The sequence below is a fragment of the Acinetobacter sp. ANC_7654 genome (assembly GCF_056779855.1).
Map to the genome: position 1 here is coordinate 1 of NZ_JBWYIR010000008.1, position 168,981 is coordinate 168,981.

A 168,981-nucleotide genomic window follows, 5' to 3' on the forward strand; every position below is an offset into this window, starting at 1 on the left:
GTTTGTGCCACAAGTTTGTTGCATCGTTGAGCGTGAGTTTGTAGAGGGTCAGTGCCCCATCGCTTTGTCCTTGTGAGGCTTCGGTGATGATACCAGTGGTTCTAAACAGGGTTCCTTGATCAGTGACTTGATCGACGGTCACTTGTGTGCCGATGAATTGTTTGAGTGGAATTAAGGCATTGGTCGAGAGACAGATGAGTTCTGCTTGCACGCCTTCGTTAAGGACATGGCTGCCATCAATGCGTTGTAGGAAGACTTGGCTATTCAGTTGTGAATGACTGAATTGGATGTGGAGGGCTCTGTTTTGGGCGGTTAGGCCGAGCTGTTCAATCGTACGCTGAATATTATTGATGAAATTCTTCATGTCAAAATGAGTTAATCATTATTATTTAGATATTCTTAACCCAAATTGTACACGAAAAAATCAATTTTAAACGATATGAATTGTTTCAACCGTTAATTCACGACGGGCTAACCTTTTTTTACCAAATAATGAAATTCTTTGTTCCCATTGTCATCTAAACGTTCTTCTTGCAACAGCAATTCATGACCAAGATGCATACAGAATTTAGGAATATCCCAAGAAGTTGAATTATCTGTTGCAAATACTTCCACCACATCACCAGACTTAGATTTACGAATGGCTTGATGTAACATCATCACCGGTTCTGGACAACGTAAACCACGTGTATTCAACTGGATTTGAGGTTGAACTTGAGAATCAGACATTCAATATCGCCCTTAAAAGATTGGGCGATTATTTTATCATAATTCAATCTTTTCACTCCCAAATTCAGAAAAAGACTCCAAATACAGTGGTCTATGATCAAATAGATCATTAGGAATCAAAATTTTACCAATAGACAAGCGTATTTTCTTCGGTATGATTAAAACTTATTTTTTCAATTGAAGAGTCTTTAGGAAAGATCATGCAAGAGGAATCAGGTACATCGTGGGGTATGCGTGGCTTACGCAAATGGTTAGGCACAGCCCCAGAAACCCGAGATGAACTGTTAAAAATTGTACAAGATTCACGTCGACTACTCGAACCAGATACAGTAGCGATGCTCGAGGGAATCTTTGACCTTCCAGCGACTAAAATTCGTGAAGTCATGACGCCACGAACTTCAATGGTTAGCTTACAAGAAGATGATGAGTTATTGGATATTCTTGATGTTCTCATCGAGTCAGCACATTCACGTTTCCCTGTATTTTCAACAGATCAACCTGATAACGTCATTGGTATCCTTTTGGCAAAGGACCTCTTACCTTTCTTAAAAGATCGTGATTCGAAAGTAAATGTACATTCGCTGATGCGCCAACCGATCTTTGTGCCTGAAAGCGCGCGTTCTGATCAAGTGCTCCGAATGCTAAAAAACACTCAAACACATATTGCGATTGTGATTGATGAGTACGGTTCTACTTCGGGTTTAGTGACACTTGAGGATATTCTTGAAGAAATTGTGGGTGAAATTGAAGATGAACATGACAATGTCGATGAAGAAGCCAATTTCATTGTTCCAGATCAAACCAGCAACAGCAGTAACACGTGGTTAGTTCAAGCGCTTACACCAATTGAACATTTTAACAATGTTTTAAATGCTGAATTTTCCGATGATGAAGTGGAAACTGTGGGTGGACTATTACTGCAAGAAATTGGTTTAGTCAGCGATCTTCAAGGCCAAGTGATTGAATTGGGAGATTGGGAATTTACCATTGTGGAAGCAGATGTCCGTACTATTCATCTGATTCGAGCTGTGCGTAAATGAGAGCCTATTTTCAAAAATTATTGAGTCCTTCAGAAAAACAAAAATCATTACCTTTCATTTATCCACTCCTTATTGCTTTAACAGCAGGTGCGACTTTTAGTCTCGCACTTGCGCCTTTTTATTGGTGGTGGCTGGCAATATTATCGCCAGCATTGCTATATGCCACACTCAGTAAGCGAAATCCTAAACAAGCATTCCTCATCGGTTGGGCTTACGGTTTTGGTTTATGGTTTGTTGGTGCATTCTGGTTATACACCTCTATCCATGTGTATGGTGATACATCTGCATTTTTAAGTGTCATCATGATTGCGATTATGGCCTTGGTGATGGGGCTATTTACTGCAATACAAACTTGGATATATCGTCGATTCTTTCCAGAAACACCACTTACTTTTGCCCCTTTATGGGTATTCTTTGAATGGGCAAAAACTTGGGTATTTACTGGTTTCCCTTGGTTATTTGCAGGTTATGCTTTTACAGAGCGCTTCTTAGATAGCTATGCACCTTTATTTGGTGTATTTGCCGTTTCTTTCGTGGTCATTCTCATTGCATCTGCACTTGTTGAACTCCTACGAAAACGCTACTTTTGGGCTATTCCAGTTTCAATTGTATTGCTAGGTGCATGGGGCGCATCCCATTTAACTTTTGTTGAAGAAAGAAAATCTGCACCGCTGAGCGTTTCTTTAATCCAGGGTAATATTCCTCAAGATTTAAAGTGGTTAACTGAGTATCAAGTAAAGACACTTGAAATCTATGCACAATTAACACGATCAGAATGGGGACGTGACTTGGTGGTTTGGCCTGAATCATCTATCCCAATGTTTCAATCAGATATTGAACCATTTTTAGATGCAATGGATCAGCAAGCCAAAAGTACCAACACAGCTTGGGTAACAGGCATTCCTTATTGGGATTTAAATGAATCTAAGGCATTGGGTTATCCGCGTTATTACAACTCCATGATAGCATCTGGTGATGAAGCTACAGGCTTATATAAAAAACAGCGTCTCGTTCCTTTTGGTGAATATATTCCGCTGTCTGGCCTGTTAAGTTGGGTGTTACCTGCGCTTCAAAATGATCCTTCAATGAGCGGTTTTTCACGTGGTCCGCAGGATCAAGCTCCTTTTTCAATTCACAACCACAAATTAGCTGCTGCGATTTGTTATGAGGTTGCCTATCCGAACCTAACCCGACGCAATGCACTAAATAGTGATTTCCTCGTCACCGTTTCAAATGATGCGTGGTTTACGGGTACGGCTGGTCCGTGGCAACATTTACAAATGGTACAAATGCGAGCAAAAGAAAATGGACGCTGGTTTATTCGTGCAACCAATACAGGTGTAACTGCTTTTATCAACCACAAAGGGGAAATCGTCAGCCAAGCCCCAATTGATCAAAAAGCGGTTCTTCGTGGTGATCTACCTGCAATGGAAGGGCAAACTTGGTATACGAGATTCAGTGATTGGCCAATATTGGGATTGTCATTGATTTTATTGGTGATGGGTTGGTTCTTTAGACCACGTGTTGTCGATGTCAGTTTTAAATCTCGTCGATAACACTTGGTTCAAATCAAATATACGTTCTATATCAAAAAAACCGAGCAAATATGCTCGGTTTTTTTAAATTTGTGTTGTGAGGTAAGACAGCATTGCCATCAAACTCAACATCGGAATAGATCGATAAATTTTAATGAGCAGCGCTTCAAATGTTGAAGATACATCAGACAGCGTCAAAACAGATGCTTTAAGTGCACTATAAAAACTTAAAATCGTAATCGCACTAAATACACTAATCGCCATAAATCCGATCATGATTTGACTGCTTGCATCTGCATTTGACCAAAGATCAATAAATAGATGACTAATAGGCAATAAGCTCAAAATAAGCAGTGCAGACTTGAGCACAGTCCAATGAAATAAATTGATTTCATCTGACAATATTAATGCTTTCATCATTCCCCCTTATTATCAAGCTAATCTGTTGGCTCCATTATGCAGGGAAAAATTAAAATAAAAAGCCTAATTTTCTTCATATTTTCTGTTTCTTGTAACCATTAAATATGGGAATAATTCTTATTATAAATCTCAAAAACCAATTATTTGTAAACATTATAATTATCAATGACTTGGGTTAATATTTACAAATAATAAAAATTATCACTTCACTCAATATTTATTAATTCGATTAAGTGAAGTGATTAATACCATGAATGGTTTTTAATAATGATTTTCATTTATGGTGTGTAAAAGATATCAGCATCATTTCCTTCACCACCCTGCTTTCCATCTGCGCCGAATGAATAAAGATCATATGCACGACCTTCCGAACCAGGGATCACATATTGCAAATCATTATCCCAACTATCTTTAGGATAACCACCCTTCACATAACCACCAGGTAACCAATTTTTTGCTGAAGCTGGTTGATTGACTAAGGCATCCAAGCCACCATCTTGCATCGATGGATATTGGTTATTGTCTAATTTGTATTGATCTAATGCACCTGCAACACCTTTCAGCGTAATGATTGTGGTATCAACCTTAGCTTTCTCACCACGACCCATGACATTAGGCACAATCAGTGCTGCCAGCACACCTAAAATCACAATCACCACCATCACTTCGATCAGGGTAAAACCAGATTGTTTTCGCATTTTCATCTTGTTTCGCATATTTTCACTCGCTATTTCATTCATTATTAGAATTTATTGAATCTGTTTAAATCATATTGTTCATGTTGACGATTGGCAACATGACAGCAATCACGATCACCAATACAATCGCAGCCATTAACACCAACATTAGTGGTTCCAACAACGCCAATAATGTCGAGATTAATGTGGTAACTTCTCGATCTTGCATCGTCGAAGCTCTTTCTAACATTCGATCCAACTCGCCTGAGGCTTCACCACTTTTGATCATTTGCACCATCATCGGTGGAAAATAACCACAGCGCTCAAGTTGCGTCGCCAGATTTCCACCCTCTGTGACTTTTTCAGCCGCGACATTGACTGCATCTCGAATAACCCAATTGCTACTCACTGCTGCACCAATTTTCAACGCGTCGACCAAAGGAACACCTGATTGCGTTAAGATAGATAAGGTACTTGAAAACCGGGCCGCATTAATACCTCGTGATAGTTTTCCAAATAATGGCAACTTCAACGTGAGACGATCAAAAGCATAATGCCCTGCGGCAGTCCTTAAAAAGCGTACCAATAGAAAGAATCCCAACGCCGACGCGACCAATACAAATGGCCAAGCTTGACGTATAAAATCACTGGCTTTCATTAAAGCAACCGTAATCCAAGGTAGCGCATCTTTACTTTGGTCAAAGGTTTTAACGATGTCTGGTACTACATAGGTCATGAGTCCCATCACGATACCAAAAGACATCAACATCAAAATAATAGGATAAATCATTGCACCTTGAATCTTCTTTTGCATCGCGAAGCGATTTTCAGTGTAATCAGCCAATTGATCGAGAATAAGATCTAAGTGTCCTGATCGCTCACCAGCAGCAATCGTTGCAATATAAAGTTCAGGGAATCTGCCAGATTGTTGCATCCCTTGAGCCAATGAATGACCTTCTAAAACCTTTGATCGTACAGATAACATCAAATTTTGCACGTGAGCTTTTTCGCTTTGTTTGGCAACTGCTCTTAATGCTTCCTCAAGTGGGATCCCCGCTGCAACTAATACAGATAATTGGCGAGTCATCAAAGCTAAGTCATAAGCTGTAAATTTTTTTTGAAAAAAACCACCAGTTCGATGCTTGTCTTTTTGTTCTACAGCATCAACTTGTACTGGAATCCATTGTTTATCCCGAAGCTGTTGTCGAATCTGTCGGGCTGAATCACCTTCTAGCACACCCTTTTGCTGCTTTCCTGAAGCATCGATGGCAGTATATTGATATGCGGGCATGATAATGCTCTAATTTTCCTAATTATGATGTCTTAAGAGTTGCCTTAGACCGTTCTCTTCATTCATATTGATCACTTGCAACAACTTGAACACTCTATCACAAGCATTGGTTATCCACGATAAGTTTTCACCATATTGATTGACGACTATATATGACAAATATTTCAGAATTAAGCCAAATTGTTTATCGAGTGCGCATCGCGGTGCCAGTTTATCTATATGATTGTTTTGATTATGAAGTTTCTGCAGAACAATACCAAACTATACACATAGGTTGCCGTGTTCTTGTTTCGTTTGGTCGTCAAAACTTAGTCGGAATCGTACTTGAAAAGATCGCACCGGAAACGCCATTAGATCCGAAAATCAAACTGAAATCCATCACTGAAATCTTGGATCTGCAACCCATACTCAATGATACGATCATTCAGCTCGCGCAGTGGTCTGCTCAATATTATCAATTCCCCATTGGGGAAGTCATGCATACCACTTTGCCGACATTTTTAAGGCAGGGTAAACCCTATAATTTATTAGCTCACTCTTGGAAAGTTTTAAATTTAGACGCTGAAAAGAAAGTGGCTCGATCTTTAAAACAACAAGAGGCTTATAAAATTTTAAAGCTACACCCTCAAGGGACTGCCGAGACGATACTGAATTTGAGTGGTGTGGAAACAGCAACATTAAAAGCGCTTGAAAAGAAAGAAATCGTCGAATGTAAATTGATTCAGCAGGACTTTAGTCCTGAACCTGTACAGCTGGCTCAAATGCCATTGACTGCAAATGATGATCAAAAAAAAGCAATTCAATCCATCTTAAAAGCACAAAATCGCTATCAAGCATTTTTACTCGATGGTTTAACTGGAAGCGGAAAAACTGAAGTTTATTTGCAAGTCATGCAAGAGGTTTTACAAAAAGGTCAGCAAGTATTGGTACTGGTACCAGAAATTGGCTTAACCCCTCAAACTATCAGTCGATTTCAATCTCGCTTTCACTGCAATATTGTCTTGTTGCATTCCGGACTGAATGACACAAAGCGCCTCCAAGCTTGGCAATATGCTCAAACAGGGAAGGCCTCCATTATTCTTGGTACACGCTCTGCGATTTACACCCCCATGCCAAATTTAGGGCTCATTATCTTAGATGAGGAGCATGACCTGTCATTCAAACAACAAGAAGGTTTTCGCTACCATGCACGTGATGTTGCTCTCTATCGCGCTTATTTAGAGCAATGCCCCATTGTCCTTGGCTCAGCAACACCAAGTATTGACTCATATCATTTGGTGGAGCAAAAAAAATTAACGATTCTGAAACTCGATGAACGTGCCGCAGGTGCAAGCTTACCTAAAATTCATTTAATTGATCTAAAGATTGCTCAAAAACAGCATGGCATAAGCGAACAACTCATTAAAGAAATTCAAAAAAGACTCAATCAAGAAGAACAGGTACTGATCTTTTTAAACAGACGTGGTTATGCACCTGTCCTGATCTGCGAAAGCTGTGGATGGCAAGCCAATTGTCCCCATTGTGATGCACATTTTACGCTTCATAAAAAACCATATGAGCACCTGCATTGCCATCACTGTGGGACAATTAATCGACTGCCTGATCAATGCCCCTCTTGTCAGCAACACACCTTGAAGCCTATTGGAATGGGCACGGCAAAAGTTGAAGAGAATTTACAACTTTTATTTCCAGACTTTCCTGTGGTCAGGGTAGATCGTGATTCCACGAGCCGTGTCGGGAGTTGGCAAAAAATTTACGAGCAAATTCATCAAAGTAAACCGATGATTTTACTTGGTACGCAAATGTTGGCCAAAGGTCATCACTTTCCGTATGTAACCTTAGTTGCAATCTTAGATATTGATAGTGGCCTACTCAGTGTTGATTTCAGAGCAACGGAACGAACAGCCCAATTGATTGTTCAAGTTGCAGGTCGTGCAGGACGAGGTGAAAAAAAAGGTGAGGTTTATCTACAAACTTTACGACCTGATCACCCTCTACTCAACACGCTCATTAATAAAGACTATCGTGCTTTTGCTCGTGAAACACTTCATGATCGTCAAGCTGCTTTACTCCCTCCAATGCGCTATGCAGCATTAATACGTTGTGAATCGCGTAGTCAGGAAGAAAATCTCAATTTTTTAACCAATATGACACAATCGCTCCAACAACATACTGGTGAGCTGATTGAGATTTGGGGTCCAATTCCTGCGCCAATGGAGCGAAAGGCTGGGCGTTATCAGGCACATGTGGTTTTATTGTCATCAGATCGTGCAAAAATGCATTTCTATATACGAGAATGGTGGCCATTCGTGCTTCAACAAAAACCTTCAACGATGAAGCTCAGTATTGATATAGATCCTCAAGAGCTAAGCTAATCATGAATAGAGTTAAATTATCAAAGTCGAAGACCTGAATTAAATTTACACAGCTAAAGCAGACACGATTACAATTTCATCAGTCCAACATTCCACTTTAGGGAAGGCCAATGCCATTGTTGTTACAAATCACAATTTTTCTAGCTGCCGCATTAATTTTTGTTCCGCTCGGAAAAAAAATTGGTATTGCGACAGTCTTAGGTTATTTGTTTACAGGAATATTACTTGGTCCAAGTGCATTGAATGTGACCAATGATGCCGAAACATTAATGAAATTAGCTGAGTACGGCGTGATTTTTTTGATGTTCTTAATCGGCCTAGAATTACGCCCTCAGCGCTTGTGGAATATGCGTCACTCTATATTTGTGATTGGAAGTGCTCAAGTCTTGATCACAGGTATAATTCTTGTCGCAACCATTTGGCTGTTCTTCCAACAGCATCTTGCTGCTAGTGTCGTAATTGGTCTTGCCCTTGCTTTATCATCTACAGCATTTGTCATGCAATTACTTGCAGAAAAGCAGCAGCTGAATACCGCGCATGGTCAGCAATCTTTCTCTATTTTACTGTTTCAAGATATTGCCGCTATTCCTTTACTCGCCCTGATTCCCCTACTCGCGGGAAATCAGTCTACACATCATGGTATTGCTTATTTTGCCGCTGTTGTTGCAACGTTTACTGGCTTATTTTTATTTAGTCGCTATGTGATGCGACCATTTTTTAGATTCATTGTACAGAGTGGTGCAACGGAACTCATTACGGCTGCTGGACTCTTTATTGTTTTAGCGGTTGTTCTGTTTATGGATATACTCGGATTAAGCACCACGCTCGGTGCTTTTCTGACAGGTGTATTACTCGCGGATTCTGAGTTTCGCCATGAACTGGAATCGAGCATTCAACCCTTCAAAGGGTTATTACTCGGTTTATTCTTTATGAGCGTAGGCATGATGACACCGATTGATCTCCTCGTAGATCAGCCGCTATTCATTTTTGGTGGGGCATTCGTGCTGATCATCATAAAAATATTAAGCATGGTTGCAATCGCGCGATATTTTAAATTTCAATGCAAAACCAGTGTATTGATTGCCATTTGTCTTGCTCAAGGAGGAGAATTTGCTTATGTGATCTTAGCTGTTGCGAATACCGAAGGTTTAATTACTCAAGCAGTGTTATCCCCTACGATTCTGATCATTGCAATTTCGATGGCACTCACCCCTGTCATTTTCTGGCTTGCACAACGATGGCTCATTCCATATCTTGATCGAAAGACTGATAGCGCTGAAGATGTCCCATTACCAGACACTCATTCAACATTAATCATTGCAGGTTTTGGACGCGTCGGACAAATAGTGGCGCGCGTTGCTTATCTCAATCATGTCAGCTTTACAGCCATTGATAATAATTTAGAAAAAATTGATTTTGTGAGAAAGTACGGTGGTAAAATTTATTATGGAGACGCCTCCTCCCCTGATTTATTGAGATCTGCAGGCATCGAGCATGCTAAGGCATTTGTACTTGCTGTAGACGATGTGGAAATGTCGATGAATATTGCTCGCCATTTACGTTTGAATTATCCAACGCTCAAACTCATCGTCCGTGCCCGTGATCGACATCATATGCATTTACTTAAAGACTTAGGCATTGAGCATATTTGGCGTGAAACTTTTCTATCTTCACTCGGTATGGCATTTCGCACCTTAACCGCGTTAGGTTTAAGTCAAGAACATGCTCAACATAGTATTGAAATATTTAGAGACTATGATGAGCGTCTATTAGCTGAGCAACAACGCATCTATACGGATGATCAAAAAGTCTTTGAAAGCTATCGAAATTTCTTAGCGGAACTCGAACAAATTTTTGAAAATGATGCTCAACAACATCAACCACTTTCAGAAAGTTTAGATGAAACCATTGATTCTGAAGTAAGTTCTATAGAACGACGCGCTAAGCACTCGCAAAACCAAATTAATGTTTGTCGAGATGAAGAATTTTAACTTGTGATTTACAATATCGTCACCATCTAGACAGGGATTTGGAGAATTTTATGTCTGATTTACGTCAACGTTTTTTTATTGATAACAGCCCTGTTCGTGGTGAAGTCGTACATCTTGAAGATGCGCTTAAAACAATTTTAGCGCAACGCGCCTATGCACCTGCGATTCAAATTTTATTGGGCGAAATGCTCAGTGCGACTGCATTGTTGGCCAGCACACTTAAAATTAAGGGACGTATTAGCCTCCAAATTCAAGCTTCTGGCACCTTAAAATGGGCTATGGCTGAATGTAATCACCTCGGTGAAGTACGCGGATTAGCTGAATATGAAGCTGATCCACGTTTTGAAGAAGCATCAGACAGCAGCATCGTTCTGAAAACTTTGGTCAGTCCAGTTTTATTTATTAATATTGAACCTGAATTTGGCGAACGCTATCAGGGTATCGTGCCTTTAGATCAGCCGAATTTAGCTAAATGCCTCATGCAGTATTATGATTTATCTGCCCAAATCCCAACCAAGATCGTTTTAGCTAGTACTGCTCAACGCGCTGGTGGTCTTTTGATTCAATTATTACCGCGTAACAATGATGAAGAGCAGCAAAAGGTTGATGAAGATATCTGGCCTCGTCTAACCATGCTCACTGAAACCTTAAAAACAGATGAACTTACTGAGCTGGATGCGCAAGAAATTTTGTATCGCTTATATAATGAAGAAGAAGTCAGACTACCTGAAGCTGAACAACTTCAATTTGGCTGTACATGTTCTAAAGAGCGTTGCTCTACAGCATTAATTCAGGTGGGTGCTGAATCTGTGCGTGAAATTTTAGAACAACAGAACCCTATTACCATGGACTGTCAATTCTGTAACACTCAATACAGATTTACTGCTGAAGAAGCTCTTGGTCTATTCGGCGAGCACCTCAGTTAATCCTAAACAGTTCTCTTCGAAAATCAGCAAGTTTTACTTGCTGATTTTTTTTGTTGTAAGAAATTGAAACAATTATTCACCATCTGAACATATTGTAGTCTTCGAAAGTCTGCTCATAATGATTAAAAGTTAATCAACGGTTATTTTTGCTTAATGGCAAATAATTATTATGAGGAACTCGGACTAGATCGCGATGCGAGTCCTGAGGAAATAAAAAAATCATATCGAAAACTGGCTCGGAAATACCATCCCGATATCAGTCAAGCACCTGATGCCGAAAAAAAAATGCAGGCAATTAATACGGCTTATGACACATTAAGTGATCCTTTAAAAAAACAAGAGTACGATCAACAACTCGATCAGTTGAATAGTCAGTCTCCTTTCTCGGATAGTGAAAACCATACAAATCATGAATTTTCTGGCTTTGAAGATTTGTTTGGGCGTTTTGGAACAGGTTTTGGTGGAGGTTATGCACAGCGCTCACACCAATATAAATCCCAGCCGATTCGTGGTGAAGATCAACATGCCAGTATAGAAGTGCCCTTACAAGTCGCTTTTGAAGGTGTCACTCAATCCATCCAATTGCGTATACCCACTCTTAATGCATATGGACAACCTGAAGTTCAGCGAAAAACCCTTGAAATTAGAATCCCCAAAGGAATAAAAAACGGTCAACAAATTCGACTCAAAGGTCAAGGACAAGCTGGTTTATCGGGCGGTGAAAATGGAGATCTTTATATACAGATCCATTATCAAACCACTGACAGCATATATGTCGATCAGGCAGACATTTACTATCACATTAACATTAGTCCTTGGGAAGCTGCTTTAGGCCAAGACATCGAGCTAAAAACCCCCTCTGGAAAGATTAAAGTCAGCATTCCTCAACATACAATTTATGGCAAACAACTCCGTATTAAAGAAAAAGGGATTCCCTCTTCCCCCCCGGGACACCTTTATCTAATCCTGAATATTGTTTATCCAAGAGCAGAATCCCCGCAGCAAAAACAGGCATATGAGCAATTTGCTCAAGCATTTACACATTTCAACCCTCGTGATGAAGGAGGTGAATCATGACAACGATTCAGTACCGAGAAGTGTACAAAAATGGATATTTAGAGGCTGAAATCATTGATGACCAATGTATTTTTGATTTAAAGCATTTTGCCCAAGCATGCGGACAAAGTCCTGAATAGGTTTTGCAATTACTTGAATATGAGATTCTACCTGCTCGTTCTGAGCAAAAAATCCATCAATTTTTTGGTGAAGAACTTACTCGAGCACGGAGAGCTTATCGCTTGAAACGGGATTTTGAAGCAAGTCTCCCTGCCGTCGCCATGATGATGGATCTGATAGATGAAGTACAACAATTGCGCAAGCAAGTGAAATACTTCAAATAAAGCAAGCCCACATAAATGCATGTACTGTTACATGCATTTATTTTTTATTGATTAGAATGAAAGGATTAAACCATCAATGAAAGTTAAAGAATGCAATAAAAAGCTGAAAAACCTTTTCCCTGAGTTCCGTGAACTTATTCAGCCTTTAAGAGAAGAAAACCCTCACTTCGCTAAAATTTTCGAGGAACATGAAACGCTAGATCATGAAATTACGCATTTGGAACTAAATCCAGTTAATGTAATTAATGATGATATTGAGTTTCTAAAGCGAAAAAAACTTAAATTAAAAGATGAAATGTATCGTTTGCTCAAACAAGCGCAGACGAACCTTACTCAGTAATTTCAATTTAATATTATAAAATAACGGTGAATCTGGCACTTATCATTCTGACTTAAAGCATAAGTGCCTTATGTGACGTTGACTATTTTAATCGAGTCCAACGTCCCATTTCTCGGAGCGTACCTTTCAATGTTTTTTGAATCGGTTCATACTCCAAAAATGCAAACAAACCGAGTTGTTGCTGCTGGTTTTGTTGAGCCAACAATTCCATCACACTTTTTTCACCGCGCCCGACCATTTGTCTACGATAAAAATACCAAATTAACAAAAGTGTTGTCACACACATGGCTGTGAGCATATACCAAAAGCCATGCGGTGAGTTTAATCCTGGAATAAATTCAAAATTCATTCCGTAAATACCTGTAAGAAGAGTCAGTGGTGCAAATACAGCGGTGATAATTGCTAAAATTCTCATATTTTCATTGGTTTGATTGGCCACTGCTGAAAAGTGCAAATCGATAGCGGCTTGTACTGCATGGTTTAATCGAACACTGTGCTTTTGTATTCTTTCAATATGGCTAATTAAATCATCCATTCGGACGAGCATTAAATTTTGCTTCTCTGCCTTACGTTTAGCTTTAATATGATGATAATTTTCGACAATTTCATCTCTTAATTCCTGTAGGCATTCAACCTGTTCTTCACACAAATTTTCAACTTGTTGAAAAGCGGTGATCTCTTGCAGCAGTTGATTCCATCGATTAAATTTTTGATTTCCTTGTAATAGTTCTCTTTGCCAAAATTCCACACGTTTGGTTAGTGGCACACGTAAACCTAAATAGCCATCCACCATCATATTCAGTAATCTAAGCACAATATCTACAGGGCTCTGTGCTAATTTTCGTGGAATATTTTGTTGCTCTATAGGTCGTGTTTGAATCGCCTGCACTCTTTCAAGATATGTTTCAAATACACGATTACCTCGTTCATGCACTGTGATTAAAACATTTGATGTCATGACAAAACTTACCGGCGTTGTAACAATGTCCGCAGTTTGTTGTTCAGCTGAATGACCATTCTGAATTTGTATGTGGTCATCTGGGGTGATTAATTTTTTAAAGATCAACAAATCATAATCATCCAATGCATCAAATACGCAAGGATGCTCAAGGTTTTGAATATCTTTAAGATGAAATTCGTTCAACAGAATTCCAGTGTTCTCAAAAATATATCGTTGCCACGTCTCTGTATTTTGAATCAATTCGTGGCGTTCAAAACTCAACCATATAAATTCTGCATCAACATCAGTCGATAATTCTTCACTCAGATAAATATACCCGTCACCTTGATGATAATAATAATTAAACTTTTGCATTTTAGTTATTTTTAAATGAGAACATTTTGATCATGCCATAAAAAAAGCCTTGTGTAACACTCGTTTAAACGAAGCACCACACAAGGCTTAGAATTAGCTTAAATGATTAAGCTTGTTCAATGTCTTTCATTGTAAGTTTGATACGACCACGGTTATCAACATCCGCAACTTGTACCTTAACTTCTTGACCTTCAGTAAGAACGTCTGTCACATTCGCAATACGCTCGTTCGAGATTTGTGAAATGTGAAGCAAGCCATCAGTACCAGGAAGGATATTGACGAACGCACCGAATTCAACGATACGAATGACTTTACCTGTGTAAATTGTACCTGGTTCAATTTCTGCTGTAAGCGCTTGGATTTTCGCTACTGCAGCCATTGCCGCTGCTTTAGTTTCACCAAATACACGTACTGTACCGTTATCTTCGATATCGATCGCTGCTTTGGTTTCTTCAGTGATTTGACGAATAGTTGCGCCGCCTTTACCAATCACGTCACGGATCTTATCAGGATTGATGCTGATCACTTGGAATGTTGGTGCGTGCATTGAGATTTCAGGACGAGCACGTGAAATCACTTGATTCATCTCATTCAAGATATGCATACGACCTGCATACGCTTGATTCAATGCAACTTCCATGATCTCTTCAGTAATACCTTCGATCTTGATGTCCATTTGAAGTGCAGTAATACCGTTTGCAGAACCTGCTACTTTAAAGTCCATGTCGCCAAGGTGATCTTCGTCACCTAGAATGTCTGAAAGAACTGCGAAACGTTCACCTTCTTTCACTAGACCCATTGCAATACCTGCAACTGGCGCTTTAAGTGGAACACCTGCATCCATAAGTGATAAAGAAGCACCACACACAGACGCCATTGAAGACGAACCATTCGATTCAGTGATGTCAGATACGATACGAATCACGTACGGGAAGCGATCAGCTGGTGGAAGAACTGCTTGAACACCACGACGTGCCAAACGACCATGACCAATTTCACGACGTTTAGGACCAGATTCACGACCAGTTTCACCTACAGAGTATGCAGGGAAGTTGTAGTGAAGCATGAAGTTATCAGTCTTCGTACCTGCAAGGGTATCCACCATTAATGCATCACGTGTATTACCTAAAGTCGTCGTTACTAACGCTTGAGTTTCACCACGTGTGAACAATGCAGAACCGTGCGCACGATCTAACACGCCAACTTGTACGTCGATTGCACGAACAGTTTTAGTATCACGACCATCAATACGTGGTTTACCAGACAAGATATTGTCACGAACTGTACGATATTTAAGGTCTTCAAATAATTCGTTCACTTCATCAGCAATACCTGTTTCATCATTTTCAGGAACGAATTGCGCAATTGCTTCAGCATGAAGTGCATCAAGTGCTGCATAACGGTCTTGCTTAACCGCAATCGTGTATGCTTCAGAGATTTTCGCTTCAAATGCTTCTTTTAATTTTGCTTGAAGTTCTTCATTTTTAGTTGGTGCAGTCCAAGTAGACTCTGTTGCACCCGCTGCTGCTGCGAATTCTTTGATTGCTTGAATTGCAATTTGCATTTCGTCATGACCAAAAAGAACTGCGCCCAACATTTGGTCTTCAGAAAGTTCTTTCGCTTCTGATTCAACCATAAGTACAGCAGCTTCAGTACCCGCAACGACAAGATCAAGATCAGATTGAGCAAGTTGTTCGTGGCTTGGGTTAAGAACGTATTCACCGTTGATTAAACCGACACGTGCAGCACCAATTGGACCACGGAAAGGTGTACCTGCAATTGCAAGTGCAGCAGAAGTACCTAACATTGCAGCAATGTCAGCTTCCATTGTTTTGTCAGATGATACAACTGTCGCAGTCACTTGGATTTCGTTGTAATAACCTTCTGGGAACAACGGACGAATTGGGCGGTCGATCAAACGTGAAATTAAAGTTTCAGCTTCAGATGCACGGCCTTCACGCTTACCATAACCACCTGGGATACGACCTGCAGCATATTGTTTTTCTTGGTAGTTAACAGTCAATGGGAAAAAGTCTTGACCTGCTTTCGCAGTCGGTTGAGCAACAACAGCAACCAATACAGTCACACCACCCATGGTAATCACTACTGTATTTGCTTGACGCGCCACACGGCCTGTTTCAAGCACAACTTGGTGCTGACCGAATTGGAATTCTTTACGAATAATATTAAACATCGACATGTTCTATTTTTTCCTGATTTTATTCTAGTGGAGACCCCTAAGGTTTGGCATTCACAACACAGGTTTTAAATGACAAAGCTTAGAAGCCGACCTCACTAGAAACACTATTTTTAAACACAAAGAAGGAGCGAAACTATTCGCCCCTTCCCCATGATCTAGTCGAAACTAGATCGCCTTTAGTTTTCAGCAATACAGCATTCAACATGCAATAATCCGAAAATAAAGTTTAAATCGAATTAACGACGTAAACCTAAAGCAGCAATCAAATCGCTGTAACGAGTAGCATCTTTACCTTTAAGGTAGTCAAGAAGCTTACGACGTTGGTTAACCATACGGATAAGACCGCGACGGCTATGGTGGTCGTGTTTGTGCTCTTTGAAGTGACCTTGTAAGTCATTGATTTGAGCAGATAAAAGAGCTACTTGAACTTCTGGTGAACCAGTGTCGTTTTCAGCGCGAGCAAATTTAGCAATGATCTCTGCGCGATCTGCGTTTGTTAAAGCCATTCGATTTCTCCGAGATGCTTATTTAAAAGTATTTGATACAAATCAATGACGCTCTTCAAAGCGGAATTGACTGCCGTGCATCACTACAGCAGCGTGCTATTTTAAAGGAACCCCCCTCAAAAAGCAAAATTATCCGCTCAATAACTTCTGGCAGAAACAATCATCAATTCATGTCGTTAAAGATACTGACTTTTGTTTTTTGGCAGGGCAAACTTGCCTGTTATAAAAACAATGAAACATGGAATGAACGTGAAATTACTCTCTACAAATACGTGCATAGCACCAAAAGACTTAACTACGATCACTCGTCATAAAGACGAAGTTGCGCCAGAACTTGGGGGAATGACGCAACAGCAAATTGATAAAATTTGGCACAGTGTTGAAGCACTTTATCGTACTGGCAATCATCCAATGATCAGTATGTGTTTACGTCGCAAGGGTCAGATATTAATTAATCGCAGTATTGGTTACACAGAACTTGGTCCAAACTATCAAACAGACCCTTCTAAAGTTGCGACACCAGAAACACCGGTCTGTATGTTTTCTGCCTCTAAAATCGTTAATGCCATGTTAGTGCATTTGTTAGATCAACAAGGGAAAATTAACTTACTTGATCCAGTGAGTCGCTATATTCCAGAGTTTGGTGTTAACGGTAAACGACGCGCCACCATATTTCATTTGTTATCACACCGTGGCGGTATTCCTAAAATTGAAACTGAGGTCACTCCAGAGCTTTTATTTGATCGTCAAGGGATCCTGGAGCATCTTTATGCAGCAAAACCGATTGCACCCGTAGGCTCGCAACTCTCTTATCATGCTGTAACTGCTGGATATATTTTAGGAGAATTGGTTGAACGTGTAACAGGACAAGATATTCGTGATTACTTGCACGAACATATTGAAAAACCAATGAATTTACCTTTCTTCAACTATGGTTTAAAACCAGAACTACGTCATTTAGTTGCAAAAAATTATCCAACTGGGATTCACCCTGTTTTGGGGACTGACCTATATCTCAATCGTGTATTAGGCGGAGGACTGCAACTGGCAGTGGATGTCACCAATGATCCCCGTTTTATGGATACCGTCTGTCCTGCAGGAAATATTTACACCAGTGCTGAACAAGCCAATCGCTTTTTTGAAATGTTACTCAATGGTGGTCGTTATCAAGACCAGCAAATTATCAATTCAGAAACGGTTTTCAGAGCAACACTCCCTACATCCAATACAACAATAGACCGTAACCTTTTAGCACCTATGCGTTATGCACTTGGTCCGATGTTAGGCAGTAATCCAATCGGTGTATTTGGCCCAAATACTGGACAAGCTTTTGGTCATCTAGGTTTCTCGAATATTTTATGTTGGGCAGATCCTCAACGGGATATCAGTGTATCGTTCTTAAATACAGGGAAATCTGTGTTAGGCACACATTTAGCCGCTTTAGCAAAAGTGCTATATCAAATATCCAACCAATGCCCAAGTATTCCTAAGGAAAAAAGACGCGCGTTATTTGGAACTGATCAATCTGAAACTGAACGTGTTTAATATCAATGTAAAAAAGGCATCATTTAGATGCCTTTTTTTAAAGTTTTCATCTATTAGCTATTAATTAACCACTACAGATTGTCACAAAAAAGAAAGTACGACAGTTACGTTTTGGTGCTGGCGTTGGTGTTGGCGTAGGAGTTGGCGTCACTACAGGTGGGTCAATAACAGGGGGTTGTGGTGCTGGAGTAGATGGAGCACCATTTAACGCAGCAATTAAATTCAAACGAGGTGTTCGAATTGAGTTACGATGATCCGTAACCAAAGTTCCCGTAGACGTCATACGTGCAACAATTTGATCCAGAGATTCATTCGGGAAAGCATTATTCGCACGTAACACAGCAACAGCACCAGCAATGTGAGGTGCAGCCATTGAAGTACCATCCATTGTATATCCGCCAGCGGTGATACGTGAACCAGGCGCCAATAAAGTTAAATTACGACTCGAGTTACTGAAACACGTTACTTTGTCGCTATAAGTTGCACTGTCAGAGCAATTGCTAAATGCAATCGAACCTACGTTAGCATCATAAACTGCCCCTACACTGACTGCACCCGCAGTACATGCTGGATAGGATATACCACTCAGATGGCCATCATTGCCAGATGCAACTACTGGTAATACCCCATAGCCTCTCAACTTCGAAAAAGAATCTGTAAGTACGGAACTAGTACAAGTTGAGGAATAACTACGTCCATTACCAATGCTTAAGTTTACTGATTTAATGTTTTTGCTTTGGGCATGGTTCGCTACCCAGTTCAAGGCACCAATTATGTCATAATCGGTTGCGCCACCACCAGTTCTAGCTGTACTGCCGGTGAACACATCAAGCATGACAATTTTTGCATCTGGTGCAACTTTAGAAGCAATTGCTGCAACGTTAGTTCCATGTCCATTAACATCTAATTCTAATGTATCGTCTTCTTGAGCAATTTCAATAGAATCCGAAACTTTGCAAGTGGATGATGGTACACCTGGCGCTGTACAATTACCAAAGTCTGAATGGTGGTAATTAATACCTGTATCTAAGATAGCAATTGTTGTCCCTGCACCAGTATAGCCTTGCGCAGCTGCAGGCACTTGACCAATTAATGGTAGACTTTGAGATGCTGTCGTATAAGAAATATTATTTGGATAAATTGCTTTTACATTCGGGTCATTCAATAAGCTTACGAGCGTGTCACGCTTTTGAACGCGATGAAAACTATATGGTAAGGCATTATAATCGCGTAGTAATTGAATACCACCTAAACGCTTAAAGTTCGATTGAATCGATTGCTTCTTTTGAGCAAGATGTTCACGAAGTTGAGCGCGATTATTTTCTAAATGATTAATGTCAATATGATATTCAACGATTAGATCATTTGAACTGTTGTTCAATAATGCCGACAGATTAATACCACCTTTCGACACTTTTTGTTTTGCCTGATTGTTCAATTTAGCGTTAGCTGCTACAGGACTCATTTGAGCCATTGCAGTACCGACCATCAAAACACTCAAACATGCGCTTAATGATAAAGTTTTAAACATAATTGTTCTCCGTTGTTATGTTTTTAGTGCGCAGGGTAAAAAATTACACTTGATTGGCTGGATCAGTTTCTGGATCAATAGGCTTAATCGAAAAATCGCTCTTCGGATCTACTAAATCTGGAGAATCAGTAACAGGCATCTTCTCAGACTCATTTAAATCTTCGACTTGATCTTCGTTAGGCGATATTGGCGTTTGCTGTCCACTCTCAGGAGCAGATAGAGAATCAATCTGAGCGACTGAGGAAGTGTTTTGATCTGCAGGCTTAAAACATTTATACAACCCAAACAGAACAACACTCACCAAAATGATTAAAATTATGAATTTTTTCATGGTTTTTTTGTAAAGTGATAATTTTTACTCACTTTAATAGAATCGTTAAGTCAAAACAAGTATAAAGATGCCTAAAAATTAAGATTGAGATAAACGGTTAAAAAAGGCCCTATGACAAGTCATAGGGCCTTTTTTGCGCTGTAGATTCTTATATTTTAGTTATGATTCTGTTATTTATATTTTTATTGTAAGTGCTGCACACACATTTATTATTAATACGGTCCTTGTTCTTAAGGTTTCATTTCCTTATATGACTATTTTGCCAGATTCATTATGCAACACAAGTCGCAGTTTTCTGATCTTTATGTAAGAAATTGCGTACATTATGTAATCAATTTAATCTTATATGTATATAAAAAAGCCCTGTAGTCTCTCCCAAAACTACAAGGCTTAGCGGCTGTAAGTTTCCTCTTTTATCACTTACATCATTGTAAGTTCGCAGTCTCTCGACTATAAATTATTGTAATTATGCGATATTGCTCAACTTTCCGTGTTGAACCTTTTATGCAAGCAATCATCGCAAAAAATTGTACGAAGCTCTATGCGCCAATTTCTCGAATCCTTGTAAGATATTTCCTACAAAGGTTTTCTATTTTCAACCAATCGTTAAATATTAGATATAAATAAAGTGTTTAATTTATTCAATAAACCTGTTTTTCTTATTGTTTTAATGTTTATTGCCTCAAATAAAGCATCAGTATCCACCAATAAACTGACTGCTTTTTTTGCCCTCGTAATCGCGGTATACAATAATTCTTGGCTCAATAGACGTGACGCAAACTCATCTAATACAACTGCAGTGTGTTTAAATTCAGAACCTTGCGACTTATGAATGCTCAGCGCATAACAGGTTTGCATTGACTTTGGTAAACGTGATGCTGGAAACCATTGGTCAAGACTTGGAAAATATACTTCAAATTGATCAGCAAACTGGCGATGTCTGAGACATATCCCAATATCACCATTAGAAAGCCCGAGTTGATAATCGTTATATGTCATCATGACAGGGCGACCAATATACCAAAGGTCGTGTCGTGATATCCGCATGTGCTGAAATAGCTCCCTTTCAATTTCATCATTCAAACGATTCAATCCCAAATGTCCATGTCTCACTGCAGCTAAGATCCTATAATCATCAAATTTTTGGATAATTTCAGCCACATCCTGCTGCTGATATCCATTTCTGACATAAAGGTTGAGTGCTTTAAAGTAATCCGTAAACCCCGAGCTTAATTTAAGGTAATAGGCTTTTAAATCTTGATCTGAATATTCTTTATTCAAATACTCTAGTTGAACAAGATCCTCTTGAAGCTCAGCTAAATTAATCTGTTGGATTTCAGATGCTCTACAAATCTCCTTCTCAAATTTAGCCAATACCTCAACTTTCGAGCTTTGTGGTGAGCATTGATGTGACTGGATGAACCTTGCCAAATCACCGATTTTTGCACCTGCTTTGAATCTTCGACTGGTCACTAAATTGACGTGATGGTCATTAAGCGCTTTTACTTGTTGTAAATCCGCCAATACCATCCCCACATCAACCGAGGCCAACTGCTGTGCATCCCCTAACAAGATCAAACGACATTGGTCTGGAATTGCTTCAAAAAGCATCGTCGCGAGATTGAGATCGAGCATTGAGGCTTCATCAATCACCACCACATCATAGGGTAATGGCTTTTTCAGACTGTATTTAGGTTGAGCGCTATGCCCTAAACCTAGAAGACGGTGAATCGTTAACGTATTTTGCTGCTTTAAGTGGGCAATATCCAAACCCATATTGAGCATTGCATCGTCATTTAATGAGTTTTGCAATGCTTCTTTCATTCGCTGTGCAGCTTTCCCTGTCGGTGCAGCCATTGCGATTCTTAACTGATGATTCGACTCATTTAATACGGCAATAATACGCGCTAGAGTATACGTTTTCCCTGTACCCGGACCACCTGTAATCATACTCAGCGCTTGCCTTGATACTATTTCTAAGGCTTGCTTTTGAAATGGATCGATTAATAATTTTTCATATTTTGTGCAATCTACAGGCACTATCGTTTGCTGCTTTAAACGATAAACTTGTTGAGCTAAACGCTGCTCTAATTGCCAATAGCGATATAAATACAAATAGTTCTGATCATAAACAAAAGGCGCGACCTGTTGTTCTGCAAGCTCTGCGCTCACGAGCAACTTACTCAGATCTTGGATAACCTCCCCTTTCAAATCAATACAACTATCGCCGACAGTAGATGCCATCAGAACTTGTTCAATGGTGTTAATGGATTGTTCATTTAAATCATCTGATGAAAGATACTGATTTAGGATATATTCAGCCCAAGTTGTTACCCATTGAGGAACATCAACTTTTTCATTCTGGTTAATTTCCACACAGTTATCCTCATAGTTATCTACACATTTATCATCAATATTATCCACAAGATAAATTAATGATTAATAATAAATTCATTTAAATATTCATGCTATTTTGCTGTTTTTATCCTCAGCAAAATAGCCCAATATTGCATCTAATCTTAGAATAAATTCTGAACTAGGACGCCAATAATTAAATCCATATTGGTCAGTGCCATTCATCCCACGTAAATATAAATAACTGGCACCACCAAGATCTCGATCGATGTTGTAGTCATCAATATGAATACTTAAATAGCGATGTAATGCCACCAAATATAGGGCTGCTTGTAGCCAATAACTTGCATGCGTCATGCTCAGCTGAATAGCTTGAGCTGAATAGTCTTCCACATGATTTCCGAGATAATTACTCTTATAGTCGGCAATGTGATAGCGCTTCCCATCATAATAAACCAAGTCAATTGAACCATTGAGGTAACGTGCTGAATTTGCAGCATTGAATTCGGGCATATTAAGCCCAAACTCTAAAAATAATTGCTGAATACGCTGAATACCAAATATTCGGTCTGCTAAAGCCAAATAGAATGGAAATTCAGCCAAATGTGCTTCAGGTACTAATTGTTTGAGTCGAAATTCAGGTTGAATAGGTGTCTCTAAAACCTCTGCTAACCATTCAGCCATCATTTCTAACAGATGTTGCTCGGCATCATCATGTTGAGGAAAATCTGATTGAAATTTAGCGAATAATTGCTCCCATAAACTCGAATAGGCATTTTTAAAACGGCGGCGAATTTCTAATGTCCAATCTCGGCGATCTTGAAAATCGATATGTTCAAAAATTTCATGTAGGAAATTTCCAGCTAATGTTCCCATCGGAAAATGAGCACGAATCCAACTCAAAGGTTGTTGATGATCCAAATCCTCAAATTGATATGGAGTCACGAGCGTCACAGCATTGACCTCATCACTCGCATGATGTTCAATCATATCTTGAGCCGCCATACGATCTTTAATTTGTTGATGACTCAAATGTTGTGCGAGATAACTAAAACTGGTTTTGGCTCTAGGATAAAAATGAACTTGAGGATATTTCTGCGCAATCATTTGAACAGTATGATGTTCTTTTTTTGCGATTACTTTCTCAGGGCATTGCTCTAAACATGGCTCATCTAAACTGAAAGCATGCTGAAATTGGTTCGCACCATGACCACGCCAAAACGCCAAACCATAAATAGATTGCCCTTTTTGATCACTCATCATTGAATAAACGCGGTGTTGTGCTCGAGTTAAGGCCACATACCATAATCGTCGATGCTCTGCCAAAGCACGTTGGTCATGTTGCTCAACCTCTAATGGTTCCAATAATTCTTCACGCTTTAACGCCACGACACGTTGTGCGACGGACTTTCCAGTTCCATGATCCTGCACTTCACGAATTGAAAAGTTAAGTTCGCTTCGATCTGACAGTTTACGATCTGCGCCAAGCAAGAATACAATCTTAAACTCCAATCCTTTAGATTGGTGAATAGTTAAAAGGTGAACGCCCGCTTGATTACTCAACTGTCTTTCAATTTCCCACTCTCTTTCCATCGGATTTGAAAGCTGCCGCATATACCAATGATAAAGGGTATGCATACCTCTTAACTCATCACTGTTTTGGCTCAACAACTCTGAAATGTGTCGTAGATTGACCACTTCGCGTTCATTGTCATAGCTGAATTGCTCAACCAAGTTTGTCCAAACTTTGAATTCTGTGAGGAAACTTTGCCATGCTGTTAAAAAGCCTTGGCCCATCCACATTTCACGAATTTCTTCAAATTTCGTGATAAATAAACTTAAGCCATCTGCTTGAATTTGAAGTTGCAAAAAACGATGTAAATTAAAACCCATCAATCGTGTAAGTAAAGCTCTCTTTAATTTAGCTTCATCAAATGGATTCATGATGGCTGTCAAAATTGCACCAACATCTCGAGCAATTCCACTTTTGAAGACACTTTTTCGTGAAGGTCGATTTACAGGAATGCCTAACATCAATAAGTGATGATGAACTTTATCTAAATCAGGATTGTTACGAGACAAAACAGCGATATCATCTGCCTGAAGCTCAATACGTTGCCCCTGCTTTTCGAAATATAGCTGACTTTGGGCAGCCTGATTGAGCAAATCCAGTATCTTCCAAGCAACCTGCTCTAACTCGTGTTCCTTATCATTTACTTGAACCCAACGAAGCGGAGCATAATTTTCTAAACCGGATTGGATCAATCCTGGATGCGGTCGAGTACCTGCTGTAACAGGCGTATATTCAACTTGTTCACCAAAATCCATTTGTTGTTGAAACAATGCATCGACGACTTCGACCAATGGTTTCACTGAGCGATGATTATGCACAAGTTGGTAAAAACGCCCTGCTTTAGTTTCAACATCTTGATATGCTTTTAGGAACGTGAGCATGTCTCCACCGCGGAAACCGTAGATCGCTTGCTTACGGTCTCCCACCATAATCATACAACCCTGCTTCACACGACTTGGATGTCTCCAAATCTGCGCCAACATATCATCTTGATCTTGGTTGGTATCCTGAAACTCATCCACTAAAATAAGTGGGTAACGCGCGTGAACGTACTTTGCAAACTCCTGACCTTGCGCTCCCTGCAGTGCTTCGGCCAAAGTTCGAATTTGCTGTGAAAATGTGGTTTCGGATTTTTGCTGTAGCAATTCTGGCAGACGTTGTTTTACTTGCTGCGCTAAATAATATTGTAAATAACTCTCCAAATGCTCGAGTTGTTGGTTGAGCTTATCAAAGTGTTTAAAAAACTCAGCAAGTTCAACAATAATAGGATGTTGCTCAAATGCCGCCAAAACATCGACGGGACATTTATTGAGAACTTTTTTTCTCAATTCATTCAACTGACTAAGATGAGTGCTGAGATGCGACGCAAAAATGACTTCAATGCCTTGGGATTTAACTTGATCAAGGAATTCAGGCAACAACTGCGTGAGTGTAATTTTTAATTTATCTTGATCGCGCCACTTCTTTGCGACTACAGCATAATACTGCCCTTCAGGATCATAAAAGTCTATTAATGAATCTAGCGTTTCAAGCTCGATCTGTATGAAGCGCTCTGCATGAGTTCTGAAAGCGTCTACATCTATGGTCGGCGCTGGCACTGCTTTGAAATAAGCAGAGGAAAAATTCAAACTCGTTTCAATTAAATCGATATAAGCATCTTGTGACTTAATTTTTTTCTTAAGCAGCAAATAATCTACAGTTGATTGAGGCTGCTGTTGAATCCATGCCCGTAATTCATCATGAATTAACTGAACCGTATATTGTTTTGCATCATTGGTGATTTGCATTCGTTCAATTTTACCGCTCTCAAATGCAAATTCACGAAGAAGCTTTTGGCTAAAGCTATCTAAGGTCCCAACAAAGAGTTCTTCAAGCTGATCTATCACCAATTTTAAACGTGCACATGCATGTGCAATCAAGCCAGAAAATTGATTTAAAATCACTTGATATAAAATATCTGATTCTAATTTGGCACGCGCCTGAACTTGATCTTGAGTTAACCCACGACATGACTCTAAAAGTCCAAGTACCTCGATTAAACGTGCACGAATTCGACTTTTCAATTCAGCCGCTGCTTTGCGTGTAAATGTCGTCGCAATAATCTGCTTTGGTAAATATTCTTCTAATAGAATTCTGACCATGAGGCTGGAGAGCGTATACGTTTTTCCAGTCCCCGCAGAAGCCTCAATCCAATGCAATCCAGTGAAATGCATATCCACAATTGGCTGATACGAGACTGTGGGCTTTTGACTCATATTTCAGCCTCCGATTGATACATATATATCGGCTGATATAAGACATAAGCAAACTGACCACACGCTTGTTTTAATAGGTACTCAGCATCTAAATCCTGTAAAATATACTGCCAATCTCGGTGCAAATGACTTTCTTCACTGTCATTTAAACTATAACTCAGAAAGGCATCGCTTTTATTCCATTCATTTAATAGCTTATCGAAGTTATTTAACTGCTGATGACCCTCTTCATCAGTGACCCATTCTAATGCTTTTCCATCTACTGCAAGTTTCATCAGCAATGCTGCAGGTAAAACGAGAGGCTCTATCTGAGCTTGTTTATATGCCTGAATCCATTGGGAAAGCATATCCTGAGCTTGTTTCGTCGTCAGGCCAGTACACATGATGGTTTTATCGCTAAAGATTTGGATGCGCTGCATTTCAGTTGCAAGGTGATCTGGTAAGTCTCGATAACTTAACCAAAGTAAGTATTCTAACCATACATGTGCTCGTCGTTGTGCGCGTGCACTGGATGTTGAAACACTCACCCAGCTCATCTCATTCCCTTGAGGAACGGTCACTTGAAGCTGTATATCATCTATTGCTATGACGCGCTGAGTGATTTTGGTCGGATCATCAATATAGTACATTTGCCTTTTTAATAACTGTTGATGTTCTAACAGACTCATTTTCAAACTGACTTCTTGTAATTTGCCGACAGGAAGTTGGTCACTGAGTAATTCAGTCTGAAGCTTCGAAACATTTGGCTGCTGTTGTAAAAAGTCACGAATAGAGTATCGCGCCAATCCATCTAATAACAACGGCTCATTCACCTCAGGTAAATCCTGATCCTTTAGATTAGATACGCCTAAGGTTTTTAAATAAACACGCGCAGGAAAACAGATATCTTTGATCCATTGTTCAGCATCCAAGACCATGATGTCCTGATTCAATTCAAGCGTGGTATTAATCCAAGCCTCTCTATGACCACGTTGATCCTGACGATTGAGGTTAGAAGCCACGGCATACCATTCATCGTCATAGCGCTGATGCTGTTGCTGAAAAGCATCAGGATCAAAGGGTTGCAAAGGATGCACCGTATAGAGTGTGCTCAAATTTTGATGAACTTGAATGCCATCTATATCAATGAGAGGATTCGAGGAAGATTGATCTGATGTTTTTATGATCCACGCGAGATGTTGGAGCAATTCCTGAACACTACTTGATGGATCTCGCACTTCACCATCGGCTACATCAAAACCATTATAGAATAGCCAGAGATTATCTTTGGCCAATAACAAAGCGTCTAAAAAAGCACCTTGATCATCATCTAAACGTGATCGATCACCAATCATTGGCTTGAGTAAATCCATTAAATCAAAAGGTAAATGGCTCTCCCGATTTGGAAACTTCCCGCCATCTAAATTCATCATGACAATTAACTTATACGGTATTGGCCGAATCAAACCAATTTGACTAAATGTAATTTGTCCAGTTGGCAATGCATAATCAAGTTGCGATTCAAGGGTGCTTTGGATTTCAGTCAGAATATAGCTCAAAGGCAAACGTATGTTTTTAAGAATGGCTTGATCATGTTCTTCATAGAAATTTGCTAGCGTTAGCATTCTTATTTGCTTTTGAATAATCTCTTTAATCATCTCTAACGAGCTTACACCAGCGCTTTCAAACTCATTAACTTCTAAAATTAAACGATTGAGCCAAAATTCAACATGCTCTGACGTCTCTTGATCATTTTCGATTTCAATCGTCGTGAGCCAATCTCGACGCTCTACAAAGTGCTTATATATTTCAATGAGCGTGGCAATTAAGTGAAAATCACCCGAGTCCACTACATGAGAACTTAAGGTCTCCTGAAACATCGCATGAACTGGAACAGCCACACCCAGCGCCAAACGATCTAAGGCATACTTAAAACTGAACCGATAGTCTTGATCATACTCCGCCAATGTTTTTTGCAAATGTTGCTCATCCAAACCTCGTCGAAATCCCGCTTGTCTCAACAACGATAAGATGCGCTCAGCCCCGTTAATGTCTAAGCAATATCTCACCTGGGTCGCTGCTAAGTTCAACCAATCAGCAAAATCATCAATGGTAAATCGACTTTGTATCAGTTCAATTCGCCCTAACACTGAACGCCATGCCAATACTGTATCTAACTGCGTGATACCAGCTAGCTTTACTGGCAGATAAACACCTGTTGCAGTATTTTTTTGCGGAAACACACTCCGTATCAAAGGCTCAATTTGCTTCAGATCAGGCGCAAGAACTAAAATATCACTCGGACGGCGTGGTGCTTCTGCTGTTGACTGAGCAAGCCATCGGGTCAATTGATCTTTTAAGACTTCAAGCTGTCGTACAGCGGAATGACAAACATGAATGTGGATTGAATCGTCTGCTGGATCTAATACATAACTTTGAGCTTGAGGTTCAACCAAATGTAAAATATCTGATTGCAATTGGCTCAGTAAATGCTGCGGTGCTTCATCCACAAAAGCATCTATCCATTGCCCCTCATCACCCGAGGAAAGGTTAGACAACAGAGAAAAGTGATCACGTGCCTGCTTTCCCATTCGTGTTAATAAGGGATGTCTGGACTCACGTGCCAGCCCATTAAAGCTCAGACTAAAATTCTCAAAAAACTGCTCAACTTCATTATCAGCTGGTTTTCTTTGATGCTTTTGCTGAAACTTTTCGATATATCGCTCTTTGAGCTTTAAGTCATATTGTTTTTTCCAATTCGGATCGACACTATCCGCCCAATATTCTTGTGAGGGATTGTAATGCAAAATCAACACATCAATGTACTGACCCAAACGGCGCAAAAACTGTAATTGACTTGGTGGTAAATCCAAGAGTGTAAAAACGATCAGTTGCTGTGGTAGTTTTTTGAGGGCTATTTTCTGTTGCTGTTCATCACGAAGTACACCCCAAAAATCATGATCAATACTTTGCATTTCAACAAAGTCTTCATGAAAAATATTGAGCCATAACCAACGTTGCCAAGCCTCTAATTGTTGTGCCTGCGAAAATTTAAAACTGGAATCTTGATCGTTTAAATATTGTAATTGTTGTTCAATATTGAGTGCTTCATTACGCCCCCATACCTGAATCCAATTTTCAGGACAACGACAATCATATTCACATGCTCGGCGACAATCTGCTCGATAAATCATGTAATTGCTGAACAACTTTGACACTTGATCAGACACCCAATACAACATGCTCATTTTTTTTCGATATTGTTCATTTGACTGTTCAATACGTGCTGCGCTGTCATAGATACGTGTGATTAATGGGAATAAAGGATGTTCAACCTCAAGCTGATTATGCGCACGCTGTATAAAAGGTTTGAGTGCTTGGAAAATACGCCACTTCATAATCAGACGTGGAATATTCGCTTTACGTACTTTATCTTTGTCACTCAAAATTTGCTGGTAGGCATACCATTGAAAGCCACGAATACGTTGATGGAAAAATGTATTTGCACTGATGCCTTGGTGCTCAGATAACCGTTGGGTTAACCACTCTTGCATTGCCGCAGAAGGCACCACAAAATGTTGTTGCTGTAGGACTGCAAATGGGTTGTTCGTGGGACGCTTTTGAGTTGTGATGATGCCTTGTACCAAAACTTCAATGCGCTGACTTTGAATTACATGAATTCCCATAAGGTCCCTTTCACCATACGACGAACACGTTATGAAGTTGTGTGAACAAAATCATAAACATAAATTACTATACATCTTAATCTGACTATGTCACTTTTACTTTATGACTTTAATAAAACTTTCATCTCGCGCTATGTTCATCATGTGATGGATCGAGAACCATAGACTTTGATTAGGTGATAAATAAATGAAAATTGATAAAATTCCAGAAACAATCGACCCAAATTTAAATTTAGAACAAATTCGAGATGAATGTCTTGAACTCGTCAAAAAACGCTCTTATGTTTCAGCAGGTGTTGCTGTCATTCCTGTGCCCTTTTTAGATGTTGTGATTGACGTAGGTATGTTGTCAATTTTAATTCCAGAAATTAATGCTCGCTTTGGCTTAGCTCCTGAACAAATCAGCGTTTTTGATCCTCAAACCAAAAAAATCCATTGGAACGAACTACGCAAACGCGGTTTCGAGTTTTCTGGTCTAGTCGTGGCTCGTACTGCCGCTAAAGCTTCGCTGAACAATATGGCAGCCAAAGTGTTGACCAAGCAAGTGACTAAGTTTATTCCATTGGGCGGTTCAATTATTGCAGCTAGCTTGGGTTATATTGTCATGAAAAAAGTGGCTGAGGCTCATGTTGAAGAAAGCTATAAACTTGCCAAAAGCATTCAACAAAAACAACAAGCAAATGTTGTGAAATACGCTTAACCCATAAAACCTTATACGTATAAATAAAGCCCTGTAAGGGCTTTATTTATACCTCTCACCAGCTCTAAACATCTACTTTTAATTGTTTCAAAATTGCCTTCAAAATTTCAAGGCGTGCAGTATATTTATCATTGGTAGCAATGATATACCACGGCGCATCTTCGGTATGTGTTCGGTGGAGCATGTCTGCTGCAGCCAATAAATAATCATCCCAACGTTTGCGATTACGCCAATCTTCAGCCGTAATTTTAAAACGCTTATGCGGTGTTTCCTCTCGTGCTTTGAAACGATTGGCTTGCTCTTCTTGACTGATGGCCAACCAAAACTTAATAACGACTGTTTGCGTATCTACTAGATCTTTTTCAAAGCGATTAATCTCATCATATGCACGTTTCCACTCCACATCCGTTGCAAAACCTTCAACTCTTTCCACCAATACACGACCATACCAAGAGCGATCGAAAATCGAGATTTTTTCATCTTCAAGCAGTTTATTCCAAAAACGCCAGAGATAAGGCCGCGCCAATTCATACTTTTCGGGCGCAGAAATGTTATAAATTCCATATTCTCTTGGATCGAGCTTTTTCACAATACGCTTGATCGCACCACCTTTACCTGCGGCATCCATCCCCTCAAAAACGATCACCGTTTTTTGTCCTTCTGCGCGTAATGCTTCAGCGACCTTCTTGGTCAGTTTCTTGAGTTCAGCCTTATACTGATCTTTTTCAAGTACTGCTTCATTGGGGGACGTTAAAATTTCTGGGATATCCGCTTGATGCCATTTTTGGCGCATTTTTTGAGGATGATTTGGCAAATCTTTCAGTCGCGCTAATACAACTTCTGCGAATTTCTGATCACGACATACTTCATCTTCACAATCGATAATGACCCAGTCTTGGGTAAATTTTTGACGCAATCGTTGTACATTTTCATATTGTTTTTTATTGCGCCAATCCAGCCCATGCAATTTATGCCAACGCTGCTCCGAAGGTTCAATTTTATCTAAACGCTTCTGTAATGATTTCCACGATAAATCAAACCAAACTTTCACGACATCAACATGATTATTTTTTAAATCCTGCTCAAAGCTTTGCATTTGCTGCAAATAATTTTCGAACATGGTTTCATCAAATGGTTTTGAAACATGTAAGGATGTGGCTAAAAGATCACTATACCAATTTCCAAACATGACGATCATTTGTCCTTCAGCAGGAATATAACGTGCATAAGGTTGCCAATATGGGATATTCGGCTGAATAAGGTGAGGAGGGTCAGCTTTGACTTTCAAATATCGTGGATCAACCCATTCTCTTAATTGCTTAACCGATTCTCCTTTACCTGCTAACTCAATGCCACTTACCAACACCACTAAGCTTTTGGCATTTTTCTTACCACGTGTATCTTTGAGAGCATATTGCGCTTCAATTAAGTCTAAATTGATCTGATCTGCATCAAATATTTTGTTCTTATCTTCGGGTTGATCAGTATTTTTATCAAATTGTTGTTTTGGTTCAGACATAGCCCACTCAAAATTATTGTATTTTCGACAGTATACGCAAGGAACAGTATCAACTTAAATCTTCAGGTACAATTTATTGCAATTGTCTTCATCCATGACTGACCTGAAAGGTTTTATTTTAGATTTCAACAGTCATAGTCGAGCGCAATCCAACCTATTATGCTTTTTTCAGTCCTTTTAATTGAGCTAGAACATGTCCAAACTTGCTGCATTAGATCAACTTTTAGAACAATACAAACAACTCAATTATCATCAGGATCCGGCACTTAAACAAAGGTTAAATGATGCTCAAAATTGGCTAAAACAGCGCATACTTCACACACATGCTGAGTTATTCGCTGAAGATAAAAATAAGCTGATGGCTCAATATTTTATTAACCGTCTTTATGGTGGCCCAGAATTTGATGACCTAGCATTGCAAATCGAACGTTTACTAAAATACGCACACAAAGCTGAAAAAATCATTCCAGAAAATGCCATTAAAACCGGATTAAAGTCTGTAGGACTAGCGGTCTTGGCAATGCAATTGGATGAACAAGTTGCACAGTATTTACTCCAACATTATCCAAAAGACCAACCCATTACTGATGAAATGATGCGTGAAACTCTAGTGGCTTTAGATCAAGAGCAAGCGCGCCATGAACAACTCAATCTGTTGGATGAGCTCGGTCTGAGTCTGGACAAATACATGCGTTCATTCATCATGCACACAGCGTTTAAAATGTGTAAAGGTGCAGCAAGCAAATATAATTTTGAACTGATGTATGACTTTATTGGTGAAGGCTTTGTCGCTATGAAACCAATGAAATCGGCTGCCACCTTCATTCGGAGTTTTACTGAAAAAGAGCGAATCATTGTAAATAATGTCCACACAGGGAAAGAAAATCCCTTCCAAATCGCTTAATTAAAATTCATCAGCCAAGATTCTGATCAGCCAAAAAAGCGTAAAAGCGTCTGGTCAGAATATCGAAAATAAAAGAACATCTTCTCATTTCATGGATGAAACTTCGCTTTAATTCTGTATATTATTCATATCAATTGCATAATCTAGACTGAAAAAAACTGAAGAATCTGTCATTATGCAGTTTAATTCAGATTTAATATTATTTGTGTTCAGGAGTGACTCGAATGTCTAATGAAAATCAACAGCCTCATGCTCAGGTTGAGCCGGCAAATAATAAAGACAACGTGAGTCCTTTTTTAACAGATCCATTACCAACTGGCGCACCTCAAGGTCAGCAACAATCGCTACAAGAGCAACTGACAGATACGCCAGTACATTCTTCAGTGCCGAAATATAATTTGCCACGTGGTGCGAATACTGGAAACGTTGGACCAACGACACACTTCGGTTATAAAACCGTAAATTCTGAAGAGAAAGCGCAAAAAGTCGCTGAAGTTTTCCATTCAGTTGCCGCGAAATACGACATTATGAATGACTTAATGTCATTTGGTATTCATCGTTTGTGGAAACGTTTTGCCATTAATATGTCTGGCGTTCGCCGTGGGCAACGCGTTTTAGATATCGCTGGTGGTACTGGTGATTTAGCGAAAGTATTTAGCCGTGAAGTTGGTCCTACTGGGCATGTTGTATTATCTGATATTAATGAATCCATGCTGAATGTAGGTCGCGACCGTCTGATCGACGCGGGTTGTACCAACGTTGATTTTGTACTGGCGAATGCTGAAACCCTCGAGCCTTTCGAAGACAACAGTTTTGATTTACTCACCATCAGTTTTGGTCTACGTAATGTAACAGACAAAGATGCAGCGCTTGCAGCAATGTATCGTGTACTTAAACCAGGTGGTCGCTTACTTGTATTAGAGTTTTCAAAACCAGTGTTTGAGCCTTTCTCAAAACTCTATGATTTGTACTCATTCACTGCTTTACCAATCATGGGTAAAATTGTGGCAAATGATGCTGAAAGCTATAAATATCTTGCTGAATCAATTCGTATGCACCCAGATCAACGCACATTGAAAAGCATGATGGAAAATGCGGGCTTCCAAAACTGCGATTATCACAATTTAACAGGTGGTATTGTTGCAGTTCACCGTGGTTTTAAACTCTAACCGCAGGTAGCACTTCGTCATGTGGTCAATCTTAGCACTGGGTGCAGTTGAAAAAACCATACATCATTGGATTAATTTGGATGCGATTACTCGTATCCAATTTAACCAGTTACAAGGGAAAATCCTTCGTGTTGTGATTGATACACCACAGCTTTCCGTTGATGTGTTTTTTGATGAAAATAAAGTTCGTTTAGAACCAACAGTAACAGGTCATAGCACTCAACCCTCTATTTTCGAACAGCGGCCTTGGGAGCAAGCTCACACGATTACTGAAGCAGATTCCACATTGCATGTTAATAATGTGGTCGACTTGTGCAAACTATTTCTAGCAGATGACATTGGCAATATCCCCGTTCAAGGTGACTATCACCTTCTGCAAGACATTCAAAAAATTATACAAAATGCTGAGCCAGACCTCGCTTCGCAATTGAGTGATTGGATCGGACCTAATCTTGCAAGTCAAATCGGCAAGGTTCAATTAGCACCACAACATTTAATTAAGTCACTTCAATCTCATCTTTTTTTTGCGGAAGACTTTTTAAAAGAAGATACCGGACTATTCGCACCACGTTGGCAAATGGACGATCTTCTCCACGGAACTCGCCAGCTTAATCAAGATATTGATCGACTAGAAGCAAAAATTCAGCTTTTAAAATCAAAATTTAACCCTTCGTAGATTTCAGGTAATTGCATATATGATTCCGCACATTAGACGTTTAATCGAACTTTGGCGTATAGCTGCGCACTATAGACTCGACACGTTGGTTCCTGCGGAAGATATTCCTGCAAAGGTTCGCCCCCTACTGAATCTTATACGTTTGCATCCTGCTGCACTTTCTAGTCGAGAACGTAAAAATCCTTTAAAGCTTAAAGAAGCTTTAGAAGAAATGGGGCCACTCGCAATTAAATTAGGGCAGCTCCTCTCTACGCGTCGCGATCTAATTCCACCAGAAATATTACAACAATTGGTGTTATTACAAGATCGTGTTAAACCTTTCGATCTTGGAGTGGCTAAGCAAAGAATTCAAGATTCGCTTAAAGCAGATGTTTCCACATTATTTGCGCGCTTCGATGATAAGCCGCTAGCTGCTGCTTCAATTGCTCAAGTACATACCGCTGCTCTTCACAATGGTCGTGAAGTTGTCGTGAAAGTAACTCGCCCCAATATACGTGCTCAAATTATTCAAGATTTTGAAATTTTAGAATGGCTTGGTCACTATTTAGAAAAAAGGCTAGAAGCTGCCCGTGCTTTACATCTATCAGAAATTATTCAAGATTATCGTCAAATCATTTTAAATGAACTCGACTTGACTCTTGAAGCCGAAAATACACGACGTATGCGCCATTATTTTACTGGCTCAAGCATGATGTATGTGCCTGAAGTGTATATGGATAGTCTGGATGTGATGGTCGCAGAGCGCATCACCGGTGTGCCTATATCAGATACTGCGACCTTTGATCGTTTAGGAATGAATCGTGCAGACTTAGCAGAAAAAGGCTTAACAATCTTCTTTACTCAAGTGTTTCGCGATAATTTTTTCCATGCAGATATGCATCCGGGTAATGTTTTCGTAGAAACGATTAATCCGCAAAATCCAAGATTTATTGCGCTCGATTGCGCCATCATGGGCGAGCTTTCCAAGCACGATCAAATGACGATAGCACGTATGTTGCTGGCAGTCATGAACAGTGATTTCATGCAATTGATTCAGATTGTGCATCAAGCAGGTTGGATTCCACCAGGCACGGATCAAGATGCTTTAGCACGTGAAATGCGTCGTACAGTAGGACCTATGGTTTCGAAACCGATGCATGAGTTAGATTTCGCAGGCATATTGATCCAAGTGATGGACATCGCTCGACGTTTTCATCTAGAAATTCCACCACAACTGATGTTATTGCTTAAAACCTTAGTACATGTTGAAGGCTTAGGTACAGACCTTTATCCTGAATTAGATATTTGGAAGTTAGCAAAGCCAATTCTAACGGATTGGGTTAAAGCCCAAATGAATCCTCAAAAAAATATTAAAGAATTAGGACAAAAAATTCCCGACTTATTATTAGGTGCTCAGGATTTACCAACTTTACTGATTGACAGTCTTAACGGTTTAAAAAATCAGTCTGCATGGCATGCTAAACAATTGAATGAACTTCAAACGCTGCGCTTGCAAATGGAACATCAGCAAAAGCGTAGTTGGATTTTCGGAAGTGTAATCGCAATTTTGCTCTCAATCGCTGTGATTGCACCATGGTTCATCTCCATGATTTTAATTGTGTTGGCATCCTTCATTGCTATGTGGCGTATGGTGAAATAAGTTCACTATCTCATGTCAAAACTTACTACTTCAATAGGTTTTAGTCGCTGAATTGCTTATGATACAGATCCTCAAGACCACTCAACCTTGCTTGAATATTCATGTAGGTTATAAAGCAAAACAGATCATTCAAGAACAAGGTCTACAAGCCAGTGCGGTTGATTTTGTTCCTGGAGCAGCAGGTGGTCCCAAAGGTATTGGAATTCAAGGATTGGACCAAGCTGTTTTTGGTGAGTTCTTTGCTCAAGCACCGAAAAAGCGAACTTTAATAGGCTCATCCATTGGGAGTTGGCGTTTTGCAAGTATTGCAGCGCATGGTGCACAAGCAGGCACATCCAAATTAGCAGACTTATATATCCATCTTGAATTTCGACCTAAGATGAATATTATTGAAGTTGGAGACGTCTGTCGCGGCATGCTTAAAACCCTCCTTCAAGGTAAAACCAATCAAATTATTGATCATCCCGACTACCATTTGGCTATTTTGTCAGTAAAGTCATCAAAGAAATTTCAAAGTGATCATCCTCTTATGCTTGCCCGTGCAGTTGCTGGCATTATCGGTTTCAATACTTTTTCGAGAGCTAAAATTGGGCACTTCATGCAACGTACAATTGCCCAACCACACAACGCTTCACGACTTTCACTCATCAAAAATGAATTCGAACATCTTGATTATGCGTTGACTGAAAAAAATTTAGAAGATTGGTTAATGGCATCTGCATCCATTCCATTTGTGATGCCGGCGGTCAGAATTATCGAAGGTGCAGATGTCGCTGCTTATCGTGATGGCGGGCTAATCGATTATCATATTGATCTACCTTTACCGAGTCATGGGATTGTCCTCTACCCTCATTTTACAGATCAAATAACACCTGGTTGGTTCGATAAGTTCCTCAAAAAACGTAGATCTAATGCTGAATATCAAGCACGAACCGTATTGATTTCACCCTCTGAGTCTTATTTAAGATCACTTCCTTTAGGACGTCTTCCTGATCGCAAAGATTTCAAACTGAAAGGGCTTGATCAAAAAAAACGAATCGAGCTTTGGAAACAGTCTGTAGCTGAAAGTCAACGATTAGGGGATGCATTCCTAGAAATGATCCATAAGCAAAACTTTGAAGAATACATGCAAGATCTTAAATAAATTAATTTCTACTCTCCCCTACAAAGATTTATTCGCTTAAACTAATGACCTACAATTTTGTAGTGTCTCATTTAATTCTGGTGAAATCCTTATGAACAATACGCAATGGCTCGATGAAGTAAAATTTAACGAACAAGGTTTAATCCCTGCCATTGCTCAGCATCATCAAACAGGTCGAGTGTTGATGGTGGCTTGGATGAATCGTGAGTCTTTGGCACTTACAGCAGAAAAAAATCAAGCTGTTTACTACTCTCGTTCACGCAGCAAATTGTGGCATAAAGGCGAAGAATCAGGTCACTTCCAAACTGTGCATGAAATTCGTTTAGATTGTGATGCTGATGTGATCGTTCTTCAAATTGAGCAACATGGTGGCATTGCTTGCCATACGGGACGTGAATCATGTTTTTATCGCCGCTTAACATCAAACGGTTGGGAAATTGTAGACGCTCAATTGAAAGATCCGAACCAAATTTATGGCGAAAAGTCTGAGAATGCGCATAGTAAAGTAATGAATGCATCAACAGCTCAAGCTGAGCAAGTCGATGTATTACATTATCTTGGTCAAATGATGGCAGAACGTAAATCTGCAGATCCTGACTCTTCTTATGTGGCAAAGCTTTATCATAAAGGTCTCAATAAAATACTAGAAAAAATTGGTGAAGAAAGTTTTGAAACGGTAATTGCTGCTAAAGATTTCAAACAAGAAGCGACACTGGATCACCAAAATGATTTAATTTATGAAGTTGCTGATGTTTGGTTCCATACCATAGTCATGCTGGGTTACTTCGATCTTGATATTCAACTCGTTTTAAATGAGCTTGCACGACGTCAGGGTCTGTCAGGACTTGTTGAAAAAGCGAATCGCACGCATTAATTTACCCTTATAAAGCCATGTTCAAACATGGCTTTTTTATTTAGTTCGGCTTTTTAAATCGCCCAAGACTCCCCATCCAAAAAGAAGAAGATTGAACTCTCCCCCTTGTAAATTCTTGCTATACTCACTGATCATTTTTAAAACCATTGAAGATTTATCAACCTGTGTCTGTCATTGTCAAACCTACCTTAGAACAAGAAATTGCGATTCAACAAGCGCAATCTGGTCAATCCTTCAAAGTGATTGCCTATGCAGGTACAGGTAAAACAACAACGCTTAAATTAGTCAGTGATGCGATGCAACAGCGTCGCGGTATGTATCTTGCCTTTAACAAAGCGATTGCCAGCGAGGCTCAACAAAAATTTCATCAGCGCGTGGATTGTCGTACATTCCACTCTTTAGCATTTCGAAGCGTTCCACGTGGAGTGACAGATAAACTTAGACTCCCTCGCTTGAGCCCGAGCTTTATTGCCAAAGAATACCGTTTGCAACCCATCACATTACGCCGACTCATGGGGGGGCGTTACGAAAAATATGCGCTTATGCCTAGTCGTTTGGCGGGCTTAGTTGCAAATGCTGTCAGTTATTTCTGTTCAACAAGCTCGCAATATCCTGCACCCCGCCATATTCAAGCACCAAGTTGGCTACATGCTGACGATATTGCGGTATTACAGCAACACCTCTATCCTGCAGTCGAACGTCGTTGGTTAGAATCAATCGACCCTAATCATCAGGCTGGCATTGGACATGACATCTATCTCAAATTATGGGCTTTATCAGATCCTTTTATACCCGCAGACTATGTATTGTTTGATGAAGCACAGGATGCTGACCCCCTGATGCTGGGGATTTTACTCAAGCAAAAAAGTACGCAAGTCATCTATGTCGGCGATGCACATCAACAAATTTATGCATGGCGTGGGGCAGTCAATGCGATGCAACAAATGCCTTTACCCGAATCGCGCCTAACCACTTCATTCCGTTTTGGTGATGATATCGCTGAAGTTGCTAATCACTTATTAGGCGCACTCAATGAGACTGTTCCGTTGATTGGCAACCCCGAACTCCAATCAAAAGTCGTCAACAAGCCTCATACCAAAATGCGAGATGCGATTTTATGCCGTACTAACGCACGCGCGATGGAACTTTTACTCTCAGGATTAGTTCAAGGAGACAAAGTGAGCCTGCAAGCCGATCATGCGAAATTAAATCGCTTTGTTGACGCTGCAAGCTTACTTAAACAAGGTAAAAGAGTAACGGACGTTCCTGAGTTAGCTTGGTTCAACTCTTGGCATGATGTACATGAATATTGTGAAACTAATGATGGTAGTGACATCAAGCCTTTGGTTAAATTGGTTGATGAACATGGTACAGATCCACTCAAACGAGCTCTTGCCAAAATCACACCCATTGAACAAGCGGACTATGTAATTTCAACCGCTCATAAAGCCAAAGGTTTAGAGTGGAATCGCGTGCATTTAGAAGATGATTACCAATTTAAAATTAATGGACTAGAACATAAAATCAGCGATGAAGAATTACGTTTACTTTATGTCGCATGTACACGAGCAAAAAGCAGCTTAAATATTCATCATATTTATGATTTAATACAACAACTCAAACTTAAATCCACGATTAAAACGAAAGCAACAGCATAATCCCCTACGATAAGTTGCAGGCAAAATATGAAAGTTCAATCTATTCAGTTACGTCACTGTTATCATTTTTCAGATATAAAAATTAAATTTGATCCAACTCAAAGACCAATATCTATTATTTTAGGTGATCAGGCCTCTGGTAAAACTGCGATTATTAAAAATATTTATCAAGCTTTAACGTGGTTTGCTGCACGTGCCAAAGATTTAAGAACCGCTGGTGTAGTCATGCTTGATTCTGATATTAAGCACAAACACATTCAAGCCAAAATAGATATTTGTGTTCAATATCCCACTGATATTGGATCTATTGAACAGGCTGCGACTGTGCAACACAATGAAGATGGTTTGTGCGAATGGCAACTCTATAAAACATTAACCAGTAAAGGTGTAGGTCATAGTAAAGCGCTAACGACTCAATTAGAATCACTCGTTCATCTTTATCAACAAGCGATCAAACAAGATCCTGCTCAAGGCATGCCTATGGTGGCCTACTATCCTTCTGATCGCTTTATCAACGAAGTGAATTTGCTAAGCAAAAATAATCCTGCTGTATTACAAACACACGCAGCCTATGAACTTGCAGCACTCCCTTACACAACCTTTGCTCGGTTCTTCGAATGGTTTCGTGAAATTAGCGACATCGAAAATGCACGATTAGCACAAGTTTTTCAAAAAATTCAAACCAATCAAAAATTATCCTCTCATCATGACCAAGAGGATTTAGTTGCAAAATTATTGAATCTTGAAGCAGAGATGCAACTACCATCACTCAAAGCACTCAAGAAAGCCATCCAGACATTATTCCCATCGATCAGTGACATTTATATTGAATACACGCCCAAGATCCAATTGATGCTGGTACAAAATGGTCAAGAAATTCCTTTTTCGCAATTATCTAATTCGTATCGTCAATGGTTGTGTTTAGTAGGTGATATTGTCAGACGACTTTGTCTCCTGAATCCTCATAGTATTGACCCATGCCTTGATGGTGAAGGCATTCTATTAATTGACAATATTGATGCTCAAGTAGATGAAGATTTTGTGCAAAACGTACTCAGCCGTTTGCATGAAGCATTCCCACAAATTCAAATTATCGCATCTGCATGCTCTGAATTGATTTTAAACAATGAAGTAGATGTACAACATTTTAAGTTAGAAAATCGAAAAATTGTTGAAGTAGAACAAAACCAAATCAGGGAACAATATGATGAACTATTTGCTCAACTCATGGCTAATGATTTACAAGATGATCAAATCACTGAAGTGAGTCGATCTACTGATACGCTTGATGGCTTGCGTTTGTTTGAACACTTCAAAAATTTATCAGCGTTAGAAAAACAGCGCTTCATTGAGTATCTCCAAGCTGGTGACTTATCGAGTATTTCCTTACCCTAATTGATTGGAAATAGATGAATTAATCGGGTATGACTCACTCAATTTAAACAGAAATTTAAGCTTTTTTTCGCTATAATTCTGAATTGTGTAGCTAAAAAGTTTGATGTAATTTTATACATGTAATAAAATCTACTCATTCATTTTTTAATCAAAAAGTGTCTATTTCTTTGCATTAGCTTTCCAAGTTGCGCAACACAACTTGTTTTTGTTTTTAAAATTCGTTCGGCTTTCAAAGTTTAAGTAGTTGGATGACTCTTTGCCATCCTCAAGCTTTTGAAAGATAAAACTCATCATAGGTTCCGGCCTACAACTCTATGGATACGAGTGTGCTACCGATTATTATATTGTTACCATTAATACTTGGCACTTTTCTTGTCCTCTGGCTGCAAAAAATCTCTCGCGGGGCGACAGCATTAGGGGCAATTGGAGTCAGCTTAACAAGTTTTATCTTGTTGCTGACTCAAGCCAAAGACGTCTTTCAAGGTCAAGTCATCTCTGAACACTGGTTATGGTTACCACAGTTTGGTATCGACTTAAGCTTTAGACTTGATGCATTAGGCTTGATCTTCTCCCTCCTTATTACAGGGATTGGGACGCTCATTTATATTTATGCTTATTATTATTTAAATCATAAAAACTCTCTAAGTAAGCTATATTTCTTACTGATGCTGTTCATGGCCGCCATGCTCGGCATTTCACTTTCCAATAATTTACTTATTCTTCTTGTCTTTTGGGAAATGACCAGTATTTCGTCATTCCTTTTAGTGGGTTATTGGAGTAACTACGAAGCAGCACAGCGTGGCTCAAGAATGGCCTTAACCATCACGGGTATGGGTGGTTTAGCCATGCTCGGTGGTTTTATTCTATTAGGTCAAATTACTGGCACATATCAAATTGATCAAATCCTCAATATGACGACGCAGATTCAATCGAGTCATTTATTTGTGCCAGCCTTGCTCCTTATTCTTTTAGGTGCATTCACCAAAAGTGCTCAATTTCCTTTCCATTTTTGGTTGCCAAATGCAATGGCTGCTCCAACACCCGTGTCAGCTTATTTGCATTCAGCAACAATGGTTAAAGCAGGAATTTTCTTACTGGCGCGCTTAATGCCAATCTTTGTTGGTTCTGCTCTGTATCACAACCTCGTCACATTCATTGGTTTATTTACCTTATGTATGGCCGCGTTCTTTGCCATTTTTAAGGAAGATCTGAAAGGTTTGCTCGCCTACTCCACCATTAGTCATTTAGGCTTGATCGTTTGCTTACTTGGGATTGGTTCACCACTCGCTGTGGCTGCAGCTATTTTTCATATCATTAACCATGCGACCTTTAAAGCAGCATTATTCATGATCGCTGGTATTATCGACCATGAAACAGGTACACGTGATTTACGAAAACTCAGTGGGGTATGGCAGTTACTTCCATTTACAGCGACTTTAACCATGATCACAGCAGCCTCAATGGCTGGTGTACCACTGACCAATGGATTCTTATCCAAAGAAATGTTCTTTACTGAACTATTAGCGAATCTCTCGGGTGGTGTAGGTATCTTCGCAGCAATTATTGCAACACTCGCAGGGCTGTTTGCTGTCGCGTATTCTGTTCGTTTAGTTCATGGCGTATTTTTTGATGGTGATTTAGGCAAAGCGATTCCAAATAAAGATGCGCATGAACCACCAATTGGTATGCGTGCACCTGCAATTTTATTAGCTACATTATGTATTGCAGTGGGTCTATTACCAGCGCTCTTAGTAGGCGATATCGTCAATGCTGGTGCACGAGCAAGCACCAACCTTCCAGCTTTTAAAGGCGTACATCTAGCAATCTGGCATGGCTTTAATGTGCCTTTATTGATGAGTGCGATTGCATTGATTGGCGGTATTATTTTTTATTTTAGTCTTGCGAAGAACAGTAGAATTCGTGACATTGACCTTGATCCAATACTTGGCAAACTTCAAGGTAAAGTCCTGTTTGATCTCTTTCTCAAACATTTGCTCTTAAGTTCGCGAAAATTAAAAAGAGCAACAGAAACAGGTTCTCTACAAAACTATTTATTGTGGATATTAATTTTTGCTGTTGCTTTAGTCTCCATGCCTCTCATTGGTCAAGGTATTTATGCAGGTACACGCGAACTGACGCATGCACCATTGGTTGCAATCGTGCTTTGGTTATTACTGTTTTCAGCGTGCTGGATGATGCTTTGGTTTCACCATGAACGCATTAAAGCCGTTCTTATCAGTGGAGCAATCGGTCTTGTCGTGACGATGGTCTTTGTTACGATGTCAGCACCAGACCTGGCACTCACACAAATCACAGTCGATGTTGTCACAACTGTTTTACTTCTGATGAGTCTGTCCCTCTTACCACAACTTACGCCTTATGAATCTTCACGCACTCGTCGTTGGAGAGATGCGGTGATTGCAATCATCGGAGGCCTAGGAATCGGTTGGATCACTTGGATGATTCTAACGCGTGATCACAATTCAATCTCATGGTTCTTTGTTCAACAATCTCTACCGCTCGGTGGTGGTTCAAATATTGTGAACGTAATTTTAGTCGATTTCCGTGGATTTGATACCTTTGGTGAAATCACAGTACTGGGTATTGCTGCGATTGGGACACTGTGTTTAATGGATGGAATGCGTGCTCATGGTACGACCATTACACAAGGCTTAACCTATCGCTTTAATCCATCACCGTTGATGTTCCGAATGACCGCATCTTGGGTCCTTCCGATTGCCTTAGTCGTCAGCTTATATATTTTCTTACGCGGACATAATCTTCCAGGGGGTGGCTTTATCGCAGGTCTCATTACATCAATGGCGCTTGTGATTCAGTACATTGCACTAGGTCAAGATCACACTGAACAACTCTTACGAGCAAAGTCTGGGCGTCTTTATGAAATTTGGATTGGTACTGGCTTAACTATTGCTGGTCTGACTGGGGTCGCTGCGTGGTTCTGGGGTCGACCATTCCTGACCAGTGCTCATATTTATGTAGAGCCGATCATTCTCGGAAAAATGCATTTGCCATCTGCTGCAGCATTTGATGTTGGTGTCTATGTCACAGTCGTTGGTGCAACAATGCTCATGATTTCCGTTTTAGGCGACTCACGCAACTCAAGCATCACCGGCCCTGTACCGAAGGAGTAAAGAATGATTAGTTTAGAATTTTTACTCGCCTCCGCTATTGGATTATTGGTTGCCACTGGTATTTATCTGATTTTACGTGCCCGCACTTTCCCTGTGGTACTAGGCTTGGCCATGATAGGGTATGCAGTCAATTTATTTCTCTTTGCAATGGGGCGGATTCAATTAAATTCACCTGCGATTTTAACCAATGCCACTCAAGTTACAGATCCATTACCTCAAGCACTTGTATTAACGGCAATTGTAATCGGTTTTGCCACAACTGCTTTTATCGTGCAACTAGCATTGAGAAGTCGCTATGAATCGGGTACTGATCATGTTGACTCTAAAGAAGAAATAATCAATACAGACCCAAGAGAGGATGAGCCTTAATGATGAATTTTTATGATTTATGGCTCACCCACTCGCCAATTTTAAGTATTTTAATTCCGACATTTACTGCATTTATTTTAGTGCTATTGGGTAATCCAGGTTCAGGATCTTTAGCGCATGACTGGCGTCAACCTTGGCGTCGTGGAATCAGTTTAACATCGGTTTTTCTTGGTTTAGCGACTGCAATCATTTACTTAATTCAGGCAAACTCTGGTCAGATCTATGTGTATAGTTTAAGCGAGTGGTCAGCTCCTTTTGGCATTGTACTTGTACTAGATCGTTTGGCAGCCTTTATGCTCGTGCTCACCTATGCTCTTGCGACACCAATTATTTGGTTTGCAAGTAAAGAATGGGATGAACGTGGACGCTATTTCCATGCAATGAGCCATTTTTTACTCATGGGATTATGTGGTGCATTTCTAACAGGCGACTTATTTAACTTGTTTGTTTTCTTTGAAGTGCTGTTGATGGCTTCATATGTATTGCTTCTACATGGTCAAGGCAAAGCACGTTTCCAACTTGGTATTCACTATGTAACGATCAACCTATTAGCGTCTGCATTCTTTTTGATTGGCTTAGGGATGATTTATGGTAATACTGGTAGCCTGAATATGGCTGATGTGGGTCGAATTGTACGTACACTTGAAGGTGATCAGTACAATATGGCAGTTGCAGGCGGATTAATGCTGTTTGTAGTCTTTGGTATCAAGGCTGCAATCCTCCCTGTCGGACTATGGCTACCTAAAACTTATGCCGTCGCCACGACCCCTGTAGCCGCATTATTCACCATCATGACCAAAGTGGGTATCTATGCCATTTTACGTGTGAATGGAACCGTATTCACCGATGAGCTTTCGCGAGAAATTCTCAGCACTTGGCTGCTTCCAATTGGTTTAATTACGACTATTTATGGTGTAATTGGTGCGATTGGTGCAGAGCGAATGCGTCGTTTTGTTGGTTTCATGATCCTATCGTCTATAGGAACGATTGCAATCGCCCTTTCTCTGATGACTGCAGATGCTTGGGCTGCAGCGCTATATTACCTCGTGCATAGTACGATTATTGCCGCTGCATTCTACTTGCTATGCGGTTGGATTACTTCGCAGCGTGGTGCATTCAAAGATCATCTAAAAATCGCACCAATCATGAAACAGCAGACGCTAGTTTCGATTTGCTTTTTCATTATTGCACTCATGATGGCAGGGCTTCCACCCTTCAGTGGATTCTTTGGAAAAGTATTTATCCTTCAAGCGGCCTCTGTATCTAGCTATCAATTGCTCATTATTATTGTCATTCTGATTGTGAGCTTGCTTAGTATCATAGCTTTCACGCGCTTAGGATTCGTTATTTTATGGCGTTCAACTGTACCAGAAAATGACCCTAATCAAGAGTCTTATCATGAATATCAAAAGTTACCAAGCAAGGCACCTCCACGTAATGACACCACAATTTTTGTCTTTATTATAAGTTTAATCGCTTATGTGATATTTGCTCATCCAGTCACACAGTATATTCAACAAACTGCAAATCAGTTAAATGATTCAGAACAATATATTACTGCTGTTTTAAAAATGGATGAACGTGGTGAAGTAATTAGTGTACAACCATTTGATCCCAATTATCTTCCAGAAACAAAATACGGCGGAGAGTTTGCAGACCCAAATGCACATTATATTCCACATGTTATAAGTGAAAAATCACTTGAGGGCGAACACATCTCAGAGTTCAAGCGCCGTCAAATCAAAGAACAAGAATTGAACCAGCGACAACCTGAAGAAGCCCAATCTAAGCTTCAACCGATGGAGCAGTAAATGATACAAAAGAGCTCTCTATTTGATCGAATCATGCCACATCCTTTTGTTTCAGTTATCGTGGCTATCAGTTGGCTGATGTTGGCTAACAGCGCAGCGTTGTTTGATATATTGGTTGCTATTCTTATTGGTTTAGTCATTCCTAAGCTAGTACAACCTTTTATCGTTCGTACACCCAATATTCATTGGGATTTAGCAGTTAAACTGGTTTTTGTTGTGTTATGGGACATTATCTTCAGTAATATTCGTGTTGCTAAACAAGTCCTAGGACCTACTGATCGTCTACACCCTAAGTGGTATCGGGTACCTCTAGATACGGATCATGACCAAGTAAACAGTTTACTGGCAATGATCATTACGACTACTCCTGGTACAGTCAGTGCTGGAATCGACCAAGAACGTGGAGATATTCTTGTTCACTCGATTAATACAGACAATCCAGAGGCTGATATTTTAGAAATCAAACAGCGCTACGAAGCGCCTCTCATCGCAATCTTCCATGTAAAACAGCAAGGAGATTCTCAATGATCATTCTCCCTTATGTATTGGGAATTAGCTTAATTGGAATTACGATTTCAATGTTGCTTTGTCTAATCCGTCTTGTAATCGGTCCTTCAATGGTTGATCGACTACTTGCATTAGATACTTTATTTCTGAATGCTACGTGTTTAGTTGTGGTTCTAGGAATTTATTGGGCTAGCACCTCTTTATTTGAAGGTGCACTATTGGTAGCCATGCTCGGTTTCGTATCGACAGCAGCATTAGCTCGCTATTTTACGACAGGCCATGTGGTGGACTAGGAGAAAACTATGAATATTCAGCTGATTATGGAAATCTTAGTTTCCTTCTTCCTGATCAATGGTGCCTTTTTTACACTTGTAGGTGGAATTGGAATGGTGAAATTGCCTGACCTATTCATGCGTCTGCATGCCCCTACAAAGTCGAGCACACTAGGCCTAGGTAGTTTTTTAATAGCAGCTATGATTTATTCAGCTTTTCATAGTCGCTTTGGGTTTGCTGAACTACTGATTACATTACTTGCCTTTATTACGGCGCCTGTATCGGCAAATTTAATTGCACAAGCTGCATTACATTTACGTTTACGCTCTACATCAGGCGATGTCCCCGAAGCACTAGACCGCCCTCTCCCTTGGCAGCGCCAAAGAAGAATGCGTCAGTTTAATCAAGACTCATCTAAGTAATAAAAAAACCTAGCTTTCGCTAGGTTTTTTTTGTTAGCTATATAGTACAGGTTGGGGATGCTCTTGGAAGCCTTCCACTTGATATTCTTCAGCTAATTTTGCCTTCCAATGATTCACGATATCCGTATAGTCAATTTCAGAAGGATGAAAATCTTCTTTGTAATATGATAAATATTCTGGAATTAGCTCGATCATCATTTTAGAAATCAGGTAAATACCATATAAGTTTCCACTGACCTTCGGTAAGCTTTTTCGACGATCTTGCCAAAATAATCGAGTCGCTGAATAAAATGTAAGACTCGCGAAACCTGTGGTTACGCTACGCATAATATTGCGGCGCACTTTGGTATCTTTGTATACCGCTTGATAGACATCAAATGCAACTGCTCGATGTTCAATTTCTTCAATAGCATGCCACACCCAAAGCTTAGTTGCATCTTCATCTAAGGTCGACAGGACTTCAGGATGACGAAGAATATAACCACCCAATAACGCTGTAAAATGCTCAAAAGCACAGGTAATTGCTAACTGCAATTTTGGATGGGTAGTACGAATAAATTCATCGCGTCGCGCTAACCATGCTTGAAAGTTGTCAAGTTGATAATCATCACGGCGCCAAGCGTCATTAAATTCCGCATGTGCTTTTGAATGCATCGCTTCTTGACCAATAAATGCTGCAATCTGCGCTTGTAATTTTTCATCTTTCACTTTATCTCGTACATTACGAACACTATGAACAAAGAATTGTTCACCAATTGGAAAGGTAGAAGAAAGTGCCGTCAACAAGTGTGACATGACAGGAGAATTCGCGAAAAAATGGCGTCGTATGGCTTTAGGATTATAATTTAAACGTCGTACGGTAATCCCAATCGCTTTTGGACGATTTAAATAAGATTTATCTTTGGCGATTTGTGTAGTTGTCATTTTAGAGCCTATATGGATATAGCATTTCTTATTCATACTGTCAGAATAAATCAGATTTAATATTGCAAAAATAACCACACAGACAAATAAATTATATTTTTTGCCAATAAAGTCGCAAATTAAATTACAACACCATTCTCTTTTTTAATTTAATTACATGATTCTTAAGATAGTTCTTGAATTGGATACTTTTGAATATTCAACAAGAGATTGTCAAACAAGTCATGCATATAAATGAAAAATCCTACCGAAGTAGGATTTTTTGTAAGGCATGTTTTCGTTTAAACATCAAGATAATCTAAAATACCTTCAGCAGCCTGACGTCCTTCCCAAATCGCAGTTACGACCAAGTCAGAACCACGCACCATATCTCCACCGGCAAAGATTTTCGGATTAGAAGTTTGGAACTTGTATTGTTGATGCTCAGGAGCAACGACACGACCTGAACCATCTAAATTAATACTTACATCATTAAACCATTCTGCAGGGCTTGTACGGAAACCAAAGGCCAACAGCACTGCATCAGCAGGTAAGATTTCCTCTGAACCTGGGATCGGTTCAGGACTGCGACGACCACGACTATCAGGCTCACTGAGTTGAGTCGTCACAAATTTAACACCTGTGACCTTTCCATTCTCACCCACGATTTCGATCGGCTGACGATTGAACTGAAATTCAACACCTTCTTCTCGCGCATTTTTAACTTCACGGCGTGAACCTGGCATGTTTTCTTCATCGCGGCGGTATGCACAAGTGACAGATGTTGCACCTTGGCGGATTGAAGTACGGTTACAGTCCATAGCAGTATCACCGCCACCGAGTACAATAACTTTCTTACCTTCCACACTGATAAATTCTGAAGGATCTTTCTCCCAACCTTGGCAACGATTCACATTGGCAATTAAGAAATCAAGGGCATCATAAACACCTTCCAAATCTTCACCTGCGAAACCACCTTTCATGTATGTGTATGTTCCCATACCCATGAAGACAGCGTCATAATCAGCAAGCAATTGATCAATGGTGATGTCTGTGCCAATTTCTGTATTTAAACGGAATTCAATCCCCATGCCTGTAAAGATTTCACGACGACGTTTCATCACGTCCTTTTCCATCTTAAATTCAGGAATACCAAAGGTCAGCAAACCACCTATTTCTGGGCGCTTATCAAATACGACAGGTTTAACACCATTGCGCACCAAAATGTCCGCACAACCTAGACCTGCAGGGCCTGCACCAATAATCGCGACTTTTTTATCTGTCCATTTGACATGAGACATGTCAGGACGCCAGCCCAATGCAAATGCCGTATCATTAATATACTTTTCAGCATTTCCAATGGTCACCGCACCAAACCCATCATTTAGTGTACATGCACCTTCACACAAACGGTCTTGAGGACAAACTCGACCACACACCTCCGGTAGTGTATTGGTTTGGTGGCAAAGCTCTGCTGCTTGAAAAATACGACCTTCAGCAATCAGTTTTAACCAGTTTGGAATATAGTTATGTACTGGACATTTCCATTCACAGTAAGGGTTACCACAACCTAAACAGCGATGTGTTTGGTTTTTCGCAACTTCAGCTGTAAAGGGTTTATAAATTTCCACAAACTCAGCTTTGCGGACGTTGAGATCTTTTTTCTCTGGATCTTGGCGTGCGACATCCAGGAATTGAAAGTCATTATTAAGGCGTTCTGCCATGTCTCTCTCCGTGGGTAGATGCAGTCTATTGTTAGTTCAGCTGCATCTGCCTATATATCTGCAGTAGTGGAATTATTGAGGATCAGCTTGAGTTGTTTTTAATAAAGTCTGCAAGTTTGCAGCTTTTGGTTTCACCAACCAGAATTTACGGCTGTAGAAATCAAACTCGTTACGGATCTTGTACGCCCAAGCACTACCAGTTTCCTTAATATGCTCATCTAAAATGCGGCTTAAGAACTCTTTATGTTCTTCCATTGATTCGGTCGAAATACGATTAAGCTCGATCAACTCGTGGTTATAATGATCAACAAAGTCATTATCTAAATCAAGTACATAAGCAAAACCACCTGTCATACCTGCACCGAAGTTATGACCAACTTTACCCAGTACCGTCACAATACCACCTGTCATGTATTCACAACAGTGATCTCCAGCACCCTCAATCACCGCGAACGCACCTGAGTTACGAACAGCAAAACGTTCACCAGCTGTACCTGCAGCAAATAATTTACCGCCTGTTGCACCATATAAACATGTGTTACCAATGATCGCTGTTTCTTGTGTTTGGAATGGAGAACCCTTCGGTGGGAAAATTGAGATACGACCACCCGCCATACCTTTACCCACATAGTCATTCGCATCACCCTCAAGCTTGATATGCAGACCACCCGCATTCCATACACCAAGTGATTGTCCAGCAGTACCTGTCAAATTCACTTTAACAGGGTGTGCTTCCATACTTAAGTTACCATAGCGACGAGCGATCTCACCTGAAACACGTGCCCCAATAGAACGGTCACAGTTACCAATGCTAAAACTGTATTCACCACCTGTACCAGCTTCAATCGCAGGCAATATTTCTGCGATCATAGACTCAGCCAAAACACCTTTATCAAATGGTGCATTTCCTTCGACTTCGCAATATTGAGCTTTGCCTTCAGCAGCTGGATGTGATTCAAGTAAAGCACTTAAATCTAGGTGAGCATGCTTATCTGTTTCACCAGGTAGCATTTCTAGTAAATCGGTACGACCAATCAAGTCTTTCAAACTTGATACACCTAATGCAGCCAACCACTCACGTGTTTCTTCAGCAATAAAGGTGAAGAAGTTAATGAGCATTTGTGGTTCACCGATATAGTGCTCTTGACGCAAATGATCTTGCTGAGTCGCTACACCAGTCGCACAGTTATTTAAGTGGCAGATACGGAGGTATTTACAACCCAACGCAATCATTGGTGTAGAACCAAAACCGAAGCTTTCCGCACCTAAAATAGCTGCTTTCACGACATCTAGACCCGTTTTTAAACCACCATCCGTTTGAACGCGAACTTTACCACGCAAATCATTTACACGAAGGGCTTGATGCGCTTCAGAAAGACCAAGCTCCCATGGCGAACCCGCATGATGAATCGAAGACAATGGCGATGCTGCTGTACCACCGTCATAACCAGAGATGGTAATAAAGTCAGCATAGGCTTTTGCAACACCCGCAGCAATCGTACCCACACCTGGCTCAGATACCAGTTTTACGGAGACCATCGCTTGAGGGTTCACTTGTTTTAAATCAAAAATTAACTGCGATAAATCTTCGATTGAATAAATATCGTGGTGCGGTGGTGGAGAAATTAATGTCACACCCGGTACAGAGTAGCGTAAACGTGCAATTAAGCCATTCACTTTACCACCTGGCAACTGACCACCTTCACCCGGTTTTGCACCTTGTGCCACTTTAATTTGCAGTACTTCTGCAGAAGTTAAGTAAGCAGGCGTTACACCAAAACGACCTGATGCGATTTGTTTGATTTTTGAGTTCCGGATTGTGCCGTAACGCGCTGGATCTTCACCACCCTCACCTGAGTTCGAACGACCACCAATTGTATTCATTGCAATGGCAATCGCTTCATGTGCTTCTGGTGATAATGCCCCTAAAGACATCCCTGCAGAGTCAAAACGCGGAAGAATCGCTTCTACAGATTCAACTTGATCCAGTGGAATTGAATTTTCTGTTTTGAGTTTAAATAAATCACGAATGGTTGCCACTGGACGATTATTTACAAGCTCAGCATATTCTTTGAAATCTTCATATTTCCCAGAACGTACAGATTTATGTAGAGCATTAATTACATCAGGATTAAAAGCGTGATATTCCTTATCAAATACAAATTTCAGCAAACCACCTTGCTCAATTGGCTTACGTGATTTCCAAGCGGTTTCTGCTAATTTTTTCAAATCATTTTCAAGATCAACAAAAGTCGCACCTTTAATACGGCTTGGAACACCTGTGAAGCATTTATTAACAACTTCTTCAGATAAACCAACAGCCTCAAACAACTGCCCACCGCGATATGAAGCAACGGTGGAAATACCCATTTTTGAAAGGACTTTCAACAATCCTTTTTCAATCCCTTTACGGAAATTCGCTTGCGCATGAATCGGATCACCTAACAACTCACCTTTCGTAATTAAATCATTAATGACGTCATATGCAAGATATGGGTAAATTGCTGTTGCGCCAAAGCCAAGCATTACGGCAAACTGGTGTGGATCACGCGCTAAAGCTGTTTCAACAATAATGTTTGCATCTGTACGTAAACCTGCATGGATGAGGTAATGGTGGATAGCACCCGTTACCATCGCTGCATTGGCTGGTAAGAACCCTTCACGGATTTTCTTATCGGAAATCACTAATAGGGTTTTGCCATCACGAATTGCTTGCGCTGCTTCTTCACAAATACGTGTAATCGCGGCTTCTAGACCTTCAGTCTCTGCATAGTTTAGATCAATATCTGCAATCTCATAGCCCTTACGACCTAAAGTGCGAATTTGATGCATTTTAGAGTTTGACAGTACAGGACTTGAAATAATTAATCGATCCGCATGCTCTGGACCTTGTTCAAATACATTTTGTTCACGACCCAAACATGTTTCTAAAGACATTACGATCGATTCACGTAATGGATCGATTGGTGGGTTAGTTACTTGAGCAAACTGTTGACGGAAGTAATCTGTTACATGGCGTACTTGACGAGACAATACTGCCATCGGCGTATCATCGCCCATCGAACCTACTGCTTCTTGACCACTTTCAGCGATTGGACGTAATAACTGATCTCGCTCTTCAAATGTCACCATAAACATTTTTTGCGCTGCTTTTAAAGCATCGCCTTTTAAGCCTTGATCACATAGATATTCTTCTAACTCAGGGCTGCCTTGGATACGCACTGAATTTTCACGCAACCATTGACGATAAGGACGCATTTTTTTCAGATGATTACTGACGTCTTTAGTATCCAGCAATTTACCAGTGAAAGTGTCAATGACTAAGATCTGACCTGGTCCAACACGACCTTTAGAGACCACATCTTCTGGTTCATAACCCCAGACACCAATTTCTGATGCAAGTGTGATGTAACCATTTTTAGTAATTACCCAACGTGCAGGACGTAAGCCATTACGGTCAAGCATACAAATCGCATGACGACCATCTTGAATCACAAGACCTGCTGGCCCGTCCCATGCTTCCATATGTTTAGAGTTGAACTCATAGAATGCACGTAAATCAGCATCTAAAGTTTCAACGTTTTGCCATGCTGGTGGAACGAGCATGCGTAGTGCACGGAATAAATCCATACCTCCACCAACCAAGATCTCGAGCATGTTGTCTAAACTTGAAGAGTCAGAGCCAGTACGATTTACGATTGGGTTGAGCTCAGTTAAACCAGGTAAGAGCGGGTTTTCAAACTTTGGTGTACGTGCCATCGCCCAGTTACGGTTTGCTGTAATGGTATTAATTTCACCATTGTGCGCTAAGTAACGGAAAGGTTGTGCCAATGGCCAACGTGGCAATGTATTGGTTGAGAAACGCTGATGGAACACTACAATGTGTGATTCCAAACGTGGATCAGCTAAATCTGTATAAAAATCTGCAATCGCTTCAGGCATCATTAAGCCTTTATAAGAGATCACAGTTGAACAAAGTGTTGTAACGTAGAATGAACTATCTTGACTTAATTTTTGTTCAGCACGACGTCGAGCCAAGAATAACTTACGATTAAACTCAACTTCTTCAACACCCATTGGACAGTTAACAATTACTTGTTCAAAAGCTGGCAAAGACTGCATCGCAATTGAGCCTAATGCTTCATTATTGGTTGGCACTAAGCGCCATGCAATTACACGCAAACCTTCTGATTCAATTTCTTTAGTCAGCACTTGTTTTGCATGTGCAGCAATTGCAGGATCTAGGCTAAGAAAAACTGTACCTACTGCAAAAATTTCACTGAGTGTAATATCACTTAAACGTTTTGCTTCTTCACGGAAGAATTGCTTAGGCATAGCCAATAGTAGACCACATCCATCACCCGTCTTACCATCTGCAGCAATACCACCGCGGTGCGTCATACAACTTAAACTATGAATCGCGGTCTTGACCAAGTCATGACTCGCATCACCTTGCATATGGGCGATTAATCCGAAACCACAGTTATCTTTAAACTCATCCGGTTGGTATAGACCTTTAGCGGGAGCTACAGTATTAGGCGATGGCATGTGCATAGCGTACCCTTCTTCAACATGGCCCTCATTGGGCAAAACTTATCTATTCTTCAAATACGATTTCTTTATAAAACAAAGACATGATTCTGTATGTCTTTCGTTATTGAACGTCTTTTCTGATTTAATTTCACAAATGTACGAGACGATTTGCACTCATTTAAAGCAGATCAATTTGACTAAATCGCACACTAAATTAAGGTCTTCGCTCCAAAATAGGGACAATTTACTTAATCAGTGCACCAATAAAGCAAAATCTATGCCAATATTTATTTATTCCGTGCAAGCGTTTTATTTCAATTATTTTGTCATTATTAACCGAAAAGGCACCAAATTAGAACCACTTTATCGCACCAATGATGTGCAAATTTATTATGCTTTCGTTTAATTTTGCGCCATTTTATACCATTTTAATTAAATGGATCACTAATTTGAGCCTCTTGATTCCGTTTATCCGTATTATTCTTTGAATTATCGCTCGAAATAGGGTCAACATTCGATTGCGAACGTCTCACATCAACCACATTTCCTGACTGATCTTTTCTTGTAATAGTCACATTGGTTGTTGCCTTAGCAGGATCAGCCACAGGGGTTGGCTTAGGACGAACCAGCAATGACTCATCAATCAATGGTACCGCTGCAGGTCGTAATTTAATTTCGTATAATTTTGCAGTTGTTAGTTCTTCAGAACCCATGTCATTGACTTGACCCACAAACTGATTAAAGCCAGCAACTTTAGGCGCTACAGAAGGTGGTAACTTTAAATCCAATCCATTTAAAGTTGTCTTGGCAGCACCTTCCCCCATAAACAGCCCATAACCCAAAATGTACTGTTCAACTTGATCCTCACCACTCAAACGAAAATAAATGTATGGTTTACGATCAGTTTGCTTATTAAGAAAACTTTTAATTACATCTTCATTGGTAACGCGAAATAGTTCGATAAAATAATTATTTTTATTGTCTTGAATAAACTTTGTGCCTCTAAATTCAGGCAAATGGTTTCCTGAAGCCACTTTACGCGCAGTTAATTCCAAAGGTCGCACTTGATCAGTCAGCCCGCCCAAATAATTTGTTGCTGCCACCTTTTCAGGTTGAATCTGGACTTGAGTTTCTTCAATTTGCTTAGACTGAGTAACCAACTCTTTGCTATCAGTCAAAATCCAGAATACAAAAGATGCGACTAAAAACAGTATGCCACCGATCAACCAAATATATTGTTGCGCTGTGCGTGGGGATGAGTGGCGTACCGTCATGAGAAAACCTAAGATTATGCTTGATTACGTAAAATCGCTTGTTTCATTAATTCCACATCAAACTCTTTGGTAATTACTGCTTGCCCTAGCGACTTCAAGAGCACTAAACGTAATTGACCATTCAGGACTTTTTTGTCATGAGACATATATGCCAAAAATTCATCAAGTGGAATTTGAGGACATTTTATCGGTAATTTCGCACGTTGAATGATAATTTTTGTACGTTCAAGGTCAGCTTCTGTGATCCACCCCATTAAATAAGATAAATCTGCCGCCATCACCATTCCCGTCGCCACAGCCTCACCATGTAACCACTCACCATATCCCAGATAAGATTCAATCGCATGTCCAAAGGTATGACCTAAATTCAGTAATGCACGCTCACCCTGTTCTTTCTCGTCATTGGCCACAATTCGCGCTTTGTGTGCACAAGAGCGGTACACTGCTTCAGCAAGTACTTCTGGATGTTGTGCAACGAGACCATCCATGTTTTCCTCAAGCCATGCAAGAAAATCAACATCTCCTAATAGGGCATACTTAATGACTTCAGCCAAACCTGCTGATAACTCACGCTCAGGCAATGTTTTAAGTTGCGCCATATCCGCAAGTACGACCTGTGGCTGCTGGAATGCGCCAATCATGTTTTTGCCTAATGAGTGGTTGATTCCAGTTTTACCGCCAACGCTCGAATCGACTTGCGATAGCAGCGTAGTCGGGACTTGAATAAAATACACTCCGCGTTGGAAACAAGCTGATGCAAATCCAGCCATGTCACCAATCACCCCTCCACCCAAGGCAAGCACTGTACAATCTCGGTTAAATCCTGCCTCAAGCAAGGCATCAAAAATTAAATTCAAATGTTCAATATTTTTATAACATTCACCATCAGGTAGAACACATGTCTCAACTTTTTTACCTAAACCTTCCACAGCTGATACATAGTGATTTAAATACAACGGTTTAACTGTTTCATTGGTGACAATCATGACCTGTTGCCCATGAATATAGGGTTCAAGTAATTGTTGCGGATCTAAATCACTACCAATGAAAATAGGATAACGGCGTTCACCGAGTTCAACGAATAAGGTTTGCATGATGTTATAAGCCAATAAAACAAATTTAATTCAATTCTTTTGCGACAATCACATTAAGAATACGTTGTGCCAAATCACGCGCAGCACCTTGATTCGTTTCAATAATATGATGTGCAACTTCACGATACAGCGGATCACGAATATTCAATAATTCACGTAATTTCTGTTCAGGATTTTCGACTTGTAATAAAGGTCGATTTTTATCACGGTAGGTTCTTTGAAGTTGTATTTCTACGGGAGTATAAAGATAAATCACAATACCTCGATCTTTTAGATAAGATCGATTAATCGACTGAGTAACTGCACCGCCACCCGTCGCAACAACTAAATTTTGTTTTGATGTTAAATCATCAATTACCAGTGATTCACGATGTCTGAATCCCTGTTCACCCTCTTTCTCAAAAATCCATGGGATGGTCGCCCCAGTTTTTCTTTCTATCTCATGATCACTATCAAGAAACTCTCGATGAAGTAAATCTGCAAGATGTCGACCAACGGTTGTTTTACCAGCTCCCATGGGCCCTACCAAATAAATATTCGGTAGGGTTTCAAACTCTTTGCTTGGCAAGGAGTCACCTATTGAATTGCTTTCATTGAAACTATATTAATTGTTTCTAGTTTGCCTGTCATTAACAATTCTTGGTGTCACAAAGATTAATAACTCACGCTTATTCTCTGTTTTACTGTCTTTACGGAATAGACGACCAACAGCAGGAATATCACCAAAGAAAGGCACCTTGGTTTGGTTAAAAATCGTTTCTTGCTCGAAAATACCACCTAGCACCACAGTTTCACCGTTGTTCACAAGCACATTGGTATCAATTTGATTTTTATTCAAAATGATTTCCCCATTCTGTGCATAACCTGCTGGTGAATCACTGGTAATGTTCAATTTCATTTGAATTTTACCATCAGGCGTAATACTTGGTGTTACCTCTAAGCTTAACAACGCTTCTTTAAAGGAAGTCGTCGCCGTTGCAGCACCACCTGCAGTTTCAGTGGTTTGGTAAGGGATTTCCTGACCTGAAGCAACTTTCGCTTGTTGCTTATCAGCAGTGAGAACTTTTGGGGTAGAAATAACTTCACCGTAGCCATCAGCTTGTAGTGCCGACAACTCAAGGTCCAGCATAAAATCAGACATATTGATTAAACCAAATGCAATTTTACCTGCAGCCCCAGCCACACCTAAATCCACATTTAAGTTATCAGGACGTTGAATATTATAACGACCATCCTCACTTGGTGATTTTAAATCCCACAGCGTTTGATCACTACCACCAACCAAAAGATCATTATTGGTTGCAACACCTTTCGATACTACACCCCATTTCACACCCATTTCTTTGGTGAAATCTGTTGTCGCGCGTACAATACGAGCTTCGATCATGACTTGTTTTACAGAAACATCCAGTAAATCAATCATCTTGCGAATTTGATCAATTTTTTGAACTGTATCATTAATGATCAATGTATTGGTACGTGGATCAATTGAAACTGTACCACGTGGACTTAATAATGACCCGACACTGTCCCCCAATGGGTCAGTTGTTGAGTTTGTATTATTACCATTGGATGAACGGCTGTTACGACCTTCAGTAATCAACTTTTCAATATCTTCAACTTTGGCATAGCTCAATTGAATATATTCGGTTTGTAATGGTGCTAATTTCACACTTTGTGCAATGGCTTTCGCCTCTTCTTCTTCGGCTTTAATCAATTCTGGAACAGGTGCAATCCAAATCACGTTTCCGTTGCGACGCTTATCCAAGTTCTTGGTTTTCATTACAATATCAAGCGCTTGATCCCAAGGCACATCTTTTAAGCGTAATGTAATATTCCCTTGAACTGAATCCGAAGTCACCATATTAATGCCGGTAAAATCAGCCAACAATTGTAATACGCGGCGCACTTCAATGTCTTGGAAGTCGAGAGAAATCTTATTACCTGTATATTTCGGTGTACGATTTTGGCTGCTTAAGCCTTTTTTCTCTTCTGGGCGTTTTAGACTGATCGTTAACTTACCATCTGTTTGATAAGCCATATATTCAAAGCTACCACTCGACTGAATGGAAATTACACCATTCGACTTATCATTATAAGCGTCTACTGTAGAGACTGGCGTGGCAAAATCATTAACGTTTAAACGGCGCACCAAATGCGATGGAATTTTGTTACCGAGGAAACGCACCACAACTTTGCTACCTTGCTGTTGTACATCTACTGGTGTATCTGCTGTTTTTAAATTCAGTACAACTTGTCCCTCACCTGCACTACCGCGCTCAAAACCAATATCTTGCAGTCCTTGTTGTACTGTTTGATAAGCGACAGGTGCTGGCGGTGTATACGCAACAGGCTGCTGATAAACAGGAGCTACTGGAGGTGGTACAGGTGCTGCAACTTGCTGACGAACCACTGGTGCAGGTGGAGCGGCAGGTCTTAAAACCGTAGGCGTTGGTGCAGTTGGTTTCAATACCTGCTGTGCTGCAACAGGAATCACAGGTGTTGGCGTTACAGGTGTCGTTGCCACAGTTGTAGCCGCAACAGGTGTAACGTTATTCGTCAGATTAGGACGTATGACTGGCTTTAAAACACTTGTTTTAGGCGCTGGTTCTGCTGCTTTGGCTTGTGTAACCTCTGGCGCCGCTGGTGTTGCCACTTTCGCAGAGTTTGGATTATTTATTTTTAAAATAAAGGTATTGCCTTCAACACGTGTCGTGTAGCTCCCCTTCTGCGTTAAATTGACAGTTAACCGTGAACGCTGATCATTAGAAATGACTTCCACTGAGTTTGCTTCAGTGGTCGACACAGGTATTTTAGTATTCGCCAGTGTTTGACCTGCCTGCATAAAATCCAAAACGAGTCGAGATGGATTTTCCAATTGATACGACTGTGGCTGTGGAGGTAATCCGTTAAACATGACACGGATTTCTGTTCCTTGACCTGGCACCTGCAAAGGCACAATATTGGTCATCGTAGTTTTAGCCGCCGCTGCCTGCATAACAGCTATAGAAACAGTGGTCATAGCGAATTGACGAAGAAAACGGTTCATATACTGTCGATCCCCACCCCAAAAATTTTGCATACTCTTTTTCATTGTTATTCCTTAACTCGTCTTAACCAACAGGCCCAAGCAACACTAAGCTTCTCGGTCTTTCGATATAACCATCTCGACCATCTGAAACAATTTCAATCAGATCGATTTGAGTCGGCGTTATCTTCACGATGCGCCCTTGGTTCATCCCCATGTAATTACCACGTTGCACACGCTCAATCTCACCATCAGGGGTTTGAATCAAAGCGAGAATCTGGCCATTGTTACGTTTTAAACTTCCTTTGAAGTTTAACGTTTCCAATGCATAGCTTTCTAAAGGCTGTGGTTGACGATTAAAATTAGGATAAACACGTTTACCCGACATGATTCTTAGCTCTGTTGCCAATGAGTTTGGCAAGAATGGACTTCGAAGTTGATGTGCCGAGTAAAGAAAATTTGGAACTGGATTAAATACAGGTGCCGGTTCTATGGGTAAAGGCGGCTGGCTACGAATATTCGCCATTTCTTGATTGACCGCATCAATACGCGAATCACATCCCACCATAGTCGCTGCAATAACTAATCCGCACAAAAGCTTAAATGATTTCATTATTGTCCTCCTGCTGGCATATCAGCTGGCGGAACAACCGCTGAACCTACCGTATCTTCAGTCGATGCAACATAACGATATGTTTTGGCTTTTAATGAATAATTGATCAGTGGAATATCAGATTTTTTATCTGTACTTGGCGTCGCTGTAATCACAAAATCATGTAAGGTTACGATACGCGGTAAAGACGCAATTCCACTCACAAAACGCCCAAATGAATGATAATCACCTGTCGTTTCTATCGAAATTGGCTGCTCAATGAAGAATTCTTGAGCCACTTCATTTTCTAGACGGATATTTTTAAATTTGAGTCCTGAATTCACACCTGTTAAGTTGATGTCCTCAACTAAACTTGGAATTTCTGTTTCTTTTGGCAATTGTTGTAATTGCTCATTGAAATTCATTTCCATTTGTTGCAACTGTGCTTGGTATTGCTGCAAATTACGGAGCTTAGAATCCTTTTCTTTAAACTCTGTCAGTAAATTTGCCTCTTGTGCTTTAGCAAGATCAATGGATTCAAGTTTTGGTTTAATCACCAAAAAGTAACCAATAGCACAAACAAATAGGAAAATAAAAATCCAACAGGTAATTTTTACAGACAGTGGCCAACTACCGTAGTTATTGGAGTCCAAAGTATTAAATTGCTGAAAGAACTTTTCAACAGTCATGGACTTCTTTTTAGGTGCAGTGACGTCTGAATCAAAATCATTTAAATCATTACGACTCATGGTGCACCTCCCACATTATTCGCGTCCATATCTGATGTCGGTTGAGCAATTGCACCCAAGTCGACAGTCACGATAAATGTACCGTATGACTCTTCAACTCGAGGGATTACCGAACTTGGTGCTTTTTCCTTCACTTCTGGCGCAGCCAAGAATGAATTCATAAATGCATTTCGGTACCACTGGGAAGCTTCTAAACCACGTAATAACTCTGCTACTGCATTCGGGCTTTCAGCTTTACCTTCGATGGTAAATTTATTACCAGTACGGGTAAATTTCGTCAGATACACTGTTTCAGGAACAACACGTACCAATTCGTCTACTAAACGCACAGTAACAGGTCGTTGACCTTCAAGACCTTGAATCAGTTTCATCCGCTCAATCACTGCATTTCGACGTTCTTGCAATCCTTCCAAGGATTTTAATTGAACGTCTAAACTTTGATTGGTGCTTACAATAAGTTGGTTTGCTTGTTCTTGGTCTTGCAATTTATGATTCAAGAAGAACCAAGCTGCTAAAACCGATAAAATCGCAAGTAATACCACTGCGATACAGATATAAACAAATTGCTTTTTTCGCTGTTCTCTTAGCTCTTCGCGCCAAGGGAGTAAATTAATTTTAGCCATTAATCAAAACTCCTCAATGCCAAGCCACACGCCACCAATAATGATGGTGCATCATTTTCTATTTTTTTCAGGTCGATTTGAGGAGAAAAGCCCATTTGTAAAAATGGATTAGCAATAGTGACGCGATATCCCAATTTTTGTTGCATCATTTTTGCAAGACCTGGGATATTGGCATTACCACCCGCCAATAAAATATGATCAATCTCGTTAAATTGAGAAGAAGAGAAAAAGAACTGTAATGAACGCGCTGCTTGTTGAATCACTGCATCAAGGAATGGCATTAAAACTTCTGTTTCAAAGTCATCTGGTAAGGTGTTGTCTTTTTTAGCACGCCCAGCTTCATCATAAGATAAGCCATAACGATTTTGCACATCTTGAGTCAATTGCTTACCGCCAAACACTTGTTCGCGCGTGTAAATAATTTTGCCATTTTGCATAACTGATAAAGTCGTCATGGTATGACCAATATCAAGAACACCAACAAGATTTGCACCAATCGGTAATGTATCTGCAAAGACTTCAAAACTACGTTCCAGTGCATAGCTTTCAACATCGGCAACTTTTGGGGTAAGCCCGACCAAATCCAATACTTCAATACGAGAGTCCACGTTTTCAGTACGTGTCGCAACGAGTAAAACGTTCACTCTGTTTGGATTGTTTAATCGCTCAGGAAGAACTTCAAAGTCTAAACTGACTTCGTCAAGTGGGAATGGTATATATTGCTCAGCATCCATACGAATCTGAACTTCACGCTCATCATCGCTCATGTCGGCATCCATCTCGATGACCTTGTGAATCACCATAGACGTAGGCACTGCAAAAGCAGCATTCGTTGATTGCGGATTTGCAATATTAATCGCGCGCTCTAAAGCATCAGCCACGTTATCCTGATTGAGGATGTTTTTTTCAACAACACTCCCATCAACCAATGGACTTAACCCGTAACTTTCAACCCAATAGCGACCGTTTTTAACTGATAGCTCTAATAGCTTAACAGAGGTCGAACTAACATCTACCCCCACTAACCCCTTATTTGGCTTACGATATAGTCTAAGCACAATGCAATTCCTATTATTTTTTTGTCCCCAACAACAGCACAATACAAACTAACTACACTTGGTCTAATTTTTTTGCGGATATAATAACTCAACTAACATTCTGTTAAATGAGAAGCTATACTGACCTTCTATTAGTTTGCCTTTAGCACCTATTAAAACTTACTTGTTATGAAAAAGCTATCTTGTTGTGGACAGATTCACCCTTTTTTTTTGCTGATTATCATTATCTTAGTCACAATTCCAATGGGCTTTTATGGAATGTATCTCTATATTGCACCATCTTTGCCAGAGATGACTGCTTTTAAGAAGGCTCCACTATTAAAACCGCTGCAAGTTTATACAGCAGATAACCAATTAATCGCAGAATATGGTGGCAAACTTTCTGTTCCAGTTGAATATGAGCAAATCCCACAAGATTTTATTCATGCTTTTTTAGCTGCAGAAGACTCTTCTTTTTTTGAGCATAGCGGTATTAGTTTTAAAAGTTTAGGACGCGCAGTCAGTGAATCGATCACGGGTTCTGACATTCAAACTGGTGGTTCTACAATTACCATGCAGGTGGCTAAAAACTATTATTTAACACCAGAACGAACTCTCAAGCGCAAACTCACCGAAATTTTCTTAGCACGTAAAATTGAACAAAAATTATCTAAAGAAGAGATTCTTACACTCTACGTCAATAAAATTTTCCTCGGTAAAAATGCTTATGGCATAGCTGCAGCAGCAAAAATTTATTACAACAAGAATTTAAACGATCTTTCAATTGCCCAAATGGCAATGATTGCAGGATTACCTAAAGCACCCTCTAAGTATAATCCTGTGGCCAATCCTGAACGTGCGTTAGAACGTCGCAATTGGATTTTAGGTCGTATGCTTCAATTGGGTTATATCAGTCAAATTGAATATGAAGATGCAGTATCAGAGCCTATCGCTTTGGACATGCCTGATCGCGGTATTAACAATAAATTCCCTTATGTCGGTGAAATGGTTCGTTCTGAACTCGTCAAAAAATTTGGCGATCTCGCGATCGATTCAGGATATAAGGTTTACACCACTATTGATTACAATCGTCAAGCCTTTGCCGAAGAAGCAGTTCGTGTTGGTTTAGAAAGTTATGACCGTCGTCATGGATGGCGTGGCCCAGAAGCCCATGACAAACCCTTAAAAGACTTTGTACCATTTGCAAACACCTACCCTGCTGAAGTCACTAAAGTTTTAAGCAATTCTTTTGAAGCAACTTTACAAGATGGTTCATCAGTCACTGTTCCTTGGTCTGGCATGTCTTGGGCGAGACGCTATCGCAATGCCAATAGTGTGGGTGGTGCACCTAGCAATGCTTCACAAATTGTAAAAGTCAAAGATATTGTTCGTCTACGTCCAAATCAAAATCGCAGTATGTGGTCCTTGGTACAGGTGCCTCGTGTACAAGGTCAGTTAATTGCACTTAACCCAAATGATGGCTCAATTGTCGCGATCGTTGGTGGATATAATTTTTATCAATCGAAATTTAACCGTGCACTGCAAGGTTGGCGTCAACCTGGCTCTATTATCAAACCATTTGTCTACTCGCTTGCACTTGAACGAGGTATGACGCCGCATACCATGGTTAGTGATAATCCCATTACCATTGGTAAATGGTCACCACGCAATTCTGATGGGCGCTATTTGGGGATGATTCCATTACGTCGCGCTTTATATTTGTCACGTAATACTGTCTCTGTTCGCCTTTTACAAACAGTCGGTCTAGAACGTACTCGCCAATTGTTTATGGATTTTGGTTTGCAGGATGATCAGATTCCACGTAACTACACGATTGCATTAGGAACACCTCAAGTACTCCCTGTTCAAATGGCAACAGGCTATGCCGCAATTGCCAATGGCGGTTTCCGCGTGCAACCTCACTTCATTAGCCGTATTGAGGATGCTTACGGCAAAGTGATTTATCAAGCCAATCCTGAATACGCATGTATTTCATGTATTAAATCTCAGAAGCAAGATACAACCTCTGCTGAAGCAACAACACCAGACGACGAAATTATTGAAGTTACCAATCAGTCTTTAGAGGATAAGCAACCCACTTTAACCGATGAAGAGCGTAGCCAATATCGTCAAGCACATCGAATTTTAAAATCCAGTTCAGCATTTGATATGGCGAATATTTTACGAGACGTAATTCAGCATGGTACTGGTCGCGCAGCTTTAAAAATTGGTCGTGGTGATTTAGGAGGTAAAACAGGAACAACCAATGATGCAAAAGATGCTTGGTTCGCTGGCTTTAACGGCAATCTAGTCGCAGTTTCATGGGTAGGTTTCGACCAACCGACTACGCTAGGTCGTCGTGAATATGGGGGTATCGCTGCTCTTCCAATTTGGAGTGACTTTATGGAGAAGTCGCTTGCCAATACACCATATGCTTGGGTAAGTTTAGATAAAAATGCAAAAGCTCCTTTAACTCGAGAACAACGTGGTCGTGTACATACATTAAACCATGAGCAAAAAGATAAAACTCCACCTTTAGCTCGTCCAATTTATCGCCCTGCTCCAGTGGTAGCACCAACGAATGATCGCGATTTTGATGATCTACCAGATAACGATCAACCGTTGACGCCAACGTCGTCGACACCACCGGATATGAATTCAACACCACAAGTTAAACGAGATTCAATCGAAAATTTGATTAATCAAGTTCAATAACCAAAATAAAGCCCTCTAAAAGAGGGCTTCTTTTAACTTTTCTTTTTTAAAATATAGATCTGAAACTCTGCACTCAGTTCAAATTTTTCAACTTGCTCTAATTGCTCACGCCGTTCAGGTTTGGCCTTATAAGCATATGGCGTCATTGCGATAAGACACTTTAGGTCATTTTGGTTCAACACCAATGGTGCCTGAATTAAGCTTTCATCAATTAACTCAAAGTGCTCGCTCAACTGTGCTACAAATTTATGTGGCTCATGTGCCTTAACTTCTTCAAATAGTGCTTCTCGCATTTTATATAAATGTTGTGGACCTGGGGTAACAACCATTAAATACCCCGATGATTTTAATACACGTAATATTTCCGCCTCGGGAATAGGACTAAATAAACTGGTACATAAATCGATGGTCTCGCTTAAAACAGGCAACACAGCCCCCGTACCCACAACCCAAGTGACATTTTGATTTAATTTTGCTGCTACCTGAACTGCAGTTTTAGCAATATCCACCCCCACAACTTGTATCGCTTCAGCTTCCATTGCATTGGTGTAATATCCTTCACCGCAACCAATATCTAAAAGATTTTCAATACGTATTTCTCGGATTTTAGCAACGACAGCTTGCTGTAATGGCGCATAAAATCCCGCTGATAAAAACGACCGTCTAGCTTGAACAGACTCAGGGGTATCCCCTGGATTTTTACTATGTTTATGCTGTACGACATGCAAATTCACATAACCTTGCTTTGCAATATCGTAACTATGATTACTCTTGCAGCGCCATGTTTTCCCCTCAAGCGCCAATGCCTCGCGACAAACAGGACACATCAACAGATTCATCATTTTCTCCAAAAAATTTTAGCGATGAAAAAAAGTCGGCATAAGCCGACTTGATCTCATTTGATTCTTGCTTAGCGCAATTTTAAGGTCATTAGACCTAAAACTACTAGCATAATTGTGATAATCCAGAAACGGATGACCACCTGTGTTTCACGCCATCCTTTCTTTTCATAGTGATGATGTAACGGCGCCATAAGGAAAACACGTTTATTTCGCATACGAAGCGAACCGATTTGTAAGAATACAGAGACTGCTTCGACTACAAATACACCCGCCATAATTGCAAATACAATTTCCTGACGTACCATCACCGCAATAGTTCCCAGCATCGCTCCAAGCGACAAGGCACCAACATCCCCCATAAATACTTGTGCAGGATGCGCGTTATACCAAAGGAATGCTAAACCTGCACCTATCATTGCAGCACAAATAACAACGAGTTCAGATGAGTATTTCACATAGGGAATATGTAAATAATTTGCAAAACGAACATCACCCGCCAAATAAGCAAACACTCCTAAGCCCGCCGCAACCAATACAATTGGCATTATTGCAAGGCCATCTAAACCGTCAGTTAGGTTAACCGCATTAGACGCACCATTAATCACTAAATAAGTGAATATAATAAAGCCGATCCCTAAAGGGATTACCGATAAAGGAATTGTAAGATCTTTAAAGAAAGGGATCAGCAAATCCAACATATTCGCAGTGTGTACAGGATTAGTTTGCTGAGTCGCAATTACGTAGAGTGATATCCCTGCACCTAGAGAAGCGACAGATGTCCAAAAAAACTTCTTACGTGCTGGCAAACCTGCATTGTCTTTATAACGGATTTTAATCCAGTCATCCGCCCAACCTACGGCACCAAATATCACCATCACGCCAAGCACAATCCAAACATAAGGGTTTGAAAGGTCTGCCCAAAGTAAAGTTGAAATCCCAATAGAAAGCAAAATAAGGAGACCACCCATGGTTGGTGTTCCCATTTTTTTGGCATGGTTTTCCGGAGCGAAAGAACTTACCGCTTGGCCATATTTTAAAGCTTGTAACTTACGGATCATAACAGGACCAAGAACTAGGCCTATCGTGAGTGCTGTCAAGACACTGAGCAGCGCACGTAATGTTAAATAACGAACCACTTGGAACGAGCTGTGATAGCCGGAAAGTTGTTCAAATAACCATAACAGCATTTAGAGTTTCTCCATCAAATCTGCCATCAACGTTTCCATATGGGTATAACGAGAACCTTTGAATAAGAAACTCATTTTTTGCGGTTGATGTGTTTCGATTAGACTAATTAAAAATGGTAGAGCTTGCTCTTGATTGAGGAAAGCTTGTAACTTTTTCCCGTACTGAGTACTACGTGCGCCTTCCTGTGTTGCTGGTGCAAACTCACCAACAGCAACAACAAAGTTGAGTCCGCGAATCGAAACCAAATCTCGCCCGAGTAAATAATGTTGTTGAGCAGCAGTCGGACCTAACTCACCAATATCCCCAATCACCATGACACGAATACCTTCTTGCTGTGCAAGCACTTCACCCGCTGCACGCATCGAAGTGGGATTGGCATTGTATGTATCATCGATAAATAAAAAATCATTTTTTTGAATAAAATTCAAACGTCCCTTTGCACCCACAGCTTGTTCTAAACCCGTGACAATATCATCCAAGCTGATATTTAATGACAATGCAAAAGCAGCAGCAGCCAAAGCATTTTGAACATTATGCTCACCAGCAAAAGGTAAATCCACGGGTTGGACACCTACAGGCGTATGTAATTTAAATTGAGCACTCTGTGGATTCAGCTGAATATCTGAAGCATAGACATCGCCACCTTCTCCAAAACTTAAGGTTTTTGTTGTTTTTACACTTTGACGGATCTGGTCTATATAATCATCAGCTGCTGGCACGATCGAAGTTTCTGAAACATGACCATAGATTTCAGATTTAGCTTTACAAATTCCGTCACGCCCACCGAACTCACCAAGATGAGCCGTACCAATATTAATAATACCCGCAACATGAGGTTGAACGAGCTTCGAGGTATAGTCAATTTCTCCTTGATGACTTGCTCCAAGCTCCATCACTGCATATTCATGATCTGGTCGAAGCTCTAATAGCATCATAGGCACACCCAGATCATTATTGAGATTACCTCGCGTGATCAATGTCGGTGCTTTGCGAGCAAGAATACTACCAAGCATTTCTTTAGTCGTGGTTTTGCCGCTACTACCAGTCAGTGCGATAACTTTTAATTGCGCATGTTGAGCGCGACGAAATGCACCAAGCATACCTAATGCTAATCTCGTATCTGTTACCACCAACTGACAAATATCAATGTCTAAAGGCCGCTCAACAATCGCAATCTGACAGCCTCTTTCAGCCACTTGTTGAACAAACTCATGCGCATCAAAACGCTCACCTTTCAGGGCTAAAAAAGCATCCCCCGACTCCGCATGACGTGAGTCTGTCAAAATACGCTTTACTTCTCCAGTCGGTTTTTTATCATTCAACCAATACCCTTGAGTAGCAGCAACAAGATCAGACAAAGTCCATGGGACAAGTGTCGCAGTACTTGTAGTAGATGTGTGCATAATGATTCCTTAGTCTGCTGGATAAGATGCTGGCTTAGTCGCATGCTGACCCTTAATGGCTGCTTGGACTTCTACCACATCATCAAACCAATGACGAACACCATCAATCTCTTGATAATTTTCGTGGCCTTTGCCTGCAATCACAACAATGTCACCTGCTTTTGCTGTTTTCACTACAAACTTAATCGCTTCACGACGATCATGAATTTCATGAACCTCTCTGTCCAAAAATTCAATTCCAGCCTTCATGTCAGCAAAAATTTGTTCTGGGTTTTCAGTACGTGGATTATCTGAGGTGAGCAATACAACATCTGCATGATCTAGAGCAGCCTGTGTCATTAAAGGTCGTTTACCGCGATCACGATCACCACCACACCCAAACACGGCCCATAATTGTTGTGAAACATGACGTTTTAATGTTTGAAGAACCTGAATTAATGCATCAGGAGTGTGGGCATAATCCACGACAAACAAACGATCTTGATCACGCAACACTTGCATACGCCCTGGCGCGCCTTTTAGCTGAGGAACTAAAGCGACTAACTGAGATAAATCTAAACCCGCCTGTTCAACAGAGATTAAGCTCGCAACTACATTTTCAATATTAAAATGACCCAATAACGGACTATGCACTAAATAGCTTTGGGACTTGGTCACCAATTTAAAATGAACACCATCTAAACTATATTGAATCTCTTCAACACGGTAATCCGCGGGCTGAGTGGTGGAATAAGTTAAAATTTTAGGTTTTGCTGGATTTTGCTCCGCCGCTTTGAGCATGATATTTGCGTAAGCATCATCGATATTGATAATTGCAACTTTAAGACTCTCAAACTGAAATAAGCGTGATTTTGCCTCAGCATAGGCCTCTAAAGTCTTGTGATAATCCAAATGATCGCGACTTAAATTACTGTAAGCTGCAACTTCAATTGGCGTTCCATTGAGACGCCCCTGTTCAAGACCATGGGAGCTGGCTTCAATAGCAGCAAACTTAGCCCCCTGCTGAGCATAAGCATGCAATTGATTTTGCATATGCAATGCATCTAACGTGGTATGTGTAGATGCTTCAAGGTGAGGTAAAATCCCATTCCCTGTCGTTCCCATCACAGCACATGGGTACTTACTTAACATCAGTAGCTCTGCGACAAGCCTTGAAATGGTCGTTTTACCATTGGTTCCCGTGACAGCCAATACTCGAAGTGGATTTACTGGCTGTGTCTGTTGCAAATAATCTTTCTGCCATTGTCCCATAAGCATACGCACATTCGGAACGATCAAACTTGGCGTTAAACCTAGATCTTGTTCTGAAATAATAGCCAAAGCACCAAGATCCAAAGCCTTCTGTGCATATTCTGCAGTTTTTTCAGGTTGAGAAAGACTAGTCAAAGCAATAAACACTTGTCCCGCTTCAACTTTACGACTATCTAATTGGAAGCCATTAAATGCTTGTTGCATCCATTCTGCTGGATGATCTACAGCGTAGATTTGTTGAAATGTAATCGACATTCATCACCTATGGAATGGATTTTGGAGTATCTAAGGGTTTATCCAATGGTACGTTTAACAGTCTCAGCGACTCCTGCATTACTTTTGCGAAAACAGGTGCTGATACAGTACCACCGTAATATGTGCCTTTTGGATTTTCGACCACGACGACCATCGCCAAACGTGGATCACTTACAGGTGCAACACCTGCAAATAAAGCTCGATATTCATTGGTCGAATAACCTTTACGGTCAGCACGTAATTTGTGTGCTGTACCCGTTTTACCTGCAACGCGATAACCTGGTATTTGAGCACGAGTCGCTGTACCGCCTGGTAATGTTGCTGTCTCCATCATTAACAAGACTTGATCCGCAATTTTAGGATCAATCATTTGTTCACCTTGAGGAGCTTCATCCAACTTGTACAAACTTAAAGGAACTTTCTTCCCTTTGTTTGCCAACATGGCATAAGCGTCTGCCAATTGTAGTACCGTGGCATTAAGACCATATCCATAGGACATGGTTGCAACTTCTGAAATATTCCATTTACTTGGCGGTAAGATCAGACCTGGACTTTCACCAGGGAATTTGACAGCCGAACGCTGTCCAAAACCAAGACGCTTATAGAACGTTGGTAAAGTCGGATAAGGCAAAGATAAGGCAATTTTCGCTACACCTACGTTGGAGGATTTTTGAATAATGCCACCTAAAGTAAGCGCTCCATAATTATGTGTATCACGAATCGTATGATTACCGACACGCATCGACCCTGGCGTGGTATTAACGACTGAGTTTGCAGTGTACTTACCACTTTCAAGCGCCATCGCCACCGTTAATGGTTTCATCGTCGAACCTGGTTCAAACGAATCAACTGCACCGCGATTTCGCATTGCATCTTTATTGGATAAACTTTTTTTATCATTCGGGTTATACGACGGCCAACTGGTCATCGCTAGAATTTCACCGGTTTTGACATCGACCGCAATTGCTGTAGCAGAACGTGCATTATTTGCCACGCCTACCGCGGTAAGCTCTCGATACATAATGTATTGCAATCGAGAGTCAATACTCAGTGTAATATTTTCCCCAGCTTCAACTTCTTTAATAACTTCTGGAACTTGAACACGGTTACCATGCTTATCACGTACAATTTTCTGTTCGCCATTGACCCCTGCAAGCCGCTTATTCAGCTGCATCTCCAAACCTTCAATCCCTGTTCCCTCGGTATTGGTTAAACCAATGATTTGAGAGTTGGGTTGTGGTTGTGGGTAATAACGTTTATATGATTTTTCAGAATATACGCCAGCAAAATTGCGTTGTGCTAACAGAGCCGCTTGAGCAGGTGGTACTTCTTTTTTCAATACTAAATAACGTGAACGAGCTCGATCTTGAACACGCTTTTTGAGGTCAGCTCGATCCAGCCCAACTGCATCTGCTAGCTCATCTAAATTCAGGTTTTCCTGTGGTAACTGATTTTTTAATTTTCGACTGGTTGGATTCTTTTTTAACTCTTCAGTAATTTCATCAAAAGTTGCTTTAGTTTCAAAATAATGTTGAGGATCAATCACCACCTTCATAATTGGTGTACTAATTGCCAAGGGAACGCCATTACGGTCGCTAATAACCCCTCGCATCGCACTTAATTTTTCAGTACGTAAAATTTTTGCGTTAGCTTTATTTTGCAAAAAGTCTTTATTCACAATTTGAACATAAAAGGCACGTGCAACCAATACCACAAAAAATGTCAGGACTAAGCCCCACATTAAATAGAAACGCCACATATCTACAGCAACGGTTCTTTTCTGTGTAATTGGCTGCTGTTTTTTACGTGTTTGTTTTGTTTTGCTTTTATCAACCATTCAGCGTGCCTATTGATTTTTCGCGGTTTCAGCAGGAAGTGAAATCACCACAGTCTGTGATGTTGGTGGTGAATACATACGTAATTGTGTCACTGCACGTGTCCCAATCTGTGCAGTCGCTCCAAATGTCTGTTGCTCAATAAGTAGACGACCCCATTCAGCATTAATGTCTTCAAGCTCACGCATATGCGTATTGAATTCACGAAAATCTTGACGATAAGAATAGACCTGATAGACCACCATAAATGCGCTCACCATGACCATAGCGGTTAAAACGCTATAGATCAGTATTTTTTTACGCACCAAGGTCGTTGCTACCAGTTCCTGTTGTTCTACGTCTTTTTCCTTTTTCATTATTCGCCTTTAAAATTTATTCGCTCTGCAACTCGCAACCAAGCACTTCTAGAACGCGGATTTTGTTTCACTTCTTCTTCACTTGCACGTACGCGATCAATTTTTTTCAAACGACGAGTTTCTTTAGGTTTCTGAGGTAAGCCCCAACCATCATCCTCAGCTAAAGTCGACTCTTTTTGAATAAATTGTTTAATAATTCGATCTTCTAAGGAATGGAAACTGATGACCGCTAATCGACCTCCATTATGAAGCATATCCAGTGCTTCAGGTAAAAAAGCATGCACATCTTCTAATTCTTTATTGATTTCAATTCGAATTGCTTGGAATGTACGTGTCGCAGCATGCTTATTTTTTTCCCATTTCGGATGGGCAACTTTTACAATTTCAGCCAATTGACCTGTAGTCTCAATATAACCTGCTGCTTTAATCGCTTTCGCAATGCGGCGGCTATATCGTTCTTCACCATACTGAAAAATAATATTCGCTAAATGCTCTTCATCAACTTCAACCAACCATTGCGCTGCAGTTAAGCCTTGAGAGTTGTCCATTCGCATATCCAGTGGACCGTCTTTCATAAAGCTGAAACCACGTTCGGCCTGATCAAGTTGTGGTGATGACACACCTAAATCTGCCATAACACCATCGACAGTTTCAACACCGCGTTGATTTAAGGCTGTTTTAATATCTGCAAAACTTGCATGAATAATGGTAAATCTTGGATCTTCTTGTTCTAACTGAGCAGCCACAGCCAAAGCCTGCGGATCTTTATCAAATGCATAGACACGAGAATGTTCATCTAATTTGGACAAGAGAAGTCGAGTATGACCTCCTCGACCAAAGGTGCCATCTACATAAATCCCTGTATTACGCCCACCCAATAGGGCATCTACAGTTTCATGAAGTAATACAGAAATATGCGACATAATAACGTTTCAGAACATCTAAAAATTTAACTGCACATTATTACCTTGTTTTAATAAAGCTCCAAACGACTTTTTGTAGGTAAATTTTACTTTCTATAGGCAAAACCGTTTCATTCACTGGAATGTTCAAATAAAAAAGCCTCACTTGGAGGCTTTTTTATTAATTTTCAATTACTTCAGTATATTAACGACGACTGTTATAAATCTGATCAAAAATCGCACCATTCACAAAATGTGCTTGTTGTGCTTTTGCCCAACCACCGAAAACCTCATCAATGGTGAATGTTTTTAACTTAGGAAATTGTTTTGAGTATTTTGCTAACACTTCAGCATTACGCGGACGATAGAAATGCTTAGCAGCCATCTCCTGACCTAATGGTGAATATAAATAGTTGATATAGCCAGTTGCCAACCATTTATTGCCATTTTTATCTACAGTACGATCAACGATGGCAACAGAAGGCTCTGTCAAAATAGAAATAGATGGATAAACAATATCAAACTGATCTTTGCCCAAGGCTTTTTGAGTGACCAGTGCTTCATTTTCCCAAGTGAGCAACACATCGCCAATTTTACGCTCAGCAAATGTCGTCATAGAAGCGCGCGCCGCAGAGTCCATCACTTTGACGTTATGGTACATCTTGCCAACAAAGTCTTTTGCTTTCGCTTCATTACCACCTGGTTGTTTGAGTGCATAACCCCAAGCTGATAAATATACCCAGCGTGGTAGTCCACCTGTTTTAGGGTTTGGTGTGATGATTTCTACACCCGGCTTAACAAGATCTTGCCAATCCTGAATTTTTTTAGGGTTACCTTTACGCACCATAAAAACAATGGTTGATGTATAAGGTGCAGAGTTATAAGGGAACTCTTTTTGCCATCCTTTATTGATTTGACCCGATTTCACGATCTCTTCAATATCATTTGCCAAAGCCAAAGTGACAACGTCGCCTTTCAAGCCATCAACCACAGAGCGTGCTTGTTTACCTGAGCCACCATGAGATTGTTTAAAGTTGACTTTCACTCCAGTTCTTGACTGCCAATATTGACCAAATGACTGATTAAACTCATCATAAAATTCACGAGTCGCATCATAAGATACATTCAGGAAATCACGTTGTGCTGCTTGAGAAGATACGCTGAACGATAAACCTGTTGCGAGTAAGCCCGCTGTAAGCAAGGCTTTAAATTGAGTTTTCATAGTCAAAAAATCTAGATATACATAATTAATCTAAATATATGAAATAAAATCATATTCATCAATTTAATTTGGACATGTGATTTACGTTATATTGCTACCATTTTTCTTTCAAGATTATGAATTAATTCATAAATCATCTTAAATACAGTCTATATTCAAATATATAGTATTTTATGGATTTCTTATAATTAAAAATGGATAGCATATCGCGATCCATTCACATAAGTTCTAAAAATAGATTATTTTTCTGCTGAAATTTGGTCGTAAATAGCGCCATTTACAAAGTGCGTTTGCTGCGCTTTCGCCCAACCACCAAATACTTTATCGATGGTAAATAATTGTACCTTTGGAAATTTAGTACTGTATTTAGCTGCGATTTTTTCATTACGTGGTCGAAAATTATGTTTAGCAGCTAATTCCTGCCCCAAAGGTGAATACAGATAGTTAAGATATCCTTTTGCGAGATTACGATTCCCATTTCTATCTACGGTTTTATCTACGATGGCAACAGAAGGCTCAGCTAGAATTGAAATGGATGGATAAATAATTTCAAATTTATCTTGCCCCAAACCTTGCGTCGCTAAGAGCGCTTCATTTTCCCAAGACAGTAAAACATCACCAATTCCACGTTCAGCAAAAGTCGTGAGTGATCCACGGGCTCCTGAATCTAACACTTTGACATTTTTGTATAATCGTTTGACTAACTCACGAGCTTTGGCATCATTTCCGGCAGGCTGTTTAAGTGCATAGCCCCATGCAGATAAATAAATCCATCGTGGCGCACCACCTGTTTTTGGGTTCGGGGTAATGATCTCAACACCTGGTTTGACTAAATCATTCCAGTCTTTGATATTTTTTGGATTGCCCTTTTTTACTAAAAAAACAATGGTAGATGTATAGGGTGCTGAATTATTGGGAAATTCTTTTTGCCAATTTTTATTGATATAACCTGCTTTTACAATTTCTTCAATATCATTTGCAAGTGCCAAGGTCACAACATCTGCTTGTAATCCTGTTGCTACAGCACGTGCTTGTTTCCCAGATCCACCATGAGATTGCTTAAATTGCACGTCTTGACCAGTACGTTTTTTCCAAAACTCACCGAAACTTTGGTTATATTCTTGATAAAATTCGCGAGTAGGATCATAAGAAACATTTAAAAATGATGTATTCGCCTGTGCAGTCATACTGAACAACAATGCCCCAATACTCATTGGGCCCAATAATTTATTGAAAAAGTGCTTATTCATTAAAATCTCTTTTTTATTACATTTATGATTGCACTATATTTTTTATTTACTTCAGTCACAATGTATTCAATAGACGAATTAAATCATTGTAAATATCTAAATTTTATATACATTTTCTTCATATAAATTGCATTTTTATCACTTATACTCTCTTTAAAATTTACCGCATAACATCATATCTTCACCAAATCTCCATATTTTATTGATAAAAAGAGGCAAAATTTATTTCAGCTACAGGTTGAGTAACTTAAGGATTGTTGAATAACAAATTGTAAGAAAGTGTGATGCATTTGTACTTTTGTGAATTTTATGTTTAAAATGTAAACCTAATTACTCTTACAATAAATTCAAAATAGGGGAAAATTGAAATGAATTTGTGCTATTTACAAGCGTTAAGCTTAACTTTATGTGTTTTTGGTATGAGCCAGACACATGCAGCAGCGTTACAAAATCCTGCTAAATCACTACAAAACTCTAGTGTTGCTGAAAAGTCTTTAACACCTATCGAACGCGCATTGACTCAACAAAAGCGTGAACGTGCTGAGAACAAACCTTCTTCAGAGATGGATCAGATTAAAGTGATCACCTCTATTAAGAATGCTCCAACGCAAAACTTTCTAGCATCGCAACACCAACAGTTTTCGCGTTTTTTACAAAGTTTATTTCCTCAGCACACATCTTAAGCACCATTTTTCTCAATCTCCCCAATTGAGCCAAATTTAGCCCAGTCCGATTTAATGAATTAATCATTAAGCCACTGGGCTTTTTGCTATAATAAAACCAATTTTTATTTGATAACTTTTTCTGGCTATGACAGTTCGTACTCGTATTGCACCATCTCCTACAGGTTTCCCCCATGTAGGTACTGCTTATATCGCATTATTTAACCTATGCTTTGCTCAACAGCATGGCGGTGAATTTATCTTACGTATTGAAGATACAGACCAACTCCGTTCAACACCTGAATCAGAAAAAATGATTCTCGATTCATTGCGCTGGTTAGGTTTAAATTGGTCAGAAGGTCCAGATGTGGGTGGCCCTCATGCGCCATATCGTCAATCTGAACGTATGGATATTTATAAAAAATATGCGTTAGAACTGGTTGAAAAAGGTCATGCATTCTATTGTTTTGCCACTGCTGAAGAATTAGATCAAATGCGTGCAGAACAACAAGCACGTGGTGAATCTCCTCGTTATGATGGTCGTGGTCTAAAACATACGCCAGAAGAAGTTGAAAGACGTTTAGCGGCTGGCGAACCGCATGTTATTCGCATGAAAGTACCTGAAGAAGGGATTTGTAAATTTAATGACTTACTGCGTGGTGAAGTAGAAATCCCATGGGCACAAGTTGATATGCAAATTCTGCTGAAAACCGATGGCCTACCAACTTACCACTTAGCAAACGTTGTTGATGACCATTTAATGGAAATCACTCACGTGATTCGTGGTGAAGAATGGATTCCATCTGCTCCTAAACACCAATTGCTTTATCAATATTTTGGTTGGGAAATGCCAGTGCTTTGCCACATGCCACTTTTACGTAACCCTGATAAGTCAAAACTATCTAAACGTAAAAACCCAACTTCAATCAATTACTACAAAGATATCGGTGTATTACCAGAAGCATTATTAAACTATTTGGGTCGTATGGGTTGGTCAATGCCAGATGAACGCGAAAAGTTCAATTTGGCTGAGATGATCGAGAATTTTGACATCCAACGTGTATCGCTTGGGGGTCCAATTTTCGATGTAGAAAAACTCAATTGGTTAAACGGTCAATGGATCAAAGCACTTAGCCCTGCTGAGCTTTTAGACACTTTATTGGCGTGGAAGGCAGATCGTGCCAAGTTAGAAGAAATTGCGGCTGCAATCCAACCACGTATTAACCTATTGTCTGAAGCTGTGAATTGGTCAGCACATTATTTTAATCACTTCCCTACACTGTCTAAAGCACAATTCGAAAGTAAAAAGTTATCTGAAGAGCAAGTTCGTCAAAGCCTACAATTTGCAATTTGGCGCTTAGAAAGCTTATTTACTTGGAATAATGACACTGTTAGCCAAACGCTAATGGATTTAGCTGCACAAATGGAAATTAAATTACGTGACTTTATGCCTGCGTTCTTTATTGCCATTGCGGGTTCTACTGCTTCAACGCCAGTGATGCAAACCATGGTGACCATTGGTCCTGACTTGACTTTTGCTCGCTTGCGTCATGCACTCGAAATCGTTGGCGGTCCAAGTAAAAAAGAGCTTAAAGTGTGGGAAAAATTGAATGAAAGCTTAAAATTGCCGAAAAATGACGCAGTTGATGAAGCTTAATTAATTTTTTTATTGACGCATGAGTGTTATATCCCTAATATAGCGCTCACACAGATTGAGCACTTAGCTTGATACCTAGATTGCTTTTATAGCATTGACTGTGTTGCCTCATAAGTCCCTATCGTCTAGAGGCCTAGGACATCGCCCTTTCACGGCGGTAACCGGGGTTCGAATCCCCGTAGGGACGCCAAATTCTAAAAAACCACTGACCTCGATCAGTGGTTTTTTTTCATCTATACATTTTTGATTTTAGTTTCGATGTTATAGAATTAAGCAAAAGAAATACGGAGCACTCATGCAGTACCAATGCCCTAAATGTCAAAGTCGTAAAATTCTTCCTTTAGCAAGTGCAAATGCACCTGCTGTACGACCAAATGTTCCTAAAAGCTTAATTATCCTCGTACCCACTCTATTTTTACTCCTATTATTGGTCATTATTAGCGTTGTACTGATGATTTTTAGCAATGGTGCTGGCGAGACACTTCAAATTGCAACTGTGATCGTATTTTTAATTGCAGTGATAGCGGGTGTGATGTTCTGGAAAGATTTACCAGATTTCAAAATTTCGATGCAAGCCTTCATGCAATCTCAAAAGAAATGGAAATGCCGTGAATGTAATCACGAATGGGAAAATTAATTGTTTATTTTCATCAGTCCTAAAAGCTCATTTGAACTTTTAGGACTTAAAATTAAATAAATTTAAATTTTATATATGAGTAGTAGACAAAACCTTCAAAAGAGCATAATTTAATGAAATAGATCTCATTTTTGCATGGATAAGCAAGGAGAACCATAATGATAATAAAACTATTTCAATCACTATTCTTTGATCTAAAACGTACTCGAACGGCTAATTTATCCAATCTCGAGCCATCCACATCCTTAAACCCTCGAAATCAAATGTGGTTATACCTACGTGATGCATTACGTGGGAATGCTGAAGCACAATATCAATTAGGTCTGAGTTACTTAAATGGTGAACTAGGTTTGGATCGAAATTATCAAATTGCTGAAAAATGGCTGAACCAATCAGCGAATGCTGGAAATGAAAATGCAAAAAGAACTCTACTTCAAGCTTATAGTCTTTTAGCATTTTCATAAAATTAATTCATAAAAAAACCAGCCTGAAGGCTGGTTTTTTTATTAGATGGAATTAACCACCAATTTTGCGATATTTTTGGCGCTTAGCCACTAGATCATCGCCATCGCGTTTACGACGGTATTCTTCGAACTCAGCATAGTTTCCTGTGAAGAATTCTGGTGTTTCACCTTCGAATGACAAGATGTGCGTTGCAATACGGTCTAGGAACCAACGGTCATGCGAGATGACCATTACAGTACCTGGGAATACTAAAATTGCATCCTCAAGCGCACGTAAAGTTTCGATATCCAAGTCGTTCGATGGTTCATCGAGAAGGATAACGTTTGCGCCCATTTGTAGAATTTTCGCAAGTTGTAAACGGTTACGCTCACCACCTGACAATTGACCTACACGCTTCTGCTGATCTTGGCCTTTAAAGTTAAAACGACCAATATATGCACGTGATGCGATTTCATATTCACCAATACGTAAGATATCTAAACCGCCAGAAACTTCCTCCCAAACCGTTTTATTGTTATCTAAGGTGTCACGAATCTGACCCACGTAAGCCACTTTAACTGACTCACCTAGCGTTACCGTACCTGTATCAGGTTGTAATTCACCTGTCATCATACGGAATAGTGTGGTTTTACCCGCACCGTTCTCACCCACGATACCCACGATCGCACAAGGTGGAACAACAAAAGATAAATCTTTGTAAAGCGTACGATCACCAAACGATTTGCTGATACCTTCAACTTCCACAACCTTGTTCCCTAGACGTGGACCAGGTGGAATGTAGATTTCAGACGTTTCGTTACGTTGTTGGAATTCACGAGAGTTAAGCTCTTCAAAGCGTTCCATACGTGCTTTATTTTTCTTTTGCTGACCTTTTGCATTAGAACGAACCCATTCAAGTTCTTTTTTCAATGCTTTAGCAAAAGATTCTTCTTGCTTCTGTTCTTGCTCTAAGCGGGCATTTTTCTGCTCTAACCAAGAAGAATAATTACCTTGATAAGGGATACCCATACCACGGTCAAGCTCAAGAATCCACTCAGCAACGTTATCCAAGAAATAACGGTCATGCGTAATCGCAACGATTGTACCAGGGAAATCTTTTAAGAAACGTTCCAACCATGAAACAGATGATGCATCCAAATGGTTCGTCGGTTCGTCAAGAAGCAACATGTCTGGTTTAGACAAGAGCAAACGGCAAAGTGCCACACGACGGCGCTCACCACCTGACAATTTAGTGACATCAGCATCCCAAGCTGGCAAGTTTAACGCTGCCGCTGCTTGTTCAAGCTGGTTATTTAAGTTATGCGCATCCCAAGTTTGAATAATTGCTTCAAGCTTTTCTTGCTCTTTTGCAAGTGCATCAAAGTCGGCATCTTCAGCTGCATATTCAGCGAAAACTTCATCAAGACGAGCTAATGCATCAAGTGCTTCACGAACGCCATCTTCAACGTTGCCACGAACGTCTTTTGTTTCATCTAATGGCGGCTCTTGCTCAAGGTAGCCGATCTTGATACCTGGTTGTGCACGAGCTTCACCAGAGAAATCTTTATCTACGCCAGCCATAATACGAAGCAAGGTAGATTTACCTGCACCGTTTAAACCAAGAACACCAATTTTAGCGCCCGGGAAAAATGATAAAGAGATGTCTTTAAGGATTTCGCGCTTAGGCGGAACCATCTTAGACACACGGTTCATCGTGTAAATATATTGGGCCACGTAGGACTCCTCTATAAAAAAAACAAAATCCGCTGTAAATACAAATCGCGGACAAATAATTAGGGAGCATTATACGATGAATACGATAAAAACATAAGCCATACGCCCGAACTTGCAAGGAATGTTACAAGTTTATTTTTTCATCAAACTTACCATTCAAAGTGCACAAGAATATGGCTTTTAAATGAGCAACATATGAGAATTTTAGATAACTTTTTCAATATTTTATAAATTTTATAATATGATTAGGGTGCTATATTCTCATTGAACAATTTTTAAACCACAAGAAGATCTCAAAATGACATATAAGGACGAAACCCTCGCCATCCATGCTGGATACTCACCTGAACCAACGACTAAAGCAGTTGCGGTACCCATTTATCAAACGACGTCTTACTCATTTGATAATACGCAACATGGCGCAGACCTATTCGATTTAAAGGTCTCTGGGAATATTTATACACGGATTATGAACCCAACGACTGCTGTGCTTGAACAACGTATTGCAGCACTCGAAGGTGGGATCGGCGCATTAGCACTTGCATCAGGTATGGCAGCCATTACCTATGCCATTCAAACCATTGCTGAAGCTGGGGACAATATCGCTTCCGTATCTACACTTTATGGTGGTACATATAATTTATTTGCACATACGCTACCAAAACAAGGGATCGAAGTGCGCTTCTTCGATTATCAAAATCCAGAAAGTTTGCGAGCACTTGTTGATGAAAAAACTAAATTAGTCTTCGTTGAGTCTATTGGTAATCCACTCGGCAATATTATTGATTTAGAAGCGATTTCTAAGCTTGCACATGAACTTGGCATTCCTGTAATTGTGGACAATACAGTTGCTACACCAGTACTTCAAAAATCTTTTGAATTTGGTGCAGATATTGTTGTTCACTCTCTAACCAAGTACATCGGCGGACATGGTAATTCGATCGGCGGTATCATTGTTGACAGCGGTAAATTCCCTTGGGGTAAATATCCAGATCGTTTTAAAGCGTTAAATACGCCCGATCCAAGCTATCACGGCGTAAACTATGTCGAAGCGCTTGGTGAAGCAGCTTATATTGCACGTGCTCGTGTCGTGCCATTACGCAACACAGGTGCAGCGATTAGCCCACAAAATGTTTTCTTAATCCTGCAAGGTTTAGAAACATTAAGTTTACGTATGGAACGTCATACTGAAAATGCTTTAAAAGTTGCTCAATATTTACAAGCTCATCCAAAAGTAAAATGGGTAAATTACGCAGGACTACCTGATCACCCGCAACATGCTTTAGCTCAGAAATACGTTAAGGGCAAACCTTCAGCAATTCTTTCATTTGGTGTACAGGATGGCTTAGCAGGCGGAACTCGCTTTATAGATGCCCTACAATTATTCACACGATTGGTGAATATCGGTGATGCAAAAAGCTTAGCATGTCACCCAGCAACTACAACGCATCGCCAACTGAATGAAGAAGAGTTAAAAGCTGCTGGCGTTTCTACGGATATGGTTCGCTTATCTATTGGAATCGAACATGCTGACGATTTAATCGCCGACCTAGAACAAGCGCTCGCTCAAGTTTAATCTTGGTAATACATTAGAAATAAAGCCTCATGACTGGGGCTTTATCCTCATTTACCATATCGTCCTTTTTCAATTATTTTATTCGTATTACCACAATAAAAAATTAGAGCATTTACTCTAATTTTTACAATAAATTCATAAACTTATGCCATGGTTTATTTTCATTTTTCCACTATGCTGATTTGTATGACACGTTTAAAAATACGTGTTCCACAATTCATTGCATTTACAGGGAGAATGAAGTGAATAAAAAATTAGAACAGCGTTTTAAAAAACGTGTCCATGGAAAAAATATTCTGATTACAGGCGCGTCCAGTGGTATCGGTTTAACTGTTGCACATCAATTGGCTGCGGCAGGTGCGCATGTATTATTGGTGGCACGAACTGAGGAAACTTTACAACAAGTAAAATATGAGATTGAGCAAAAAGGGGGGAAAGCTGACATTTTTCCTTGTGATTTGAATGATATGAGTTCAATCGATGCTGTAACGCAACAAATCTTCAATAGCGTCACACATATTGATATTTTAATTAATAATGCAGGTCGTTCGATTCGCCGTGCAGTCCATGAGTCCATCGAACGTTTTCACGATTTTGAACGCACGATGCAACTCAACTATTTTGGTGCTGTTCGCCTCATTTTAAATATCCTTCCACATATGATAGACCGTGAACGTGGACATATTATTAATATCAGTTCAATTGGTGTATTAGCCAATGCTACACGCTTCTCTGCATATGTCGCTTCAAAAGCTGCATTGGATGCATTTAGCCGTTGCCTATCAGCTGAAGTCCATGCGCATAATATCGCTATCACCTCGGTCTACATGCCTTTGGTCAGAACGCCGATGATCGCTCCAACTAAAATATATAAATACGTGCCAGCACTTTCACCGATTCAAGCTGCAGATTTAATCGCTGGTGCTATTGTGAACCGTCCAAAAAAGGTAACGACTGGTCTTGGAAAACTTGCATCAATTACTTATGCAATTGCACCTGATATTAATAATAAATTGATGTCGATTGGATTTAATTTATTTCCAAGCTCTACTGCTTCTGTCGGTCGCCAAGAAAAATTAAACATTGTACAGCGTGCATATGCCCGACTATTTCCTGGCGAATATTGGTGATCGAACAAGTTAATTTAAGTACTTTGTGAGATGATCTTCTTACATTTTCACTGTGTGATTTTAATTATTCTTTAAGAATTAAATGCCATGATCAAAACATAAAATAGGAGTTTGTCATGGCTCAAATTTATTTTTTTAGATTATTTTTTCTAGCAGTTGCTGTTTTGATTTTTACTCAAATCATGAGCATGATTATTCAGCAACATTACTCATTCGACACCTTATTACAGCTAGGTTTATTTTTAATTTTGCTTGAGCTGGGATTCAACATAAAACCAGCCGATGCTCAAAATAAAACTGAATTGGATCAACAGCAGATGAATCATGCCAAAGCACCAAAGTCTTATGCATATCATTTGTCAAAAATAGGTTTAGGCACTATTGCATTCAGCTTGATCTTACCGAATCTTATTTAGTGCTAATCATGATTGGGTTCAAATCTAGGCGTAAAAAAATTTTGAGATCATTCGTTAGGTGGCAGAGTTATGTTATAAACCTTACATCTTATTGATTTTATGCTTTGTACTTATGCGTGGTTTAGCTTTAGTGCTGCAATGTGCAGCCATCGCATTTGCGATATTCCTCATTTATCAAGTTACTCTCGGTTTTTATACTCAAGAATTTAAAGTTTTAGACGTAGTCGCAGATGTAGGAACTATTCTCATCTGTATCGATCTTGCCGTATTCTTGTGGCATAGCCGCCAAACTAAAGCTGCCAACCTACAAGACTATGCACAAAAGATCGAACAATCAGTTCCAAAATTCGTAAAAATTTCACGAAAATTAGGTCATCTCGGGATTTTATTGATCTTAACCAGCTGGATTGTCCCCATGATTAATGGATAAATTAAAAACCTCCCATTTGGGAGGTTTTTAATATCACTTACTGATGAAATGAGATCATTTAAGATAAAAAGTTGACTTGACCAGATTTCACATCATAGATTGCGCCAACAATCCCAATCTCTTTACGCTCAATCATGTCTCTTAACGTGTCACTATTTTTAATAATATAATTAATATTATTTCGCACATTTAACACAGTTACGGCATCAATAAAATTGGTTGTAAGTTGATAATTACTCATATCATTTTTGACTGTTTCCGCCGCCTGCATAATCGGCTTCAAAAAATGCTGAACGTTCGGTGTATCTTTTAGTTGACTCAAATCCACTTTTTGCTCAAATAAATGACAAGCAGATCCTACCGCACCACAGTCCGTATGCCCCAATACCACGATCAGTTTTGAACCTTTGGTTTTACATGCAAACTCTAAAGAGCCCACGACTTTTTGACCAGCAATATTTCCAGCAATACGCAAACTGAATAAATCACCGATTCCTACATCAAAAATGCGCTCTGTCGGTGCTCTAGAATCCATACAACCCAACACTGCAGCAATAGGATGTTGCCCTGCATTTGACGTAACTTGAATTTGGCGAGCAATATTATGGTGTAAACGCTGATGATTAATAAAACGCAAGTTCCCGTCTTTTAGCATCTGTAAAACTTGATCAGGACTGAGCTGTTTTTGGAGTTCTTGCGTACTCACATCAAGATCGAGCTCGTCCTCTTTTATTTCAGGATAATGTGCTTTAAAACCTTGTAAATTAACTTTTATCCCCTGCTTTACCGCCACTTCACTTTGAAAGTCCTTAATAATTTGATAGATATCTGGATCAATATAATAGGTATTGGATGCATCGATTAGCACATTTTCATGCGGTTTAACTTTTTCTAAAGCGGTGACGAGTGCGGCACGATTTAAAAAACTTAAATTCGGTGCTAATTCAATACGGGTAAGTGAACCATGCAAGTGTTTTTCATGGATCACACGTACACCACGGTGTAAATGACTCTGTAAGATAATCAATAAACTGATCACTAGACCAATCATGATGCCTTTCAGTAAATCAGTTGCAATGATTGCAACTACCGTGACAATAAAAGGTAAAAATTGTTTCCAACCTTGCGCATAAATCCGTTTAAATAGGCTTGGTGTTGCCAATTTAAATCCAGTCAAGATTAAGATTGCTGCTAATGAAGATAGCGGTATCGCATTGATTAATGGGGTGAGCGCCACCACTGCAACAATCAGTAAAAAACCATGAAAGATTGCAGAAAATTTGGTTTTAGCTCCACTGGTTGCATTCACTGAACTACGAACAATGACTGAGGTAATCGGCATACCACCGATCAATCCTGACATAGAGTTTCCAACACCCTGTGCAAATAATTCACGATTCGGTGGTGATGAGCGCTTTTGTGGATCCATCTTATCGGCAGCTTCTAAATTCAATAGTGTTTCAAGAGAAGCTACCACCGCTAATGTAATTGCACCCGTATAAATTAAACTATTATTCCAATACGAAAAATCTGGAAACTGGAAAATCGTTTCTGAACCAGAAAAGATATTCGGAAGATTAATCAATTGTTGAGGGTTTACTGCATATGGAGAGCCGATTTTCAACATGATAAAGTTAAGAAGTCCAGCAAATATCACCGCAATCAAGGCTGAAGGCAGCGGCAGTTTTTTTAATTTACTACTATCCCACAGTAGGATTAACGCAATACAACTTAGACCAATTAATCCTGAGCCAATATCAATATGACTCAGTACAGATTGAATTGACCATTGATCAATCAAAACAAAGCCTTTGACATCCAAACCAATCAATTTAGGTAATTGACTGATAATCAGTAACAGACCAATCGCGGCAAGCAATCCCAAAATCACATTGGTGGGTACGAAATTTGAGAAAACACCTAACCTAAAAATACCAAATAATATTTGTAAAATTCCAGCTAAAAACAATGTGAACAAAAAGGCTTGATAATTACCTTGTAGTAATTCAATTTGGGTCAATACAATCGCCACTAAGCCTGCAGCGGGACCAGATACACTGATATGTGAGCCACTAAAAAAACCAACAACGATTCCACCAATCACGCCAGCAATAATGCCTGAAATGAGTGGTGCACCTGATGCATGAGCTATGCCCAAACAAAGCGGAAGTGCAACAAGGAAAACAACCAGACCTGAGAGCAAATCACGATTATAAAATCGAGGTTTCAGCTCGTTATTTTGAGATATACTCATGTTTAATTTCTCTTAATTATATGACTTATAAAGTTAAAAATAATTTTGAAGTGAATTGATTATTAAGTTTTTCTTGTTGTTTTATACCATCTTAAAGTTTACATTTAAAATAAATCACCTTGATGTTCTTCATTTATTTAAAAACATAAGCATAAAAAAACCTCCCATATGGGAGGTTTTTTACCTGATTAAAGATTACTTCGAACCTTTAACCCCTGCTTGTAATAATAATGCACCTAAACCACCAATCTTCTGTTCTTGTGGTTTCTGCTGCTGAGGTTTTTTCGCATGTTGTGGGCGATCACCCTGTGGACGTGCTTGCTGAGGACGCTTCGCGTGTGGTTTACGCTCACCACGTTGCTCTTGCTGGCCATGAGTTTCACGACGTGGCTGGCGCGGTGCCTTCGCAGGTGCTTCAGATCCTGCAGGGCGCATCGATAAATTAACACGATTACGTTCCACATCAACTTGTAACACACGCACTTGAACAATTTGCCCTGGTTTCACAAACTTATGTGGATCAGAAATAAATTCATTCGCTAGTTCTGAAATATGAACTAAACCATCTTGATGAACACCAACATCAACAAATGCACCAAAGTTCGTTACATTGGTCACTACACCTTCAAGCTCTAAGCCTTCAGTCAGTTGTGAAACCTCAGTAATGTCATCACGGAACTTCGCTGTACGGAACTCTGGACGTGGATCACGACCTGGTTTTTCAAGCTCCGCCAAAACATCTTGGATCGTTGGTAAACCAAATTTGTCATCAACAAACTCTTCAGGTTTAACCTGACGAATGATTTCAGTATTGCCAATAATATCTTTTACAGTGGTCGCTTTCGCTTCAACAATCTTGTTGACTAAACCATAAGACTCAGGATGAACTGCTGAAGCATCCAATGGCTCTGAACCGTCTTGAATACGTAAGAAACCTGCAGCTTGCTCAAAAGTACGCTCACCTAAGCGTGGTACTTTTTTCAAATCTTGACGATTATCAAAACGACCATTCTCTTTACGGTAGTCTACAATTTGCTGTGCTATAGATTTGTTTAATCCTGCGATGTAACCCAAAATCGCTGAAGATGCTGTATTCACATCTACACCAACTGAGTTCACACAGTCTTCCACTACAGCTTCAAGCGTTTTTGCCAAGCCTGTTTGATTCACATCGTGTTGATATTGACCTACACCAATTGATTTAGGATCAATCTTCACAAGTTCAGCCAATGGATCTTGTAAACGACGCGCAATAGATACTGCACCACGAATCGATACGTCTAAATCTGGTAATTCTTGTGAAGCCAATTCAGATGCTGAATATACTGAAGCACCTGCTTCAGATACAGACACGCGCGTTAATTTAAGATCAGCATGAGCAGCCATCATTTCCACAACAACAGCTTCTGTTTCACGACTCGCGGTACCGTTACCAATAGCAATTAGCTCAACATTGAATTCACGACATAAACGTGCCAATTCATTGATTGAGCCTTCTTTATCTTCTTTAGGTGCGAATGGATAAATCGTGCTGTGTGCCAGTACATCTCCAGATGCATTCACGACAGCCAATTTCACACCTGTACGGATACCAGGATCCACACCTAAAGTAGTACGTGAACCTGCTGGTGCAGATAAAAGTAAATGACGTAAATTTTCTGCAAATACTTGCATTGCTTCTGCTTCAGCAGCCAAACGCTTTTCTGTCAGAAGTGAATGCTCAATTGTAGGCCGGACTTTGCCGAGCCAGAATAATTTTGCAGTTTGCTTCAGAAAATCTTGACGGGCTTGAGGTTGAACTTGATCAAGATTGTATTCAGTTTCAATGCGTGCCAAAGGAGCATCATTTTCACCATCAACTTTTAGACCTAGTACATTCTCTTGACGTCCACGTAACATTGCCAATAAGCGATGTGATGGAACTTTGTTTAAGTTTTCAGAAAAATCGAAGTAGTCACGGAATTTTTTACCAACTTCTTTTTTCTCTTCACTAGCAACTAAGCTTTTTAACACTGCTGTTTTTGCAAACATCGCTTTAAGCTCTGTCGTGAGTGCAATATTTTGTGCCCAGTCATCAATGAGAATATGCTGAACAGCGTCTAATTGACTCTCTAAATCAGAATAATCTTCATGATTAAATCCTTCTAAAGCTTCTGCAGGTTCAACATTTTCATTATAGATTTTTTCAGCGATTGGGCCTAAACCAGCCTCTTTTGCTTTAAATGATTTACTCGTACGTTTTGGACGATACGGTGCGTAAATTTCTTCTAATGCATTTTTTGTTTCAACGGCATTGACGCGAGCTAACAAATCATCCGTGAGTTTATTTTGTTCTTTCAGTGATTCAATGACCTTTTCACGGCGTTCAAATAAATCACGAAGGTAAGTTAATCGGGTATCCAGTTGACGTAACTGCGTATCGTCTAAGCCTTGAGTTACTTCTTTACGGTAACGTGCAATAAATGGAACACTAGAACCTTCATCAATCAGCTTAATGGCAGCTTCTACTTGGTTTGGACGTACGGCAAGTTCACTTGCCAACTGCTGAACTAAGTCAGTCATCGTGTTAAATTCCACAAGGATAAGGACTAAAAGTTAGTGATTATAAAGACCGAGACTATAAAATCCACAATTGTTTTGAATATTTGCAATGAAATTTTAAATAAAAGTCTCAATTTTTCTAGTTTTATCTCCCAGAGAAAAATCTTCAGGTGAAGTCTCTGATCAATTATTTGAGTGTAATGCGTCATTGTGTCATCACTTTGACAATGAATTAAAACATTTAACTCTTTAAAATCACTTTATTTTTCTGATTTTGATGTAAATTTCTTGCTTTCAATAGCACTTCAAATTAGCTTCATATTGAATAGCGATTTTATTTTAAATTATTTGCCTAAAAACAGGTCAATACATGTTGTGATTTGGTTTCAGAACACACTTAAAATTGTAATTTTGAGCAATTTGATACATAGTCTTAACAAGAACTTAGGCATTATACTGAGACAAATGAATATTTATAAATACAACTTTTAAGGGAGTGCATCATGAGTTTAGTTGTACCTGCTGAAAATACTGATGTAGTACACAATGACACTGACAGAGTTGAACGCATTCTGGTCGTCGACGATGATGTGCGTCTTCGTACCCTTTTACAACGGTTTTTAGAAGATAAAGGTTTTGTGGTTAAAACCGCACATGATGCCACGCAAATGGATCGGTTATTACAACGTGAACTTTTCTCGCTCATCGTTTTAGATTTTATGCTTCCTGTAGAAGATGGTTTAAGCATTTGTCGTCGTTTAAGGCAGTCTAACATCGACACGCCTATTATTATGCTCACTGCACGTGGTAGCGACTCTGATCGTATTGCAGGGCTTGAAGCAGGTGCTGATGACTATCTACCAAAACCATTCAACCCAAATGAATTGTTAGCTCGTATCCGAGCTGTACTACGTCGACAAGTGCGTGAGGTTCCTGGGGCACCAAGCCAAAATGTTGAAGTGGTTTCATTTGGTCCTTGGTCACTCGATCTATCGACTCGAACATTGACTCGTGAGGGTCAAGTGGTGACCTTGACTACTGGTGAATTCGCAGTACTCAAAGCATTGGTGCAACATCCTCGTGAACCGTTGACACGTGATAAATTAATGAATTTGGCGCGTGGTCGTGAATGGGGAGCAATGGAACGTTCTATTGATGTTCAAGTCTCTCGTTTACGTCGTTTAATCGAGGAAAATCCGGCGCGCGCACGCTACATTCAAACGGTGTGGGGTGTGGGATATGTATTTGTACCAGATGGTGCAGAATAATTTTTTAAACAATGGACTCCGCCATCAATGATGTCGGGGTCTTTATTTTATGTATTAAACAATTACATGCACTTATTCTTTTTAAGCCCAAACTCTCAGGTTAGACCGTGAAACTTGATCCTATTGACCCACAAAAATTTAATGAGTTTGTTGCGTATTCAGAGCGAAAACGAACGAAATGGGAACGCTTTCTTGACAAAATCAAGCCGCGCTCCGCTGCAATGCGAACAACAGTTTTGGTTGTTTTTGTGGTGTTCTTTAGTCTGTTTATGTCACTTTGGTTTTTTTGGAAAACCCTCTATTTACCAGAGATTCAACAGCATGCACGCTACCTTGCGGTTGAACTCGAAATTATCAACAACCCCGACCTTCGAATTTTTCATGGTGACACTGAACTTGATGTTGACACATGGTTAAAACAGCGTGTTGGAATTGAATACGTTACAGACCCTGCTGCGTTCCCCAACCAGCGCGATAAAGTCATTGCTGAATTCTTTACGAACCAAGTTGAAAAACGTTTGGCCAAAGAACTCGACGTACCTGAAGTGACTGTCTATTTCCAATTTAAACCCAGCCCACGTATTTGGATTCAAACCCCAGAAATGAACGGGAATTGGGTTCAAGAGCCGTTAAAAACTTATGCGAATTATAGCCCCGAATTGATTTTGGCATGGTTTCTTGGCGTACCGCTGATTTCAGCCATGATTATCTTAACTTTAGTGAGACAGCTCAATCGCCCACTACGCCGACTGCAAAATGCAGCAAATAGCTATAGTAAAACTGGAAAAGCCCCCTATCTTGAGACGAACCACGGACCTTTGGAAATCCGCCAAGTCAACCAAGCCTTTAATCATATGATTTATACATTGGAGCTCACTGAACGTGATCGTCAAATTATGTTGGCTGGGATTTCACATGATTTAAGGACCCCGCTCACTCGAATTCGACTGAGTGCCGAAATGATGTCAGATGATGACTTCTTGAAAGAAGGTTTAATCTTTGATGTGGATGATATGGATGCCATTCTTAATCAGTTTATTTCTTACATGCGTGATGGTTCAGATGAAGACCTAAAAGAAACCAATATCAATACCCTTTTGCAAGAATTAGTTATTCAGTTTAAACCCCTGGATATTCGCTTTGAACCAGAAGAACTCCCACTGATTACTGCACGTTCGCTTTCCCTCAAACGCTTAATTGGTAACTTAATTAATAATTCTAAGCGTTATGGTGCTGAACCCATTGAGCTAAGTGCGAAAGTTGAGGGAGATCATCTAAAAATTTGTGTTGCTGATCACGGTGATGGAATCCCAGAAGATCAAATTGAAGACCTTATGCAACCTTTTGTACGTGGCAATGAAGCACGTACCATCCAAGGGAGTGGTCTTGGTTTAGCCATTGTGAAACGAATTGTCGATATTCATGAAGGTGAATTAAAAATTCATAATCGTCCTGAAGGAGGTCTTGAAGCTATCATTCTACTACCCCTTTTAACACCTCAAGCTGCTGATATTTCAACCAATAGCACCTTAGATAAAATCAGGCAAACCATCACCGAACGATTTTGATGAATGGTGAATAGTTGAACGGTTGAATTGGTTTAATTATTCACCACAATGAAAATTAAATATAAAAAACAATATCTTACAAACAATAATATATCTTTATATCCGCATTTTTTGAAAAAATTAGACCTTAGCCTAACAAGTATGCAAAATGGCTCGCTTGATCGGTACAATCGGTGCCAGATCCAGAATATCAAGAGAAGAGTAAACCATGTCTTTAGATCGCATTCGTTTAGAGTCACTTCATGAAAAAGTCATTTCAGCTGAACAAGCTTCAACGTTTATTGAAGATGGCATGACCGTAGGTATGAGTGGTTTCACGCGTGCTGGTGAAGCTAAAGCAGTTCCATTGGCATTGGTAAAACGCGCTCATACAAACCCTTTAAAGATCACTTTAATCACTGGTGCGTCTTTGGGTAATGACTTAGATAAACAGTTAACTGAAGCTGGCGTATTGGCTCGTCGTCTACCTTTCCAAGTCGACAATACTTTGCGTAAAGCGATCAATAAAGGCGAAGTAATGTTTATTGATCAGCATTTGTCAGAAACTGTTGAACAAATGCGTAATAAACAATTGAAAAAGCCTGATATTGCAGTCATCGAAGCTGTAGCAATTACTGAAGATGGTGGCATCATTCCAACAACTTCAGTAGGTAACTCAGCAAGCTTTGCAATTTTTGCAGAAAAAGTAATTGTTGAAATTAATACAAATTTAAGCCCAGCATTCGAAGGCTTGCACGATATTTATATCCCATCTTATCGTCCGACACGTCAGCCGATTCCACTCACTCAAGTTGATGAGCGTATTGGTACACATGCAATTAATATCGATCCTGCTAAAATTGTTGGCATCGTATTTAACAGCGAATTCCATGATTCTCCATCAACAGTCACTGCACCAGATGATGAGACTCAAGCAATTGCAAACCACTTAATCGAATTCTTTGAAAAAGAAGTGGCTGAAGAACGTCTTCCTAAAAATTTAGGTCCATTACAAGCAGGTATTGGTTCAATTGCGAATGCGGTATTAACGGGTCTTAAAGAATCGAATTTTGAAGATCTCATCATGTACTCAGAAGTACTTCAAGACTGTACTTTTGAATTAATTGATGCTGGTAAAATGAAATTCGCTTCTGGCTCATCAATTACACTTTCTGCACGTTATGGTGAAAAAGTATTCAATAATCTTGAGCAATACAAAGACAAACTTGTATTACGCCCTCAAGAAATTTCAAACCACCCAGAATTGGTACGCCGTTTAGGGATTATCGGGATCAATACTGCGCTTGAATTTGACATCTACGGCAATGTGAACTCTACGCACGTATGTGGTTCAAAAATGATGAATGGTATTGGTGGTTCAGGTGACTTCGCACGTAATGCGCATATCGCAATCTTCGTGACTAAATCAATCGCTAAAGGCGGTGACATTTCATCTGTAGTGCCGATGGCATCTCACGTAGATCACACAGGTCATGACGTAGACGTTCTTGTTACTGAACAAGGTCTTGCTGATTTACGTGGTCTTGCACCGCGTGAACGTGCACGTGCAATCATCGATAACTGTGTTCACCCATTGTATAAAGACGCATTAAACGACTATTTCGATCGTGCATGTGCTAAAGGTGGACAAACTCCTCACCTACTTACAGAAGCGCTCTCTTGGCATTCTAATTTCGAAGAAACAGGTCATATGTTATCTGCACCTGCAGAAGCAAAATCTGCATAAGTATGACTTAAAAAAGCCCTGAATATCAGGGCTTTTTTTATTTCGAAAGATTCTAAAATACTTTTAGATCATCATAATATTTGACATAAACCAATAAAATAGGCAGGATTGAATAAGATGCTTAAATGTGAACTATTTTACATTTTATTAATATTAAATTACACAAAATCACACTTTTATGGCTGAACTTTACACATAATTTAAGTATTATTATTTCATAGCAAGATTATGAGTGAACAAATAATAATAACAGCGTACTGTTTCATCAGTTTTCCTTCCTAGATTTCCCCCAAAATCTAGGAATTTTTTTGTCTATATGTTTTACAGAACTCAAGTTTAGTGTCCACATAAAAAAACCTCGATATTCGAGGTTTTTTGTGTTTGAAACGAATTCTATTTTAATGATTACCTTGAACTTTTTCCTCAATCTCTTCCACACTGGTGTGACGAACATCGTAGCCTTTAGCCATATAAATCACTTGTTCAGAAATATTACGCGCATGGTCACCAATACGCTCTAGAGATCGCAGCACCCACATGACATTCAGAACACGAGAAATATGACGAGGATCCTCAATCATGTAAGTCATTAATGTACGTGTAGCAGATTGATATTCACGATCGATATCTGCATCAGCCAACAATACTTTTAGTGCTTGCTCTGCATCAACGCGTGCAAATGCATCCAATGCATCATGAATCATTACTCGAACTTGGTTACCGATATGACGTGTTTCCATATAACCACGAGGTGACTCACCTTCTTCACATAGATTTTGGGCTATACGTGCAATTTTAGCTGCTTCATCACCTATACGTTCTAAATCGGTATTGGCCTTGCTCATTGCAATCACCATACGCAGATCACTTGCAGCAGGATGACGGCGTACTAAAATCAAAGTCAAGCCTTCATCAATTTCACGCTCGTAGCGGTTTACCGTATTATCCTGAAATTGGACATCTACAGCCAAATTCACATTGGTGTCTAAAAGAGCATGAATGGCATTAGCAACTTGTTGCTCAACCAAACCACCCATCGCCATAAATTTGGTATGGACATCTTGCAAATCTTCGTTAAATTGAGAAGAAATATGGTGGCTAAGTACAGGATTATTAGAGCTCAAAGTCTTATTACTCCACACAGCGTGAATGGATTGAAATTTTTGCCATATTAAAGCATATCAATTGTGAATATTTGATGACAAAACAATCAATTTATTCTATTTTTCAACTAACCATGCATTCATTTGACGAAGCTCATTTTCATTCAATTGACCCACAGAAGCCTTCAACCTCAACACATTCAACACATAATCATATTGAGCATTCACAAAATCTAATCGCGTTGCAAAAGCATTTCTTTGTGCAAGCAACACATCAACCATACTTTTAAGCCCTTCATCATACTGAGCTTGGGATGCTTTCGCGACTAATGCGGAAGAATCCATGGCAGCTTTGCGCGCTTGCAATGTAGCACTATCCATATCAATTTGTAGGTAAGATTTTTTAGCATCTGTGGTTGCTTTACGTATCGCAGCTTCTAATTGGCGTTCCGACTTTTCAACATTTTTTGTCGCTTTATCAATATTAATTTTAGTTCGTCCACCGGTATAGGCATTCCAGTTCATTTCTACACCCACCTGATCAAATTTCCCATCACTTGATATAGCTGTTTGTGGTGACTGTTCACTATAACCATAAGTGGCTACTGCTTCGACTTGAGGATAAAGCGCCGCTTGCTCTACACGTCGCTGATCATTGGCATATTGACGTTGCAAACGCGCTTGTAGAATTTCAAGATTCTGTTCTTGAGCTAATTTAGTCCATTCACTCATGATATTCGGTACAGGCTTTTGATACTCGAAATCATCACTTAAAACAGCGAGCTTTTCTTGGTAAGGTCCAATCAACTGAGCAAGTTGCTCTTGTGCCAAGATTAATTGAACACCTGTCGCAATTCGATTTGCTCGCGCATTTTGATATTGTGCATTCGCTTCGCTCACATCGCTTTCAGCAACTAAACCTTCTTTGAGTTTGGCATTCATCATATTGAGCTGCTCGAATAATGCTTTTTCTTCTTGAGCGTTAGTGAGCGTTAAAGCCTGTTGACGTAGTACATTAAAATAAGCTTCAGAGACATTTAATATATGTTGTTGCTGTTGCTGTTTTAAAGTGACTTCACTCAGTTGAACTGAGGTTTTTACCTGTTTATATCCCTGCCAAGCATCCATTCTGAAAATGGGTTGTCGTGCAGTAATCGCAATTTGACGAGTGGTCGATGTCGATGCCAACAGGTCAGAACTATTAAAAAAAGGATTCGATTCTGTACTTGAACGATTTACATCTTGGTTTTTACGCGTCACATTTCCTGAAACAGTTACTGTCGGCAGCAAATTACCTTTTGCTAAACCTATATTTAACTGATCAGCCTCATACTGCAAAACGTTGGCTTGCCAATTTGGATCGGTTTGCTTTGCTCGCTCATAGGCTTCAACGAGGTTCAATGCAAAGCTCATCGGGCTAAGCGCAATTAAACTGACTGCAAGTAGAGTTTTTTTCATGATAATGACTTCACAGCACCTTAAGCATTTGAATAACAAGTAATTAGAATAGGATGTTGCAAATATAATCTTTAATCGAGCTTTTTACGTATCAATTTTATTATTTTTTCATTTAATCCGGAGAATTATTTTGAATTATGCGCATTGATGTATGTTTTTCATACATTATTTTAACGCTTGATTGCGAAGCAACTACAATAAATTTCACTGTACGGTTTTAAAATAGGTGAAAATCTATTTGCGCCTCATTTCACACTTTAACTGTATTTTGATATCTCAATGAAGTCATTTTTGCACACGTTTAAGCCTATTCGTCAATTATTGACTCTTATGGTCGTAAGTCTTGGCTTAACTGCGTGTCAAAAACCGATTTCCGAAGAAATACCTACTGAATCTCCAAACCCAACCCAAAACCAGAACACCACACCTGATCTCAACCTCATTTGTCAAAAACTCAAAAAAGAAATGCTCGGGATAACTGCTCAACGGACTACATTCGCCATTGAGCAAATCAATCAAGATATTCGACTTTGTCTTCCCTTAATGCCCTTTCAGGAACAGAAAGAATTGATCGGTTTGGCAGACATCATGTATAGAAATTTCTTAAGTATAGATCGATCAGCTGATCAGCAAAAAGCTTTTGATTTATATGCTCATGACCAGTCGCAATTTCCGACGATTCAACAATCACAAATTGAAAAATTACATCCAAGAGATCAATATTTACTTCGGCATAAGGGTCAAGCGTATATTGATCTCGTCGATATTAACCACCAAGCAACCTATCAAAGAAACCCATATTATTTAGCACGAGTATTTGCCCCCTATTTCCCTGAGGCAGAACAAGCATTTATGCAAGAACTTGCTGAACAAAATCAGCAAGCACAATTTGAAGATCCTCATTTTCATCTTGAAGCACAAGAGATTTCTAGACGTGCCCAGTATTGGGAAAATTATCTAAAAAAATACCCTCAAAGCAGTTTCCGTTTAGATGCAGAGTACCTTTATCATTTTTATTCAAATCTATTATTTAAAGGTCTCAAACATGATCCTGTTTCTCATGATTTTGAAGGACGTGTTGAAATTGCACCCGATGCTTTAACTGAAATCGAACAACTCGCAAATATGAAAAATAGTCGTTTAGCAGATCAAGCGAGACTTTTCTTAAAATTTATCGAACTGGATTCACAACAAAAAAGTAAATTAACTTCAAATCAGACTGATCAAAATCCGCAAGTTCTTATACAGCTAAGTCACTATTTAAACTTAAAAACTGTTGATCTTGAAAATCGTCGTAATTGCTTTAAAGACGCAATTTGTTATGCATCATAGTCTGATGACTTTAATCTGACTTTATATGTTAATATTTTGGCATCGCTTGACGGAGCGCGAGTAATAACTCGCTGAGATCACCTAAAACATTGTTTTGATGGTGAGTACCGTTGAACCTGATCAGGTTAATACCTGCGTAGGAATCAAGCCATCTAAAAACTTTGTTCTAGGTTATTCATTCAGGATAATTCCGCCACCGTTTTTGGTCGTGCTTGATTCGTTGATGTCATTCATAAGGATCATTGCAATGAACCAATTAACGAATCTTTCAAATACAGATCTCTCTGCTCAACATGAGCAAGATGCTCAAGATCTCACCCGCATTTTACCAGCGTCAAAAAAAGTCTATGTTCAAGGTTCTCGTCCAGATATTCGCGTACCCATGCGTGAAATTGCACTCTCCGATACACCAACGGGCTTAGGCGGTGAGTATAATCCTGCCATTTTGGTGTATGACACTTCAGGTGTTTATACCGACCCTGAGATTCAAATTGATTTAAATCGAGGCCTACCAAACCTCAGAGATACATGGCTTGAAGAGCGCGCAGATACAGAACAACTCGCGACATTAAGCTCAAAATTTGGGCGAGAACGTCTTCAAGATATTCGTACAGCTGGCATTCGTTTCGCACATATCCAGAAACCTCGTCGAGCTAAACCAGGACATAACGTTACGCAAATGCATTATGCTAAGCAGGGTATTATCACGCCTGAAATGGAATACATTGCGATTCGAGAAAACCAAAAACAGCGCGAAGGTGTGGATACTCGCCAACATGTTGGTCAAAACTTTGGTGCAAAAAATTTATTAGAAATTACACCCGAATTTGTACGCCAAGAAGTCGCTGCAGGTCGTGCCATTATTCCTGCCAATATCAATCATCCTGAACTCGAACCGATGATTATCGGACGAAATTTCCTAGTGAAAATCAATGCCAATATTGGCAACTCAGCACTGGGTTCATCCATTGATGAAGAAGTGGCAAAAATGACATGGGCAACACGTTGGGGTGCTGACACCATCATGGATTTATCTACGGGTAAAAATATTCACGAAACACGCGAGTGGATTATTCGAAACTCCCCTGTACCTATTGGAACTGTTCCGATTTATCAAGCATTAGAAAAGGTGGATGGAATAGCAGAAGATCTTACATGGGAAATTTTTAAAGACACTTTAATCGAACAAGCTGAGCAAGGGGTTGATTACTTCACGATTCATGCTGGTGTTTTATTGCGCTATGTTCCTCTCACAGCCAATCGCTTAACGGGCATCGTTTCACGCGGTGGTTCAATCATGGCACAGTGGTGTCTTGCACATCATAAAGAAAATTTCTTATACACCCATTTTGATGAAATCTGCGAGATCATGAAAGCCTATGATGTCTCATTCAGCTTAGGTGATGGTTTACGCCCTGGGTGCATTCAAGACGCCAATGACGAAGCCCAATTTTCCGAACTGCGTACATTAGGAGAATTAACCCATCGAGCTTGGGAACACGATGTGCAAGTCATGATTGAAGGTCCTGGTCATGTTCCTATGCATATGATTAAAGAAAATATGGATTTACAACTTGAGGTTTGCAAAGAAGCACCTTTTTATACATTAGGACCATTAACAACAGATATTGCACCTGGTTATGATCATATTACTTCAGCAATTGGTGCAGCCATGATCGGTTGGTATGGAACAGCGATGCTTTGTTACGTAACACCTAAAGAGCATTTAGGTCTACCCAATAAAAAGGACGTCAAAGATGGCATTATCACCTATAAAATTGCAGCACATGCTGCAGACCTCGCCAAAGGACACCCAGGTGCTCAAGTCCGTGATAATGCGCTTTCAAAAGCACGTTTTGAGTTTCGTTGGGAAGATCAATTTAACTTAAGTTTAGATCCTGATACGGCACGTAGTATGCATGATGAAACCATGCCTAAAGAGGCACATAAATCAGCGCATTTCTGTTCGATGTGTGGACCTAAATTTTGCTCAATGAAGATTACCCAAAATGTGCGTGAATACGCTCAAAATCAGCAGTCTGATAACCTAGATCTCAAGTTAAATCAAGAGATTGAATCAGGTCTCAACGCCATGAAAAATGAGTATCATAAGCAAGGACAAAAGTTGTATCAGAAGCTGTAAAAATTAAAAAATCTGTTTTTCTTTAATGCAATCTCAGTTAGGATGAAATAAATTTTTGTCCTAACGTATACGAATGAAAATTCTTGAAAAAGCCACCTACAATAATAAAGATTTTAAGGTCCATTCTCGCGAATCCCTTTATCAAGGATTCATTCGTATAGAGAAAGTGAGCATCACACATCGTTTATTTGGTGAGAATACTTATACCCCAACAATTCATCGTGAATTAGTGCATCGAAAAGAAGCTGCTGGTGTACTCATCTACAATGATGCACTCAAGCGCTTTGCACTGATTGAACAATTCCGAATTGGTGCAATCGATGATCCTATCTCCCCATGGCAACTAGAAATCATTGCAGGCGTATTAGATGGCGATGAATCACCTGAAACATGCATTCAGCGTGAGAGTTTAGAAGAATCTGGTTGTGAAATTCGTAATCTGGCACATTTATTTACCTTCTACCCTTCTGCTGGTGCGTGCGATGAAGTTTTTCATTTGTATGTTGCAGAAGCAGATCTTCCTGAGCAAGGCGGTATTCATGGTATGCCAGATGAAGGTGAGAATATCCAACTGCATATCTTAGCTTATTCAGATCTTGAACCATTATTGGCATCCAAACGATTGTGTAATGCACCTGTCATCATGGCTCTGCAATGGCTCAAACAGCACATTGCCACTACCTCTATAGCGCTGAGGTAATTTATGACGCCTTTAATCAAACAGAATAAAAATGATCAGCTCATTATCCAAATTACCGATACTCATCTCATGGATCATCCTGACACGCCGTTTGTTCAGATAAATCCTGAACAAAGTTTTCATGCAGTGATCAATGATATTTTAAATCGCTATCAAGACATTGATGCGATTATTCATACAGGTGACTTGGCACAGGTACCACATGAGGCAACTTATCAGCGATATTTGAGTTTCATGAAAAATTTGAATATTCCGTTTTATCAAATTCCAGGGAATCATGATGATGCCGAATATTTTCCTTTTGCAGCGCCTGATCCTATACCGGCCGTGTTAACTTTCGAAACGTGGAAAATCGTCCTATTAAATAGTGCTGTGCCCCACAAAGTAGATGGTTGGATTAAAGCAGAACAATTGAATCATTTATCAATGATTCTTCAGGAAACACAGCAGCACCCTGTCATTTTGGCGTGTCATCATCACCCACTTGAAATGAAGTCCAAGTGGATTGATCGACACATCTTAAAAAATTCAGATCAATTGACCCAGATCATGGCAGAGTATCAACACATTCAAGCAGTGATCTTTGGACATGTGCACCAAGATTCGTTGAATGTTTGGAAAAATATTCAATTTTTATCAACGCCCTCCACCTCCGTTCAGTTTAAACCAAAGACTGAAGATTTTGCCTTTGATGACCTTGCACCAGGCTATCGCAGCCTACTACTGAAAACTGACGGTAGCTTTGAAACACGTGTTCATCGCCTACAAAATTTCGCGCAAAATATTAATAAAGAAATTTCAGGTTATTAGCTTTTCTTTTAAAGTGTTTTGGATTAAGTTATCTGTCCGAATGGAATCTGAACAGTCCAAAACAGATATTCATAGCTTTCATCTTTGATAAAAAATCTATATGATGACGCCCCCGATAGCAACAATCTATCGGAAGCGATAAAAACACTTGCATATCACCATATTTTTTGCGTACGCAAACACGCATATGATGAGGAATGCCCTTTATGGCGAATGACAACCAAAATCAAGTCTTGGAAGAAAACAACGTAGTTGCTGAAAAAGTAAAACGCGTGCGTAAGACCAAGCCAAAGACTTCCGAAGGCGGTACTACAGCGAGTCTATTTGGCATCGAGCCTTATCAGCCGAAAAAAAATGAAGAATACATGTCTGAAGGTCAACTTGAGCATTTCCGTCAAATTTTATTGGCATGGAAAGACGAGTTAATGTCAGAAGTGGATCGAACATTAAATACAATGCAAGATGAAAATACTGCATTGCCTGATGTAAATGACCGTGCAACGCAAGAAGAAGAGTTTGCGATTGAGCTTCGTACTCGTGACCGTGAACGCAAGTTAATTCGCAAAATTGAACAATCTATCGAAGCAATCAAAAATGATGACTATGGTTTCTGTGAAACCTGTGGGATCGAAATTGGCTTACGTCGTTTAGAGGCTCGTCCAACAGCGACGCTTTGCATTGATTGCAAAACTTTAGCTGAAATTAAAGAGAAACAAAATAACGGTTAATCATGTTATTTAATAATCCTTCCCTAATCCCTCCTTTGATAAAGGAGGGGGACAACAGGATGGCTTATGTGGGTCGGTTTGCGCCATCGCCAACCGGCCCTCTTCATTTTGGATCACTCATTACAGCTGTTGCAAGCTATTGTGAAGCAAGATCTCATGCAGGCAAATGGGTTGTACGAATTGAAGATACAGACATCCCTCGCATATATCCTGGTAGTGAAGAACATATCTTGTCATGTATTGAAGCTTTCGGTTTCGAGTTTGATGACGAAATTATCTTTCAAAAAGACCGTTTAAACATCTATGAATCTGTCTTAAACGATCTTCAGCAACGTAACCTCACCTATGCCTGCCAATGTACACGAAAAATCTTAGGCTCTAATCATATCTATAGCGGTACTTGCCGCGATTTAAAACTACCACACGATCAACAAGCCATTCGGGTTAAAACATCAAACGAGTTGATTTGTTTTGAGGATCTTTTACAAGGTCAGCATTGCTCGAATTTGACCAATGAATTAGGAGATTTTGTTCTTAAACGTCGCGACGGTATTATTAATTATCAGCTCGCCGTGGTTGTGGATGATTATCTACAAGGAATGACTCATGTTGTGCGTGGTGCTGATTTGCTGGATAATACTGAACGACAAATTTGGTTAGGGCGATTATTGGGCTACCCTGAACTTCAGTATATGCATTTGCCCCTAGCAATGAATAAAGATGGCACAAAGCTTTCTAAGCAAAATTTAGCTGTAGCGCTTGATCTCACCCAAGCCCCCCAACTCTTGAACAAAGCTATTCACGCATTAGGACAAGATCCCGTTGATCTAGATCAACCAAATCGCATGCTTCTACAGGCAATTCAACAATGGGATCGTAAGAAAATTCCAGTTAGCACCACCATACAAGGTGTTTTTGAATAGTGTCCATACAGAATCATGCTTGTTATTCAGCTGAAAATGTTTTTGAATTCCATTTAGATAGATTAATCAGGAATTCATTATGTTTTTTATTTTTGGGGTAGGACCTAAAACCATCAAAACGGAAAAGGGGCAATTTCTATGCCCAGTCTGTCGTACATATAGCAATTATGAAATTAAACAACAACGCAATTATTTTTCTTTATTTTTTATTCCATTGATTCCACTATCAAAACCCAAATCTGGTCAAGTCACCTGTTTAAACTGTGGCACACATATGCCAACAATGGTGTTGCAGCAAAATAGTACCCCACCATCATCAGATTTGAATGCTTAAGATACAATCGTGTATTTTAAAAGCTAGATACTTCCTTAGCCTGATTCTTTTCTTGGGTTGTTGCTTCAATTTTCAGCATTAAACTGACCATGACAGCACACATAATCAGAGATGAACCACCATAACTAATAAATGGTAAAGTTAAACCTTTTGTTGGGAGCAGCCCCATATTCATACCAGCATTTACCATAATTTGCAGAACAAAAATAATGCTAATCCCGTAAGCCAAATAACCCGCTCTCAAGAATTGATGTTGAATGGCACGATGCCCAATTCGAATACACGCACCCACCATAAGAAATGACAGTGCGAGAACAACCGTAATGCCCATGAAACCGAACTCTTCTGCCAAAATAGCCAACATAAAGTCCGTATGAGCCTCGGGTAGATAAGACATTTTTTGAATACTATGGCCTAAGCCTACCCCTAACCATTCACCACGTCCAAAGGCCATAAGCGCATTTGAAAGCTGATAACCAGAACCTAAAGGATCTGCCCATGGATTGGTAAAAGACATTAAACGCTCGAAACGATAAGGCTCGAACACAACCAGCACTACAAATGCCATGATAATGGCACCCAATGCAATACCAAACTGGATTAGTGGCGCACCTGCAAGAAAGAACACCCCTAACATCGTTAAGGCAACCACTACCGTTGCACCTAAGTCAGGTTCAGCAATAATCAAACCAACTGTACATAGCATTACTGTTGCTAATCTTGCTAGCCCTTTCACATTATTCCGCACTTCTTCTGCCCGACGGACAACATAATCTGCAGTAAAAATAGCCATCATCACTTTCGCAGCTTCAGTAGGCTGGAAGGTAAATCCTGCGATTCGAATCCAACGCGTCGAACCGTTCACTTCCGAACCGACTAATAACACCGCGACAAGCAATGCCATAGTCATCATCCATAACGGAAATGTGTTATTAAACCAGGTATTTAACGAAACACGATAAACCAAAATTGCTGCGACAAACGCAACCACGATGGATATGGCATGGCGGATGACATAGTGGAATGGATTTTCATGCAATCTTTCTGCGTAAGGCATAGAAGCTGAACCAACCATCACCGTTCCAATACAGAGCAGTGCAATCACACAAAAAATTAGAACATTCCTTGATGTAATTTCACTTGGAATACGTGGTAACCAACGTTGGTAAATTTTATTCACTTTATCAATCGTTGTCTGAGCCGACTCAGCCATATCTTCGTCCTTATTGTTCTTCGTGCAGCGCATTCACACAAGCAACAAATTGATGTCCGCGTTGTGGATAGCCTGTAAACATATCAAAACTTGCACATGCTGGCGAAAGCAATACCACATCATGTTGCTGTGTATTTGCTTGGCATAATTTTACTGCTTCTTCCAATGACGTAGCGTGAAGAATTGTGGTTGTGCCTTGAATTGCTTGTTCAATCACTGGCGCATCTTCACCAATGAGTACCGCGAGTTTTGCAAATTCCGTTAATGATTTTCTTAAAGCAGTAAAATCTTGCCCTTTACCTTGACCACCTAAAATGATGGCAACTTTAGCTTTCTGTACTGCGATCGCCGCACCTAAGCCGTCTAATGCTGCTAAGGTTGCCCCAATATTTGTACCTTTTGAGTCGTTATAATAACGAACACCTTGCACTTCTTTAACAAATTCGCAGCGATGTTCCAACCCCTTGAAGGTTTTCAAAGTTTCCAGCATAACCTCTAATGGTAGACCTATCGCTTCACCTAAAGCTAAACACGCAAGTGCATTTGCGACATTGTGTGTCCCTTGAATATACATCTCAGAACTTTTCAATAAACGTTCACGCCCCCTTGCTAGCCACAGCGTACCATCAGTATCTCTGAGTACACCATACTGATTCATATCTGGTGCATTGAGCCCAAAACTCTGCATTGGCGTTGCATCAGGTACTAAAGGACGTGTCAAAGAGTCATCCCGATTGAAGACCACTTTCTTGACACCTTGAAAAATACGATGTTTGGCAGTGTGATATCCCATCATATCGCCATGACGATCGAGATGGTCTTCGCTCATATTTAAGACGACAGCAACTTCAGCATTTAAGTTCGATGTAGTTTCTAATTGGAAACTGGATAGTTCTAAGATATATAGCTCTGGATCATCTTTGGTTAAATCTAAGGCTGGACGTCCTAAATTCCCCCCTACAGCGACTTTTTTGCCTGCATATTTCGCCATTAAGCCGATCAAGGTGGTCACTGTGCTTTTTGCATTAGAACCTGTTATTGCAACAATAGGCTTTTCAGTCGCACGTCGTAAAATTTGAATTTCACTGACAACAGGAATGCCTTGTGCAAGTGCTGTTTGAATCACTGGCAGTTTAGGATCAAGCCCTGGACTGATAATAATTTCCTCAGCAGACAACAACATTTCTTCGTCAAATTTCCCAAAGCTAGTTTGGACTTCAGGTGGAATTTGATCATGTCCAGGTGGAGAGGTCCTCGAATCTGTTACTGCAACGTGATAGCCTTTTTCATGTAGAAAATTTACCGCAGCAACACCCGAAATTCCGAGTCCTGCGACAACTTTTAATCCACCACGCTGTATTAACATTTCTGCCCCATATTTTAGTCTAATTAGAAACTGCCGAAATGTTAGCACTTTGCTGCTTTGAATGCTTTTTTTGATTTCATAATCTTGACATTATTTTGTGTCCATGCGTAAAAAAACCGCCAATTTAGGCGGTTCTTTTATTGAAGTAAACTACTTCCATTTCACAGCTTGAGGGTTTAACTTGGGTGTTTCCTTGTCTGAAACAGGACAAGCGCAATTTCCGCCACAACCAGCAGTCATTTTGGGTTTAAGCCACTTTGATAGTGCCTTCCACCCTTTTCTTTCCGTGGCATCTGACAGTTTCATAAAGACTGAATTTGACGTCTGTGGAAAAACCTTTTTGAATACGACCAATGAACTCCAAAGGACCAATGCCGTAATAATTAGAATTTCAATCATCTCAGTCTCCTCAACTCTTCAGATTTAAGCTAACACGCTGGTCGCGACTTGATAGGTCAAGAACGACATAAAGTATGCTAAACCAAATAAATAGACGGTCATAAAGCCAACTGTCTTCCAAGAACCTGTTTCGCGTTTCACTGTCGCTAATGTCGCTAAACAATGTGGTGCATAAATGAACCAGACCAAAAGTGATAATCCTGTTGCTAAAGACCAGCCCAAATCCCCACCACTACTAATCAGTGATGCCAAACCTTCCGACATCGCATCCTCATCAACAGCAGACAAAGCATACACCGTGCCTAAAGCAGCAACGACAACTTCACGCGCAGCCATGGCTGGAATTAAGGCAATACAAATCTGCCAATTAAAGCCTAATGGCGCAAAGATTGGTTGCATCAAATGACCTAACATCCCCGCAAATGAATAATCAATCGCAGGTAATGTTGCACCCTCAGGTGGTTGTGGGAATGTGCACAAGAACCATAATAAAATAGAAAGCGCAAAGATGATTCCACCGACTCGCTTTAAAAAGATTTTTGCTCGATCAAGTAAACCAATCCACACATTTTTCAAATCTGGAAAACGATAGCTTGGAAGTTCCATCAATAGCATATGTTGAGATTTATCTTTTTGAAAAAACTTCAACACAAACGATACGATCAGTGCACTCACAATCCCTGCCATATATAGACCGAACAGCACTAAACCTTGAAGGTTAAATAGTCCCCAAACCGTTTGAGAAGGCACAAAAGCTGCAATCAACAACGCATAAACGGGTAAACGAGCTGAACAAGTCATCAATGGTGCAACAAAGATCGTGGTCAAACGGTCTCTTGGATCACTAATAGTCCTTGATGCCATGATTCCAGGAATTGCACACGCAAAACTCGACAGTAATGGAATAAATGCACGTCCCGAAAGACCTGCTTTATACATCAACTTATCAAGTAAGAATGCCGCTCGGGGTAAATAACCTGATTCTTCAAGCACCAAGATAAAGAAGAATAAGATGAGAATCTGAGGCAAAAAGACAACTACACCACCAGCACCCGCGATAATTCCATCAACCACTAAACTATTGAGTAATGGATGGGCAATATTCTCGCCAACAACTTCACCCAACCAGCCAAAGAACGTCTCAATACCATCCATGAAGGGTGCCGCCCAAGCAAAAACTGCTTGGAAAATGACGAACATCATCACCGCTAAACTGAATAGACCAAATACAGGGTGCAGAAAGATTTTATCGAGAAAAACTGAACGTTTATCATCAAATTCAACAAATTGAACGGCATCTTTGACAATCGCTTCAACTTTGTCGTGATCAGATCCTTTCAAACCTGTCAGCTCAGTTTGAGGAACAGCATATTTGCCATGATCTAGCGCATTCATCAGGTTTTCAATACCTGAGCGACGTACAGCAACCGTTTCTACAACTGGAATGCCTAAGCGCTCAGAAAGCTTCTGGGTATTGATTTGCATTCCACGACGACGAGCTTCATCCATCATGTTAAGCACGAGTAGCATTGGACGACCCAATTGGATCAACTCCAAAACTAAACCAAGGTGCAACTTAAGATTGGTTGCATCTACAACGCATAAAAATGCATCTTGACGACCTTCTTCCGCAATTTTCCCATAAACAACATCACGGGTGATTTCTTCATCTGGACTAGTTGCGTCTAAACTATACGTTCCTGGCAAGTCTAAAACACGAACCGCTTTACCTGAGTTTAGCGTGAAATGACCAATTTTTCGCTCAACGGTTACACCTGCATAGTTACCTACTTTTTGGCGTGTTCCAGTCAAATGATTGAATAATGAAGTTTTACCACAGTTAGGATTACCAACAAGGGCAACACGCAACGCATCGCTCATGCCGACACTCCTTCTATTTCAATTTTTTCTGCTTCATTTTTTCTTAAGGCAAAGCGAGTAAAACCCACTTGAATGAGAATTGGTTCGCCACCAAACAGTCCTTTCGTAATGACTTGTACTTTAGTTCCGGCAACAAATCCTAGCGTTTCTAAACGACTTGCCACCATATCTGTAGAAGTACCATCTACAGTGCGATGCACTTGCGTAATGATGGCAGATTGTTTGACTTTCAAATCAGATAAACGCACCGTACCTAACCCTAAAAAATTTTGAACAGTATACATACAAATGAGAATTATTACCGCACTCTCATCAAGAATGATTCGCATCTTCTTATAACACATCGACATGCATAGAAAATTACACTACATTAGATAATCTCAATTAAATCAATCGAATTTCTCAATCGAATATCCATATGATTAATAAGAAACCTCGAATTCCTACCCCCATTCAAATTCCAGAACAACTTTCGTTCTTATACGGATTTCGGGATTATTTAATCGCTCAGTCTGTTAGTCCGCACACCCGAAATGCTTATCTCACAGATTTAGTCCAATGCAGTACTCTGTTAACCAGCCCCATGACCTTATGGTCACATGATGATATTTCAGATGTACTGATTGAGCTCACCAAACAAGGGAAAAGTCCTCGATCAATTGCTCGCACTTTATCGGCACTTCGGTCTTTCTATAAATTTTTAAGAGAGCAAAATTTAAGAACAGATAATCCTATAGCCGCACATAAAACACCCAAGTTAGGACGAGCGTTACCTAAAGATTTATCTGAGCAAGATGTTGAATCACTCATTCAAGCACCAGATACAAACACAGCGTTAGGCTTGCGTGATCGCACGATGTTTGAAGTCCTTTATGCTTGTGGTTTACGCGTGAGCGAACTGATTAATTTAAGAATAGATCACATCAATCTCAATCAGGGTTTTTTGCGAATTTTGGGCAAAGGAAATAAAGAGCGTTTAGTTCCTTTGGGGCAAATTGCTGTGGAATGGATTGAAAAATACTTAGCAGAAGCTCGCCCCCAACTCCATAAAAGTGCTACAGATTACTTATTCCTGACCCAACATGGCGGGATTATGAGCCGTCAAAACTTTTGGTATGCCATCAAACGTTATGCCCTCCAAGCAGGTATAGCTACAGAGCTATCCCCCCATACATTAAGACATGCTTTTGCAACTCACCTGCTCAATCATGGTGCAGATCTCCGAGTGGTACAAATGCTCTTAGGGCACAGTGATTTATCGACAACCCAAATTTATACGCATGTTGCACAAATTCGCATGCAACAACTTCATGCTCAGCATCATCCCCGTGGCTAAGTCATCGATCTGAATTTTGTAGCACTGAGCTATAATTTACGATTTGAGAATATTTTTTGTTATGCTTAGCGCAGTAAAAATAATGCTGAAAACTTTAAAAGGGTTGTTTATGTTATTTACCCGTTCGAAAATTTTATTCGTTTCTACCCTTGCAACGACGCTTTTTATGTATGCATGCTCCAAGTCTGAAGACACGCAAAAATCTGATGGTACTTTAACGGCAACTGCACCAGCAACGGGCCAAGCATCAAATTTAACTGAGCGAAATGCGCAACAACGCTTGATTCAAAAGTTAGAGAAAAATTTTAAAACTGCCAATATCAATGCCAAAATTATCGACATTAAACCAACCGAAGTACCAAATCTTTACTGGGTCAATTTAGAGGGTATGACTGCGGTATACACTACTGCAGATGGTCAATATATTTTCCAAGGTGATTTACTACGTTTAGGTAATAAAAAAGTTGAAGATATTGGACAATCCTTCCAGTCGGCATGGAGTAAAGGGTTACTAAGCCAGTTAAAAGCTGAAGATCTCATTATTTATCCAGCTAAATCTAAAACCAAACATATCGTTTACGTTTTTACAGATATCAGCTGCCCTTACTGCCATAAATTGCATGAACATATGGATGAAATCAATTCTAAAGGAATTGAAGTTCGTTATATCGCGTGGCCACGTGGAGAACAGTATTTCCCAGCAATGGAAAGTGTCTGGTGTAGTAAAGATCGTAAAACTGCATTTGATCAAGCTATTGCAGGTCAACAATTGGACAATACCAACTGTGAAAATCCTGTTAAAGATCAGTACCAAATGGGTTTAAAAATGGGTGTAAATGGAACGCCTGCAATTTACAGCTCAGAAGGTGTTTATCTTGGTGGATACATGACAGCAGATGAAATACTACGTAGCTTAAATAACTAATATTTATGAGATAAATTACTGCTTTTTATACATCAATATTTAACTCGATTGACCCTAGAGTCTGCCTCTTTTTTTAGCTATGATCTAGGTTCAATAAAATTTTACATATTTTTTGGAGTGTGACGTGAAACCAGTTCGTCTGGCAATACTCGGTCTAGGAACCGTAGGTGGTGGTGCCCTTAAACTATTACAAGAAAACGCTGCTGAAATTAGACGTCGCACCGGTCGTGAAATTCAAATTACTTATGTGGGTACTCGTCGCCCTCGCCCAGATTTAAATCTTCCAGACTCAGTTAAACAAAGTGCCGACCTTCTTGATATCGTTCGTCAACCTGATGTTGATGTTGTTGTTGAAGTCATGGGTGGTATTCACCCTGCTTATGAAGTCATCAAAGAAGCAATTGTTCATGGCAAACAAGTTGTCACTGCCAATAAGGCGCTTTTAGCTGAACATGGTAACGAATTATTTAAACTTGCTGAAGACAATGCTGTGCAGATCGCCTATGAAGCAGCTGTTGCTGGCGGTATTCCAATTATCAAAGTAATTCGTGAAGGCTTAGCTGCCAATAAAATCGAATGGCTTGCAGGCATCATTAATGGTACAGGCAACTTTATCCTAAGTGAAATGCGTGAAAAAGGACGTGCTTTTGCGGACGTTCTGAAAGAAGCGCAAGAACTTGGCTATGCTGAAGCAGATCCAACCTTTGATGTAGAAGGGATTGATGCTGCTCACAAGTTAACCATTCTTGCATCTTGTGCATTTGGTATTCCACTTCAATTTGATAAAGTTTTTACTGAAGGAATTGGCAAAGTTACTGCTCAAGATGTGAAGTACGCCGAAGATCTTGGCTTCCGTATTAAGCATTTAGGTATTGCACGTCGTGCAGAAAAAGGCATTGAACTACGTGTTCACCCAACGCTCATTCCAGATGACCAGTTGATCGCAAATGTAAACGGCGTTAAAAATGCTGTTCTCGTACAAGCGAACGCAGTCGGCCCAACTTTATATTATGGTGCTGGTGCTGGTGCTGGTCCAACTGCTTCTGCCGTAGTCGCTGACGTTGTCGATATCGTTCGTGACATTTCTTATACTGAAGACGGTGCTGGAACTATTCCACAATTAGCATTTGAAGCACTCACAGACTTACCAATTCTAAGTCGTGAAGAAATGACAACGGGTTACTACATCCGCATTAATGCTGAAGATCAAACAGGCGTACTTGCTGAAGTTACTACGATCTTGAGTCGTGCAGGAATCAGTATTGATGCCATTATGCAGCAACCTCGCTTAAAAGACCTTATTCCTATCGTGATTCTGACAGATCCTATTGTTGAATCAAAAATGGATGAAGCGCTTTCACAAATTCAAGCATTACCCGTCATCCATGGCGAAATTGTACGAATTCGTTTAGAATCGCTTGATAATTAATCATCTCGGGTAGAGGGTACTGCTGCCCTCTCCAGCTCTACACACAATTGGAACATCATCATGTCTAATGCCAATCGTTACACTGGTTTAGTTGACCGTTATCGCGACCGTTTACCAGTGTCTGCAACTACTCGTGCAATCTCCCTAGGCGAAGGTAATACACCACTGATTAAGCTTGCGAATATTCCACGTTTAATTGGCAAAAATGTTGAAATTTATGTGAAGTACGAAGGCTTAAACCCGACTGGTTCATTTAAAGACCGTGGTATGACCATGGCAGTCACTAAAGCGGTTGAAGAAGGCTCTAAAGCGATTATCTGTGCATCTACAGGTAATACCTCTGCTGCCGCTGCCGCTTATGCTGCTCGCGCTGGTATTAAAGCATTCGTTTTAATTCCAGAAGGCAAAATTGCAATGGGTAAAATGGCTCAAGCAATGATGTATGGTGCGATCACAATGCAAATTCGTGGTAACTTCGATGACGGTATGCGCCTTGTTAAAGAAGTTGCTGACCAAGCCCCTGTAACTATCGTAAACTCAATCAACCCTTACCGTTTACAAGGCCAAAAAACGATTGCATACGAAATCGTTGATGAATTAGGTCGTGCACCTGACTATCACTGCTTACCAGTAGGCAACGCAGGTAACATCACTGCACACTGGATGGGTTATACAGAAGCTGTTGCAAACCAACCTGCGGATCAATTTGAGCAAGTAATTTATGATGCTGAAACTGATCAATTCACTGGTCCTAAACCTGAAGGTTTACCGACGATGGTTGGCTATCAAGCTTCTGGTGCAGCACCATTCTTACGTGGTGCACCTGTTCAAAACCCTGAAACTGTTGCAACAGCAATCCGTATTGGTAACCCACAAAGCTGGAACCATGCGAAAGCGGTAGTACGTGACTCTCAAGGATGGTTTGATGAATTAACAGATGCTGAAATCTTAGAAGCTCAACGTTTGCTTTCTATGTATGAAGGTGTATTTGTTGAGCCTGCTTCTGCAGCTTCGATTGGTGGTGCAATCCGCGATATTAAAGCGGGTAAAATTGCTGAAGGTTCAGTCATTGTTTGTACTGTAACTGGTAATGGTCTTAAAGATCCTGATACTGCTATCAAACAGTGTTCTGATGCAGTCATGCTTTCAATTGATGCAACGATGGATCAAGTACGCGATTCAATTTTGTCTAATATGTAAGATTGCATCATAAAAAACCCTGCATCTGCAGGGTTTTTTATTTATGGTCTAGATCGCACGTGGTAACTGACTGGTCCAACGCATTAAGCGAACAGCATCATCATTACGAGCTTGAGTATTGCTTGCTCCTAAAAGCACAACTACAGCTGGACGATTATTCAAAGTCGTATGCATCACCACACAGCGCCCAGCCTCATTAATAAATCCCGTCTTTGAAATGTTAATATTCCAGCCACCGTTACGAACGAGAGAGTTCGTATTGTTCGATTTCAACACACGATAACCGAGGTTAAAATCATAGGTTGGCGTCGTAGAAAATTGACGAATAAGACCGTACTGTGATGCGGTACTCACCAAGATGCCCAAGTCCCGCGCAGAAGCAACATTGCGAGGATCTAGACCTGTAGACTCAGTAAATTTAGATGAATGCATCCCTAAGGCACGTGCTTTATTATTCATAGCAGAGACGAAAGCCGCACGACCTCCTGGATATGTACGAGCCAAAGCCGCAGCTGCAGGGTTTTCAGATTTCATTAAAGCGAATAATAAGGCTTCAGCACGATTCATTGTGTCACCTACACGCAATGTCGAGCTTGAGTTTTTACCACCCGCACCTGCAAAATCAATGCTTTGCAGCGTAATATTTTCAGACATATTTAATTGTGCATCTGCGATCACAACAGCTGTCATTAATTTTGTAACAGACGCAATCGGTAGAGCAGTATTCGTGTTCTTACTAAATAAGACTTCACCCGTATTTGCATCCATGACCAATGCTGCACGCGCGTTCACAGAAGGTTGATTACTATAGCGACTGTTATCAAGAATCTGAGAGGTTGGTGATGTTGAGGTCGCAGGGCCTGTAGATTTACGAATTGTTGTTGTAATCGTGGTTGTTGCTTGAGGTGTATACTCTTCTGAAGAGGAAGTAGAAGCTTTGAGACTATCATTATTTAAGAATTGGCTTGCATCTTCAGATGACCAACTGATGCTCGCCTGCCCCGGTGCAGAATTAGCATGATTAATTAATTCTGCAAAGCTCAATGAGCTCATAGAGAGTAGTACTGATGTAGTCAGCACATGCATTAGCGTTAATTTCTGTTTTTTCACGATAACTTACTCATCTTACGGAGGCATTTTGCATCATTGCTAATCACCTCAAATATGACTTACATTTAGGTACAAACGTGATTAATATTAAACCACGTGATTATGCACAGTATTTTAGTAAAGATTAGGAATAGCATTGCTATTTTTGTTAGTCCAATGCAAGCAATTTTTGCATCATGTAACAAAAAAGTAAGAATAGATTTCAGAGGAGGTGTTTGTGATCACGGTATTAGTGGTAGATGACCATGAGTTAGTTCGTACAGGTATTTGTCGTATGCTTGAAGATCAAGCAGATATTCAAGTCATTGGTCAAGCAGAGTCCGGTGAAGAAGCAATTAGTCTTGTTCGTCAACACCACCCTAATGTCGTCTTGCTCGATGTGAATATGCCTGGTATCGGTGGCGTAGAAACCACTCGCCGTTTATTACAAACAGCACCTGACACTAAAGTTCTCGCCGTCAGTGGCCTAGCGGAAGAACCCTATCCATCACTACTGTTAAAAGCGGGGGCTCGTGGTTATATCACGAAGGGAGCTCCGATCACAGAAATGGTGCGTGCAATTAATAAAGTCATGCAAGGTGGTAAATACTTCAGTGCAGATATTGCTGAACAGCTTGCGAGTTCTTATTTATCTGATACACAAACCTCTCCTTTTGACGCACTTTCTGAACGTGAAATGCAAGTCGCGATGATGGTTGTGAATTGTATTAGTGCCCAAGAAATTTCAGACAAACTCTTTGTTAGCGTAAAAACAGTGAATACCTACCGCTATCGTATATTTGAAAAATTAGGAATCGATAGTGATGTCAAACTGACGCATTTGGCAATTCGTTATGGTTTGATTAAGCCTTAATTTGATCTGAGTATTCCAATGACGTCTGCTGCTTCAATTTCTATTTACCAAACGATCTACCGTCTTGGAACACTATATTCAAGTTATCGTATCATTATCGCCCTAAGCTTAACGCTCATATTCCTACTGACGATTGATTCTGAACGTTATTTTTATCAATACGAATCAATCTATTTTTACGCTTTACTCCTTTATGTTGCAAGCAGCATCATACAAACGATCGTTTTAAAATACTTACCACAAGCTATTTCTAAACAAATTATCACCTTATTTGCAGTTGACCTGCTCTTTCTAAATACTCTTACTTTTGCACTCGGTGGCCCCAATATCGCAATTGGGTTATTGTTTGTCATTTCCGTCTTTGCAGCAAATTTTTTACTCAGTAAAAACCAAGCCTTATTCATCACATTGGTCGCGGTGATTGGGATCGTATATCAACAGTTTTTTGGTAGTTTGTTCTCCATTGAAAGTCTAAATAATATTGGTGACAGTGCCTTTCTTGCCTTTTTATTTTTTGTGGTTCATGGCATTGGTCAAGTATCAATACAACGGTTTCAAGTACTCGAATCGGTCAATACACATCAAGCTAACGAACTCTTTAAATTACAAAATATTAATCGTTATATTCTTGAGCAAATCGAAGTTGGTTATCTGGTCTTAGATGATCACTGTAAAATTATCGTCTGCAATCCTGCTGCATGTTCCCTACTCGGTATTTCGCCACTCTATGCTCATGAACAATATAATCTTGCAAATTTTCAACCAGATCTCTATGAAATTCTCAAAAACACATTAGTTGCTCATGGAGAGCGCTTTCAATTTGAATCGCATCAATCATCCTATACGGTTGATATTCGTATTCAAAAACTGGTTACACCTCAACAAGCGCTCACGCTATTAATTTTGGAAGATGCGCAAAAGCTTAATCAGAAAGTTCAACAAATGAAATTAGCTTCTCTTGGTCAATTATCAGCCAGCATTGCACATGAAATACGTAATCCTTTAGCGGCAATCGTACAAGCTAATGAACTTAATGATGATTCGGATGAAGAACAAAAACGTATGCTCAATCAAATGATTGCCAAGCAAGCAAAGCGTATTGATAAAATCGTCAAAGACACATTGGATATGGCAAAGAATAAAAAAACTGCTGGTGTACTAATTCATTTTGAACAGTTTATGCATGATCTTATTCACCAAGATTTAGCAGATATCAGTTCTCATATTCAATTACAGCTTGAAGCTAATCTTGAAGTTTATTTTGATGAAATCCAACTGCGACAAGTTCTGATTAATTTAATTCGTAATGCTATTCGTCATAATGATCCGACCGCAGAGTACATTTTTGTCAGAAGCAGTTGTTCAGAAAATCAAATTTTTATTGATGTTATCGATTTTGGCAAAGGCATCCAACAACATGATTTATCTCAATTATTTCAACCATTTTTTAGTACTGAAACCAATGGAACTGGTTTAGGATTATATTTATCACAAAGTATTTGTGAAGCTAACCAAGCAAAATTGAGTTATATCGAGCAAGAACAGCAAGGTGCATGTTTTCGTATTACATGCCATAAGACAGACGTTTAGATGGATAAGATCAGGTTATGGTAAAGCAACAACCTTTAGTACTTTTAGTCGATGATGAACCTGATTTATGTATGTTGATGCAAATGACCCTTTCTCGGATGGGCATTAAAACGCATATGGCACATCATTTGAAACAAGCGCTACATTTTCTAAGCGAATATAAATACGATGCGTGTATCACCGATTTCAATTTACCGGATGGCAATGGCATCGATTTAGTTAAATACGTCACCCAGCACTACCCGAAGACGCCCATCGCGGTACTGACCGCCTATGCCAATATGGAGCTGGCAATCTCTGCTTTAAAAGCAGGCGCTTTCGATTTCGTCAGTAAGCCTATTAATCAACAGCATTTGCATCAATTGCTTAAGAAAGCATTACATACCCCTGCAGTGGATAATGATCTCAATCAGCTTCCACTTGAGGAACAACTGCTGATTGGTGTCTCAGAACAAACTCAACAGCTTCGTACAGCAATCAAAAAAATAGCTCGATCACAAGCACCTGTCTTTATTACAGGTGAATCAGGGACTGGTAAAGAAATCGTTGCGAATCTTATTCATCAACTCAGTAATCGTCATGATCATGCCTTTGTCGCGATCAATTGTGGTGCGATGAATGAAGACCTGATGGAAAGTGAATTATTTGGTCATATCAAAGGCAGTTTTGTGGGTGCTGACCAAGACAAACAAGGGTTAATTCAAACTGCTGATGGTGGAACATTATTTTTAGATGAAATTGCAGAGCTTTCACTCGCCATGCAAGCTAAATTGCTACGAGCAGTTCAAGAAAAGAAAATACGTCCGATTGGCAGTGATAAAGAGCTTGATGTTGATTTTAGGATTGTCAGTGCAAGCCATCAAAATCTTGAGCAATTGGTTCAACAAGGCAAATTTAGACAAGATCTATTTTTTAGAATTCATGTGATGGATTTACGTCTTACCCCACTCCGCGATAGACCCAAAGATATTCCTGTTCTAGCTCAACATTTTATTGATAAAATCAGTAGTGAATGGCGTATTGAAGCCCCTCAACTGTCTCAAGAGGCGATACAATTCCTTAAACAACAACCATTTACGGGGAATGTACGCGAACTTAAAAATATCATCGAGCGTGCACTTACACTTTGCGATGATAAGCTCATAGCCGTCGAGCATGTTAAAAGCCCTTCATTAGGCTTAACATCCCAACCTTTAGCACAACAACCAAATAGTCAAATTGAAGCAACTACTGATTTAACGTCTCAAATACCCAAAGGTTTGCCCGAAGAGGGATTAGAACAATACCTTGAGAAAGTAGAAAAAGAAGTTTTAATTAATGCGTTAAACTCAACGCATTGGAACAGAACCCTAGCCGCCAAAAAATTAGGAATGACATTCCGCTCATTACGATATCGTTTAAAAAAATTTGGTTTAGATACTGAAGATGAATAACTTAGCATCACCCCGATATTGATGATATTTAACGGCTTCTTAACAACAAATCGGCTGCGTGTTGGAGGTAAACCTCCTCCTTCATATCCTGCGGCCAAGGATATTCGATATTAGGGGCTATGCCTTGCCCATCAATCTCGACGCCATTGGGTGTTAAGTAATGAGATACTGTCATTTGTAGTGCCGCACCATTTTCAAGTGGAAAGAGTTTTTGCACAACACCTTTACCATAACTCTTTTCACCAATGATTACGGCGCGTTGATGATCTTTCATTGCTGCCGTAAATACTTCTGCTGCAGAAGCCGAACGTTGATTAATCAATACTCCGACTTTAAGCCCTGTAAATTCATGTCCAGGTAAAGCTTGGAATTGTTGATCACCTTCTGAACGGCTACGTGTAGATACAATCAAACCCTGATTTAAAAATAAATCTGCCGTTTCCACAGCAGAAGATAATAATCCACCCGGATTATTTCTTAGATCTATTAAAACAGCTTTGAGTTGTTGGCTATGATGCTCATCGATATAACGTTTTATTTCATTCGCAGTATCTTGCTGAAAAACTTTCACCTTTAATAGTAAAACTTGATTACTCAGCATATGTGCTTGTATATCGGCAACATCTAGTTTTTGATTTCTCACTAAAATAATTGGAGATGAGTTCGGTGATCTTTGTAAACTGATGGTTGATCCAATCGAGCCGCTGAGCAAGTCTTTGACTTGATCTTGGTTTAACAATCTAAGCTCTTGTCCATCAATTTTGTAAAGTGTAACGCCGTTGGCCAATCCTAATTTTGCCGAGTCACTATCGGGATCTAAATTTTCGATCTGCCATAAACCTCGTGAGGTATCAAAGCTAAGATCAAAATCGATACTCGCTAAATCCTCCTCGGTATATTTGAGGAGTTGGCGATAATCTTCTGGAGATAAATAGCGAGAGTAACGATCTAGCCCACTCACCAAACCTTGGATCGCTTGTAAAAATAACTGATCGTCAGTGACTTCAGTGACATAGTTTTCTTTTACTGTACCGTAAATCTGAACAAACTGCTGTATAGATTCAATCGGAACTTCTGAACTGTTTGATGACCAGTCTTCTTCTAAAGGATCAACTGCTGGACCCTTAGATCCAGCAGCGAAAGCATGAACCCCATTCAAACTTAAAGCTAGACCTAACATGAGTTTGAATAACAATGGATTCATACTGAATTCCTTCTTATTTTTTAAACTAAAGTCACTAAATTGCGACCTTTCATTTCAGCAGGAACAGGCAACTGCATTAAATTCAATAATGTCGGTGCAACGTCTGCAAGCACCCCACCCTCTGCAATTTTTGCTTGAGTTGGACCTACATAAATAAATGGCACATGCTCAGTTGTATGTTGAGTATGGACTTGACCACTTTCATAGTCCTGCATTTGTTCAACATTACCGTGATCCGCAGTGATCAACATATGACCTTTCTTCGCCATCACTGCATCATAGACACGACCTAAGCTGACATCCACTGCTTCTACTGCTTTAACGGCAGCATCGAATACCCCTGTATGTCCAACCATATCGCCATTTGCATAGTTCACAACGAGTAAGTCAAATTCACCTGAATTAATTGCATTCACTAACTCATCAGTGACTTCATAAGCACTCATTTCTGGTTTTAAATCATAGGTTGCAACATTTGGTGATGGAATCAAAATACGTTTTTCACCTGGATACTCATCTTCACGACCACCACTGAAGAAGAAAGTCACATGGGCATATTTCTCAGTTTCCGCGATACGTAATTGAGTTTTACCTAAATTAGACAGGTATTCACCAATTGAATTGACCAACGGTTCTGGCATATATGCCACCGGCGCATTAATTGTCGCTTGATAGCGCGTTAACATGACAAATTTCGCAAGCTGAGGCACAACTTTACGCTCGAAACCATCGAAGCCTTGTTCAACAAATGCTTTTGTCAATTCGCGAGCACGATCTGCACGGAAATTCATAAAAACAACAGCATCACCATCTTGTACTGCGGCTACATCCCCAATACGTGTTGCTTTCACAAACTCATCTGACTCTTCAGCAGCATACGCTTGTTCGAGACCTTCCACAGCAGACTCAACTACGCGAACAGCCTCACCTTCTGTTAATAAACGATATGCTTGTTCGACACGATCCCAACGATTGTCACGATCCATTGCGAAATAGCGACCGATCATCGTTGCGATTCGACCCTGACCTGGATATTGGGCAAATAGTGCATCTAATTTCTCTAAAGACGGCTGTGCACTTTTTGGCGGAGTATCACGACCATCTAAGAAAGCATGTAAATAGACTTGAGCACCTTTTTTTAGTGCCAACTCTGCCATAGCAACAATGTGGTCTTCATGAGAGTGAACACCACCTTCAGACAACAATCCAAAAATATGTACTGCTTTTTGATTTTCTTTTGCTTTTTCTACAGCATCAACCAATACTTCATGTTTGTAGAAATCACCAGTACGGATATCTTTGGTAATACGAGTGAAATCTTGATACAACACGCGTCCAGCACCAAGATTCATATGACCAACTTCTGAATTCCCCATTTGGCCATCTGGAAGACCAACATCTTCACCTGAACCTGAAATCAGACCATGTGGATGATTCTGTTTCATTGCAGTTAAATTAGGTGTTTTCGCTGCAAGAAAAGCATTATCTTCGACCGCTTCACGATGACCCACACCATCCATAATGACTAAAACGTGAGGGATTTTGCCAGCAGTTGCATCCGTCATGATATACACTCTTTTCTGTTTACAAATTAATCAACGTATCTTAACGAATTTTTCATTAAGACTCTATCTGAACACGATGGCTTTGATTGATCTAGACCATCTATTTTTCAATTTAAAAATTCTCTAGCGCGCTCGATATAGCAAATAGCTACCTACCGCAAAGATAAGCACAATTGGCAGAAAAACAAACCAAGCGGGAGATGGTGAATACACCAAACTCGCATACCCTAAGAAGTCTTGTAGGTAGTAAAAACCAAGCCCTACAAATAACGCAATTACTAAACGAAATCCCATGGATTGTTGACGTAAAGGGCCAAAAATAAATGAGCAAGCAATCAGTACAAGTGCCAACAATGCAAATGGCGAAGCCACTTTTTGCCAGAATGCAAGTAAATACGTTTTAGGAACTTGACTATATTCATCCATATAGCGCATAAAACTGATCAATTGACTTGGAGCTAAATCTTCAGGATCAATCGTCACCATATGAACATATTTAGGTTGAAGCGCTAAAGCAACATCCTGCTGAGGAGTTTGAATCAGTCTCGAATAGCCTTCAGGAAAAATATCCATCTGACTGGCTTCAATTAAAGACCATTGTCCATTTTGTACAAATTGACCTTGATTCGCAGTCAAGACTGACTTCAGACGATAATCTTGATCAAAGTCCATCATCTCAACTTGACGTAACTGCCCTTGCGCATTTGCATAGTCAATATAAATAAAACGCTGACCTTCTCGAGTCCAATACCCTTTGACTTCGCCAAGCTCAGCAACAGAACGACGGTCTTTAATACTTTCCGCCCTCTCGTTGGTGTAAGGAATAACATATTCACTGAGTAAAAATGAAAGCAATACCAAGAGCATTGCTGAGCGCATGACCCAACCCACAATACGCCACAGGCTAATCCCTGAAGCACGCATGACAATCAGCTCACTATTTGAAGCCATTGAACCCAAACCGAGCACTGCACCAATCAATGCTGAAATAGGTAAAATTTCATATAAATATTGCGGTGAAGCCCATAGAACATGAATAAGCGCTTGCCAAGCTCCATATCCTTCTTTCAGGCTGCCTAATTCACCCATATAGGTAAAAAGAATTTGAAGGGCTGATAAAATCGCTGTAGCACCCAACATCGCCAGCGCTGTGGTTTTCGTCACATGTTTTGCGACAATTCGACGTGCCAACATTATGATTTCACCTGCTCAATTCGTTTTTTTAACTTAGGCGCTAGTTTTTGTTTACGCGAGAAAATCGCTGCACCCACTGCATAAACAATCAAGATAGCGGGATAAGCCCAAATACCAATCTCATCTTTACTAATTCTGGTTTTAATCGCCATTAATGCCACAATCAAACTAGCAAAAATTAAGAGTGCAGGAAATAATTTTAAATATCGTCCTTGGCGTGGAGTAACCTCAGACAATGCCGTTGCTAACATCAATGCCACAATCAATGTAAATGGCACAAATATTCTCCAGCCCAATTCACTGGCAACTACAGGGTCTTCACGAGTTTCAATCAACTTCGAAATTGGTAACGCTTCTACATCACCACTTTCGAATTTCGCCTCTTTATCACTTTCAAGACGCAAACGATATGAAGCAAACTCGGTATGACTATATTTCGGACTATCTTGATAAATTTCGTAACGGCGACCTTGGGTTAAATCAACAACACTCGCTGTTTCACCGACCATTTCAACACGTGTCGCTTCTTTCGCTAAAATCATGATGTCAGGTTTTTCAGGCTTATCTGCACGCTGATAGAAGAAAATTTCTTTTAAGTTTTTACGATCTTCCGAAAGTGCACCAGCATAAATGGTATAAGGACCTGAGGAAATAAACTCTTTTGGACGTACCAAATCAAAGCCTGATCGAACCGCTTGGGTCGTCGTAAGCTTTTCAAATTCACGTATACCCCATGGAGACATCCATACCATTAATACCGTTTGAATGGCCAAATAAATGGCTGTGAGAGGTACCAATAAACGAGCCAATTGATTACGACTAACACCACTGCCATTGAGAACCGCCATTTCATGATCTACATACAGTCGGCCAAACACCAACATGAGACCAATGAAAAAACCTAAAGGTAAGATCAATGTCAAAAATTCTGGAAGACGGTAGCCAATGATGCTAAATAAAATACTTGCATCCATTCGACCCTGAGCTGCCACGCCAAAATACTTGATCAAACGCCCACCCAACATGATGAGTGTAAGCAATGAAATCACAACCACAGAGGTAGATACCACTTGTTTGACGAGGTAACGTCTTATAATCAAAGTAATCTTCCAAAATTAGGTTAAATCGGCTAGCGCTAGTTTACCCGAATGTTAAAAATATAAAACCTCATTGAAATTCTATCATTGGTAGTGTTTCAATGGTTTAATGATTTAAACGGTCTCAATAGGCACACAACAAGCATATGAAACTTTCAATTAATACATCATTGGCACAAATTTCAGAAAGCCAACATTTGGTTATTTTAGTCGACTCTGAAAACACCCATGCAGTTAAAAGCAACTATCAAATCAACAATTTAGACAGCCTAACTGAAGCAGCTCAATTCAAAGCAGGTTTCAATGAGTCTTTATCGTTATTGGGTCAAATTGAAAATCAACCGAATAGCATTCTACTTGGCTTAGGTAATGCACAAGAAGTTAAAGCTGCAAAATTAGCAAAAATTGCACAAACTATTATCAAAGCTTCACAAAAAAAATTCAAACAAATCAGTGTTGATATTTCAGCTTTGCCGAATGAATTACACTACTTATTTGCACTTAAACTCACTCAATCTGCTTATGCTTTTGACGAGTTTAAGTCGAAAAAAAATGACTTTATACTCGAACAAGTTCATCTAATTGCATCAAACTCTACGCTAACGTCAAATCAACTCAACTTAATTCAAGCAATTGAAAGCGGTCAAAACGTTGCACGTGATTTAGCAAATCGTCCAGGAAATATTTGTTTTCCTGAATATTTAGCGGATCATGCAATTGCATTGGCAGCAGAATTCCCAGATTTATTGAAAGTAACCGTGCTAGATGAACAGCAAATTGCTGATCTTGGCATGAATGCATTTCTTGCAGTCAGCAAAGGTTCAGATCGCCCTGGACGTATCATTACTCTTGAATATCAAGGTCAACTTGAACAAGCTCCTATCGTCCTCGTGGGTAAAGGAATCACTTTCGATACGGGTGGTATTTCATTAAAACCAGGTTTAGGCATGGATGAAATGAAATACGATATGGGTGGTGCAGCTTCAGTTTTAGGAACCATGCGCTCACTCTGTGAAGCTCGCCTTCCGATTCATGTTGTAGGTGCAATTGCGGCGGCTGAGAACATGCCATCAGGTCATGCAACTCGACCAGGTGATATCGTCACCACGATGAGTGGTCAAACTGTTGAAATTCTAAATACAGATGCCGAAGGTCGCTTAGTCCTCTGTGACACGCTGACCTATGTCAAACGCTTTAACCCAGAACTTGTGATTGATATCGCAACATTAACAGGCGCTTGTGTTGTTGCTTTAGGCTCTGTTTTAACTGGTATGTTCACACCAGATGATGAACTGGCACATGAACTTTCTCAAGCTGGTGAACAATCCTTTGACCGTGTATGGCGTATGCCTGTCTATGATGACTACCAAGAACAGCTTGACTCTCCATTTGCTGATATTGCCAATATTGGTGGTCCAAAAGCTGGTGCTGTTACAGCTGCTTGCTTCTTGCAACGCTTCACACGTGAATATCGTTGGGCACATTTAGATGTTGCTGGTACAGCTTGGACATCTGGCGCAGCAAAAGGTGCAACTGGTCGCCCAGTTCCATTATTGGTTCAATTTCTCGCAAATCGCGTAAATTAATGTCTAAAATCAGCTTCTACTTATTTGAAAAGAGTCCAGAACGACAGGTCCAAAGTGCCTGTCGTTTATGTCGAAAAATTCTGCGTAACCCTGCAAAAATATGGATTCATTGTCCAGAATTGAGCATTCAAAATGAACTCGATGATTTACTTTGGAGTTTCGATCCGCAGAGTTTTTTGACACATGGCATTGATGATCAATCAGCAGCTATTTGTATTTCGTCTAAGCTCCCTGAAACTCAGGAATGGATCGTGTTTAATTTTCACATTCATGCACTTGAAGATCCTTCACGTTTCAGTCACATTATCGAAATTATTGAAAACAACGAAGCTGCCAAAGAAATTGGACGAGAGAAATATAAAACCTATCGAAAATTAGGTATCTCACCTCAAACACATAAACTTTAGCGCGTTGTCATTGGAAAAAGGAGAATCACGGTGGCCATTAATGTCGGTCAAGATTTTAAAAAACGTTGGTTGAAAGCGCCAGAAGCGGTTCGCCAAGCTTTTATCGACGACCTTAATCGCATCAGTGATTTACTCGAACCTCAAACTCAACCAGAGCAATGGCTAGACCATGATGATCGTGCCCAGCAAGTGGCTCAATTAAAGGTTGAACAGGCTTATGCGGATGAAAAAGCACGATTAATTGAAGAAGCTCGTATTCGTAAGCAATTGGCTTTAGAAAAATCATTAGCAGAAAAACGTGCACTGCAAGAGGCTTATAATCAAAAGCTTCTACAAGATGAATATCTTAAATTTCAACAACAAACCGATTCGCTCGTACAGTTACGACAAGTGATTGATGCAGAAATCGATGAATATACTGAAAAATACCAAAAAGTGACTACACCCCATCGAGACTTTTCAGGAAACTCTCCTGCGCATTTATCAATTCATCAAGATTTAGATACGATTCGTTTACGTCTCGAGCTTGAAGCTGAAACCATGATTGAAGATGCCGTACAAATCTTTAAATCAAAACTTCAAGCAGCAGCAAAAGAAGAGATCGAACTTATTTTAAAAAATACATCTCTACCTTCTTAGAGGCTCGAACGGTGGATGCTTAGTGTCATCAAAATGAAACATATTTGTCACACCATGAATGTGATTTAAATGCTCTCTGCGATTTGACGGACATGAGGAAAGTATCACCATGGATCTTTTAAACAACATCTCTGAACGAATCACTCATTTGAAATCTGGCGAACATGTCACGATCAGTGCTCAAGAACTATTGATTAGTCGAGCAGATTTTCAATCGATTTTAGTGTATTTAAAACATGAGTCGAAAAGAGGCGACTTTTTAATTCAAGATGAAGATTTGGTAGAGAATTGGTTTGATCGCACATCACTCACCATTAATAAAATTTAAAAGAGCCCACTGAGGGCTTTTTTTATCAGGTTTGAAGTATCAATTTAAGCAAAAAAATCTAAAACGGCTGAGAATATATTTCCCATGCCATACCCCATACCTAGTAAAAGTGCGATCCAAATCCAAGCACCAATAATATTGTAAAACATGAAACTGCTATAGCTCATATATCCAGAGCCAGCAGCGAATGGAGCAAAAGAACGGACAAAAGGGATAAAGCGCGCAATTAAAATGGTCTTACCACCATGTTTTTCGAAATAAGCATTCGTTTTGGCAATATACTCAGGTTTTAACCAACGTGAGTGGTCGCTAAAATTTTTAATACCAAGCCATCGCCCTGTATAGAAATTGAGAATATAACCAAGGACTGAGCCGATAAATAATAACAATCCCATATAGTGCAAATGAATCAACTCAGTGGTCGAACATAAAGCACCGATGGCGATGAGCAAACTGTCCCCAGGTAAAAAAAACATGAAAACGGAACCATTTTCCGCAAATATCACTAAAAATAAAATTGCGTAAATCCATACGCCATATTGCTCTAATAAACTAGGTAAAAGCTGCTCTAAATGCAGTAAAAAATCAATCATTCTGAAGTTCTCTGAGCATGTTGCTTTCTCCTTTAGATAGATTGTATACCTAATTTATTTAAACAAAAAAACAGCCTAAAAATTTAGGCTGTTTTCTATTTTAATCATTTTTTAACGTAAAAAGCCATTCTGTGCTAAAAATTCCATGCTTAATTTAGACTCAGGTTTATGTTCAGCAGCCTTATCCCCAAGCAATAAACGTTCAATATATCGTGCAAGTACATCGACTTCTAAGTTTACTTTAGTCCCGACTTTCCACGTACTAATATTGGTCCGCTCTGCAGTATGAGGAATAAGATTTAAACTCAACACATTGCCACGTAGATGATTGATTGTAAGACTAATTCCATCAACTGTGATGGAACCTTTCTCCGCTAAATATTTTGCAATTTCAGGCGGGGCCGTTACCTCAAAATAGAGTGAACGTGCATCTTGACGTTGCACCGTAATTTCACCAACTACATCTACATGTCCACTAACAATATGACCACCAAAGCGAGTTGTTGGTAACATCGCTTTTTCTACATTGACGGTTTGCCCAACCTTCCAACTCGATAAAGTTGTACGATGAATACTTTCAAGTGACACATCTGCTTCGTACCATTGATTGCCCCATGCAATAACAGTTAAGCAGATGCCATTAGTCGCAATAGAATCACCCAAGTGAACATCAGACATATCAAGATCAGTCTGTATACGCAAGCGGATATCACCACCTACATTTTGTAAACTTTCGACTTTTCCTAAACTTTCTACAATGCCTGTAAACATAATGGGTACTCTTAAATTTGTTCTATTTTTACCATAAATCCAATTGTTCAGCGACGCCTGTAGTGTCAACTCCACCCAATTCAGCATAGTGGTGTAACTGACCAAGTAACTGTCGAATTGGCGGTCCTGATTTTGCGTGCGTGTCTGTAATCACGATAAACTCAAGAACGCGCGCACGCTCAGACTGACGCTGCTTACTCACACGATATCTTGGAACATCTTGAGTCAAAATTGTGACTCGTCCACGCTCTAAATTCGCTTTAAGTAAATCGCCAGCCTCAATATTTCCATCCGTTGAATAGCTGGTCAAAATATAGCGTGCATTAATGGTTTGCAAAAGCTTTTCATACGCTTCTTTGGCATGTTTAGAAGAATTGTATGGGCTTGGTCGTTCTTTACGCCAAGCACGGTCGATTCCACTCTTGAAACCCTTAGTATCTGGACTTGGTAAATCTACCTGATCCCATAAAGTCAAAGCATTCAATACATGATAGTTGCTACTATAGGCATGCTGATTATAGGGTGGATCCAAATATGCCACATCGACTTCGAAACCACTCATTTGGTTTGCTAAGTGTTGAGCATCCACACACCACATTTCAGCTGCTGGGCCTGTCAGATTTGAATTTTCACAAAAACGACTTGGGGTCAGCCATAGTAATGATTCAATTCGCTCTAAAGCCGTCTGAGTTTTACCGCCCCAGCCGTGATGGAAACTCTTAAATACGCCTGACGTATTACTCACAAAACTTGCTGAATACAATAAAGGTGCAAGTAAAGCGCTCATTTCCACATCATCAATTGCACCTTGAGCTTGCCAGGTTGCAATTTGTTGACGAATTGCATCAATGCGCATGCCATTTCGACGTTTGAAGAATAAACGGTCTCGTGAAGGATCATAGATCTCATCATTACGAGGACAGAGATTGTGTGTTACCCATCCTTTGACCTCAGGCAAGCGATTAAGATAATCAATTGCTTTCTGATATCCGCCTAATTCTTTAAAAACAGGAGCTTCAGTACATGACAATATGGCATGATTGAGTGCGTGGCTGTAAGGCTCCCAATCATTCGCTATTACTCGGTAGCCATTTTGACGAGCCAAACGAGAAACCACACCACTCCCAGCAAAAAAGTCCGCAAAGATAGGCGCTCGACCTGAACTCGTATTCAAAGTTCCAGTGCTTTCTAATGCCTCAAGAATCAAATGTAATAAACGACGCTTGTTGCCTAAATAAGGCACAAGTTGATTAAACAAATACTCATCTGTCGTACGTGCTGCATGGCGACGTTTATGATAAACCGTTGACTCTATACTCATAGCGACTCTTGATCAGGGATTAATTTTAAACGGATGTCATCACCTAACTGAGTTACATCTTGAAGTTTAAAACGGAGTTGTTCTGTCATTTGTTTAAATTCAGCATTAAACATTGGACGAGCTGATTGACCTAATAGTGTAGGCGCAATATAACTAATCAATTCGTCTACCAAATTTTCCTGCAAAAATGCAGTAGATAGGGTTGCACCAGCTTCCACCATCACATCATAGATTTGAAAATCTTTTAAGACTTTTAGCAACTCAACTAAGGGCTGAACTTCGAATTGAATCACGCCAAGTTGTGCAAGCTCTGCTCGAAATGGTCCCATGACCATGACAGTATCAGGATTCTCTAACACTTTAGCATCTAAAGGTAAGCGACCTTGACGATCTAAAATCACACGTTTTGGCTGCACAACTCGTTCTAATTGAATATTCGGTAGAGCTCTAACATTCAACTGACAATCATCAGCCAACACTGTTTCAATACCCGTGATCACTGCACCAGAAATTGCACGCCAATGTTGAACATCCTGACGTGCCAGTTCACCTGTAATCCACTTCGACTCCCCTGAAGCCATTGCTGTACGACCATCGAGACTCGACGCGACCTTTAAACGTACATAAGGTAATCCCTTAGACATAGCTTTAAAGAAGCCTAAGTTCAAAGGACGCGCTTCCAACTCACAGATCCCGACTTCAACGTCTATACCTGCTTGTTGTAGGATAGCCACACCTTTACCAGCAACCAATGGATTAGGGTCTGAACAAGCCACTATCACTTTTTCAATGCCCGCTTCGACCAAACCTTTAGCACAAGGAGGAGTACGACCATAATGCGCACAAGGTTCTAATGTGACATACGCGGTTGCACCCTGTGCTTGCTCCCCTGCTTGACGAAGTGCAAACACTTCGGCATGTGGTTGCCCAGCTTGGGGGTGAAAGCCTTCACCAATAATCTGTCCGTCTTTGACAATGACACAACCTACATTAGGATTTGGTTTTGTCGAATATTGACCTTTCTTCGCCAATGCTATTGCACGACGCATCCACATTTGATCTTGATCGATCTTTTGTTGCGAGAACTCAGACATTCATAACCTTGAAGTTGAATTTGGGGCGAGATTAATGTTCTTGATCTCGGTGTTGCATTTGTTCGATTTGACGGCGGAACGCTTCTACATCTTGGAAATCTTGATATACAGATGCAAAACGTACGTATGCGACATGATCGAGTGCAAATAAAGCCTTCATTACAATTTCGCCTATAGTACGCGAACGCACATCACGTTCACCTAGTCGACGAATTTGAAGTTGAATATCACTGACCACCGCTTCAATTTGTTCTTGTGTCACAGGACGTTTTTGTAAAGCATGCATGAGTGAACGACGAAGTTTCGCTTCATCATAAGGTTCATTTTTACCATCAGACTTGGTGACACGAGGCATCACCACTTCAAAACTTTCAAAAGTTGTAAAACGCTCATTACAACTAATACATTCACGACGACGGCGAATTTGGCAGCCTTCAGCAGCTAAACGTGAATCAATCACCTTACTATCAGCGGCGTTGCAAAATGGACAATGCATAGCGGTTTAATTGAACAAATTCTATTTGCACCAAGTGTATCAAAAAATTCTGCTCATGTTGAGCTTTCATCAATATATAGAAAAAAAACAGCCCCAAAGGGCTGTTTCACACTATATATTGATTGTTGTGTTTAATCGTTATTCAACGCGCTCACCATGTTGACTTAAATCCAGACCCATACGCTCATCGTCTGATTCAACACGAATACCGATGATTAAATCAATGACTTTTAAGATGATGAATGTCAGGATTGCTGAATAAGCGATTGTTGCAAGAACACCTTCAACTTGTACCCATAATTGGCTTAATACGTTTGTAGGTGCTGCATCGCCCATGATGAACTCACTTGCAAAGAATGCGGTTAGAATTGCGCCAACGATACCACCAACACCGTGAAGTCCAAAGGCATCTAATGAGTCATCCGCTTTCAATGCACGTTTTAATGCTGTAATACCCCAGAAGCATACGACACCACCAATTAAGCCCATCGCTAAAGCACCACCTACTGTCACGAATCCAGCAGCTGGCGTAATCACAACCAGGCCAGCTACCGCACCTGATGCCGCACCCAACACTGAAGCTTTGCCACGAACGACTTTTTCAGTGATTAACCATGAAATGGCAGCAGCGGCAGCAGCAACTTGAGTTACCACCAATGCATAACCTGCTGAACCATTTGCACCTAATGCAGAACCACCATTGAAACCAAACCAGCCGACCCAAATTAAACTCGCACCAATGACAGTCAATGTAAGGTTATGTGGTGCCATTGATTCTTTGCCTAGCCCCATACGCTTACCAAGCATATACGCCGCAACTAAACCAGCAACACCTGAGTTAATATGAACAACAGTACCACCTGCAAAATCAAGTGCACCATCGTTACCTAACCAACCACCACCCCATACCCAATGTGTAATAGGAGCATAGACAACCACCACCCAAATTGCGATAAACGCAACAAAAGCACTGAATTTCATACGCTCAGCAATAGAACCACTGATAATGGCAACGGTAATGATTGCAAATGTCATCTGGAAGATGACAAATAAAATTTCTGGAATTGTTCCACTCAATGCTTCTGTAGTGATACCAGACAACATAAATTTATCTAGACTTCCAATAAAGGCATTACCTTCACCAAAAGCAAGAGTGTAGCCAACCACTACCCAAGCGATACTGACCACCGCAGCAGCGACAAAGCTGTGTGCCATGGTACTTAAGACATTTTTTTTACGTACCATACCGCCGTAGAACAGCGCTAAACCAGGAATGGTCATGAGTAAAACGAGTGCAGTTGAAACTAAAATCCAGGCAGTGTCACCCGTATCAAGAACTGCCGCTTCTTCAGCAGGAGCTTCTTCTGGAGCTGCTGGTAATGTTTCAACCAAATTAGAATCTGTAGATGAAGCCTCAGTTTCAACAACTGCAACTTCAGTAGAAGTTGGTTCTGACACTGCTTCTTCAGCCCATGCGACAGAACCACCTAAGAGTGCGCCAGACAAGCTCAGCGCCATTAGCATTTTTTTCATTCGTATCCCCCAACCTAGTTTTTGTGAGTTATTCGCTACTCAGCAAACTTCATGCCAAATTAAACTGCGTCAGCACCAGTCTCACCAGTACGGATACGGATAACTTGTTCTAGATTCGTCACGAAAATTTTTCCGTCACCAATTTTGCCAGTACTAGCTACACGTGTAATTGATTCAATCACTGAATCAACCATTTCGTCACTGATTGCGATTTCAATTTTTACTTTAGGTAAAAAATCAACCACATATTCAGCACCACGATAAAGTTCAGTATGACCTTTTTGACGACCAAAACCTTTTACTTCAGTTACGGTGATCCCTTGAACGCCAATTTCAGAGAGTGCTTCACGCACGTCATCTAATTTGAATGGTTTTACAATTGCTGTTACGAGTTTCATGTTGTTTTCCTTCGGCTTTTTTCACCAGTAAGGTTTTATGTTCAAATTTCATGCCAAACTTCATAATGGTTGGGGATATTAATCAGCCAGCATGAACTTATTTATAACCTATTTTATACGCCTACACGGTCTTATGTTCTAAAAATATTGGGAATTTTGATGGATTTTTTTTATGTTCTTATTGGTTTAACCTATGAAATGTAGTTAACACTAGGGGCAATCTAAAACGGATGTTAAACTTCAATGTTGATGACTTATTATTCGGAAGAACTATGATTGAAACTTTATTACAGGCAATCTTAGAACAGGTTGACCAACCCAAAAAAGATTTAGAAAAAAATGTGAGAGCGTTGTTAAACGAAGCGATTAGTAAAATGGATTTGGTTTCTAAAGAAGAAATTGAGCGTCAGAAAACTGCACTAAACAATGCCAATTTGCGTTTAACAGAACTTCAAACGCAATTAAAATCATTAGAAAGCTTAATTTCCGATCAAAAATAAGCAACATTGCACCAATACAGTGCTTAAACACAAAGTTAGCGATTAAAAATAAAGCAATTCTAAAAATAATATAATAATGGTTCAATTTTATGTCATTTGCCAAAATTTATACCCGAGGTCTTCTTGGTTTACATGCACCACTGATTGAAGTCGAGGTTCATGTCAGCCAAGGATTACCTTCACTCACTATTGTAGGTCTTCCAGAAGCTGCTGTTCGAGAAAGTAAGGATCGTGTCCGTTCTGCAATCATTAATAGCGGTTTTCAATTTCCAACCAAACGGCTGACGATCAATCTAGCCCCAGCTGATTTACCCAAAGATAGTTCAAGGCTTGATTTACCTATTGCTTTGGGGATTTTAATCGCTTCTGGGCAACTACATGATCAAAATATTGACCGTTTTGAATTTATAGGTGAATTGGCACTCGATGGTCTGTTAAGACCTGTAACTGGAACTTTGACTATCGCAATGGCATGTCAAACCGCAGGTCATGAGTTAATGATTCCTGTGAGTAATTTGGATGATGCAGCCCTTCTTCCCAATTTTGAGGTGTATACAGCCAAGTCATTAAAAGATGTTTGCCAACACTTTGATCAATCGAGTCCAATTCAACCCATATTAGCGAATAAAACGATTCAACCTCAAATAAATCGATTTGATCTCGCTGATGTCAAAGGTCAATTACGTCCAAGACGCGCCTTAGAAATTGCAGCAGCTGGTGGACATTCTATTTTATTTAAAGGCCCGCCAGGCACTGGTAAAACACTGCTTGCCTCAAGATTGTCTGGCATCTTGCCCCCATTAACCAATCAAGAACACTTAGAGGTCGCAAGTATTTACTCCATTGCAAATACACCTTATCAATTTGGTCATCGCCCCTTTAGAGCGCCACATCATACGGCATCCGCTGTGGCCTTGGTTGGTGGTGGATCACACCCTCGACCAGGTGAGATCACCTTAGCCCATTTAGGTGTACTTTTTCTCGATGAATTACCTGAGTTTGACCGAAAAGTCTTAGAAGTATTGAGGCAGCCTCTTGAGTCGAAAGAAATCGTCATTTCCAGAGCATCAAGACAAATTACTTTCCCGGCTAATTTTCAATTTGTCGCTGCAATGAATCCATGTCCATGTGGATATGCCTTCAATCAAGACAGTCGTTGTCAATGTTCACCTGAATCAATTAAGCGCTATCAAAATCGAATTTCTGGCCCTTTACTAGATCGGATTGACTTACATATTGATGTGCCACCTTTACCTCCCCAAGACATGCAAAGCACTACACCGATGGAGAATTCTGAAACAGTCAGAAAACGGGTGATTCAGGCCTATGAGTTGCAAATTCAACGACAAGGTGTGACAAATCAAAATCTAAGTTCTCAACAGCTTGATCAAGTGGCTCAACTAGATGATTCTGCAAAAAAGATTATCGCTATGGCTCAGCAACGTTTGAATTTATCAGCACGTTCTTACCACCGAATCTTACGTGTCGCTCGTACAATTGCTGACTTAGCGAGTTCTGAACATATACAAACAGCTCACTTAACCGAAGCACTCTCTTATCGTAAACAGGAATAAAAAAAGCGACTCAGTTGAGTCGCTTTTTTTATTTGAGTCGAGTTTAGAAGCTATAACCCAATGCTAATACCATTTTATTCTTTAAATTGTTTCCATAACGATCATCACCACCAATAATATAATTCATGCTTGCTGTGACACCTGTTTCCCCTAAAGCTTTACTTAGACCAATATCAAAGTGACGGAAATTAAAACTTTCTGACTCTGGTGTTTCTGCAACATACTTACCGTCTTTTTCATAAACATATAAACCCAAAGCTGTGTCCAAGCTAAAATCGTTTGGTAGAGGATAACTATATGTAGCTTTTAAATATGTGTCTCCAGCGTTCCCCCAACCTGTATCTTCCAACAAAGTTTGAGCAGTTACTCCAACATCTTTGTAATTCAGACCAAGTAATAATTCAAAGCCATCATAAACTGACGTTTCAACGTCATAATAATAGTAATAAGTTGTACCTACAGTAAAACCAGTGTTTTCATTGATTGAACCGTTGTAACCCACATAAAAATTATTTTCCATTGGATTGGTAGTACCGTAAGCATCTGTACCTAGCGTAGATGTCCACCACCCTGCGTACAATCCAGAACTATGGCTATAGTCTAATCCACCTTGTAATGTAGCTTCAGTATTTTCAGGAGCTGCCGTATTACCACGCAATATATAACTTGATAAAACACTGATATTACCCGATACAGAATGCGGTGAAGTTGGTGCCTCAGCAAAAGAAAATGTTGATGCAGATGCTACAACTGCTAGACCCAATGCTTGAATTGCTAATTTCATATTTATGTTCCCCCCACATCATGATTAGATGCTTTTTCGGTTTATTTGTTTAACTCATATGTGAATTAGCAATAGCTATGCCAAAGTTAAAGGTGTCTAGATACAAAGGAATTAAAACAACGAGATAAAATAATTTAAAGTAATGATTTTATTAATTTATTTATTTAAATTTCTTATTTTCAAAAATATTCAAAGAAATTTTTTTTGACGATCCACTTGAGTTAAAGGCATATCTTTTTAGATTACACATTCATTTACAAGATGCATCATTTTAAGGCTATTTTTTAAACAAATTTAAAATTGGAGTATCAATTTAGTGCGGCATGAAAAGCCAATGATGTCTGAACCACATTAAAATTAAATGAAAATGAACTGAATAAATATCATTCTTATTTAAAATCCTTTATTCATCCTTATTTACTTCTGATGTTACAAAAAAAAACGTGCCATATTGACTAAATTAAAAAAAAAAAAGAATATCAGGTTAAAAATAAATATATGTTATTAATAGTTAAATTTAATTTTATAATAATTTTAATCTTTAATAATTCACAACTTAGTTTAATTTATATACTTTTTGCTTATGACTTTAGGTGCGAAATTGTGAATAATAGAGCCAATTTTGTTATACATTACGTATACAAATACTAAACATTAACCATAATCATTTTGTATGAGGCTCTCTCCCAATGCAAAAATTCCAAAAACTAAGCTTAGCAGTTCTTATTCAAACTGCTTTAATTTCTACTGCATTTGCGAGTGAGCAAAGTGAGTCAAAGGGATTCGTAGAAGATGCTGAAGGATCAGTATTATTCCGTACAGGTTTCTTGCATCGTGATAAAAAGAACGGTGTCGAAGATACCAGCTCAGCAGCTCAAACAGCCATGGTTAAAATTGAGTCTGGTTTCACGAAAGGTATCGTTGGTTTCGGTGTTGGTGTTATTGGTGATGGGTCTTTCAAATTAGGTGATAATGCCCATACCGGTAATGACATGATTCCAGTCGATAATAATGGTCATGCTTATGATCATTGGGCAAGAGGTGGTGCTTTCATCAAAGCTCGTATGTCGAACACCACAGCTACTTATGGGACTCAGATTTTAGATTTACCTGTTCTTGCAAGTAATACAGCTCGTTTGGTACCTGAATATTACACTGGCTTGTTAATCCAAAGTAATGAAATCGATAATTTGACTTTGGTTGCTGGTAAATTTACTGAAAACCAACGTTCTAGTCAAATCAATACCGATGGAAATGAATTAGATCGCGCGGTTGTTTGGGGCGCTAAATATAACTTTGGTGATGCTCTCAATGCGTCTTATTATGGTACAGACATTAAAGATCGTTTAGAACGTCACTATGTGAATGCCAACTATAGTTATGCCGTGGCTAAAGGTAAGTTGACTCACGATTTCAGTGCATATCGTACTGAATGGGATGCTGCACCAAATAATACGGCATATACTTATTCTCATACTTCAAATGATTTCAATAACTTAAGCAATAATATTTGGGCAATTTCAACAACTTACAATACTGGTCCACACAATGTAATGCTTGCTTACCAACAAAATACAGGTAATACAGGTTATGACTATGGTTTGGGCAAAGGTGTTGGTGATGGCCATCAAACGATTTATATGCCTAACTCGTATTTATCTGATTTTATTGGTAATGATGAAAAATCCCTACAGCTACAATATACCTATGATTTTGGTGCATTAAATGTTCCTGGCCTGTCATGGACTTCGGCATTTGTTTATGGATGGGATATTGATGTATCTGCAGGGGGTACTGACCGCTCAGTATTGCTAACCAATGATGCACAGGAACGTGAATTCTTTAATCAAGTGAAATATACAGTCCAATCTGGTTTTGCTAAAGATGCAAGCTTACGTGTTCGTCACTCTTACTACCGTGCAAGTGATGAATATCAAAGCGCTTATATCGGCGACACCAACGAATGGCGTATTTGGTTAGACATTCCCGTGAAATTATTCTAATTTTCAACTAAAAAGATCAATAAAAAAACCTGCACTTTGTGCAGGTTTTTTATAAAAGCTACAAGATCAAAGTTTGTAGCTTTATTTATACATCAGGCAAATTATTTGTTTGCTTCTGCATAAGCAGCAATTGAGCTTAACACTTCTTGTTTAGCAACATCTGCACCTTCCCAACCACTTAACTTGACCCACTTACCTGGCTCTAAGTCTTTGTAGTGTTGGAAGAAATGTTCAATTTGGCTAATCAATAAAGGAGGAAGGTCAGTATATTCCTGAACATCTTTATAGATTGGCGTTAATTTATCGTGTGGTACAGCGACAAGTTTCGCATCAACACCACCATCATCTTCCATATTTAATTTACCCACTGGACGGCAACGGATAACCGAACCTGGTTCTACAGGATGTGGAGTAACAACTAATACGTCTAATGGATCGCCATCAAGAGATAATGTATTTGGTACATAACCGTAGTTTGCTGGGTAGAACATTGCAGTACCCATGAAACGATCTACGAAAAGTGCATCTGAATCTTTATCAATTTCATATTTAATTGGTGCTGCATTTGCAGGGATCTCGATAATTACATAGATATCGTTTGGTGCATCTTTACCTGCAGGGATATTACTGTAGCTCATAGCAAACTCTTTACTGTCAGTGTTCATTAAAATGGGGTTGATTATATCGCTTTATTCAGCAATCATCATTCGATTATACAAGCTGAAGATGTATTTTAGGTATGGTGTTAGTCTGTTTTTCTTAGAGCAATCGAATAATTAATAAAAGCAATAAGATCGGACAAAGCATTGATAAGAACCAAACAATTGATCTAAGGGTCGCCCAATTACATAAATAACAAATCCCATAGATGATTCGTAAGACGATATACGCCGAACCTAATAGAATCACCAATTGTTGTTGAACAACCATATACTCAGCCATCAAAACTGCCGCAATAAATAATGGCAAACTTTCAAAGCTATTTTGCTGAGCTGCATTTGCTCGAGCCGCTAAGCCTGTGGTTTTAGACATGAATTCACGCGGATTTTGATTATCCTGCCCTTTGAAACCACCTGCAATTTTAGCAATGACTGTAAATAAATAAGGGAGTAAACAAGCAATTAAAATAAGGTAAATAACACCTTCAATACCGTGCATGGATTTCAGTCCAATGATTTAAGCTGGTTTTATCTTAGCATGATGTTTGTGCGATAATTTTAGTTAAATTATTTTGTTTATTAAAATTCTGAGTAATGGCATGACCAATTCTGACCAAAAAAAGTTATTTGATGTTCTCGAGTTACAAAAGCAACATCAAAAACGTGTCGATCGTGTGCTTTATATCGTTCTTCCGATTATGGCTTTCTTGATCAGCGTAATTTGTGCCAATATGAATTGGCAATCGACTCTCGGCACATTGCTGGTTCTCATCATCGCCTTTATCGCGGTGGGGATTAAACGAGCGAATAAATGGATCTGGCTGAGCATTATTTCTGTATATAGCTTAGTTGATATTTACTTCAGTTATTCAGGACAGTTACCGAGTTCTGCTGTAGGGCGTCATTTAGGTACAATGCTGACATTTACATTTATTATTGCAACAGCGCGACCTTATATCGACCGTTGGCTAATGAAAGAATAAATTAAAAAAGCGCCTTACGGCGCTTTTTTATTTGAATTATTTGCGTAAATCTTTACGAAGGATTTTACCGACATTCGATTTTGGCAATTCATCCATGAATTCAACATAACGAGGACGCTTATATCCTGTTAAGTTTTCTTTCGCAAAAGCTAATACTTCTTCTGTTGTTAATGATGGATCTTTCTTCACAACAAACAGCTTAGGCACTTCACCTGATTTTTCATCAGCTACACCAATCGCTGCAACCTCGAGTACTTTAGGATGTGTTGCAATCACTTCCTCGATTTCAGATGGGTATACGTTAAAGCCTGATACCAAGATCATATCTTTCTTACGATCAACAATCTTGAAGTAACCACGAGCATCCATGATACCGATATCACCAGTACGGAAGAAACCATCTGCGGTCATCACCTTAGCTGTTTCATCTGGACGGTTCCAATAGCCTTTCATGACTTGAGGACCACGGATTGAAATTTCACCTTGCTCACCTTGTGGAACTTCATTGCCATCGTCATCCAAGACAGCGACATCCGTTAAAGGTAATGGGATACCAATCGTACCGCTAAACTCTTCAGATGCCGGTGGGTTTGCCGTTGCAATAGGTGAAGTTTCAGAAAGACCATAGCCTTCAATAATATTTGTACCTGTGATTTTTTTCCAAGCTGCAGCAGTTGAAGGCAATACAGCCATACCACCACCCATCGCCATTTTTAATTTGCTATGGTCAAGTTGTTTGAATTCTTCATTATGAACGAGTGCGTTGAATAAAGTATTCACTGCTGGGAAGAAACCAGGCTGATATTTGCGTAGCTCTTTAATGACTGCAGGGAGATCACGAGGGTTAGGAATCAGTACGTTTGCTTGACCCTTGTACATACCATAAAGTGCACAAACCATGAATGCAAAGATATGATATAGCGGTAATGCACAGAAAATGCGATCGTCGCTCGCACCATCTTGAGCACCAAATTTAGATTGGAAAATACCATCTGCTTGCATTAAGTTTGCAACAAGGTTGCGATGTGTTAATTCCGCACCTTTTGATACGCCTGTTGTACCACCTGTATATTGCAATACAGCAGTGTCGCTCAACGTTGTTGCTGGACGCTTATAATGTGCAGTACTGCCTTTAGACATCGCAGTCGTGAATTTCACATGTCCTGGGATACTCCAAGCTGGAATTTGCTTACGCACTTTACGTAAAACAAAATTCACGAGTGTACCTTTTAAGGTACCTAACATATCACCTACTGTCGCCACGATCACATGCTTAACTGGCGTTTTACCAAGAATTGATTGATAAACAGAAGCGAAGTTTTCAATAATCACAAGCGCTTCAGTGCCTGAGTCATTCAGTTGATGCTCAAGTTCACGAGCTGTGTAAAGTGGGTTCACGTTGACAAGAACTAAGCCCGCACGGAATACACCAAGTGCCACTACTGGATATTGCAGTACGTTTGGCATCATGACCGCTACGCGAGAACCTTTTGCTAAACCAAGGCTTTGAAGATAGGCTGCAAATTGACGGCTCGCCGTATCAAGTTCATTGAACGTTAATGTTTTATCCATAAAGATAAAAGCATCACGCGAACCAAATTTCTGGAAGTTTCTCTCAAAAATATCAACAAGAGAGGTATTTTCTGGTGGTAACTCTACTGTTTGTGGAATTCCAGTTTTTTGGTATTCAGCGAACCAAATCTTTTCCATAATGCCATATTCTCCAATTAGTAATACTTGGTTTTAAACTCTTCTTTTCGATAATGTATTGAGCATCTTATTTAATTTATTGCTCAATAAAGCATCCATAGCCATAAATACATTTCATATATAACGTATTTTGTCGACTAGATGCTAGCTTTATCTTTGAATGAAGAGTTTATTTGCTTTTTGATAACCTCGTGGTAATACCTGCCCTTTTGAAGCACGTTTACCGATGTATTTCAGCAGATCATCACCTTTTAATTTCAATTGTTGTTGTCCAGCAACGACCTGAAGCACATCATCCAAGTTAAGTGTTGTCATAGACACAATGCGTTCCTTTGCATCCAACTGCATCAATTTATTACCTTTTCCTTTATTGAGCATTGGTAACTCTGTCAGCTCTGTCAGTAATAATCGTCCAGAACTGCTGAGTACAGCGATATGTGTACCATCAATTTGTTGCAATGGCATTGCGCTTGCATCATCTGCAAGCGTTAAAAACGCTTTACCCGCTTTAGCATTGGTGTCCAATTGTTTCGCTTGTGTTTTAAAACCATATCCTTTGGAGCTGATCGCTAATATTTCCACCTCATCTTCAGCAATCAGAATTTGTTGGAAATTTACTCCATTTGCTGGCGATAATTTCGAGCTTAATGGTTCACCTAAGCCGCGCGCTGAAGGTAATCCTGTAATTGGTAATGCGTAACTTCGACCAGATTGATCTAATACATACACTTTTTGATTAGATTTACCTTGTGCATGACTTAAATATTGATCTCCTGCACGGAAATTGACTTTATCTAGATCGATCTCATGTCCTTTCGCACAACGAATCCAACCCGCTTCCGATAAAATGACAGTGACAGGATCAGCTGGCATCAAATCTTGTTCACTAATCGCGGTCGCTTCTTCACGCTGAACAATTGGAGATCGGCGATCATCACCAAACTTTTTCGCATCTTCTTTTAATTCTGAAATGATCAGATTTTTTAAAGATTCAGGATTCGCCAATTGCTCTCGAATCACGGCTGCTCGAGCTTCAAGCTCTTCTTGTTCACGGTGAATTTCCATTTCTTCGAGACGCGCCAAATGACGTAATTTAAGCTCTAGAATGGCTTCGGCTTGAATTTCATCAATACCGAAATGTGACATTAAGACTTCTTTCGGATGATCTTCCTCACGAATAATGCGAATTACCGTATCAATATCTAAATACGCAATTAAAAGTCCCGCCAGAATATGTAGACGTTTTTCAATTTTATTCAAATGGTATTGCAAACGTCTCGTCACAGTCGTTTTACGAATTTCAATCCATTCCAATAAAATACGACGGATTGATTTTACTTGTGGACGACCATCAGCACCAATCATGTTCATATTGACGCGGTAGCTCGACTCAAGATCGGTCGTGGCAAATAAATGGCTCATGACCGCATCTGCATCGATACGATTTGAACGCAAGACAATTACCAAACGTGTTGGACATTGATGATCTGATTCATCTCGTACATCACTTACCAACGGTAATTTTTTTGCCTGCATTTGATCAGCAATTTGGCTGATAATTTTAGAGCCAGAAACCTGATATGGTAATTCACTGATGACAATTTCATTTTTTTCAACCGAATATACCGCACGCATGCGATAACTGCCGCGCCCAGTGCTTTGTGATTTCAGTAATTCATCAGCAGGTGTAATAATTTCTGCTTGAGTCGGTAAGTCTGGACCAGGAATATATTCAGCAACTTTTTCATCAGACAAATTCGGGTTACGAATCAGTGCAATTGTACCCTTAACAACTTCCCGTAAATTGTGTGGTGGAATATCTGTTGCCATTCCCACCGCAATTCCCGTCGTACCATTTAAAAGAATATTCGGTACGCGTGCTGGTAAATTTACAGGCTCTTTTAATGAACCATCAAAGTTATCTTGCCAGTCGACAGTTCCTTGACCTAACTCAGAGAGCAGGACTTCACTATATTGTGATAGTTTGGCCTCGGTATATCGCATTGCAGCAAACGACTTTGGATCATCTGGTGATCCCCAGTTGCCCTGCCCTTCAATAAATGGATAACGATAACTAAATGGCTGTGCCATTAAGACCATTGCTTCATAACAAGCAGAATCACCATGCGGATGATATTTACCTAAAACATCACCAACTGTACGTGCTGATTTCTTGGGTTTACCACTATGCTTTAGACCAAGCTCGCTCATCGCATATACGATACGGCGTTGTACAGGTTTTAATCCATCACTAATATGAGGCAATGCACGATCCATAATCACGTACATCGCATAGTTTAGGTAAGCTTGTTCTGTAAATTCTGCTACAGAACGATTCTCTGTCGCTTGGTGCGCAAGGCTTGTCATTGAATCGTGAAATCCTAATGAATGAATAGTTTAAGGGTGTATGCTAGTCTCCCAAACTGCGAAGAACAAGCAAGGTTGGACACTTTGTAAAGATAAAATAACAAAAAAAAGGCCAGTTGGTTTTATTTCATTTTAAATTGGACTTTTTTCTTGTATCCAATTAATTTTATTGAATATACAATAATCAAAACACAACTTTATAACAAATGCTTTTACATACGCTCATCGTATGAACGGAACAAACATGCATAATTACATTCCTTATGATCTTCGCTCAAAATTATTTCAAATTGACCCTAATCTAGATGTTCATTGGCAAACGCGTTTAAAAAATATTTTTAATAGTGTTCCCGCACCAATACAAGGTCTGATCCAGGAACAATTCCTGACTGCGAAGAATATTTACTGGGATCAACATCGACAATCATTCACTTTTAAGGGCATTGTTGGTCTTCAGGATTTAAGCAGTCATTTAATCTCACCGAAAATGCGAACTTTGGCTGAAAAGATCGCAGCCACTTTAGAAACGCTTAAATCATATCAAGACGTAATTAAAATCGCCGATTACTTAGAAACTGTACAAAATCAAATTGATCGTATTGAAACAGAAGAAGATCAAAGTTTTCTTAGAGACAAACAACTCCTACGAAAAACTTTTTTATATGATGCTGCAAATATCATCAAAACACTCGACTTAAATGTTCCTGATAATTGCCGACATTTAACAGCTGAAGAAATTCGTACTTTTATTCTTGAAGTTCATATTAAACATCAAATTCTAGGCTATTGGTTCAAAACCATCCTCCCGAGACAACTGAAGCAAATTAGCCATCCATTATTCCAAGACTTTATTATTCAAGAACAAAAAATTCGTGATTTTGATGTCATTGAAAGCAGTCAGTATTTATATCTGGTCGCGACCATTCATGACTTTAGACAGAACCCATATTCTATCCGCCGCTTTTTAATGGAAGAAAAGCTAGGTCTTGAAGATCGAGTTTACCTAAATGGCGTGGTGTTAGATAAGAAACGCTTAAATGATCCAAGCTATTTAGAACAATTTAAATGGCAAGTCAGTCGAATTATTACGATCCAACGACAGATCACGACTCCTATTTTGGATCTGATGGAAAAATTTCATAACGTCAATTTTGATCTGTTATTACCATTACTCAAAAAACCGCTCGATGCTTCTGGATTTTCAGTCGAACAAGTCATTAACGAGCGACTTTTAGATTTCGAAAAAGCTTTAACCCTTGAGATCTTGCAACCTTTTCAATATGCACTGCGTCATTCAATTCGTCACCCTGATGAATTTGATTATTGTTTTATCAGTATGCATCGTCTGTTCTCTGATATTGCGAGTTTTTATAAAGACTTTTCAAGTGAACCCATTATCGCCTTCAATACTCAAGCTCAAATTTTCGAATATAAAATTTTATCCTATTTAAAATTGATGGAAAAAAGACGACATACTATTTTCGTGAGTTTAGATGCAGAGTCTTATGCGGCAAGTCATAGCAAATCTCAAGCAGCGATTGAGCAAGTCAAAACTATTATTGCCGATGCTCTAGACCAACATAAAGTCAATCAAATTGCTTTTAATCAGAAAAAAAGAGAACTCGAAAGCCAATCAAACAAAGGATTCTTTCAAAAAATGTTTGATAAAACTGAAAAGTTAAAATCGGAGCTTGAAGCGCTTAAATTGGCTGGAATTAATAATCGACGAATTGCATATTTAGATCTCGTGAAAGTGCCCAAAAAACATGATGAAACGACGGTGTACCTTGAGTTTGAAAGTTTGATTTCAATTAATCAGACTGAGCGTCACTATGCTTTTGTCAATGGCGACAATGGGGTATCAGCTTTGCCTATTTTAATTCAACTCCCTGAAGATAAAGAAAAATTCAATCTTCAGCAAGTGTCGAACACATTACATTTTGACTTAACTAAAGCACGTCAAAAATGGGTCTAAAAAAGAGGAGCTTAGCTCCTCTTTTTTCACAGATTTACATCCCCATAGACTCAAGTGTCTTACCTTTGGTTTCCTCACCGAGCACCAAGATCACGGCTGCAACTGCCAATAATACAGCGGTAAACATCATAAATACTTGGCTAAATCCATTTGAAGCCACCATCATATGGGTAACCACTAAAGGTGCAACAATCCCACCAATACGCCCAATTGCTGCTGCCCATCCTGATCCGAAAGCACGAATATTTGCAGGATATTGTTCAGGCGTGTAGGTATATAAAACGCCCCATGCACCAAGATTAAAGAATGACATCAAGCATCCCCAGAACATGATCATCGCTACGGTATCAGCCTGCCCAAAGAAATATGCTGATACTGCACACATTGCAATAAAGCCTGAAAGCGTCGCTTTACGCCCTAACTTTTCAACGAGCCATGCCGCGACAATATAACCTGGCAATTGTGCTAAAATCATCCCGAGAACATATTCAAAAGACTGCACAATGGTATATCCCTCTTTGACTAAAAGACTTGGTAACCACGTAAAAATACCGTAATACGAATAAACAATCCCAAACCAAATTAACCACAGCATTAAACTGCGCTTAGCGAAACCGCTTGACCATAACTGACCAAAACTGACATTTGAATGTGTTGAAACTGGTTTCACTTCAATTTTTTCGATGACTTCGACACCACACTGTCGCTCGATTTTTTGCACAATCGCGTGCGCTTCATTAATACGACCTCGATTGATCAAGTAAGGAACAGATTCCGGAACTTTTTTTAGAATGACGAAGACATAAAGTGCAGGCAAACCACCCAATAAAAATGCAACATGCCAGTCAAATTTAGGGATGACAAAATAAGAAACCAGTGCAGCACATAACCAGCCTAGCCCCCAGAAGCTTTCAAGTAACACAATAAAGCGACCACGAACATGGGCTGGAATGTATTCACTCACTAAAGTCACGGCAACTGGTAACTGTCCGCCTAAGCCTAAACCTACAATAAATCTAAAGATTAATAACCATGTTAAATTTGGTGCGAAAGCACAAAGAGCTGTTGCTATACTATAGATGACCAATGTTGTAGCAAATACTGCTTTACGTCCGATTCGATCCGCCAGTCCACCAGAGAATACTGCACCTATCGCCATTCCCACAAAGCCGATGGATACAACCCAACCTTTTTCAGCAGGCGTCATTTGCCAGTCTTCAGCCATCTTCGCCAAGATAAAGGAAATTAGTCCAGTATCCATTGCATCAAACATCCAGCCTAATCCAATCACCCACAACAAGGTGTAGTGAAATTTACCAATAGGTAAACGCTGTATTCGTGAGATTAAATCCATAGCATGCTCTCTGTGAGGAGTGATTTAAATACAACCAATGACAATCGCTGTTTTCTCAACACTGCTTTTTTTTAATTTCTAAAGAACCATATAAAAATGACCGATCACATTATCGGCCATTTTGAAAGATGAGTGTAAAAAGTTTAATTTACATCTTTTGATGACGCCGACTGTTCATCATCATCTTTATAAATAAATTTTGGCATTTCAAGGCCAAAGTAAATTGCGATACAACGCAATGTGAAACCAAAAACAAGAGTAGAAATAATGGTGATATCTTGTGAAAAACCGACTTCGATACAGCCCCAATAGAAAATGACCGCAACAAAAGAAATACTGGCATAAAGTTCGCGACGGAAGACTAAAGGCACATCGTTACATAAGATATCTCGTAAAATACCCCCTGAAACGCCTGTCAATACACCTGCCACTGCACAAACCACGAAACCCTGTTCCATTTGAATCGCAATTTGACAACCAATAATGGTAAAACCTATCAGACCTAAGGCATCTAGAAGTAAGAATACCGAACGTAAATGTCGCATCCATTTTGCGATAAAAATCGTAAATAATGCTGCACAACATGTAAGTACTAGATATTCAGGATGTTTCACCCAAGTTAAAGGATAGTGCCCTAGCAAAACATCACGAACTGATCCTCCGCCCAAAGCAGTCACACAGGCAATAATAATGACACCAAACCAATCCATACTTCGTCGACCTGCAGACAAGGCGCCTGTCATCGCTTCCGCAGTAATCGCAATAATATAAATAACGGTGAGTAACATTGCCCTACTTCCAAATGAGGGTTTTTAATGCGCAATATTCTAAGTTAATTAAAAATTAATTCTAGAGAAATCGCGCACAACATTGCTTAAATTTTTTTCCTGATCCACAAATACAAGGCTGCTTCATCGTCACAGTTTGATCTGTCGTTGGGTCTAAAAAATACCACTGTCTATTGGTGAATACGAAATTTGAGGTTTCATGATGGACATGTACCTGATCGACATGTTGGTAATGTGCTTTGAATTCAACTTGAGCATGGGTTTTATCCAGACGAGGTAAATGCTGAATAACCTCTAATTTTAACCACTGATTGCTCATCGCCCAATCCCGAATGGCAGCAATGTCTAAATGACTTTGCTGACCTGATGCTGTGGTACTCACAATATAGTCGATTTCATGTTTAGCGAATGCACTATAGCGAGAACGCATGAGCTGTTCAGCACTTTCTGCAACACGCTGACCACGATGTAAAGGTTCACAACAGTGTGTATAAATTCCATGCCCGCAAGGACAATTGAGTTCGGACATCAATATTCCAAAAAAAATAGCACCTAATGAGATGCTATTTTAACTGAGTTTAAATCATTCTGATGGGTCTTGTTTTACGATGGGTACAATATGTACTTTTTCGATTTTATGACCATCCATTGTAACCACCTCAAATAGATATCCTTCTGCTTCAAAGGTTTCTCCATTTTCAGGTAAATGTCCTAAATGGAATAAGATATAACCAGACAGCGTAGAATACTGTTCTGACTCATCAACTAAATCACGATCAAGCAATAATGAAATATGACGAATATCAGTTGAACCCTCGAGCATGAGTGAACCATCCTCTAAGCTTTCAACTGCAGTTTCTATTTCATTTTCGTTCGGGAATTCACCCGCAATCGCTTCTAAAATATCAATCGGTGTTGCAATACCCTCAATGGAACCATATTCATTGAGCACAATCGCCATTTGTAAGGGTGCCTGACGCAATTGATCCATCACCATTAAGACTTGAGCGCTTTCATGGACTATGACAGGCTCTCGAATGTGTTTTTCGAAATTAAAATCGCCTGATTCAATATAGTCATTCAAAACGTTATGCGTGAGCACCACCCCAGCAATATTGTCTAGCTCGCCATGTGCAACGATCAAACGTGAATGTTTCATAGAAAGCACTTGATGTTTAATACTTTCAGGATCGTCATCTAAATCGATCCATTCGAGTTCTGGACGTGGGGTCATTAATGATTTGACTGGTCGCTCAGATAAACCTAATACTCCTTGCAACATCACGCTTTGGTATACAGCATTCTCATCCGAGAACATTTCCTCTACCAACGCTTGGGTAGCCAAAACATCATCCGTATTTGCCGATTGAGCATCTGCCGTTTTTGACTTACCACCAAGCATACGAATGACGGCAGATGCTGTTTTGAAACGTAAATCAGTCGTTGTTACCGTTTTTTCTTGGTTACGGCGCATCAATTGATTTAAAAACTCAATCAGGACAGAGAAACCAATTGCAGCGTATAGATAACCCTTCGGAATGTGGAAGCCTAGGCCTTCGACAACCAATGAGAAACCGATCATCATCAAGAAACATAGACACAGAATCACCACAGTTGGATGCTTATTCACAAAGTCCATGAGGGCTTTAGAGGCCCATAGCATGATTCCTATCGCAATAATTACGGCGATCATCATGACCGAAAGATCTTTGACCATACCGACTGCTGTAATCACACTGTCGAGTGAGAACACTGCATCCAATACCACGATCTGTACAATGACCATCCAAAATGCAGCATGAACAGGATTTTCTTCTTTAACATGAACTTTACTTTCTAGACGTTCATGTAGTTCTAAAGTTCCCTTCATTAACAAGAAAATACCGCCAAAAATCAAAATAAGATCTCGGGCTGAAAACGGATGATCAAAGATATGGAATAATGGATTCGTTAACGTGATAATCCAAGCGATTGACGCCAAAAGGATTAGGCGCATGCCAAGCGCGAGCGTTAAGCCTAAAATTCTGGCTTTATTGCGTTGCTCAGGCGGCAGTTTTTCCGCCAAAATCGCGATAAAGACGAGATTATCAATCCCGAGAACAATTTCTAAAATAATTAAAGTTAAGAGTCCCACCCATGCGGAAGGATCAGACATCCATTCAAAAATCATGAGTTACACTCCCACGTTTCAGGAAGATGGGATTCATTTAAACCAAAGTGATGAGGCAAAGTTATAAATGCAGTATTTAAATTTAGAAAATAAATAATATTTTGTTCTATTGAGCGATGTCGATCACTACTCATATTGATGTATTGGTTGCCGAACAGATTTTCAGTATAGAAAAGATTTTATTGCAATTCACTATTTTTTCGGTGAATCAAGATTGGCTTTATCAATCATTTTGGAATGAAACTACAAAATATTTCAAAAAAATCTTATTTATCTATACAGTTGTCACCTTTCTTGCTTAGATTAAACTACATGATGAAGTTCATTTAAAAAAGGTGAGTAAATAAATATGAATACAAGCATTCTTAATAACACCTTAGAGACCGATACATCAGTTAAATCAAAAGCAACTCAATGCCTTATTGCACTTTATTGTGGTTCTCGTTTTGGCAATAATCCTATTTACCAACAAAAAGCCATTGCTTTGGCTGAAAAAATTGCAAGGCAAGGATTTGGCATCGTATATGGTGGTGCAAGTATCGGATTAATGGGACAAGTCGCAGATACAGTCATTGAAAACAATGGTGAAGTTGTTGGTGTTATTCCTGAATTTATGCTTGATTACGAGGTTGCCCATAATCAGTTAACAGAACTTCACGTGGTAAGAACAATGCATGAACGCAAAGCCATGATGGCTGAACGTGCTAGTGCTTTTGTTGCGCTCCCGGGAGGTTTAGGTACATTTGAAGAAATCTTAGAAATCGCAACTTGGGGACAGTTAAATCAACACCAAAAACCAATGATTATTTATAACGTCAATGGATTCTATAATGCCTTGATTGCACAACTCGATCATGCAGTACAAGAAGGTTTTCTACCTGCTCAACATCGGGCAAAAATCATCGTATGCGAGCATTCACATCAAATCATCAATGCCATCGCAAACATGAAATGCCCTGAACAATTCGTGGTCTAAATTCGACAAGACTTTAAAGCATTACGCATGACGAGTAAAAAATAAAAGAGCCATATGGCTCTTTTATCATACATCTACACGATCAGGCTCTATTTCAACGTGATTTGATACGTTGCTGTAGTACCACTGACTTCATTCCCTACAATCAGTAAAGGCGTACCCGTTGGAGATTCTTTTGCGGAAACAAAGGTTAATCCTTCAGGACCTAAGTCTCCTGCCTGACCTTCCTCGATATCGGCAGTGGTTGCATCAAGTTTTCGCGAATGAATATATTGCACAAATTGGGGTTGGGCAGGATTGGAGATGTCATATACCATCACGCCTCCAACTCGTTCTAAACCAATAAATGCATAAGTTTTCTGGCCGATTTGACCTATCACCACGCCTTCTGGCTCTGGTCCCTTATTGTCACTACGATTATCGAACCCTGCTTCTTCATGGTTTGCATTAAAGATCTCAGGATGGTGCTGAGCAATATATTGTTCAAAATCATCACCCGAATCCCAAACCAGCTCTAATCCTGTTTGAGCATCATTTTCTGTCCAAATACTGACAGATCGTGCCCCGAAGCTATATAAATGATCATAAACCAAATTGCCTCGAGCATTGAGTTTAGGTGTGCCATCAGTATTCTTTTGATAACCTTCAGTCCAAGTGATATTCAAACGACCAAGCATCTTGTCTTCACGGCATCCTTTAGCATCTCCATCGATCGCTCCACAATATGCAAAATGCAGAGGATTCAATTCAGCACCTTTCGCCAGTGCTCGTAACTGTGGTGGCAGATCTTCCCCTTGTCGTCTATCGAAACCATCTTTATGGACTAGATGCTTCACACGCCATTCTTCAACAAAACCCTTTTTAATATTACCTTGAGCACTCGGATTATCCTTTAATTTTTCTCCCCAATATTCAGGATCATCTTCACCCCAAGCACGAGCATCCCCTTCATTGGCAGTGACAATATACGTTTTACCATTGACTTCGTAACTTGAGATCGCATCTGGCATATATAAGCCACGAACATGCTGCCAAGTTTGAATATTGATCTTCGCAAGACCATTTTCACCATCGGCATCACTGACATCTAAACCATGACCTTGTAAGCCATGATCTTTAAAACCGAGCGGATAAACAGCCATGACTTTGGCATTTAAAACATCCACCTTAGCTAAGGCATTATTTTCCTGTAATGCGACCCATGCAATTTTGCCATCTGTGCTGAGTGTGATGTATTCAGGTTCAAAATTTTGCGCTACTGTTGCATTTGGACCATAAATTCGCACACCTTGATCACGTAATAGTTGAGCTTGACTATTAAAGGCTTTGAAGTCAGCTGTTTTTGCAACTGGTTTGTTCAAATTTGAGAGATCAATGATTGAAATCGAACCTTCGGGATCAATCGCATAATCATGAGATGGCTCTCCTTCATTCGCCACCAATAAGGTTTTACCATCTGTACTAAAGGTCAGCATATCGGGTAGAGAACCCACTGGAACTTGGGCAATAAAGCTCGAATCATTGGCATTAAAAAGTGCCACGATTCCTGGATCTGTTTTATCTTTGGCTTGTACAGCCAAGGCAACAATTCCATTTTTTACAGCAACACTATTTACTTCTGAGTCTGTTAAATAAGATTTAGCATCTAAAGAGCCAATCCATTTAGGTTGCTGAGGTTGGCGATAATCAAAAATATCAACCACGCCTTCTTTTGCGTTTACAACAAACAATCTTTGGCTTTGTGCATCATAGGCAGGTATCTCTGCTGCGCTGACCGCAAAACCACGACTTTCTGTACGACTGAGATAGTTGAGTTCAATCGATTCAGGCGTAATATTTGGTACTGATGTGATATTGTTAGTGTCATCATTACATGCCCCTAGCCCCAATGCACACATTGCGATCACAAGTGCGTTAGACTTTAGCTTCATTTTTTTAATCTTCTTATGATGTTGTTGGCAACAACTCTATGACCATGCGATGACAATGCTGTGACCATTAGATTGCAATTTTGTTGCAAATCCTTCGTAAATAAACCACAAGTGATACTGAGAAACTGTTTTAAAATATTAACTTACTAATATGATCCTACAAGATGAGCAGCACAGCACACCAACCCTTACAGCCTGAGTTTAGATTATTGGTGTTTTTGGTTTCGATCGGCTTTTTTATGCAAGGTCTAGACACAACTATCATCAATACTGCGATTCCTGCAATCGCTCATCACCTCAATGAAGATCCTCTACACATGCATAGTGTCGTGGTGGCTTATGTATTGTCAGTCGCAGCCTGTATTCCACTCAGTGGTTGGCTGGCTGACCGATTTGGTGTCCGAAATGTTTATTTTTCTGCAATTATCATTTTCACTTTGGCATCGCTCGGATGTGCATTTTCTTCTAATTTAAATGAGCTTTTATTTTTCCGAGTGATTCAAGGGATTGGAGGTGCTTTACTGCTTCCAGTTGGGCGTCTTGCAATGTTGAAAATCATTCCTAGAACCCAATTCCTTGCAGCCATGTCTCTGATGAGTCTTGCAGGTCTGATTGGCCCCTTAATCGGTCCTACTCTTGGCGGATGGTTAGTAGAGTACGTGACTTGGGAGTGGATTTTCTTAATTAATATTCCTATTGGACTCATTGGAGTTTTTCTCACATTTAAAGCCATGCCAAATGTGACCGAGACCCATGTTGCTAAATTTGATTTTTTTGGCTTCTTGTTATTAGTCATCGCGATGGTTGGCTTAAGTTTAGGGATTGAAAATTTTGCTAGCCCCTATCTTCCACTATGGTGGAGTATTGTTCTTATTGTGTTTGGTTTATCTGCAAGTGCTTGGTACATGGTGCATGCCCATACCCACCAAAATGCTCTATTTCGTGGGAAACTATTCAAAAATCAAATTTTCGCGATTGGTATTGTAGGCAACTTTTTTGCCCGCTTAGGCGGCAATGCGATGCCTTTTCTTATCCCCTTAATGCTACAAGTTGCTTTTGGTTTTGAACCATTTATTACCGGTTTACTTATGATTCCAACGGTATTGGGTTCACTGGCATCAAAACCGATCATTCGCCAAATTATTCAACGATTTGGGTATCGTCGGGTGTTATTAGTCAATACCTGCCTTATTGGCTTATGTATTGCAAGTTTTGCCCTCACCTCAGCCGAAACACCTTTATGGTTAAGAACATTGCATTTCTTCATTTTTGGTATGTTGAACTCACTGCAATTTGTTTCTATGAATACGCTAACCTTAAAGGATTTGCCTCAACAAGATGCTAGTAGTGGTAACAGTTTTCTCTCGATGATTATGATGGTATCTATGAGTATTGGTGTAGCGCTTGCAGGTACACTGGTCAATGTATTCACCGCTTATCTTGGTACTGCACAAATGCAACAGGCCTTCCAATGGACCTTAATTTTAATGGGCTCAATTAACATTATTACCATCTTTATTTTTTGGAAAATTCCGAAAGAAATGGATGATGACTAATGGATATGGATTCTAGATACTGTCACTACCATTTACGTTTATTCGCGTTATGATATTAATTATATTTTGCACCAAACTTTAAGTGCTCATGAATTCAAAAAATAAGCAGCATATCTATTCGCAGAAGATTATCTTGTGGACTTCCCTTTTAGGTGCAGCCCTGATCGCACTCATGGTCGGATTATTGAGCTTTTTCTTTTTGCCGTTTCAACCAGCAACAGCTCAAGAATATCCAATCAAAGGATTTGATGTCTCACATCATCAAAAAGAAATTCGCTGGTCACAAATTCCCAAAAAGGAATATCAATTTGTCTACCTCAAAGCGACAGAAGGTGGCGACTTTAAAGATCGAAAATTTCAGGATCATTGGCTCAAAGCACGCGAGCATGGTTTTAAAGTCGGAGCGTATCATTTCTATCGACTTTGCCGTGATGGTAAAGTTCAGGCATTAAATTTCATTGATTCTGTGCCACGTAAAGAAGATGCCCTTCCTCCAGTCATTGATTTGGAATACGACAGCAATTGCATCAATACCTATAGCAAAGAACAACTGTTATATGAAATCGATGTTATGCACGATTTGCTGCATCAACATTATGGCAAACAACCTATCTTTTATGTTTCTAAAGCCTTCTATAACATCGTACTTGCGGGTGCTTTTACGAATACTCCACTCTGGGTACGTGAATACAACTCTCAACCTGAATTAAAAGACAATCCAGATTGGATCTTTTGGCAATACACTAATAAAGGTAAAATTAAGGGTATTTCTACACCAGTGGATTTGAATGTATTTAATGGCGATCAAAACGACTGGATAAAATTTCTAAAATTAAATCAAATTGAGCCATAAATTTTAAGGAGTCAGTACGTTACAACTAAAGAGATCTAACAAAAAAATAGAGTGCAACTGGGCTCAAGCAAGCGAGTTACGCTTTATAAGGATGACATGATGTCGCTTAAAAAAGGGATTTTAACAGTGGTTGGTCTTTTGGCTGTCACGCTCATGGCTGCGTTTTTTTATTTATGGCAACCATCAGGAAAGCTCTCCGAATTTAATCAATGGAAGGCTAAAATAGACCAACCCGTCAGTGAACAAAAATTAAATGTTCGCTTTTTTGGCGTTTCCACATTGCTATTTGATGATGGTAATTCACAAATTCTAATTGATGGTTTTTTTAGTCGACCATCTCTCATGAACATTGCTTTACAACGCCTCTCCAGTGATCAAGCACTGCTTCACAATATGATTCAGGACCATGAGCTTAAACGCCTCAAAGCCATATTGGTGACCCACAGTCACTATGATCATGCTTTGGATATCTCAGTGCTCGGAAGTTCACTCCCAAAAACTCACATCATTGGTTCGTTGAGTACACTAAATATAGCACGAGGCGGCAAAGTGCCTGAGCATCAATTGAAACTGGCACTGCCTTTTCAAGCACTACAATTGGGTGCATTTCGTATTACGCCTATTCCCTCACAACATACGCCACCTACAGCAGTGAACAATGATTTAGGTGAAGAGATTCTGCATCCACTGCCTCAGCCAGCACGTTTTTATGAGTTTAAAGAAGGCGGTAGCTTTGACTACTTGATTGAGCACAATAATCACAAAATTTTAGTTAAAGCCAGCACAGGTGCGCTTCCTAATCAATTTCAAAAGTTAAATGTAGATGTCTTGTTTTTAGGAATTGCTCAGCTTTCAAAACAATCACCCGAGTTTCAACAACAGTATCTCGCTGAAACCATTGATCAGTTACAACCGAAAGAAGTCATTCCAATTCATTGGGACAATTTCTTTAAACCACTTTCACAGCCTTTAGAGTTTCTACCACGAATAGCAGATCATTCTCCGAAAAGCCTACAACTCGTGATTGATCATGCACAGCATCAAGGTCGAAAGGTGACTTTACTGACGGAGCCTTACGCATACCCAATAATCAGCTCAACGACGCCTTAATTATGGGTTAAAATTAAGGCATCTCATGATTGATTGAACATTTTGCGAAAGATAATTCATATCGATATGGATGCTTTTTACGCTTCTGTGGAGCTTAGAGAGCGTCCAGAATTACAACACTTACCAGTGGTCATTGCATCTCATCACCCACGGGCCGTCGTTGCAGCAGCATCATACCCAGCTCGTGAGTATGGCTTACGTTCGGCCATGTCGATGACACAAGCCAAAAAACTTTGCCCACAAGTGATCGTCATTGAGCCAAATTTTTCTAAATACCAACATGCTTCAGCTCAAATTCATGAGATATTTCAAAAATATACCAGCATCATCGAACCCTTATCGCTGGATGAAGCATATTTAGATGTGACTGAAAATTTACAGCAGATCCCAAGTGCCACTGAAGTTGCAATGTATATTCGTGATGAAATATTTCAGCTTACTGGATTGACCGCCTCAGCAGGCGTTGCACCAAATAAGTTTTTAGCCAAAATTGCATCTGATTGGAATAAACCGAATGGCATTTGTGTGATCAAACCCAATCAGGTGCAACAGTTTATCTATGATCTTCCACTCAAAAAAATCCCTGGTGTAGGAAAGGTCACACAGGAAAAATTAAAAGCTTTGCAACTCGAAAAACTTGGGGATTTACAGCAAGTCGAAGAAAACTTTCTCACTCATCATTTCGGAAAATATGGCAAACAATTATTTCTCTATGCTCAAGGGATCGATGAGCGACCTGTTCAAAGCGAACGCCAAAGACAGCAAATTTCTAAAGAAACCACGTTTGATGAAGATCTTTTTTTAAACCAATGTGATCAATTTTGGACTTCACTGCTTTCTCGTGTTTGGCAAAATCTTCAAAACAAGGAAATGATCGCTAGAGGTATCAGCGTCAAACTCAAACTTAAAAATTTTCAAGTTTTACAACACTCTAAAAGCTTTAAACAACCTTTCAATCACATAGAGGATTTGCAACTGGCACTCAAATTATTGTTAATGGAAATGAATATTCCTGATGAATATCAGTTTAGACTCATTGGTGTTGGGGTGTATCAACTTTCAGAAAAACAACAAGACACGCAACTCAATTTATTCGGATTGTAAATTTCGTCTAGTTTTCATGCAAAAGAACAAAATTAAGTCAATTTTTTTCGCCTTTTTTTCCTTTTTAGAGTAATCTAATCGCGCAATACATTTACCCATGTGTCTGCTGAGATGTTGTTAGAAGACCTATATCTAACACATTTGTCCTGTGATTGGCGTGACAATCCATCCGAATATTACAGGGCACTCTAATCTGAATGGGTACAATGTCTTTTTCCTCCAAATATTTCTGATCTCCTCCCATAAAAATAAACTTTCAGAGATACAGCAATTAAACCGAATTCATAGTTCCACTTACCCTATACTTTCTAAATCCTATACGGCATTTCATAATCTATATTTATATCTATAAGGGATGAGCTTTATGTCTGTTCAACGTTTACACGTTCAAAAACGTTTTTCTGAGGTTGCTATTTTTGGTCACTTCGTTCATCTGGCAGGTCAGTTAGCAGAAGATACGTCTCTCGACATTCGTGGACAGTCACAACAAACCTTTGACATTATTGACCGTTTATTGGCTGAAGCAGGTACAGATAAAAGCCATATCATGTCTGTGACAATTTATCTAAAAGATATTGACAAAGATTATGCAGCATTCAATGAAGTTTGGGATGCATGGGTTTCTGATATTCAAGCTCTACCGCGTACATGCGTAGAGGCTAAACTGTATCATCCCGATGTTCTTGTTGAGCTAACGGTAATTGCCGCGAAACCTTGATAAAAAAAAGCATGCCTGAGCATGCTTTTTTATTTCAAAGATGATTAGCTAAATGCGCGAATATCTGCCAATCGCCCAGCACTATACTTTTCTAATTTATGCTCAATCACGGATTCATCTCCCCATTCAATTGGCATATCCTCAGTGTATTCATCCAAAAAATCACGTCTTAACTGCACATATTCTGGGACAGCATGGTAAGAGATCACTTTGTATCCCGCGGTTTCAAGTAATGCATTTTGAAACTGTAAAGTATGTCCACGTTTGAATGAAAATTTATCTTCTAAACTGACAATGGCAAGAACTTTACAATCCTTATTCATCACCACAAAATCAGCAAACATTGACTCATATTTACGGCGTGTACGCGGTAACTTTGTGGTCAGTAAGGCGTCAAAAGAGACATGTGCCAAAATATGCGCATTTGGCATGATTTCTTTAAGACGATTGAAAGTTACTTGCTGATAGGGGCTAAACACTGCTCTTTGACGAAGCATGCTATCAGAGGGTTGTTGATGCTTTAATCCTTTATAAGCAATGAACAACACCACAGCGAGTATGATCACACTCGCGATGATCATGATATCCATGACTAGTATCCTTATTTGAATTCTTATCGTTAATTTCTTTTTTAAACTACTTCAAAAAACACAACTTTTATTATTGTTTCATTATGCTGATGTTATACATCGCATAGTCCAAGTGAAAAGCGCTTCAGACCAAGCTTATATTAAACATGTTCTGCACTTATTGGCTATAGTTTAAAACATGAACCACATCACACTATTACATAATTGTTGGACAATGATGAAAATTTCATTTGAAGATAATACAATATCACCTGAAATGAAAAACTCAAAACCTCACTAAACTACTAATTTAAATGATTATTTTAAAATAAAAAAGAGACTTACCCAAATCAAGCCCAATATTCCGATAAATGAGCATCATCGAAAATATTGTATAGAAAATGTTCAAAAAAGGACGCCGCAGCGTCCTTTTGAAAGAAATTATCATTTATGCACGAGACTTGGGTTTGGATTTACCCTTAGGTTTCCCCTCGCCAAAAGGTTTTTTGCGATCTCCAGTCTCACGTGGTGGCAAACCAGTGTGCTGTGTCAAGATTTGGCCTTTCTTCGGACGATTATTTTGTCCTTGCGATTGACCACGATTAGCGGTTTGACCTGTACGTTTTTGCGAATCACCTGCTACGGTTGAGTTTTTCTTACGTGCAGATTGATATTGACCATCCGTGCCCTGAGGCTGATACATCGGAATCAAATGTTGCTTAGAATTACCAATTAAGTCCTGACGACCCATTTCTTTCAAAGCTTCGCGCAGTAAAGGCCAGTTATTTGGATCATGGTAACGTAAGAAAGCTTTATGTAAACGGCGGCGTTTTTCACCTTTTACAATGTCGACATCTTCAGTATAACGTGCCACTTTCGCAAGCGGATTTTTACCGGTGTAGTACATGGTGGTCGCAGTTGCCATTGGTGATGGATAGAAGGTTTGTACTTGGTCAGCACGGAAACCATTCTTTTTCAACCAAATTGCAAGGTTCATCATGTCATAATCGGTTGTACCCGGATGTGCCGCAATAAAGTAAGGAATCAAATATTGTTCCTTGCCTGCTTCTTTACTGAAACGATCAAACATCTGCTTAAAGCGATCATAAGTCCCGATACCCGGCTTCATCATTTTATTGAGCGGACCTTTTTCGGTATGTTCAGGTGCAATCTTTAAGTAGCCACCGACATGATGCGTGACTAATTCTTTCACATATTCAGGGTTCAATACTGCAAGGTCATAACGTAGACCCGAACCAATCAAAATCTTTTTAATACCCGGTAAAGCACGAGCTTTACGATATAACTGCGTAAGAGGTGCGTGATCAGTATGCAAGTTTTGACAAACACCTGGGAACACGCACGATGGCTTACGACAGTTCTTTTCAATTTCTGGATCTTTACAGGCCAAACGATACATATTGGCTGTAGGACCACCTAAGTCCGAAATAATGCCTGTAAAGCCCGGCGCCGTATCACGAATCTTTTCAACTTCACGTAAGATCGATTCTTCAGAACGGTTTTGAATAATTCGACCTTCATGCTCCGTAATCGAACAGAAGGTACAACCACCGAAACAACCACGCATGATGTTCACAGAGAACTTGATCATGTCAAACGCTGGGAAACGCGCATCGCCATAAGATGGATGGGGTAGACGTGCATAAGGCAAGTCGAACACATAATCCATTTCTTCTGTGGTTAGTGGGATTGGCGGTGGATTAATCCAGACATCACGCTCACCATGCTTCTGCACAAGTGCGCGCGCATTCCCTGGATTGGTTTCTAAATGCAAAATACGGTTGGCATGGGCATAAAGCACTGGATCATTAGCAACTTCTTCAAAAGAAGGCAGACGAATCACAGCCAATTCACGTGGTGGCAACTTATGCTTAATTGCCTTAGAGGATGGCTGTAACTGAACGATTTGTGTATCTGCATCCAAATTGTCACCTTCACGTACAATTGGATTGGTGACCACTTCTTTTTGGAAATTCTGGTACTGGCTTAAACTGTTACCTTTGTCTTTTTCAATTTCACAACCATCAATATCTTCGGTCATCACATACGGATTGATGATTGGATCAACACGACCAATGGTATCGACATCATTTGATGCAATTTCCACAAATTTGGCTTTCGCCGCACGATTGTGTTTATTGATAATAAATGCTGTACCACGGACATCAGTAATCTCGTGAATTTTCTCACCACGTGCCAAACGATGCATCACTTCAATGATCGAACGCTCACCATTACCGTACATTAATAGATCTGCTTTTGAATCCATTAAAATAGAACGACGAACTTTGTCAGACCAATAGTCATAATGCGCGATACGACGTAATGAACCTTCGATACCGCCTAGCAGAACAGGAACATCAGGGAACGCTTCACGACAACGTTGACAATAGACTGTTGCTGCACGGTCAGGACGTTTATTCGGTTGGTTATCTGGAGAATAAGCATCATCTGAACGGATCTTACGGTCAGCCGTATAACGGTTGATCATAGAGTCCATGTTACCTGCCGATACGCCCCAAGCAATATTTGGTTTACCAAGTACACGGAATGCTTCAACATTCGTCCAGTCTGGTTGGGCAATAATACCAACACGGAAACCTTGCGCTTCAAGCACACGGCCAATGATACCGGTTACAAATGATGGATGATCGATATAAGCATCACCACAAACAAAAATAAAGTCACAACTATCCCAACCGAGTTGGTCCATTTCCTCGCGTGACATCGGCAAAAAAGGCGCGGGTTCAAAACAAGACGCCCAATATTTGTCGTAATCAAACAACGCTTTTGGCGCAGTCTGAGCGGTATAAGCAGTAGACATGGCTAGCAATTCTCGGCTGGCAGATGGAAGATCAAAAAATAGATCAAAGATGAAAGCCGATCATTTTACCATGAATTCAACTCAACTTGCTTGATTAAAAAACAATCAAATACAACTGCTTAAATTTTCTATTCATCACTGATGACCTAAGACCTATTTCTGTACATTTAACATACAACCAAATCTAAACAAAAAATAATATGCATTTAATTTCAGTAACTTGAGCTTAGCAATTGACTCGATTCCTTTACGACTGATGATTTGGGTAATAAACAAAGTTGCTTTTCATTTTTATAGTGTTTGAAAAAAACGAAAGGCGTTTAATCGTGCTCAAAATAATACTCACAACCGTTGCCACCATGATGGCTTTATTAATTTCCAATTTGGCTTGGACTCAAACTAAAATTCCACAGTCTTACCAGCAACAAGCAGCTTGGCAACAATTACAACAAAGACTCCCTTCGAAATTTCGACTGAATGACCAAAACAAACCACATGAGTACTACTGGAGTTGGAATGATTACCGTGTACATGTCGATGCTTATCCCAATACTAAAGCGCCAGCCAAAGTCATTTTATTACATGGCGTAGGTACAAATGGTCGTCAGATGAGTTTAATTCTTGGGCGTCCACTTGCCCAAAAAGGGTATGAAACCTTCGCATTGGATTTACCCGGTTATGGTCTGACACAATATCCTTCAAAAAAAGAAATTCGTTATGATCATTGGGTGAAATTGGTCAATGATTTTGTGAACGAACAAGTGCAAAAAGATGATCGTCCTATTTTCCTTTATGGACTCTCAGCAGGTGGAATGCTCACGCTACATGTGGCCATGCAGAATCAACATGTCGATGGCATCATCGGAATGACCTTTCTCGATCAAGAATTTAAAGACGTTCAAAAAGGAACTATGCGTTTTAGTGCTCTAAGCCCTGTTCTTTTGCCGAGTATGAAAGCAGTAGCACATACCCCTTTGAAGCAAATCACCTTACCTATGTCCTTGGTCTCAAAGATGTCAAAACTCACCAATGACCCTGAAGCCTTACGCATCATGCTGGCTGACAAGACATCCGCAGGTAATAGCATGAGCGTGGAGTTTTTAAACAGCTATATGCATTACCAAAAACCATATCCTTTGACTCAGTTTAATCAAGCACCTGTGTTACTGACTCAACCTGAACAGGATCAATGGACTCCTTTAAAATTGAGCCAACCTGTTTTGAAACAGTTGAAAGTACCTTATCGTGTGATGACTTTACAAAATGGTGGGCACTACCCTGTTGAGCAACCTGCATTAGATCAGCTGGTAAAATACAGTGATCAATTCATTCGTGAAAATATAAAACGCTAAATTGATCTATTGAGCGATAAATTAATCACTTAGACAGTTTTGTAAGCATTTTCCTACAATCATCTCTTCTATTGTCGGCTATGCATATCAACGTCACTGCACTATTCTTAAACCATCAGGAATCAGGAAGTTTCCCAAACAAAAAACAACAATAATAAGTTTGAGCATCAGGACGTGAGGTACGACAGGAGTTATACCTACAAGCAGCCGATACGAAGAAAAGCCCATCAGGAAGATGGGCTTTTCTTTTTCTTACACATAGAATTTTTTAAGCACACTACACGTTGTCACGCTTGTAAAACAATTATTCATCATGCTTTTTCGCTTTCACAACACTTTCATGAATTCCATTTGTTAATTTTAAAGTGTGTCACGCAACAACTCTGACTGTAATTTCCAAAGTGCAAGCGACTTATGCTGTTCCTACAAGACGGAATATCCTAGTGCAAACCGCTTACATACAAAATTTTAAAGATTGAGGATGTGAACATGGCAAAAGCTTTATTTATTACTGCAAATTTTGGTGTTGAAAAAGATGAATTAATCAAACCCTTAGCATTTTTAAAATTAAAAGGGATTGAAACCTATCATGCTGCTGAAGAAAAGAAATCTGTTCAGACTGTGGTTGGGGATCAAGAGCCTTCAGATCAAGTTCAACCTGACATAAGCTTTGATGAAGTCAATGCAAACGACTATGACATCCTGATTATTCCTGGGGGAACGGTGAATGCGGATAACTTGCGAATTCATCCACAGGTTCAAAAATGGATTCAAAGTTTTGCTGACCATCAAAAACCAATCGCAGCTATTTGTCATGCGCCTTGGACATTAATTGATGCACAACGTATCAAAGATAAAAATTTGACGTCTTATAAGTCAGTAAAAATTGATTTAGAAAATGCAGGCGGTAAATGGGTCGATGAAGAGGTGCATCGTTGTAATACTGGCGGTTGGTCGCTCATTACTTCACGTTGTCCTGATGATATTCCTGCATTTAATGAAGCCATTTATAAAGAATTGACGCAGTCTTAAACGATTAAAACCCCTTTTTTTTGGGGTTTTATTTTGCATGTTTTACAGACTTTTTAAGTAATCTACGATTTCTTGCTCGCCTGCCATTTCAGCGAGTTCTAAAGCTGTAAATTGACCTTTGTAAGCAACATTTGCACCTTTTTCGACTAGCAGTTGTACTACATCTAAGTACCCGTTCTCTGCGGCTGCTTGAAGTGCGCTATAACCTTCATCATCAATTTGGTTTACATCAGCTCCGTTATTTAAAGCTGTTTCAACTTCTGTGATTTCGCCTAATGAAGCCCAATAGATGAGTTCAGGAAGATGAAGTTCGCTATTATCTTCAGGGATTGGGGAGATGGAGCTGAAGTTCATAATAATTCCACTATGCAAGATTAAATTTTACCTTCTTACCTTACGATGTTTATATAACAAAAAATATTGCTTAGCATTAACTTTTATAGATTTCCCTTCTATCGGATAAACATTTTAAGTGTTCATCTAATGTTTTTTTATTGTGACTCTCTTGCACATTTGACAGACTTACAATTGTAGATAGACACATTGTAGTAAAAGGTAAATTAGGATTAGTATTCTGATATGACTTGGATAAATGTTTAAAAACTATTTTCTCTAATTGTGATGAATAATTTTCTATAAGCTCTTTCTTCAAAGTATTAATAATATTTAGTACCTCTTCTCCATATTTTATACTTTCTTCTCTTGTTGGTATGACTCCTTTATGAATCACTAAGTTCCTAAAATTTACCATTTTGTCTGATAAAACTACAGGCAAAGAGTTAAAATGATTTATCCATAAAAATAAAAAAGCGCCAAACTGTCTCTCAGATTGGCTAGCCACTTTTTTCCAGCCTTGATCTATTGCTTGCTCATCACAAGACTTACTTAAAAGCACTTTAATTGTAAATTCATAAAATCGCTCTAAACTAGCTGCAAAAGAAGATACAGCTTCACGATAATATCCATCTAAAATTGCATTTGCTCCTATTTCATATAACACCTCGAATTTCATTTGCTGAAGTACTGTTATAGTTTCATGGCCTTTGGGACAAGTTATTGAATAAGCACCTTGTTCGGTAAAATCTACAACTGCAAAGTTATTAGATGGGAAGCCTTGTTCTTTTAAACACTCCATACATGACAAAAATAATTTCACAACTCCCCCTCCATATATCTTTAAAAAATTTTTCAATTAATCATAAATAGAAAAATTAAAAAAATAAAAGCCCCCTTACGGAGGCTTTTAAAACATTCATTTATTTAAGCTTTGGCAATACTTGGCTGACTTGAGCCAATCTTTTCAGATTCACTTTCATTCATAATCAAAGCCACTGCAATTGCGGTAATCAACACAGGTAAACCTACTGCCATAAAGTTAAAATGCGCTGGTAAGTTCATCCCTAATAAGCCACCAATCAAGATTGGACCAACAATTGCTCCCATACGACCAATCGCAGATGACCAGCCAATCCCTGTTGAACGAACTGCCAATGGATAGTACTGAGCTACGTAGCTGTATAACAACATCTGTGAACCAATCGATGCAGCACCTGCCAAGAACACCAAGATGTAAAGTAACAGCATATTCGACTGGAAGCCCATTAAGCTCATCACAATCGCACCCATTAAACCCAAGAACATCAATACAGGTTTTAAATGGTAACGGTCTGCCAAGATACCACCGCCAACGATCCCCACTACCGCTCCAACATTCATGACCATCATGAACATTAAGCTATTATCCATTGAGTAGCCCGCAGCCATCATCAATTTCGGTAACCAGCTGCTGAGTGCGTACATGGTTAATAAGCATGTAAAGAATGCAACCCAGAACAACAATGTATTTACAGCGCGACCGCGACGGAACAAGCTGACAACAGTTGCCGATTCAGGCTCATCTACTTGATCAAGCTCGAAAGTTGTATCTTTCTCAACTTTTACTTTAGGTTCAATCTTCGCCACAATTTGACGAGCTTCTTCCTGACGATTTTCTTTTACGATGAAAGTTAAAGACTCAGGTAAGAATTTCCAAATAATTGGAAGTAAAAGTAATGGAATACCTGCGATAAAGAACATGATTTCCCAACCAAAACTTGGTGTAAACCATGAACCTAATAATGCAGCCATCACACCACCTACCGCATAACCACTAAACATAGTAGTTACCAAGGTGCTACGCATTTTTTGAGGTGCATATTCTGAGGTCAAAGCCACAAGGTTTGGCATAACACCACCAATCCCTAAACCTGCCAAGAAACGCAAAATACCGAACTCAGTTGGATTGGATGCAAAACCACCCGCAAAGGTTAATCCACTGAATAAAATAATACAGATCATAATGACTTTTTTACGGCCAATCTTATCTGCTAAAGAACCAAAAATCATTGCGCCAAACATCATCCCTGCAAGTGCAGTACTTGCGAGCATGCCTGCTTGAACAGCACTTAAACCCCATTCATCCATCAATAATGGTAAAACTACGCCATTAATTGCTAAGTCATAACCATCAAACAGGATAATGAGTAAACACCAAGCGACAACATTGAAGTGAAATGGTGTGAATTTAGCATGGTCAATAATTTTATTGACGTTCATTGCTTGCTGTGACATTCCTCACCTCCTGTGAGAGATCGTATTTCAATAATCTTTAAGCACGATCCAACCAACTTTGAATTTAATTGTTGTGAGCCACGCATCAAAATTGTGTGCTTAAAGTCTGTGAGGTAAATTTCACATAATTCTGTGTTAATAAAAATTGAACGTTAGTCTAAAATCCAATCAAAATTAGGCTTTTTATCTAAATATCGCATTAGACCAAAGTTTGTTTGACTTACGAAAATCAGTGTTTCCATCATTTTATTGGTGAGTAATGATGATATCTCGCTCAAATACGAATTTATTAAATTACTTATTTCATTATGATATTTTTCACTTAATTTAATAAAAAACCTCATAGATCAAAATCCATGAGGTCTCGAACAATTAATATAACTTTTTGTCTAATTTAATCTGAATAATTTCATTATCATCTGCAAGTTTTGCATTACGTCCACTCGAACCAGGGAAATTATTGTCATTCAACACTGTGATTAAATCAGGTCCTTCAATCACAATATCTTCAATGGTAAAGAATGGAAAACCGAAACGCTCACCCGTCATAATATCGCCCTCAAGTGGCGTACCATATAATAGATTTGGATTCGCAATATCCATTAAATTGACCAAGTCAGTCTTATTAACCAACCTCTTCGGTTCATTCAGTTGTATGCGAACTAATTTCTTGAAACCACCAATATTATTTTCAGAATCATCGCGCTCAATCACAACACCTTCATTTTGACTAAATAACTGGAAATCACCAATTGCTGTTGCTTTAGGGTCGAGCTCAAAATAGTAATGGTCATTTGTATATGCTTTTTTAGCAATATCAAATTTTGAAATTAATAAATGTCTTTGCACATTCTTGCTTAATGGTTTTTCCAGCATTGGATATAAATATTGACCATCTGGAGAAATAGCCATGCCTTCAAATCCACCACTTCTTTGCACGAGCGCATTTTCTATTTCAGCCGCACTTTGATGAAGTTGATTTTGTGGAGATCGAAGCTCCTCTCCTTCTTTTTCAGGATGAGGCAATGCAATCGGAGCACTCTTTAAAACACCATCAGCACTAAAATGCAGTAAAAATGGACCGAATTCATCTCCTATCCAAATATCGCCATTTTTATCACGCTGTATAGATTCCGGATCAAAATCAGCACCTGTTAAAAGGCGTTCTGGCGTACTCTCATTGACAATTTTGAACGGTACTAACTTATTCGGATCACGAAGCTGTATATGAGACAGTACTTTAACGTTATTTGAGTTGGTCTTAGCAGTTCTAAAATCTACTGAAATATTATAAAGACGTAATAGGTAGTCTGCTGAGTTATCTTGTGCCCCAAATCCATTATCAGACATTACAAGATACGTTCCATCAGCATTTTTTAATGCCCCAGAAAATCCTTGAACTGGCTGACCTTTAAATGGTGGATAAATACCATTTGCACCTTTAACATAAAGTCCCGAATCTGGTCCATCGGCATAGGTAGCTACATCAAGCTTTGCAAATGAAACAAGTGTAGGTTCCTTTATCTGATTTTGTTGATCTGAGGTGATCTTATCATCAGAATCATTACAACCGCTAAGGGCTAAAAATGACAATAGTACTGTGCTTAAAAGTGTCTTGTTCATAAATCCATATGTATCACTTAATTAAGGACTCATGATTAAACGGCATGATGGTGTCATTCCTCTGACAGATCAATGAAGATTTGATGAAGGCTTTTATTATTAGTTCCTCACTATATAAAAATCTTTATCAGTGAGTTCTAAAATACATTTCCCTTTATATTTATTTTTATATCTTTATTTCAATTTTTCCACATAAAAAAACACCCCCTTCGAATGAAGGAGGTGTTTAGAATAATGAGCTGGCGATGACTTACTCTCACATGGGTAACCCCACACTACCATCAGCGCTAAGAGGTTTCACTTCTGAGTTCG

Annotated in this window: 136 protein-coding genes, 1 tRNA gene, 1 rRNA gene, 5 pseudogenes and 1 riboswitch; of the genes and pseudogenes, 69 read left to right on the forward strand and 74 right to left on the reverse strand. The window is 39.6% G+C overall.

The features are described 5' to 3' along the window. Both AC1M86_RS09625 and tusA read right to left on the reverse strand, forming a co-directional pair. A partial coding sequence (locus tag AC1M86_RS09625; protein ID WP_481607848.1) for a phage late control D family protein occupies positions 1-364 on the reverse strand: 364 nt, incomplete at its 3' end. Between the two features lie 107 nt (positions 365-471). Continuing rightward, positions 472-729: a sulfurtransferase TusA gene (gene tusA / locus AC1M86_RS09630; protein WP_035264077.1), complete on the reverse strand. Its 258-nt coding sequence runs from the start codon at positions 727-729 to the stop codon at positions 472-474. Between the two features lie 200 nt (positions 730-929). Between tusA and AC1M86_RS09635 the strand changes: the two genes are divergently transcribed. Beyond that, positions 930-1,769, forward strand: a complete 840-nt coding sequence (locus tag AC1M86_RS09635; protein WP_092767211.1) for an HlyC/CorC family transporter — start codon at positions 930-932, stop codon at positions 1,767-1,769. Then, positions 1,766-3,325: an apolipoprotein N-acyltransferase gene (lnt, locus tag AC1M86_RS09640; RefSeq protein ID WP_481607849.1), complete on the forward strand. Its 1,560-nt coding sequence runs from the start codon at positions 1,766-1,768 to the stop codon at positions 3,323-3,325. The genes AC1M86_RS09635 and lnt overlap by 4 nt, the downstream gene beginning before the upstream one ends. Before the next feature lie 63 nt (positions 3,326-3,388). Here lnt and AC1M86_RS09645 read toward each other — a convergent pair whose 3' ends face one another. The 3 genes from AC1M86_RS09645 to gspF form a co-directional block, all read right to left on the reverse strand. After that, positions 3,389-3,721: a hypothetical protein gene (locus tag AC1M86_RS09645; RefSeq protein ID WP_481591450.1), complete on the reverse strand. Its 333-nt coding sequence runs from the start codon at positions 3,719-3,721 to the stop codon at positions 3,389-3,391. Between the two features lie 281 nt (positions 3,722-4,002). After that, positions 4,003-4,428 (reverse strand): type II secretion system major pseudopilin GspG, encoded by a 426-nt coding sequence (gene gspG / locus AC1M86_RS09650; RefSeq protein ID WP_228143111.1) that lies wholly within the window; start codon positions 4,426-4,428, stop codon positions 4,003-4,005. Between the two features lie 58 nt (positions 4,429-4,486). After that, positions 4,487-5,692 carry a type II secretion system inner membrane protein GspF gene (gspF, locus tag AC1M86_RS09655; protein WP_035264068.1) on the reverse strand — a complete coding sequence of 402 codons (1,206 nt, stop codon included), beginning with the start codon at positions 5,690-5,692 and terminating at the stop codon, positions 4,487-4,489. A gap of 152 nt (positions 5,693-5,844) precedes the next feature. Between gspF and AC1M86_RS09660 the strand changes: the two genes are divergently transcribed. From AC1M86_RS09660 to AC1M86_RS09685, 6 genes and pseudogenes are all read left to right on the forward strand, one after another. Further along, on the forward strand, positions 5,845-8,067 hold the full coding sequence (locus AC1M86_RS09660; protein ID WP_481607850.1) for a primosomal protein N': 2,223 nt from the start codon (positions 5,845-5,847) through the stop codon (positions 8,065-8,067). A gap of 110 nt (positions 8,068-8,177) precedes the next feature. After that, complete coding sequence (locus tag AC1M86_RS09665; protein WP_481607851.1) at positions 8,178-10,058, forward strand: monovalent cation:proton antiporter-2 (CPA2) family protein; 1,881 nt, start codon at positions 8,178-8,180, stop codon at positions 10,056-10,058. A gap of 50 nt (positions 10,059-10,108) precedes the next feature. Further along, entirely contained in the window at positions 10,109-10,984 is an 876-nt protein-coding gene (hslO, locus tag AC1M86_RS09670) for an Hsp33 family molecular chaperone HslO (RefSeq protein WP_092767221.1), read from the forward strand. Between the two features lie 153 nt (positions 10,985-11,137). Next, positions 11,138-12,061 carry a DnaJ C-terminal domain-containing protein gene (locus AC1M86_RS09675; RefSeq protein ID WP_481607852.1) on the forward strand — a complete coding sequence of 308 codons (924 nt, stop codon included), beginning with the start codon at positions 11,138-11,140 and terminating at the stop codon, positions 12,059-12,061. Then, positions 12,058-12,384: pseudogene (locus tag AC1M86_RS09680) on the forward strand (chaperone modulator CbpM). Before AC1M86_RS09675 ends, AC1M86_RS09680 begins: the two are co-directional and overlap by 4 nt. 76 nt (positions 12,385-12,460) lie before the next feature. Further along, entirely contained in the window at positions 12,461-12,724 is a 264-nt protein-coding gene (locus tag AC1M86_RS09685; protein ID WP_035264053.1) for an HP1242/YdcH family protein, read from the forward strand. Positions 12,725-12,806: 82 nt separating this feature from the next. On the opposite strand, the gene AC1M86_RS09690 is transcribed toward AC1M86_RS09685, so the two are convergent. From AC1M86_RS09690 to rpsO, 3 genes are all read right to left on the reverse strand, one after another. After that, positions 12,807-14,039: a magnesium transporter CorA family protein gene (locus tag AC1M86_RS09690; protein WP_035264110.1), complete on the reverse strand. Its 1,233-nt coding sequence runs from the start codon at positions 14,037-14,039 to the stop codon at positions 12,807-12,809. A gap of 106 nt (positions 14,040-14,145) precedes the next feature. Beyond that, positions 14,146-16,233, reverse strand: a complete 2,088-nt coding sequence (gene pnp, locus AC1M86_RS09695; RefSeq protein ID WP_180028184.1) for a polyribonucleotide nucleotidyltransferase — start codon at positions 16,231-16,233, stop codon at positions 14,146-14,148. 242 nt (positions 16,234-16,475) lie between these two features. Then, positions 16,476-16,745, reverse strand: a complete 270-nt coding sequence (gene rpsO / locus AC1M86_RS09700) for a 30S ribosomal protein S15 (protein ID WP_035264047.1) — start codon at positions 16,743-16,745, stop codon at positions 16,476-16,478. Between the two features lie 249 nt (positions 16,746-16,994). Here rpsO and AC1M86_RS09705 point away from each other — a divergent pair, with 249 nt between their 5' ends. Beyond that, on the forward strand, positions 16,995-18,290 hold the full coding sequence (locus AC1M86_RS09705; protein WP_092767411.1) for a serine hydrolase domain-containing protein: 1,296 nt from the start codon (positions 16,995-16,997) through the stop codon (positions 18,288-18,290). Positions 18,291-18,354: 64 nt separating this feature from the next. On the opposite strand, the gene AC1M86_RS09710 is transcribed toward AC1M86_RS09705, so the two are convergent. The 5 genes from AC1M86_RS09710 to AC1M86_RS09730 form a co-directional block, all read right to left on the reverse strand. Further along, positions 18,355-19,821, reverse strand: a complete 1,467-nt coding sequence (locus tag AC1M86_RS09710) for a S8 family peptidase (RefSeq protein ID WP_481607853.1) — start codon at positions 19,819-19,821, stop codon at positions 18,355-18,357. Between the two features lie 43 nt (positions 19,822-19,864). Next, positions 19,865-20,152 (reverse strand): hypothetical protein, encoded by a 288-nt coding sequence (locus AC1M86_RS09715; protein ID WP_035264045.1) that lies wholly within the window; start codon positions 20,150-20,152, stop codon positions 19,865-19,867. 606 nt (positions 20,153-20,758) lie between these two features. Continuing rightward, a complete protein-coding gene (recD, locus tag AC1M86_RS09720) occupies positions 20,759-22,528 on the reverse strand; it encodes an exodeoxyribonuclease V subunit alpha (protein ID WP_481607854.1) in 1,770 nt (589 codons plus the stop codon). 87 nt (positions 22,529-22,615) lie between these two features. Further along, positions 22,616-26,335: a UvrD-helicase domain-containing protein gene (locus AC1M86_RS09725; RefSeq protein WP_481607855.1), complete on the reverse strand. Its 3,720-nt coding sequence runs from the start codon at positions 26,333-26,335 to the stop codon at positions 22,616-22,618. After that, the gene (locus AC1M86_RS09730; RefSeq protein WP_481607856.1) at positions 26,332-30,000 is read right to left on the reverse strand and encodes an exodeoxyribonuclease V subunit gamma; all 3,669 of its coding nucleotides are present in this window, start codon (positions 29,998-30,000) and stop codon (positions 26,332-26,334) included. Before AC1M86_RS09730 ends, AC1M86_RS09725 begins: the two co-directional genes overlap by 4 nt. 187 nt (positions 30,001-30,187) lie before the next feature. Here AC1M86_RS09730 and AC1M86_RS09735 point away from each other — a divergent pair, with 187 nt between their 5' ends. After that, positions 30,188-30,700, forward strand: a complete 513-nt coding sequence (locus AC1M86_RS09735) for a hypothetical protein (RefSeq protein ID WP_035264037.1) — start codon at positions 30,188-30,190, stop codon at positions 30,698-30,700. Positions 30,701-30,764: 64 nt separating this feature from the next. Here the strand turns inward: AC1M86_RS09735 and pap are convergent, their stop codons facing one another. Beyond that, on the reverse strand, positions 30,765-32,219 hold the full coding sequence (gene pap / locus AC1M86_RS09740; protein ID WP_481607857.1) for a polyphosphate:AMP phosphotransferase: 1,455 nt from the start codon (positions 32,217-32,219) through the stop codon (positions 30,765-30,767). Between the two features lie 193 nt (positions 32,220-32,412). On the opposite strand from pap, the gene AC1M86_RS09745 reads away from it, so the two are divergent. From AC1M86_RS09745 to AC1M86_RS09810, 14 genes are all read left to right on the forward strand, one after another. Continuing rightward, complete coding sequence (locus AC1M86_RS09745; protein WP_481597479.1) at positions 32,413-33,123, forward strand: DUF8198 family protein; 711 nt, start codon at positions 32,413-32,415, stop codon at positions 33,121-33,123. A gap of 224 nt (positions 33,124-33,347) precedes the next feature. After that, positions 33,348-34,292, forward strand: coding sequence for a bifunctional demethylmenaquinone methyltransferase/2-methoxy-6-polyprenyl-1,4-benzoquinol methylase UbiE (gene ubiE / locus AC1M86_RS09750; protein WP_035264034.1), 945 nt, complete (start codon positions 33,348-33,350; stop codon positions 34,290-34,292). A gap of 19 nt (positions 34,293-34,311) precedes the next feature. Continuing rightward, complete coding sequence (locus tag AC1M86_RS09755) at positions 34,312-34,968, forward strand: ubiquinone biosynthesis accessory factor UbiJ (RefSeq protein WP_481607858.1); 657 nt, start codon at positions 34,312-34,314, stop codon at positions 34,966-34,968. A 19-nt stretch (positions 34,969-34,987) separates the two neighbouring features. Further along, positions 34,988-36,607, forward strand: a complete 1,620-nt coding sequence (locus AC1M86_RS09760) for an ABC1 kinase family protein (protein WP_481607859.1) — start codon at positions 34,988-34,990, stop codon at positions 36,605-36,607. A gap of 58 nt (positions 36,608-36,665) precedes the next feature. Next, on the forward strand, positions 36,666-37,751 hold the full coding sequence (locus AC1M86_RS09765) for a patatin-like phospholipase family protein (protein WP_481607860.1): 1,086 nt from the start codon (positions 36,666-36,668) through the stop codon (positions 37,749-37,751). Between the two features lie 91 nt (positions 37,752-37,842). After that, positions 37,843-38,625 carry a bifunctional phosphoribosyl-AMP cyclohydrolase/phosphoribosyl-ATP diphosphatase HisIE gene (gene hisIE, locus AC1M86_RS09770; protein WP_092767251.1) on the forward strand — a complete coding sequence of 261 codons (783 nt, stop codon included), beginning with the start codon at positions 37,843-37,845 and terminating at the stop codon, positions 38,623-38,625. Positions 38,626-38,789: 164 nt separating this feature from the next. Then, entirely contained in the window at positions 38,790-40,283 is a 1,494-nt protein-coding gene (locus AC1M86_RS09775; RefSeq protein WP_481586744.1) for a UvrD-helicase domain-containing protein, read from the forward strand. A gap of 27 nt (positions 40,284-40,310) precedes the next feature. Continuing rightward, complete coding sequence (locus tag AC1M86_RS09780; RefSeq protein WP_481607861.1) at positions 40,311-41,678, forward strand: AAA family ATPase; 1,368 nt, start codon at positions 40,311-40,313, stop codon at positions 41,676-41,678. Positions 41,679-41,992: 314 nt separating this feature from the next. After that, on the forward strand, positions 41,993-44,830 hold the full coding sequence (locus AC1M86_RS09785; protein WP_481607862.1) for a monovalent cation/H+ antiporter subunit A: 2,838 nt from the start codon (positions 41,993-41,995) through the stop codon (positions 44,828-44,830). Between the two features lie 3 nt (positions 44,831-44,833). Beyond that, the gene (locus AC1M86_RS09790) at positions 44,834-45,199 is read left to right on the forward strand and encodes a Na+/H+ antiporter subunit C (RefSeq protein ID WP_092767259.1); all 366 of its coding nucleotides are present in this window, start codon (positions 44,834-44,836) and stop codon (positions 45,197-45,199) included. Further along, the gene (locus tag AC1M86_RS09795; RefSeq protein WP_481586741.1) at positions 45,199-47,010 is read left to right on the forward strand and encodes a monovalent cation/H+ antiporter subunit D; all 1,812 of its coding nucleotides are present in this window, start codon (positions 45,199-45,201) and stop codon (positions 47,008-47,010) included. The genes AC1M86_RS09790 and AC1M86_RS09795 overlap by 1 nt, the downstream gene beginning before the upstream one ends. A 3-nt stretch (positions 47,011-47,013) precedes the next feature. Then, entirely contained in the window at positions 47,014-47,538 is a 525-nt protein-coding gene (locus AC1M86_RS09800) for a Na+/H+ antiporter subunit E (protein WP_481607896.1), read from the forward strand. After that, on the forward strand, positions 47,535-47,810 hold the full coding sequence (locus AC1M86_RS09805) for a monovalent cation/H+ antiporter subunit F (protein WP_092767266.1): 276 nt from the start codon (positions 47,535-47,537) through the stop codon (positions 47,808-47,810). The genes AC1M86_RS09800 and AC1M86_RS09805 overlap by 4 nt, the downstream gene beginning before the upstream one ends. A gap of 15 nt (positions 47,811-47,825) precedes the next feature. Further along, positions 47,826-48,212, forward strand: a complete 387-nt coding sequence (locus tag AC1M86_RS09810; RefSeq protein ID WP_481590464.1) for a Na+/H+ antiporter subunit G — start codon at positions 47,826-47,828, stop codon at positions 48,210-48,212. 33 nt (positions 48,213-48,245) lie between these two features. Here AC1M86_RS09810 and AC1M86_RS09815 read toward each other — a convergent pair whose 3' ends face one another. The 12 genes and pseudogenes from AC1M86_RS09815 to AC1M86_RS09870 all read right to left on the reverse strand — a co-directional run bounded on the left by AC1M86_RS09815 (position 48,246) and on the right by AC1M86_RS09870 (position 63,790). Beyond that, positions 48,246-49,136 (reverse strand): metal-dependent hydrolase, encoded by an 891-nt coding sequence (locus AC1M86_RS09815; RefSeq protein WP_481589148.1) that lies wholly within the window; start codon positions 49,134-49,136, stop codon positions 48,246-48,248. A 281-nt stretch (positions 49,137-49,417) separates the two neighbouring features. Then, positions 49,418-50,839: an FAD-dependent oxidoreductase gene (locus AC1M86_RS09820; RefSeq protein ID WP_035263992.1), complete on the reverse strand. Its 1,422-nt coding sequence runs from the start codon at positions 50,837-50,839 to the stop codon at positions 49,418-49,420. 72 nt (positions 50,840-50,911) lie between these two features. Further along, complete coding sequence (gene gltB / locus AC1M86_RS09825) at positions 50,912-55,387, reverse strand: glutamate synthase large subunit (protein WP_481607863.1); 4,476 nt, start codon at positions 55,385-55,387, stop codon at positions 50,912-50,914. A 413-nt stretch (positions 55,388-55,800) separates the two neighbouring features. Further along, positions 55,801-56,646: a hypothetical protein gene (locus tag AC1M86_RS09830; RefSeq protein ID WP_035263987.1), complete on the reverse strand. Its 846-nt coding sequence runs from the start codon at positions 56,644-56,646 to the stop codon at positions 55,801-55,803. Between the two features lie 14 nt (positions 56,647-56,660). Then, a complete protein-coding gene (gene aroB, locus AC1M86_RS09835) occupies positions 56,661-57,740 on the reverse strand; it encodes a 3-dehydroquinate synthase (protein WP_481607864.1) in 1,080 nt (359 codons plus the stop codon). Positions 57,741-57,765: 25 nt separating this feature from the next. Continuing rightward, the gene (aroK, locus tag AC1M86_RS09840; protein WP_035263975.1) at positions 57,766-58,308 is read right to left on the reverse strand and encodes a shikimate kinase AroK; all 543 of its coding nucleotides are present in this window, start codon (positions 58,306-58,308) and stop codon (positions 57,766-57,768) included. A 36-nt stretch (positions 58,309-58,344) separates the two neighbouring features. Continuing rightward, positions 58,345-60,063, reverse strand: a pseudogene (locus tag AC1M86_RS09845) (type IV pilus secretin PilQ); the annotation flags it as partial. 372 nt (positions 60,064-60,435) lie between these two features. Continuing rightward, positions 60,436-60,834: pseudogene (locus tag AC1M86_RS09850) on the reverse strand (AMIN domain-containing protein); the annotation flags it as partial. A gap of 19 nt (positions 60,835-60,853) precedes the next feature. Then, positions 60,854-61,381, reverse strand: a complete 528-nt coding sequence (locus tag AC1M86_RS09855; protein WP_035263973.1) for a pilus assembly protein PilP — start codon at positions 61,379-61,381, stop codon at positions 60,854-60,856. Continuing rightward, complete coding sequence (locus AC1M86_RS09860; RefSeq protein ID WP_035263971.1) at positions 61,381-62,109, reverse strand: type IV pilus inner membrane component PilO; 729 nt, start codon at positions 62,107-62,109, stop codon at positions 61,381-61,383. Before AC1M86_RS09860 ends, AC1M86_RS09855 begins: the two co-directional genes overlap by 1 nt. Beyond that, positions 62,106-62,732 carry a PilN domain-containing protein gene (locus tag AC1M86_RS09865; RefSeq protein WP_179998862.1) on the reverse strand — a complete coding sequence of 209 codons (627 nt, stop codon included), beginning with the start codon at positions 62,730-62,732 and terminating at the stop codon, positions 62,106-62,108. Before AC1M86_RS09865 ends, AC1M86_RS09860 begins: the two co-directional genes overlap by 4 nt. Further along, positions 62,732-63,790 (reverse strand): pilus assembly protein PilM, encoded by a 1,059-nt coding sequence (locus tag AC1M86_RS09870; RefSeq protein WP_035263966.1) that lies wholly within the window; start codon positions 63,788-63,790, stop codon positions 62,732-62,734. Before AC1M86_RS09870 ends, AC1M86_RS09865 begins: the two co-directional genes overlap by 1 nt. Before the next feature lie 168 nt (positions 63,791-63,958). Between AC1M86_RS09870 and ponA the strand changes: the two genes are divergently transcribed. Then, a complete protein-coding gene (gene ponA / locus AC1M86_RS09875; RefSeq protein WP_481607865.1) occupies positions 63,959-66,484 on the forward strand; it encodes a penicillin-binding protein PBP1a in 2,526 nt (841 codons plus the stop codon). 32 nt (positions 66,485-66,516) lie between these two features. Here ponA and AC1M86_RS09880 read toward each other — a convergent pair whose 3' ends face one another. The 9 genes from AC1M86_RS09880 to AC1M86_RS09920 form a co-directional block, all read right to left on the reverse strand. Next, positions 66,517-67,323, reverse strand: a complete 807-nt coding sequence (locus AC1M86_RS09880; RefSeq protein WP_481607866.1) for a putative RNA methyltransferase — start codon at positions 67,321-67,323, stop codon at positions 66,517-66,519. A 71-nt stretch (positions 67,324-67,394) separates the two neighbouring features. Then, positions 67,395-68,513, reverse strand: a complete 1,119-nt coding sequence (mraY, locus tag AC1M86_RS09885) for a phospho-N-acetylmuramoyl-pentapeptide-transferase (RefSeq protein ID WP_092767279.1) — start codon at positions 68,511-68,513, stop codon at positions 67,395-67,397. Beyond that, a complete protein-coding gene (locus AC1M86_RS09890) occupies positions 68,514-69,917 on the reverse strand; it encodes a UDP-N-acetylmuramoyl-tripeptide--D-alanyl-D-alanine ligase (RefSeq protein ID WP_035263958.1) in 1,404 nt (467 codons plus the stop codon). Positions 69,918-69,926: 9 nt separating this feature from the next. After that, positions 69,927-71,423: a UDP-N-acetylmuramoyl-L-alanyl-D-glutamate--2,6-diaminopimelate ligase gene (locus AC1M86_RS09895; RefSeq protein ID WP_481591472.1), complete on the reverse strand. Its 1,497-nt coding sequence runs from the start codon at positions 71,421-71,423 to the stop codon at positions 69,927-69,929. A gap of 7 nt (positions 71,424-71,430) precedes the next feature. Further along, positions 71,431-73,260, reverse strand: a complete 1,830-nt coding sequence (ftsI, locus tag AC1M86_RS09900; RefSeq protein WP_035263956.1) for a penicillin-binding protein PBP3 — start codon at positions 73,258-73,260, stop codon at positions 71,431-71,433. Positions 73,261-73,269: 9 nt separating this feature from the next. After that, the gene (gene ftsL, locus AC1M86_RS09905; RefSeq protein ID WP_092767285.1) at positions 73,270-73,614 is read right to left on the reverse strand and encodes a cell division protein FtsL; all 345 of its coding nucleotides are present in this window, start codon (positions 73,612-73,614) and stop codon (positions 73,270-73,272) included. Beyond that, positions 73,614-74,537, reverse strand: a complete 924-nt coding sequence (rsmH, locus tag AC1M86_RS09910) for a 16S rRNA (cytosine(1402)-N(4))-methyltransferase RsmH (RefSeq protein ID WP_481591473.1) — start codon at positions 74,535-74,537, stop codon at positions 73,614-73,616. The genes ftsL and rsmH overlap by 1 nt, the downstream gene beginning before the upstream one ends. A 184-nt stretch (positions 74,538-74,721) precedes the next feature. Further along, entirely contained in the window at positions 74,722-75,738 is a 1,017-nt protein-coding gene (locus AC1M86_RS09915; RefSeq protein ID WP_481589159.1) for a sulfate ABC transporter substrate-binding protein, read from the reverse strand. A 239-nt stretch (positions 75,739-75,977) separates the two neighbouring features. After that, a complete protein-coding gene (locus AC1M86_RS09920) occupies positions 75,978-76,952 on the reverse strand; it encodes a sulfate ABC transporter substrate-binding protein (RefSeq protein ID WP_481591513.1) in 975 nt (324 codons plus the stop codon). A 404-nt stretch (positions 76,953-77,356) separates the two neighbouring features. On the opposite strand from AC1M86_RS09920, the gene AC1M86_RS09925 reads away from it, so the two are divergent. The 5 genes from AC1M86_RS09925 (at position 77,357) to AC1M86_RS09945 (ending at position 80,408) form a co-directional block, all read left to right on the forward strand. Next, positions 77,357-77,671, forward strand: coding sequence for a hypothetical protein (locus tag AC1M86_RS09925; RefSeq protein ID WP_092767291.1), 315 nt, complete (start codon positions 77,357-77,359; stop codon positions 77,669-77,671). 127 nt (positions 77,672-77,798) lie between these two features. Beyond that, a complete protein-coding gene (gene gltX / locus AC1M86_RS09930; RefSeq protein WP_481589160.1) occupies positions 77,799-79,307 on the forward strand; it encodes a glutamate--tRNA ligase in 1,509 nt (502 codons plus the stop codon). A gap of 114 nt (positions 79,308-79,421) precedes the next feature. After that, positions 79,422-79,497, forward strand: a tRNA-Glu gene (locus AC1M86_RS09935). 105 nt (positions 79,498-79,602) lie between these two features. Continuing rightward, complete coding sequence (locus tag AC1M86_RS09940) at positions 79,603-79,944, forward strand: zinc-ribbon domain-containing protein (protein ID WP_035263946.1); 342 nt, start codon at positions 79,603-79,605, stop codon at positions 79,942-79,944. Positions 79,945-80,102: 158 nt separating this feature from the next. Beyond that, on the forward strand, positions 80,103-80,408 hold the full coding sequence (locus tag AC1M86_RS09945) for an SEL1-like repeat protein (RefSeq protein WP_051586493.1): 306 nt from the start codon (positions 80,103-80,105) through the stop codon (positions 80,406-80,408). Positions 80,409-80,460: 52 nt separating this feature from the next. On the opposite strand, the gene ettA is transcribed toward AC1M86_RS09945, so the two are convergent. Beyond that, positions 80,461-82,122, reverse strand: coding sequence for an energy-dependent translational throttle protein EttA (ettA, locus tag AC1M86_RS09950; protein WP_035263944.1), 1,662 nt, complete (start codon positions 82,120-82,122; stop codon positions 80,461-80,463). 298 nt (positions 82,123-82,420) lie between these two features. On the opposite strand from ettA, the gene AC1M86_RS09955 reads away from it, so the two are divergent. The 4 genes from AC1M86_RS09955 (at position 82,421) to AC1M86_RS09970 (ending at position 85,674) form a co-directional block, all read left to right on the forward strand. Further along, complete coding sequence (locus AC1M86_RS09955; protein ID WP_035263942.1) at positions 82,421-83,698, forward strand: O-acetylhomoserine aminocarboxypropyltransferase/cysteine synthase family protein; 1,278 nt, start codon at positions 82,421-82,423, stop codon at positions 83,696-83,698. 242 nt (positions 83,699-83,940) lie between these two features. Continuing rightward, positions 83,941-84,828 carry an SDR family NAD(P)-dependent oxidoreductase gene (locus AC1M86_RS09960; RefSeq protein WP_481607867.1) on the forward strand — a complete coding sequence of 296 codons (888 nt, stop codon included), beginning with the start codon at positions 83,941-83,943 and terminating at the stop codon, positions 84,826-84,828. Positions 84,829-84,944: 116 nt separating this feature from the next. Then, positions 84,945-85,244 (forward strand): hypothetical protein, encoded by a 300-nt coding sequence (locus tag AC1M86_RS09965; protein ID WP_035263939.1) that lies wholly within the window; start codon positions 84,945-84,947, stop codon positions 85,242-85,244. A gap of 112 nt (positions 85,245-85,356) precedes the next feature. After that, positions 85,357-85,674 carry a hypothetical protein gene (locus tag AC1M86_RS09970; protein WP_092767300.1) on the forward strand — a complete coding sequence of 106 codons (318 nt, stop codon included), beginning with the start codon at positions 85,357-85,359 and terminating at the stop codon, positions 85,672-85,674. Positions 85,675-85,732: 58 nt separating this feature from the next. On the opposite strand, the gene AC1M86_RS09975 is transcribed toward AC1M86_RS09970, so the two are convergent. Beyond that, positions 85,733-87,928 (reverse strand): bifunctional SulP family inorganic anion transporter/carbonic anhydrase, encoded by a 2,196-nt coding sequence (locus AC1M86_RS09975; RefSeq protein WP_481607868.1) that lies wholly within the window; start codon positions 87,926-87,928, stop codon positions 85,733-85,735. A 195-nt stretch (positions 87,929-88,123) separates the two neighbouring features. Next, a complete protein-coding gene (locus AC1M86_RS09980) occupies positions 88,124-90,490 on the reverse strand; it encodes a Tex family protein (RefSeq protein ID WP_481607869.1) in 2,367 nt (788 codons plus the stop codon). Positions 90,491-90,972: 482 nt separating this feature from the next. Between AC1M86_RS09980 and ompR the strand changes: the two genes are divergently transcribed. From ompR to AC1M86_RS09995, 3 genes are all read left to right on the forward strand, one after another. After that, a complete protein-coding gene (gene ompR, locus AC1M86_RS09985) occupies positions 90,973-91,737 on the forward strand; it encodes an osmolarity response regulator transcription factor OmpR (protein ID WP_035263934.1) in 765 nt (254 codons plus the stop codon). A gap of 107 nt (positions 91,738-91,844) precedes the next feature. Beyond that, positions 91,845-93,305 (forward strand): ATP-binding protein, encoded by a 1,461-nt coding sequence (locus tag AC1M86_RS09990; RefSeq protein ID WP_481593240.1) that lies wholly within the window; start codon positions 91,845-91,847, stop codon positions 93,303-93,305. A gap of 208 nt (positions 93,306-93,513) precedes the next feature. Next, on the forward strand, positions 93,514-95,031 hold the full coding sequence (locus tag AC1M86_RS09995; RefSeq protein WP_092767310.1) for an acetyl-CoA hydrolase/transferase family protein: 1,518 nt from the start codon (positions 93,514-93,516) through the stop codon (positions 95,029-95,031). Positions 95,032-95,429: 398 nt separating this feature from the next. On the opposite strand, the gene phoU is transcribed toward AC1M86_RS09995, so the two are convergent. Both phoU and abuO read right to left on the reverse strand, forming a co-directional pair. Further along, a complete protein-coding gene (phoU, locus tag AC1M86_RS10000; RefSeq protein WP_035263928.1) occupies positions 95,430-96,155 on the reverse strand; it encodes a phosphate signaling complex protein PhoU in 726 nt (241 codons plus the stop codon). 96 nt (positions 96,156-96,251) lie between these two features. Next, complete coding sequence (gene abuO / locus AC1M86_RS10005; RefSeq protein ID WP_092767312.1) at positions 96,252-97,592, reverse strand: multidrug efflux outer membrane protein AbuO; 1,341 nt, start codon at positions 97,590-97,592, stop codon at positions 96,252-96,254. Between the two features lie 279 nt (positions 97,593-97,871). On the opposite strand from abuO, the gene AC1M86_RS10010 reads away from it, so the two are divergent. From AC1M86_RS10010 to AC1M86_RS10040, 7 genes are all read left to right on the forward strand, one after another. Further along, the gene (locus AC1M86_RS10010) at positions 97,872-98,924 is read left to right on the forward strand and encodes a hypothetical protein (protein WP_481607870.1); all 1,053 of its coding nucleotides are present in this window, start codon (positions 97,872-97,874) and stop codon (positions 98,922-98,924) included. 40 nt (positions 98,925-98,964) lie between these two features. Continuing rightward, positions 98,965-99,084, forward strand: a riboswitch (TPP riboswitch). An 87-nt stretch (positions 99,085-99,171) separates the two neighbouring features. Further along, positions 99,172-101,067: a phosphomethylpyrimidine synthase ThiC gene (thiC, locus tag AC1M86_RS10015; RefSeq protein WP_481591483.1), complete on the forward strand. Its 1,896-nt coding sequence runs from the start codon at positions 99,172-99,174 to the stop codon at positions 101,065-101,067. A 73-nt stretch (positions 101,068-101,140) separates the two neighbouring features. Then, positions 101,141-101,767: an NUDIX domain-containing protein gene (locus AC1M86_RS10020; RefSeq protein WP_481607871.1), complete on the forward strand. Its 627-nt coding sequence runs from the start codon at positions 101,141-101,143 to the stop codon at positions 101,765-101,767. Between the two features lie 3 nt (positions 101,768-101,770). Further along, entirely contained in the window at positions 101,771-102,577 is an 807-nt protein-coding gene (gene cpdA, locus AC1M86_RS10025) for a 3',5'-cyclic-AMP phosphodiesterase (RefSeq protein WP_481590437.1), read from the forward strand. A 206-nt stretch (positions 102,578-102,783) separates the two neighbouring features. Beyond that, positions 102,784-103,305 (forward strand): RNA polymerase-binding protein DksA, encoded by a 522-nt coding sequence (gene dksA / locus AC1M86_RS10030; protein WP_035263919.1) that lies wholly within the window; start codon positions 102,784-102,786, stop codon positions 103,303-103,305. Positions 103,306-103,364: 59 nt separating this feature from the next. Continuing rightward, positions 103,365-104,228 carry a tRNA glutamyl-Q(34) synthetase GluQRS gene (gluQRS, locus tag AC1M86_RS10035; RefSeq protein WP_481607872.1) on the forward strand — a complete coding sequence of 288 codons (864 nt, stop codon included), beginning with the start codon at positions 103,365-103,367 and terminating at the stop codon, positions 104,226-104,228. 79 nt (positions 104,229-104,307) lie between these two features. Then, on the forward strand, positions 104,308-104,562 hold the full coding sequence (locus AC1M86_RS10040) for a zinc-ribbon domain-containing protein (RefSeq protein ID WP_035263916.1): 255 nt from the start codon (positions 104,308-104,310) through the stop codon (positions 104,560-104,562). A 16-nt stretch (positions 104,563-104,578) separates the two neighbouring features. Here AC1M86_RS10040 and ftsW read toward each other — a convergent pair whose 3' ends face one another. From ftsW to AC1M86_RS10065, 5 genes are all read right to left on the reverse strand, one after another. Continuing rightward, positions 104,579-105,775, reverse strand: coding sequence for a putative lipid II flippase FtsW (gene ftsW, locus AC1M86_RS10045; RefSeq protein WP_035263915.1), 1,197 nt, complete (start codon positions 105,773-105,775; stop codon positions 104,579-104,581). Between the two features lie 10 nt (positions 105,776-105,785). Beyond that, positions 105,786-107,141 (reverse strand): UDP-N-acetylmuramoyl-L-alanine--D-glutamate ligase, encoded by a 1,356-nt coding sequence (murD, locus tag AC1M86_RS10050; RefSeq protein WP_481607873.1) that lies wholly within the window; start codon positions 107,139-107,141, stop codon positions 105,786-105,788. 150 nt (positions 107,142-107,291) lie between these two features. Next, positions 107,292-107,540, reverse strand: coding sequence for a DUF6587 family protein (locus AC1M86_RS10055; RefSeq protein ID WP_481607874.1), 249 nt, complete (start codon positions 107,538-107,540; stop codon positions 107,292-107,294). A 24-nt stretch (positions 107,541-107,564) separates the two neighbouring features. Beyond that, positions 107,565-109,421 carry a ferrous iron transporter B gene (feoB, locus tag AC1M86_RS10060; RefSeq protein WP_481607875.1) on the reverse strand — a complete coding sequence of 619 codons (1,857 nt, stop codon included), beginning with the start codon at positions 109,419-109,421 and terminating at the stop codon, positions 107,565-107,567. Beyond that, a complete protein-coding gene (locus tag AC1M86_RS10065) occupies positions 109,418-109,669 on the reverse strand; it encodes a FeoA family protein (RefSeq protein ID WP_481591514.1) in 252 nt (83 codons plus the stop codon). The genes feoB and AC1M86_RS10065 overlap by 4 nt, the downstream gene beginning before the upstream one ends. Positions 109,670-109,839: 170 nt before the next feature. Here AC1M86_RS10065 and xerD point away from each other — a divergent pair, with 170 nt between their 5' ends. From xerD to thrC, 4 genes are all read left to right on the forward strand, one after another. After that, positions 109,840-110,757 carry a site-specific tyrosine recombinase XerD gene (xerD, locus tag AC1M86_RS10070; protein WP_481607876.1) on the forward strand — a complete coding sequence of 306 codons (918 nt, stop codon included), beginning with the start codon at positions 109,840-109,842 and terminating at the stop codon, positions 110,755-110,757. Positions 110,758-110,866: 109 nt separating this feature from the next. Continuing rightward, positions 110,867-111,682, forward strand: coding sequence for a DsbC family protein (locus AC1M86_RS10075; RefSeq protein ID WP_481607877.1), 816 nt, complete (start codon positions 110,867-110,869; stop codon positions 111,680-111,682). 124 nt (positions 111,683-111,806) lie between these two features. Then, a complete protein-coding gene (locus AC1M86_RS10080) occupies positions 111,807-113,111 on the forward strand; it encodes a homoserine dehydrogenase (RefSeq protein ID WP_035263907.1) in 1,305 nt (434 codons plus the stop codon). 60 nt (positions 113,112-113,171) lie between these two features. Next, entirely contained in the window at positions 113,172-114,311 is a 1,140-nt protein-coding gene (gene thrC / locus AC1M86_RS10085) for a threonine synthase (protein WP_092767330.1), read from the forward strand. Positions 114,312-114,359: 48 nt separating this feature from the next. On the opposite strand, the gene AC1M86_RS10090 is transcribed toward thrC, so the two are convergent. Continuing rightward, entirely contained in the window at positions 114,360-115,421 is a 1,062-nt protein-coding gene (locus AC1M86_RS10090) for a serine hydrolase (RefSeq protein ID WP_143047408.1), read from the reverse strand. Between the two features lie 217 nt (positions 115,422-115,638). On the opposite strand from AC1M86_RS10090, the gene gacA reads away from it, so the two are divergent. The 4 genes and pseudogenes from gacA to AC1M86_RS10110 form a co-directional block, all read left to right on the forward strand. Beyond that, the gene (gene gacA / locus AC1M86_RS10095; protein ID WP_092767334.1) at positions 115,639-116,274 is read left to right on the forward strand and encodes a response regulator transcription factor GacA; all 636 of its coding nucleotides are present in this window, start codon (positions 115,639-115,641) and stop codon (positions 116,272-116,274) included. Positions 116,275-116,292: 18 nt separating this feature from the next. Beyond that, positions 116,293-117,864, forward strand: coding sequence for a sensor histidine kinase (locus AC1M86_RS10100; RefSeq protein ID WP_481607878.1), 1,572 nt, complete (start codon positions 116,293-116,295; stop codon positions 117,862-117,864). 17 nt (positions 117,865-117,881) lie between these two features. Then, a pseudogene (locus AC1M86_RS10105) lies at positions 117,882-119,010 on the forward strand (sigma-54-dependent transcriptional regulator); the annotation flags it as partial. Between the two features lie 107 nt (positions 119,011-119,117). After that, positions 119,118-119,297, forward strand: a pseudogene (locus AC1M86_RS10110) (helix-turn-helix domain-containing protein); the annotation flags it as partial. A gap of 28 nt (positions 119,298-119,325) precedes the next feature. Here AC1M86_RS10110 and AC1M86_RS10115 read toward each other — a convergent pair. The 4 genes from AC1M86_RS10115 to lptF all read right to left on the reverse strand — a co-directional run bounded on the left by AC1M86_RS10115 (position 119,326) and on the right by lptF (position 124,360). Further along, the gene (locus tag AC1M86_RS10115; RefSeq protein WP_228143113.1) at positions 119,326-120,501 is read right to left on the reverse strand and encodes a S41 family peptidase; all 1,176 of its coding nucleotides are present in this window, start codon (positions 120,499-120,501) and stop codon (positions 119,326-119,328) included. Positions 120,502-120,521: 20 nt separating this feature from the next. Further along, positions 120,522-122,066 carry a 2,3-bisphosphoglycerate-independent phosphoglycerate mutase gene (gpmI, locus tag AC1M86_RS10120; RefSeq protein WP_092767340.1) on the reverse strand — a complete coding sequence of 515 codons (1,545 nt, stop codon included), beginning with the start codon at positions 122,064-122,066 and terminating at the stop codon, positions 120,522-120,524. A gap of 123 nt (positions 122,067-122,189) precedes the next feature. Continuing rightward, positions 122,190-123,260 (reverse strand): LPS export ABC transporter permease LptG, encoded by a 1,071-nt coding sequence (lptG, locus tag AC1M86_RS10125; protein WP_035263894.1) that lies wholly within the window; start codon positions 123,258-123,260, stop codon positions 122,190-122,192. Continuing rightward, positions 123,260-124,360, reverse strand: a complete 1,101-nt coding sequence (lptF, locus tag AC1M86_RS10130; protein ID WP_481607879.1) for an LPS export ABC transporter permease LptF — start codon at positions 124,358-124,360, stop codon at positions 123,260-123,262. Before lptF ends, lptG begins: the two co-directional genes overlap by 1 nt. 143 nt (positions 124,361-124,503) lie before the next feature. Between lptF and AC1M86_RS10135 the strand changes: the two genes are divergently transcribed. The 4 genes from AC1M86_RS10135 to AC1M86_RS10150 all read left to right on the forward strand — a co-directional run bounded on the left by AC1M86_RS10135 (position 124,504) and on the right by AC1M86_RS10150 (position 127,317). Next, on the forward strand, positions 124,504-125,943 hold the full coding sequence (locus tag AC1M86_RS10135; RefSeq protein WP_481607880.1) for a leucyl aminopeptidase: 1,440 nt from the start codon (positions 124,504-124,506) through the stop codon (positions 125,941-125,943). Further along, positions 125,943-126,350 carry a DNA polymerase III subunit chi gene (locus AC1M86_RS10140; RefSeq protein ID WP_035263890.1) on the forward strand — a complete coding sequence of 136 codons (408 nt, stop codon included), beginning with the start codon at positions 125,943-125,945 and terminating at the stop codon, positions 126,348-126,350. The genes AC1M86_RS10135 and AC1M86_RS10140 overlap by 1 nt, the downstream gene beginning before the upstream one ends. A gap of 30 nt (positions 126,351-126,380) precedes the next feature. Next, positions 126,381-126,989 (forward strand): cell division protein BlhA, encoded by a 609-nt coding sequence (gene blhA / locus AC1M86_RS10145; protein ID WP_481607881.1) that lies wholly within the window; start codon positions 126,381-126,383, stop codon positions 126,987-126,989. A 109-nt stretch (positions 126,990-127,098) separates the two neighbouring features. Beyond that, positions 127,099-127,317 (forward strand): hypothetical protein, encoded by a 219-nt coding sequence (locus AC1M86_RS10150; protein WP_481607882.1) that lies wholly within the window; start codon positions 127,099-127,101, stop codon positions 127,315-127,317. 44 nt (positions 127,318-127,361) lie between these two features. Here AC1M86_RS10150 and AC1M86_RS10155 read toward each other — a convergent pair whose 3' ends face one another. From AC1M86_RS10155 to glnK, 7 genes are all read right to left on the reverse strand, one after another. Continuing rightward, on the reverse strand, positions 127,362-127,910 hold the full coding sequence (locus tag AC1M86_RS10155; protein ID WP_481607883.1) for a VTT domain-containing protein: 549 nt from the start codon (positions 127,908-127,910) through the stop codon (positions 127,362-127,364). Positions 127,911-128,021: 111 nt separating this feature from the next. After that, a complete protein-coding gene (locus AC1M86_RS10160; RefSeq protein ID WP_092767353.1) occupies positions 128,022-128,681 on the reverse strand; it encodes a riboflavin synthase in 660 nt (219 codons plus the stop codon). 28 nt (positions 128,682-128,709) lie between these two features. Further along, positions 128,710-130,002, reverse strand: coding sequence for a DNA adenine methylase (locus AC1M86_RS10165; protein WP_481607884.1), 1,293 nt, complete (start codon positions 130,000-130,002; stop codon positions 128,710-128,712). Further along, on the reverse strand, positions 129,999-131,096 hold the full coding sequence (gene ribD / locus AC1M86_RS10170) for a bifunctional diaminohydroxyphosphoribosylaminopyrimidine deaminase/5-amino-6-(5-phosphoribosylamino)uracil reductase RibD (protein ID WP_481607885.1): 1,098 nt from the start codon (positions 131,094-131,096) through the stop codon (positions 129,999-130,001). Before ribD ends, AC1M86_RS10165 begins: the two co-directional genes overlap by 4 nt. Before the next feature lie 31 nt (positions 131,097-131,127). Further along, positions 131,128-131,592: a transcriptional regulator NrdR gene (gene nrdR, locus AC1M86_RS10175; protein WP_092767359.1), complete on the reverse strand. Its 465-nt coding sequence runs from the start codon at positions 131,590-131,592 to the stop codon at positions 131,128-131,130. Between the two features lie 138 nt (positions 131,593-131,730). Then, positions 131,731-133,125: an ammonium transporter gene (locus AC1M86_RS10180; protein WP_035263878.1), complete on the reverse strand. Its 1,395-nt coding sequence runs from the start codon at positions 133,123-133,125 to the stop codon at positions 131,731-131,733. 59 nt (positions 133,126-133,184) lie between these two features. Beyond that, on the reverse strand, positions 133,185-133,523 hold the full coding sequence (gene glnK, locus AC1M86_RS10185; protein WP_004650081.1) for a P-II family nitrogen regulator: 339 nt from the start codon (positions 133,521-133,523) through the stop codon (positions 133,185-133,187). A gap of 272 nt (positions 133,524-133,795) precedes the next feature. On the opposite strand from glnK, the gene AC1M86_RS10190 reads away from it, so the two are divergent. Both AC1M86_RS10190 and AC1M86_RS10195 read left to right on the forward strand, forming a co-directional pair. Further along, entirely contained in the window at positions 133,796-134,023 is a 228-nt protein-coding gene (locus AC1M86_RS10190) for an accessory factor UbiK family protein (protein ID WP_092767430.1), read from the forward strand. Between the two features lie 89 nt (positions 134,024-134,112). Next, a complete protein-coding gene (locus AC1M86_RS10195; RefSeq protein ID WP_092767363.1) occupies positions 134,113-135,597 on the forward strand; it encodes a YifB family Mg chelatase-like AAA ATPase in 1,485 nt (494 codons plus the stop codon). A gap of 43 nt (positions 135,598-135,640) precedes the next feature. Here the strand turns inward: AC1M86_RS10195 and AC1M86_RS10200 are convergent, their stop codons facing one another. Then, positions 135,641-136,381: a TorF family putative porin gene (locus tag AC1M86_RS10200; protein ID WP_481596094.1), complete on the reverse strand. Its 741-nt coding sequence runs from the start codon at positions 136,379-136,381 to the stop codon at positions 135,641-135,643. Between the two features lie 689 nt (positions 136,382-137,070). Between AC1M86_RS10200 and AC1M86_RS10205 the strand changes: the two genes are divergently transcribed. Then, positions 137,071-138,384, forward strand: a complete 1,314-nt coding sequence (locus AC1M86_RS10205) for an OprD family outer membrane porin (protein WP_481591499.1) — start codon at positions 137,071-137,073, stop codon at positions 138,382-138,384. 101 nt (positions 138,385-138,485) lie between these two features. Here the strand turns inward: AC1M86_RS10205 and ppa are convergent, their stop codons facing one another. Together ppa and AC1M86_RS10215 are read right to left on the reverse strand one after the other, a co-directional pair. Next, positions 138,486-139,022 carry an inorganic diphosphatase gene (ppa, locus tag AC1M86_RS10210; protein ID WP_005233448.1) on the reverse strand — a complete coding sequence of 179 codons (537 nt, stop codon included), beginning with the start codon at positions 139,020-139,022 and terminating at the stop codon, positions 138,486-138,488. Between the two features lie 121 nt (positions 139,023-139,143). Then, entirely contained in the window at positions 139,144-139,542 is a 399-nt protein-coding gene (locus AC1M86_RS10215; RefSeq protein WP_035268067.1) for an MAPEG family protein, read from the reverse strand. 100 nt (positions 139,543-139,642) lie between these two features. Between AC1M86_RS10215 and AC1M86_RS10220 the strand changes: the two genes are divergently transcribed. Further along, positions 139,643-140,026 carry a hypothetical protein gene (locus AC1M86_RS10220; protein WP_035268065.1) on the forward strand — a complete coding sequence of 128 codons (384 nt, stop codon included), beginning with the start codon at positions 139,643-139,645 and terminating at the stop codon, positions 140,024-140,026. A gap of 36 nt (positions 140,027-140,062) precedes the next feature. Here the strand turns inward: AC1M86_RS10220 and AC1M86_RS10225 are convergent, their stop codons facing one another. After that, entirely contained in the window at positions 140,063-141,736 is a 1,674-nt protein-coding gene (locus AC1M86_RS10225; RefSeq protein WP_481591500.1) for a long-chain-fatty-acid--CoA ligase, read from the reverse strand. A 150-nt stretch (positions 141,737-141,886) separates the two neighbouring features. Continuing rightward, a complete protein-coding gene (parC, locus tag AC1M86_RS10230; protein ID WP_481607886.1) occupies positions 141,887-144,103 on the reverse strand; it encodes a DNA topoisomerase IV subunit A in 2,217 nt (738 codons plus the stop codon). Positions 144,104-144,347: 244 nt separating this feature from the next. Between parC and AC1M86_RS10235 the strand changes: the two genes are divergently transcribed. Further along, entirely contained in the window at positions 144,348-146,078 is a 1,731-nt protein-coding gene (locus tag AC1M86_RS10235) for a hypothetical protein (RefSeq protein ID WP_481593219.1), read from the forward strand. A gap of 34 nt (positions 146,079-146,112) precedes the next feature. Here the strand turns inward: AC1M86_RS10235 and niaP are convergent, their stop codons facing one another. The 4 genes from niaP to AC1M86_RS10255 all read right to left on the reverse strand — a co-directional run bounded on the left by niaP (position 146,113) and on the right by AC1M86_RS10255 (position 150,390). Further along, entirely contained in the window at positions 146,113-147,432 is a 1,320-nt protein-coding gene (gene niaP, locus AC1M86_RS10240) for a niacin transporter NiaP (protein ID WP_481596093.1), read from the reverse strand. Between the two features lie 143 nt (positions 147,433-147,575). Then, positions 147,576-148,220 (reverse strand): trimeric intracellular cation channel family protein, encoded by a 645-nt coding sequence (locus AC1M86_RS10245; RefSeq protein WP_035268119.1) that lies wholly within the window; start codon positions 148,218-148,220, stop codon positions 147,576-147,578. A gap of 61 nt (positions 148,221-148,281) precedes the next feature. Next, entirely contained in the window at positions 148,282-148,749 is a 468-nt protein-coding gene (locus AC1M86_RS10250; RefSeq protein WP_481607887.1) for a YchJ family protein, read from the reverse strand. Positions 148,750-148,803: 54 nt separating this feature from the next. Further along, positions 148,804-150,390, reverse strand: a complete 1,587-nt coding sequence (locus AC1M86_RS10255; RefSeq protein WP_035268121.1) for a TerC family protein — start codon at positions 150,388-150,390, stop codon at positions 148,804-148,806. Positions 150,391-150,739: 349 nt separating this feature from the next. On the opposite strand from AC1M86_RS10255, the gene AC1M86_RS10260 reads away from it, so the two are divergent. Beyond that, complete coding sequence (locus AC1M86_RS10260) at positions 150,740-151,366, forward strand: LOG family protein (protein ID WP_035268124.1); 627 nt, start codon at positions 150,740-150,742, stop codon at positions 151,364-151,366. 89 nt (positions 151,367-151,455) lie between these two features. On the opposite strand, the gene AC1M86_RS10265 is transcribed toward AC1M86_RS10260, so the two are convergent. Further along, positions 151,456-153,297, reverse strand: a complete 1,842-nt coding sequence (locus tag AC1M86_RS10265; protein WP_035268125.1) for a choice-of-anchor I family protein — start codon at positions 153,295-153,297, stop codon at positions 151,456-151,458. Between the two features lie 164 nt (positions 153,298-153,461). Between AC1M86_RS10265 and mdtD the strand changes: the two genes are divergently transcribed. The 5 genes from mdtD (at position 153,462) to AC1M86_RS10290 (ending at position 158,638) form a co-directional block, all read left to right on the forward strand. Continuing rightward, the gene (gene mdtD, locus AC1M86_RS10270; RefSeq protein WP_481607888.1) at positions 153,462-154,853 is read left to right on the forward strand and encodes a multidrug transporter subunit MdtD; all 1,392 of its coding nucleotides are present in this window, start codon (positions 153,462-153,464) and stop codon (positions 154,851-154,853) included. A gap of 88 nt (positions 154,854-154,941) precedes the next feature. Continuing rightward, the gene (locus tag AC1M86_RS10275; protein WP_481607889.1) at positions 154,942-155,706 is read left to right on the forward strand and encodes a glycoside hydrolase family 25 protein; all 765 of its coding nucleotides are present in this window, start codon (positions 154,942-154,944) and stop codon (positions 155,704-155,706) included. A gap of 99 nt (positions 155,707-155,805) precedes the next feature. Then, positions 155,806-156,816: an MBL fold metallo-hydrolase gene (locus AC1M86_RS10280; RefSeq protein ID WP_481607890.1), complete on the forward strand. Its 1,011-nt coding sequence runs from the start codon at positions 155,806-155,808 to the stop codon at positions 156,814-156,816. Between the two features lie 42 nt (positions 156,817-156,858). Then, positions 156,859-157,920 carry a DNA polymerase IV gene (dinB, locus tag AC1M86_RS10285; RefSeq protein ID WP_481607891.1) on the forward strand — a complete coding sequence of 354 codons (1,062 nt, stop codon included), beginning with the start codon at positions 156,859-156,861 and terminating at the stop codon, positions 157,918-157,920. A gap of 364 nt (positions 157,921-158,284) precedes the next feature. After that, on the forward strand, positions 158,285-158,638 hold the full coding sequence (locus AC1M86_RS10290; RefSeq protein WP_481591509.1) for a RidA family protein: 354 nt from the start codon (positions 158,285-158,287) through the stop codon (positions 158,636-158,638). 44 nt (positions 158,639-158,682) lie between these two features. Here AC1M86_RS10290 and AC1M86_RS10295 read toward each other — a convergent pair whose 3' ends face one another. After that, positions 158,683-159,228, reverse strand: coding sequence for a DUF2726 domain-containing protein (locus AC1M86_RS10295; RefSeq protein WP_092767397.1), 546 nt, complete (start codon positions 159,226-159,228; stop codon positions 158,683-158,685). Positions 159,229-159,655: 427 nt separating this feature from the next. After that, positions 159,656-162,052 carry a YgiQ family radical SAM protein gene (locus AC1M86_RS10300; protein WP_481607892.1) on the reverse strand — a complete coding sequence of 799 codons (2,397 nt, stop codon included), beginning with the start codon at positions 162,050-162,052 and terminating at the stop codon, positions 159,656-159,658. A 326-nt stretch (positions 162,053-162,378) separates the two neighbouring features. Between AC1M86_RS10300 and AC1M86_RS10305 the strand changes: the two genes are divergently transcribed. Together AC1M86_RS10305 and AC1M86_RS10310 are read left to right on the forward strand one after the other, a co-directional pair. Then, positions 162,379-163,404: an alpha/beta hydrolase gene (locus tag AC1M86_RS10305; RefSeq protein ID WP_481607893.1), complete on the forward strand. Its 1,026-nt coding sequence runs from the start codon at positions 162,379-162,381 to the stop codon at positions 163,402-163,404. Positions 163,405-163,893: 489 nt separating this feature from the next. Next, positions 163,894-164,436, forward strand: a complete 543-nt coding sequence (locus tag AC1M86_RS10310) for a type 1 glutamine amidotransferase domain-containing protein (RefSeq protein WP_481607894.1) — start codon at positions 163,894-163,896, stop codon at positions 164,434-164,436. Between the two features lie 42 nt (positions 164,437-164,478). Here the strand turns inward: AC1M86_RS10310 and AC1M86_RS10315 are convergent, their stop codons facing one another. The 5 genes from AC1M86_RS10315 to rrf all read right to left on the reverse strand — a co-directional run. Then, positions 164,479-164,790 carry an ankyrin repeat domain-containing protein gene (locus AC1M86_RS10315; RefSeq protein WP_481589196.1) on the reverse strand — a complete coding sequence of 104 codons (312 nt, stop codon included), beginning with the start codon at positions 164,788-164,790 and terminating at the stop codon, positions 164,479-164,481. A gap of 76 nt (positions 164,791-164,866) precedes the next feature. Beyond that, positions 164,867-165,592, reverse strand: a complete 726-nt coding sequence (locus tag AC1M86_RS10320; protein WP_481589197.1) for a hypothetical protein — start codon at positions 165,590-165,592, stop codon at positions 164,867-164,869. A gap of 104 nt (positions 165,593-165,696) precedes the next feature. Next, complete coding sequence (locus tag AC1M86_RS10325) at positions 165,697-167,046, reverse strand: aromatic acid/H+ symport family MFS transporter (RefSeq protein ID WP_092767403.1); 1,350 nt, start codon at positions 167,044-167,046, stop codon at positions 165,697-165,699. Positions 167,047-167,418: 372 nt separating this feature from the next. After that, the gene (locus AC1M86_RS10330) at positions 167,419-168,669 is read right to left on the reverse strand and encodes an esterase-like activity of phytase family protein (protein ID WP_481607895.1); all 1,251 of its coding nucleotides are present in this window, start codon (positions 168,667-168,669) and stop codon (positions 167,419-167,421) included. A 237-nt stretch (positions 168,670-168,906) separates the two neighbouring features. Then, a 5S ribosomal RNA gene (gene rrf, locus AC1M86_RS10335) occupies positions 168,907-168,981 on the reverse strand; the annotation flags it as partial.

Excerpts from the sequence above, each read along its gene's own strand:
- gltX (WP_481589160.1), top strand. The coding sequence starts at position 77,799 with ATGACAGTTCGTACTCGTATTGCACCATCTCCTACAGGTTTCCCCCAT.
- AC1M86_RS09760 (WP_481607859.1), top strand. The coding sequence starts at position 34,988 with ATGATTCCGCACATTAGACGTTTAATCGAACTTTGGCGTATAGCTGCG.
- AC1M86_RS10075 (WP_481607877.1), top strand. The coding sequence starts at position 110,867 with ATGTTATTTACCCGTTCGAAAATTTTATTCGTTTCTACCCTTGCAACG.
- ponA (WP_481607865.1), top strand. The coding sequence starts at position 63,959 with ATGAAAAAGCTATCTTGTTGTGGACAGATTCACCCTTTTTTTTTGCTG.
- hisIE (WP_092767251.1), top strand. The coding sequence starts at position 37,843 with ATGAACAATACGCAATGGCTCGATGAAGTAAAATTTAACGAACAAGGT.
- mraY (WP_092767279.1), bottom strand. The coding sequence starts at position 68,513 with ATGCTGTTATGGTTATTTGAACAACTTTCCGGCTATCACAGCTCGTTC.
- AC1M86_RS10200 (WP_481596094.1), bottom strand. The coding sequence starts at position 136,381 with ATGAAATTAGCAATTCAAGCATTGGGTCTAGCAGTTGTAGCATCTGCA.
- gspG (WP_228143111.1), bottom strand. The coding sequence starts at position 4,428 with ATGAAAATGCGAAAACAATCTGGTTTTACCCTGATCGAAGTGATGGTG.
- AC1M86_RS09645 (WP_481591450.1), bottom strand. The coding sequence starts at position 3,721 with ATGAAAGCATTAATATTGTCAGATGAAATCAATTTATTTCATTGGACT.
- abuO (WP_092767312.1), bottom strand. The coding sequence starts at position 97,592 with ATGAAAAAAACTCTACTTGCAGTCAGTTTAATTGCGCTTAGCCCGATG.
- AC1M86_RS10260 (WP_035268124.1), top strand. The coding sequence starts at position 150,740 with ATGAATACAAGCATTCTTAATAACACCTTAGAGACCGATACATCAGTT.
- AC1M86_RS09635 (WP_092767211.1), top strand. The coding sequence starts at position 930 with ATGCAAGAGGAATCAGGTACATCGTGGGGTATGCGTGGCTTACGCAAA.
- AC1M86_RS09795 (WP_481586741.1), top strand. The coding sequence starts at position 45,199 with ATGATGAATTTTTATGATTTATGGCTCACCCACTCGCCAATTTTAAGT.
- AC1M86_RS09915 (WP_481589159.1), bottom strand. The coding sequence starts at position 75,738 with ATGAAAACTCAATTTAAAGCCTTGCTTACAGCGGGCTTACTCGCAACA.
- cpdA (WP_481590437.1), top strand. The coding sequence starts at position 101,771 with ATGACGCCTTTAATCAAACAGAATAAAAATGATCAGCTCATTATCCAA.
- AC1M86_RS09710 (WP_481607853.1), bottom strand. The coding sequence starts at position 19,821 with ATGTTTAAAACTTTATCATTAAGCGCATGTTTGAGTGTTTTGATGGTC.
- AC1M86_RS10140 (WP_035263890.1), top strand. The coding sequence starts at position 125,943 with ATGTCTAAAATCAGCTTCTACTTATTTGAAAAGAGTCCAGAACGACAG.
- AC1M86_RS09780 (WP_481607861.1), top strand. The coding sequence starts at position 40,311 with ATGAAAGTTCAATCTATTCAGTTACGTCACTGTTATCATTTTTCAGAT.
- AC1M86_RS09665 (WP_481607851.1), top strand. The coding sequence starts at position 8,178 with ATGCCATTGTTGTTACAAATCACAATTTTTCTAGCTGCCGCATTAATT.
- nrdR (WP_092767359.1), bottom strand. The coding sequence starts at position 131,592 with ATGCATTGTCCATTTTGCAACGCCGCTGATAGTAAGGTGATTGATTCA.
- AC1M86_RS09895 (WP_481591472.1), bottom strand. The coding sequence starts at position 71,423 with ATGTCGATTACATTTCAACAAATCTACGCTGTAGATCATCCAGCAGAA.
- ubiE (WP_035264034.1), top strand. The coding sequence starts at position 33,348 with ATGTCTAATGAAAATCAACAGCCTCATGCTCAGGTTGAGCCGGCAAAT.
- AC1M86_RS10100 (WP_481607878.1), top strand. The coding sequence starts at position 116,293 with ATGACGTCTGCTGCTTCAATTTCTATTTACCAAACGATCTACCGTCTT.
- AC1M86_RS09735 (WP_035264037.1), top strand. The coding sequence starts at position 30,188 with ATGAAAATTGATAAAATTCCAGAAACAATCGACCCAAATTTAAATTTA.
- ompR (WP_035263934.1), top strand. The coding sequence starts at position 90,973 with ATGAGTTTAGTTGTACCTGCTGAAAATACTGATGTAGTACACAATGAC.
- AC1M86_RS10315 (WP_481589196.1), bottom strand. The coding sequence starts at position 164,790 with ATGAACTTCAGCTCCATCTCCCCAATCCCTGAAGATAATAGCGAACTT.
- AC1M86_RS10195 (WP_092767363.1), top strand. The coding sequence starts at position 134,113 with ATGTCATTTGCCAAAATTTATACCCGAGGTCTTCTTGGTTTACATGCA.
- AC1M86_RS09685 (WP_035264053.1), top strand. The coding sequence starts at position 12,461 with ATGAAAGTTAAAGAATGCAATAAAAAGCTGAAAAACCTTTTCCCTGAG.
- AC1M86_RS10180 (WP_035263878.1), bottom strand. The coding sequence starts at position 133,125 with ATGAAAAAAATGCTAATGGCGCTGAGCTTGTCTGGCGCACTCTTAGGT.
- thiC (WP_481591483.1), top strand. The coding sequence starts at position 99,172 with ATGAACCAATTAACGAATCTTTCAAATACAGATCTCTCTGCTCAACAT.
- AC1M86_RS10155 (WP_481607883.1), bottom strand. The coding sequence starts at position 127,910 with ATGATTGATTTTTTACTGCATTTAGAGCAGCTTTTACCTAGTTTATTA.
- AC1M86_RS10325 (WP_092767403.1), bottom strand. The coding sequence starts at position 167,046 with ATGTCACAGCAAGCAATGAACGTCAATAAAATTATTGACCATGCTAAA.
- AC1M86_RS09660 (WP_481607850.1), top strand. The coding sequence starts at position 5,845 with ATGACAAATATTTCAGAATTAAGCCAAATTGTTTATCGAGTGCGCATC.
- ftsW (WP_035263915.1), bottom strand. The coding sequence starts at position 105,775 with ATGGCTGAGTCGGCTCAGACAACGATTGATAAAGTGAATAAAATTTAC.
- AC1M86_RS10255 (WP_035268121.1), bottom strand. The coding sequence starts at position 150,390 with ATGATTTTTGAATGGATGTCTGATCCTTCCGCATGGGTGGGACTCTTA.
- AC1M86_RS09920 (WP_481591513.1), bottom strand. The coding sequence starts at position 76,952 with ATGAGTATTGGGGCATTGTTGTTCAGTATGACTGCACAGGCGAATACA.
- AC1M86_RS09765 (WP_481607860.1), top strand. The coding sequence starts at position 36,666 with ATGATACAGATCCTCAAGACCACTCAACCTTGCTTGAATATTCATGTA.
- lptG (WP_035263894.1), bottom strand. The coding sequence starts at position 123,260 with ATGTTGGCACGTCGAATTGTCGCAAAACATGTGACGAAAACCACAGCG.
- AC1M86_RS10280 (WP_481607890.1), top strand. The coding sequence starts at position 155,806 with ATGTCGCTTAAAAAAGGGATTTTAACAGTGGTTGGTCTTTTGGCTGTC.
- AC1M86_RS09815 (WP_481589148.1), bottom strand. The coding sequence starts at position 49,136 with ATGACAACTACACAAATCGCCAAAGATAAATCTTATTTAAATCGTCCA.
- AC1M86_RS10135 (WP_481607880.1), top strand. The coding sequence starts at position 124,504 with ATGAAACTTTCAATTAATACATCATTGGCACAAATTTCAGAAAGCCAA.
- AC1M86_RS10330 (WP_481607895.1), bottom strand. The coding sequence starts at position 168,669 with ATGAACAAGACACTTTTAAGCACAGTACTATTGTCATTTTTAGCCCTT.
- AC1M86_RS10275 (WP_481607889.1), top strand. The coding sequence starts at position 154,942 with ATGAATTCAAAAAATAAGCAGCATATCTATTCGCAGAAGATTATCTTG.
- AC1M86_RS10290 (WP_481591509.1), top strand. The coding sequence starts at position 158,285 with ATGTCTGTTCAACGTTTACACGTTCAAAAACGTTTTTCTGAGGTTGCT.
- AC1M86_RS09955 (WP_035263942.1), top strand. The coding sequence starts at position 82,421 with ATGACATATAAGGACGAAACCCTCGCCATCCATGCTGGATACTCACCT.
- AC1M86_RS09725 (WP_481607855.1), bottom strand. The coding sequence starts at position 26,335 with ATGAGTCAAAAGCCCACAGTCTCGTATCAGCCAATTGTGGATATGCAT.
- gluQRS (WP_481607872.1), top strand. The coding sequence starts at position 103,365 with ATGGCTTATGTGGGTCGGTTTGCGCCATCGCCAACCGGCCCTCTTCAT.
- AC1M86_RS10190 (WP_092767430.1), top strand. The coding sequence starts at position 133,796 with ATGATTGAAACTTTATTACAGGCAATCTTAGAACAGGTTGACCAACCC.
- AC1M86_RS10010 (WP_481607870.1), top strand. The coding sequence starts at position 97,872 with ATGAAGTCATTTTTGCACACGTTTAAGCCTATTCGTCAATTATTGACT.
- tusA (WP_035264077.1), bottom strand. The coding sequence starts at position 729 with ATGTCTGATTCTCAAGTTCAACCTCAAATCCAGTTGAATACACGTGGT.
- lnt (WP_481607849.1), top strand. The coding sequence starts at position 1,766 with ATGAGAGCCTATTTTCAAAAATTATTGAGTCCTTCAGAAAAACAAAAA.
- gpmI (WP_092767340.1), bottom strand. The coding sequence starts at position 122,066 with ATGACGGATGCAACTGCTGGCAAAATCCCTCACGTTTTAGTCATTATG.
- hslO (WP_092767221.1), top strand. The coding sequence starts at position 10,109 with ATGTCTGATTTACGTCAACGTTTTTTTATTGATAACAGCCCTGTTCGT.
- AC1M86_RS10215 (WP_035268067.1), bottom strand. The coding sequence starts at position 139,542 with ATGCACGGTATTGAAGGTGTTATTTACCTTATTTTAATTGCTTGTTTA.
- AC1M86_RS09790 (WP_092767259.1), top strand. The coding sequence starts at position 44,834 with ATGATTAGTTTAGAATTTTTACTCGCCTCCGCTATTGGATTATTGGTT.
- AC1M86_RS10300 (WP_481607892.1), bottom strand. The coding sequence starts at position 162,052 with ATGTCTACTGCTTATACCGCTCAGACTGCGCCAAAAGCGTTGTTTGAT.
- AC1M86_RS09715 (WP_035264045.1), bottom strand. The coding sequence starts at position 20,152 with ATGAAAAAATTCATAATTTTAATCATTTTGGTGAGTGTTGTTCTGTTT.
- AC1M86_RS10220 (WP_035268065.1), top strand. The coding sequence starts at position 139,643 with ATGACCAATTCTGACCAAAAAAAGTTATTTGATGTTCTCGAGTTACAA.
- aroB (WP_481607864.1), bottom strand. The coding sequence starts at position 57,740 with ATGCAAACCTTATTCGTTGAACTCGGTGAACGCCGTTATCCTATTTTC.
- AC1M86_RS10055 (WP_481607874.1), bottom strand. The coding sequence starts at position 107,540 with ATGATTGAAATTCTAATTATTACGGCATTGGTCCTTTGGAGTTCATTG.
- AC1M86_RS09820 (WP_035263992.1), bottom strand. The coding sequence starts at position 50,839 with ATGGCAGAACGCCTTAATAATGACTTTCAATTCCTGGATGTCGCACGC.
- gltB (WP_481607863.1), bottom strand. The coding sequence starts at position 55,387 with ATGCCATCGCCTAATACTGTAGCTCCCGCTAAAGGTCTATACCAACCG.
- AC1M86_RS09805 (WP_092767266.1), top strand. The coding sequence starts at position 47,535 with ATGATCATTCTCCCTTATGTATTGGGAATTAGCTTAATTGGAATTACG.
- niaP (WP_481596093.1), bottom strand. The coding sequence starts at position 147,432 with ATGGATTTAATCTCACGAATACAGCGTTTACCTATTGGTAAATTTCAC.
- ppa (WP_005233448.1), bottom strand. The coding sequence starts at position 139,022 with ATGAGCTACAGTAATATCCCTGCAGGTAAAGATGCACCAAACGATATC.
- pap (WP_481607857.1), bottom strand. The coding sequence starts at position 32,219 with ATGTCTGAACCAAAACAACAATTTGATAAAAATACTGATCAACCCGAA.
- AC1M86_RS10250 (WP_481607887.1), bottom strand. The coding sequence starts at position 148,749 with ATGTCCGAACTCAATTGTCCTTGCGGGCATGGAATTTATACACACTGT.
- AC1M86_RS09970 (WP_092767300.1), top strand. The coding sequence starts at position 85,357 with ATGCGTGGTTTAGCTTTAGTGCTGCAATGTGCAGCCATCGCATTTGCG.
- AC1M86_RS09865 (WP_179998862.1), bottom strand. The coding sequence starts at position 62,732 with ATGGCTAAAATTAATTTACTCCCTTGGCGCGAAGAGCTAAGAGAACAG.
- AC1M86_RS09690 (WP_035264110.1), bottom strand. The coding sequence starts at position 14,039 with ATGCAAAAGTTTAATTATTATTATCATCAAGGTGACGGGTATATTTAT.
- thrC (WP_092767330.1), top strand. The coding sequence starts at position 113,172 with ATGTCTAATGCCAATCGTTACACTGGTTTAGTTGACCGTTATCGCGAC.
- AC1M86_RS10150 (WP_481607882.1), top strand. The coding sequence starts at position 127,099 with ATGGATCTTTTAAACAACATCTCTGAACGAATCACTCATTTGAAATCT.
- AC1M86_RS09785 (WP_481607862.1), top strand. The coding sequence starts at position 41,993 with ATGGATACGAGTGTGCTACCGATTATTATATTGTTACCATTAATACTT.
- pnp (WP_180028184.1), bottom strand. The coding sequence starts at position 16,233 with ATGTTTAATATTATTCGTAAAGAATTCCAATTCGGTCAGCACCAAGTT.
- AC1M86_RS09965 (WP_035263939.1), top strand. The coding sequence starts at position 84,945 with ATGGCTCAAATTTATTTTTTTAGATTATTTTTTCTAGCAGTTGCTGTT.
- AC1M86_RS09925 (WP_092767291.1), top strand. The coding sequence starts at position 77,357 with ATGAATTTGTGCTATTTACAAGCGTTAAGCTTAACTTTATGTGTTTTT.
- AC1M86_RS10020 (WP_481607871.1), top strand. The coding sequence starts at position 101,141 with ATGAAAATTCTTGAAAAAGCCACCTACAATAATAAAGATTTTAAGGTC.
- murD (WP_481607873.1), bottom strand. The coding sequence starts at position 107,141 with ATGTTAATACAGCGTGGTGGATTAAAAGTTGTCGCAGGACTCGGAATT.
- AC1M86_RS09890 (WP_035263958.1), bottom strand. The coding sequence starts at position 69,917 with ATGCACACATCTACTACAAGTACTGCGACACTTGTCCCATGGACTTTG.
- parC (WP_481607886.1), bottom strand. The coding sequence starts at position 144,103 with ATGACAAGCCTTGCGCACCAAGCGACAGAGAATCGTTCTGTAGCAGAA.
- xerD (WP_481607876.1), top strand. The coding sequence starts at position 109,840 with ATGATTAATAAGAAACCTCGAATTCCTACCCCCATTCAAATTCCAGAA.
- AC1M86_RS10160 (WP_092767353.1), bottom strand. The coding sequence starts at position 128,681 with ATGTTTACAGGCATTGTAGAAAGTTTAGGAAAAGTCGAAAGTTTACAA.
- feoB (WP_481607875.1), bottom strand. The coding sequence starts at position 109,421 with ATGAGCGATGCGTTGCGTGTTGCCCTTGTTGGTAATCCTAACTGTGGT.
- AC1M86_RS10205 (WP_481591499.1), top strand. The coding sequence starts at position 137,071 with ATGCAAAAATTCCAAAAACTAAGCTTAGCAGTTCTTATTCAAACTGCT.
- AC1M86_RS10225 (WP_481591500.1), bottom strand. The coding sequence starts at position 141,736 with ATGGAAAAGATTTGGTTCGCTGAATACCAAAAAACTGGAATTCCACAA.
- AC1M86_RS10165 (WP_481607884.1), bottom strand. The coding sequence starts at position 130,002 with ATGAGTATAGAGTCAACGGTTTATCATAAACGTCGCCATGCAGCACGT.
- AC1M86_RS09755 (WP_481607858.1), top strand. The coding sequence starts at position 34,312 with ATGTGGTCAATCTTAGCACTGGGTGCAGTTGAAAAAACCATACATCAT.
- AC1M86_RS09675 (WP_481607852.1), top strand. The coding sequence starts at position 11,138 with ATGGCAAATAATTATTATGAGGAACTCGGACTAGATCGCGATGCGAGT.
- AC1M86_RS09880 (WP_481607866.1), bottom strand. The coding sequence starts at position 67,323 with ATGAATCTGTTGATGTGTCCTGTTTGTCGCGAGGCATTGGCGCTTGAG.
- AC1M86_RS09855 (WP_035263973.1), bottom strand. The coding sequence starts at position 61,381 with ATGAAATCATTTAAGCTTTTGTGCGGATTAGTTATTGCAGCGACTATG.
- AC1M86_RS10310 (WP_481607894.1), top strand. The coding sequence starts at position 163,894 with ATGGCAAAAGCTTTATTTATTACTGCAAATTTTGGTGTTGAAAAAGAT.
- dksA (WP_035263919.1), top strand. The coding sequence starts at position 102,784 with ATGGCGAATGACAACCAAAATCAAGTCTTGGAAGAAAACAACGTAGTT.
- AC1M86_RS10245 (WP_035268119.1), bottom strand. The coding sequence starts at position 148,220 with ATGTTACTCACCGTTATTTATATTATTGCGATTACTGCGGAAGCGATG.
- AC1M86_RS09980 (WP_481607869.1), bottom strand. The coding sequence starts at position 90,490 with ATGACTGACTTAGTTCAGCAGTTGGCAAGTGAACTTGCCGTACGTCCA.
- gspF (WP_035264068.1), bottom strand. The coding sequence starts at position 5,692 with ATGCCCGCATATCAATATACTGCCATCGATGCTTCAGGAAAGCAGCAA.
- AC1M86_RS09830 (WP_035263987.1), bottom strand. The coding sequence starts at position 56,646 with ATGACGGTACGCCACTCATCCCCACGCACAGCGCAACAATATATTTGG.
- AC1M86_RS09860 (WP_035263971.1), bottom strand. The coding sequence starts at position 62,109 with ATGAGTCGTAATGATTTAAATGATTTTGATTCAGACGTCACTGCACCT.
- glnK (WP_004650081.1), bottom strand. The coding sequence starts at position 133,523 with ATGAAACTCGTAACAGCAATTGTAAAACCATTCAAATTAGATGACGTG.
- AC1M86_RS10040 (WP_035263916.1), top strand. The coding sequence starts at position 104,308 with ATGTTTTTTATTTTTGGGGTAGGACCTAAAACCATCAAAACGGAAAAG.
- AC1M86_RS10115 (WP_228143113.1), bottom strand. The coding sequence starts at position 120,501 with ATGAATCCATTGTTATTCAAACTCATGTTAGGTCTAGCTTTAAGTTTG.
- AC1M86_RS10265 (WP_035268125.1), bottom strand. The coding sequence starts at position 153,297 with ATGAAGCTAAAGTCTAACGCACTTGTGATCGCAATGTGTGCATTGGGG.
- rpsO (WP_035264047.1), bottom strand. The coding sequence starts at position 16,745 with ATGGCTTTAACAAACGCAGATCGCGCAGAGATCATTGCTAAATTTGCT.
- rsmH (WP_481591473.1), bottom strand. The coding sequence starts at position 74,537 with ATGTCGCATATTTCTGTATTACTTCATGAAACTGTAGATGCCCTATTG.
- AC1M86_RS09995 (WP_092767310.1), top strand. The coding sequence starts at position 93,514 with ATGTCTTTAGATCGCATTCGTTTAGAGTCACTTCATGAAAAAGTCATT.
- ftsL (WP_092767285.1), bottom strand. The coding sequence starts at position 73,614 with ATGAAAAAGGAAAAAGACGTAGAACAACAGGAACTGGTAGCAACGACC.
- AC1M86_RS09975 (WP_481607868.1), bottom strand. The coding sequence starts at position 87,928 with ATGAGTATATCTCAAAATAACGAGCTGAAACCTCGATTTTATAATCGT.
- AC1M86_RS09945 (WP_051586493.1), top strand. The coding sequence starts at position 80,103 with ATGATAATAAAACTATTTCAATCACTATTCTTTGATCTAAAACGTACT.
- AC1M86_RS09730 (WP_481607856.1), bottom strand. The coding sequence starts at position 30,000 with ATGGGAATTCATGTAATTCAAAGTCAGCGCATTGAAGTTTTGGTACAA.
- AC1M86_RS09745 (WP_481597479.1), top strand. The coding sequence starts at position 32,413 with ATGTCCAAACTTGCTGCATTAGATCAACTTTTAGAACAATACAAACAA.
- ribD (WP_481607885.1), bottom strand. The coding sequence starts at position 131,096 with ATGTCTGAGTTCTCGCAACAAAAGATCGATCAAGATCAAATGTGGATG.
- mdtD (WP_481607888.1), top strand. The coding sequence starts at position 153,462 with ATGAGCAGCACAGCACACCAACCCTTACAGCCTGAGTTTAGATTATTG.
- AC1M86_RS10295 (WP_092767397.1), bottom strand. The coding sequence starts at position 159,228 with ATGGATATCATGATCATCGCGAGTGTGATCATACTCGCTGTGGTGTTG.
- ftsI (WP_035263956.1), bottom strand. The coding sequence starts at position 73,260 with ATGGTTGATAAAAGCAAAACAAAACAAACACGTAAAAAACAGCAGCCA.
- AC1M86_RS10235 (WP_481593219.1), top strand. The coding sequence starts at position 144,348 with ATGCATAATTACATTCCTTATGATCTTCGCTCAAAATTATTTCAAATT.
- AC1M86_RS09940 (WP_035263946.1), top strand. The coding sequence starts at position 79,603 with ATGCAGTACCAATGCCCTAAATGTCAAAGTCGTAAAATTCTTCCTTTA.